Origin of the sequence: Curvibacter cyanobacteriorum (assembly GCF_028649475.1) — a bacterium.
GTDB lineage: Bacteria > Pseudomonadota > Gammaproteobacteria > Burkholderiales > Burkholderiaceae_C > Curvibacter > Curvibacter cyanobacteriorum.
Window position 1 is genome coordinate 1 of the sequence record NZ_JAQSIP010000006.1, and the last position, 227,336, is coordinate 227,336.

A 227,336-nucleotide genomic window follows, 5' to 3' on the forward strand; every position below is an offset into this window, starting at 1 on the left:
TCACTTCTATTCTCATGAGTGTTTAAAGTGCTATGCACTTAGTTCCAAAGAACTTGGCAATCGCCTTCAAACACCCACGCTTATCGGCTGTATATTTTTAATGAACCAACTACTCAACTCAGTCATTCTTTGCAGAACTTCTTCGCTTTTCGCTTTAGCGCGCTGTAATCAGCGCAGCCTTAAATTCTAGCACAGTTTTTAAGTAACTGGCAAAACTTTTTAATCTTTTTCCAACTCGCTTCAGTCAATCAAAGTCTTGCAACCCCAACCAACTCACCGCTTGTCAGTCACTGCGTTTTCAGCAGAGCCTCGAATTATATACCGCTTTTTGCAGCACAGCCAACTCGAAGAAGACTTTTTTCTCTCAGCACCTTCAGCAACCAGATCAACCCAAAGAGCCAACCCACCGCCGAACTTGCCAACCACCAGCAGCAACCGAAGCCACCGCTAGAAGGACTGTTTCATCAGTCGAGCCCGCAAGTATACACAAGATTTTGGGGCCAAGGCAAGAAAACCAAAATTCTCCAACCTGAACCCACCAAGACCCTCCAAGCCCCAGCACCAGCCCGTCACATCCCACCTGCAGGCATCGCTCGCCAGTTGGCGCTGGTCGGTCAGCGCCGCCCAGAACCTACCCCTTGATCTCCAGGGATCCGCCCAGCGCGGTTGGGGCCACCTCCTGAGCTCCTCTTATATAGAACACAGATCGCGCGACTTCAAGGCAAGGCACCAGCACCCACAACCCACCCGCACACACGCCCCACCTCACAGCACGCCAACACCCCAGTCCACCCCGCCCACAACCCGTCCAGCCCACACCGGTCTCTTCAAGGCGTCCCCCAGAGCGGCCACCGCCCTCTCTATATCTATGTACAGCGGCCGCGCCGATTCCCCTGGAACGCGTCGAGGTTGCTCGCATCAGATCCCCCCTCCCACTCGGCACGCCACTGACGACGCCCCGCCCCGCTGCACAGGGCATGGGTCGCCCCGCGGGCGCTGTGTTCGACCGGGCAAGCGCCCACACGCGGTCCCCATGAGCGTCATCAGGCAGCGCAGACGATGTCCACGCCTGCACCAGGGCCGGCACAGAAATGCACACAGGCCTAAAATGGATCGGTGACTTCAATTCTCAACGCCGACCTGCACTGCCACTCCGTCGTCTCCGACGGCACCCTCACCCCAGAAGCCCTGGCCTTACGCGCCAAGGCCAATGGCGTCGAACTGTGGGCCTTGACCGACCACGATGAAATCGGGGGGCAGTTGCGTGCGGCAGCCGCGGCCAAAGAGGTGGGCTTGCGCTACCTGACGGGCGTGGAGATCTCGGTGACCTTCGCCAACGAGACGGTGCACATCGTGGGCCTGGGGTTTGACGCCACCGATCCCCGCATCACGGAAGGCCTGCAGGCCACCCGAGGCGGGCGGGGTCAACGAGCCCAGGAGATGTCGGCCCAGCTGGCCAAGGTGGGCATCCACGGGGCCTATGAGGGCGCCTTGCGCTTTGTGGGCAACCCGGAGCTGATCTCGCGCACCCACTTTGCCCGCTTCCTGGTGGAAAGCGGTGTCTGCCGGGACACCCCTGAGGTCTTCCGCAAGTACCTGACCGATGGCAAACCCGGGTTTGTGCCGCACCGCTGGGCGTCCTTGCAGCAAGCCGTGCAGTGGATCACCGACTGTGGCGGCCTCGCCGTCATTGCGCACCCAGGGCGCTATCGCTTCACGGCCAATGAACAATACGCCTTGTTCTCTGAGTTCAAAGCCCATGGCGGGCAAGCCGTTGAGGTGGTGACGGGCAGCCACTCGCCGTCGGAGTACGTGACCTACGCCGACATGGCCAAAGAATTTGGCCTGGCTGCCTCGCGCGGCAGCGACTTCCACAGCCCCGACGAGTCGCACACTGACCTCGGTGCACTGCCTTACCTCAGTGGTGAGTTGACCCCTGTTTGGGAGTTGCTGGCCCACCGGATCCAGTGAGGCGGCCATGACCCTGGCGCCTGGACACCCGCCGAGCCGCATGCTCGGGGGCATCGGCTTGGCCATCGCCGCCACAGCCTGCTTTGCCACCCTGGACACCACCACCAAGTTCATCAGTGCCAGCGTCCCGCTGGCCATGGCCTTGTGGTGCCGTTACTTCTTTCAGTCGATCGCCACCAGCCTGGCCGTGCTCCCCAGCCGGGGCTTGAGCGTGCTGCGCACCGCCAACCCACGCTACCAATGCCTGCGTGGCGTGCTGTTGCTGATGAGCAGCATGTTCGCCTTCTTCAGCTTGCAGCACATGCCGGTGGGCGAGGTGACGGCCATTGTGATGATCTCCCCCTTGGTCATCACGGTGTTGGCCGCCACTGTGCTGCGCGAAAAGGTGTCGCTGCTGCGCTGGCTGCTGGTGCTGGTGGGTTTTGGCGGGACGATGATGATCATCCGGCCCGGCGCCAGCACCTTCAGCTGGGCCGCGCTGCTGCCGCTGGGCCTGGTGGCCAGCAACGCGGCGTTTCAGATCCTGACCAGCCGACTGGCCCGCACCGAAGACCCCGTGACCATGCATTTCTACACAGGCTGGGTGGGCACCTTGCTGTGCAGCGTGCTGCTGCCTTTTGTCTGGGTCAGTGACCTGCCCTGGACCACCTGGCTGGCCATGGGCCTGATCGGTCTGATGGGCACGGTGGGGCATTTCATGCTGATCCTGGGCTACGGCCGCACCCCGGCCGCCATCCTCACCCCCTACCTGTACGCGCAAATCGGCTTTGCCATGCTGGGCAGCTGGCTGGTGTTTTCCCACATTCCCGACGCCAATGCCCTGATCGGGATTGGCCTGATTGTCTTGTCGGGGGCGGCCGGCGCCTGGCTGACCTTGCGTGAAGGTCACATCCCGCGCCCGCAACCACCCGCCAAGCCGCCACCACAACCTTAGACCCCATGGCCCAATACTTCGAAGTCCACCCCGAGAACCCCCAGGCCCGCTTGCTCAAGCAAGCCGTCAACCTGCTGCAACAAGGTGCGGTGCTGGCCGTGCCCACGGATTCCAGCTACGCGCTGGTGTGCCACCTCGACGACCGCGATGCGGCGGATCGCCTGCGCCGAATCCGGCAAGTCGATGACAAGCACCACCTGACGCTGCTGTGCCGCGACCTCAGCGAGCTGTCCAACTACGCGAAGGTGGACAACAAGCAGTACCGCCTGCTGAAAGCGGCCACCCCAGGCGCCTACACCTTCATCCTGGAAGCCACCAAAGAGGTGCCGCGACGCGTCAGCCACCCGCAGCGCAAGACCATTGGCCTGCGGGTGCCCGACCACAAGGTGCTGCAAGCCCTGCTCGAGCTGCACGGGGCCCCCCTGCTGGCCACCACCCTGATCCCGGCGGGGGAGACCGAGCCGCTGAACGATGCGGTCGAGATCCGCCAGCGCTACGAACACCCGCTGGCGGCCGTGGTCGACGCCGGAGCCTGTCCGCTGGAGCCCACCACGGTGGTGGACCTGACGCCCATGGGCGATGGCGATGACCCCGTGGTGGTTCGCGAGGGCCGTGGCTCGGTCGCGGCCCTGGGTTTGTGACCCCACCAGGCCTGCCCTGAACCCCTGGGGCCCTGGCCTCTGAGACAATCACGCCGTGAACAACTTCTCCGACCTGATCCAGACCGTCTTGGTGTACGCGCTGCCGGTGCTGTTTGCCATCACGCTGCACGAAGCCGCCCATGGCTACGCGGCCCGCTTTTTTGGCGACAACACGGCGGCCATGCTGGGCCGCATCACCCTCAACCCGATGCGGCACATCGACCCCATGGGCACCCTGCTGATGCCCCTGCTGTTGTACTTCGCCACCTCGGGCGCGTTTTTATTCGGCTATGCCAAGCCAGTGCCGGTCAATTTTGGTCACCTGCGCAACCCCAAGCGCGACATGATCTGGGTCGCGCTGGCCGGTCCGGCAGCCAACTTTGTGCAGGCCATGGGGTGGGCTGTGCTGCTGGTGCTGCTGGCCGGCAGTGGCGTGACGGAACGCTTCTTCCTGGAGATGGCCCGCGCCGGCGTGCTGACCAACCTGGTGATGTGGGCCTTCAACCTGTTTCCGCTGCCGCCGCTGGATGGCGGCCGCATCCTGGTGGGCCTGCTGCCCCGGTCGCTGGCCTACCAGGTGTCTCGCCTCGAGCCCTGGGGCTTTTTCATTGTGATGGGTCTGGTGATTGCCGGCGTGGTCGGCTCGCTGTGGCTGCGCCCCCTGATGGGCGTGGGCTACGCCCTCATCGAAACCCTGATCGTGGGCCCCGCCTCGGCCCTCTTCCGCTGAGGCGGCCCGGCGCCGGCCTCTTTGTTCACCCCTTTGTCGACTGCCAACTGATTTGTCCCAGCCATGAGCACCAAGCGCGTCCTGACCGGCATCACCACCACCGGTACCCCCCACCTCGGCAACTATGTGGGGGCCATCCGCCCCGCAGTGGCAGCCAGCCGCAGCCCGGGCGTGGAGAGCTTCTACTTCCTGGCGGACTACCACGCGCTGATCAAGTGCGATGATCCTGCGCGCATCCAGCGCTCGACGCTGGAGATCGCGGCCACCTGGCTGGCGTCGGGCCTCGACCCCGAGCGCGTCACCTTCTACCGCCAGTCCGACATCCCCGAGATCCCGGAGCTGACCTGGCTGCTGACCTGTGTGACCGGCAAGGGCATCCTGAACCGGGCCCACGCCTACAAGGCCGCCGTGGACCGCAACGAAGCCGCCGGCAACGACCCGGACGCCGATGTCAGCGCAGGCCTGTTCATGTACCCGGTGCTGATGGGCGCGGACATCCTGATGTTCAAGGCCCATGAGGTGCCCGTGGGGCGCGACCAGATCCAGCACATCGAGATGGCGCGCGACATGGCGCAACGCTTCAACCACCTCTATGGCGAGCATTTCGTGCTGCCCGAGGCGCTGATCGAAGAGTCCGTCGCCACCCTGCCTGGCCTGGATGGCCGCAAGATGAGCAAGAGCTACGACAACACCATCCCGCTGTTCACGCCGCGCGACACCATGCGCCGCTTGATCGCGGGCATCCTGACCGACTCGCGCGCGCCCGGCGAGCCCAAGGAAGTCGAAGGCTCGGCCCTGTTCCAGATCTACCAGGGCTTTGCCAGCGCCGAGGAAACCCAGGCCCTGCGCCAAGCCTATGCCGATGGCATTGCCTGGGGCGATGCCAAGCAGGCGCTGTTCGAGCGCGTGGACCGCGAAGTGGCCCCGATGCGCGAACATTACGAGGACCTGTTGGCCCACCCGGAGCGCCTGGAAGACATCCTGCAAGCCGGCGCCACCAAAGCACGCCGCCTGGCCACGCCTTTCATCCAGGAACTGCGCCATGCCGTCGGCCTGCGCCGTCTCTCGGCGGTCGGCGGCCCGGCCGCACCGACCGCCACCGACAAGGTGGCGCTGCCCAGCTTCAAGCAGTACCGCGAAAAAGACGGCCAGTTCTACTTCAAGTTGCTGGACGCCCAGGGCAAGTTGCTGCTGCAAAGCGCAGGCTTCGAGGCCCCCAAGGCCGCAGGGCAGGCGATTGCCCAACTGAAGCAAAGCCCGGCCCAGGCACTGCAGGCCTTGCATGGTCAATGGCACTGCGCCGAGGGCGTCGAGTCCGACGCCGTGCTGGCCGCGCTGACTGCCCTGAGCCCCCAGGACTGAACCCGGCCCCAGCCCAACGGCGCCGGGGTGGCCAGCCTCAGCGGCGCCCGGGCAGGCCAGCCAAAACGGCTTCCAAGCCGACTTCTCAGACGCCGTCCGACACGACGGCTCAGCCCGCCGTCAGGGCCGCCGGGGCGGCCGCCCCCAGCGGGGGCGTTGGTGCGCCCAGCCGCTGCGGCGGGGTGTCCTCGTCATCGAGTTTGAACTCCCCCACCACCTGCTGCAACTGGCGCGCCTGGGTCGACAGCAGGCCCGCAGCCTGCTCGGCGTGTTGCACCAGGGCTGCGTTCTGCTGGGTCACGGAATCCATGTGGGCCACGGCCTGATTGACATGCTCGATGCCCTCGCTCTGCTCGTTCAGGGCGCCGGAGATGTCGGCCAGCAAGCCCGTCACCTGGTTCACCGCGCCCACGATTTCGGACATGGTCTGCCCGGCCTCGCCGACCAGGCCCGAGCCGCTTTGCACCTGCTCGACCGAGTCGCCGATCAACGACTTGATCTCCCGGGCGGCCACCGCACTGCGCTGCGCCAACGAGCGAACCTCGCTGGCCACCACCGCGAATCCGCGACCCTGTTCGCCGGCGCGGGCGGCCTCCACCGCAGCGTTGAGCGCCAGGATGTTGGTCTGGAAGGCAATGCCCTCGATGACCTGGATGATGTCGACGATCTTGCGCGAACTCGCGCTGATGGCGTCCATGGTCTGCACCACCTGGGTCACCACCTGCCCGCCCTGCTGGGCGATGCTGGACGCGTTGACCGCCAGCCCACTGGCCGAGCGTGCCCGCTCCGCGTTCTGGCGCACCGTGGCAGTCAGTTGCGCCATGCTGGCCGCGGTCTGGGCCAGCGATGACGCCTGGTCCTCGGTGCGGCGCGACAGGTCGGTGTTGCCCGAGTGGATGTCCTCGGCCGCATGGGCGATGGCATCGGTGGAGCTCTTGATCCGGCTCACCAGGTCGGTCAAGGTGTCTTCCATGGTGCCCAGCGAACCGAGCAAGCGCCCAAAATCGCCGCCCAGTTCGGTGCTGAACTCCTGGCTCAAGTCGCCCGAGGCGACGGTTTCGGCGATGAACAAGGCGTCGTTCAGCGGCTTCACGATGCTGCGGCGCAACGACACCACGGCCACCGACGCCACCACCGCGGCCAACACCCCCAGCGCCAGCATCCAGAGCCGGCTGTTTCGGATGTCCGCCGTGGCGGCGTCGACCTGCCGGTCCATGCGGCGGCGCTGCTCGTCCGCCAGTTGTTGGCCCACCTCGCGCAGGCCGTCGAGTGCGGGCAGCACGTCGCTCTGCAGCAAGCGCGCCGCCGTGTCTGCCTCGCCCTGGCCCAGGCCGCGCGCCACCTGCGGCAGGGCCTGCTGCAGCTTGGCAAAGCGTTCGGCCAGGGGCTTGGCCAGCGCCGACTCGGGCGCGGGCAGGTCCAGCGCCAGCAGTTCACGCGCCGCGTCGGCACCGCGTTGCAATTGGGTGTTCAATTGTTGGGTCGCCGCCGCCTTGTCGGCGCCGGGCTGGGCCATCAGCAGGGCCTGCCGACCGCCCGCTTCAGCGGCCTGCATCAGGGTCATGACGGCATCGCGCTCGGCCCGGTTGCTGCGCCCCAGCACGCGCTGACTCTCATCCACGTCCCCGAGCTGGCGCCAGCCCAGGGCCAGGATGGCCGCTGCCAAAACCACCACGTAGGAAAACGCCAACGCCAGGCGGGTGCTGATCTTCAAGTTGTCCAAGGACATGGAAACGGTCTCCAGAGAATCCATCGCAGCGGGCTGGCGAACACACCGAAACCCGGTCGGGCTGCCATCATAGGTTCGGAAACCACGCCGAGAATGCTGAAAAGAGAGGGTTTACGCTTGGAACCATCCCCACCCCACGGCCCCGAACGGCATGCCCCTGCAGAACTAGGGGTTTCCACCGATCCTTTGATAACGTACTAGTTCGTACATTATCGGGTAACCCCCAGGAACACCCTGGACCTGATTTCCCTTGTCACAGCCCGGTGACGGCACCCCGCCCTCAGGCGACGCCATCGGGCCATTTGAGCGCAAAGCCATGATTTCCGGCAAAACCACCCTGATCGCCCACCTGGGCTACCCCACCGAGGCCTTCAAGGCCCCCATGATCTACAACCCCTGGTTTGACCAGAAAGGCATCGATGCCGTGGTCATGCCCATGGGGGTTCAGGTGGACGACTACCCCGCCATGTTGGCCGCCCTGTCGCGCGTCACCAACCTCAAGGGGGCCCTGGTGACCATGCCCCACAAGGTCAGCACCCTGTCGCTGGCCGATGAGCTGACGCCCACGGCACGCATCGCCGGCGCCTGCAACGCCCTGCTCAAGCTGCCCGACGGCCGCTGGCGCGGGGATCAATTCGACGGCGAGGGTTTTGTGCGCGGTCTGCTGCGCAAGGGCCGGCCCCTGAAGGGGGTGCGCGTGCTGGTCACCGGCTGTGGCGGTGTCGGCTCGGCCATCGCGGCCTCGCTGGCCGCCGCCGGGGTGGGTCACATCAGCCTGTTCGACCGCCTGGCCAGCAGCGCCGAGGGCTTGGCCGACCGCCTGCAACAACACTACCCGCAACTGACGGTGCGCACCGGCTCCGACGACCCGGCCGAACACGACATCGTGGTCAACGCCACCCCCATGGGCATGAACGACAACGACCCTCTGCCCCTGGACATCGACCGCATCGCGCCCAGCACCCTGGTGGGCGAGGTGGTGATGAAAAGCGAGCACACCCCGCTGCTCAAGGCCGCTCTGGCCAAGGGCTGCGAGGTGCAGGTGGGCACCGACATGCTGTTCGAGATGATCCCGGCCTACCTCGAATTCTTTGGCTTTGGCACCGCCACCGCCGACGAACTGCGTGCCGTGTCCCAAATCCGCTACTGACCCGCCACCGAGATCCAAGAGGCCTGCCCCCATGCGTCGCTCCATTGCCACCGTCTCCATGAGCGGCACCTTGAGCCAAAAGCTCGAGGCCATTGCCGCCGCCCGTTTTGACGGTATTGAGCTGTTCGAAGCCGATTTCATCAACCACAACGGCAGTGCACGCGACCTGCGTCGCCAGGCCGAAGACCTGGGACTGGGCATCGACCTGTACCAGCCCTTCCGCGATTTCGAGGGCATGCCCGACGCCCAGTTCCAGCGCAGCCTGGACCGCGCCGAACGCAAGTTCGACGTCATGGAGGCGCTGGGCTGCCCGCTGGTGCTGGTGTGCTCCAACACCTCGCCGCTGGCCCTCAACGACCCCGAACGCGCGGCCGCCCAGTTGCATGAACTAGCCGAGCGCGCCGCCCGCCGCAACCTGCGCATCGGCTATGAGGCCCTGGCCTGGGGCCGCTGGGTCAACTTGTACCAGCAGGCCTGGCAGATCGTCGAGCGCGCCGACCACCCGCACCTGGGGCTGATCCTGGACAGCTTTCACACCCTGTCGCTGAAGGACGACCCCAGCGGCATCGCGCAAATCCCCGGTGAGCGCATCTTTTTTGTGCAGATGGCCGACGCCCCGCTGATGAGCCTGGACGTGATCCAGTGGGCCCGCCACCACCGCAACTTCCCGGGCCAGGGGCAGCTGGACGTGGAGACCTTCTTCGAGCAGGTGCTTCTGTCGGGCTACAACGGCAACCTGTCGCTGGAGATCTTCAACGACGTGTTCCGCGAAACGCCCAACCGCCGCACCGCAGTCGACGCGATGCGCTCGCTGCTGTACCTCGAAAGCCAGGTGCGCTTGCGTTTGAACCAACGCGCCCAAACGCCCGACGCCCCAGAAGGCGCGGCGGCAGCGCGCGCCCTGCAGCGCCTAGACCTGGCTATGCCCCCACCGGCTCAGGCCCTGCAGGGCTATAACTTCATCGAGTTCGGGGTCGACGAGGCGCACGGCCAGGCACTGGGCGAGACCTTCGAGGCGCTGGGCTTCGAGCACGTTGGCCACCACCGCAGCAAGGCTGTGGACCTGTACCGGCAGGGCGATATCCAGTTCGTCATCAACACCCAACCGGGCTCGGAGGCCCGGCAGCGCTTCGACGACCAAGGCCCCAATGTCTGCGCCTTTGGCCTCAACGCGGCCGACCCGGTGCAGGCCGCCAACCGCGCTGCCGCCCTGCTGTCGGCGCGCCACCATTCGCCGCTGGGCCCGCAAGAGCTGCAACTGCCCGCGATCATTGCGCCCGGTGGCGCGGTGGTGCATTTTGTGCACCAGGGCACCCCGCTGGACGCCGACTTCGAGCCTCGCACCACGGGCGCCTCGACGGCCACAGGCGCGGGCCTGACCCACATCGACCACGTTGCGCTGGCCCTGGCCCACGACCAGCTCGACACCTGGACGCTGTTCGGCAAGGCCATCCTGGGCTTGCAGGCGGGCGACAGCCAGGAGCTGGCCGACCCGTTTGGCCTGATCCGCAACTGCGCCCTCAGCACCCCCAGCCGCGAGCTGCGCCTGGTGATGAACGCCTCGACCAGCCAGCGCACCCGCACCGCGCGCCAGGTGCACACCACCGGCCACTCCGGGGGCAGCGTGCACCACCTGGCGCTGGCCACCGCGGACATCTTTGCCACCGTGCGCCGTTTGAGCGAGCGCGGGGTCAAGTGGGTGCCCATCAGCGCCAACTACTACGACGACCTGCTGGCCCGCCTCGACCTCGACGAGGCGCTGGTGCGCCAGATGCAGGCCCACCACATCGTTTGCGATGTGTCGGAGGGCGGGCGCTACCTGCACGCCTACACCGAGGCGTTTGCCGACCGCTTCTTCTTCGAGGTGGTGCAGCGCGATCACTACGACGGGTACGGCGCCGTCAACGCCGCCGTGCGCATGGCCGCGCAGACGCAGGCCCGGCCGCGCTGAGCGTGCGTCTGCGCGACCTCGGTCGCCAGTCGCAGTCGCAGTCGCAGTCGCAGTCGCAGTCGCCGGTCGCCGGTCGCCGGTCGCCCAGCCTGCCAGTCAGCGGCGGCGGTGACACTCAGGCCACACGCAGGGTGTCCTCGTCGCGCAACCAGGCCAGCCAATGGGTGGCGGTCAAGCCGGCACAGCCCGTGGCCTGGCGGCGCAGGTGCTGCAACAGGGCCGCCTGGTCCTGACCCGAGGCCTGGCGCAACAGGGCCCGCAGGGTGTCCGCCGACCAAACCAGCACGGTGCAGCCCTGGCTGACCCGGCATTCCCGCGCGCTGGGCTCCAGCCCCAGCGCATGGGCCCAGCCGACCCAGGCCCCCGGGTGCAGCACCCGGTTGCTGTGCGGCGGCGCGTGCTGCAGGAAGCGGGCCCGGGCCTCAGGCTCAGGGATCGCTTGCGCCAGGGCCTGCCACGCCAACCAGGGGTCTTCGGTCAGGGCAGCGATCGGCTCGCACAGGCTGGGGGCCACTGGCCCCAACACCTGGCGGGCCTGCGCCACCAAGGCCTGATAGACCTCGTGCTCCAGGCGACGGGAAGGGCCTGGGACGGCGGCCGGATCGGCCAGGGCCGCCAGCAGCAGGGCCAAGTCGCCACTGGCCTCGGCTTCGGCCAGAGGACGGGTTTCGCGCAAACGGCCCGCCACCAGCAGGCGCAGGCTGGGGCCCTCGCAACGCTCGTGGCGACCGTAGCGTAAGGTCTGGGCCTGGCGTTGCAGGGCCTGGCGCAGCGCCGGGCTGAGGCCGTTCAGCGCCGCCTCAAGCCCCGGCAACACCGAGGCCAGCTGAGGCGTCGCGGCGCCCCCAGCCGCCACGCCCGAGGGGCGCAGCAGCGGTCGCCCCGTGGGCAGGTCGGCCGCACCGCCAGGCCCCACTGCCACCAGCGGCGCCACACCGGCCCCGCCCCCGGCCCCGGCCGACCAGAGCCCCGGCGCCCCTTCCCAAACGGGCCAGAACGCGGGCGGCGCGGGCAGGCTCACCCCCTCGCGGGACAGGGCGTACCAAAAACGCTCCAGAAAAGCCGAGACCATGCCCGCGCGCTCCATGTAGCGCAGGGTGTAGAAGCGCGCGACATAGCGCAGCGTGCCATTGGCCGGGTCGTTGGAGACCAGCAGGACACTGGGCCCGGGCTGCTCCAGCGTGCCAGGCAGACCGCTTTGCAGCACCTGCATGGCGGTGCGCACCACCTGGCCTGGGGGGTGTTCGGTGCTGACAAAGAAGGGGAACTCATGCCGGAACGGCACCTCGGCGGCAATCACTTCCAGCGAGCGGTTGGTGAACTCGCTGTTGGGCATCACGAGGGTCGAGCCGCGCACCGTGCGCACTTTCACCGAACGCCAGGTCATCGCAACCACCTGGCCCTCCAGGTCGTCGCGGCGGATGAAATCGCCCACCTTGATGGGTTTGTCGATCTCGATCGACACCCCGGCGAACAGGTGCCCGAGGGTCGGCTGCAAGGCCAGACCGATGATGGCCGACAGCAAGGCCGAGGTGGCCAGCAAACTACCGAGGTCGCGGCCCAGGCCCCAATGCAGGAACACCACCGCCACCAGCGCGTACAGCAGGATGGTCAGCACCGACTGCAGCAACTCAGAGCCGGCCCCCGAGCGGTAGCGCAGGGTGCCGCGCAAGAGGCTGACCAGGAGGCGCTGCAAGACCTGCGCCACGGCCAACGCGCTCAAGCCCAGCGCCAAAGGGGTGAGCCACTGGCCGTGGGCAGCCCACAGGCTGAAACCAGGTTCGCTGCTCAGCGTGACCTGCAGCAGCCAGGCCAGCGCGGCCAGCGCCAGGGTGATGAGGGGCCACATGGCGGTCAGTCCTTTTTGTCCACGGTCGGGGCGGTGGTCGGGGTTCGGCGGTCCATGACCCGCAGGGCCTGGTCCACGCTGCTCTTGAGGCGGAGGATGGCCTTCTGCAGGTCACTGAATTCGCCCGGGGCCACCGGCAGGCCGCCGCCGGGGGCGCCATTGCTGCCCCGCTCCAGGCTCGACGCCAGGGCCACCTGGGTCAACGCGGCCAGCGGATGGGTCACATGGCGGCGCAACAGCAACAGCATCACAGCGGCAGACAACACAAACACGCTGGTGATCGACCCGATGGTGACCACCACACTGTTGAAGGCCTTGGCCTCGGCCGGCGCGGTGGCCACCTGGACCAGCTGCAAGCCGACCACATCCCCCAGCTGCCAGCCGAAGCCATGGCTGGTGCCATAGCGGCTGACCATCGCCTTGGGGGCGGCCGCGGGCACGCTGTGGCACTGCAGGCAAGCGGCAGAGCTCATGCGGATCGGTCGCGCCACAAAGTAGTGGCGGCCTGCGCCCTCGCCGGTTTCGCCCACCAACTCCTGCCGCGCCGGTTCGTTCTGGAACTGGCGCAGCAACCCCACCTCCCAATCGGTCGCCCGGTCGTTGACATTGGTGGGGTTGAGGGCGCTTTCGCGGTACTTGTAGCCCGGCAACTTCTCGGCCAGGCGGCGCATGGCACTTTGCGCGGCAAACGACGGCACTTGCGCGGCATGGAAGCGGTCGGGGTCGGGCAAGCTCGCCAGCGCCTCGGCCACCTCGTCTGTGGTGTAGGCGCGCACGGCCAAGGCGGTCTCCAGCACCATGTCGGCTTTTTGCTTGATCTCGTCGCGGGCTTGCCGGGCCTCGAGGCGGTAAGAGATGAAGCCAGCGGCGACCACGCCGAACACGAAGCACAAGGCAATGATCCCGGCAAAGCGGGTTTCCAAACGCATGATTTCCCCCTGGGGCTTCGGGTCGCTGCCGCGTCAAGGCGGCAGACGCCCAAAGCCATCAGGGCATTGTGGCGTGCACCGAGTCCAGCCACACCCCCCGTGCGCGGGTTGACATCTAACGGTCGAGCTGTTCCGTGTCGGCAGGCCCAAGGCGACCCGCCCCTGTCAAAGTGGCGCCCAGCGGCCGCTTGTCATTCGCTGTTGCGCCCCACCGCACTGCCGTGCAGCGGGGCCTCAGCGTTGCCGTGCCCCCCTGGGCTCAGGGCAGCAAGCGCACACAAAACACCACACTGCCGCGGCCGCCCGACTGCAATCCCACAGGCGCTGTGGTGTTGTCACTGAGCTGCCACACCAAGGCGCCAGTACTGCCCACCGCCGGCTGCTGCGTCAGCGTGCAGCTTGCCAGGCCACTGGGCAACGCGTCACAACCCGCGCTTTGAAAGCCCGTGTAAGCCGGCACCATGTCGGAGATCTGGATCCCGGTCACCGGGCCGGAGGCCTGGTTGGTGAAGCTCAGCCGGTACTCGAGGAAGTTGCCCGGCATGGCGCTGTTGCCCGCGGTGAAGGGCAAGGTGTCGGCGCCGGTGCTGGGGCAGGTGGCGACCTTGCGGACTTCTTTCACCAGCACCAGCGACCCCGAGGCACTGGCCCCCACGGTGGTGATGTCGGTGCGGGTCTGCACGCGCACCACCGGACCGATTTGAGGCGTCGGCTGCAAGGTCTCGGTGGCCGTGAGGGTGGTCTGGTCCTGGCTGCCGCCCTGCGCGGTGGCCGGGCTGAAGACCCGAACCAACAAGCACACGGTTTGCCCGGCGGTGACCGTCACCGGCCCGGACAGCACGCTGTCGGCCCCATCGAGGCTGGCGTTGCACTGGCCGTCGAGGTACAGGGTGCTGTTCCAGCTGCTGCCGCTCTGGCTGGGCTGATCCGACGTGCTGAACACCACCGACCCGCCGGAGCCCGCCACAAAGCTGTGCCCGTAAACAGCGGTTTGCCCGGCCTGAATGCTCTGGCGACCATCGGTGATCAACAGGCTGTTGGGCACCTCACCCAGCACGATGCCACTGTAGGAGGTGTCGGCCGCGAGGGTGAAGCTCAGGGTGCGCGAGGCCGCGTTGTAGCTGCCCCCCGTGTTGCCCACCTGGCCGCTGACGGCCACCCAGGCCGCCAACGGCGTCTCGACCAGGCACACCGGGCCCGCAGGGGCCGACGCCGTGTTGAGGCTGAAGCGCCCTTCGCCGTCGGTCACCGCCGTCGCGTACGTCACGCCGTTGCAATTGCCCAGGATCACCGTGACCCCCGGGCGGCCCACTTCGGCCCCGTTCTTGGCGCCGTCGTAAGGCGTACCGCCCCCCGCACCGTTGTCCTGCAGGACCAGGCCAGATACCGTTTGCCCCAGTTGCACCACGCTGGCCGTGCAGACCAGGGCGGCCCCCGCGGGCAGCTGAGAGGGGGACAGGCTCAGGGTCGACCCACCGGCCACGCTGACATCAAAGGTGGCCGCGGGGTTGCCGCTGGCCGACGCGTTGGTGTCAACGCAGGTGGCCCGGCTGAAGGTCCAGCCAGCGGGGCCGCTGAGGCTGAGCTGGGTCAGGGCGTTGGGCGCTGTCAATGCCTGGGCGGCGCTCGGACTGCCCACGACCGGGTCGGGCGAGGCCCCCGAGGTGACAAAAGACTGGGCCGCATACCCGTTGCCAGACGCACTGCTGGGCTGGGTGGTGAAGGTCAGCGGCGCGCTGCCGGTCTGGCGTTGCAGGCTGAGCTGCAGGGTCGGCAGTTTGACCAGGTTCGCCTGGCACTGTATCACCTGGCCGGCCGCACTGGCCGTGGCGTCGATGCTGAAGGTGCCCGTGCCCGAGGCGGCACTGAGGGTGGCACTGCCCGGGGCTGCAGCACCTTGGGTGGTGGTCACCGTGCAGCTGCCGGTGCTGACGGCCCAGCCCGCGGGAATGCTGAAGGGCACCGTGCTGTTGCCCGTGTTCAGGCCCTGCGGGGTGATGCTGCCAGTGCCTTGGGCCGGACTGCCCACGGCACCAGTGGTGGTCAAGGTGGTCGCCGTGAAACCATTGCCGCCGGTGCCGGCGTTGATGGTGAAGGTGTCGTTGGCGCCCACCGTGGTGAAGGTCAGCTGGAACTGGGCCTGGCTGCCAACGGTGAGGGCCGGTGTCACGGCACAGCCGGCTGGCGTGCCATTGGCGGTGCAACTGCCCGGCGCCTGGACCGCGTTGTTGCCCGAGGGATCGACCTGCGCCCGGTTCACGGCCTGGGTGCCCAGGGCGGCGGCCAAGGGCGTCACACTGACGGTGAAGTTGGCGCTGCCATTGGTGACGGGCAAGCCGCTGGGCAGGGTGACAACGCAGTCCAGCAGTTGACCATCGCTCGTCGTGCCACTGAGCACCGAGCAACTCACCCCGGACGGCGTGACCGAGCCGCCAGGGGCGGCCGCGGCGCTGGCAAAGGCCACCTGGGCAGGCAACTTGTCATAGACATGGAGGGTGGTGCCGCTGACCACAGCCCCGCTGTTGGTCAGGCTGAAGGTGTAGGCGCTGGTGCTGCCCACCAGCAGGCTGCCCGGGTTGGTTTTGCTGAGCGCCAGCACCGTCTGGCTGCCAGGGGCCACGAGGTTGGTGGTGACCGCGCAGCCCATGGGGTTGTACGTGGCGACGCAGCCGCTGCTGACCGCCGTGCTGCTCTGCGGCGCGTTGAAGCCTGTGGCGTCGATGCGGGCCTTGTTGGTGGTGTAGTAGGCGGTGGGCGAGTTCATCGGCAGCACCTGCAAATCCACCGCTGTGTTGCCATTGACCGCCAACATGGCGGGCAGGTCGACGGTGCAGGTCAGCAACAGGCCCGAGCTGATATTGCCGCTGGGCACACAGGACACGCTGTTGGCACCGACGGTCGTGGTGGGGGCGCTTGGGTCGCCCGAGGGGCTGCCCGCGGCGACCACGCTGGCCCCGAGGTAATCAAACCCAACCGGCAGCACGTCGTAGAACACCAAATGGGGCTGGGCCGGGCCTTGACTGTCAGTGACATTGTTGCCAATGGCGATGCGGTAGGTTGATGGCGTGTTACCTTTCAAGCCGTTGTCGTTGGGGCGCACCGACTTGCGCAGCGCCAGGGTGGGGCCCGCGGAACTGATTGACATGGCCGGGGACACCGCACAGCCCGCCGGCGTGCCGGTGGCCGTGCAGCTGCTGGGCGTCGGCACCGCACTGCCGCCGGTGGGATCCACCGCGGCCTTGTTGGGCCCGGTGGTTCCACCGGCCTTGGCCAACACACGCACCGTGAAGCCGGCCGATGCGCCAGGGGCCAGCCCCCCGCTGGGCAGGGTCAGGGTGCAGCTCAGCGCTTGACCGGGGTTGCTGGCGGCGCTGCCCGTCGCACTGCAACTGGCTGCCGAAGGGGTCACCGTGCCCGTCGCGCTGGGGGCGATGTCATAGAACTCCATGTACTGCGGCAGTTGATCGAGCACCGGCAAACTGGCGCCCACCGCCACCGTGCCATTGTTGGTGACCTTCAGCGCGTAGCTGACGAGCGCGCCGACTGTGCCACTAGGAGGGCTGATCTTGGCCAAGCTCAGTTGTGGCGTCCCACCAACCACCGTGATGGCAGCGCTTTTGGCACATCCGGCAGTGGGTGTACCGGTGCCGGTACAGGCGTCGGGGTTGATGGTGGAAAAGTCGCTGGCGCCCGTCAAATCGACCCGGGCCCGGTTGGTGACTGACTGGCCAGCAGCGCCGGCCAAAGGTGTGACATTGAGCAAGGCGGTGATGGTCGCGCCCGCCGCCAAGGAACCAGAAGTGGGCTGGATAAAGCAGTCCAGCAACAACCCGGTGCCACTGACCGTGCCCGGGTTGGCGTCTGGGTTGCAGACTGCGGCCCCCACCGCGCTCCCCCCCTGAATGCTGATGCTGTTGTACTGCACATTGGGCGGCAGCCGGTCGGTGAAGGCATAGAAAGCACTGCCGTTGGGCGTGGTGCCCGTGTTTTTAAGGGCAACTTGGTAGGTTGTCGGAACACCCACCGTCATGCTGGCGGGGTTGGTTTTGGTGAGCGATAGTGGGGCGGTGATCGGCCCAGCCGTGATACCCAAGTCATCCACGTAAAAAGTGTTAAAGGCTATGGTCCCCGGATGCTGGCCATTCACGCTCCAAGTTGCGGACATGGTTTGAGTGGCCGGCGTCGGTGGCAAGGTGATCGTCGACCAGCACTGCATCCATACCGCAACCACGGGATTGCAGTGCGTGACCACAATCTGAGTGGAGCCCGCTCGAATTTCAACAAACATCCCCCCGCGTAGTGCGGTGTAACCGCCGCCAGACGATACATTACCCCCCGTTGCCGGAAGCGCCCCCCCCGTACCAGAAGAACCCGGATGAGGGCCCGCAATGCCCGTTGTTGTCGCAGCCTCCTGACCTTGTAGACCACATTGTGTGTTGCGGTAAACCGTACCATCATCACCTGGGCAATAGACCCACCCTGAGACTGTGTAGGTCTGGCCAGCCAGCCCAGTAAACGTCACAGATTGAACACTTCCGGCCCCATTGCTCGGAGGGTTAGGGCCAAACCCACGCGCGGATTGGCTGGGAGAATGCGAGTATTGGCTGTTGACCGTGAACGAGTTAGATCGACCGAAGGTTGAACCCAGGGCCCGGGAATCAAAATTCTCGGGGTTGCTCATCGCCGGATGGCCAGGGACCGGCGTGAGCGATGGTGCCTGCGCATGCAACCCACTGGCGGCCAAAACCAGGCAGGCCCCCAAGTAGGCGGCGGGCCGGCGCAGCCGCTGCTGGGTGAACACCAGGGCGTTGACGAAAACCACTGACAAGCGGTTCAGCAGCCAAAAGCCAGCAACGCTGCAGATTTGCAGCAGGATCAAAGCCCAAGCCATGTTGGCACCATGGCCGGCGCTGCATGGCGTCTGGGACGGGCTGGCTATGCAGCCAACCGTCGGGGCTTTACCGATGTTGCAACGGCCAGGGTCGTGCACAACTCTGCCGCCGCCGCAGTCCAACGCTATCTTGTTGAAATAACGGCATTTGATTGCCGTGGTTGACGCAACATCGAGAGTGCGATCAGGAACGATACCTCTCTGGCCGAGCTCCTTTAATTTGCCCCTTCGCAAAGTTTGGCTCATAACACTACCCTTGATCTGCACTTCATGGTGTTGACTTGTTTGATTTGCCGACACGTGAGGACCTGCCGCTTTTTGCCCACAACTCCGCGACGGGGGTAGTTGCACATGGACTTGGTGTGACATGTTCACGGGCCTTAAAACTTCTTATCGCTTGGCGAAATCGTGTTTTCATCGAACTTGAACCTCATGCGCACATAGGCGCCCTTGCTGGTGAAGGCGTTGCCTGCCAGGTCTGGATCCTTGATGCCCAGGAAGTTGTAGCCCCCCGACATCCACAGGTTCGGCATCAACTGGTAACCCGCCTCCAGCCCCAGGATGGTTTGGGTGCTGCGCACGCCATCGCGGGCGAAAGTCAGGCCGGCCTGCAAACCCACATCCCAGGACGCATTGAGGTCATGGGTGACCCGGCCAAACACCAAGTGGGTGAGCGCGCTGCTGGTCAAGCCATCGGAGTTGAGTTGGTTCCACTTGACGGCATAGCGTGCGTTCATGAGGGTGGCACGCTGGGGCTGGACATTGGCCTGCACGCTGATGATGTGCGACTCGGTGCGGGTGGAGCCCGGCAAGGTCAGGCCGGTGCTGCTGCTGACCAGCCCGTTGTTTTGCAAACGGTGCTCGTAACGCCCGATGGCGTTCCAGAGGTCCTGGTCGACTGGGCGGTAGGCAAAACCCACCTGCTGGCGCTGCAGCAACTGGGTGCTGCCGCCCACGGCCCGGCTGTTGTTGCTGCTCACGATGCTGCGGGCCAGCAGGCTCCAGTCGGCGTCCAGCTTGAGCGCCAACCCCAAGGTGTTGAGTGCGCCGTTGGTCTCGGAACCGTGGCGCAGCTCCAGCGCCCCACTGACGCGAAAGTGGTTCTCCTGCGCGTAATCCAGCCCGCCCGTGACCGCTGTGGAGGCCAGACCCGCCACGCCCCCCAGGGCACCGGTGTGCTCCAGCCCCGCCACACCACGCAGGTGCTCGGTGATCTTGAGGGTGTTGCGAACCCCCACCACGGCCTGAGCCCCCCGACCGTCGATGGTGTCCACCATGCGGTACTCATTGAACAGCCGGCCACCTTCCATGTAGGCGGTCTCGACGCCGATCAGGCCCACATTGTTCTGCTGGGTCGTGTTGGGGTCGTACTGGTTGTTGTAGAGGTTGGAGACCAGGGCGTAGCGTCCGTAGACGCGGGCCAGGTTGCTGATCTGGTAGTTGCCGCCCACCGTGAGCGCATGGCGCTCACCATCGCTGATGCCTTGTTCGGCTTCCACGAACACCTCGGCCTCTGGGGTGTCCGGCACCTTGGTGGTCAAGCGCCCACGCACGCTGGTGAAGTTCTGGTTCACGTTGGAGACCCCACTTTGCGACATCGAGGGGCCGGTCGGTGAGGACACGGTTCCATAGTTGAACGAGCCTGCATTGGGGCCGGATTGCTGGCCTGTGCGCAAGCCAACCTCACCCGTGACGTCGTCACTGAGGCGGCGCTGCACACTGACCGAGGCACCGTGCAGGTTGGAGCCTGTGCCCGTGAGGGTGTTGTGACTGAAGATGCCCTCGGTCTTGAGCTGGGTGCTCGAGTCCAGGCGCAGCTCCATGCGCAAGCTGGCACTGGTCTGCCCCGCCGGGGTGGTGGAGTTGGGGTTGTCGAACTGGGTGCTGGCGGTGTTGACCTGCGCGACCAGCTTGAGCTGCTCGTCCTGGCGGCGCAACTCAATGCGCCCGGCCTGGCCATCGCCCTTGGCGTCGGACTGGGTCTTGACCAACTCGGACGACAGCGTGGTGGACTCGTCGAGTCGCGCCAGCGCGGTGGCGGCCACCAGGCTGCGCGTGTCGTCGGGCTTGCGGTCGGTGGCCATGACGGCCCCCAGTTGCAGTCGATCCGTGACCTTGAACTGCGCATCGGCCCCCGCCACCCAGAACGGCGAGCCGCCCGAGTCGACCGAGTAGCTGACACGGATGGACTGGGGGTTGAGGTCCGCATCCAGCGAGCGCACCGGTGCCGTGAACAACAGCGTCTTGCTCAGGGGCTCCAGGGTGTAGTCGACAAAGCGGGTCAGCTGCGTGGTCTTGAGCACGGTCTGGGGCTGGTTGCGGTCACGCACCAGCACCTCGATGGTTTCGCTGTTGACCACCATGTCGCCCACACCGGACAGCACGAACGGCCCCGAAGTCCCATTGGCTGGGAACTCCTGGATTTGCTGGGTCAACGTGTCGCGGCTGACATAGCTGTCGATGCGCACGTCCTTGTCTTCAAAGCGGTGGCGCAAACCGTTGACGCTGCGGTTGACCTGGCTGAGCTGACGGACCTCGGGCGACGAGGTGGTCACGAAGTCACCGTAGAGCAGGAACGAGCGGTTCTTGTCGATGCGCACATACAGCTTGCCGGTGCTCTGGGCGTCGAAGGACTTGATCGACGAGTCGCCATAGACCGGGTAGAACTGGTCGGGCTGGATGTCGCGGAACATCGGGGTGTTCTTCTGCTTGTCCGAGTCGTAGGCGGTGGACAGCAGGTAGCTGCCCAGGATCGTGCCCTTGAAGTAGAACGCCGTGCGCGCCGCCAGGTGGCCGTTGCCAGAGTCGGAAGAGAAGCTGTTCAGCTCGGACTCAAACGCACTGCGCTGGGGCGAACCCAAGGCAATCGAGCCGCGGTTGCTGAGGTCGAAGATGCCCTCGACCACGCCAATCCCGGTCAGGGGACGCAGGTCGGGCAGGAAGGCAATGCGTTCCTCGTGCACCAGGCGGTTGGAGATGACCCGCACCCGCCCATCGCCCGGCGCCACCGGGGGAATCAACTCGAACTCGGTGCCATCGCCCTGCACGAAGGCCTGCAGGCCCGGCTCAGTTGGGCTCAGGTCGACCACGTTCCAACGCCCACTGCTGCTGTCGAGGGTGATCGGGGTGCGCGAATGGATGGGCAGGCCAGCGGCATCCGTGAGGCGCACTTTCACTTTCACAGGGGTCTTGCCATCGGCCGAAGCGGTCTGGGGCACGGTCAGCTCAATGCGGGCCGCCTGGCCCGGGGCCACCAGCTCAAGGGTGGCCCGTTCACGGACGTTGCCAAAATCATCAGCCGCTTCCGCCTCCAGCGTGTTGATGCCTCCGTGCAAGGTGACGGCCACGTACTCATAGGCGCGCAGACCCTGCTCCGGCAGGCTGACCCGCTTGCCGATGCGTTTGTCGTCCAGCACCTGGCCGTTGACCCGCAGCTTGATCTGGCCCTGCAAAGGCCCTTTGAGTCGCACATTGATGATCGCAGTGGTGAGGGTCTGCCCTGCGCTCAGGTCCAGGAAGCCGAGGGTGTTGTCGAGCGATGCGACCTCTTCCTCCAGCGGCTTGAGATGGGACGGCGGCTGCAACAGGGTGCCGTCGGATTCGGCTTCGGCCGCCCCCGGCAAGCCAGGTGGCAAACGAGGCTGAAGCACCTGGAACACCGGGTCCGCCGACGAAGATTGGGTGGTGGCCAGGGCCGTGGCCGATTGCCCGGTGCCGGCGCTCGGCAGGTCAATCAACGGTCTGGACACCGAGACACTGCCCCGCACGCTGCCGTCCGCGGCCACATCACCGGTGGCGGGCATGGCGCGCGGATCGGTCAGCAAGGTGGTCTGACCTTTGGGGTCAAAGCGTCCGCGCATGGCGCTGAGTTGGCCATCGAGCGCGGGCTGCAATTGGATCGCCTTGCGCCGCGCCCGCACCTCGTCCACCATGGCCTGGTCGCTGCAGTTGTCCACCGCGAAGTTGGCCTTGTGCCACTCGCCATTCTTGAGGTCCAGGAACTGGCTGTCGCCCACACCGGCATGGCGGTTGCTGATGGCGGCCAAACGGGCCCCCTCGGGCAATGTGCTCAGGTCGACCTTGATCGCGTGGGTGACGGGCCGCAGGCCGTACAGGCTCCACTTGCCCTCGGCATCAGTGATGACGCTGGTGCCGTCTTCGATCATCAGGCGCACCCCCGGAATGCCCAACTCAGCATCCGACTGGATGCCATCGCGGTTGCAGTCCAGGTAGACCTTGCCGAAAGCGAATGCGGCATTGGAGAACACCCCACCGCCCACCTTGACACGCCACGACGCCAGGTTGGACACCCCTTGGGCCCGGGTCGAAGTTTGACGCCCGGCCCCACTGGCCAGGGTCGGCGTGCTGTCGGTGCTGGCAAAGCCACGCGCCTGGTTGATGGCCTCACCGTTGCTGGGCACACCGGGACCGATGCGCACCCGGTACCGGACCACCCACTGGGCTTGGGCCGCCATCTGGCTGTTGGCCGGGGCCGTGAAGGTCAGCAAAGCGCCACGGCCACCGGCCGGGTCGGGCAAGGGCTGCAAAGCCGACGGGCTGCCTGTGGCCCCGGCAGGGAAGAAGGCGCCCCGCGCCGTGCCCGGCACATAGCTGAAGCCACGCGGCAACTGGTCTTGCAAACTGATGTCGCTGACCGTGCTGGCCCCGCTGTTGCGCAGGCTCAGCATGTAGTCCACAAAATCTCCGAGTTCAGCCTGGCTGACCGAACCACTTTTCTCCAGCGTCAGCCCCGAGAGCTGAGGCGCCAACTGCTGCAGGATGACGTCGGTGCTGCCGAACGCCACGCTCAAAGGGGCCGTGCCCGTGGGGTCCAGCGAGGTGCTGGGCGTGGCCACGGCCCAGGCTTGGTTGCTCAGGAAGGCGCCACCGCTGATGGCCTCGGGCTTGAGGGTCACGCGCACCGAGAAATTGAGGGTGTCGCTCTGCCCCGGGGCCAGGGCTTGCCGGCCGTCGACCAGGTTGACGCTGCTGCCCGACGGGAACCCCTGGGGATTGCTGCCCGAGTCGGGGCAGTTGGCAGGCCCCTGGCCATTGAAGCTGGCCACCGGGACCAGGGCCCCAGTCAGGGATCGGGGTGCGCTGATCAGTTGCCACGAGGCCACCGATGAATCGGTGCGACCGATGCCGAAAGCGCAGTCGAGGCTGTCCATGACGTGCACATTGGGTGCGCTGCCGGTGCCCAGGTTGTTGACCGCCACCGAGTAGTCCATCTCATAGACCCCAGCGGTGCCGGTGGCGCGCGGGGCACTGACGGTTTTGTTCAAGGCCAGGGCCGGCAACTGCGTCGCGACCGGGGTCGGGACACTGTCGTTGCCCGGGTCACCGTCGCCGTTGGCATCGGGGTTGATGCCGTCGGTGGAGGTGTCGGTCAGCGTGAGGTCCGTGCTGGTGCCCACAGCGGCCCGCACCTGGGCGCTGTTGAGCAACAGGCCTGAGCGGCCGGTGGTGTTGAAACGCAGCTCAAACTGCACGGTGAATTCGCCATTGACACCGATCTGACCACCGGCCTGCAGCAGTTCACTGCTGTTGGTCTGGCCGGTGAAGGACGGGTTCACGCTGACCCGGGTGCCCGTGCCCTGTGACTGCACCAGCGCGAGGCTGCCCGCGACCACGGTGTACTGCGAGGGCCCGGGCGCCGCGGCAGCGGTGTAACTGCCCCACTGGCTGCTGCCCGTTCCTTCGATCAGGTCGGTGACACTGAGCCGCGACAGCGTGGAGGCCCCGTAGTTGCGCACGCGCACACTGAAGCGGACGGTGGCAGTGCCGTCCGGGGCGCCATTGGCACCGGTGTTCATGCTGGGGACCGAGGCCGCCTTGGCGATGCCGATGCGATCGAGCTCCACCGGCACCTGGATCACCACGGTGTTGGAGCTGTTGCTGCCGGGCTGGGTCTTGCCCAGCACGGTGTAGACGAGAGAAGCCTGGTTGGTGATGCTGGTGCCGGGCGGCGCGGCCGCCGCTTGAACCGCGGGCATCGCGCCGATCAACAGCAGGGCGAGGACGGAGGCCCGACGGAGCTGCGCAGGCGAAGAACGCATCAGTTCAAATAAATTTGACAACATGGCAAGCAACATCCAGACAAAAACCAGACGGGTGAAGCAGCTCCGCAAGACCGCCCAGCGGTCCGGGCCTGCGCCTGGAAAACGCCTTGCCTGACACCACCGAACAGGGGGGTCGAAGCGGCTAGGCATCAATGAAGAGGCGGTGGGGTGATGACCAGCTCAGGTCACACGCGGGGCACGACCCCACCGCGGTGGCCCCTGAACTTCAGGGGCCGAGGTCAACCATCAAGGGTTGGCGGGCAGCGGGTCCAGCTTGACGCCGAACTGCATCGTCAGGGTGCCCGTCGAAGGGATCAGGATGGTGTCCGCACCACAGGTGACCCCCACAGAGCCCGAGGCATTCACGAAGGCCACAGGGCCGCCCGTGCTGTTGCTGCTGGCCACACATTTGTTGACCGGCTGGGTCGCCGTCAGGGTGGTGTATGGCGGCACCATGTCGTTGATCCACACCTTGGTCACCGCGGTCAGGCCGTTGTTGGTGGCCGTGATGCGGTACACCACGCAGGCGCCGGGCTTCAGGGTCAGGGTGTTGACCGAGAAGGTACCGGGGATGCCATTGCACAAGGCGTCAACCGCTTGTTCCTTGACCATCCCGACCTGATTGCCCACCAACACCGACGTTGCATCCACATTGCTGGCCGTGCCGCAGGCGTTCGCGCTGGTGTCGGTCACCGTCAGGGTGGCGTTGTTGATGAACTTGTCGGGTGCGTTGGCCGGGGCATTCACCTTGACGCGCAACTTCAGTTCAGCCCCCGCCGCGAGGGCAGGCAACACACTGGAGGTCAGCGTGGTCTCGGTGCCATCGCTGGCCACGGTGACCAGCGAGTAGTTCCAACCAGCATCCGGCGACGTCACCGTGACGTTGAACGGGCCGCAAGCTTGCGGGGCCGAACTGGCGTTCTGCAGGGTGTGCAGGTAGCTGACGGTGCCGCCCGGTTGGGTCTGACCGTACTGGCTGTTGGTCAGCAGCAGTTGCTTCTTGCTCGCCGGGTTCAAGGTGACCGCGTCGTACTTGATGTCGCTCACGATCGAGCCGGTGGAGGCTGGCGTGGTGGACTTCGCCTGGAAGTAGATGCTTTGCGTGGAGCTGGTGGTCACGGTCGTGGCAGGCGGCGTCACGCAAGCCACCAAACCAAGCTGAGCCCCTGCGGCCACAGCCACAGGCTGGGTGACTTCAGTCGTCGTCGCGGTACAGCTGGTCCCCGAGGGGTAGAACTTCACCGTCCAACCACTGGGCAAGGAGCCCGGGAAGGTCGCGCTGTTGCTGGCGCTCAGGTTGTACGTGCTGTTTTGGCTGTCGTTGTTCTTGACGAACAGCGAGAACTGAGCCGCAACACCCGGCGTGGCCGTGGCCGTCGTGGTAGGCGCGTTGCTTGGGCCCGATCCAGCATCACCGCTGTTGGCATCGGTGGAGCCTGCTGCCGTGTTGGTCAGATCGACCAGGGTGGCCGTGGTCACCGTGGTCACCTGATCCCAGACCGAGTCCTGGACCGCGGCGCTGCCGACAGACACCGCATCAATGCGCACACTCAGGGGGCCGGAACCGACCGGGGTGGTGGCAGGGATGGTGGCTTTGACGATGATCATCGTGGCCGCGCCAGGGTTCAACGGGCCGGTATCGGGGATGCCGTCGTTGTTGGTGTCCAGCAGCGGGGTCAGACCGTCGGCTTTGAAGAAGTCGAACTGGGTGTTGGCCGGGAAGGCCGTGCTGGCGCCCGCCTTCATGTTGAAGGTGTCGGTGCCATTGCCGGTGTTGGCCACGTAGTTGGTGAAACGGACCCAGCCATTGGCAGCCACGCTGGGCATGACCACCAGGTTGTTCTCCGGTGCGGTGTTGGCACTGGGCAGCGGCGGCGGGCTGGTGCTGTCGGACGTCACCGTGCCAGCGGTGCTGGAGGCCGCCACGGCATAGACCTGGTCAACCGTGATGGCCGGCTTGTTGGTCGGGGTGACGGCGCAGGTGTCGATGTTGGTCAGTTGGCAATCACCGGTGCCGTAGTTCGCGACGTTGCCGGTGGTGGAGCCATCGGGCTTGGCCGTGCTGTTGACCAGCACCACGAAGCTCACCGAGCCACTGGCGTTGGCGGCCACAGCAGGCACATTGGCCTTCAGGCTGTTGCCGGTGGCGGTGAAGTTGATGGGGGCGGTGGCAGGTTCTGCCAAGGCCACGCCGCCATTGCCGCTCCAGACCGCCGACTTCGCCACATAGGTCATGCCCGAAGGGATGTCGTCCTTGAAGGAAAACGCCCCGGTGGTCGCCCCGGTGTTGGAGTAGTTGATCGTGAACACCGTGTAGCTGCACTGCGCTGAGGCGGTGATGGGCCAGGTGGTGCTGCAAGTGGAACCGGCGACCGACGGCTTGACCTTGGTCAGCGCGGCGGGCCAGTCAGCGTTGCCCGGCGCCTTGACGGCCGGGATCGAGATGGATTTGGTGACCGCGAACGCCGCGCCATTGGTGGCATTGATGGTGTCAGTGTCGGTGTCGGTGGTGCTGGTGTAAGCCGCGATCGTGCTGGATCCCGTGGGCACGGAGGCCGTCACAGTGCCTTTGCCGATCCAGCCGGAGCCGGCGGTGCCAGGCACGCCGTAGGCCACCACGAAGCGGTAAGCCCCGCCATTGCCGGCCACGGTGACGTTGACGCCCGGTGCGCAAAGGGTGGGGCTCAGCGTGGGATCGCTGGAGCAAAGGGGCGTGCCGCTGGGCGAGCCGGTGCCGTTGGGATCCGGGTAGATCGTGATCTGCGTCATCGTCGGCGATGAAGATCCACCGTCAGCGACCTTGAGCTGGAAAGTGTCCTTGTCGTTGCCGTAGTTGGTCAGCGTGTGCGCCATCGGCACCGTGTTGCCGGCGGCGGCGGACTTGGTGTTGTCCTGCGTCAGGGTGAACGAGCCCACGAACTCGACCACGGTCAGCGCTTCATTGGATTTGGACTCTTGCCGGGTGCTGTTGGCATCCAGGAAGGTGGCCAAGGCCTGGTTGCCGATCTTGGTGCCTGCGGGCGCCGGGGTGGCCAGCGCCTGGCCCGTGCCCGCTCCGAAGAACATCAAGGCCCCCAGCATCAAAGCCCCTGTGCCGCTCCAGGCGGGGCGGAACTGGCGTCCACCCCGAAGCGGATTCTCGTAAGTTTTCAATTGATACTCCTTGGTCGGCTCACCGGAACTGCGCTTTGATCAAAATCCCTGAAAAGCGCTCCGCCTGCAGGCCAATGACCAGCATTCAGATTGATCCGACACCAACAACTGATTTATAAAAATCTGAAAATCAATTCAGATCGAAGTGCCTCGCTGACCGCCAACCGGTACAGGCCGAGAAGATGCGCACCATTCAAACCCCAGAACGGGGCCTGAAATCAGCAGCGATTACTTGGGCTTGAGAATATCGACCGATGGTGGCGCGGCGCGGGTGGTGCCGGGCAACGAGGCCGCCTTCGGAGGCAGGTAGCGTTCGACCTGGACCCGGGCTTTGACCAAGAACTCAGCCCCCGGCGGCAACTGCCCCAAAGCCCACTGCAACGACCGGTATTGCCCATAAGGCACTGGCTCAATTTGCGGCTTGCCGTTGACCTGCACTTGGCGCTGCAATGGCTCGACGCCGTAGGCACCGCCCTGGGTGGCTGCTTTGACCCGATCGGCGCCTGGGCTGGCGGTTTTGGGCAGGTACTCCATGCCCGCCGGGATGGGCAGGGTGGCCAACAACCCGGTGACCGGCTTGGTGTCGCGGTTCAGGTAAGTGGCCTGGTATTCCACGATGTCGCCCGGTTTGACCGAACTGGCATCGACCAGCCGCTCCTGCCCTCCGGGCCCGGTGACCACCTTGAACTGCGCCAGCTTGACTGTCACGCTTTGCTTTTGTTCGGTGCTGACGGCGGCACTTGAAACGCTGCTCACCGCCTGGGCAGACGCACCGGTCACCCCTGCCAGCAAGGTCCAGCCCAGCACCAGCGCCAGCACCGAGCGGCTGCGGATTCGGCCAACCACGGACTCAATATCACGATTCATAAACTCGCCCTCATCAACAAAATGAAATCATTCAACAGACCGCTTCAACGGCTGTGCGGTGCGAGATTAATCGACTACCGTCCGAATCAATGTAAGCAAAATCTTAAATATGACGCACCAAACCACGCAATTCCGGACAGTAAATGGAAAAAATGCCACCCATCAGCAAATTCTCGACCGCCCAGCATTAACAAGTGAGAAGTTATTCACAAATCTCACCATTGAGATAATGTGTTTTAAATTGCAAAAGTTACATTTGCGCCCCATTTTTCGATGACCGGAACGCGACCCGCTGCGACCCGCACCGGCCACCGGCCCGCTTCCCGGCCCGCTTCCCCGACCGGTTTTGCCCCTGCGAGGCGGCCCCGAGGTGGCCTGGAGACGACTGGACGCCTGGGCTAGGCAGGCGCCGGCTCGCCACGCCCTGCAAGCCGGGCGCAAGGGCGCTACGATGTCGGGTTGACACTTTGAGTCAACCCGCCCCGCGATACCACCGCCCTCCTCCCCAAGGGACATCCCGAAGGACAAAAGGATCGAACTCGCGGGTCACTGCCTGCCCACCGGACGGGCCCCTTGAAGGACTTTTTGCATGAGCTACCCCGACACCCAACTCCTGATCGACGGTCAATGGTGCGATGCCGCCGACGGTCGAACCATCCCCGTGCTGAACCCGGCCACGGGCCAAGCCGCCGGTCGTGTGGCCTTTGCCAGCCAAGTCGACCTGGACCGCGCCCTGGCGGCTGCCCAGAAGGGCTTTGACGTCTGGCGCAAGGTGCCGGCCGTGGAGCGCAGCAAGGTGCTGCGCCAAGCCGCCGCCTTGGTGCGCGAGCGCGTCGCGTCGATGGCCGAGCAAATGGTGCAGGAACAAGGCAAGCCCCTGGCCGAGGCCAAGGGTGAGGTGCTGATGGCGGCCGACATCATCGAATGGTTCGCCGAAGAAGGTCGCCGGGTGTATGGCCGCATCGTGCCGCCACGCAACCTGGGCTCGCAGCAAATGGTGCTCAAGGAGCCCGTGGGCCCCGTGGCCGCCTTCACGCCTTGGAACTTCCCGATCAACCAAGTGGTGCGCAAGCTCTGCGCGGCCCTGACGACCGGCTGCTCGATCCTGGTCAAGGCCCCCGAAGAAACCCCGGCCTCCCCCGCCGCCCTGCTGCGCGCGTTTGCCGATGCCGGGGTGCCTGCCGGTGTGATCGGCCTGGTCTTCGGTGACCCGGCGGCGATCTCCAGCTACCTGATCCCCCACCCGATCATCCGCAAGATCACCTTCACGGGTTCGACCCCCGTGGGCAAGCAGTTGGCCTCGCTGGCCGGCCTGCACATGAAGCGCGCCACCATGGAGCTGGGCGGCCACGCCCCGGTGATCGTGGCTGAGGACGCCGACATCGCGCTGGCCGTCAAGGCGGCCGGTTCGGCCAAGTTCCGCAACGCGGGCCAGGTGTGCATTTCGCCGACCCGCTTCCTGGTACACGCCAGCCGCCACGATGAGTTCGTGCAGGCCCTGGTGGCCCAGACGGAACGCCTGAAGGTCGGCAACGGCCTGGACAGCAGCTCCACCATGGGCCCGCTGGCCAACGCCCGCCGCCTGCAGGCCATGGCCCAGTTCACCGAAGACGCGGTGCAAAAGGGCGCCACCGTGGCCACGGGCGGTGTGCGCCTGGGCGAGGTCGGCAACTTCTACGCCCCCACGGTGCTGACCCACGTGCCACTGGACGCCAAGGTGTTCAACGACGAGCCCTTTGGCCCGATGGCGGCGATTCGCACCTTCAACACCCTGGACGAAGCGATTGCCGAATCCAACCGCCTGCCCTTCGGCCTGGCCAGCTATGCCTTCACCCAGTCGCTGAAGAGCGCCCACCAACTGACCCACGGCCTGCAAGTCGGCATGCTGTGGATCAACCAGCCGGCCGCCGCCTGGCCTGAAATGCCCTTCGGCGGCATCAAGGATTCGGGCTATGGCTCCGAAGGGGGGCCGGAAGCCCTGGAGGCCTACCTCAACACCAAGTCGGTGGCCACGCTCTGCGAATGAGCTGAGTGAGCCGCAGCAGGCCCTCCGCGCTGCGGCGCGGTGGCCTGCCGCCCCGGGGTGCAGTGCCCGCTAACCCGAGCCGCCCACCCGGACAATGGCCTGTCTCGACAGACGCCAAAAGAAGCGACTACACTCCACGCCGCCATTTGACCTGACGCGATGACCGCCAAGTCAAATCCAGCCCAGCGGGCCTGTCGATTTGCATCGCAGGCTTCACGAGACAAACCGCGGACCACCGCGGGCCTAACAAGAGAGAAAGAGTCGCATGAGCCACCTTCCCACCCCGAAATCCCTGGGCACCCTGGTGCCGCGCCGTCGCCTTGCGGGCTTGGCCGCGGGCCTGATGGTGCTGGGCGCTGCCCCGTTGGCACAGGCCCAGACCGCGGCCCCCGCTGTCGCCTTCCCGACCAAGCCGGTGCGCATCATCACCCCCTTCCCGGTCGGTGGAGGTCCGGACGGCGTGGCGCGTCTGGTGGCCGACAAGCTGTCGCGCATGTGGGGCCAACCGGTGGTGGTCGAAAACCGCCCAGGCGGTAACGGCTTCATCGCCATCGACGCGTTCAAGCGCGGCGCCAACGACGGCCACGACCTGATCCAGTTGGACAACGTGCACATCGCGGCCTACCCGCACCTGTTCAAAAAGCTGCCGTACGACCTCGAGAAAGACTTCGACGTTATCCTGCCGCTGTTCCGTGCCTACTTCTTTGTCACCACCGGGGCCCAAAGCCCGTACAAGAACATGGGCGCGCTGATCGCCGACGCCAAGGCCAACCCGGGCAAGCTGAACTACGGCTCGTGGTCGGTGGGCAACCCGGTGCACCTGGGTTCGGCCCTGCTCGAAAGCATGACCGGCACCGACATGGTCCACGTCATCTACAAGGAAACCACCCAGCTGTACTCGGGCGTGGCCAATGGTGAACTGTCGTTTGCCCTGGGCACCAGCGCCACGGCGGGCCCGCTGCAACGCGCGGGCAAGCTGCGCTTCCTGGCGGTGGCGGCGCCCAAGCGGCTGGCCAATTTCCCCGACGTGCCGACGGTGTCGGAATCGGGTGGCCCGGCCGGCTACGAGGTGACCGGCTGGAACGCGATTGCCGCGCCCAAGGGCGTCTCGCCGGCCGTGGCGGAGAAGATCAAGCGCGACGTCGAGAAGGCCCTGAACGAGCCCGATGTGAAGGAGAAGTTCGCCTCCTTCGGCTACGAAAACTTCCCGACCACACGCGAGTCGTTCAAGCAGTTCATCGACAGCGAATCGACCCGCTTCGCCGCCGTGATCAAGAAGGCTGGCGCCTCGCTGGACTGAGTCCAGGCGCCACCGCCCAGCACGCCCACGGGGCCCCCTCGGGGCCCGGCGCGCAGGCTGGGCTGCCTCCCCAGGCGCCGTGGCCCCACCGGGCACGGCCGCCGCCAGGCCCACCAGCGGGCCTGCGCCCCACCCTCTCCGCCCCTCCGCACGGCTCACCCAGACCGCCGCAACCCCATGTAGCTGGTCCACTTGCGCTCCGCGTCGTCGCGCTCGAACTCCTCGACCATGAAGTCAATGAACGACCGCACCTTGGCCGACACGTGGCGCCGGTTGGGGTAGGCGATGTTGATCTGGATGCGGGGCAGGTCCCAGTCGTTGAGCAGGGGCACCAGGCGCCCGGCCACGATGTCGTCGTAGACGATGTAACTGGGTTGCACCAGGATGCCCAGCCCGTTCATGGCGGCCGCGCGCAGCACCTGACCATCGTTGGACTCCAGCAGCCCCTGGATCGGCACCACCCGCGTCTCGTCGCCCTGGGACAGGCGCAGTTCGTGCGCATGGTTGGCGTGCACATAGATCAGGAAATCATGCCCTGTGAGGTCCTCGGGGTGCTCGGGCGTGCCCCGCGCGGCCAGGTAGGCCGACGAGGCGCACAACAAGCGCCGGGTGGACCCCAGGCGGCGGATGGTGATGCTGCTGTCGGGCTCGAACTCGCGGTTGCGGATCGCCACGTCAATGCCGTTCTCGATCATGTCGAGGTAGCGGTTGGCCGCCTCGATGTGCACCCGCACCTGCGGGTAGCGCTGGTGGTAGCGCGCCAGCCGCGGGGCGATCTGCTGCATTGAAAACGACAGTGAGGCGCTGATGCGCAGCAGGCCCGAGGGCTTCAGGGTGCTGGAGTTGATGGCGGTCTCGGCGTCCTGCAACTCGGTCAGCACGGCCCGCGCCCGTTCGTAGAACGCCTGGCCCTCACTGGTCAGGTACAGGCGCCGCGTGTTGCGCTCCACCAGACGCGCGCTGAGTCGGCTCTCCAGGGCGGCCAGGTGGCGGCTGGCCGCCGGGTTGGACAGACCCAGCGCCTCGGCCGCGCCCCCCATGCTGCCCAGCTCGGCCACTTTGACAAACAACTCGAGTTCAGTGAGGCGGTCCATTTTTCCATTTTAAGGAAATATCAATTCCAGGAATCGCTGTTTTATTTTCCTCAGCGAAATTCTAAAGTGCTGCTCCAAGGCGCTGTCCAGCGCTCAAATGCCTCAGCGATTGGAGACAGAACATGCGCAACCTCAACCAGGACAACATCACGCAGGCCGTCATTGCCAGCTTTGCCAACACCGACAACCCGCGCCTCAAGGAGATCATGATCAGCCTGGTGCAGCACCTGCACGCGTTTGCCCGCGATGTGAAGCTGACCGAGGCCGAGTGGTTTCAGGGCATCGAATTCCTGACGGGTTGCGGCCACATCACCGATGAGCGCCGCCAGGAGTTCATCCTGTTGTCCGATGTGCTGGGCCTGTCGATGCTGACCGTGGCCCTGAACCAGCACCGCCCCCCTGGTTGCACCGAGGCCACGGTGTTTGGCCCCTTCCACGTCAAGGACGCGCCCCACTACCCGCTGGGAGCCGACATCGCCAACGGGGCCAAGGGCACGCCCTGCCTCGTGCAAGGCCGGGTGCTGAACACCGACGGCCAGCCGGTCCCGCATGCCCACCTGGACGTTTGGCAGTCGGACGAGGACGGGCTCTACGACGTGCAGCACGAAGGGCTGGCCCAAGCCCAGGCGCGTGGCACCCTGAACGCCGATGCCGAGGGGCGCTTTCACTTCCGCTCCATCGTGGCCGTGCCCTACGCCATCCCACACGACGGGCCGGTGGGGGCCCTGCTGCAGGCCACTGGGCGCCACCCGTGGCGACCGGCCCACCTGCATTTCAAGGTCGAAGCGCCGGGCTACCAAACCTTGATCACGCATGTGTTCCGCAACGACAGCGACTACCTGGATTCGGACGCCGTCTTCGGCGTGCGCCAATCCCTGGTCTGCGACTGGGTGGCCCAGGCCGACGGCAGCTACCGGCTCGACTACGACTTTGTGCTGAACCCGACGCAGGGGGACTGAGTCCATGCTGTTCTGCTTTCACATGACCGACCGGCCCGACGCCGGCGACCTGCGCCAGCGGGTGCGTCCGGCCCACAAGGCCTATCTGGCCCAGGTGCAAGACCGCATCGCCTGGGCGGGCCCCCTGCTGCAAGACGACGGCCAAACCATGCTGGGCAGCCTGCTGGTGCTGGACTTCGCCAGCCGCGCCGACGCCGAGGCCTGGCTGGCCCAGGAGCCCTTTCACCAGGCCGGGCTGTACGGCCAGGTTCAGTTGCACGCCTTCACCAACCTCTGGCCCCAACGGGTCGGCTTCGCCCCATGAGCCCCTCCACCGTCATCCGCCACATCGTGATGTGGAACATCGCAGGCACCTGCCGCGCCGAAAAAGACGCCAACATCGCCGTGCTGCAACAGGGCTTTGAGGGCCTGCGGGGCCGCATTCCCGGCCTGCTGCACCTGGAAGTGGGGGTTGACCACAGCCAGGTCGACTACGCCTGTGATGTGGTGCTGTACAGCGAGTTCGCCTCACAGGCGGCGCTCGACGCCTACGCCACCCACCCCGAACACCTGCGCCTGAAGGCCGCGCTGGGCACCCTGCGCACCGCGCGCCACCAGGTCGACTACGCGGCCCCCGCGCTGCCCCGGAGCGCCGCATGATGGACTTCATCTACCAGGCCCAGTCGCCGCGCGTGGTGTTTGGCCGCGGCGCCCTGCAGCACCTGGAGCGCGAAATCGACGCGCTCGGCGCCCGCCGCGCCCTGGTGCTGTCCACGCCACCGCAGGCCACCGCGGCCCATGCCCTGGCCGAGCGCCTGGGTGAGCGCGCGGCCGGGGTGTTCAGTAAGGCCGTGATGCATGTGCCGATCGAATCGGCGCAGGCCGCCCGCGAAGTGGCCCGGCAGTGCCAGGCCGACTGCGCGATCGCACTCGGAGGCGGCTCGACCATCGGCCTGGGCAAGGCGCTGGCGCTGACGTCCGGGCTGCCCATCGTGGCCATCCCGACCACCTACGCGGGCAGCGAAATGACGCCCATCTACGGCATCACCGAGGCCGGCCTCAAGAAGACGGGCCGCGACCCGCGCGTGCTGCCCAGGACCGTCCTCTACGACCCGCTGCTGAGCAGCACCCTGCCCGTCGGCCTGAGCGTGTGCAGTGGCCTGAACGCCATCGCCCACGCGGCCGAAGGCCTGTACGCCAGCGACAGCAACCCCATCCTCGACCTGATGGCCGAAGACGGCGTGCGCGCCTTGGTCCAGGCCCTGCCCGTGCTGCATCAACAGCCCCAGCAGGCCGAGGCCCGCGCCCAGGCTTTGTACGGCGCCTGGCTGTGCGGCAGCGTGCTCGGCCAGGTCAGCATGGCCCTGCACCACAAGCTCTGCCACACCCTGGGCGGCAGCTTCAACCTGCCGCACGCCGAGACCCACAGCGTGGTGCTGCCCCATGCCCTGGCTTTCAACCTGGGCCATGCGCCAGTGGCGGCGCAGCGCCTGGCGCGCGCCATGGGCATCGGGTCGCCCGCCAACGTGCCCGGGGCCCTGTGGGACCTGGCCCGCGACCTGGGCGCCCCCACCAGCCTGCGCGAGCTGGGCCTGAGCGCCGAGGACGTGGACACCGCCAGCGCCCTGGCCATGACCCAACAGTACCCTAACCCGCGCCCGCTGACGCACAGAGCGGTGCGCCACCTGTTGCAGCAAGCCCATGAAGGCATCAGACCTTCGGCTGCGTGAGATGGCTTTTCTAACCCCCATGGAGACACACATGAACTTCTTCTCTGCCCCCGCGCTGACGCGCCGTGCTTCGGGTCTGGCCTGGCTGGGCCTGGCCGCCGCCCTGGCCGCCCCGGCCCTGGCCCAGGCCCAAGACAAGTACCCCAGCCGGGTCATCAAGGTGATCGTGCCCTTCCCCGCGGGCACCGCCCCCGATGTGATGGCGCGCTTCTGGGGCGAACGCCTGTCCAAGGCCCTGGGCCAAGGCGTGGTGGTGGACAACAAACCCGGTGCCAGCACCATCGTCGGCACCCAGCAGTTTGTCGCGGCCCCCGCGGACGGCTACACCCTGCTGTACACCGCCAGCGGCACGGTCTCGATCAACCCCTTTGCCTACAAGAAACTGCCCTACCAGGTGGCCGACCTGGTGCCGGTGATCCAGACCCTGTCGATCCCGCTGGTGGTCAGCGTGGCCAACGCCTCGCCCTACAAGACCCTGTCGGACCTGATCAAGGACGCCAAGGACCACCCCAACAAGGTCAGCTACGCGTCCTACGGCGTGGCCACGGCCCCCCATGTGTCGATGGCTTACCTGGCCAACAGCGCCAACATCAGCCTGAACCACGTGCCCTACAAGGACGGCGGCCTCAACGACATCGTCGGCGGCGCGGTGGACACCGCCTTCAGCCCCATCGCCGACGTGCTGCAGTTCATCAAGACCGGCCGGGTGCGGGCGCTGGCGGTGTCCAGCAAGACCCGCCTCGAGTCGCTGCCGCAGGTGCCCACGGTGGGCGAGATGTTCCCGGGCTTCGAAGGCGACTCGTGGCACGGCGTCTTTGCCCTCAAAGGCACACCGCAGGCCGCCATCGACCAGATCGCAGCCGCCTCGCAAAAGATCGTGGCCTCCGACGAGTACAAGAAGTACCTGAGCAGCATGGGCCTGGTGCCGATTGGTGGCACGCCCGAGCAATTCGCGGCGGTCGTGCAAGCCGACAGCAAGCGCTGGGTCGGGGTGATCAAGAACAACAACATCAGCCTGGACTGAGCCCCCCGCCCCGCAGCGGGTGCAGCGCCCGACCCGACGCCCGCAGCGCTTCAGCGCTTCAGCGCTGACGCGGCGCCAGGCGGCCCCGGCCCGGGCCGCGGTGGGTCAAGGCAGGGCAAACGGGCCGCTGGCCAGCTGCGCCTGCAGAAAGCGCACGCAAACCCGCACCTTGGCCGACTGGCTCAGCCGCACCGTGCTGGCGGCCCAGATGTCGGCGGGCTGAGTGCATTCGGGCAGCACCTGCACCAGGCGGCCCGCGCGCAGGTCCTCAGCCACATCCCAGCGCGCCTGCAACAAGATGCCGTGGCCGTCGTTGGCCCAGCCTCGAACGATCTCGGCGTTGTTGGACGACAGGCGCCCGGTGACCTTGACCTTGGCGGGTCCCTGCGGCCCCTGTAAGGGCCAAACACCAAAAGCCTGGTTGCGGTCGCGCAGCACCAGGCAGTCATGCTGGCTCAGGTCGGCCAGGCGCTGCGGTGCACCGCGGCGCGCCAGGTAGCTGGGGGCCGCGCACAGCACACGGGTGCTGTCGGCGATGCGGTGCGCCACCAGGTGGGGCTCGTCCACGTCGGCGATGCGCACATCCAGGTCCACGTTCTCCTGGATCAGGTCGACGCGCCGGTCCACTGCGTCGAGCGTGATGTCCAGCGCCGGGTACTGCTGGGCCAACAGCGACAGCACCGGTCCGATGTGCATGCGCCCCAGGCGAAAGCTGGTGGTCACGCGCAAGCTGCCTTGGGGGTCAAGGCGGCCACCGGCCACGGTCTCGCCCATCTGGTCCACGCCCGCCAGGATCTGCTGCGCCGACGCATACACCCGCTCGCCATCGGCCGTCACGGTGACGCGCCGCGCCGCGCGGTGGAACAGCGTCACCCCCAGGTTGGCTTCGAGCACCGCGATGCGCTTGCTGACGTAGGCCGGCGACATGCCCAACTCGGTGGCCGCCGCCGCAAAACTGGCTTTGCGGGCGGCCAGGCAGAACACCTGCAGGTCGTCCAGTTGAAATTTGAGCCTCATGATTCGTGAATCATAAAGCCACGTTTCACGCGTTGTTAGCTCAATTCGTTGCCCATAAAGTCCGCGCTCACCCCCTCAAACAGCGCAGGAGACCCCGTGGATTTCGCCCTCAACGACGAACAAAAGATGATGCTTGAGACCGTGCGTCGCTTCATCAAAGAAGAACTCAAACCCCTGGAGGAAGCGGTCGAGACCGACGGCGTCCTGCCCCGTGCGCAGGCACTGGCCCTGCACGACAAGGCCAAGGCCCTGGGCCTGTACGCGCTCAACATGCCCGCCGAACTGGGGGGTGGCGGCCTGAGCCATGTGGACCGCATCCTGTGCGAAGAGCAGTTTGGCCACAGCAGCGACATCCTGATCCGCCGCGCCTTTGGCAATGTGTACGAACCCTTGTTGGTCTGCCGCGGCGCCCAGGTCGAGCGCTGGCTGACCCCCACCGTGCGCGGCGAGCGCACCTGCTCCATCGCCATCACCGAGCCCGGAGCCGGCTCGGACGCCCAGGGCATCAAGACCCACGCGCGCCGCACCGAACAGGGCTGGGTGCTGAACGGCGGCAAGCACTTCATCAGCGACGGCGAGTGGAGCGACTTCTTCCTGGTCTCGGCCAAGACCGGCGACAAGGCCATCTCCATGTTCCTGGTCGACAAACACCTGCCCGGTCTGACCGTGGGCAAGGACCAGCAGATGATGGGCCTGCGCGGCACGCCACATGTCGAGCTGTTCTTTGACAACGTGCCCCTGGAGCCGCTGGCCCTGCTGGGCGAGGAAGGCCAGGGCTTCAAGCTGGCGATGGGCGCGCTCAATGTGGTGCGCCTGGCCCAGGTCGGCGCCCGCGCGGTGGGCAAGGCCAGCCACGTGCTGGAGTTGATGACCGAGCACGCCCAGCAGCGCCAGCAGTTTGGCCAGCGCATCGGTGACTTCCAACTGGTGCAGCAGATGCTGGCCGACAGCGTCATCGAGATCAATGCCACACGCCTGATGGTGCTGCACGCCGCCTGGATGCTGGACGCCGGCCTCGACGCCCGTGACTGGATTGCGATGGTCAAGGTGCAGGCCGCCGAGGTGCTGGGCCGGGTGGTGGACCGCGCGGTGCAGGTGTTTGGCGGCATGGGCTTTTGCAAGGAACTGCCGATCGAGCGCTACTACCGCGACGCCCGCATCTACCGCATCTTTGACGGCACCAGCGAGATCCACCGCACGGTGATTGCCCGCAGCCTGCTCAAGCAGGGCGCCCCCTTGTTTGACCTGCACCGCTGAGACCCGGCCCATGAAGTCCAAGTTCATCTCCGCCGAACAAGCCGCCGCGCTGATCCGTGACCACGACACCGTGGCCCTGATGGGCGGTGGTGGCGGCCTCATGGAGGCCACCACCCTGTTCCAGGCCGTGGAACAGCGCTTCCTGAGCACCGCCCAGCCCCGGGGCCTGACCCTGGTGCATGCCCTGGGCATTGGAGACAAACAAGACCGGGGCCTGAACTGCTTTGCCCACGAAGGCCTGGTGCGCAAGGTGGTCGGCGGCCACTGGGTGTGGTCGCCACGCATGCAGCAACTGGCACGCGAGGAGAAGATTGCCGCCTACATCCTGCCCGCCGGCGTGTCCTCGCAACTGCTGCGCGAGATCGGCGGCGGCCGCCCCGGCCTGATCACCCATGTGGGCCTGGGCACCGTCTGCGACCCGCGCCACGGCGGCGGGCGCATGAACGCCAGCGCCACCGAAGCGCTGGTCGAGCACATCACCCTGGACGGTCGCGAGTACCTGCGCTACAAGCCCTATGGGGTGAACGTGGCGCTGGTGCGTGCCTCGGCAGCCGACGAGGACGGCAACATCAGCTTCGAGCACGAGGCCGCCAACCTGGACGCCACCGCGCTGGCCCTGGCGGCGCGCAGCAGCGGGGGCCGCGTCATCGTGCAGGTGCGCGAGCGCCTGCCGCGCGGCGCGCTGAAAGCGCGCGAGGTGCGCATCCCCGCGGCCTGGGTGGACGCCATCGTGCTCGACCCCGGGCAACGCACCAGCTACGACATCCCGTTTGACCCCAGCCTCAGCGGCGAGCTGACCGGCGCCGCGCGCGCGGCGGCCGACGCCGAGGCCGCCGCGCAGCCCGCCGAACCCTTCAGTGAGCGCCAGGCGATTGCCCGGCGCGCCGCCTGCGAGCTGGTCGAGGGCGCGGTGGTCAACTATGGCGTTGGCGTGCCCGACGCGGTGGCCAAGCTGGTGGCGCAGCGCGGCGAGCTGGACCGCGTCTACCAGACCATCGAACACGGCACCTACGGGGGACAGCTGCTCGACGGCACGCTGTTTGGCTACGCGCGCAACGCCAGTGCCATGCTGGACGCCCCGACACAGTTCGACTTCTATGCCGCGGGCGGGCTGGACCTGGCCCTGCTGGGCTTTGGTGAATTCGACGCGTTGGGCAACGTCAATGTGTCGCGGCTCGGCGGCCTGACGGTGGGCCCGGGGGGCTTCATCGACATCGCGCAGAACGCGCGCAAGGTGGTGTTCTGCGGCACCTTCGCGGCCAAGGGGGTGCAGCTGAGCACCGGTGACGGCCAGCTGCGCGTGCTGCGCCAGGGCACGGTGCAGAAGCTGGTGCCCCGGGTCGAGCAAATCACCTTCAGCGGTCCGCAGGCGCTGCAGCGCGGCCAACAGGTGCTGTACCTGACCGAGCGCGCCAGCTTCCGCCTGACCCCGGCGGGCGTGGAGTTGTTTGAACTCGCCCCCGGCGTCGACCTGCAACGCGATGTGCTGGCCTGCATGGGCTTCACCCCGCGGCTGGCGGCCTCACTGAGCGTTATGCCGGCCGCCCACTTCCGCGCGGTGGACGAAGGCCTGGGGGCGCTGTCAGGCCGCTGACACGGCGCCCGCGCCGGCCAGCACCGGGGGGCCCTTGGGCTGCAGCGTGCCCGCCACCACGTCCCCGATCAGGTCGGCGGTGACGGCGCTCAGGGTCCAGCCCAGGTGACCGTGACCGGTGTTGTAGAACACGCCCGGGGCGCGCCCGGCCCCCACGCGCGGCAGCATGTTGGGCATCATGGGGCGCAGGCCAGCCCAGGGCACCACGCTTTGCGTGCTGACGCCCGGGAAGCACTGCTGCACCCAGTCGATCAGGGGCTGGATGCGGTCGGCGCGGATGTCCTTGTTGAAGCCGTTGAACTCGGCCGTGCCCGCCACGCGGAAGCGGTCCACGCCGAGGCGGCTGGTGACCAGCTTGGTGGCATCGTCGAGCAGGCTCACGTTGGGGGCCGAACGCTGGCTGCGTTCGTCGCGCAGGTTGACGGTGATCGAATAGCCCTTGACCGGGTAGATGTTGACGCGGTCGCCCAGGCTGGCCGCGATCTGGCGGCTGGCGGTGCCGGCGCACACCACCACCCCATCGAAGTGGTACGTGGTCGGGCCTTGCTCGTCGCTGGCCACCACCTGCACGCGCCCATTGACCGACTTGACGGCCTGCACGTCCTGACCGAACAGGGTGCGCACGCCACGGCGCTCGGCGGCCCGGGCCAGGCCGTTGGTGAACTTGTGGATGTCGCCGGTGGAATCGCTCTCGGTGAAGTAGCCACCGTAGTACTGGCCAGCCAGCGTGGGCTCGATGGCCTTCATCTCGCTGGGGGTCACCGCGCGGCGTGGCAGGCCGCCCTGGGCCAGCAACTGCGACACGCGGCCCGCGTGCTCAAAGCCGGCCTTGTCGCGGTAGATGTGCAGGATGCCTTCCTTCTTGAGGTCAAAGTCGATGCCCTCGTCCTGCGCCCAGGCGAACAGGTGCTGGCGCGCGGCCACGGCCAGGCGAGCGGTCTCGACCGTGTTGCGCTCGTAGTGCGGCAGGTGGCTGATGAACTCCACAAACCACGACAGCTTGTGCCAGCTGGGCTTGGGGTTGACCAGCAGTGGGGCGTCGCTCTTGAGCATCCATTTGAGGCCCTTGAGGATGGTCGAGGGGTGGTTCCAGACCTCGGCGTTGGAGGCCGACAGCTGGCCACCGTTGGCGAACGAGGTCTCCATGGCCGCGTAGCGGTTCTTCTCGAACAGGGTGACCGAAAAGCCGCGGCGCACCAGGGCGTAAGCGGTGGTGACGCCGGTGATGCCGCCACCAATGACTGCGATGGATATCATGAAAAAAGCTCCAGAACTCGTCATGAGGAAGGGCCTGCACGCGGATCTGCGTGGCAGGCGCCCCCTCTGTTCTGGACCTGAGAGATTCACCCCGCAGCGGTCGGGCGACCGGCTGGGCTTGCTCCTTCGGTGCGCCGGACGACGAACGTGATTTCCGGCAGCTCTTCAGAGTGTCTGATGCAAGTGAACCCGGTCCTTTTGCCTGAGAGTTTCCGGGGCGGTTGCTCCTTCGGCGCTGCCCACCGGCACAGGGCTGGGGTGGCAGTCTCTCCCGGGTTCACGTGGGGCCGAAAGCCCCAGAGTGCAGCCGATTTGACACCGACTACGGCCTGCAGTGTAGGAGAAGCCCGCGGGCTTGGAAACCTTTTTTTCTCAAAGCCCCGACGGCGCAGGGGGGCTCGCCGCCCGCAGGCCCGGCGCTACCCTCAGCCTCAAGCCCCCAGTCAGGCAGCAAGTCGGCGCCCGCGGTGCACCGTGCATTCGGGGCATTCAGGGCGCCCGGCCCCCAAGCGGCCAGGCGACGTTCAGGGCACCTCATCGACGCTGAGCCAGGCCGCGCCGTAGGCGTCCGAGCACAGGGTCGGGTTGGGTCGTGCCGTGGCGTGGTGGCAAGCGGCCTGGCCCGAGCTGGCCGACTGCCCCATCAACAGGCCCCACTGGGCACGCCCCTGGACGTCGTTGAGGTTGCGTGCAAACGGGCTGCCCGGCGCCTTGCCCAGGCGGCTGATGTCGCGTGGGCTGTCGCTGACCAGCACCAGCAGGCTGTTGCGCCCGGCCGGCCCGGCCGCCTTGATGGGCCAGCTGGGGCGGGGCAGCAGCAGTTGCTGGCCGGACTCGATGCGGTTGTGGCCGTCCAACTCGTTGGGGAACAAGAGCACCAGCGACTGGTTGTCTGACCCCGCCGAGGCCACGTACACATAGCCGGCGCGATCGGACTGCACCGACAGATCGAACCGGTCCTGCCCGATGCGCATCGGGTTCTTGCCCAACTGCACCTGCACCCGGCGCTTGCCATCGCGTTGCTCAAACAGTTGCCGCAAGGCCTGGGCGCCGGTGAGTTGCGGTGGGGCGACGGGGGGCTGCGGCGGGGCCTCGGCCACCGGCGGCGCCAAGGGTTGCGGTTGCGGCACGGGCTGCGGCAGGGGCGAGACCAGCACCGGGGTGGCCACCGGGGCCGGCATCGGGGGGGCGACGGGGGGCGCCACGGTGGTCTGGGCTGGCGGCGCTGGCGGCGGTGGGGCGGGCAGCGCAGTGGGCGCGGCTGGCGGCTTGCTCGGCGGGACCACCGGCGCCGCCACGGGCACGGACGGGGTGGTGGACGTCGGAGCGGTCGTCTGGGTGGCGTTGGCGACAGGTGCCGCGCCCGGCGTCTGCGCCACCGCCTGCAGCACCCCGGTGGCCGGGGCGGACGTGGACTGGCTGCCCGGCAACGCCTGGCTGAACCAGGCGGGCACGAACTGCCGGTTGCCCGACAACATCAGGTGGTGCGGCGTGAACAGGCTGTCGTTCTTCAGGCGCTGGTTGATCTTCTTTTGCGCGCACTGCTGCAACTCCTCGACGCTGATGGCGCCCGAGCCATCGAGGTCGACCGCATCGCGCAGCAGGCAGTCGCGCAGGAACTGGGTCGCCAGGCCGCCCTTGCCCGGGTCCTCGAGGCTGAGCTCATCGGGCCGCGCCGCCGACAGGAACACGATGTCCTGCGGGAACACGCCCTTGGCGGTGGCCTCGTCGACCAGGCTGCGCGCCTTGACGTTGCTGGGTTTGGCACAGGCTTCGCTGGTGGGCGTGAAGCGCGCCTGCAGCGGGGGCTCGCTGGCGCCCGGCGACACGCTGCGGTCGCGCGGCAGCGGCACCTTGTTGACCAGCCCCCCCGAGTGGCAGGCGTCGTACATGACGAACAACTTGTCGGTCTTGCGCGCCACCGGCTGCAGCAACTGGGCCATCTCGCGGTGCAACACCATGCCCTTCCAGACGCCGCCGTCGTAGGTGGACAAGGCCTCGGCACAGCCGCCCGACTCGGGGTCGGGGAAGCGGGTGCCGTGGCCCGAGTAGTGGATGAACACCCGGTCACCGTCCTGCACGCGCGCGCTCAGCTCGGCCAGGGCCTGGCGGATCGCGTCGCCCGTGGCCTGCTCGTCTTGCAGGTAGCGGATGTTGGACAGCGGCACCTGCATGGCCTGGGCAATCTGGGTGGCGGACTCCTTGTCCACGCGGGCGCCCGGCAAGGGTGAGGTCTTGGGGTCGGCGTAGCGGCTGATGGAGATGATCAGCGCATGGCGCGAGCCCTTGGCTGGCGGCAGGCTGTTGGAGCCGTTCGCGCTGGGGGGCCGCAGCGCCGCGGGGGCGGGCTCGGGCCCGGGAGCGGCCTGGCCCGACCAGGCCATGGCCGCCAGCACGCCGCCCAGGCACAGGGCGGGCAGTCGCGGCACAGTCCAGCGCGTCATGGTGTCTCCTTCGTTCTATCGCAGGTGGGGCTCGGGGCCTGCGGCCGGTGGGGGCCGCAGGCGCCGCGGGGCCTCAGGGTTTGGTGGCCACGGTGGTGCCCCGCAACTCGTAGCTGACCAGCTCGGTGCGGCGCAGGTCCGGGGCGCCACCCTGCGCGGATCGCAGCGTCTCATCGAGGGCCACAAAACTGCGGATGGCGGGCACATACCAGGCGGTGATCTGCTGGCGCATCTGCCAGGTGTCGCGGCCGTTCTTTTGCACCCCGCGGATGGTGGCGTCGCGCTCGATGCGGTAGGCCGTGAACTCGCCGGCCGGCACCGTCACCTTCTCCTGCGCCTTCACCACCAGGGTGCCCTGGAAGTCCTGCTCGTACTCCCGGCCGTCGGTCTGCTTGACGTCCTCGTGGTAGCTGAAGTCCTGCCGGTGACCGGGCTCCAGCTTGGCCGGCACCATCAACTCGGCGTCGGTGAACACGCGGCTGGCATAGCGCGCGTTGCTCATTTGCCGCAGGTTGCCGTTGGGCGTCAGCAGCGCCTGGCCACTCATCATCTCGCCGTTGGGCAAGACCTTGGTGATCTTGCGCGTCAGGTTCGAGATCACCTCGCCCTTGTATTTGTTGACGACCTGAAAGCTCCAGCGGTCGCCCACGCGAAAGCCCAGCGGGTTGGTGGCCGCGTCGGGCTCGGCTTTGGCGGGCGGCTTGGCCGGACTGGACACGGGGGGCGCCACCGGGGCGGCGGCCGCGGGGGTTGCGGCCACCGGCACAGGGGCCGGTGCGGGGGTCACGGCCGGAGCCGGCTTGGGCGGTGGGGCCACCGCCAACACCGGGGCCGGGGCCACCGGGGGCGCGGACGGGGCCGCAGGGTTGGCCAAAACAGGGGCCGGTGCAGGGACTGGTACAGGGGTCGGTGTCGGAACGGCGGCCACCGGCTTGAGTTCGGCGCTCAGTTTGGCCAGGCGCGCCTGCGCCTCGGCCGCGTGCGCCCCCTTGGGAAAGCGGGCCAGGAATGCCTTCAAGTCCAGCATGTGGGGGCTGTCCTTGACCAGCGCCCACATGGACTGCTCCAGCGCGGCATCGGCCGCCACCGTGGGGGCCACCGGCGGGATGAAATAGAAGTCCCCCTCCAGGGACGTGGCCTCCCAGGGCACCTGCTTGTCCTTGGAGTCGCGCCGCACCGACGAGCGCACGCGCTTGAACACGTCCTCGACCTTGATGCCCGGTTCGCGCAGGGCCGCCAGCAGGTGGTGGGTGTAGAGCCCGTTGCTGCCCACACCGTCGCTGGCCACGGCCCCCGGTGCGGTGGCAAAGGCCACCAGGGTGCCCACCGGCGCGTCCATCTGGGCCAGGCCTTGCTGCGCGCTGCGGAAGCTGCGGGCAAACGGGTTGTTGCGGCAGGCGTCCAGGATCATGATGTTGGTGCCGTTGCCTGCCGCGTCCATCTTGTCGAGGATGGCCTGGGCGTCCACCGCCTGGTAGGCCACCTCGTCTTCGCGCTCGATCGCGCTGCCGACCGGGATCAGGTAGTTGCGCCCCTTGATCTGCATGCCGTGGCCGGCGTAGTAGAAAACGCCAACACCCCCTTTGCGCAGCTGGTCACCAAAGTGGCGGATGCTGCTCAGCATCCCCTTGATGTCGGTGTCCACCTTCAAGGTGACGGCAAAGCCGTTGTCTTTCAGCACCTGGGCCATGGCGCGGGCATCGTTGGCCGGGTTGCTCAGCGGCGCCTCTTTGTAGCCGCCGTTGCCGATCACCAGCGCCACGCGCTGGGCCGTGATGGCGGGGGCCGCGGCGCCCGGGCTGATCACCAGGTTGCGCTCGGGCTTGTCGGCGGCCACCGCCGACGCCGCCGACAGGCTCAGCGAGGCGCACAGCAGGGCCAGCGCCGGGGGGCGAATGCACAGGGGACGATTCAACTTGAACAAGGTCAGACTCCATGGACGGGCGCTCATGGCGCCTTGCCGGTGCGTTGGAACACCAGGCGGGACACCACGATGTCGCCCTCGGCACCGCGCCCCAGTTGCAGCGTGGCCTGGTGGCCGGCAGCGGCTTGCAGCACGTGGGACTCCTTGATTTCGCCCCAGGCCTTGACCGAGGTCCACAAGCCACTGACCAGGCTCAGCAGCAGCACCGGGTTGCGCGGCGCCAGGTCGCCCGGCGGAGGCGCCACCTCGAGCGCGCCGCCCGATTGCTCGATGGCGGTCAGCCACTTTTGCAGGCGTTGGGGCAGTTGGTTGGGGCTGACCTGTTGGTAGAAGGTCACCACCACCTGGGGTTCGGGCGAGTGCAGGGCCGCGGCCAGCGCGGTGTCGAAACGGGGCAGGTCCAGAAACGGCAACGCGGCCGGGGTGGCCGCTGCGGTGTCGGTCGGGGCCGCAGTGCCCCCGGGGGCGGGGGCGCCCTGGGCCAGCAAAGGCCCCACCGCCAGCGCCCAGGCCCCTGCCACGATCCATCGAGCCGATTGATTCATCTTGTGCTTCCTGTCCCCTGCCCCCAGGCCGCCCCAGCGGCCCCCAACCGACGGTGGGATGGCCCCACGGGATCGGCGGGCTAGCAGGCAGAAACTATATCAGATGAATCTATTTTTTCACTATTATTGCCACCAAATATGATAGATACGATGGTGATTGGCTGCAGGCTCAGTCGTCACGCTGACCGGACTTGATCTCCACCTTGCTGGCGACAAAAACACCGGCGCTGTTGAGGCTGCCCTTGACCTCCAGGTACACACCATTGGCCAGCGCCGCCGCCGTGCCATGCTCGAAGCGGGCCGCCGAGGCATCGACCCGCAGGCCATTCAGGCTGAAGTTGGCCACCGAGACAAACTGGCTGACCACCCCGTACTGCTCGTAGCTGACCCCGACCACGGCACTGCTGGTCTTCAGTGACACGCGGGTGGCCACCAGCACATTGCCCTGCACATTGCCCTTGACCTCGACATAGCTGCCCACGCGCAACTGCGCCAGGGTGCCGCTGGTGAACACGGCCTGGCTCAGATCCACCGTGACCCCATCGATCACGGCCAGGCTGCCCGACAGGCTGCTGACGCTGCCGTACAGCTCCTGGCGACCACCCACCTGGCTTTCCCGGTAGCCCTCCAGCTCGACCTCGGTGGCCTGCAGCACGCCCGCGTTGAGGCGGCCTTTGATCTCCAGCCACTGGCCCGCCACGATGGCGTTGCCTCCCCGGAACACCGCCTGCGACACATTGACCGTCACCCCCGCCACCTTCAACACCCCCGCCACCGGGGCCGACTCGGCCACGCCCTTGAGCTTGAAGGTGCGGCCCGAGGCCACGTCCTGCCCGTAGGCCGCGCCCGAGGTCACGCGCACCGCACTGGCCTGCAGCACCCCGCCGACGGGCGCAGCGGCGGCGCTGACCTTGACGCGGGCACCGTCGCTCAGCACGCCCTGCACCACCGCGGCGCTGTAGTTGACCACCAGGCTGCCCAGCTGGAAGCGGTTGCTGCTCAGGCCCGAAACCTGCCCCACCACGCTGACCCCGCCGGCGCTGCTGGTCTTCAACTCGACCAAGCTGGCCTGCAGGCTGCCATCGGCTTGCAACACGCCATAGGCCTCGACCACCTGACCGACCCGCAGGGCGGACAGGCCGCTCAGGCCCTGGAACACGGTCAGGTTCTGCACCTGCACGCGCTGCCCCATCAGGCTGAAGCCGTTGCCAGCCAGGTCGACCGCGGTGACCGGGCCCCGGCTGCCGCGCACCAGCTCGATGCGGCTGGCCGAGGCGTCGCCGCTGGCGTCGTCCACCTCGCCGTCCACGCGCACCGTCATGCCCAGCTTGACCTGGCTCAGCGCCAGCGCCTGCCCCTCGTCGTCGACCAACGTCGCACCGACCGACGCAAAGCGCACCCCATTGACGACCACCGAACCAAAGCCGGATACCGGCCCGGCAAAAGTCACCGCCGTGGTCGACACCGCCGAGGCCGTGCCCCCAGCCCCCGACCCGGAGGCGCCAGCCCCCGCGGCCGACGAGGCGCCGTCGCTGCCGCCGCCGCCGCCGCACGCCGACAACAGGACGGCGCAGCTCAGCGCCAAAGGCGCCAGGCGCGATTTCAGGGGACACGAAAGAAAGGATGGTTGCTTGGACACGGTGGCGCTCCGATTGAGAGAAACAAGGCGGTCCAGCGCTGCTGGGCCAGAACATTGAATCTAAGGAAGCGGACTGAATGCGACCTGAAGGCCGGGTTCAGGCTGGCTTCAGCTTGGCCGGCAGCGCCGCCTCAGCCACCGGCGGCCCGGACCACCACCGGGCGACTGAGCCGGTAGCCATGCCCGCGGCTGGCCTTGATGACCTCGTCGGCCCCCAGCGTCTGCGCCATCTTGCGGCGCAGCCGGCTGATCACCACGGCCAGGTTCTCGCGGCTGACGCTGCCTTGCAGGCCCGCCAGGCGGCTGGCCAACACGTCCGACTCCAGGCACTGGTCGGGCGCGAACGACAGCTCCGACAACAGCCGGGCCTCGGTCGGGGTCAGGTGCAGCCAGGGGCCGTCCGCCGCGCCCAGGGTTTGCGCGCGCAGGTCGAGGGTCCAGGCCGGCACCGACAGGCGTTGCACACGCCGGCCCAGGTTCTGGATCACGGCCTCGAGCTCGTGCACATTGGCTGGCTTGGTGAGGTAGACATCGGCCCCATGCAGGTAGCCGCTGGCGCGGTCGCTGGACATCACCCGCGCCGTCAGCAGCACGATGCCGACCTCGGGCAGGGCCGCGCGCAAGCGCCGGCAGATGCTCAGGCCGTCCTCGCCGGGCAGGTTGAGATCGACCACCGCGATGTCGGGCACCCCCTCGCGCAGGGCCTCATCCAGGGCCAGCCCGTCGTCCACGCCGCGCACCTGCCAGCCCGGGCGGGTCAAGAAGTCGACCAGCTCCATGCGCAGCAGGACGTGGTCTTCGACCACCAGAATGTGCAGATCAGCGGGCATAAGGACTGGGCACCAGGGTTTCGGCCGCATGGTCCAGCGGCCAGCTCAACTCGAACACCACCCAGTCCCCCTCACGGTGGTAGCGCAGGTCGCCGCCGCACAGCACCGCCAGGTGCTTGACCAGGTACAGCCCCAGGCCGGACCCGGTGCGCTGGTGCGCCGCCTCGGCGCGGTAGTACTTCTGAAACAACCTGGCCTCGTCAGGGAAGCCGGGCTTGCCGGGCTGGTTGCGCAGCTCGAACAGGGCCCGCGACGGCTGATCGGGGTCCACCCGCCAGCGGTAATGGATCTCCGAGTCCGGCGCCGAATACGCCAGCGCGTTGTCCAGCAGGTTGCACAGCATGGTCTTGAACAGCATGGGCTCGACCGGCAACACCCAGCTCTCGGGCCCCTCGCCGCGCAGGCGCTCGGTGGGGGCCGCGTGGGCGCGGCAGTCGGTCCACAGGGCCATGACGTCGGTGGGCTCGAACTGCAGGCGCATGCCGCCCTGCTCCAGCCGGTCCACCTGACGGCAGCGCTCCAGCACCGCGTCCATGCCCTCGACGGCCTGCTGGATGCGCTCCAGCCGGCTCAGCTGCGGCTCGCCCGGGCCCGCCCGGCCCTGGCGCAGGTTGAGCGCCGCGAGCCGGATGCTGGCCAGCGGGTTCTTCAGCTCATGCAGCAACATGCTCAGGAAGCCCGAGGTCTCGAGCCGCCGTTTCAGCGCCCACTCGAGCTGCTGCTGGGTCTCGCGCATGCGGGCCTCAAACTGCTTCTGGTTGCGGTGGACCAAGGCATCGCGCATGGTCAGCACCAGGTGCTGCATGATGGCGCCGAACAGGTTGACCAGCAGCGCCGACATCATGTGCAGCTCGCTCATCTGCCCCACCCCCATCAGCGGCAGCATCATGTAGAGCAGGTACAGGAACTGCACCGTGTACATGACCCGCACCATGAGGCGCAGGGCCCGGTCCTCGATCTTGAAGAACCAAACATCCACCTGCCCCAGCAAGGTGGTCAACAGCACCAGCTGGGTGTTGATCTGCATCGCGGCCAGGGTCTGGCCGTGGCCCACGGCCCACAGTTGCCAGCCCAGCACCGGCACGCACACCATGCGCAGCCAGAACACCCAGCGCGGCCCCTGGAACGAGCGGCTGAAGAAGCCGTAGTACACATTGACCACATGGAAATGCAGGCAGATCAGCACGCAGGTGATCAGGTCGGTGAGCGGGCCGTTGTCCGGCGTCACGTACTTGGCCCACAGCCCCAGGAAGGCAAAGCTCAACAACAGGCTGACGAACTGCATGACGCAGTTCAGGGCCCAGAGGCGCTGCGAGGTGATGGCAAAACGGATCAGCGACAGGACGACCAGGACCATCACGATGCTGGCGTAAAAACCCGCCAACATGAACTGCAGGCTGTTCTGGTCCAGCGTCTCCTCCAGCGAACGCACGGTGACGTTCAAGGCCTGGGTCGAGGTGGTTTGCAGCCGCACATAAAACACCTTCACCTGGCCCGGGGTGGGCTGCAGGTCGAAGGTGTAGGCCAGTTCCTGGCGCGGGCGGTCCCGGAAGGCGATGCGGTCGCCCGCCTGCTGGCGCTTCCAGATCGGCGCCTGCCCGGGCGCCGCCTGGCCCAGCGCTTCGTAGACCTGCAGGTCGTCGAGGTAGACCGGTCGCACCATGGCCACCAGGCTGCGGAGCTCGGTCGGGGGCACCGTCACCCGCAACCAGACCACTGACGGGCTGTAGCCCCGGGCCAGGATCGGTGGGGCGGGCTGGAACTCACGTGTCACCACCTCATCGATGGTCCAGCGGCCCTCGGGATCGATCAGCAGCGAGCGCTCCACAGCCAGCGGCGCCGCGTGGGCCGCGTGGGCCGCCACCATGAACCCGAGGCCCCACAGCCACAGCCAAGCCAGGCGAACCCAGCCCGCCAGCGCACCCCGCCCCCTACCAGCCAGGCGGGCGTTCAACGAGGGAGAGCGGGCTTGGGACATGGGGGGTTCAGGCAGATGTTGGGGACAGCGGACGCCCGTCACGGCCCCGCCAGCGCGGCCAAGCCCACCAGGGCGGTCGCCGACGGGGGCGGCCGAAAGGCGTCTGAATGTAACAACAATCCCATCGCTGCCCCCCACATGCCCTTGCGCGCTGACGGGAACCGCTCAGCCTGGACGGCGCCCACGCACCGCCACGGCCAGCACCATCAGACCGCCCAGGAGCAGCAGGCCCCATTCGCTGAGGGTGGGTACCGCGGCCAGCCCCGCCAGCACCGACAGGGGCACGCCCAGGCCGACCGGGTCGACGATCTGGCCGTTGACCGTCAAGTCCTCGTCGCCCACGCCGCCGTCCTCGATGGTGTAGCTCAGGGTGTTGCCTGACACGGTGGCGGCCACCGGCGTGTACACCGCTTGGGCCGGGCTGGCCGCGGTGCGGCCGTACTTGTAGAGCACGGCGCCATCCGGCACCGGGCTGGGGTAGGTCAGCGTGACCGTGACGCGGGCGCCGTTGGTGCAGGGGGTGGCGGTGAACGACACCACCCCGTGCACCAGGCGCATGCCCGCCGGCGGCGTGCCCGGCGCGGTCGTGAAGCTGGGGTTGGTGACGCGGCAGCTGCTGCCGCCGCCATTCAGGCTCAGGCCCACGGTGCCGGTGCCCGTGGGGCTGGGGCCGACCGCGCGGGTGTCGGGCGAGATGAACGCCCCGTAAAACGGCCCCACGACATTGCTCACCGCCACCGTGGCCGTCACGGTGTCGGTGGCGGTGTCGATGACCGACACGTTGTTGCTCAGAAAGTTGACCACCAGGACGCTGCGGCCATCGGGGGTGATGGCGATGCCGGTCGACCGATTGCCCACCGGGATGCTGCGCAACAAGGCGTTGGTGCGGGTGTCAAACACCGCCACCTGGGCACCGTTGAAGCTGTAGTCGCTGACGTACAGCTTGCTGCCATCGCGGCTGACCACCGCCGAGACGGGCGAGAACGACAGGGGCAGCGTGCTCAGCAAACGGTGGCTGGTGCTGTCGATCACCGACACCACATTGCTCTGGGGGTGTGTGACGTACAGGCGCGTGCCCTGGGGGTTGAAGCTCAGGTCGCTCGGGCCGTTGCTCACCGCCACGCTGGCCACCACGGTTTGGGTCTGGGGGTCAATCACCGAAATGCTGTCGCCGGTGCCGTTGGAGCCATTGCTCACATAGAGGCGGCTGCCGTCGGGGCTGAACACCAGGTTGGCGGGCTTGCCAGTGAGGGTGATGGTGTTCACCACCTGACGGGTGCCCGGGTCGACCACGGCGACATAGCGGCCGTCAGGGTTGGCCACGTAAACGCGGTCACCGCTGGGGTTGACGGCCACCCCGGCCCATGACGCGCCCGAGGGGCCATTGAGCGCAATCGCGGGCAAGGCCGCCTGGGTGGTGGCGTCGATCACCTGCAGCGAGGGGATCAGCACCCCGCGGGCCGTCACCCCGGCCAGGTACACGCGGGTGCCCTGTCGGTTGACCGCCACCCCGTTCCCCACCGGTCCGGGCAAGACCACATCGCTCGTGGTTTGGGTCGCCAGGTCGAACACCCGCACAGTGCTGCTGTTGGAGGTCAGGTAGGCGAACGGCGCCGCATGAGCCGCGCCCAAGCCCAGCGCCAAGCACCCGGCCACCAGCCCACGCCAGCGCCCGCTCACAGGGGGCCGCCAGCGGAGCAGGCCCGCCATCCAGGCGGCCGAGGGGAAGGTGGCCGAGGTGAAAGCGCACAAGGCACGGAACGTCGCGTGGGTCATCGTCTGGGGCAATAAAAAACAGCCAGCGCGCGCTCCGGTTGGCACCGGTGCGCGGGGTGGCTGCGTGAAGGTTTCCCGGAGGGCGATCGGTGCCCCCCGGTCTCATGGCAACGCGCGCTTTTTATCAAGGCAAAGTCAAGAAACCTTGCACAACATTACAAACAGGCCGCGCGCGGGCCCCGGTTCGGGCCGGAGGCGCAGCACGGCGCCAGGCGCGGCGCCGATGCGGCGCGCGCGGCAGGGCCCCACCTCGCCTGAGGTGCGGGAAACATGGGGCGGCCCTGGCCGCCCGGCAGGGTCGGCGCCGGCGCCGCACCCGCCTCACAAAGGGTCGAACAGGCCGGTGAGCGCGGTCGTCATGGGGTGCGCCTCACCACTTCATTTCGCCGGTGTTGACCTTGGCCCCGATGTCCAGCGACATCGCACCCTCGCTGAGTTGAGGGTAGGACTGCTTCATGGCCTCCACCAGCCGCGCGCTGCTGGGGTGGGCGGCCAGGTTCTTTTCAAAGGTCAGCAGGTAGTCCTTGGTGAAGCCCAAGGTGCTGGCGTCCACCGGGGTGCCGGCCTTCATGTGGCCGGGGATCACCAGCTCGGGCTTGAGGGCCGCCATGTCGTCCAACTGGGCCACCCAGGCGGCGCGCAAGGCGGGCGTCTGGGTGTCAGCGGTCCAGACGTGCATGTTGCCAAAAACGCCGATGTTGCCCACCACCGCCTTGAGGGAGGGGATCCAGGCGTAGGGCCGGTGCGCCAGCGGGCCCTGGGTGCCGCGGATTTCAATTGCCTGGCCCTCGAGCGTCAGGGTCGTGCCGTCCAGGGCGCGTGGCAGCACGGGCTGACGGGGGGCGTTGGCCCCCATCTTCGGCCCCCAGAAAGCGACCTTGCCCGCGAGCTTGGCGCTCAGCTTCTCGAGCACGGCCGGGGTGGTGACCACGTCGGCCTGGGGGAAGATCTCTTTCAGGGTTTCGACACCGAAGTAGTAGTCCGGGTCGGCCTGGCTCACGTAGATGGTGGTGAGTCGCTTGCCGCTGTCGAGCACGTTGGCCGCGATGCGCAGTGCATCGGCACGGGTGAAACCGGCGTCGATCACCATCGCGTCGCGCTCACCGGCGACCAGGGTGGAGTTGACATTGAAGCTGCTCGCGCCCGCGTTGTAGACCTTGACGGTCAGGGGTTGGGCGGCTTGGGCGCCGAAGGCGATGGCCAGGGAGGTGGCGATGAGGGTGGTGCGGATCATGGTGAAACTCCTGTGACGGTCTTGGGTTGGTGGCGGGTTGGCTGGGCTGCTTGCTCAGGCGTCGCAGCGTTGAACCGAACTTTAGTTGCATCATGCGAACAGATAAACCGCATAATCCACGCATAACTGTTTCATAAATCGATCAACTCATGGACCGATTGACCGCCATGCAGGTGTTTGTGGAAGTGGCCCAGAGCGGCAGCTTCAGCGCCACAGCCGACAAGCTGGACATGTCGCGCGCCATGGTGACGCGCTATGTGAACGCGCTGGAGCACTGGCTGGGCGCGCGCCTGCTGCAACGCACCACGCGCCGCGTGACGCTGACCGACGCCGGTGAAGGCTGCCTGCGCCGCAGCCTGCAAATGCTGGCGCTGATGGAGGACGTCGAAGAAGAAGCCAGCACCCACGACGGCGCCCTGCGGGGGCAATTGCGCATCACCTGCAGCATGTCGCTGGCCTATGCACAACTGGCGGCGGCGGTGGCCGACTTTCTGCAGCAGCACCCACAGCTCAAGATCGACCTCAACGCCAGCGAGGGCGCACTCAACCTGGTCGAAGCGCGCATCGACCTGGCCATCCGCATCAGTGCCGAACCCGACCCGATGCTGATCGGGCGCGTGCTGGCCCCGTGTGACTCGGTGCTGGTGGCCGCGCCCGGCTACCTGGCCCAACACGGGGTGCCACAGGCCCCCGCCGAGCTGGCCCGCCACCGGTGCCTGAGTTACGCCCACTTCGGCAAGAGCGTGTGGCCCATGCGCCGGGGCGAAGAACACACCCAGGTCAGTGTGACCAGCCACTTCAGTGCCAACGAGGCCACCGCCCTGCTGCGTGCCGCGCTGGCGGGCGGCGGCATCGCCTTGCAACCGACCTACCTGGCCAACCCACACCTGGCCGACGGCAGCCTGCAGGTGGTGCTGCCCGACTGGCAACTGCCCGGCATGTCGATTTACGCGCTGTACCCATCGCGCAAGCACCTGTCGCCCGCGGTGCGGGCCTTGCTGGACTTCTTGGTTGAACGCTTCGCTCAGGTGCCCTGGCAGGTCCAGGGCCAGGTGCAGACCTGAGCCCACCTCGGCCGGGGGCCAAGGCGCCCGGTTGCAGCCCCCCTGAACGGCACCCAGCCGCCTGCGGGGGCAGCGTGCCCTCACTCAAAAGTGATGTGGTCGATGCGCCCCTTCCAGAAGGGGTACAGCTGGCCGCCCGCCTGGCGTGAAATGGTGAAGTCCAGCGGAATCATTTGCTGACCCACGGCCTGGTAGTTGGAGCGCGCCACATGCTCGCCTGAGCCGTGGTAAGGGGTTGTGAGGTCCCCATCGGTCTCAGCCTGCATGTGGGTCAGGCGGCCATCCGCGGCGAAATGCGCCACCAAGCTGGCACGCAGGCCATTCCAGGCCACCACGGCACGGGCGCTGTCAGGGCCCACGGGCTCCCAGGTCACGGGACCGCCAGGCAGCAGGGCGGCCGGGTACAAGGCGCTCTCCAGCAACCACCGGCGCAGTGAGATTTGATTCAACTGGGGGGTCTGCCGCTCGTCCACCACCGTCAGGCTGGAGAGGACCTTGGCCTTCATCTCCATCTCACCGTGGGCATAAAAGTCATAGGCCCGGGCCCACACGCCCGGCATGATCGAAGTCGTGGCGGAGAACATCAGGGCAGGCGCTCCCGCGGCAATGACCTGCTGGGCACCCGTGGGGTTGAAGCCCTGCGTCAGGGGGCGACGAAACTGCCCCGAAGCGGACAGGCGAACCACCCCATAGGACGGCGCACCGCTCGGGAACACAAACCGGAAGTAGCGCTGCACCGGCTCAGGAAGCCCCGCCACGGCGCGGGCATCCAGCCGAGGAGCAGGCTGCTGCGCTCCGACGGCCGCGACACGCGCCTCAAAGCCCGCGATGTCGCGCTCGGTGAGGTGGTATTGGTAAGCCACCCCCAGGGCCAGTGCCGCAAGGCACGCCAAGAGGGTGACGAAGACAGTTCGGAGAGGCATTTTCATGGCAATGGGGCACTGTGGCGGACAGGGTCTGTTGGACGGGTTTAATCCGTACACACGTGTACGGACTGGGTGAAGTGTACATAGAAGTACACTCGACGGCAACCACGGGCCTCCGCCCACAAATCACATGCACAAAGTCGATCAGGACGCGCGCCGAGCCGAAATTGAGGCGGCGGCTTTCACGCTGCTCAAAGAGCTGGGCTACCGAAAGACCAGCATGCTCATGATTGCCAAGCGCGCCCAAGCGTCCAACCAAACGCTTTACGCCTGGTACAGCAACAAACAGGAACTGTTCAGGGGCATCATTCAAAGCTTTGGTCACGCGGTGCGCGAGCAACTGCAAACCGCCTTGAACGAACACCAGGACCCCTTGAAGACTCTGGAGGCCCTGGGGCCCACCCTGCTGCGCTTCACCACCGACGAACACGCCATCACCATGAACCGGGCGGCGGTCATCGACGCTGCCGACACCGGCGTGCTGGCCAAGGCCATCGAGGAGGTGGCACGCGACGGCATCTTCCCCTTGATCTGCGCCCTGATGCAGCGCCTGGTGCACGCTGGCGTGTTTGCTGCCGACGTGCTGCCTGAGGAGGCCGCACAAACCTATGTCGCCCTGCTGTTCGGCGAATCCCAGCTGAGACAGGCGCTGGGGAACCAGCCGCCGCTGGACGAGGCCGACCGGGCGAAGCAGTCGGCACGGGCCTATCGCTTGACCTGCCAGCTGTACCGGGCGCCAGCAAGCCGGCCCGACTGATCCAGCGCAGCGGCCATCGGGTCGCGGCGCATCCCGTCAAGCCTGCGTCGAAGGGGGGGGCGGCGGCGACGCAGACCTGGCGCTGCGCTGCGAGAGGGCAGACAAGGTCGACACAGCCGCGTCAATGGCTTGCGGCGTCAGGGCCGCAAAGCCCAGCCGCCAGCCCTCGTTGCGCGGGGCCGTGTGGTAGAGCTCACCCAGGCTGGGCGTGGCGATGCCGCGTTGGGCCGCCGCGCGGGTCAGGCGGGCTTCGCTGCCTGGTGGCAGGCGCACCGCCATCTGCAGCCCACCGCGGCTGTCCAGGGGCTCGGCCCAGGGCAGCTGGGTGTGCAGGGCCTGCAGCAAGGCATCGCGACGACCGCGGTAGAGCTGGCGCATCAGCCGCAGGTGGGCGGCAAAGTGGCCTTGCACCATGAAATCCGCCGCCACGGCCTGCATCAGCTGCGCGGGGTGGCCGTCGTAGGTGGTGCGCGCGGTCACCAGCGGCGCCACCAGGGCCTCGGGCAACACCATGTAAGCAAGCCGAACCGAGGGAAACAGCGATTTGGAGAACGTGCCGATGTAGACCACGCGGCCCTGCTCGTCCAGCCCCTGCAAGGCCGGGGTGGGCTGGTGGTCGTAGAGAAACTCGCTGTCGTAGTCGTCCTCGATCAGCCAGGCCCCACAGGCCCGCGCGTGGGCCAGGAAGGCCAGCCGCCGCGCCAGCGACATGGCGCGCCCCGTCGGGAACTGGTGCGAGGGCGTGAGGTAGATCAGCCGGGGGCTGGGCCGCGAGGGGTCGATCGTGGCCCCCTGCTCATCGAGCGCCATGTCCACCAGGCGCGCCCCACTGGCAACAAAGGCAGTGCGGGCGCCCGCATAGCCAGGGTCCTCCATCCACACTGCATCCCCCTCGTCGAGCAGGGTGGCGGACAACAACTGCAAGGCCTGCTGCGAACTGGTGAGCACCAGCACCTGGGCCGCGCTGCAACGCACGCCACGCGACTGGGTGAGGTAGTGCGCAATGGCCTCGCGCAGCGCCGGCAGGCCCTGCGGATCGCCATAGAACATCAAGGCGGAGGCATCGCCGCGCAGCCGCCGCTGGGTCAGTTGGCGCCACAACTCGGTGGGAAAGGCCTGCAGGTCGGGGCTGCCGGCCACGAAGGCGCGGGGCCGCTCAGGCTCGGCACAGCCGCCGGTGTCGACCATGCGCTGGCCCCGCAAGGACAGCAGGTCGGTCGCCAGGGGCGCGGCGCGCGTCGGCACCCGCCGCATCGCCGGCGCCGCCGACGCCCCCATGTCGATGGCCACAAAGCTGCCCTGCCCCACCCGACGACGCACATAGCCCTCGGTCTCCAACTGGGCGTAGGCGGCCTCGACCGTGACCCGCGACAAACCCAGGTCCTGCGCCAGGTCACGGCTGCTGGGCAGGCGCTCACCCAGGCGGGCCTGCCCGCTGCGCACGGCCTCGCGCAGGGCCGCACACAGGCGTTCACGCCGGCCGCCGCCGGCTTGGCCTTCCAACAGGGTGAGCAACACACGGGGCTTCATTGGTCTTATGCAGCGATGAATATTGGCATTATGAATAAGACCACGAGTTGGCACACTGGACCCCATCGCCACCCCTGATCCCAGAGAGGAACACCATGTCAGCAAGCCCCACCTCCAACGTCCTGGCCTTCCCCGCCCCCACGCCCGAGCAGTCGCGTGACTTCATGGCCGCCAAGCTCAGCTACCACGCCGACGCCTGGGACGTGGCGGAAGACCTGCGCAACGGCATCGAAGCCATCGTCGTCATCGACACCCGCTCCCCCGCGCACTATGCGGCCGGCCATGTGCCCGGCGCGCTCAGCTTTCCCCACCGCACCATGGACGAGCACAGCACGGCCCACCTGGACCGCAGCAAGGTTTACGTCACCTACTGTGACGGCATTGGCTGCAACGGCTCGACCAAGGGCGCTTACAAGCTGGCGCGGCTGGGCTTTCAGGTCAAGGAAATGCTGGGTGGGCTGGACTTCTGGATCCGCGACGGCCAGCCCGTGGCCACCGGCCCCGAGCGCGGCCAGATGCCGACGGCCCGCCCGGCCATCGAGTGCGCCTGCTGATGCACCGCCCGCCCGCTGGGGGTTGGGTGGTGCGCCCAGCCCGGGGGACCGATGCCCCGGCACTGGCCGCGCTGTGCGCCGAGCACGCCGCCTACGAGCGCCTGACCCACCACGTGCCAGGCCACGCGGCGCGCTTGGCCCAGGCCCTGGACGGCGGCCTGCTGCGCGCCTGGCTGGGCCTGCTCGAAGGGCGCCCCGTGGGCTACGCCAGTGCCACGCTGGATTATTCGACCCTGGCCGGCGCGCCCTTTCTGCACCTGGATTGCCTGTACCTCGACGCGGCAGCCCGCGGCCAGGGCCTGGGCACCGAGTTGATGGCCGCCGTGGCGGCGCAGGCCCGTGCGCTGGGCTGTGCCCAGTTGCAGTGGCAAACCCCGGTGTGGAATGCCGACGCGATTCGCTTTTATGACCGACTGGGCGCCACCCGGCTCGAGAAGTGCCGGTATCAGTGGGCGCTGTGACCGCTGGTGGCTGCGCTGCAAACGACGGGATGGGCGCATCAGCCCGATGAAGCCAGCAACGCAGCGAACGCCGCAGCCACAGCGTGCCAGCGCGAGGCAGTGACGGGACCGGATGAGGTCCGCCGGAACGTGGGTGATGGCGGGGCCGGAGGGCGCACGGACGTTCCACACGCACCCCAGAAACAAAAAAACCTTGCTACGTTTTCGGTAGCAAGGTTTCCTTGTGTACTGGAGGAGAGAGAGGGATTCGAACCCTCGATACAGCATAACTGTATATCGGATTTCGAGTCCGACGCATTCGACCACTCTGCCATCTCTCCGTGGTCTTCGAAGACTTGCTACAGCGCATTGCTTTGCTGCATCAAACCCTCTGAATTTCGAGACTTGGATTCTAGCACGGTTTTTTGAGCTTCTGCAAAACTCAGCAGGCACAGCTCAAACATCACCCAAGCCCCTCAGCGCCTGCCAGCCTGGGACACGGTGGCCAAGGTCGGCGGGACGGATGGGCAGGCGGACGGGCGCCAGGGCGCCAGCGTCCCCGTGCCAGCCCCCAGCGATCAACGATCAGCCCTTGAGGACGCTCACGCCACCCAGGTAGGGGCGCAGGGCCTCGGGCACGGTGATGCTGCCGTCGGCGTTTTGGTAGTTCTCCAACACGGCCACCAGGGTGCGACCGACCGCCAGGCCCGAGCCGTTCAGGGTGTGCACCAGTTCGTTCTTGCCCTGGGCGTTCTTGAAGCGGGCCTGCAGGCGGCGGGCCTGGAAGGCTTCGCAGTTGGAGACCGAGCTGATCTCGCGGTAGGTGTTCTGCGCCGGCAGCCACACTTCGAGGTCATAGGTCTTGGCCGAGCCAAAGCCCATGTCGCCGGTGCAAAGGGTCATCACGCGGTAAGGCAGGCCCAGCTTTTGCAGCACGGCCTCGGCGTGGCCGGTCATTTCTTCCAGCGCTTCGTAGCTTTTCTCGGGGTGCACGATCTGCACCATCTCGACCTTGTCGAACTGGTGCTGGCGGATCATGCCGCGCGTGTCGCGGCCGTAGCTGCCGGCCTCGGAGCGGAAGCACGGGGTGTGGGCGGTCAGCTTGATGGGCAGCTCGGACTCGGCCACCACCACGTCGCGCACGAAGTTGGTCAGCGGCACTTCGCTGGTCGGAATCAGGTACAGCGCCGCGTGGTCGGGCACGGGCTCACCGTCTTGGCCGCCCTTCTTGGCCGCAAACAGGTCGCCCTCGAACTTGGGCAGCTGGCCCGTGCCCTTGAGCGAGTCGGCGTTCACGGCGTAGGGCACGTAGCACTCGGTGTAGCCGTGCTGCTCGGTCTGGAGGTCGAGCATGAACTGCGACAGCGCACGGTGCAGGCGCGCGATTGGCCCCTTCATGACGGTGAAGCGCGAGCCCGAGAGCTTGACGCCCATGTCAAAGTCCAGGCCCAGCGGGGCGCCCAGGTCAACGTGGTCCTTGACTTCAAAGTCGTACTGGGCCGGCGTGCCCCAGCGGCGCACTTCGACGTTGCCGGTTTCATCGCTACCCACCGGCACCGACTCGTGCGGCAGGTTGGGCACGGCCACCAGCAGGGCGTGCAGTTCGGGCTGCAGGGTCTCCAGGCGGGCGGCCGAGTTGTCCAGCTCGGTCTTGATGGCGGCGACAGCGGCCATGATGTCGTCCACGCTTTCGCCCTTGGCTTTGCGCTGGCCGATCTGCTTGGACAGCGCGTTGCGCTGGGCCTGCAGTTCTTCGGTGCGGGTTTGCAGGGTCTTGCGCTCGGCTTCCAGGGCGCGGAAGGCGTCCACGTTCAGGAAAGCCTGGGGCTTTTTGCGGGTTTCGAGGCGGGCGACGACCGAATCAAGGTCTTTGCGCAGGGAGATGATGTCTAGCATGGGGCGATTTTAGCGAGGGCGCACGGACGCGGCCGTGCGGGCTGGGGCTCAGTTCAGGATTTCAAGGCGCACATCGTCGGCCCACAGCGTGCCCTGCTCGTCCAGCAGGATGCCGATGCGGATGTCCTCGGTGCCTTCGGGAATCGGCAGCTCGATGCTGTAGCGCTTCCAGTCCTGCGTGCCGATCACACGGCTGTCGTTCATGTGGTTCCACAGCAGCACCCGGTTGTCGATGTCACGCATCTGCAGGATGAGGCCGCCCCCGGCACCGTCAGCGCCCAGGGTCTTGAGCTCGCTGCTCAACCGTGCCGTTTTGCCCCGCCAGCAGGGGGCCACGCGCAGGGTTTGCTCCAAGGTCGCGTGGGCCTCGGTGCCCACGCGGCGCAGGCGAAAGCTCGGCGGCGCACTGCGGTAAACCGCGGTGTCCAACTCAAACAGGTAATGGCCCGCGTTCACATGTTCCCTGCCCAGCCAGCCCTTGGGAATGCTGTTCTCGCCCGCCACGAAGCCCGGGTTGATGACCGGCGCGACCACAGACCGCCCCGGTGCCGGGCAAGCCGGCGCGCTGGCCGCGCTGGGGCTGGCCGCGCTCTGTGCCAGGCTCAAAGGGCTGAACAAGGCCCCGCTCAGGGCCAGGGCCCACGGGGCCCATCGGAGGTATCGCATGTGAAAAGTCCTGTCAGTTGCCACGTGGCTCAGGCCAGCGCAGTCGGGTCGAAATTGGCACCGCAGAGGATCAGGCAGACCTTCTCATCCGCGCGCACCGGGTAAGTGCCGCTTTGCAGCGCCGCCAGGCCCAGGGCGGCAGCGGGCTCAACGGCCAGCTTGAAGTCCTGCCACAGCGTCCGGCGCGCGTGGGCGATGGCCTCATCGCTGAGCAAATAGGCTTGGCGCACCTGCGCCTGGGTGACGGCCCAGGCGATGTCACCGATGCGTTTGGCGCCCAGCGAATCGGCGGCGATGCCCGAGACCGCCACGTCCACCGGCTGGCCGGCCTCGCGGGCGCGGAACAGGGTGGGCGCGGTGGCGGGTTCCAGGGCCACCACCTGGCTGCGCTGACCAAACCAGGCCGCCACACCGCCGATCAGGCCGCCACCGCCCACGCTGACCAGCACTGAATCGGGCACGCCCGCCTGGGCCTCGATCTCGGCGCCCAGGGTGCCGGCCCCCGCCACCACCTCGGCCTGGTCATAGGCATGGGTCAACAGGGCGCCCGTGGCCTGCTGACGCGCCAGACAGGCCTGGTAGGCCTCGGCGTAGGCGGCGCCCGTCACCACCACCTCGGCGCCCAGGGCGCGCAACTTCTGGCGCTTGGCCTCGGGCGAGACCTCGGGGACAAACACCTCACAGCGCACGCCCAGGGCGCGCGCGGCCGCGGCGGTGGCGATGCCGGCGTTGCCCCCGGACGCCACGATCACCCCGGCCTCGCCCAGCGGCTGGGCCAGCAGCCGGTTCATCATGCCCCGGGCCTTGAAACTGCCGCCCACCTGCAGGTGCTCCAGCTTCAGCCAGACCTCCGCGGCGGCCACCCCCAGCGCAGCACCGGGCAGGCGCCACAGCGGGGTTTCGCGCAAAAAGCCGGCCGGGGCTTGCTTCAGTCGGGCAAATGCGCTTTCAATGTCGGAGCGGTCAATCATGGCGATCTGGGGCGTCAAAATGCAAAGAGCGCAGTGTAGCCAGCCGCGCCGCCCCCAGCGGGCTCGGGTCGGATGTCCCCTGGGTCGGGTCTGAAGCCCCTTTTCGGGAGAAGCGCATGTTTTACGTCTACGGACTGGGCGGCCCCCTCTACCGCGGGCCGCTGGAAAACCTGGCCCAGGTCAGCCCGGTGCGGGCCTTGTCGGCCACGCGCCGGGTGCAGACCGCCACCGCGCCAGGTCAAGACCCCAACCAGCCCCCGCTGCACGAGGCGGCCCGGGGTGGCGCCAGCCCGGCCCTGCCCCCGCTGTGGCCCAAGGCCCTCAGTGCCCTGAGCGCCTACGCCGACACCCAGCAAGGCCCGGCGCCCGCGCGCGAGCCGCTGGAGCGGGTGCAAGACGTGATGAGCCGCGAGGTGCTGACCCTGCAGCCCGACCTCAGTGCGGCCGAGGCCTGGGAGCGCCTGGCCGAGCGTGGATTTGGCCAGGCCCCGGTGGTCAGTGCCGACCAGCTGCTGGTGGGCCTGCTGCTGCGGGCCGACCTGCTGCCCGCATCGCTGTTGCCGGGCCCTGCCGCCAACACCACCGGCATTGCCGCGTGGCAATTGGCGCAACGACCGGTGTCGGCCCTGATGCTGACCCCGGTGCCCGCCGTGGCCCCCGACACGCACCTGCGCCAGGCCGCCCGCGTGCTGCTGGACATGGGCCTGCCCGGCTTGCCGGTGACACTCGAGGGCGGTCAGGTGGTGGGGTTTTTGTCGCGCGCCGACATCTTGCGCGCCGTGGTGGCCGACCCGCCGCTCGACCTGTGGACCTGAGGACCTGAGGGGGCCATCAGGCCACCCTCGTTCCAGCCGGGGTCAGGTCAGCCGCGCCGCCTGCCGCGCCCTCAGGTGGGCGTGTCGAGGCGCAGCCCCTTGGGCAAGGGGAACTTCAAGGTTTCTTCGATGCCATTCATCTTGCGCACCGAGACCGCCCCGAAAGCCCGGATGCGCTCGATCACCTGGTTGACCAGCACCTCGGGGGCGGACGCCCCGGCAGTCAGGCCGACCCGGCTCTTGCCCTCAAACCAGGCGGCCTGCAGCTCATCGGCGCTGTCCACCATGTGGCTTTCGGTGCCCAGCTTCTGCGCCAGCTCACGCAGGCGGTTGCTGTTCGAGCTGGTCGGGCTGCCGACCACGATCACGATGTCCACCTGCGGGCTCAGCACCTTGACCGCGTCCTGGCGGTTTTGCGTGGCATAGCAGATGTCCTGCTGCTTGGGCTCGCGCACCTTGGGGAAACGCTGGCGCACGGCCTCGGCAATCTCGGCCGCATCGTCGACGCTCAGCGTGGTCTGGGTCACCACGGCCAGCTTGTCGGTTTGCAAGGGTTGCACCCGCGCCACGTCGGCCACGTCCTCCACCAGGTGGATGCCGCTGTCGAGCTGGCCCATCGTGCCCTCGACCTCGGGGTGCCCCTTGTGGCCGATCATGATGAACTCATAGCCTTCCTTGGCCAGCTTGGCGACCTCCACATGCACCTTGGTGACCAGGGGGCAGGTGGCGTCAAAAATCGAAAACCCGCGCGCGCGCGCCTCGTCCTGCACGGCGCGGCTGACGCCGTGGGCACTGAACACCAGGGTGGCGCCGGGTGGCACGTCGTCCAGTTCTTCGATGAAGATGGCGCCCTTTTGCTTGAGGTCGTTCACCACGTAGGTGTTGTGCACGATCTCATGGCGCACGTAGATGGGGGCGCCGAACTTCTGCAACGCGCGTTCCACGATCTCGATGGCCCGGTCCACGCCGGCGCAAAAGCCGCGCGGCTCGGCCAGGGTGATTTCCGACAGGGTCGACACCACGGGGGCCGTCATCTCAGAGCACCCCGATCAGCTGCACTTCGAAGGTCACCGGCTGGCCGGCCAGCGGGTGGTTGAAGTCAAACAGCACCGCCTCGTCGTTGACCTGCTGCACCGCCCCGGCGTAGCTGCCCAGGCCATCGGGGGTGGGGAACTGCACCACATCACCGACGCTGTATTGCTCGTCGGGGTCGCCCAACTGGGTCAGCAGCTTGCGGGCCACCCATTGCAGCATGTCGGGGTTGCGCTCACCAAAGGCCTCGCCCGCGGCGATCTCAAACTGGCTGTGGGTGCCTTCGGCCAAGCCGATCAGCCGCTGCTCCACCGCAGGCGACAACTCGCCGGTGCCCAGCGACAAAGTGGCGGGCTTGTCCTCGAAAGTATTGATGATGTCCCCAGCCGGACCGGAGAGCCGGTAATGCAGCGTGAGAAAGGAGTCCGCCTTGACGACGGATGCTTGAGTGGGCGTTGTTGACATGGAAGTCCCGATAAACTGGCCGCTATTGTAAAAAACCGGCCAGAGTCCCTTCACATGACGGGCCCACTGATGCATTTTTCGTTCCCTTCTGCGGGGTCGCGCAGCCCCTGGGAACCCAGAGGCCGCCCCCACCGCGCCCGCCACCGCCCCACGAGTCGCCCCGTGTTGACCCCCGCCTGGACCCGGCTCCCCTTTTGGGACGGGTCCGCCACCATGAGCCTGCAGGACCTGCCCCCTGACGCCCGCCCGCGCGAGAAACTGATCGCGCGCGGCCCCGCGGCGCTCAGCGACGCCGAACTGCTGGCCCTGCTGCTGCGCACCGGCCTGGCCGGCAAGAACGTGCTGCAACTCGCGCAAGAGTTGCTGGACCGTTTTGGCGGCCTCAGCGGCCTGCTGCACACCGGGCTGGACGAGCTCAAGGCGGTCAAAGGCCTGGGCGGGAGCGCCAAGCGTGCCGAGCTCAGCGCGGTGCTCGAACTGGCGCGCCGGGCGCTGGCCCAGCAGCTCAGCGAACGCCCGGTGTTCAACCACCCCGAGGCCGTGCAGGCCTACCTGCAACTGCACCTGGCCCACAAGGCGCACGAGGTGTTTGCGGTGCTGTTCCTCGACAGCCAGCACCGGTTGCTGGCCTGCGAAGAACTGTTCCGTGGCACCCTGAGCCAGACCAGCGTGTACCCGCGCGAGGTGGTGCTGCGCGCCCTGCACCACCAGGCCGGTGCGGTGGTGCTGGCCCACAACCACCCCAGCGGCACGGTACAACCCTCGCGCGCCGACGAGGTGCTGACCCAGCACCTCAAGGCCGCCCTGGGCCTGGTCGACATCCGGGTGCTGGACCACGTCATCGTGGCCCCGGGCCGGGCCCTGTCGATGGCCGAGAAAGGCCTGTTGTGACACGCAGCAACCGACTTCAACGCAGCGCCCAGCGCCTGCCCGGTGGGCTGGTGGTGCACTCGCTGCAAGAGCTCAAACAGGTGCAAAAGCGCCTGGCGCAGCAGCGCGCCGAGGCCGAAGCCCTGGCCAAGGCCCGACGCGAGGCCGAACTCAAGCGCCAGCAGGCGCAGCGCCTGTTTGAATTGGCCGTCGGCCCGGTGACCCGCCTGCACCCACCCAACAAGGTGCTGCTCAACAACGACCCACCGCCGCCCATCCCGGTGCAGCACCAGCTCGACGAGCAACGCGTGCTGCTGGAGTCGATCAGCGACGATTTCGATGTCAGCTCCCTGCTCGACACCGACGACGCGCTGAGTTTTCGCCGCCCCGGCATCAGCGTCGAAGTGACGCGCAAGCTGCGCCGTGGCGAATGGAGCATCCAAGGCCAGCTCGACCTGCACGGCCTGCGCACCGACGAGGCGCGCGAGGCCCTGGGCCAGTACATCCGCGAGGCCCACAAGGTCGGTCTGCGCTGCGTGCGCGTGGTGCACGGCAAGGGCCTGGGCTCGCCCGGCAAGAGCCCGGTGCTCAAGGGCCGCGTGCAAAGCTGGCTGGTGCAAAAGAACGAGGTGCTGGCCTTTGTGCAGGCGCGCCCCGCCGAAGGCGGCGCCGGCGCCCTGGTGGTGCTGCTCAAGCCCTCACCGGGCGGGCACGGGCACTGAGCCCACCCGATGCCCGCCCGATGCCCGCGCTGGCCCGCCCCCGGCGGTGCCGCCCGGGCCGAGTGCCTCAGTCGGCAGCGCCCAGGCGTTGCAGGGCGTCGCCGGTGACGCGGCAGATGCGCCAGTCCGGCATCACGGTGGCGCCCATGGCCTGGTAGAACTCGATCGAGGGCTGGTTCCAGTCCAGCACCGACCACTCGAACCGCCCGCAGCCGCGCTGCACCGCCAGCGCCGCAAGCGCCTTGAGCAGGGCCTTGCCAATGCCCAGGCCGCGCCGCTCAGGCAGCACAAACAGGTCCTCGAGGTACAGGCCGGGCCGGGCCAGGAAGGTCGAGTAGTTGGGGAAGAACAGCGCAAAGCCGGCCGCCTCGCCTTCCCACTCGGCCAGCAAGGCCTCGGCGGCCGGGCGTTCACCAAACAGGGTGGTGCGCAGTTGCTCGGGCGTGGCGGTCACGCGGTCGAGCAGGTGCTCGTACTCGGCCAGGCCGCGAATCAAGCGCAGCAGGGTGTCGCAGTCGTCGGCCGTGGCCGGGCGCAGGCGCAGCGGCGCATCGGCACCGGGGCGGCGGGAGGTGTCAGGCGCCATGTCAGTTCACCCCCTTGTTGCGCATCCAGTCGGCGGTGCCGTAGAAGCTCTCCTTGAGGCGGGCGCGCAGGTCCTCGGGCACGCCGGTCTCGCCCATGGCCTGGTCCATGCAGGCCACCCATTGGTCACGCTCCTTGATGCCGATCGGAAACGGCAGGTGGCGCGCCCGCAGCATGGGGTGGCCAAAGCGGTCGGTGTAGTACGAGGGACCGCCCAACCAGCCGCACAAGAACCAGAACAGGCGCTGGCGGGCGTTGCTCAGATCGGGGCCATGGGCGGCGCGCAGCTCGTGGTAGCCGGGCTCGAGGTCCATGAGGTCATAAAAGCGCTCGGTCAGTGCGAGCACACGGGCCTCGCCGCCAATCCATTCAAACGGGGTGGCGGGGGCGCCGCCGCGGGGGGTGTCTTCGGTGTCCATGCCTTATTTTCACCGCAGCCAGCCCCGGCGCACGGCACGCTCAGTTGACAGCGCGGCGCAGCGTCTCCACCACCGGGCGCCGCAGCACCTCGCGCAGGCCCCACCAGCCAGCCGCCAGCGCCAGAACGGCGCCGGCCAAGGCGCCGCCCAGCAACACCCAAGGCGAGGCGTTCCAGGCAAAGTCGAACACATAGCGCGCCAGCCCCCAACCCACCGCCGCCGCCACGGCGCTGGCCAGCGTGCCCGCCAACAGGCCCACGCCCACCAGCTCGGCCGCCTGCACCTGGCGCAGCAAGCGTGCGCTGGCGCCGACCGCGCGCATGATGGCGAACTCGCGCGAGCGCTCTTCGCGCGTCGCAGTGACCGCCGCAAACAAGACCACCAGGCCAGCGGCCAGCGTGAAGGCGAACAAGAACTCCACCGCACGCACCACCTGCTCCAGCACGCGCTGCACCTGGTTCAGGGTGCTGCTCATGTCCACGTTGGTGATGTTCGGAAACTGCCGCACCAGCGCGTTGTCAAAGCCCGGCTGGGCCGGGGCCCGGAACGCCGCCAGGTAGGTCACGGGCACGTCCTGCAACTGGCTGACGGGGTAGATGACAAAGAAGTTGGCGTGCAGCGAGCCCCAGTCCACCTTGCGCAGCGAGGTGATGCGCGACTCGGTCTGCAGGCCACCGATGTCAAAGCGCAGCTGGTCGCCCAGCTTCAGGCCCAGGGTCTGGGCCAAACCCTCTTCGACGCTGATGGCCCCCGCTTCCTCGGGTGTCCAACGGCCACCGACCACGCTGTTGTGCGGCGGCTGTTCGGCCGTGTTGGAGAGGTTGAATTCACGGTCCACCAGGCGCTTGGCACGGTCGCTGGCGTAGTCGTCGGGGCTGACGGCCTTGCCGTTCACCGACAGCAGGCGGCCCCGGATCATCGGGTACCAGTCGTAGGACGCGACCCCGGCCTGCTTCAAGCGGGCCTGGAAGTCCGCCCCCTGCTCGGGCAGCACATTGATGACAAAGCGGTTGGGCGCATCGGGCGGCGTGGCCTGGCGCCAGCTGCTGATCAGGTCGGTGCGCAGCAGCACCAGCAGCACCAGCGCCAGCAGGCCCACCGCCAGCGCGCTGACCTGCACCACGGCATACGCGGGCCGGGCCGAGATCTGGCGCGTGGCCAGCACCAGCCAACGCGGCGCGGTGCTTTCGTGCACGCTGCGCCGCAACAGCTTGACGGCCACCCAGCTCAGTCCGGCAAACAGCAGCACAGCGCCCGCAAAGCCGCCCACCGCGATCAGGCCCAGCAGGCGGTCGCTGCTGACCGCCATCAACAGCGCCGCAAAACCCAGCACGCCCAGGCCCAGCACCAGCAGCGACGCCGGCTTGAGCCCGCCCAGGTCACGCCGGATCACGCGCAGCGGTGGCACCTGGGCCAGTTGCAGCACCGGGGGCAGGCCAAAGGCCAGCAACAGGGTCAGACCCATGCCCAGCCCCAGCAAGGCCGGCCAGGCGCTGGCCGCGGGCAAGGCCGCGTCGACCAGCCCGGCCAGCAGGAACACAAACGCATGGTGCACGCCCCAGCCCAGGGCCACGCCCAAGGCCGCCGCCCACAACCCCGCCAGGACAAACTCGACGCTGTAGGCCAGCGCGATGGTGCGCTGGCTCAGGCCCAGCACGCGCAGCAGCGCGCAGTCGTCCAGGTGCTTGGCGGCAAAGCCGCGTGCCGCCAGCGCCACCGCCACCGCGCTGAGCAGGGCCGCGAGCAGGGCCACCAGGTTGAGGAACTTCTCGGCCCGGTCCAGCGTCTGGCGCATCTCGGGGCGACCACTCTCCAGCGATTCGAGGCGCGCACCGCGCAGTTCACCGCGCTTCAACTCGTCGGCGGCCCAGCGGCCAAAGGCCTGCACCGGGGCGGCCTCACCAGCCACCGCCAAGCGGTAGCTGATGCGGCTGGCCGGCTGCACCAGGCGGGTGGCAGCCAGGTCGGCTTCGTTGATCAACACGCGCGGCGCAAAACTCATGAACCCTGCGCCGCGGTCGGGCTCCAGCACCAACACGCGGGCCACGCGCAGGCGGCTGTCGCCCAGCAACAGCGGGTCACCGACCTGCAGGCCCAGCGCGTCGAGCAGGGGCGCGTCGACCCAGGCCTCGCCCGCTGCGGGCACCGTGCGCGTGGGGGTTTCGGCTCCCCCGGGGCGCTCGGCCACCACCAACCGCCCCCGCAACGGGTAGCCCGCCCCCACGGCCTTGAGGGCCACCAGGCGGCTGGCACCGCCCTGCTCGTCCGGGGCCCGCCCCATGGTCGGGAAGCTCAGCGTGCCCGCCACCTGCAGGCCCAGCCGCCGGGCCTGCGCCTCAAACGCGGCGGGCGCCGGGTTGTCGCTGGCCAGCACCACATCGCCGCCCAGCAGTTGCCGGGCGTCACGCTGCAAGCCCGCCTTGAGCCGGTCGGAGAAGAAGCCCACCGCCGACAAGGCCGCCACCGCGAGGGTGACCGCCACGATCAACAAACGCAGTTCGCCAGCGCGCAGGTCGCGCCACAGGGTGCGCCAGCCCAGGCGCCAGAAAGAGTGGTTCATAGACCGTGACCATAGCGCAAACCCGTGTCAAAACCCGCGGTGGGGGCCAATGGCCCCAAGCCCCAGTCACACAAGCCCCCGGGGGCGCGAGCCGCCCGCCCGCGGGGGCGATGGCGGGGGCGACAGCGGGGGCGGCGTGCCAGCAGGGGCTGGCAGGACAGCGGTGGGGTGGTGGTGGGCTGGCGGGCTCGCCGGTTGGCGGGGGGGCCTCAGCGCTTGCCCAGGCGCTGTTCGAGCGCGCTCAGCACCGGGCCGACGCGCGCGCCAACGCTGATCTGCGGGTTCGACGGGCCGTCGGGCTTCTGGGCCTGCTGCTCGCGCTCGGCGATCACCGGGAGCATGCGCTTGAAGGCCTCGGTGAAGGAGTGCGTCTGGCGCAACTGCTCGTCAAACAAGGCCCGGCCAAAGAAGGTCAGCTCGGAGCGGTGGCCACAGCCGTAGGAGGTGTGGGTGGCGTCGGCCGCGGTCATGACCAGGCTGGTGTCGCTGGCCAGCGGGGTGATCCAGCCGCCCGAGTAGCAGGCCGAAATCGCCAGCACCCGGTTCTGGATGCCCAACTCGTCCAGCGTGCTGCGCAGCCACTGCGGGTCGATGGGCTCGACCTCGAGCGGCCAATGGCTGGCCGCCAGCTTGAAGTCCTGGGCGCCGTGCGAGGTCAGGTAAAGCACCAGCACATCGTGCTCGCGGTCCATGCGCTGGGCGATCAGACCCAATGCCCGGCGCAGGTTCTGCGGCGTGGCCCAGGGCAGGCTGTCGGCGGTTTCAGCGTGGTTGATCAGGGTCAGCACGCGGCCGTCGGCGTCAAAGCGCTGGCGCAGCACGTCGCCGACCATCTGGCTCTCGCGGCGGAACACGGCCTCCTCGGCGTAAGGCGCGAACACCAGGCCGTACACCTCGGTCACGCCCTCCCGCTGTGGCAGCAACCCCTGCTCGAGCGCGGGCCACAGCGCCTGCTGGGTCTCGAAAGTGGCCTGGCTCAGGTGCAGGCGCGGGGGCTCCGGGGTGTCGGCCGCCAGGGCCGCGCTCTCGTCGGGGGCCCAGGGGCGATCGGGAAACTGCCAGACCGACAGCACCGTCAAAGCGCCCATGACCAGGGCCAGCACACCCAGGCGCCAGCGCGGGCCGGCAAACCGGGCCGTCAGGCGCAACACCGCCGACAGCGCCCACAGCACCAGCAGCACGAACAGGCCCCAATAGACCTGCTGGGCGCGCGGCGACTCAAACGCCAGCCACTCACGCAGCACCGACAGGCTGAGCAACTGCAGGGCCAATTGGGCCGGCAGCGTGACAAAGGTGGTCAGCGCGAACCAGCTGCCCAGGCCGTGCAAATGCCAGGGGTCGGGGTCTTGCTCGGCCTCGCGCCGCGGCGGCAGGGCAAACCAGGCGGCCCACAGCACCACCAGGGTCATCCACCAGGGCACCAGCCAGGCGCGCCAGTCCAGCACCGCGGGGCCGGTGACCTCGAGCCGGGCCAGCCCCAGCTGCAGCGCCGCCCCCAGCAGGGTCAGCCACAGCACTTGCCAGGGCGACGGCTGGGCATGGCCCACCTCGGGCGACAGCCACAGCGCCGCACGGCAGCCGCCGCCCACCCAGCGCCACCAGGGCAAGCGCTCGGGGGGCACAGGCTTGGCCTCACCCACCGCCCACACGGGGCCGGGGGCGGTGGGCTCCAGGCCCAACGGGGTGGTGTCTTCGTCGTCAATGGCGACCGTATCGTCCCAATCGACAGGGGGCTGACTGTTTCTCATCCCGCCATGATGCCAGCGAGCCCGGGGACAAAGCCAGCCCTGGCTTTGATCCCAGCCATGAAGCGCTGCATTCCGCGCTCGGGAGCCCAGGCCCAGGGGGGATGTCAATTCGTCGCACAATGTTGGCCAGTTAGACCATCACTCAAGAGGACAGGAGACCTGCATGCCGGTGACGCCCACCAACCCTTTCAAGCTCGCTTTGCAAAACAAACAGGCCCAAATCGGCCTGTGGCTGTCCATGGCCTCGCCCTACCTCAGCGAGGTCAGCGCGACCGCGGGCTTTGACTGGCTGCTGATCGACGGCGAGCACGCCCCCAACACGCTGCAGACCACGCTGCAGCAACTGCAGGTGGTGGCACCGTACCGCGCCCAGCCCGTGGTGCGCGCGGTGGAGGGCCAGGTGGCGCTGATCAAGCAACTGCTGGACATCGGCGCCCAGAACCTGCTGATCCCGATGGTCGACACGGCCGAGCAGGCGCAGTTGATGGCCTCGGCCGTGCGCTACCCGCCCGAGGGCATCCGCGGCGTGGGCAGTGCGATTGCACGGGCCTCGCGCTGGAGCCTGCAGGCCGACTACCTGGACACCGCGAGCGACAACATCTGCCTGCTGTTGCAGGCCGAGACGGTGACCGCCATGCGCAACCTCCAGGACATCGCCGCGGTGGACGGCGTGGACGGCATCTTCATCGGCCCGGCCGATCTGGCCGCGTCGATGGGTCACCGGGGCCGCCCAGGCCACCCCGAGGTGCAAGCCGCCATCGAGGGCGCCATCCGCACCATCGTGGCAGCAGGCAAGGCGGCCGGCATCCTGACCTCGGACGCGGCGCTGGCACGGCACTACCTGGCGCTCGGCGCCACCTTCGTGGCCGTGGGGGTGGATGTGTCGCTGTACGCGCAGGCCGCGCGCAAGCTGGCGGCCGATTTTCTGGGCCAGCCGTCGCCGGCCGCCACGCCGGGCGCGGCGTACTGAGTCAGGCGACGCCCGGACACGGGAGTCGGGACACCGCCAGGCCCCTGCCCCCGAGCGCGGAGGTGGCGCGGCCCAGTGTCCCCCTGAAGGGGCACCCACCAGGCCCGCCGGGCGATGCGGCCTGTTTCAGACAGGCGCCGGCAGCGCCTCGCACAGCAGGGCGCGGTGCGCGTTCCAGGCCTGGCGCACGATGTCGCGCACCTCGGTCTGCCCCGGGTCGTCCATCAGGCGCTGAAACTCGGCGCGCATGCGCGGCTCCCAGAACTTGCGGATGTGGTTGGCGATGCCCATCAGGGCTTCGGGCCGGTCGGGCATGGACTCAAAGAACTGGCCGATGCGGTTGGCCATGACGATCAGGTTGGGGGTGTGGTGTTCGCTCATGCTCTCAAGTCTCCCCGGCCACTCGGTGGCCCTGGGTGTAAACAGAAAAATCAGACCCGCGGGCAAAGCCCAGCAGGCTCAGGCCAGCGGCCTCGGCCGTCTGCAGCGCCAGCGCGGTGACCCCGGACACGGCGGCCAGCAGGGGCACGCCCGCGGCAGCGGTCTTTTGCACCATCTCGTGGCTGGCCCGGCTGGTCACCACCACAAAGCCCTGCCCCTCGGGCAGCGCCTGGCGTTGTTCGGCGGGGCGGCGCAGCAAGGCCCCGATCAGCTTGTCGAGCGCGTTGTGCCGGCCGACGTCCTCGCGCACCCAGTGCAACTGGCCTTGCGCATCGCACCAGCCCGCGGCGTGGGTGGCGCCGGTGGCGGCCAGCAGCGGCTGGCGCGCGCGCAGCTGGCCCATGCCCGAAATCAGCGCCTCGGGGCTGAACTGCGCCTGGCTGGACAAGGGCGCCACCGGGCGCACCGCCTGGCCCAGGCTCTCGGCGCCACACAGGCCGCAGCCGGTGCGGCCCGCCAGGCTGCGTCGGCGGTCCTTGAACTGCACAAAGCACGATGCCGCCACCTCCAGCCGCAGCGTGATGCCCTCGGTGCCGGGATCGGCCTCGATGCCATAGACCTGGCCGGCGTGCTGCACCAGGCCTTCGGTGAGGCTGAAGCCCAGCGCAAAGTCCTCCAGGTCAGCCGGCGTGGCCAGCATCACCGCGTGGCTGACGCCGTTGTACTCGAGTGCCACCGGCACCTCGTCGGCCAGCACGTCCTGGGCGCTGTGCCACTGGCCCGCCCGGTAGCGCCGCACCGGGGTGGCGCGGCTGCCCTCGGGCAGGGTGCAGGGGACGGCAGGGTGGGCGTCCATGCGCAAGTCCGGCGTTCGGCGGGCTTCAGGCGCTCTGACCTGCGGCCTGCAGGTGCTCGAGCTGGGCCTGGTTGAACTGGCTGTAGTCGCGCTGCCAGGGCGACTGGTGGGCCAGCGGCGCAGTGGTGTCGGCACCGGCCAGGGCCGGTTGTGCCACACGGGTCACGTTGACGGCGGTCACCTTGTACTCGGGGCAGTTGGTGGCCCAGTCGCTGCTGTCGGTGGTGATGACGTTGGCGCCCGACTCGGGGAAGTGGAAGGTGGTGTAGACCACGCCCGGGGCCACGCGCTCGGTCACGGTGGCGCGCAGCACGGTTTCACCCGCGCGGCTCTGGATGCCCACCCAGTCGTCCTCGCGGATGCCGCGCTCTTCGGCGTCGTGCGGGTGGATCTCCAGCCGGTCCTCGCTGTGCCACTGGTTGTTCTCGGTACGGCGCGTCTGGGCGCCCACGTTGTACTGCGACAGGATGCGCCCCGTGGTCAGCAGCAGCGGGAACTTGCGGGTCACTTTCTCGTCGGTGGGCACGTACTGGGTGATGATGAAACGGCCCTTGCCGCGCACGAATTTGTCGACGTGCATGATGGCGGTGCCGGCCTCGTCGGTGTGCTCGTTGCAAGGCCATTGCACGCTGCCCAGGCGGTCGATCTTCTCGTAGCTGACACCGGCAAAGCTGGGCGTCAGCGCCGCGATCTCCTGCATGATCTCCTCGGGGTGCTGGTAGTTCATGGGGTAGCCCAGGGCGTTGGCCAGCTTTTGCGTGACCTCCCAGTCGGCATAGCCTGCCAGCGGCTTCATGACGCGGCGCACGCGGCTGATGCGGCGCTCGGCGTTGGTGAAGGTGCCGTCCTTCTCAAGGAAGGACGAGCCCGGCAGGAACACGTGCGCGTACTTGGCGGTTTCGTTGAGGAAGATGTCCTGCACCACCACGCACTGCATCGCCTTGAGCGAGTCGGTGACGTGCTGGGTGTTGGGGTCGCTTTGCACGATGTCCTCGCCCTCGCAGTACAGGCCCAGGAAGGTGCCCTGCTGTGCGGCGTCGAACATGTTGGGGATGCGCAGGCCGGGCTCGGGGTTCAGGGTCACGCCCCAGGCCGACTCGAACAGGGTGCGGGTGGTGCTGTCGCTGATGTGGCGGTAGCCCGGCAACTCGTGCGGGAACGAGCCCATGTCGCAGCTGCCCTGCACGTTGTTCTGACCGCGCAGCGGGTTGACGCCCACGCCCTCGCGGCCCACGTTGCCGGTGGCCATGGCCAGGTTGGCAATGCCCATGACCATGGTCGAGCCCTGGGCGTGCTCGGTCACGCCCAGGCCGTAGTAGATGGCGGCGTTGACGCGGTGGCCGGTCTTCACGCCCTCGCTGTTGCCGGTGGCGTACAGGCGCGCTGCGGCGCGCAGCTCGGCGGCGGGCACACCGCAGACCGGCGCCATGGCCTCGGGCGAGTTCTCGGGACGGGACACGAAGTCACGCCATTCGCGGAAGGACTTGTCATCGCAGCGCTCGGCGATGTAGGCCTCGTCCAGCAAGCCTTCGGTGACCACCACATGGGCCAGCGCGCTGATGACGGCCACGTTGGTGCCCGGCTTGAGTTGCAGGTGGTGGCGCGCCTGGATGTGCGGCGATTTCACCAAGTCGATGCGGCGCGGGTCGACCACGATGAGCTGGGCGCCTTCACGCAGGCGCTTCTTCATGCGCGAACCGAACACCGGGTGGGCGTCGGTGGGGTTGGCACCGATGACCAGGATGACGTCGGCCTTCTCGACCGACTTGAAGGTCTGTGTGCCGGCCGAGGTGCCGTAGGTCTGGCCCAGGCCATAGCCGGTGGGCGAGTGGCAGACGCGCGCGCAGGTGTCGACGTTGTTGTTGCCGAAGGCGGCCCGGATCAGCTTTTGCACCAGGTAGGTTTCTTCGTTGGTGCAGCGCGACGAGGTGATGCCCCCGATCGAGTCGCGGCCATGCTCGGCCTGGATGCGGCGGAACTCGCTGGCCGCGTAGCCGATGGCCTCGTCCCAGCTGACCTCCTGCCACGGGTCGTTGATGCCCTTGCGGATCATCGGCGTGGTGATGCGGTCCTTGTGGGTCGCATAACCCCAGGCAAAGCGGCCCTTGACGCAGGCGTGGCCCTCGTTGGCCTTGCCGTCCTTCCAGGGCACCATGCGCACGACCTCGGTGCCCTTCATCTCGGCCTTGAACGAGCAGCCCACACCGCAATACGCACAGGTGGTGATGGTGCTGTGTTCGGGCTGGCCCAGCTGGATGATGGACTTTTCTTGCAAGGTGGCGGTGGGGCAGGCTTCGACGCAGGCGCCGCAGCTCACGCACTCGGAGTCCATGAAGGACTGGCCCTGGCCCGGCGACACGCGCGACTCAAAGCCGCGGCCGCTGATGGTCAGCGCGAACGTGCCCTGGGTCTCCTCGCAGGCGCGCACACAGCGGTTGCAGACGATGCACTTGCTGGCGTCGTAGCTGAAGTAGGGGTTGGAGTTGTCGATGGCGGGCTTGCTGTCGCCACGGAAGTGGTTGGCCCCGTCCAGCCCGTAGCGCACCTCGCGCAGGCCGGTCACGCCGGCCATGTCCTGCAGCTCGCAATTGCCGTTGGCCGAGCAGGTCAGGCAGTCCAGCGGGTGGTCGGAGATGTAGAGCTCCATCACGCCCTTGCGCAGCGCCTGCAGCTTGGGGCTCTGGGTGCGCACCTTCATGCCGGCTTCGGCCGGCGTGGTGCAGGACGCGGGGTAGCCCTTGCGGCCTTCGACCTCCACCAGGCACAAGCGGCAGGAGCCAAAGGGCTCCAGGCTGTCGGTGGCACAGAGCTTGGGCACACGCACGCCGGCGTCGACCGCCGCGCGCATCAGGGAGGTGCCCTCGGGCACGCTGACGCTGACGCCGTCGATCTCGAGCGTGACTTCTTTGTCGGACACCCGCAGCGGGGTGCCGTGATCGGTTTGTTTCAGGTGGTCCAACATGGCGAACTCCTCAAGCGGCTTGGGTTTCAGGCACGGCCAATCCGAAGTCCTGGGGGTAATGGTTCAGGGCCGACAGCACGGGGTACGGCGTCATGCCGCCCATGGCACACAGCGAGCCGTGCAACAGGGTGTCGCACAGGTCGCGCAGCAGCTTGACCTGTTGGGGCTGGTCCGGCCCCCCGGCGGTCAGCCGGTCGATCACCTCGACACCACGGGTCGAACCGATGCGGCAAGGCGTGCACTTGCCACAGGATTCGAGCGCGCAGAACTGCATCGCGTAGCGCGCCAGCCGGGCCAGGTTGGCGCTGTCGTCATGCACCACGATGCCGCCGTGGCCGACCACGCCGCCAAACGCGGCATAGGCCTCGTAGTCCAGCGGCACGTCCCATTTTTCTTCGGGTACATAGGCGCCCAGCGGGCCGCCGACCTGGATCGCCTTGATGGGCCGGCCCGAGGCGGTGCCGCCGCCAAAGCCGTAGACCAGCTCGCGCAGGGTCAGACCAAAGGCTTTCTCAACCAGGCCGCCATGCCGGATGTTGCCGGCCAGCTGGAACGGCAACGTGCCATGCGATCGGCCCACCCCGTAGTCGCGGTAGAACTGCGCGCCCCGCGCCAGGATGATCGGCGTGGAGGCAAAAGTGATCACGTTGTTGATGACCGTGGGCTGGCCAAACAGGCCTTGCAGGGCCGGCAGGGGCGGCTTGGCGCGCACGATGCCCCGCTTGCCTTCGAGGCTTTCGAGCATGGCGGTTTCCTCACCGCACACATAGGCGCCCGCGGCCTTGCGCACCTCCAGCTGGAAGCGTTTGCCCGAGCCCAGCACCGAGTCGCCCAGAAAGCCCGCCTCGGTAGCGCGCCGGATGGCCTCGGTCAAGGTGGCTATCGCGTGCGGGTACTCGGAGCGCACATAGACGTAGCCCTGGGTGGCGCCCACGGTGACGGCGGCGATGGTCATGCCCTCGATCAGCATGTAGGGGTCGCCCTCCATCGTCATGCGGTCGGAGTAGGTGCCGGAGTCGCCTTCGTCGGCGTTGCAGACCACGTACTTCTGGGCCGCCTGGGCCCCGGCCACGGTCTTCCATTTGATGCCCGCCGGGAACGCGGCACCGCCCCGTCCACGCAGGCCGGAGTGGGTGACCTCCTGGATCAGCGCAGCACTGTCCAGCGTCAGGGCGCGGCGCAGGCCGGCCCAGCCCTCGTGGGCCTCGTAGTCGGCCAGGCTCAACGGATCGGTCACGCCCATGCGGCGGAAGGTCAGGCGCTCTTGCAGCGCCAGGTAGGGGATTTGTTCGGTCACGCCCTGGCGCAGCGGGTGGTCGCCGCCGTGCAACAGCCCCGCCGCCAGCAGGCTGGGCACGTCCTCAGGGGCCACGGGGCCATAGGCGATGCGGCCTTGCGGCGTCTGCACCTCGACCAGGGGCTCGAGCCAGAACAGGCCCCGCGAGCCATTGCGCACCAGCTCGATCGAATCCCCCGCGGCGCTTTGCAGGGCCTGGGCCACGTCGTCGGCCCCGACGGCCAGGGCCGCGGAATCACGCGGAACATACACACGGACGGTTGGGCTCATGGCTCAGGCCTCCACAGGGTTGAGTCGGGCCAGCAGGCCGTCGAAGCGCTCATGGCTGAGCCGGGCATGCACCTGGTCGTCGACCGCCATGGCCGGCGACGAGGCGCACAGGCCCAGGCAGTAGACCGGGCTCAGGGTCAGGCGCCCATCGGCGCTCAGGCCCCCGTGCTCGGTGTCGGCACAACCCAGGCGGGCGCAGGCGTGGGCCCACAAGGCCTCGCCACCCCGGGCCTGGCAGGCCTCGGCGCGACACACCTGCAGCACATGCTGGCCTGGCGGCTGGGTGCGGAAGTGGTGGTAGTAGGTGATCACCCCGTGCACCTCGGCACGCGACAGGTTCAGCGCCTCCGCGATCAGGGGCACGCCCTCCGCGGGCACATGGCCCAGCTGGTCCTGGATGCCGTGCAGGATGGGCAGCAAGGCGCCCGGCAAATGGCCATGCTCGGCAATCGATTGCCGCACCGCCTGCAAGGCCGGGGCCTCGCCGGGCTGGGCGGTGTGCGCGTCGGGGGTCGGGGTGCTCATGGGGTCCTCTTCAATCAGGGTTCAGCAGGGGGCGGCCTCAGGCAAACAGCTTGGCGACGCTGAGCAGGGTGCGGTAGACCCCCCAGGCCAGCGGCAGGCCCACAGCGGCCCAGGCCAGCGCCACCACCACGGGGCTGACCCCGTCGTGGCCGGCGCCGCCACGGCCGACCTCGGAGGCCGAGGCCTTCTCGTGGGCCAGGCGTTTTTCTTCCGCCAGCTCGGCGTCGCTCATGAACCATTTGTCAGCCACGGGGCGGACCAGCAGGTTGCAGATCAGGCCGATGACCAGCATGCCGGTCAGGATGTACATGGTCTGGTTGTAGACCTGCTCGCGCGGGATGCCCAGGCCCAGCTGGTATTCGCGCATGTAGTTCACCACCACCGGCCCCAGGATGCCGGCCGTGGCCCAGGCGGTCAGCAGGCGGCCGTGGATGGCGCCCACAAACTGGGTGCCAAACAGGTCGGCCAGGTAGGCGGGCACGGTGGCGAAGCCGCCGCCGTACATGCTCAAGATGATGCAGAAGGCGCCCACGAACAAGAACACGCTGCCCGCGGCTGCACTGCCCGGGATGCCGAAGTACAGCACGCCGCCCAGCACAAAGAACACCACGTAGGTGAGCTTGCGGCCCAGCTTGTCGGACAGGCTGGCCCAGAAGAAACGGCCGCCAATGTTGAACAGGCTCAGCAGCGCCGTGAAGCCTGCAGCCACGCCGGCGATCGCCGCCAGCTGGGTCTTGTCGAGTTCACTGAACTTGGCCGACACCCCGATCAAGGAGCCGCCAAACACCTCTTGCAGCATGGGCGAGGCCATGCCGATCACGCCGATGCCTGCGCTGACGTTCATGCACAGCACCATCCAGATCAGCCAGAACTGCGGGATCTTGAACGCGTTCTTCACATGCACATGGCGCTGCGTGATCATGGTGTTGGCCGAGCTGATGGCCGGGGGCGTCCAGCCCTCGGGCTTCCAGCCGGTGGCCGGCACGCGGTAGCCCAGCGCGCCCGCCATCATGAAGACGAAATAAATCAGGGCCATGACCACGAAGGTGGGCATCACGCCCACACTTTCGGGGGTGGCAAACACCTTCATCAGGTCGGCCGCCAGCGGCGAACCGATCATGGCGCCACCGCCAAAACCCATGATGGCCATGCCGGTGGCCATGCCACGGCGGTCCGGGAACCACTTGATCAGCGTGGACACGGGCGAGATGTAGCCCAGGCCCAGCCCGATGCCCCCGATCACGCCCGAGCCCAGCAACATCATCCAGAACTGGTGCAGGTAAATGCCCAGCGCCGAGAACAGCATGCCGCCGCACCAGCACAGGGCCGACACCACGCCGGCCTTGCGCGGGCCGGCGCGCTCGAGCCAGCCGCCCCAGATGGCGGCCGACGAGCCCAGGAACACAAAGAACAGGGTGTACATCCAGCCCAGCGTGGAGATCTTCCAGTCGCAGGAGGTGGTGAACATTTCAGCCAAGAAGCCCACCTCGGGGCCGCACTTGATGCTTTCCTTGATGCCCAGCGCCTTGGACAGCGGCAGCCAGAACACCGAGAAGCCATAGGCCATGCCGATGCACAGATGGATGGCGAGTGCCGCCGGCGGCACCAGCCACCGGTTGAAGCCGGGTCCCGCAATGATGCGCTCCTTGTCCAGAAAACCTGCCATGGGTGTGTCTCCGTTTCTTGATTCGAATGGGGTATCGATCTTGTTATCTGACGCCCCGGCCCGACACCACAAGGGCTCGGGCACTGGGGGCTGGGGAGCGTCGGACGCGAGTGTGTTCGGCCGCAGAAAGCCGGTCAAATTGAATCGGCACATGCCGTGATTCAAAAAAGAAATGTACCCCTGGGAATACCCTTGAAAGAGCCCCTCACCGCCGATCAGCGGTGCCCCGGTTGCTCAGGACCGGTCCAGGGGATCGCCGCTGTGCTGGGCCGCGTGGGCCAGCCAGGACGGTTGGCGCGCCAGCGCCAGCGCGGCCTCGAGCGCGCGCGAGGGACGCTCGGCCTGGGTCAGCATGAAGCCGATCGGGGTTTGCACCTCGGGACTGACCAACGGCAAGGCTTCCAGCTCACCGTACCCTCGCGCCGCGCCGACCAGGGCGCCGGGCAGCACGGCACAGACCTCGCCCGCCACCACGCTGAGCGACAGGGTGAGGATGGAGTTGGTCTCGATCACGGGCTTGACCTCGGCCCCGGCCAGGGCAAAAGCGCTGTCCACGATGGTGCGATTGTGCATGTCGGGCGTCAGCAGGCACAGCGGCAGTTCGGATGCGGCCAGCCAGCTGATCGACTGTCCCCGTTGCAGGCCCAGCGTGCCCGGCGGGGGGCGCTGCGGGCTGCGGCGCACCAGAAAGTAATGCTCGGTGTACTGCGGCAGGGCTTGCACCGCGGGGGTCTGCCCAAGGCGGTCGGTGTAGCCCAGGCCCAGGTCCAGGGTCAGGGCTTCGAGGCCGTTTTCAATCTCGGGCGAGGACAGCGACAGCACCACCGGCCGGATGCCCGGGTACAGCGCCTGCAGCCGCGCCGCGAAGCGGGCCACGATGGGCATGGCCGTGGGCACCGCCCCGATGCGCAGGGTGCCACGGGGGCAGTCGGCCTCACTCTCCAGGTCCTGCTGCAGCAGTTCGTGCTCGCGCAGCATGCGGCGCGCCGTCACCAGCACGCGCTCCCCCTCGGCGGTCAGGCCCGCGTACTGGCGCGTGCGCTTGACGATGACCACGCCAAACTCCGACTCCAGCGCGCGCAAGGCATTGGACAGCGCCGGTTGCGTGATGTGGCAGGCCTGGGCTGCGCGCCCGAAGTGCTGGTGCTCGCTCAGCGACACCAGGTAGCGCAGGGAGGCCAGGATGTTCATTCGCGGAGCGGCCAGGGTCGAGGGGCATGGGCAGCGGGCGGTGGCCGGTCGGGGCCTCAGGTGCCCTGGCTGACCGTGATGGTCGGGAACTTGGAGGAGAAGTCCTTGGCCTGCTCGGCCACCTTGACCGCCACCTTGCGCGCCACGGTCTTGTACAGGCCCGCCACGTCGCTGTCCGGGGCGGCCACCACGGTGGGCGCACCACTGTCGGCCTGCAAGCGGATGTTGATGTCCAGCGGCAGCGCGCCGAGGTAGTCCATCTTGTAGTCCAGGGCCATGCGCTGGCCGCCATCGGCGCCAAAGATGTGCTCGACGTGGCCGCACTGGCTGCACACGTGCACCGCCATGTTCTCGACGATGCCGAGGATGGGCACGCCCACCTTCTCGAACATCTTGATGCCCTTGCGGGCGTCCAGCAGCGCGATGTCCTGCGGCGTGGTCACCACCACCGCGCCGGTGATCGGCACGCGCTGGGACAGGGTCAGCTGGATGTCGCCGGTGCCCGGGGGCATGTCGACGATCAGGTAGTCCAGGTCTTTCCAGTTGGTCTGGCGCAGCAACTGCTCCAGCGCCTGGGTGGCCATGGGGCCGCGCCAGATCATGGCCTCGTCGGGGGCCACCAGGAAGCCGATCGACATCACTTGCACCCCGTGCTTGACCATGGGCTCCATGGTCTTGCCATCGGCGCTTTCAGGCCGACCTTCGATGCCCATCATCATGGGCTGGCTCGGGCCATAGATGTCAGCGTCCAGCAAACCGACGCGGGCGCCTTCGGCGGCCAGCGCCAGCGCCAGGTTGGCGGCCGTGGTGCTCTTGCCCACCCCCCCCTTGCCCGAGGCCACCGCGATGATGTTGCGCACCTGGGGCAGCAGCGCCACACCGCGTTGCACCGCGTGCGGCACCACCTTGGTGGCGACGCGCGCCTGGACCTGCTCCACCCCGGCCACGCTGCGGGCCGCGGCGTCGAGCGAGGCGGTCAGGGTCGGGATATAAGACCGGGCCGGGTAGGCCAGTTCCACGTCAAAAGACACCGAGGCACCTTGCACCTGCAGGTTCTTGAGCGCCTTGGTGGAGACGAAATCCTTGCCAGTGTGGGGGTCGATGACGGTCTGCAGGGCCTGGAGCAGGGCTTCGGTCGTGGGCATGGGAGGCTTTGGGTTGGAAATTTTTAACAGCCCGTGAGTTTAGGCCCGTCTGCCCCCTGCGGCGCCCAGGGGCCGCGGAACCGCCCTGGGCTCAGGGGCTTTGCCAGGCCAACCGGGCCGGACAGCCGGCCCCCGGCACGGCCGCCGCCCTGCACCTAAAATCACGGATTCCCCTGGAACACGAATGACCGCCATGTCCGCCCCACGCAAGCTTTTTGTCACCACCGCCCTGCCCTACGCCAATGGCAACTTCCACATCGGCCACATCATGGAATACATCCAGGCCGACATCTGGGTGCGGACACAGCGCATGCTGGGCCACCAGGTGAACTTCGTGGGCGCCGACGACACCCATGGCGCCCCGATCATGATCGCGGCCGAGAAGGCCGGCAAGACGCCGCAGCAGTTCGTGGCCGACATCGCAGCCGGCCGCAAGCCCTACCTCGACGGCTTCCACATCGCCTTTGACAACTGGCACAGCACCGACGCGCCCGAGAACCACGCGCTGGCGCGCCAGATCTACCTGGACCTGCAAGCCGCTGGGCTGATTGAAACCCGCGTCATCGAGCAGTTCTTCGACCCCGAGAAGAACATGTTCCTGCCCGACCGCTTCATCAAGGGCGAGTGCCCCAAATGCCACGCCAAGGACCAGTACGGCGACAACTGCGAGGTCTGCGGCGCGGTCTACGCGCCCACCGACCTGATCTCGCCGTTCTCGGCCCTGTCGGGCGCCAAGCCGGTGCTGAAGAACTCGGAGCACTTCTTCTTCAAGCTGTCCGACCCGCGCTGTGTGAGCTTCCTGGAGCAATGGACGCAGGACGGCCGACTGCAGGCTGAAGTGGCCAACAAGGTCAAAGAGTGGTTCACGGTGCGCACCAACCCCGATGGCAGCCAGAGCGAAGGCCTGGGCGACTGGGACATCAGCCGCGACGCGCCGTATTTCGGCATCGAGATCCCCAACGCCCCGGGCAAGTATTTCTATGTCTGGCTGGACGCCCCGGTGGGCTACCTGGCGTCGCTCAAGAATCTGCTCGACAAACGGGGGGAGAGCTACGACGACTACATGGCCGACCCGGCACTGGAGCAGTTTCACTTCATCGGCAAGGACATCGTCACCTTCCACACCCTGTTCTGGCCCGCGATGCTCAAGTTCAGCGGCCGCAAGACGCCGGATTCGGTGTTCGTTCACGGCTTCCTGACCGTCAACAACGGCGAGAAGATGAGCAAGAGCCGCGGCACCGGCCTGGACCCGCTGAAGTACCTGAGCCTGGGCATGAACCCCGAATGGCTGCGCTACTACCTGGCGGCCAAGCTGAGCGCGCGCAACGAGGACGTGGACTTCAACCCCGAAGACTTCATGGCCCGGGTCAATTCCGACCTGATCGGCAAGTACGTGAACATCGCCTCGCGCGCGGCCGGCTTCATCCACAAGCGCTTCGGCGGCCAGCTGGGCGCCGTGTCGGCCGATGGCAGCGCGCTGCTGGCACCGCTGCAAGACGCCTGCCCCGCCGTGGCCCAGTTGCTGGCCGACCGCGAGTACGGCAAGGCCCTGCGCGAGATCATGCTGCTGGCCGACCGCGTCAACGAGTACGTGGACCAGAACAAGCCCTGGGAGCTGGCCAAGCAAGAGGGCATGGAAGCCCGCCTGCAAGACGTCTGCAGCACCTGCATCGAAGCTTTCCGCCTGCTCAGCATCCTGCTCAAGCCGGTGATGCCCGCCCTGGCCCTGCAGGTCGAAGCCTTCCTCAACGTGGCGCCGTTCGACTTCGCCAGCGCGCAGAGCCTGCTGGGCGCGGGCCACCGCATCCACGAGTACAAGCACCTGATGCAGCGCGTCGACGTCAAGCAGCTCGACGCCCTGTTCGAGCCGCCCGCGGCCCCGGAACCCGAGCGCTTGGTGCCCGGCGGCGAGGCGCTGGCGCCCACGATCAGCATCGACGACTTCGCCAAGATCGACCTGCGCATCGCCCAGATCGTCAACTGCGAACCGGTCGAAGGCTCGACCAAGCTGCTGCGCCTGACGCTGGACGTGGGTGAGGGCCGCCACCGCAATGTGTTCAGCGGCATCGCCAGCGCCTACCAGCCGCAAGACCTGGTGGGCAAGCTGACGGTGATGGTCGCCAACCTGGCGCCGCGCAAGATGAAGTTTGGCGTCAGCGAGGGCATGGTGCTGGCCGCCAGTCACGGCGACGAGAAAGCCGAACCCGGGATCTACGTGCTGTCGCCCTGGCCAGGTGCCAAGCCCGGCATGCGGGTGCGCTGAGCCAAGGGCGTCAGCGTCAAGGGGTCGCTCCAGCGCATCGGTGCGGGTTCGGCGGCCTCCGTGCCTGCAGCGCCCGCGCCCCCGGGCACGCCAGGGACACCGGGCAGCTGCCCCGGGCTGAGCAGTTGCAGGGCGCGGCCACCGCCCTGCCCCATTTGGTTGAGCAAGGTGCCCAAGCGGTTCAGCAAGGACTGGGCATCGCAGCCGGGGTAGAAGCCGGCGGTGCAACTCACATGCAGGCGCAAGGTGGTCCCGGACGGCAGCCGGCTGGCGTGCGCCAACCCGCGCGCGATGACCATCTGCGCCAGGTCCTGCACGCCCTGGGGCTTGAACTCCCCCTCCAGCAGCAGCACAAAATCACCATTCGACACCCGCGCCAGCGTGTCCCCGCTGCGGCGCACCACCTGCGAGATGCAATGGCTGGCATGCAGGGTGGCGGCCTCCAGGGCCTGCGGGCCCGAGGTCCGGAAAATGGCCTTCAGGTTGCTGATGCGGATGCGCATCACCCCGCCCAGGCGGTGCTGCCGGTGCTGGCGCAGGATCAGGTGGTCCAGGCGTTCGATCAGCACGCGCTCGCTGCACACCCCCGTGAGGGCGTCCACCCGGGTCAGCGCGCGCCGGCGCACCCACTGGTCGCGCCGCTGGCGGCCGCGCAGGCACAAGCCCACCATCAACAAGGGCAAGGCCCACAAGCCGCCCCATTGCATGGCTTGCTGTGACAGGGGCCCCCAGGACGCGTCACCGATGCCACGCACCTGGGGCAGCAAGGCCCCCAGCAACAGGGCCAGCCAACCGGCCAGCAAGCACACGCCCACGCGGGTGTCACGGCGCGCATAGCGATAGGCCACCAGGAAACCCAGCGCAAACACCAACAGGTCGTAGCCCTGGGCCGCCAGGCTCAAGGCCGACGGCCCCCAAAGGCCCAAGCCCAGCGCCAGCAGGCCCCCCAAGGCGACCACGCCCCACAGGGCGCCGCCCCAGCGGGGCGGCAGTTCTTCGCGCGCCACTTGGGTCAGGAAGAGCAGCAGCAGCGCCATGGCCGCCGTGGGCAGGGCCAGCCCGGCGTGCTGGGCCCACAGCGGGTGCTGGGGCCACAGGTACTCGGCCGTCAGGCCCCATTGGGTCAGAAAAGAGCCGCCCAGGGCCAGCGCCCCCAGGGCGAACCAAAGGGGCAGCGGGTCGCGCCAAAGCCCCGCCTGCACACCACACAGCATCGACACCAGCAGCACAAAGCCCAGGAAAGCCCCCAGGCCCAGGTGCCACACCCGGCTGCTGTCGTCAAAACGCTCACGGCTCCAGAAGCGCCAGTTCAGCACCAGCGGCTGGCTGCCCTCCAGCGCCAGGTAGACCCGGCTTTGCCCGGCCTGCAAGGTCCAGTCGAACGCGGGGTGCAAATACGGCATGGGCCAGCGCGCCACGGGCAACAGGGCCCCGGCCGACGCACTGAGCCACTGGCCCCCGTCCCCCTGCCAATGCAGGGTGGCCCGTTCGAGTTGAGCCTGGGGCAGGCTCAGGACGACCCGGCGCGCAGCATTGACTTCGGGCAAATCGATCGCCAGCCACACCACCTGTCCAGCGGCCAGGGGCAGCGGGTCGCGCGGTGGGGCCAGCACGCCGTCGCCGGCCAGGAAGCGCTGTTGGGCGCGCGCCAGCGAGCTGCCCGCGGCGTTGTCGCTCCAGCGCTGGGCCGGGGGCGTCAGGCCGTTCCAGCCGGTCGAGGTCTGGGCCAGGACTGGCGCCGGCAGCCCCTGCACAAGGCAACACAAGCCCCACCAGAGCCAGGCGACCAGGACGCCCAGCAGCCCCCCGGGCGACCGGCGCTCAGGCCCGCGGTTGTCCGGTTTTGGGGCCACCAGCCCGGCATTTGAACGTATCTCCCTCATATTCCGGGCACTTTAACGACATTACATCCCCCGCAACATCCCGCAAACGGATGAATGCTGGACGATTTCACGGCGCGGGAACAGAATCAAAAGCCATGTCGATGCCCTGGACTTTCGCCCGCTTTCACCCCCGCCTGCTGGACAGTTGCCGTGACTACAACCGTCAGCGCTTCTGGAAGGACGCAGGCGCCGGACTGACCGTGGGCATCGTGGCCTTGCCGCTGGCCATGGCCTTCGCCATCGCCTCCGGTATGAAGCCCGAGGCCGGGCTCTGGACGGCCATCATCGCGGGCTTTCTGATCTCGCTGCTGGGCGGCTCCAGCGTGCAGATCGGGGGCCCCGCGGGGGCTTTCATCGTGGTGGTGTACGGCATCATCGAGCGCTACGGCCTGCCCAACCTGCTGATCTCCACCGCGCTGGCCGGCGTGCTGCTGTTCTTCATGGGCCTGCTGCGCCTGGGCACCCTGGTGCGCTATGTGCCGGTGACCATCGTGGTGGGCTTCACCAACGGGATCGCGGTGCTGATCGCCCTGTCCCAGCTCAAGGACCTGCTGGGCCTGCGCGTCGAACGCATGCCCGCCGACTTCTTCTCCCAATGCCTGACCCTGTGGCGCCACCTGCCCACCTTCAATGGCTGGGCCCTGCTGCTGGGCCTGGCCTGCGTGGTGGGCCTGTTTGTCTGGCCCTGGTTGTGGGGGCGTCCGCACCGCTTTCAGCAGGCGCTGGACCTGCCTGGCATGCGGCGCGCCATGCACACCGCGGCGCGCCTGCCCGGCCCGGTGGTGGCCCTGGTCACGTTGACCGCCGTGGCCTGGCTGTTCAAGCTGCCGGTGGAGACCATCGGCAGCCGTTTTGGCGACATCCCCAGCGGCCTGCCGCCGCTGGCCTGGCCCGACCTGTCCTGGGAGAGCGCCAAGCGCCTGCTGAACCCCACGCTGACCATCGCCTTGCTGGGGGCCGTCGAGTCCCTGCTGTGCGCCCGGGTGGCCGACCAGATCAGCGACCAGCCCCGCCATGACCCCAATCAGGAGCTGATGGCCCAGGGCGTCGCCAACCTGGTCAGTCCGTTTTTTGGTGGCATGCCGGCCACCGGCACCATCGCGCGCACGGTGACCAACATCCGCTCGGGCGCCACCTCCCCGGTGGCAGGACTGGTGCATGCGCTGGTGCTGGCGCTGATCGTGCTGCTGGCGGCCCCGCTGGCGCTGCTGATTCCCCTGCCTGTGCTGTCCGGCATCCTGCTGTTTGTGGCCTGGAACATGGGCGAATGGCATGAGTTCGTGCAACTGCGCCATTACTCGGGACATTACCGCTTGGTGATGCTGGGCACCTTCGTGCTGACCGTGGTGTTTGACCTCACGGTGGCCATCGAAGTCGGGCTGGTGCTGGCCTGTGCGCTGTTCATCCGGCGCATGAGCTCGCTGTTCACGGTGGCCGCCGTGACCGAGGGCCTTGCCCCGGGCGAGCGCCGCTACCGGCTGCATGGCGCGCTGTTCTTTGGTGCCGTGGACCGCATCGACGGCCTGCTGACCGATGTCGAACTCAGCCCGCCAGGGCTGCGGGTGGTGCTGGACACCCAGCACCTGGTGGCGCTGGACACCACAGGCCTGGACGCCCTGCGCCAACTGCACCGGGTGATCCGCCAGCGTGGCGGGCGGCTGCAGCTCGACGGCCTGCAACCCCAGCCCGAGGGCCTGGTGCGGCGCTCCGGCTTCGCGGCCGAACTCGCGCTGGCGGCCGCCGAAGCGGCCTCACCGGCGACCCAGCCCGACCCCACGGCCGCGGCGGCCCCCGCCCCGGCACCGGGGCAACCGCAGGCCCCAGGCACCCCCTGATCCGTCCCGCGGCAGGCCCACCGGGCCAAGCCCGGTAAAATCACGCTCAAAGGATACTTCCCATGTCGATCTTCGCCCGTCCCCACTACACCTCTGAAGCCACCCAGTTCATCGACCAGCTCAAGGCCAGCAAGCCCGAGCTGGAGCGCCAACAGGCCGCAGGCCGTGCCTTGCTGTGGGACCGCGCCCAGGACCGCGACGCCCAAGCGGCCTACGAACAGGCCCGCGTGCCGCAAAAGCCCTACGTCTACCAGACCAGCGGCCAGCAATGAGCCCAGGGCGGTGCCCGCCCGGCACTGAGCCCTAGAACACCCCATGAGCGCCCCCCACACCGCCCCCGAGGCGGTGCTGCCGCCGGCCCCGGAAGGGGCTCCCCCGGATGCCGTGATGCCCCAGGTGGTCGATCACGTCGCCGTGGCACGCCTGTACGGCGAGCCCCTGTTCGCGCTGCCCAACGACCTCTACATCCCACCGGACGCGCTCGAGGTGTTCTTGGAGGCCTTCGAAGGCCCGCTGGACTTGCTGCTCTACCTGATCCGCAAGCAGAACTTCAACATCCTCGACATCCCGATGGCCGCGGTGACGCGCCAGTACCTGGTGTACGTGGACGAGATCCGCAACCACAACCTGGAGCTGGCGGCGGAGTACCTGCTGATGGCGGCCATGCTGATCGAGATCAAGTCGCGCATGCTGCTGCCGCCCAAGCCGGTGCCCGAGGGCGAAGAGCCCGAAGACCCGCGCGCCGAACTGGTGCGCCGCCTGCTCGAGTACGAGCAGATGAAGCTGGCCGGGGCCCGCCTGAACGCCCTGCCCCATTTCGGCCGCGACTTCCTGCGCGCCCAGGTCTACATCGAGCAAAGCCTGCAGCCCCGGTTTCCCGAGGTGCATGTGGTCGAACTGCAGGAGGCCTGGCGCGACATCCTCAAGCGCGCCAAGCTGGTCCAGCACCACCGCATCACCCGCGAAGAGCTGAGCGTGCGCGAGTACATGAGCAAGGTCTTGCGCGCACTGCAGGGCCGGCGTTTTGTGGAGTTCGAGGAGCTGTTTGAACCTGAAAAGGGTTCGACGGTGCTGGTGGTGACCTTCATCGCGCTGCTGGAACTCGCCAAAGAAACCCTGATCGAAATCACCCAGGCCGAGGCCTTCGCACCGATTTACGTGCGCCTGGCCTACACCCCCGCCTGAGGCGGCCACCAGGGGACGGGGCCCCTGCTGCGGGCCTCCGCCCCGAGGGCCAGTGCCCCGCCCGCCGCCCCTGTTTGCAAGGTTTGACCATGAACAACGCCCCTGACACTGCCAGCACCGCGTCCCCTTACGGCACCCTGCCACCGGCCTCCCCGGTGGCCCAGCGCAAGCCCCTGAGCCTGCCGCGCCTGGCCGACATGCACGCGCGGGGCGAAAAGATCACCATGCTGACCGCCTACGACGCCACCTTCGCCGCCATGGCCGATGCCGCGGGGGTTGAGTGCCTGCTGGTCGGCGATTCGCTGGGCATGGTCTGCCAGGGCCTGAGCAGCACGGTCGGGGTGAGCCTCGAGACCATGTGCTACCACACCGAAAGCGTGGCCCGGGGCCTGCGCCGCGTGCAAGGCACCGCCTGGGTGATCGGCGACCTGCCGTTTGGCAGCTACCACGAGTCCCGCGAACAGGCCCTGCGCAGCGCCACCGCGCTCCTGCAGGCCGGTGCGCACATGGTCAAGCTCGAGGGCGGTGGCTGGACCACCGACACCGTGCGCTTCCTGGTGGAGCGTGGCATTCCCGTCTGCGCCCACCTGGGCCTGACGCCACAAACCGTGCACGCCCTGGGCGGCTACCGGGTCCAGGGCAAGGGCGACGAAGGCGCGGCCCGCTTGCGCGAGGACGCCCTGGCGCTCGAAGCCGCCGGCGCCAGCATGCTGGTGCTCGAGATGGTGCCGGCCGCCTTGGCCACGGAACTCACGGCACGCCTGAAGCGCTGCGCCACCATCGGCATTGGGGCCGGGCAAGGCACGGCCGGCCAGGTGCTGGTGATGCACGACATGCTGGGCATCAACCTCGGCAAAATGCCCCGGTTCGTGCGCAACTTCATGCTCGACACGGGCAGCGTGCAGGCGGCCATGCAGGCCTATGTGCGTGCCGTCAAGGACGGCAGTTTCCCGGTGGACGCCCTGCACGCCTGGTGAGCCCTGATTTTTGAAAGCATTCCCATGACCTACAGCGTCAAAGAAATTTTCTACACCCTGCAGGGCGAAGGCGGTCAGGCGGGCATGCCGGCCGTGTTCTGCCGTTTCAGTGGCTGCAACCTGTGGAGCGGCCGCGAGGAAGACCGCGCCCATGCCGTCTGCCGTTTTTGTGACACCGACTTCGTGGGCACCGATGGCACGCTGGGCGGCAAGTACCCCGATGCCGAGGCCCTGGCTGCGCAGATCGAGGCCCAGTGGCCCGCGGGCGACTCGCACCACCGCCTGACCGTGCTGACCGGTGGCGAGCCGCTGCTGCAGGTCGATGCGGCCTTGATCGACGCCCTGCACGCGCGCGGCTTCCGCATCGCGGTCGAAACCAATGGCAGCGTCGCGGCCCCACCCGGCATCGACTGGCTCTGCGTCAGCCCCAAGGCCGGCGCGCCCTGGGTACAGCAAAGCGGCCAGGAGCTGAAACTGGTCTGGCCCCAGATCGGCATGGACCTTGACCTGCTGGAGCGCAGCGGCCAGTTCGAACACCGCTTCCTGCAGCCCATGGACAGCCCGGCCCAGGCGCAGCACATCGCCCAGTGCATTGACCTGTGCCTGCAGCGCCCGGCCTGGCGCCTGAGCCTGCAGACCCACAAGCTCACGGGCATCCGCTGAGCCCCCTCGCCACCGCACAGCACCTCTTGGCCGCGCCCAACGCCCGCCGCAGAACCACCCCTGCCCCTCCCGTCACCGCCTCATGTCCCAAGCCCTCTACACCGTCAGCCAGCGCATCTTCTTTGATGCCGCCCACACCCTGCAACGCGACATCGAAGCCGAAGGCAGCCGCCGCATCCACGGTCACACCTACCACGCCGAGGTGTTTGTGCAAGGCCCGCTGAACCCCGACACCGGCATGGTGATCGACCTGGGCCACCTGCGGGTGCACCTGGCGGGCGTGCGCGAGCAACTCGACCACCACCTGCTCGACGAGGTGCCGGGACTGGGCAAGCCGACGCTGGAGAACCTGTGCGCCTTCATTGCCCAGGCGCTGTCGGGCATGAACCCGCCGCCCAGCCGGGTGCGGGTGTGGCGCGAGGCCCTGGGCGACAGCTGCGTGCTGGACCTGGGCCACCGCGGCGCCTGAAGTCCCCAGGCGGCCAGCGCCCACCGCTTGCACCGCGCCCGCCCCCGGTGTGAGGGGGCGCGGTGCAGCCGCCGCACGCCAGCGGGGCTCAGGGTGTGGTGGGGGCCGCCAGCCAGCGGGCCGGGATCACCCCCCGCAGGCTGTTCACAAACGCCATGGCCTGCACGCGCGGCAGGTCCTCCACGCGCACCACCGCCTCGCGCAGCCAACCTTCGCTGAGCGCCACCTCGCGCCCCACGCCGTCCAGCAAGCCGCAATGCAAGGCCGGGGTGACCCACTGGCCGTCCAACAGGCACGCCACATTGCCCCGGGTGCACTCGGTCAGCTCACCGTCGCGGTTCCACAGCAGGGTGTCGTAGACGCCCGGGCTGCTCAGGGCCTGGGCCTCGTAGTGGGCCCGGCGCGTGGTCTTGAAGCGGGTGAACTCGCTGTGCGCCTCGTCAAACGGACGGGGCGCCAACTGCAGCGCCACCGACGGGGGAGAGTCCTCCAGCGCAAAGGCCTCGGCATGGGCCAGGCCCTGGGCGTCCAGCAACAGGCGCAGGCGCCAGCGCCCGGTGGGGTGGCGTTGCACCTGCTGGGCCAGCACCTTCTGCACATGGGCCTCGTCCCACAGCACCCGGAAATGGGCCGCCGCGCGCGCCAGCCGCGCCAGGTGACGCTGGCCGTGGCACAGCGCGCCGTCTTGCAGGCGCAGCGTTTCGAGCAAGGAGAACGGCAGGCTGGCCCGGCTCAGGAAGGCCTGCTTGTGCTGCCACTCCTGCCACTCGCCCTCGGCACTGGCGCCCGAGGTGATGCCGCTGCCAATGCCACAGCGCGCCCGGCCATCGGGCGACAGGCCCACGGTGCGGATTGGCACATTGAAGGTCGCGGCCCCGCCGGGTCGCAGCACGCCGATGGCACCACAGTAGACGCCCCGCGGCTCAACCTCCAGGGCCTGGATGGCCTTCATGGCCTGCACCTTGGGCGCCCCAGTGACCGAACCACAGGGAAACAGCGCGCCAAACACATCGGCCAGCGTGCAATCGGCCCGCGTGCGGGCCTCGACATCGGAGGTCATCTGCCACACCGAAGGCAGCGCCTGGGTGCGGAACAAGGCCGGCACGGTGACCCCATGGGGCACGGCGATGCGCGACAGGTCGTTGCGCAACAGGTCCACGATCATCACGTTCTCGGCCTGCTCCTTGGGGCTGGCGCGCAGGGCCTGCTCGCGCTCGGCGTCCTCCGCGGGGTGGCGCCCCCGCGGCGCCGTGCCCTTCATGGGGCGGGTCAGCAGGACGCCGTCGCGCCAGTCAAAAAACAGCTCGGGCGAGACCGACAGCCATTGCTCCTCACCAGTGTCGATCCAGGCCGCATAGCCGCCGGGCTGGGCCCGTTGCAGGGCATCGAACAGGGCCCGCCCGGCCTCGGCCACCGTGACCTGCAACTGCGGATCGGTCTGCACCAACTGGCCGTGGCAGGTGGCCGTGAAGTTGACCTGGTAGCACTCGCCGTCGGCAATGCGCTGGTGCAGGGCCGCCAGCGCCTGGTCAAAGCGGGCGCGGTCCAGCGGCGGCGCCCAGTTCACCTGCACCGGCAAGGCCTCGCCCTGGTCGGGGGCGGGCCAGGGCTGGGGCTGGTCGAACACCGCGAACCAGGCCAGCGGGCCGTCGGCCGCCTGGGTGGGCAAGGCCCGGTCGAATGCCGGGGCAGCCTCGTAACGGACAAACCCCAGGCACCACCGACCGGCCTCGGCCGCGGCCTGGGCCGCGCTCAGCACCGCCGGCACCTGATCGAGCCGCTGGGCCTGCAAAACCTGCTGCGGGTCGCGGAAGGCGTGGCGCCAACGCGGGCCCTCGGGCTGACGCGGATCGCTGAAGTCCAACAGGACCTGAACCCGTCCGCTCATGCGGCCTCCTGGCCCGGTCCGGCAACGGCAGGTGCTCGGCCCTCGCCGAGCCGGGGCTCAAATTCAAACAAATTGCTCATGGGCGCGAAGCATAGCCGCTCGCTCCGGCCTGCCGGACGAGGCGGCCCTTTGCCCCGCCGCCCCCACCGGGCACCCCGGCCACGCCCCCCGAAAAACCTGCACGGTGGCGGGTGACTGCCCGGCACGGGCCTGCGCAGCCCTTACACTGCCGCCCCAAATGGTGCACCGCATCAAAACTGGAGACCCCCTTGAAGATCGTTCACAGCCTGGCCGACCTGCGCCAAGCCCTGACCGGCGCCCAGCGCCCCGCCTTTGTGCCCACCATGGGCAACCTGCACGACGGCCACCTGGCCCTGGTGAACCAGGCCCGACCGCTGGGCGACGTGACGGTGGCCAGCATCTTTGTCAACCGCTTGCAGTTCTTGCCGCACGAGGACTTTGACAGCTACCCCCGCACCTGGGAAGCCGACTGTGCCAAGCTCGAGAGCGCGGGCTGCGACCTGCTGTTTGCGCCGCGCGAAAGCGACCTGTACCCCGAAGCCCAGACCTTCAAGGTGCAGCCCGACCCGGCGCTGGCCGACCTGCTGGAAGGGGCTTTCCGCCCTGGCTTCTTCACCGGCGTCTGCACGGTGGTGATGAAGCTGTTCAGCGCCGTCTATGCCGGCCGCCCCGAAGGCGTGGCCCTGTTTGGCAAGAAGGATTACCAGCAGTGGCGTGTGCTGCACCGCATGGTGGAGCAGTTTGCGCTGCCGATCACCGTGGTGGCCGGCGAAACCTGCCGCGCCCCCGATGGCCTGGCCCTGAGTTCGCGCAACGGTTACCTCAGCGAGGCCGAGCGCGCCGAAGCGGTGCATCTGTCGCTGGCCCTGCGCAGCCTGGCGCGCGAAGCGCTGGCCCTGGCGCACGCGCTGCCAGAGCGGCGTGAAGCACTCGAAGCCCAGGCCCTGGCCGACCTGCGCGCCCGGGGCTGGCAACCCGACTACCTGACGGTGCGCCGCCGCCACGACCTGCAAGTGCCGCAGGCGGGTGACGCGCTGGTGGTGCTGGGCGCGGCGCGCCTGGGCAGCACCCGCCTGATCGACAACCTCGAAATCTGAGCGGGCGGTGGGCAAGGCTTGCCCCGGCCCTTGTGACCATGGCGACCACGGGCCCCAGCCCCCCGGGCCGCCCCTGGTCTGCGCGCCGGGTCAGTGGGTTTCGCCCTTGGGGCCGCGCCCCATCAACGCGGCCACCGCGTCGCGGGCCTGCACCTGACCATCGAGCAAGGCCACCACGCATTCGGAGATCGGCATCTCGACCCCCAGCAAGCGGGCCCGCTGCACCACCGTGCGTGCGCTGTACACCCCTTCGGCCACATGGCCCAGGGAGTCCACTGCCTGCTGCAGGGTGTGCCCCGCGGCCAGCAACTGACCCACTTGCCGGTTGCGGCTCAGGTCGCCGGTGGCGGTCAGGACCAGGTCGCCCAGTCCCGACAAGCCCATGAAGGTGTCTGCCCGGGCCCCGAGCGCCAGGCCCAGGCGGGTCATTTCGGCCAGGCCGCGGGTGATCAGCGCGGCACGGGCATTGAGGCCCAGGTTCAGCCCGTCGCACAGACCGGTGGCGATCGCCAGCACGTTCTTGACCGCACCGCCGACCTCAACGCCGACGATGTCGTCGTTGGCGTAGACGCGCAGGGCCGGGCCGTGCAGGGCCTCGACCAGGGCCTGGCGCAGCTCGGCATTCGGGCTGGCGGCGACCAGGGCGGTGGGGCGGCCTTCGGCCACCTCGCGCGCAAAGCTGGGGCCGCTCAGGGCGCCCACCGCGAGCTGGGGGGCCACCTGGGCCGCGATCTCGTGGCCCAGCAGGCCAAAAGCCGCCGAGCCACCCGCGTCCGCGCCGTCGCGCACCCGCTCAAAGCCCTTGCAGAGCCAAGCCACGGGCACCGGCCAAGGGGCCAGTTGTTGCAGGGTTTCGCGCAGGCCCGCCATCGGCGTGGCGACGATGACCAGGTCCGCCGCGCGGGCCTGCTCGGCCAGCGTGTCGGCGCTCAAGGCCAGGCGGGCCGGCAGGGGGTTGTCGGGCAGGTAGCGGGCGTTGCGCCCACTGCGCCGCATCTCGGCCAGCTGGGCGGCATCGCGCGCCCACAGCGTGACGTGGTGGGCGGCGGGCGCCGCACAAGCGCCCATGGCCAGTGCCGTGCCCCAGGCACCTGCACCGGCAACCAGAATTCTCATGCGTTCAAAGGTTCAAAAGGCCTGGAGGCAGCGCCACCACCCCGAGGTGGGGACGCAGCGCCCTCAGGCCAGTCCGCTCACTGAGCGACTTGGCCAGCCGCCTGGGCTTGCTGTTGCTCGTACATGGCCTGGAAGTTGATCTCAGCCAGGTGCACCGGCGGGAAACCGCCGCGCTGGATGATGTCGGCCACGTTGCCACGCAGGTAGGGGTACACGATTTGCGGGCAGGCGATGCCGAGGATGGCACCCATTTGCTCTTCGGGCAGGTTGCGGATCTCGAAGATGCCGGCTTGCTTGGCTTCGACCAGGAACACGGTGCGGTCCTTGATCTTGGTTTGCACGGTGGCGGTGACGGTCACTTCCACGATGCCGTCAGCCACCGGGGTGGCGTCCACGCCCAGCTGGATGTCGACACTGGGTTGCTCCTGTTCGAGCAGGATGGCGGGCGAATTCGGCTGCTCAAGCGACAGGTCCTTGAGGTAAACGCGCTGGATCTGGAAAACGGGATCTTGTTGCTCGGCCATGGTGGTTCTCAATTCACAAAAACAAATCACCGTCACTTCACGGTGCTTCGACAAAAGAAAGCCCGCTGGGGAAGCGTTCCCGCAGCGGGCACTCGGCTGCCATTATCTCAGGAGAAAAAGGCAGTCCAATGGCTCAGATCAAGCACCGCTCAACAGGGGCTGCAGGCCGCCACGGCTGTCGAGGGCCATCAAATCGTCGCAGCCACCGACATGGGTGTCGCCAATGAAGATCTGCGGCACGGTGCGGCGGCCGGTGATCTGCATCATGTGGTCGCGCTCGGCGGGGTTGGTGTCGATGCGAATCTCTTCGATCTCGGCCACGCCTTTGGACTTGAGGATCTGCTTGGCACGAATGCAGTACGGGCAGACCGCCGTGGTGTACATCTTGACTGGTTGCATGGTGGATTTCCTGGGCTGTTGTCAGACCCTGAGCCGCCTGGGCCGCGTCCCCGTGGGGCGCGGGCCCGGCCCGCTTCAGGCCGTTTCGACCGGAAGATTAGCTTCTTTCCAGGCCTTCAGCCCGCCGCTCAGGGCTTGGGCCTGCTGGTAACCCAGTTTTTGGGCGGTCTTGACGGCCGGGCCGCCGCGCGAGCCCTTGGCGCACACGAAGATCACCGGCAGGGCCTTGTTTTTGACCACTTCGGGCAAACGGGCTTCGAGCTGGTCCAGGGGCACGCTGCGCGCACCGCTGACGTGGGCTTGGGCGTAATCGGCCGCATCACTGACATCCACCACCACCGCTTTTTCGCGGTTGATGAGCAGCACCGCGGCGTTGGGCGACAGGCCCACGGCAGAGGCGCCTTTGAGGGTGGGCCACAGCAACATGGCACCCGAACTGAGGGCAATCAGGAGCAGCGTCCAGTTGTCGAGAATGAATTTCACGGGGTTCCTTGGGTTGGCAAACCCGACAATTTTAGAATGCCGGGTTTCGCACTGGAAAAACAAAGAGGGCCCAAGCATGTACAAACTCGTTTTGATTCGCCACGGTGAGTCCACCTGGAACCTGGAAAACCGCTTCACCGGTTGGACCGACGTTGACCTGACCCCCACCGGCGTTGAGCAAGCCAAGAACGCCGGCCGCCTGCTCAAGGCCGAGGGCTATGACTTCGACCTGGCCTACACCAGCGTGCTCAAGCGCGCCACCCGCACCCTGTGGCACACGCTCGACGAAATGGACCGCACCTGGCTGCCCGTGGTGCACAGCTGGCGCCTCAACGAACGCCACTACGGCAACCTGCAGGGCCTGAACAAGGCGGACATGGCCAAGCAGTACGGCGATGCCCAGGTGCTGGTGTGGCGCCGCAGCTACGACACCCCGCCGCCGGCCCTGGACGCCAACGACCCGCGCAGCGAACGCGGCGACCGCCGCTACGCCAAGCTCAAGGTCGAGGACGTGCCGCTGACCGAATGCCTGAAGGACACTGTGGCCCGCGTGCTGCCGTTCTGGAACGAATCCATCGCCCCCGCCATCCAAGCCGGCAAGCGCGTGGTGGTGGCCGCCCACGGCAACTCGATCCGTGCCCTGGTCAAGTACCTGGACAACATCGGTGACGACGACATCGTGAGCCTGAACATCCCGAACGGCATTCCGCTGGTCTACGAACTGGACGCCGACCTGAAGCCGATCCGCCACTACTACCTGGGCGACGCCGAAGCCGCCGCCAAGGCCGCCGCCGCCGTGGCCTCGCAAGGTAAAGCCTGAGTAAAACCGGGCTGGAGGCGGGGGAACCCCCGCCTCAGACACGGGATCTGAAAAACCTGGGTCGGCACGGGCCGCCCAAGGTGTATATTGCCTCGCAAAAGGTGACTCAATGGGCGAAAAACTCCGTATCGCAGGCTGGATTTCCGTGGGCGTGGTGGCTGGTGCGCTGACCACGGTCTCCCTGCAAACCGTGGCCAGGGGCAGCATGTCGCCCTTGCCGCTTGAAGAACTGCAGCAACTGGCCGCCGTTTTTGACATGGTCAAGTCCGACTATGTCGAGCCCGTGGATGAGAAAAAGCTCATCACCGATGCGATTTCGGGCATGGTGGCGAGCCTCGACCCCCATTCCCAGTACTTCGACAAGAAGTCCTACAAGGAATTCCGCGAAGGCACTTCGGGCCAGTTCGTCGGCGTGGGCATCGAGATCACGCAGGAAGACGGCCTGATCAAGATCGTCTCGCCCATTGAAGGCTCGCCCGCCTACCGTGCCGGCCTCAAGACCAACGACCTGATCACCAAGATCGACGACACCGCCGTCAAGGGCCTGGCCCTCAACGAAGCCGTCAAGCGCATGCGCGGCGAACCCAACACCAAGGTCATCCTGACGGTGTTCCGCAAGGACGAGAACCGCACCTTCCCGGTGACCATCGTGCGCGAACAGATCCGCACCCAGTCGGTGCGCGGCAAGGTGATCGAACCCGGCTATGCCTGGGTCCGCCTGAGCCAGTTCCAGGAACGCACGGTCGAAGACTTCGTGGCCAAGATCGACGAGATCTACAAGCAAGAGCCGCAACTCAAGGGCCTGGTGCTCGACCTGCGCAACGACCCGGGGGGCTTGCTGGACGCCGCGGTGGCGGTGTCGACGGCCTTCCTGCCCGAAAAGGTCACGGTGGTGTCGACCAACGGCCAGCTGGCCGAGAGCAAGTTCACCTTCAAGGCCTCGCCGGAGTTCTACCAACGCCGCAGTGGCCCCGACCCGCTCAAGAAGCTGCCCGCGGCGCTCAAGAGCATCCCGCTGGTGGTGCTGGTCAACGAAGGCTCGGCCTCGGCGAGCGAAATCGTCGCCGGTGCCCTGCAAGACCACAAGCGCGCCACCATCATGGGCAGCCAGACCTTTGGCAAGGGCTCGGTGCAGACCGTGCGTCCGCTGGGTCCGGACACCGGTCTGAAGCTCACCACGGCGCGCTACTACACCCCGAGCGGTCGCTCCATCCAGGCCAAGGGCATCGTGCCCGACGTGATGGTGGACGAAACCGAAGAGGGCAGCCCGTTCGCCGTGCTGCGCATGCGCGAAGCCGACCTCGAGAAGCACCTGAACAGCGGCCAGGGCGACGAAAAGCCCAACCCGGAACGCGAAAAGGCCCGTGAAGAAGCGCGCAAGCGCCTCGAGGAAGAAGCCAAGAAACCCGCCGCTGAGCGCAAGGCGCCCGAACTCGGCAGCGACAAGGACTTCCCGCTGATGCAGGCGCTGAACCAGCTCAAGGGCCGCCCGGTCATGGTCAGCAAGACCCAGACCGAGCGCAAGGAAGAGAAGACCAGCAACTGAGGCCCCTCGGCCTCACGGGCAGCGGCGGGGACAACGCCCGCCTCAGCCGGGCCCGCTGGCGCCGCCTTGGCCCCCAAACAGCGCCCTTCGGGGCGCTTTTTTTCATGACCGACGACCAACTGCTGCGCTATTCGCGCCACATCCTGCTCGACGAAATGGGCATCGAGGGGCAGGAGCGCCTGCTGCACGCCCATGCGGTGGTGGTGGGCGCTGGCGGCCTGGGCTCGCCCGTGGCCCTGTACCTGGCCACCACCGGGGTCGGCCGCCTGACGCTGATCGACCCCGACCAGGTGGACCTGACCAACCTGCAACGCCAGATTGCCCACAGCACGGCGCGCGTGGGCCAGCCCAAGGTGCAATCCGCGCGGCAGGCCATCGAGGCCCTGAACCCCGAAGTGCAGGTGCAGGCCCTGGAGCAGCGGGCCGATGACGCGCTGCTGGACCGCCTGCTGCCCGAGGCCGACGTGGTGCTGGACTGCACCGACAACTACCGCACGCGCCAGCTGATCAATGCGGCCTGTGTGCGCCACCGGCGGCCCCTGGTGTCGGGCTCGGCCATCCGCTTCGACGCCCAGATCAGCGTGTTCGACCCGCGCCAGGACAGCAGCCCCTGCTACGCCTGCCTGTTCGACCCCGCCGAGGCGCCCGAGGAGGCGCACTGCGCCACCATGGGGGTGTTTGCACCGCTGGTCGGTATTGTCGGCAGCCTGCAGGCGGCCGAGGCCATCAAGCTGATCAGCCAGGCCGGCCCGTCGCTGGTGGGGCGCTTGCTGATGCTGGAAGCCCGCCAGATGGTCTGGACCGAGATGAAGCTCAAGCGCCAGCCGCACTGCCCGGTGTGCGGTTCAGCCAGCCACCGCGCCGCACCGTCGGGCCCCTGACGACCGAGTGTTTTGTAGGATTCGGCTGACATCGCCCATCGACTTGCGCTGGCACAATGGCTTGAAATGACCGAACGGCTGGTTCAAGTCGCCGTACGGTCTAGGGCCAAGCTCACTCTCGGCCATACCGCCACCAAACGCCAACCCTGTGGGACTCCGAACCTTCCTTGTCGAAGACAACGCGCGGATTCGCGAGAACCTGGTGGGCACGCTCGAAGAGCTGGTCGGAGCCCAGGTGATTGGCTTCGCCGAGACCGAGCAGGACGGCATCCGCTGGCTGATTGAACACCCGTCCGACTGGGACCTGGCCATCGTCGACCTGTTTCTACGGGAGGGCAGCGGACTCGGGGTGGCCTCGGCCTGCCAGGCGCGCGGGCCCCGGCAAAAGCTGGTCATGCTGACCAACTACGCCACCAGCGACATCCGCAAACGCTGCAGTGGCCTGGGCGTGGACGCGGTGTTCGACAAGTCCCATGAAATCGACAACCTGATGGATTTTTGCGCCGCAGGCCCCGAGGCGGCCCCCTCGTCGGTCAATCAATCAGCCGGTTCTTGAGCGCGTAGTAGGTCAGGTCGCTGTTCGAGGCCAGCGCCATTTTCTCCATCAGGCGGGTGCGGTAGGTGCTGACGGTTTTCACGCTCAAGGACAGGGACTTGGCCACGTCGCCGGCGGTCTCGCCGCGCGCCAGTTTCAGGAAAACCTGGAACTCGCGCTCGGACAACTGCTCGTGCGCGGGCACGTCCTCCTTGCGCCCCAACTGCTGCGCCAGCAAGTCGGCCACGGTGCGGGTGATGTAGCGCTTGCCCAGCGCAATGGTGCGGATGGCCTCGACGATCTCGCTGGGGTCACATTCCTTGTTGAGGTAGCCACTGGCGCCTTGGCGGATCAGCGTCATGGCGTAGTGCTCCTCGGGGTAGCCCGACAGGATCAGGATGCCCACATCGGGCACCTTGGCGCGGATCATCGCCAGCACGTCCAACCCCGACTGGCCCGGCATGGCGAGGTCCATCAACAGCACATCCATTTCGTGGGTGCGGACCAGGTCAATCGCCTCGCGCCCGTTGGCCGCCTCACCCACCACCCGCAAATCCACCTGGTCGGCAAAGAAGTTGCGCAGGCCCGCACGCACGATGGCGTGGTCATCCACGATGCCAATTCTGATCATTTAGACGCTTTCTTCTGTACGGTATGGTGCGGTGACGGGTTGGCGTCACAATACCCGAACTTTCAGCCAATGCTTGACTGATCGTGGCCCCGATCGCCAGTCGGCCTCGGTTCCTCAATGGGTACGCGCGCCCTGCCTTCGGAGTATTTGGATGACCGGGTTGACCTTTCGATGGACCTCTTGGACCCGCCGGCTGCAGCGCTACTTTCCCGTCTCACGCATGGCGATCAGCCTGCCCCTGGCCCTGGCCGCGGCCCTGCTGCTGATCGGAATCAACGAACTGGGCTACGAGCGCTCGGCCCGCGCCGTCAAAGGGATTGCGGCGACCCATGAAACTCGCAGCACTCTTAACAAGCTCTTACAACAAATGTTGGACGCCGAAACCGGCCTGCGGGGCTACCTGCTGACCGGTGACGACCGCTACCTGGCGCCCTACAACACCGCGGTCAACGAGGTCAACCAGACCCTGGACGAGTTGCGCAACGTCTATGTCAGCGACGGCGGCAACCTGATCCCGGTGACCATGTTGTCGCGCCATGTGTCGCGCAAACTGGCCGAAATGGACCTCAGCCTCAAGCTGCGCAAACAGGGCAACGAAGAAGCCTGGAAATTTGTCATGCGCACCGATGTCGGCAAGGAGCACATGGACGCGATCCGCGAGCAGTCGGCCATCCTGATCCACGAAAGCAGCCTGCGGGTGAGCGCTGGCGAACGCCAGATCATGCACTCATTGCAGGTGTCGCGCTTGGGCATTGCGATCACGGCCGCGATTGGCCTGATCGCGTTCTACCTCTACCTGCAACAGTCCAACGCACTCAAGCTGGCGGTGCTGCGTGAGCAGATGGTGCTGGAGCGCGAGCGCGACCGGCTGGAAGACCTGGTGCAGGAGCGCACCGCCTCGCTGGCCAAGCTGGCCACCTACCTGCAGCAGGTGCGCGAGAACGAGCGCGGCCACCTGGCGCGTGAGCTGCACGACGAGCTGGGCTCGCTGCTGACCGCCGCCAAGCTCGATGTGGCGCGCATCAAGTCGCGCCTGGGCGACACCGCCCCCGAGGCCCTGCAGCGCCTGCAGCACCTGACCGAAACCCTCAACAGCGGCATCGCGCTGAAGCGCCGCATCGTGGAAGACCTGCGCCCGTCCTCACTCGCCAACCTGGGGCTGCTGCCCTCGCTCGAGATCCTGACGCGCGAGTTCGCCCAGCGCGCCGACCTGCAGGTGACGACCGAACTCGATGCGGTCAACCTCGCCCCCGCGGCCCAGCTGACGCTCTACCGCATGGTGCAGGAGGCGCTGACCAACATCAGCAAGTACGCGCAAGCCCAGCAGGTGTCGGTGGTGCTGCAGGACATGGGCTCCCATGTGGCACTGCAGGTGACCGACGATGGCCAGGGCTTCGACCCGCAGCAGGTCGGGGCCAGCTCCCATGGCCTGGATGGCATGCGCCACCGCGTGGAGGCCGAAGGCGGGCGCTTGCATGTCGAATCGCGCCCAGGGCACGGCACACGCATCACGGCCACCCTGCCCAGCCTGCCGCCGGTCACCAAGACCGGTGCCGAGCCCACCCCACCCAAGACCGTGGCGCCGTAGGCTGCGTCCGACAAAAAAGCGCGATGGGGGCCGACAAATGCGCCCACCTCCCGCCGACGATCCACTCGTCCTTCAAAGCCTACCCTCGATCAAAGTTCCAGGGCCTCAAGTTCGAGGTGCGGAACATGACCAGGAGCCGAGCCATGCCTTTTCCATTCAGCGCCGACGAGCCCTGGGCTGCACTGACCAAGACAGCCCCCCCGCTGCAGCCGCCCAGCCCCCACCAGCCCGAGTTCGTGAGCGGCCGCGCCGCAAACCGCTCCCCGCACCCGCTGGACTTCCTGGCCCCCGCGATGCAGGCCGCGCCGCCCGCTCCGGGCCAGGCGCCCTGGAAACATGTGTCCTGGCCCTGGTCTCGCCTGGGTCATGCCTCGGCCTTGGGCTTGGGCTCGTCACGCCCCCAACCCAGCACGCCCCCCCGGTCGGACGACGCGCCGCGCTGAGCGCCCCTGGCCCAGCCGTGGCGCCCGCCCGCCACGGGCGGTTCTGCGGCATGATGTGGGGTTTGCATGGGTTCCCCTTCACCGACCATGACCACCCTGATCTTGTTGCCGGGCCTGGCCGCCCGGCAAAGCCTGTGGATCGATCAATACAGCGCCCTGCCCGCCGACCTGCCCTGGGCCGTCAGCGACGTGCATTTCCGCAGCCCGGACCTGCCAACCATGGCCGCTCAACTGCTGGACGAACACCCTGGCCCGCTCGCGCTGTGCGGGGCCTCGATGGGCGGCATGCTGGCCATGGAAGCCGCGCGCCAAGCCCCCGAACGGGTGAAGGCGCTGGCCTTGCTGGGCACCAATGCCCAACCCGAAAACGACACCCTGCGGGCGCTGCGCAGTGCGGCAGTGGAGCGCTTCCGCGCCGGCGACTGGCGACCCGTGATCGACGCCAACGTGCCCCTGGCTTTTCATGCCGATGGCCTGGCCCAGCCCGATCTGGTGGCCCGCTACTGGGCGTTCATCGAGGCGGCGGGGCCCGAGGCCCTGGCGCGTCAGAACGAAGCGGTCATGGCCCGGCCCGACGCGCGTGAGCACCTGCCGCGGGTGACCTGCCCCACCTGGGTGCTGTGTGGCGAGGACGACCAGCTCACGCCGCTGGCCTGCTCACAAGAGATAGCGGCCCTGGTGCCCGGTGCGCGTTTGACCACCTTGCCACGTTGCGGCCACATGCTCACCTGGGAACGGCCTCAGGCCGTGAACGCCTGGCTGCGCGACTGGCTGGCGCTGTGGCACGGCCCGAGTCGGACCGCCGCCTGAGCCGCCCCAGGCCCTCAGGTCAAGCCAAGCCAGACCAGGCGCCAAGGCGCCCGCCGGCGCTGGCCTCATGGGCCTTCACTCTCGGCCGAGGCTGCGCACCTTGTCGGCCAGGCGCTCTTCCACCAGGGGCGACACGAACTTACCGACCTCGCCGCCCAGCACGGCGATCTCACGCACAAAGGTGCTGGAGATGAACTGGTACTTGTCGCTTGGTGTGAGGAACACGGTCTCGACGTCGGGCATCAGGCTGCGGTTCATGCCGGCCAGCTGGAATTCGTAGTCAAAGTCGGTCACCGCGCGCAGGCCACGCACCATGGCCTTGCCACCGCGGGCGACGACAAAGTCACGCAGCAGGCCCGAGAAAGTGGCCACTTCGACCTGCGGGAAACGCACCACGGCTTCGCGCACCATGTCGACACGCTCCTGCAGGCTGAACAGGGTCTTTTTGTGGTGCCCCGCCGCGACGGCCACGATGACGTGGTCGAACAGTTGGGTGGCACGGCGAACCACGTCTTCGTGGCCCAAGGTCATGGGGTCAAACGTCCCCGGATAAACAGCAATCACGTTCTGGGCCATCGGTCTGCGTCTCCTGCAGGGGTGGGTGGGTTTTGCTCGCCGGCCTGCGCTGCAGGCCGGGGTGCCGGTCAGGTCGACGGCTCCCTTGGCGCGGATTATGCACGGCACCCGACCACGTTCAGGCCACCCTGGCCCGCCTGCGCGACTCAGTGCGGCTGGGCGTCGCGCCCCAGCAGATGGGCATGCACCGCGCCGGCCTTGAGGTGGCGTTGCAGCACCAGCCCCAGCGGGGCCAGCAAGGCGTCGTCCCAGGCGCTGGGCGCCTCGAGGTAGATGCGCCCGTCGGGGGCCAAGGCCTCGGCCGCGGCACGCAGGGCAGGCTCGAACAGGGTGCCGCCAAAGGGCGGGTCCAGGAACACCAGGTCCAGACCGTCGCCGCGCCGCTGGCTCAGCTGGGCCACCCCGTCCCCGCGCAGCACCTGCACCCGGTCGGCCTTGAGGCGCAAGGCCACCGCCTGCAGGTTGGCCACCAGGCCCGCGTCCTGCTCGACCAGGTAAACGTCGCGCGCCCCGCGCGAGGCGGCCTCAAGGCCCAGGGCCCCGGTGCCTGCGAAGGCGTCCAGGCAACGCCAGCCGCTCAGGTCTTGCCCCAGCCAGTTGAACAGGGTCTCGCGCACGCGGTCGGGCGTGGGGCGCAGGCCGGGCCGATCGGGCACCTGCAGGCGGGTGCGTTTCCATTGGCCCCCGATGATGCGCACCTCGCCGGTGGCGCGGGACGCTGGCGTGCGGGACGCTGCGCCGGCCGCAGCGGCACGGGCAGACGATGAAGAACGGGTCATGGTTGGGCTCCTACGGTGACCGTCACCAGGCGATCGGGTTGCAGATGGCGAACCAAGGCGGCGCGGATGTCTTCGAGCCGCACCTGCTCGACCTGCTGGGTCCAGGTGTCGAGGTAGTTCAGGGGCAGGTCGTTCCAGGCGATGTTGGCCACGTTGTCGAGCAGCTTCTTGTTGGTGTCGATGCGCAGCGCAAAACCGCCCACCAGGTTGTCCTTGGCGGCCTGGAGCTCGGCCTCGGTCGGGCCTTCGGCCACGTAGCGGGTCAGCACCTCGCGCACCACCCGCACCGCTTCAGCGGTTTGATCGGACCGGGTCTGCAAGCCCACCGTGAAGGCCCCGGCATGCAAGCCCGGGGCAAAGTAGCTGTAGACGCTGTAGCTCAGGCCGCGCTTCTCGCGCACCTCGCTGGTCAGGCGCGACACAAAGCCACCCCCCCCCAGGATGTAGTTGCCGACCAGCAGTGCAAAGTAGTCGGGGTCATTGCGGCGAATGCCCGGTTGCCCCATCAGCACATGGGCCTGGGCCGAGCTGAACGGCAGCGCCTGCTCGCGCGCCGCCGCCAGCGCCGCCACCTCGGGCACCGCAGGCTGGGCCTGGCAGGGGCCCGCCGGCAGCCGCGCCAGCAGTTGGCGGGTCAGGGCATCGGCCTGGGCGCGGTTCAACGCCCCGACCAGGCTGACGCGCGCCGAACAGGCTTGCACCGAACGGGCCAGGTAGGCCTGCATGTCGGCCACGCTGATGGCCGCCAGGGTCTGCGCCGTCATCTGCTGGCCATAAGGGTGCCTGCCATAGACCGCCTCGGCAAAGGCCTTGCCGGCCAGGGTGCCGGGGCGCGTGTCGGCCTCCTTGAGGGATGCCACCAGACGTTCGCGGTCGCGGCGCCAGACGGCCTCGGGCAGGCTGGGCTCGGCCAGTTGGCGGCTCGCCAGGTCGGCGGCACGCGACAGCAGCTCGGGGTCGGTCAGGGACCGCAGGCCAAAGGTCAGCCGGTCCGCGCTGGCGCTGGCACCGAAGCTGGCCCCCAGGTCGGCCCAGGCCTCGCCCAGGGCGTTTTCGTCCAAAGCCGGCCCGCTGGCACTGGCGCGCACCCCGCGGCTGGTCAGAGCAGCGGTCACGGCGGCCAGGCCGGCCTGGGCCGCGGGGTCGCGGCGCGAGCCCCCGTCAAAGTCGATCTGTACATCGACCATCGGGATGCCGGGGCTCTCGACCAGGTACACCCGGGCGCCGCTGGGCTGGATCCAGTGCTGCACCGGCAATGCCGCTTGGGCGCCCAGGCTGCAGGCGGCCAAGCCCAAGGCCAGCCCCAGGGGGCGGCACCACGGCCGGCGTGTCAAGGCATCGATTACGAACATAAATCACCTGTGGAAACAACGGAGGCTGGCGCCCGCAGGCCGCCCCCTTCAAAGACAAAACAAGCGGGGCAGCGGGCTTGGCCCTCCCGCCCCACCGCCGCGCCAGCGGTGGCGCCAACCCCGCCTGGCGAGGTGCGCCGAGGCATCGGCACCTCAAGGGCTGGCATGGCGACCGGTGGGCTTGGCAGCGCGCGGCCGCTGTGGGTCCAGGGGCTGGGGCCGCAAGGTGGCCACGGTGAGCTGGTCATCGCCGAAATACCGTGCCGCCACCGACTGCACCTGGGCGGCTGTGACCTGGCGCAGGCGCTTGATCAGGCGCTCGCTCGCGTCCAGCGGCATGCCCTGAACCCAGTAGCGCCCCAGTTCATTGGCCTGGTTGAACACCGAGTCGAGCTTGTAGACCTCGCTGGCCACCCATTGGGTCTTGACGCGCTGCAGCTCGGCTTCGCTGATGCCCTGCTCGGCCACCCGCTTCACTTGCGCGCGCAGCGCGGCCTCGACCGCCTCGGGGCTTTGGCCCGCTGCGGGCACGCCATCGAGCACGAACATCTGCGGCCCCCGGCCCATCAGGCCGTTGTAGGCGCCCGCGCTGTCGGCCACGCGGCGCTCGCCCTGGGTCAGGGCGCGTTCGAGGCGGGCACCGGGGTAACCGTCCAGCACCGCGGCCAGCACGGTCAGGGCCAGGGCGTCGTCGTCGGCGCTGGTGTCGCTGGGCGCTGCCGTGGTGGCCGTCGCGGCAACAGCTGCCGTGCCGAGCTGGGGCACCTTGAACGCCAGGGCCACATAGGCTTGTTCCGCCGGGGCCTTGTAGTCGAGGCGGCGCAAACCCACCTGCTGTGGCTCCAGGCGCGGCTTGCGGGCCGGCAGGGCACGGCTGGCGATGGGCTCGTAGTAGCGCTGCGCCAGGGCCAGGGCCTGCGCCGGCGTCACATCGCCAGCGATCACCACCGCGGCGTTCTGCGGGCTGTACCAGGCGCGCCAGAACTGGCGCACATCGTCAGCGGTCATCGAGTCGAGGTCGCTCATCCAGCCCACCACCGGGCGGTGGTAGGGCGAGGCGACAAAAGCCGCCGCGTTCAGGGCCTCGTAGAGGCGGGCGCGCGGGTTGTCGTCGGTGCGCATGCGGCGCTCCTCTTTGATGACCTCGATCTCGCGCCGGAACTCGTCATCGGCCCACTGGTTGTTGGCAAAGCGATCGGCCTCGAGCTTCATCACCTCCTCCAGCCGGGCGGCCGGAATCTGCTGGTAATAGCCGGTGTAGTCGCGCGTGGTGAAGGCGTTTTCTCGACCGCCCAGGGCCGCCACCCGGCGTGAGAACTCACCGGGCGCCAGGCTGGGCGTGCCCTTGAACATCATGTGCTCCAGCGCGTGGGCCACGCCGCTGGTGCCGTCCACCTCGTCCATCGAGCCCACCCGCACCCACAGCATGTGGGCCACGGTGGGGGCCCGGTGGTCGGGCTTGACGATCAGGGTCATGCCATTGCGCAGCGTGAACTGCTGGACGCCCGTGCTGTCTTTCTGCGGGCTGCCCGCCTCGGCCGCGGGGGCGGCAGAGGCCTCGGCAGACTGGGCCTGGAGAGGGGGTGCTGACCAGAAAGTCAGCATGACCAGAAGTGGGAGGTAGCGTTTCATAGAATCATGGGATTCTAAGAACCCGCCAATGTTCAGCTTTTTCAAGAAAAAAACCCCTTCGCCTGCGCCCGCCCCGGCCGACGCACCTGCAGCCGCTGCCCCGGCAGCCCCGGAGAGCCCAGCCCCCGCGGCGGCACCGGCGCCCGCCCCGGCCTCGGGCGGTGGCCTGAGCTGGTTGCGCAACCCCTTTGGCAGCAAGAGCAGCGCGCCGACGCCGGCCCCCGCCGCTGAAGCCCCTCCCGCCCCGGTGGCCGCCCCTGCCGCGACCCCTACCGCGACCCCGGTGGCGGCCCCGGTCAGCCTGCCCCCAACCGTGCCCGGCGCCCCCGCCGCGGTGCCCGTGGCCGCCCCTGCCCCAACCCCCCCGGTGGCGCCGGTCACCCCTGCGGCCCCCAGCCTGCCCACCGCCCCGCCCGCACCCACGGTGACCGCGACGCCCTCCGCCGCGCCGGTGGCCAGCGCAACGTCGGCCCCTGCCGCCGTGCCGGTGGCGCCCCCCGCACGGCCGGCAGCCCCGGTGGCCGCGCCCGTCGCAGCACCTGTCGCGGCACCCGCCATGGCCCCGAAAGCCCCGCCCGTCGCACCGGTCCCGGCCCCGGTCCCGGCGGTGCCTGCCCCCGTGGCCGCGCCGGCACCCGCGGCCCGCCAGGGCTGGCTGGACCGCCTGAAGGCCGGTCTGCGCAAGACCGGGTCGAGCCTGGCCCAGGTGTTCACGGGCACCCAGATCGACGACGCGCTCTACGAAGAACTCGAAGAAGCGCTGCTGATGGCCGACACCGGCGTCAAGGCCACCGAGCACCTGCTCAAGGACCTCAAGCGCCGCGTCAAGGAGCACAAGACGACAGAACCCGCCGCCGTCAAGGCCTTGCTGGCCGAGGCGATTGCCGACCTGCTGCGGCCGCTCGAAAAGTCGCTGGTGATCGGCGAGTTCACGCCGACCGTGATCATGGTGGCCGGTGTCAACGGCGCGGGCAAAACCACCTCGATCGGCAAGCTGACCAAGCACCTGGCCAACGAGGGCGCCGCCGTGCTGCTGGCCGCGGCCGACACCTTCCGGGCGGCAGCGCGTGAACAGCTGGGGGTCTGGGCCGACCGCAACACGGTCGAAATCGTCAGCCAGGAAGGTGGCGACCCCGCGGCGGTCAGCTTTGACGCGGTGACCGCCGGCAAGGCGCGCGGCAAGGACGTGGTGCTGGTCGACACGGCGGGCCGCCTGCCCACCCAGCTGCACCTCATGGAGGAGCTGAAGAAGATCAAGCGCGTGGTCACCAAGGCCGACAGCACCGCGCCGCACGAGGTGCTGCTGGTCATCGACGGCAACACCGGGCAGAACGCACTGGCCCAGGTGCGCGCCTTTGACGACGCCCTGGGCCTCACCGGCCTGATCGTCACCAAGCTCGATGGCACGGCCAAGGGTGGCGTGCTGGCCGCCATCGCCCAAGAGCGCCCCATTCCGGTGTACTTCATTGGGGTGGGTGAAAAGCTGGAAGACCTGGAAACCTTCAACGCCCGCGAGTTCGCCCAGGCCTTGCTGTCCTGAGGCCAAGCCGGCCGGGGCCCCGGCAGGCCCTGACGCGGGCACCCGCCGGCCGCCGCCCGGCCAGGGCACCTGGCCCGCCACAGCCCGCCCCTCGGCGGGCTTTTTCATGCCTGCGGCCGGTTGCCGTCGGCGCCAAAGCGGGGCCGGCCCCCGCCTTCGCCCCCAATACCCCTGACTTCCTGTCCCCGAGCGTTTCGCCGAGCGGCGCTTTCAGTAGACTCACCGGCATGAAATTCAAGCCCTCTCCCCTCCTCTCCGGCTGGCGCCTGCTGGCATTGAGCAGCCTGTTGCTGGCCACGGCCTGTGGCGGAGGGGGCGGGGGCGGCAGCAGCACCAGTGCCAGCAGTGGGTCGAGCAGCGCCAGCAGCTCGGGCGCAGGCACGGGCAGCAGCGGGTCCTCGACCGACACTTCGGGTTCGGGGTCCAGTTCGGGTTCGGGGTCTGGCGCCAGCTCGGGCAGCGGGTCGGGCACCGGGACCAGCACCGACACAGGCACCACCACCACTGTCGATGGCCACACCGCCATCCAGCAAGCCCCCTTGGCCCAGCGTGCCGGGGTGCTGGCCAAGGCCTTGGGGCGCAGTCAGCGCCTGCTGGTGGGCCTGGGCACGGTCAACGTGGCCCCCATCCAGGCCCAGGGCCTGTTGCCGGACATCTACGACCAGTACCTGGTCGGCGTGGGGCCCAGTTCGTGGCCGAGCTGGAACAGCCCGTCCGGGGCCTATGTGACGCTGGTGGCGCAACGTGCCGACCAGTTGGGCGCGGTGCCGATGTTCACGCTCTACCAAATGGCCACGCGCGGCGATGGCGTGCTGACCGGCCTGGCCGACACCACCTACATGACCGACTACTGGAACAACGCGCGGCTGTTGTTCCAGTTGCTGGCGAACTACGGCAAACCCGCCCTGGTCAACCTGGAACCCGACTTTTGGGGCTACGCCCAGCGGGTCAACGCGGACCCGACCCAAATGCTGGCCTACGTCAACATCAACCCCGACTGCGCCAGCCTGCCCAACACCGTGGCCGGCATGGCCGCCTGCTTGATGCAGAGCGCACGCAAGATCGCGCCCCAAGCCTATGTGGGCTTTCCGCCCTCGTTGTTCGAGGACCTGCGCCCCACCGAGGTGGCCTACATGAAAAAGCTCGGGGCAGACCAGGCGGACTTTGTCGTCATGCAGACGCTGGACCGCGATGCCGGTTGTTTTGAAGCCCGCTCGGTGCTGGGCGAATGCACCCGCGCCGGCCGCAACTGGTACTGGGACGAAACCAACACCACCTCCCCCACCTTCAACGAGCACTTTGCGCTGGCCAACAGTTACTTCCAGGGGCTGGGCCGCCCCCTGCTGTGGTGGCAAACCCCGCTGGGCGTGCCCGCCGCCAGCCCCAGCACCACCAGCCCGTGGCGCGACAACCGCGTGCGCTACTTCCTGACCCACCCGGCCCAGCTGGTGGCGGCCGGCGGCGTGGGCGTGGTGTTCAGCCCGGGCCAGTCGGCCCAGACCACCATCCAGACCGACGGCGGCCAGTTCCAGACCTATTCCAAAGCCTACCTGGCCAACCCCACCCCCCTGCCCTGATCGCCAGAGGCGGCTGGCGGACGCCCGCTTCGCAAGGCTGGGGAACGGGGACGGGCCCCGGGACAACCAGCCGCCCTTTGGGGGTTTGGAGGCTGACTCGAGGCGGTTTTTGCGTAAGAATGGGTCATCTGTGTCACAACTTGTCAGCTTATGAGCCCCCTCCGAGCGTCCTGCGTCAAAGTGTTTTTAAGCACGGCTCTGGTGTCGGGCTGGGTTGCTGGGCCGGCCCTGGCCGACACCGGCAAGCTGCTGTTGACCGGCGGTGTGTCGTCGGTCGAAGGCAGTGCGGGCGGTGGCATCACGCCGTGGGCGGTGCTGGGCACCCAGGCCACCGACGGCGAGGTTGGTGCCAGCGCCCACCTGAGCCGACTGTCCACCTCGGACTACGGGCTCAGCGCCTACGGGGTGACCCTGAACCTCAAGAACACGCTGGAACTGTCGCTGGGACGCCAGGACCTGTCGGCCCAACCCGCCACCGCGCTCAACGCGCTGGGCTTTGGCGTCACCAACGACCCGCACCTCAAGATGGACGTCGTGGGTGCCAAGCTGCACCTGCTGGGCAACGCGGTGCTCGACGCCGACCACTGGCTGCCTGAGGTGTCGGTGGGCGTGCAGTACAAGCGCACCCAGGCGGGTTCGATCAAGCCTGTGCTCGACTTTTTGGGGGCCAAAACCGCGGGCACCGATGTGTATGTGGCCGCCACCAAAGTGCTGCTGGAATACGGCCTGCTGCTCAATGCCACCGTGCGCTACACCAACGCCAACCAGGGCGGTCTGCTGGGCTTTGGCTCGGCGGCCCCGGGCCGCAACAGCCGCAGCCTGAACCCCGAACTGGCCGTGGCCTACCTGCTGCGCCGGGACTTGGCGATCGGGGCGGAATACCGCTTCATGCCCAACAACCTCGAGGCCCTGGGCCAGGCGGCCGGCCTGGGCAACGGTTTGAAGCAAGACGACTGGAAGGACATCTTCATTGCCTGGGCACCGAGCAAGAATGTGTCGCTGACCGGCGCCTATGTGGACCTGGGTCGCATCGTCCCGGGCATCACCGGGGGCCGCAAACAACGCGGCTTCTATGTGTCCGGCCAAGTGGCCTATTGAGATCGGGCACCCCATGCGCCCCGGATGTGAAGCCCCTTGCGCCCCGCGCCCAGCTTGTGCCGCCACGCCCGGTCCTGTTCACCCCCTCCAGCCCTGAAAACGCCCATGACACTCAAACCCATCGCTTGCCTGGCCTTGTGGGCCAGCGCCGCCCTGGTGCTGCCGTCGTCCGCCGTGGCGCAAGACCGCTACACACCGCCCAAAGCGGCCGACGCCTCGCTGTACCAGGCGCTTGGCGAGAAAGACGGCATCCGCCGCGTGGTCGACGGCCTGGTGCAGCGCAGCACCCAGAACCCGCGCATCGCCGACAAGTTCAAGGACACCAACCTCAAGAACCTGCGCGAGCAACTGACGGACCAGATCTGCGAACTCTCGGGTGGCCCGTGCCGCTACGAAGGCAACCCGATGCGGGCAGGCCATGAAGACCTGAAGCTCAACATGGGGCACTTCAACGCCCTGGTCGAGGACCTGCAACAGGCCATGGACCAGGAAGGCATTCCCTTCCGCCAGCAAAACCGCCTGCTGGCCATCCTGGCGCCGATGTACCGCGACGTGGTGACGGCGCCAGGGCGCTGAGCCACGGCAGGCGCTGCCACCGACAGGCCCGTGGTGTTGGGACGCCGCCGTTCAACCCGGTGGCGTCTGCGCCTCGCCAGCCACCACCCCGCGGGCGCACAGCGACGCCACTTCCGCCTCGGTGTAGCCCAGCGACTGCAGCAGGGCGAGGCTGTGTTCCCCCAGGCGAGGGGGGTTCAGGCGAATGCCGGGTCGGCCCTGGCCCAGGGTCAGGGGCAGCAACACCGCCTGGCTGGGCCGACCGTCGGGCAGGGTGATCGGGGCCAGGGTGCCGGTGGCCTGCAGGTGCGGGTCGTCCAGCAGTTCGTGCGGTTTGGTGATGGGGGCAAAGGGCAAGCCCCGTGCCTCAAACCGGCGCGCAATCTCTGACGCGGGGTGAGGCGCCAGGCGTTCGCGCAGGATGGGGATCAGCCACTCGCGGGCCCGGACACGGTCGTTGTTGCTGCCCAAGCGGGCATCGGCGTGCAAGTCGGCCAGGTCGAAGGCGTCACAGAAAGCCGCCCACGCGGTGTCGCTGACCACGGCCAAGAAGATCTGCTCCCCGTCCCGGACCTTGAACACGTCGTAGATGGCCCAGGCCGAGATGCGGTTGGGCATGGGGGCGGCGGGCTGGCCAGTGACTGCGAACTGCATCATGTGCTGGGCCACCAAGAACACATTGTTCTCGAACAGCGCCGACTGCACCGCCTGCCCCCGGCCGGTTTGCTCGCGTTGCGCGAGCGCCGCCATGGCCCCGATGGCACCGAACATGCCGCCCATGATGTCGTTGACACTGGCGCCAGCCCGCAGCGGGTCGCCCTCGCGCCCGGTCATGTAGGCCAGGCCCCCCATCATCTGCACCACCTCGTCAAGCGCGGTGCGGTGTTCGTAGGGGCCCGGCAAAAAGCCCTTGTGGCTGACGCAGATGAGGCGCGGGTTGAGTTGGGACAGCACCTCGTAGCCAAGGCCCAGCTTGTCCATGGTGCCGGGGCGGAAGTTCTCACTCACGATGTCGGCTGTGGCCAGCAACTTGAGCGCCACCTCCCGGCCCTCGGCGGATTTCAGGTCCAGCGCGAGGCTCTTCTTGTTGCGGTTGAACATCGGGAAAAAGCCCGCGCCCGAGCCCAGCAGGTGGCGGGTGCTGTCGCCCTCGATGGGCTCGACCTTGATGACCTCGGCCCCCAGGTCGGCCAGCACCATGCCGCAGGTGGGGCCCATGACCATGTGGGTGAATTCGACCACGCGCACGCCGGCGTACGGCAAGTTTGGCGCGTTCGGTGGGGTGGTCTGGGAGCCCGAAGGGGTCGCCCCCATGGACGCAGCGTTGGGGGTGGGTGGGTGTGCCATGCTCATGCGAGGGCCTTGTTGAATGGGAGGGCGGACGAAGGCCAGCCCTTGGGCAGCCCGGCCTCGGGGGTCATGCCGTACAAGGGCTCACCGGGCAGGCCTTCGCGCAGGGCCTGTCGGGCGGCGAACAGACGGGGCAGGTCGATGCCGGTGTCGATGCCCATGGCCTCGAACATGAACACCAGGTCCTCCGTGACCACATTGCCACTGGCGCCGGGCGCATACGGACACCCCCCCAGCCCGCCCAGCGACGCGTCAAAGGTGCGCACGCCCGCCTCGTAAGCGGCCAGGCAATTGGCCAGCCCCAGACCGCGGGTGTTGTGCAGGTGGGCGGCACCTGCGTGCGAGCCCACGGCGGCCTGCAGGCGCGTGAACAGGCGTTTGACTTGGGCCGGGTTGGCCATGCCCGTGGTGTCGGACAAGCCCACCTCGTGGGCGCCGGCCTGCACACAGGCCTCGGCCAGCCAGATCACGTCGTCTTCGGCCACCGGGCCCTGGAGGGTGCAGCCAAAGGCGGTCGACAGGCCCACCTCCAGGGGCACCTGGGGGGCGATTTCATCGCGCAGACGGGCCACGGCGCGCACCTCGTCAACCATCTGCTCGCGGGTCTTGCGCACATTGGCCTGCGAGTGGGCCTCACTGGCCGAGACAGGCAAGGTCAGCTTGTGGGCCCCGGCGCGCAGCGCTGCCTCGGCACCGTGCCGGTTGGGCACCAGGGCCATGATGCAAACCCCGGCATGGGTCACGGCGTGCCGCACCACCTCGGCGGCATCGGCCATCTGGGGCAGCAGGCGGGCGGGGACGAACGAGGCCACCTCGATCTCCCGCAGCCCGGCGGCCACCAGCGCGTCGATCCAGGCCCGTTTGTGTGCGGTGGGCATGGTCGCAGCCACCGACTGAAGGCCATCGCGTGGGCCCACCTCGCTGATCAACACCGCCTCGGTGGATCGCTTTGAAATGACAGCTGACATGGTGAGGGGGTGCTTTTTAAATTCTGAAAGATAGAATAAAAATCTGTTTATTAGAATTTAGACCCAAGTCACCGGCACCGTCAAGGTGCGGGGAGGCCCTGCGGAAAGGTCTGACCATGCCCCGAAAATCCCCAACACGCTCCGTGGCCGATGAGTCGAGTGCGCCGGGTGGCGCCGCCGCCGTCGACCGGGCGCTGACGCTGCTGGCGGCGTTTCGCCCTGGCGATGCGGCCTTGTCGCTGGCGACGCTGGCCGAGCGCACCCGGCTCTACAAAAGCACTGTGTTGCGTTTGCTGGCCTCGCTGGAACACGCGCGCCTGGTCGAACGCCTGCCCGACGGGCACTACGCGCTCGGCATGGAAGTGGCGCGCCTGCACGCCATTTATGCCGCCCATTTTTCGCTGGACCGCGTGGTGTTACCGGTGCTGCGTGGGCTGGTGGAGCGCACGGGCGAGAGCGCGGCCTACCATGTGCGGCAGGGCCAGCCCCCCAACCAGACCCGCCTGTGCCTGTACCGGGTGGACTCGCCGCAGCCGGTTCGGGACCACCTCCGTGCGGGCGATGTGCTGCCCCTGGCCTCGGGCACGGGGGGGCGGGTGCTGACCGCCTTTGGCTTGGGCGACGCGCAGCAGGTGCTCAGCCAGGAGGACAAGGTGCTGTGCGCGCGGATCCGAGAACAAGGCTACTTCGCGGCGGTGGGCGACCGGCTGGCGGAGGTCGCCGGCATCTCGGCGCCCGTGACCAACGCCCAGGGCGTGGTGGTGGCCGCGCTGACCCTGACCATGCCCAGCCACCGCTACGACGCGCGCTACGTCAAGGACGTGCTGGCGGCAGCGCGGCAACTGAGCGGAACCGTGGGCTGAGGGCCCAGCACCAAGGGGGGCGCCGGCGGGTCAGGACCGCGGCCCGAGCGCCCGCCCCACGCCACCCCACACCGCCCGCGGTTCAAGCCGCGTGACGCCGCACCCCGCCCAGCCAGGTTTCGCGCACCGGGATGTTCAGGATCTCCATCGGGGGCACGGTGTAGGGGTTGCGTCCCAGCACCACAAAGTCCGCGCATTTGCCCACCTCGATCGAGCCCACCAGGTCGTCCATGTGGCACTGCCACGCGGCATCCAGGGTGACGGCGCGCAGGGCCTGGGTCAGCGTGATGGCTTCGGCCGGGTTGAGCTGTTGGGTGGTGTTGCGGATCTGGCGGGTGACCGCGTTGTGCACATAGCGCAGCGGTGCAATGGGCTGGCAGTTGTAGTCCGAATGCAAAGAAATGCGCAGGCCCTTGTCCAGGGCGGTCTTGCAGGGGTCAATCAGGTTGGCGCGGGCAGGGCCAAAGATCTGGTCACGGAACACCGCGCCGTAGTAGTAGACGTGCCCGATCAGAAAGCTGGGCGACACGCCGAGCCGCTTCATGGCGTCGAGCTGCTCGGGGTGGCAGACGGTCGAGTGCTCGATGCGGTGGCGCCGGTCGCTTTGCGGGTTGCGCTGCTGCGCGGCCTCATAAGCCTTCAGGGCCATGTCGATGCCCGCATCGCCGTTGGCATGGATGCCCACCTGCCAGCCCCCGTCGTGCGCGGCTTGCACGGCCGCGTTGAGTTCGGCCTGGCTGTAGTTGGGGGTGCCGTTCTTCCAGGCGGCCTGGAGGTAGGGCTCGCGCTGGAACCCCGAGCCCCCCTGGTTGGTGCCATCCGCCCAGGCCTTGATGCCGTTGATGCGCAGGACTTCGCTGTGGTGGTCAGGCTTGAGGCCGAGCTTTTGCCAGGTGGGCATGGCGGTGGACACCAGGAAAGCCGACATCCGGACCGGCGGGTTGTTCGCCATGGCCGCCTTCATCACCATCCAATCGCCTTGGGCGTCGAAGCTGCCGATGCCACAGTCGTGCAAGGTGGTGCAGCCTTTGGAGGCCGCCATGTTGAACAGCCGCCCCACATTGGCCAGGTACTCGGGGCCCGAGATGTGCGGCGCCACGACGGCAAAACGGCCAATGGCCGCCGACTCTTGCACCTCGCCCGTCAGCTCACCGCGCGCGTCACGCACAAACAAGCCATGGGGCGGGTTGGGGGTGTCTTTGCTGATCTTGGCGGCCTTGAAGGCCGCCGAGTTGACATGGCCAATGTGCCCATTGGCCTCAAGGATGAAGACCGGCGTGTCGGGGGCCAGGGCATCCAGCGCCTGAACCGACACGTCCCATTCGCCCGCGGTGATGGTGGGGTCGTACAGCTGGCCCATCACCCAGTCGCCGGCCCGGGCCTTGGCCAGTGCCGCCACCAGCTTGGCCTTGGCTTCGCCCAGCGAAGCGTTGACAAACGGCCCCAGGTCCAGCCAGCCATCCAGCATGGCGAAGGCGCAGTGCATGTGCGGGTCCACAAACCCGGGCAGCAAAGCCTGGTCGCCCAGCGCCACCATCTGGGTGCCGGGGCCTTGCCACGCGTCCAGCGACGCCCGTGAGCCCATGGCCACGATGCGCCCACCGCGCACCGCGACGGCTTCGACCTGTGGCTGTGCTTCGTTCACGGTGATGATGCTGCCACCATGGAAAATGGTGTCAGCGGCTGCGTCGGCGGGCGCAGCAGGCGCCGACGGCTGCGCCCCCACCTCACCCGACAACACGGTGGCAGACGCCAGGGCCGCCCCGGTGCGGAAAAACTGGCGTCGGGTCTGGGCGCCTTCCTTCAAAAAGCTGAAGAGCCCGGGGTTGCAAACCATGCACATGAGCGTCGTCCTTTGGGTGCGGTTGATCGAAGCAGGTCCAAGCGATGACCATGCTGGCCGGTGCCAACCGGATCGCAGCGCGTGTTGACCGTCTGTGAACCCGGGCCGGCTCGGGGCTGGCCACGGTGGGCGGGCCAGCCGCCTCTGAACTGCATTCTGAGGGCGTCGCAGGCCCCGCCCCCACCGCGCTCCGGTGCCTGGGGCTGGGCGGTGGGTTTGGCTTGGCTTGATGGCCCGGGCGGCCTTTGGGCCGGGTCCGGGTACCGATGGGTTGCGCCCTCGGCCGCCGGACTGGGCCGCTTCACCAGACCGCTTCACCGGGCCGCTTGACTGGGCAGGTTGGCTCGGTCCTTGGACTGGGCGGGTCCGCCGCCTGCGCGGAGCGGCGCCCAAGCCCCGCGCGCCACGGTGAGGGCACGGTGCCGGGCGACCGCCAGTGGCCCCTCAACCCTCCAGGATGGGCTCCGCCTCCTCAAGCGCCCTTACGCCCCCTTACGCCCCCCGTGGGCCAGTGCTGACGCTGCAGGTCCGACAGCCGCCAGCGCGCGCCCAGCCCCGTTGACAGGCCACGGGCCAAGCGCAGGCGGTCGCCCGCGCCGCCTGGCACGCCGTCAGCGCCCCATACCCCCACGGGACACTAGGGTATGAATCCAACCCTGTCGGTGCCTGCGTACCTGGTTCAGAGGTCGTCGAGTCACGACGCCTCCAACCACCCAACACAGCGAGACATCACCATGAACCTGATCCACAAGACCCCTGCACGCCGCCAATTCCTGGGCACCGGCGCCACCCTTTCGGCAGTGGCCGTGGCCCTGCTCGGCGGTCGCGAAGCCCTGGCCCAGGGGGCCATGGGCGACACCGGCAAGGACGTGCAGATCCTCAATGTGGCGCTGGGCCTGGAGCACGAGGCCATCAATGCCTACCAACTGGGCGCGGGCAGTGGTCTGTTGCAGAAGCCCGTGCTCGATGTGGCCGTGCAGTTCCAGGGCCACCACAAGGCCCACCGCGACGCGCTGGTGGCCACCATTCAAAAGCTGGGCGGCCTTCCCGTGGCAGAGAAAAAGCTCAATGAGTACGCCATGGCCCTGAAGGCCGACACGCTGAAGAACCAAGCCGATGTGCTGGAGTTGGCGGCGCGTCTTGAATTGGGGGCAACCAACGCCTACCTCGGCGTCCTGCCTTCGCTGAGCAACCGCGAACTCGCCAAGGTGGCCGCACGGCTGGCGGCGGACGAAACCCTGCACTACACGGTCTTGATCTCGGCACTGGGCAAGCCACTGCCCGCCCAGGCGCTGAGCTTCGGCGCTTGAGGACATGCGACCCAAGGGTTTTCTTCAGGGGCCCGCCAGGGCCTTTCGCCCGGCTGGCCTCTGTGTGCTGGCCGGGCTTTTTTGGCTGGCCGGTGCCTCAGAGCCAGGGCGGCTGGCGCACGCCCAAAACGGGCCCCGTGCCAGCGAGAGCCCCTCCGGGGCGCGCGATTCGGCCCCTCGGTGGCAGTCGGCCGCCGCGCAACGGGGACAGGCCCTCTACGCGGAGCGCTGCGCGGCCTGCCACGCGGTGGACTCGAATGACGCCGGTCCCAAGCACCGTGGCGTGTTGGGCCGACGGGCAGGCACCGTGCCTGATTTTGAGTATTCACCGGCGATGCGCCGGAGTCAGCTGGTGTGGACCCGGTCCCAATTGGATGCTTGGCTGCGCGACCCGGAGGCCCTGGTGCCGGGACAGGCCATGGATGTGAGCGTGCCTGACGCGCGGGCCCGGCATGACCTGATCGCGTACTTGGCGACCCTTCGGTAAGATGCCAAGGAGCCCCGGTTGACCGACCGGTTTCCGAGTGCCTTTGGCCCCCCCCAAGACATGACCCTCTCCGATGAAAAACAACAAGGCGTGTTGGTCGATTTGCTCGGCCGGGTGGCCCAGGGCGACGAATCCGCGCTCAAGCGGCTCTACGACCTGACCTCTGGCCGGCTCTATGGCCTGGCGCTGCGCATTGTCCGCACCGGCGAACTGGCCGAGGACGTGTTGCAGGAGAGCTTCCTGCGCATCTGGCGCTCGGCCGCCGATTACGAGGCGACGCTGAGTCCACCATTGGCCTGGATGGGGCTGATTGTCCGCAGCCGCGCGCTGGACTTGCTGCGCCGCCGGGTCAGCGAGCGCCTGCACGTGACCGACACGCTCGACGAAGCCGCCGAGGAAACGCTGGAAGGCGACGCGCTCGATCCGGCCCAGTGCGCCGATGCCAGCCAACAGGCCCGGGTGCTGCACCAGTGCCTGGCCCAACTCAAGGGCCCGCACCGGGAAGTCCTGAGCCTGGCTTACCTGCGTGAGCTCAGCCACAGTGACCTGTCTGAGCAGCTGAAGCTGCCACTGGGCACCGTCAAGAGTTGGATTCGCCGGGGGTTGGAGCAACTCCGCTTGTGCATGGGCGCTGGCCAAAAATGAGGGCTGCAGCGCGTCTTTTGATGATCACTGAAGAGGTCTGGCGTGAATATCGGACATGACAAAATCCTGTTGCAGCGCCTGGCCGCGGACTACGGGCTGGGCACCATGCGGGGCGGGGCGCGGCGTCGATTCGAGGCCCTGGCCCGGCAACAAAGCGCGGTGCGCAGCGCCATTCACGAATGGCAGGGGCGCTTGGCCGGCCTGACGGAGCTGCAGCCGGCGGTGGCGCCCCCCGATCTGGTCTGGCAGCGCATTGAGCTGGCGCTGCGGCTGGAGCGCGAGGCCGCCCAGCTCGAACGGACCCGCCGACAACTCAACACCGCCCCCCCGCGCAACGCGGCGGCTCTGCCCTGGTGGCGCCAGCTGTTCGTCTGGCAGGGGGTCAGCGCCGCGGCCCTGTCGCTGGCCTTGATCACCTGGTGGCAACCTTGGTCAACGGCCACGGACAGCGCTTTGCAAGCCCAATCCCAGGCCCCACGGGCTTCACAGGCCCTGGCGCTGTTGCTGGACGCCGATCAGCGACCGGCGTGGCTGGCGTTGGTGGAGGAACCCCAAGCCGGTGCGCCCTCGAACACCCCGCTGCAACTTCGGCTGCAGGACTTGAGCGGTCAAGCCGTCCCCGCTGGGCGTTCGCTTCAGCTCTGGGCGGTCCCCGCGCAGGGGACGCCACGCTCACTCGGCGTGTTGGTGCCAGGCCCCGCGGGCGTGGTGCTGACGGCCAGAGGCGAGCAGGTCCGGGGGGCGGTGGTGCTGGCCCTGAGCCTGGAAGTGGAAGGGGGCGTGCCGGAGTCGGGGGGCCCCCAAGGCCCGATCTTGTTCAAGGGCGCCATCTCGAACCAGGTGCTTTGAAGCCCTCTTTTTTGCTTTTTTTGCGCGCGGCTTGAATCCAGTTCACCGTGCGGTCCGTATCCGTGGAGCAAGGACGCCTGAGGCAGGCGTCATGTTCAACCCCCATGGAGACCGCAACGATGACCAAACACCCGCCCTTGATCTACAGCCTGACCCTGCTGGCCGCCGGGGCGCTGGCGACCGGACCCACCTGGGCCGACACCGGCAAACTCTTGCTGACGGGCGGGGTGAGCTCGGTCGAGGGCGCCGCCGGCGGCGGGATCACGCCTTGGGCCGTGATCGGCAGCAATGCCACCGCCGACGAGGTCGGCGCCAGCGTGAGCGTCAGCCGCCTGAACACCCGGGACTATGGCTTGACCAGCTACAGCGCCGCTTTCGGCTTCGGTGAGCGGTTGGAGCTGTCGCTTGGCGAGCAAGACTTCAACGCATCGCCCGCGGTGGCGCTGAATGGTCTCGGCTTCAACGTCGCCAACGGGCAGCACATCAAGATGACGATCGTGGGCGCCAAGGTCAGGGTGGCCGGCGACGCGGTGCTCGACAGCGACTCGCTGATGCCGCAAATCGCCATCGGCCTGCAACACAAAAGCACCAACGCCGGCACCCTTCGCCCGGTGCTCGACTTCTTGAACGCCAAGACCAGCGGCACGGACCTGTACGCCTCCGCGACCAAGCTGTTGCTGGCCCAAGGCCTTCTGTTGAATGCGACCCTGCGCTACACCAATGCCAACCAAGGTGGTTTGCTGGGCTTTGGTTCGGCCGCGCCCGGTCGCAACAGCCGAAGCCTGCAACCGGAGTTCTCGGTCGCCTACCTGCTGAGCAAGAACGTCGCCATCGGGGCCGAGTACCGCTTCATGCCCAACAACCTGGAGGCCCTGGGGCGGGCGGCGGGGCTGGGGAACGCCCTGCGGCAAGACCACTGGAAAGACCTGTTCATCGCCTGGGCGCCCAACAAGAACGTCTCGATCACGGCCGCGTACGTCGATTTGGGGCGGGTGGTGCCGGGGGTGACGGGCAACCGCCGCCAAAGCGGCCTGTTCCTGTCGACCCAATGGGCCTTCTGACTCGGCACCTTGAGCGGGTCTTGCCGACCGCTCAGGGGCTCCCTCCACACCACCTCAGTTTGAACACCATGAAAACCCACCTCATCACGGCCGTTGCCGCCCTTCTTTGGTCTGTCTCCGGGGCCACCCTGGCCCAGGCGATGACCGCCAACCCCGCCCCTTCCAGCCAGCCTGCCGATGCCAGCGCGCTCTACCAAGCCTTGGGTGAGAAATCGGGGATCACCCAGTTGATGGATGATTTCGTCAACCGCCTGGTGGCGGACCCGCGCATCGCTGACAGCTTCAAGAACGCCAACCTCGAGAATTTGAAGCGCCAGTTGACCGAACAGATCTGCCAAGTGGCCGGCGGCCCTTGCCAGTACCGGGGCGCTGACATGGCCAGCGCCCATGCCGACATGGACATCCGCAAAAGCCACTTCAACGCACTGGTCGAAGACCTGCAACGGGCTATGGACGCGCGCTCGATTCCGTTCTCGGCCCAGAACCAGTTGCTGGCCCGTCTGGCCCCGATGCACCGCGACATCATTTCCAAATGAAACGCCGCCAGTCGCCGTCGGTGCGCCGAGGTGCCCCGCTCGCCGCCACGATCCTCGCGCTGCTGGCGGGGTGGGGCCCCAGCCTGGCGGAGCCACCGCCCAGCCCGGCGCTGTCACGGGGACGCGCCCTGTACGAATCACGGTGTGGCGGCTGCCATTCGTTGGACGCCCACCGGGTCGGCCCCCTACACCGTGGTCTGATGGGGCGGCAAGCAGGTCGGGTTCCCCACTTTGACTACTCGGCCGCGCTCCGAGCCAGTGCGGTGATGTGGTCCGCCAGCACCCTGGAGACATGGTTGAGGGACCCGGAGGCGTTGATTCCGGGCCAACAAATGAACTACAGCGTCGGGTCCGCCGAGGATCGGCGGCTCATCATCCAGTACCTCGGCGCGGCCACACACGACTCGCCCCCGTGAGCCCCCATGTGCCCACATGTGCCCCCCTGGCCGCCTGACCCGTCGCCTGACCGGGCAGCGGGACGATAGCCCCGAGGTCAAAGCCAGCCGAAACGCCGGACCGCCGGGCTGTCGAGCGGTCCACGGGCGCCCCACCCCAACAACCTCAAGCCGCAAATGGTCGGGAACTTTGCCTTTAGCACTCACTCATAGAGAGTGCTAATATCGCCTCATGGAAAGGATTTCTGGTATGAAATTTCAAACTGGAGTCAATGCCACGGCCATCGCCCCGGTGAACCCGTGGGGCATGGTCCCGGCACTGGGCAACCTCGACGCCTACATCACGGCGGTCAACCGGCTGCCCATGCTCACCCTCGAAGAAGAGCAAACCTACGCCCGCCAACTGCGTGACCACAACAGCGTCGACGCAGCCGGCCGGCTGGTGCTGTCCCACCTGCGCTTGGTGGTGTCGGTGTCGCGCCAGTATCTGGGCTACGGCTTGCCGCAGGGCGACTTGATCCAAGAAGGCAATGTGGGCCTGATGAAGGCCGTCAAGCGTTTCGATCCCGAGCAAGGCGTGCGGCTGGTCAGCTACGCGCTGCACTGGATCAAGGCGGAGATCCACGAATACATCCTGAAGAACTGGCGCATGGTCAAGGTCGCCACGACCAAGGCCCAGCGCAAGCTGTTCTTCAACCTGCGCTCGATGAAGCAAGGCTTCAAGACCGATGCGATGGAAGACGGCGCGACCCACCGCGACACCTTGAGCAACGCCGAGATCGACATGATGGCCGAGCAGCTCAATGTCAAGCGCGAGGAAGTGATGGAGATGGAAACCCGCATGTCGGGAGGCGATGTGCTGTTGGACCCGTCGCCCTCGGACGATGGCGAGCAAGCCTTTGGCCCCATCGCCTACCTGGCCGATGCGGCGCATGAACCGACCGCCATGATCGAGTCGCATCAACGCGACGTGCTGGCCAGCGACGGCATCGCCGCCGCCCTGAACAGCCTGGACGAGCGCAGCCGCCGCATCGTGGAGGAGCGCTGGCTCAAGGTCAACGACGATGGCTCGGGCGGCATGACGCTGCACGAGTTGGCCGCCGAATACAAGGTCAGTGCGGAGCGCATCCGCCAGATCGAGGTGGCGGCCATGAAGAAAATGAAGAAGGCCCTGGTCGAGTACGCCTGACCGGGTTTTGCCCTCCTTCCAAGCCGGCTTGTCCGGCTTTTTTTTCGTCCCGATGTGGCCAATGGGGGTCTGGGATGTCGCCTTGAGGCGCAAGCACTGCCGGTTTGGGGCACACTCGGCGCAGACCATTTTCAGACCGTCCCCCAGCCTTCACGGAGTCCGCGACATGCCCCTCATCCCGAACCGCCGCCACGCCTTGCAAGCAGGCTTGTTGAGCACACTGGCCTGGCTCAGTGGCTCGGCAGCGACCTTGGCGCAAGCCGACACCACCACACCGGGCTGGCCCAGCAAGACGGTGCGCATCGTGGTGGGTTTTCCGGGGGGCTCATCGCCGGACCTGGTGGCGCGCACCCTGGCCGAACCCCTGTCCAAGGCCTTGGGCCAAGCGGTGATCATTGAAAACCGCGTGGGTGCTGCCGGCAACATTGCCGCCCAGGTGGTGGCCCAAGCCACCGACCAGCACACGCTGGGCCTGATGATCAACGGCAACATGACGGTGGCCCGCCTGCTCAACCCCAAGCTGGGTTACGACCCGCTCAAGGACCTGGCGCCCATCAGCCTGATTGCCACCGCCCCGCTGGTGCTGACCACCTTGCCCCAAGCCAATGGCCAGAGCGCCAAGGCGATCCTGGAGCAGGCGCGCCAGGCGGGTTCGCAGTGGAGCTACGGCAGCCCTGGCGTGGGCACGGTGGCCCACATCGGCATGGAAGCGCTCAAAGCCCGGGCCAAGCTGGAAGCGGTGCATGTGCCCTACCCTGGCAACCCCCAGGTCATCACCGGCATGATCGGCGGCCAACTGCAACTGGCCCTGCTGCCCCCGGGGCTGGCCATGGCCCAGGTCAAGGCGGGCAAGCTGCAAGCCGTGGCCGTGACCTCCAGCACCCGCAGCACCCTGGTGCCCGAGGTGCCCAGCCTCAGCGAAGCCGGCGTGCCGGGCTTCAACCTCGAAATCTGGGACGCACTGGCGGGGCCGGCCAGCCTGCCCGCGCCCATCGTGGCGCGCTTGTCGGCCCTGGTCAGCGAGATCAGCCGTTCGCCCGAGGTGCGGGCCAAGCTGTACCAGCAAGGCTGGCAGGTGGTGGGTTCGTCGTCGGAAGGCCTGGCCAACCGCATTCAGGCCGATCTGAAGAGCCTGGGCGAGGTGGTGCAGCGCCAGGGCATCAAGACCGAGTGAGGGTGACGCCCCCAGGCCGCGTGCGCGGCAGGCGCCCAGCGGCTGGCGCGTGCGCCAGGCCCCATGCACCGCTGGGCGTTCACACGCCCACGGGCCTGAATCTCAAGAGGACTTCAGCAGGATCTTCAGGTCCGACAGCAAGGCCTGAGGACCCGCCCCATAGCGCGCGAACAGGCGCAGCCGACCCTGGGGGTCGTACAGGTAGGCGCCGGCCGAGTGGTCCATGGTGTAGCTGGTGGGGGTCTTGCCCTCGACCTTCTTGTAATAGATCTTGAAGTCCTTGGCCAAGGCCGCCAGTTGCTCCGGGCTTTCGGCGCGCAGGGCGATGAAGCTGGGGTCAAAATTGACCATGTAGGCCTTCAGCAGCTCGGGCGTGTCGCGCGCCGGGTCGATCGAAATGAAGATGCCTTGCAGCCGATCACCATCGGGGCCCAGTTGGCGCTTCACCTCGGCCAGCTCGCTCATGGTGGTGGGGCAGACATCGGGGCATTGGGTGTAGCCAAAAAAGACCACCACCGCCTTGCCCTTGAAGTCGGCCAGGCTGCGCACCTGCCCGTTTTGGTCCGGCAGGCGAAAGTCTCGGCCGTACTCGGCCCCGGTGATGTCCACCGCCTTGAAGTCGGATTTGGCCGGCGCACAGGCGGTCATCAAGGCAGCCGCCGTGGTGGCGAGCAGGGCACTGGCGATGAAGCGCAGGACAGGGCGTTTTTGCATGGTCAGAACAGGTAGTGGTCGATCAACAGCGCCGCAAACAGCAGGCTCAGGTGAATCAATGAAAAGCGGAAGGTGCGGCGGGCCAACTCGTCGGAATACGAGCGCCACAGCGCGAAGGCATAGCCGATGAACCCCAGGCTCAGCACCACCGCAGCCGCCAGGTAAAACCACGAGCTCATGCCGTACACAAAGGGCATCAGGCAGGCGGCCAGCAGCACGAAGGTGTAGAGCAGCACCTGCAAGCGGGTGAACTCATTGCCGTGGGTGACCGGCAGCATGGGCAGGCCGGACTTGCGGTAGTCCTCGACCCGGTACAGGGCCAGGGCCCAGAAGTGCGGCGGCGTCCACAAGAAGATGATCAGGAACAGGATCAAGGCCTCGGGGCCCACATCGCCGGTCATGGCGGCCCAGCCCAGCACCGGCGGCATGGCACCCGATGCGCCGCCGATCACGATGTTCTGGGGCGTCAGCGGCTTCAAGATCACGGTGTAGACCACCGCGTAGCCCACAAAGGTGGCAAAGGTCAGCCACATGGTCAGCGGGTTGACCCACACGTACAGCAGCACCGAGCCCGCCGAACACAGCAAGGCCGAGAACACCAAGGCCTGGCGATCGCTGAGTTCACCGCGCGCGGTGGGGCGCCAGGACGTGCGCTTCATCTTCGCGTCGATGCCCTTTTCCACCAGGCAGTTGAAGGCCGCCGCGGCGCCGGCCACCAGCCAGATGCCCAGGCAGGCCACCAGGGCGAGTTGCACATCCGCCAGCGTGGGCAGGCCCGGAACGGCCAGCACCATGCCGATCAGGGCGCAGAAGACGATCAACTGCACCACGCGGGGCTTGGTCAAGGCATAGAACTGCCGCACCAGGGAGGGGTAGGAAACAGACGGGGCGACACTCATGCGGACAATCTCGATGCGCTCGGAGGAACAGTTTGGAAATCAATCGGGGCCCAGGGCGTCGTGAGCACCCGGGTCAGCACCAGGACCAGGGCCGCTGCGCCACCGGTGTGGGCCACGGCAGCCAGCAAAGGCCAGCCCAGCACCACGTTGCTGAGGCCGGTGATCAGTTGTAGCAGCAGCAAGCCCGCGAGCCAACGGGCCAGTCCACGCAAACCCGCGACCTGGTGCAAGCGCCAAGCCAGCCAGCCCAGCAGGACAAACACCCCGTACGCAAACAAGCGGTGCACGTAGTGGATGCCGGTCAGGGCCGCGAAGGAAATGTGTTCGCCATTGGCCAGCAGCCCCAGCGGCCGCCAGAGCTGGAAGCCCTCAGCCAGGTTCATCTCGGGCCACCATTGGCCCTGGCATTGCGGAAAGCTGGTGCAGGCCAGCACCGCGTAATTGGTGCTGACCCAACCACCGAGCAAGATCTGCACGCCCAGCGCCAAGGCGGCCAGCCAGGCCCAGGGCAGCAAGCGGCGTGGCAACTGCACGGACACCGGGGTCAGTGCCTGGGTCAGTCGGGCCGACTGGATGGCCAGCAGCACCAGCAGGGTCAGCCCCCCGGCCAGGTGCAGGGTCACGATGGCCGGGAACAGCTTCATGGTCACGGTCAGCGCGCCAAATGCCCCCTGCACACAGACCCAGACCAGGGTCAGCACCGGAATGAAGAGCTTGGGTGGGGTCTGCCCCTGGGCCCGCCGGCGCCGACCTTCCTGGAAGGTCATGACCAGCAGCGCAATGATCAGCACGCCCACCCCGGTCGCCAGGTAGCGGTGGACCATTTCGATCCAGGCCTTGCTGTGGGTCACAGGCCCCGTGGGCATGGCCTCCTGGGCCGCCGCGATGGCGCCTTTGGCCCCCACCGGGCTGGCTTGGCCATAGCAGCCGGGCCAGTCCGGGCAGCCCAGGCCAGAGTCGGTCAGGCGCGTGAAGGCACCAAACAGAATCAGGTCAAAGGTCAGCAGCACCGTCACCGCGGTCAGGGCCTGCAGGCGCCCCATCGGGGAGGCCGAGCGGTGCCGCAACCACCACCACAGCAGGGGGCCTGAGGCGACCAGCACGCCGGTCAGCATCACCTGCAGCAGCGGCGACAAATCGTAGAGGGCTTGGGTGGTGGCGTCCATGCGCTCAGCGCCCCGCTTCGTCCCAGGACGCCGACGCGCGCATCAGGCGCTCGAGGTCTTTTTTGGCCTTGGCCGCACCGGCCATGTCCAGTCGCGCCGGGAAGCGCATCATCCAATGCCCCATGGGGTCCACCACGTACAGGTGGTCGGCCAGTTGGTGACCCGAGGCGGGGCTCAACCACTGGGCCAGCGCGTCCGGGGGCACCCGCAACAGAGTGGCCTGGGCCAGCGCGGGCAACAGGCTGCTCTTGATGGGTGCGTCGTCATTGATCAGCCAGACCCAATCCATGCGGTCCTTGTCCTTGCCCAGGCTCTCACGCAGCTGGCGTTGCAGGTAGAGGTGTTGTTCACACGCCTCATCACAAGCCCCTCCTGCCACGCTGATCAGCAGCCACTGCCCCTTGAGCGATGTCAGCGGCAGCGACTGCCCCTCGGCGGTGCGCGCCACCACCGGCGGCAAATCGCGTTGGGGCTCGATCAACTCACCAAAGTTGCGCTGCCCCGTGGGACGCACCACGTAGTAGGTGAAGTACGACGCCACCACGGGGGCGGCACACACCGCCAGCACGGCCAGCATCTTCAGCCGGCCCAGGCGCGTGCGCGGGCCCGCCACGCTGGCGGCCAATTGATCGGCAGCCGGCAGGGTGTGGACCGTCAGGCCCAGCGGGGCGTCAGCGGCGGACTTCGGAGTCTGCGGGGCGGTAGAAGCGTCGGACAATTTGGAACCAGACATAAAGAAGAGCGATCAGGCCAGCCAGACCAAACCATTGAAATGCGTAACCATGGTGCTTCTCCGTGCCAGCGCCGGGCTCGAACCAGTCACGCAACAGGCCATCTGCGGCAGGATCGATTTGGACCATGGAACCCGGCAACAAGGGCAAGCCGGTTTCCTGTCGAAAAGCATCCCAGTCGAGATTCTGCCGGATACGGGAAGACCCCTCGGCGGCCCCGGCTGAGCCCAGCTCCAGCAACTTGGCGGGCACCGGGGCCACGCGGGCACGGACCGTGACCTCACCCTGCGGCGTTGGCACCTCGACCAGGCGGTTGCGGTCGACAAAATCACGCGGCACCCAGCCGCGCTGCACCAGCACCACACCCTGTTCACCGGAGAGCGCCAGGGGCGTCAGCACAAAGAAGCCAGGGCGGCCCTTCATCTGGCGGTTGTCGAGGTACACATTGAACTGCGGCAACCAAACGCCCTTGAGGTCCACCGGTCGGTGCAACAGGCTTTGGTTCTCGCGCGCGGCTTGCAGCCATTCGCGCTGGCTCAGCACCGGACGCGCACGCTCACGCTCAAGGGCCTCGTGCAGGGCTTCTTTTTCGGCGGCGCGGTTGAGTTGCCAGCGCCCCAGGGACAAGGTGGTCAACAGCCCAGCCACCGCGGCCACGGTGATGAGCCAAAAGCGCCAGGAGCGCCACAAATTCGGGGTGTTCACAGGATAATCACGGACATGAAATACCTCGTCATGCTAGCGTTTGCAGCCATCTTGCTGAGCCTTGGCTCGGCATTGTTTTTCATGATGAAGGGTGGGCAGGACAAAGACCCGGCCAAGAGCGGCTCGATGGTCAAGGCGCTGGCCATGCGGGTGGGGTTCTCGATCCTGTTGTTCATCTGCATTCTGGTCAGCTGGAAGCTCGGCTGGATCCAGCCCACGGGCATCGCTGCAGGCCAGTGAGCTGAAGCGGCCGGGCGCAGCGCCTCCCCCGGGCCCGCAGTGACGCGGTAACCCACCGAACGGCCCACAAAAAAAGCGCCTTGCGGCGCTTTTTTGGTTTCGGAGGGTCTCAGAACCAGTAGACCACCACGTACAGGCCGAGCCAGACCACGTCCACAAAGTGCCAGTACCAGGCGGCGCCTTCAAAACCGAAGTGACGTTCTTTGGTGAAGTGGCCCTTTTGCAGGCGCAGGGTGATGAAGAACAGCATCAGCATGCCCACGAACACGTGGAAGCCGTGGAAGCCGGTCAGCAGGTAGAAGGTCGAGCCATAAACACCCGAGCTCAGCTTGAGGTTCATGTCGCTGTAGGCGTGGGCGTATTCGTAACCTTGCACGAACAGGAAGATCACGCCGAGGATCACGGTCATCCACATGAAGGCGATCGTCTTGCTGCGCTCACCGGCCTGCAGCGCATGGTGAGCCACCGTCAGCGTCACACCCGAGGTCAACAGCAGGGCGGTGTTGATGGTCGGCAACCAGAACGGGGTCATGGTCTGGAACGGCTCAACAATGCCGGCCGGCGAGGCGGTCATGCCCGCGGCCATGGTGGGCCACACGGCCTTGAAATCGGGCCACAACAGGGCGTTCTCCAGGCTGCCCAGGGCGGGCACCGAGTGGGCACGGGCCCACCAGAGCGCGGCAAAGAAGGCGCCGAAGAACATCACTTCCGAGAAGATGAACCAGCTCATGCTCCAGCGGTAGGACAGATCGATCTTGCGGCTGTACAAGCCGTTCTCGCTCTCCGCCACGGCATCACGGAACCACTGGAACAGCACCGCCAACCACCAGACCATGCCCAGGGCGAGCGAGTACATGCCCCACTCCACCCCGTTGATCCATTGGCCTGCGCCCAGGATCACGAAGAACAAGCCAATGGCCGCCATGACGGGGTGGCGGGACTCGTGGGGCACGAAGTAGTAAGGGGTTCCACCGTGTGTTGTCGCACTCATTTTTGCTCCTGACTCTCTCAAACTCTGATTTGGTTCTAGAACCGGCTCAACGGACCACCCAGTTCACCAAGGCCACCAGGGCCAAGACGAACAGCATCGCGCCGGCCAGGCCAACCGCAATGATGTGAAAAATGTTCAGCTTGGCCGTGTCTTCCTGGTAGTCGCTGTTCTTGCGAATGCCAATGAAGGACCAGGCCACCGCCTTGACGGTGCGCAGCAAGGACCCCTTGCGGGCGGGCGACTGCTGTTGACTCATGACCCCACCTTGTCAGCCTGCCAGGGCGCTTGCGCCGTGCCACCTGCCGGCGCTGCCGGGGTTTTGCCCCCCACCTCAAAGAAGGTGTAGGACAGCGTGATGGTGGTCACGTCCTTGGACAATTTGGGGTCGACCACGAAAGCCACCGGCCATTCTTTCTTCTCACCCGGCTCGAGCGTGTACTGGTTGAAGCAGAAGCACTCGAGCTTGTTGAAATGGGCCGCCGCCTGACGCGGCGCGTAGCTGGGAATGGCCTGGGCCGACATGCGGCGGTTCTGTACGTTTTGAAACTCGTACATCACCGTGGTGAGCTCACCGGGGTGCACCTGCACCGAACGCTGCGCGGGCTTGAACTCCCAGGGACCACGCGCGTTGGCGTCGAACTCTACCGTGATGGTGCGGCTGCGATCCACCTGGGTGTTGTCGGGTACCCGCACGTTTTTGCCCGCCGCACCCACGCCTGGCACCTCGCGCTCGGCGAGCGCCAGGATGTTGATGCCCGTGAACTCGCAGATCGCTTGGTACATGGGCACCAAGGCGTACCCGAAGGCAAACATACCGGCCGCGATGACGACCAGTTTGCGCACCATGCGGGTGTTTTCTTGGCGACGGGACATGGGGTTCAGGGCGGCGAAGCTCGGCTCAGGGCTTTGACAGCAAGATCATCTTGGCCATGAACCCGACAAAGAAGACCGCAGCGATCGACGCCAGGATCAGGGCCAGCCGAAGGTTGTTTTTCTTTTGCTCGGGACTCATGGTCAGACCTGATGGGTATCAACCGATCACGCGGGTCGCCGTGGCGTCCAGCTTGGGCGGGTTCTCGAAGGTGTGGAAAGGGGCCGGCGAGGGAACTTCCCACTCCAGACCTTCAGCGGCTTCCCACGGCTTTTGCGGCGCCTTTTCACCCTTGCCCATCATGGTCGGCAAAACGATGAACAGGAAGAAATACACCTGCGCCAGACCGAAGGCGAAAGCACCGACCGTGGCCACTGCGTTGAAGTCAGCAAACTGCATCGGGTAGTCGGCGTAGCGGCGGGGCATGCCGGCCAGACCCAAGAAGTGCATCGGGAAGAAGGTCACGTTGAACGCGATCAGCGACCACCAGAAGTGGATCTTGCCGCGGGTCTCGCTGTACATCACACCGGTCCACTTGGGGGCCCAGTAGTAGTAGCCAGCGAACAGCGCGTACAGCGAACCCGCCACCAGCACGTAGTGGAAGTGGGCCACCACGTAGTAGGTGTCTTGCAGTTGGATGTCGATCGGGGCCATGGCCAGGATCAGGCCGGTGAAGCCGCCCATCGTGAACACGAAGATGAAACCCACCGCGAACAGCATGGGGGTCTCGAAGGTCATCGAACCCTGCCACATGGTGGCAATCCAGTTGAAGATCTTCACAGCCGTGGGCACTGCGATCAGCATGGTCGCGTACATGAAGAACAACTGGCCCGTGACCGGCATGCCGGTGGTGAACATGTGGTGAGCCCACACGATGAAGGACAGGATGGCGATCGACGAGGTGGCGTACACCATCGAGGCGTAGCCGAACAGCTTCTTGCGGGCGAAGGCCGGCACGATCTGGCTGATGATGCCGAAGGCCGGCAAGATCATGATGTACACCTCGGGGTGACCGAAGAACCAGAAGATGTGCTGGTACATCACTGGGTCACCGCCACCGGCGGGGTTGAAGAAGCTGGTGCCGAAGTGGCGGTCGGTCAGCGTCATGGTGATCGCACCGGCCAGCACAGGCATCACGGCGATCAGCAGGTAGGCGGTGATCAGCCAGGTCCAGGCGAACATCGGCATCTTCATCAGCGTCATGCCAGGAGCGCGCATGTTGAGGATGGTCACGATGATGTTGATCGAACCCATGATCGACGACGCACCCAGGATGTGCATGGCAAAGATGCCAGCGTCCATCGAGGGGCCCATTTGCAGGGTCAGCGGCGCGTACAGGGTCCAGCCAGCAGCGGGCGCACCACCGGGCATGAAGAACGAACCCGCCAGCATGATGGCCGCGGGGATCATCAGCCAGAAGCTGAAGTTGTTCATGCGGGCGAAGGCCATGTCCGAAGCGCCGATTTGCAGCGGCAGCATCCAGTTAGCGAAGCCCACGAAGGCCGGCATGATGGCGCCGAACACCATGATCAGGCCGTGCATGGTGGTGAGCTGGTTGAACAGCTCGGGGTTCATCAGCTGCAGACCGGGCTGGAACAGCTCGGCCCGGATGCCCAGTGCGAGCACCCCGCCGATCATCAGCATGGTGAAGCTGAACAGCAGGTAGAGGGTGCCGATGTCTTTGTGGTTGGTCGCAAAGACCCAACGGCGCCAGCCCGTGGGGGCATGACCGTGGGCATGATCGTCGTGCGCATGATCGTGGTGGTCGAGAACTGCACTCATGGTGTTTCCTTGTCTGAATCTGGGAAGGGCGACGTCAGATTACTTGCCGCGCAGCGCCAAGACTTGGGCCGGCTGAACCACTTGGCCCGTCTTGTTGGACCAATTGTTCTTGGTGTAGGTCACCACAGCAGCGATGTCGGTGTCCGACAGCTGCTTCCAGGCCGGCATGGCGCCGTTGTTCAGACCGTTGAGCAGCACGTTGACCTGGCGGGCATGGTCGGCGTCCAGAACCAGCGACGAGCCGTCCAGAGCCTTGATCGGACCCGCGCCCTTGCCGTTGGCTTGGTGGCAGGCAGCGCAGTTGGCGGCATAAACCTTCTCGCCGCGCTTGCTGAGGTCGTCCAGTGCCCAGACCTTGCTTGGGTCATCGGCCTTGGCGGCGGCCTTCTTCTTCTCGGCAGCCACCCAGGCGGAATAGTCTTCGGCCGACAGCACCTTCACGTGGATGGGCATGTAGGCGTGTTCCTTGCCGCAGAGTTCGGCGCACTGACCATAGAAATCACCGGTCTTTTCAGCCCGGAACCAGGTGTCGCGCACGAAGCCAGGGATGGCGTCTTGCTTGATACCGAAGGCCGGCACCATGAAGGCGTGGATCACGTCGTTGGCGGTGGTGATCACGCGCACCTTCTTGTTGACCGGCACCACCAGCGGGTTGTCGACCTTGAGCAGGTAGTTGTCCGGCACGTCGCCCTTGGCGCCGTTGTCGGACATCGCACGGTGCGAAGCGTCGAGGGTGGAGATGAACGCCAGGCCTTCGCCCTCGCCCTTGATGTAGTCGTAACCCCACTTCCACTGGTAACCCGTGGCTTTGACCGTGAGGTCGGCGTTGGTGGTGTCTTTTTGCGCCACCAGCACCTTGGTGGCCGGCAGGGCCATCAGGATCACAATGATGAAGGGGGCCACGGTCCAGAGGATTTCGACCGTCACCGACTCATGGAAGGTCGCCGGCTTGTAGCCCAGCGACTTGCGGTGCTTGAGGATCGAATAGAACATGACGCTGAACACGGCCACGAAGATCACCGTGCAGATGATCAGCATCATCCAGTGCAGGAAGTGCTGTTCTTCAGCAATCCGGGTGGCTGGCGGGGCCAGGTTGAGCTGACGCACCGCAGGACCGCCGGGCAAGTCACTGACGGCATGCGCCGCCGAGCCCAGCAAAGCACCAGCGGTCAGCAGCAGCGAAGCCAACTTGTTGGAAATGCTCTTCATCGTGTTCACTTCTTCATTGCCTCAATTTAACAAACCTCACACCGCAGCCAGGCTGCCGTGTCAGACATCACATGGCTCGCAATGCCCCTCGAATTTCATTGGCCAGGGCGGGACGCAATTCGGGGCGCACAAAGCGCCCCACTTCAAACGTCCGCCCTTGACCCGACAACTCGATCAAGGACTGATGACCCACTTTGGGCTCAACCCGCACCCATTCCCGTCGAAACTCAACCCGCTGCAGCTGTCCGGCTTGCTCCAGTTCGACCAGCAGACGACTGCCGCGCAGGCTGATGCGCTCACCGTCGGCAGCGTGCCGCGCGTACATGAGGAACGCTACACCAATCGCGAGCAATTCGAGGCCCGTGAAAACCATCACAAGCCGCGCGCCGAGATGCCAGCACAGACCGGCCACGGCGAGGGAAACCAGACAAATCGAACCGTAAAACCAGGCCAGTTGAGCCGGTGTCACAGAGCAATTGCGTCGCAGCTGCCAGTCGATGCCTTGACCAGAAACCTGAGCGAATCGAAGAACCGGATTTGACATGCGTCAAGCTCCCGGAAAACAGAAGCTCGGGAATATGCCCGAATGAAAACCGAGGCCGATTTTAACCGAGTCAGTGCTTCGGTTTGACAATTCTCAAACAGGCGGCAAATTCTTTTTGCCGTGGCGCAACACTGCTTTCATTTCCTGCAACGAGACCGCGCTTTGAGGGCCCAATGGGATGCGCGGAACCGGCTTGAAAGCATGGCCGTAAATGATCTCGAAAGTCAGGCTCAGACTGCCCGGCGAGGGGCGGGTCAGGGCCTCGTGGGAGCGCAGGGATTGCAGCAAGGCCGCGTGCCAACCCCGGCCCCGGCAGGCCTGAAAGCGCGCGGGGTGCAAGTTGCGCCCCAGTTCGCGCAGCTCCTGCAGCAGACGCTCGGGGCTTTCAAAAGTGAGCACGACGCGCTCCATGTCCATGACGGGCTCGGCAAAGCCGGCCTCGACCAGCATGTCGCCCCAGTCGTGCATGTCGGTGAACACATGGCCCGGCACGGGCCAACCGGCGTCCGCATAGACCGCCCGCAGCTCTTGCAAGGTGTCCGGTCCGAGACAGGAAAACATCAGAAATCCGTCGACCGCCAGGGCCCGGTGCCACTGCCCGATCAAGCCCTGGGGCTGATCGGTCGCATGCAAGGCCATGTTGGACCACACCATCTGCACGCTGCCGTCCTCGGGCAACCCGACCGTGGTGGCCCGCCCACCCCAACGCGCGGGCTGCCACCAGGCCGGCTCGTGGCGGCGGCGCGCCTCGGCAGCGCGGGCAGCGACCGGTTCATGGACATGGGCTCGGGCCTTGGGGTAGCGCTCGCGCAGGCGCTCATGGGCCTCCAGCCCCCCCCAGGTGGGCGACCAGTCCAGCCAGGCCTCAGGCTGCAGCTTGATCCACTGCAGCCGCTCGGCCATGCGCCGCGCCACCTCCTCGTGCAACCAGGGCGAATGGTCCAGGGGCAGGCGCTCCAGGCGCTGCACGGCTGGGGGATCGATGGTCGGGGGGGCTGGGTGGTTCATGGCGGGTCGGTTCAATGCGGTGGCGAGTATATTGAGTCCATGCTGACGCGGCTTTTCAGCACCTGGATGACCCGCCTGCCGAGTCAGTGCGCGATCTGCCACGCCTGGCCCGCTCAACGGGTGTGCGAAACCTGCGTTCTGCGCTTTGCCCAACCGCGCCACCGCTGTCGCCGCTGCGCCCTGCCCTGCCCCACCGAAGTCTCCCTGTGCGGCGCCTGCGTGACCCACCCACCGCCGCTGGACAGCTGCCATGCGGCCGTGGACTACGGCTACCCCTGGGTGCGCTGCATCGCCGAATTCAAGTTCCAGCAGCAGGTCGGCTGGGCCCAGGCCCTGGCCCCCCTGATGTTGCACAACCCCGACCTGTTCGATTGCCTGCAACGCAGTGACTGGCTGCTGCCCATGCCGCTGGCCCCCGCGCGCTTGCAGGAGCGCGGCTACAACCAGGCCCTGGTCCTGGCCCACCAACTGCGGAGGCCCCGGGTCTGCGCCGACGGCTTGCTGCGCCTGCGCAACACCCCCAGCCAGCGGGGCCTGAGCCGCACCGAGCGCCAGCGCAACCTGCGCGACGCGCTGCTGGCCAACCCGGCCCACCGGGCCCAGCTTCAAGGCGCGTGCCTGGTGCTGATCGACGACGTGATGACCACCGGCGCCTCGCTGGAGGCCGCCGCCACCGCCCTGCGCGCAGCGGGCGCGCGTGAGGTCCACGCCTGCGTGCTGGCCCGCACCCCGCCCGAAGCCCCCCTGGCGCGCTGACCCCGCCTGAGCGCCGACAATAGCGGCATGTTTCACATTGTTCTTGTCCAACCCGAGATCCCGCCCAACACCGGCAACGTGATCCGGCTCGCCGCCAACACGGGCTGCACCCTGCACCTGATCGAGCCGCTGGGCTTCTCGATGGAAGACCGCTACATGCGCCGCGCCGGGCTGGACTACCACGAGTACGCCGAGGTCAAAAAGCACGCCGACTGGGACGCCTTTTTGAGCAGCACGCAGGCCCCGGCCGAGCGCCTGTTTGCCATGACCACGCACGGCTCCACGCCAGCCTTCGAGCTGCAATTCCAGCCTGGTGACTACTTTGTGTTTGGCTCCGAAACACGGGGCCTGGCACCCGAACTGCGCGAGCGCTTCCCCTTGAGCCAGCGCCTGCGCCTGCCGATGCGGGCAGGTCAGCGCAGCCTGAACCTGTCGAACGCCGTCGCGGTGACGGTGTTCGAGGCTTGGCGGCAAAACGGCTTCGACGGCGCGCTGAAGGCCTGATCGCAACGGATCACACCGCCCCCCCCTGGCCCGCAGGTGCCGGCGTCCGCCAGGCGGCCCACCACGAGGCCAGCAGCAGCGCGATCGCCGATGTCAACGCCACGCCACGCCACAAGCGTGGCCTGAAAATCAGGGGTACTGGCGGGCCAGCGACTCAGCCACGCACACGGGTTTGCTGCTGCCCTCGCGCTCGATCGTGACCTCCCAGGCGAACTGGTAGCCCTGGTTGTCGATCGGGCTGGCCTCCAGCAGGCGCAGGTGGGCTCGCAGGCGACTGCCCACCGGCACCGGGGCCGGGAAACGCACCTTGTTGAGGCCGTAGTTGACCCCCATGCGGGCGTTCAGCACCTCGAGCGTGGCGCCAAAGAACTGCGGGATCAGCGATAGGGTCAGGAAACCGTGGGCAATCGGCGCGCCGAACGGGCCGCTGCGCGCGCGCTCCACGTCGATGTGGATCCACTGGTGGTCCCCGGTGGCGACGGCGAACTGGTTCACCTGCTCCTGGGTGATCGTGAGCCAGTCGCTGATGGCGACCTCCTGGCCCACGCAGGCGGCCAGGTCAGCAAGGGTTTCGAAGGTTTTTTTCATGCACAAACTTTAGCGGTGGGGGCCCGGCCGCGTTGTCGGGCAGGCGACATGCAGGGCCGCCACGCGGCGCAGGCTCAGACTCAGGCGTCCAGCCAGGCCAGCACCGGCTGCCACTGCTGCAGGTCCTTTTCAACCCGCCCAGGCGCCACATCGAACACCGTCAAGCCCTGGGCCGCCAGGTGCACGTAGTTCTGGGTGTTGCGCAGGTCGGTCAGGTAAGGCAGGCCCAGGCTGTCGACGAACTCGCGCAGGCGATCGGCGGCGATGGTGCGCTCATCGACCCGCATGCCCACGATCGCGATGTCCACGCCCTGGGCCCGCTTCATGCCGGCCAGTTGGTCCAAGAAAGCGCGGGTCGCGTAAAGATCAAACACGCTGGGCTGCAAGGGCACGATGACCTTGTCGGCCTGCTTCAGCACGTCCTTGAGGTCGCCGCCCGACAGGCCTGCGGGCGTGTCCAACACCGCGTGATCCACGCCTTTGGGGGGACGCCCCAGGGCCCCCGGGGTCACAGGCCAGGGCTGAATGGCCGCGGCCTGCGGTGGGCGCAAGCCCAGCCAAAGCTGCGCCGACTGCTGCGGGTCCAGATCCCCCAGCGCCACCGCCTGCCCCCGCACCGCCAGACCGCCGGCCAATTGGGTACTCAAGGTGGACTTGCCCACACCGCCTTTGGGATTGGCGACCACAAACACCGACATGTGCGGCTCCTTCAAGCTGTTGCTAAGGCTTGAATGGTAGCCACAGCGCGCGCCGCGCCAAGGGCCTCAGCCCCCAGCACCGCACCAGCCGTGATGGCGATGGCGCCCTCCATCCATTGATTTACTTGACTCAGTCAAATAAAACGGCAACCATGGCGCCATGAACGCGTCCCACGCCCCCACCCCAAGCGCCGACGACAGCGCCTGCATCGAGGCGGTGCGCCGCTTCAGTCGCTTCTACACCCACCAGCTGGGCCTGCTCAACGAAGGCCTGCTGTCCACCGGGCTGACCTTGACCGAGGCGCGGCTGCTGTACGAGCTGGCGCACAGCCAGGACCTCACCGCCAGCACGCTGATGCGCGAACTGGCCCTCGACGCGGGCTACCTCAGCCGGCTGCTCAAGCGGTTCGAGGCCCAGGGCTGGCTGCAGCGCCAGCCCGACCCCAGCGACGCGCGTCAGAGCCGACTGCAGCTCAGCGAGGCGGGCCATGCCGCGTTCGCGCCGCTCAACCAGGGTTCGCGCCAGCAGGTGGCGCAGTGGCTGGCGCCGCTGCTGCCGGCGCAAAAACAAGCGCTGCAACAGGCCATGCAGACCGTGCAGCAGCTGCTGTCGCCATCCCGCGCGGGCGGGGCCGCCGAGCGCCCCACCCTGCGTGGCCTGTTGCCGGGCGACCTGGGCTGGGTGGTGCACCGGCAGGCCCTGCTGTATGCGCGCGAGTACGGCTGGGACGCCAGCTTCGAAGCCCTGGTGGCCCAGATCGTGGCCCAGTACCAAGCGCAGTTCGATCCAAGCGGCGAAAACGCCTGGATCGCGGAATGGCAGGGGCGGCCGGTGGGCTCGGTGTTCGTGGTGCGCGAGTCAGCCACAGTCGCCAAACTGCGCCTGCTGTACGTCGAGGCCGACGCCCGCGGCCTGGGCCTGGGGCGGCAGCTGGTGCAGCGCTGCATCGACTTCGCGCGCGAGCGCGGCTACCAGACCCTGACGCTGTGGACCAACGACGTGCTAACCCACGCGCGCCACATCTACCAGAGCAGCGGCTTCGAACTGGTCAGCAGCGAGGCCCACCATTCCTTCGGCCACGACCTGGTGGGAGAACACTGGTCGCTGACACTGTGAGCGCCTGCACGGCAGCGTGCGCCCCCAACCATCGGCACAATGGGGCGCCATGGAGACCCTCACCGCCTGGGCGCCGCTGCTGCGCCACCTGATTGAACTGGCCGCCATGCTGGCTTTCGCCCTGTCGGGGGTGCTGGAGGGCGCGCGCAAACGGCTCGACCCCGTGGGCGTCTGTGTGGTGGCGTTCTTGGCCGCCTTCGGGGGCGGTACGCTGCGCGACCTGCTGCTGGACCAACGCCCGTTTTTCTGGATCCGCCACAGCGAATACGTCTGGGGCATCCTGGGTTTGAGCATCTGCGCGCTGCTGTTTTTGCGCCAGCGTCACTTCGAGCCCACCGAACGCGCCATCCAGATGCCCGACGCGATAGGCCTGGGCCTGTTCACCGCGGTCGGCGTGGACACCGCACAGGCCCTGGGCATGCCCAACCTGATCGCGGTGCTGATGGGGGTGATCACCGGCGTCTTTGGCGGCGTGCTGCGCGACATCGTCTGCAACGAGATACCCAAAGCCTTCAACGACCACCGCCCCTACGCGGTGTGCGCGTTTGCAGGCGGCTGGCTGTACCTGGGGCTGCGCCTGACCCAGGCCGACGAGACCACCGCACTGGTGGCCTGCGTGCTGCTGACCGCCGGCTTGCGCGGCCTGGCAGTCTGGCGCGACTGGACCCTGCCGGGCTGGCGGCACTGAGCGGCGGGCCACCAAGCCCGCCCCCACCGCGGGCCCGCGCGGGCCGCTTACACGCGCTCGATGATCAGGGCGATGCCCTGGCCCACGCCGATGCACATGGTGCACAGCGCGTAACGACCACCGCTGCGGTGCAGCTGGTTGACCGCGGTGGTGACCAGGCGCGCACCGCTGGCGCCCAGCGGGTGCCCCAGTGCGATCGCGCCGCCGTTCGGGTTGACACGGGCGTCGTCATCGGCCAAGCCCAGTTGGCGCAACACGGCCAGGCCCTGTGCGGCAAAGGCTTCGTTGAGTTCGATCACGTCCATCTGGGCCAGGCTCAGCCCGGTCAAGGCCAGCACTTTCTGGGTCGCCGGGGCCGGACCGATGCCCATGATGCGTGGCGCCACCCCCGCAGTGGCCATGCCCACCACGCGGGCACGCGGGGTCAGGCCGTGCTGAGCCGCGGAGCGCTCGTCGGCCAACAGCAGTGCACAGGCACCGTCGTTGACGCCGCTGGCGTTGCCCGCGGTCACCGTGCCGTCAGGGCGCACCACCCCTTTGAGCTTGGCCAAGGCCTCCAGCGAGGTGGCGCGGGGGTGCTCGTCCTGGCTCACGATGACCGGGTCGCCCTTCTTTTGCGGCACCGAGACCGGCGTGATTTCGGCGTCAAAGACGCCGGCCTGCTGCGCGGCCACCGCCTTCAATTGGCTGGCCAGCGCCATGCGGTCCTGCGCTTCGCGCTCGATGCCGAAGTCGGTGGCCACGTTCTCGGCGGTTTCGGGCATGGCGTCCACACCGTATTGCGCCTTCATCAACTTGTTGACGAAACGCCAGCCGATGGTGGTGTCATAGACCGCATTGGCCCGGCTGAAGGCGCTTTCGGCCTTGGGCATCACGAAGGGCGCGCGGCTCATGCTTTCCACGCCACCGGCAATCATCAGTCCGGCTTCGCCAGCGCGGATGGCGCGGGCCGCGGTGCCCACCGCGTCCAGGCCCGAACCGCAGAGCCGGTTCACGGTGGCGCCGGGCACATCGATCGGCAGGCCTGCCAGCAGGCTGGCCATGCGGGCCACGTTGCGGTTGTCTTCACCGGCCTGGTTGGCGCAGCCATAGATCACGTCGCTGACGGCGGCCCAATCGACCTGGGGGTTGCGGGCCATCAAGGCCTTGAGCGGGATGGCGCCCAGGTCGTCGGTGCGGATGCTCGACAGCGCGCCGCCGTAGCGGCCAAAAGGCGTGCGAATGGCATCGCAGATGAAGGCTTGGGTCATGGTGGTTCCTTGTCTCTCTTGGGTGGATTGAATATTGGGCCAGCGGGCTCGACCCGCGCGAGCCCGCAAAGCCGTCGGGTTCAGTGGGCCAGTGGCAGGCCGATCATGGCTTGCAACTCGGCCGCGCTGAGGCCGGGCACTGTGTCGATCAGGCGCAGGCCCTCGGGACTGCATTCCAGGGTCGCGAGATCGGTGTAGATGCGCTTCACACAGGCCAGGCCGGTCAGCGGGTAGGTGCAAGTCTGCACCACCTTGCTGACGCCTTGCTTGGTCAGCAGGTCCATCATCACCCAGGTCTGGCGCGCACCAGTGGCCAAGTCCATGGCACCGCCCACGGCGGGGATGGAGCCAGGCTCGCCCGTGCTCCAGTTGGCCAGATCGCCGGTGGCCGAGACCTGGAAAGCGCCCAGCACGCAGATGTCGATGTGACCGCCGCGCATCATCGCGAAGCTGTCCGCGTGGTGAAAAAAGGCGCCACCGGGCTGCAGGGTCACCGGCTGCTTGCCGGCGTTGATCAGGTCGTAGTCCTCGTGGCCCGGGGCCGGGGCGGGGCCCATGCCGAGGATGCCGTTTTCGCTTTGCAGGATCACCTCGCGGTCGGCAGGGATGTGGTTGGCCACCAGGGTCGGCATGCCAATGCCCAGGTTCACGATGGCGCCATCGTGGATGTCCTGCGCCACGCGGCGCGCCAGTTCGTCTTTACTGCGGCGGGTGTAGTCGGTCATGGGGAAAGCTTTCTGTTGCGCAATGGGGGGATCGAAGTCAACGCGGTGGCGTTCAAGCGGCCACCTTGAAGCCACCGCCCTGGGTGGCCTGGCGCTCAATGCGCACCACGCGGTCCACAAACAGGCCCGGGGTCACGATGGCCTCCGGGTCCATCTGCCCCAGCTCCGCCACCTCATAGACCGAGGCCACCGTGAAGCGCGCGGCCGTGGCCATCACCGGCCCGAAATTGCGCGCCGATTGGCGGTAGGTCAGGTTGCCCCAGCGATCGCCTCGCTCGGCCTTGATCAGGGCCACATCGCCATGAATCGGGTACTCCAGCACCTGGTGGCGGCCATTGATTTCACGGGTCTCCTTGCCCTTAGCCATCTCGGTGCCATACCCTGTCGGGGTGAAGAACGCGCCAATCCCGGCCCCCGCGGCCCGCAGACGCTCGGCCAGCGTGCCCTGGGGCACCAGTTCGAGCTCAATCTGGCCGCTGCGGTACAGGCCGTCGAAGATCTGGCTGTCGGCTTGGCGCGGGAAACTGCAGATGATCTTGCGCACCCGACCGGTCTTGAGCAGGGCCGCCAGCCCCGTCTCGCCGTTGCCGGCGTTGTTGTTGACGACTGTGAGATCGCGGGCCCCCTGCTCGATCAGACCATCGATGAGTTCGTTCGGAATGCCCGCGGTCCCAAAGCCGCCGATCAGCACTGTGCTGCCGTCTGCGACCTCCGACAGGGCTTCAGCCACAGTGGGCACCAACTTATTGATCATGATGAAAGGAGTCTCCAAAGAAGGTAAAGGCAAGACAGGGATGGAGGGCGTCACGCGCCGAGCCCCAGAGAATGGCCACCAGCAGGTCCGACAGACCTTGGCAAACCCCGTTATTTGTTCTAATATCGAACATTGGTTCGCATCGAGAATTTTAAAAGATTAAAGCGCCCATGGCAACGACCCCAGACACCGACGCCCTCCCCCCCGATGCGGACAACAGTCCGCCGCGCCCCAGCGACAGCTATGTGCAATCGTTTGCCCGGGGGCTGGAGGTCATCCGCAGCTTCAGCGCCGAGGCGCCCCAGCAGACCCTGACCGAGGTGGCGGCCCGCAGCGGCCTGACGCGGGCCGGGGCCCGGCGCATCCTGCTGACCTTGCAGACGCTGGGCTACGTCGAAACCGACGGCCGCCAGTTCCGCTTGAGCCCACGCATCCTGGACCTGGGCTTTGCCTACCTGTCCTCGATGCCGATCTGGAACCTGGCCGAGCCCGTGATGGAGGGCCTGGTGGACCGGGTCAAAGAATCGTGTTCGGCGGCCGTGCTCGAAGGCAGCGACATCGTTTATGTGCTGCGGGTGCCGACCCACAAGATCATGCGCATCACCCTCGGCGTGGGCACGCGCCTGCCGGCCTACTGCACCTCGATGGGCCGCATCCTGTTGGGCGGCCTGCCCGACGAGGAGATCGTTCGCCGCCTCCAGGCCAGCGCGCGGGACGCGCGCACCCGCCACACGGTGACCGAGATCGACGAGTTGCTGACCAAGGTCCGACAGGCCCGTGACCAGGGCTGGTGCCTGGTGGACCAGGAGCTCGAAGAAGGCCTGATCTCGATGGCCGCGCCCATCGTCAACCGCAGCGGGCGGGTGATCGCCGCGCTCAACATCAGTGGGCAGGCCAACCGCACCAGCGCCTTCGACATGCAGGACCGCATGCTGCCTCACCTGCTGCAGTCGGCCCAGACCATCTCACGCATGGTCAGCCAGCCGCGCGGCTGAGGCCGCTTCGGCCATCTGACGCTTGCCCGGGCGCCAGCCTGGGGATGCGGGGTGGTGATACCCTTCCACCCCATGTTCAGCCCCTCTCAGGACGACGTCCGTCGCTTTTTCTGCTCGGCCTACGCCAAAAGCCAGGCCAACCTCCCGATGGAGGCCATCGAAACCCTGGCCAGCCAATGGATTGCCGAGCACCCCGAATACCACGCCGACCTGGCCGATGCCGACGCGGCCGTGGCCCGCGTCTACGATGGCAAAAGCCAGCAGGCCAACCCGTTTCTGCACCTGTCGATGCACCTGTCCATCAGCGAGCAATGCAGCATCGACCAGCCGCGCGGCATCCGCCAGGCGGTGGAGCTGCTGACCGCCCGCCGCGACTCGCTGCACGACGCGCACCACGAGGTCATGGAATGCCTGGGCCGCATGCTGTGGGAAAGCCAGCGCAGTGGTCGCCCGCCAGACGGGCACGCCTACATCGACGCCGTGCAGCGCGCCGCCACGCGCGACTGAGCCGCGCACGCGCGTCACCGCGTCTGCGCATCAAGGCATCAAGGCTTCCGGGCGTCAGACCGGTGCCGTGGGCGCCTCCGCGCAAGGCCAGGCCCGCCCGCGTGACCAGCCTCAGCACGCGCCCGACCCTGGGGCAGACCCCTATGAAAAAAGCCGCTCAAAGAGCGGCTTTTTCACAACACCTGGGGGCTGAAGTTCAGCGGAACTTGGCCTGGGGCACCGTTTTCAGGTCGCCGTCGAGGCTGCTGATGTAACCCGCGAGGGCTTTCAGTTCGGCATTGCTGAATTGCTTGGCAACGCCCCCCATCACGCCATTGCTGCGGCCGATTTGCGGGTTGTTGTCGATTTTGTAGGCCTTCAGCGACACGTACAGGTAATCGCTGTATTGGCCTGCCAGCTTCGGATAGGACGGGTCGATCGGCTTGGCAAAGTTGTCGCCGTGGCAGGACACGCAGGCGCCCTTCTTGAGCAGCTCGCCGACCTTGGCGCTGGGTTCGCGGACCGGCTTGTCAGCAACCGCGGCGCCCTCACCCTGGCCCAGCTTGGCATAGTAGGCCGAGACGTCGTTGATGTCCTGCTCGCTCAGCGAATCGGCAATGCCGCGCATGGTGGGGTGCTTGCGCTCGCCCTTCTTGTACGCGGTCAGTGCGGCTGCGATGTATTTCTCACCCTGGCCCGCGATGCGCGGCACCTTGTAGACCTCGGGGAAGGTTGCCTGGTAGCCCTGGATGCCGTGGCACCCAATGCACATGGCCACCTTCGCTTGGATGTCCGTCTTGACCTCGTCGGCGCGGACGGTCGTGGAGAAGGCCGTCACGGAAGCGACAGCAAGGGCAAATACCGTGGTCAACATCTTGTTCATTTTGCGAGCACAATCAAATGGATGATTGAGTACCGAGGGGATTGAGAAAAATCAACGATTGATTATATCGAGCCCCGCTCCCGCAACACATCTGATAAGCCAACACTGCCCATGAAATTCCAAGGCTCCCAAAATTACGTCGCCACGCAAGATCTGATGCTCGCCGTGAACGCGGCCATGACCTTGAAGCGCCCCTTGCTCGTCAAGGGCGAACCCGGCACTGGCAAGACCATGCTGGCCGAAGAAGTGTCCCAGGCCCTGGGCATGCCGCTGTTGCAATGGCACATCAAATCGACCACCAAGGCCCAACAAGGCCTGTATGAATATGACGCGGTGAGTCGTCTGCGCGACTCGCAACTCGGTGATGAGCGGGTCAAGGACATCAACAACTACATCGTCAAAGGGGTGTTGTGGCAGGCCTTCACGGCCGAGCAGCCGGTGGCCCTGCTGATCGACGAAATCGACAAGGCCGACATCGAATTCCCGAACGACTTGCTGCGCGAAATCGACCGCATGGAGTTCTACTGCTACGAAACGCGCGAGATGATCCGCGCCAAGAACCGCCCGCTGGTGTTCATCACCTCGAACAACGAAAAAGAACTGCCCGACGCTTTCCTGCGCCGCTGCTTCTTCCACTACATCAAGTTCCCCGACGCGGACACGATGAAGAAGATCGTTGACGTGCACTTCCCGACCCTCAAGGCCGACCTGTTGACCGCGGCCATGAAGACCTTCTACGACGTGCGCAACCTGCCCGGCCTCAAGAAGAAGCCCAGCACCTCCGAGCTGCTCGACTGGCTCAAGCTGCTGGTGGCCGAGGACATCCCGCTCGAAGCCCTGCAAAGCGCCGACAGCAAGGTCAGCGTGCCGCCGCTGGTGGGCGCCCTGCTGAAGAACGAACAGGACGTGACCTTGTTCGAGAAACTCGTGTTCATGAACCAGCGCAACCGCTGAACCCCAAGCGACCACGCACTGGAGAGCACACATGGCTTTTGTGGAACCCGTGACCCTGCGCCTCAATGGCGTGGCCTTGGTCCCGCTGGGTTTGGAACATGAGGCGGGCCTGGCCGCCGCCGCCGCCGACGGCGAACTCTGGAACCTGCGCATCACCTCGGTGCCCGAACCCGAGCAGACCCGAGCCTACATCGAGACCGCACTGCAGATGCGGGAGGCGGGGAACCGCTTCGCCTTTGCCGTGCTCGACGAAGCCAGCGGGCGCGTGCTGGGCACCTCCAGCTACCACGACATCGTGCCCGCCATCCAGCGGGTTGAAATTGGCTACACCTGGTACGCCAAGAGCGTGCAGCGCAGCCACGTCAACAGCAGCTGCAAGCTGATGCTGATGAGCCACGCCTTCGACACCCTGGGCTGCGCCCTGGTGGGCTGGCGCACCGACAACTTCAACTTCGCCTCGCAGCGTGCCATCGAGCGCCTGGGTGCGCACAAGGATGGCGTGCTGCGTCACCACGCGCTGCGCCGCGACGGCACCGTGCGTGACACGGTCATGTACAGCCTGCGCGCAGGCGAATGGCCCGAAGCCAAGGCCCAGTTGCTGTACCGGCTGGCACAGCACCCCAAGCCCCAGCCGGCCACGGCCCAGTAGACGCGGGAGCCCCCATGCTGATCGACTTTTTCTACACCCTGCGCAGTGCCAAGCTGCCGGTCTCGGTCAAGGAATACCTGACCTTGCTCGAAGCGCTGCAGGCCGACGTGGTCGGCCCCAACTCGGACAACGCCTGGAAGATCGACGACTTCTACTACCTGTCGCGCACCGCGCTGGTCAAGGACGAGAAGCACTACGACAAGTTCGACCGCGCCTTCGCGGCCTACTTCAAGGGCGTCGAGATGCTGGCCGACTTCACCAAGGACGTGCCGCTCGAGTGGCTGCGCAAGAACCTCGAGCTGGAGCTCAGCCCCGAAGAAAAAGCCAAGATCGACAAGATGGGGTGGGACGAGCTCATGGAAACGCTCAAGAAGCGTTTTGAAGAGCAGAAGGAACGCCACGAGGGCGGCAGCAAGTGGATTGGCACCGGCGGCACCAGCCCCTTCGGCGCCAATGGCTACAACCCGCAAGGCATCCGCATCGGGCAAGAGAAGGGCCGAAACAAAAGCGCCGTCAAGGTGTGGGACCAGCGCGCCTACAAGGACTACGACGACACCCAGGAGCTGGGGACGCGCAACATCAAGGTGGCGCTGCGCCGCCTGCGCAAGTTTGCGCGCGAGGGCTCGGCCGAAGAACTGGACTTGCCCGACACCATCCGATCGACCGCCGCCAACGCCGGTTGGCTGGACATCAAGATGGTGCCCGAGCGCCACAACAACGTGAAAGTGCTGCTGCTCATGGACGTGGGCGGCACCATGGACGAGCACATCGCGCGCGTCGAAGAAATGTTCTCTGCCGCCAAGGCCGAGTTCAAGCACCTCGAGTTCTACTACTTCCACAACTGCGTCTACGACTACATGTGGAAGAACAACAAGCGACGTTTCTCGGAGAAGTTCGCCACCTGGGACATCATCCGCAAGTACAACAAGGACTACAAGTTGATCTTCATCGGGGACGCCACCATGAGCCCCTACGAGATCCTGCAGCCCGGCGGCAGCGTCGAGTACAACAACGAAGAGCCGGGCGCCGAATGGCTGCAGCGCCTGACCAACGCCTTCCCCAAATTTGCCTGGATCAACCCCGAGCCGCAAGGCGTGTGGCAATACCGCCAAAGCATCGCGGTGATCCAGCAGCTGGTCAACCAGCGCATGTTCCCCCTCACTTTGAAAGGCCTCGAAGACGCCATGCGCATGCTGTCAAAATAGACGCATGTTTGGATTCGGGCGAGGCAAGCCGGCGCACACGCCGGCTTTTTTATGGCTGGTGTGGCTGCTGCTGTTCACCCTGGGCAGCGCCTGGGCGGCCGACCCGCGCCCTAGCAGCCCGCCGGCGGCGTTTGACCTGCAGGTCGACGCCCCTGAGACCCTGCGCGAACACCTGCTGCGCCACCTCGACCTGCAGCAGTACCGCGGGCTGCAAGACCTGGACCGCGAGGAACTCGACCGCCTGCTGGGCAGCGCCCACGACAACGCGCTCGAGCTGCTGGCCACCCAGGGCTACTTTGGCGCCCAGGTCGGGTTGCGCGTCGAGGACCACGGCGCGCCGTCCGCCCCCGGCGATACCGACCAACCCACAGAAACGACCGCTGGCCGCACCGATCCGGCCACCGTGCCCCCCGGCAGCAGCCCCGCGCCGCCGGCCGCCGCACGCCCACGCTGGACGATCCACCTCACCGTGCAGGCGGGTGAGCCGGTGCGCATCAGCCGGGTCACCCTGCGGCTGCAGGGCGAGATCGAGGCCACCAACGCCCTGACCGCACAGCAAAAAGACCTGGACGATAGCTGGGGGCTGCGCCCCGGCAGCATCTTCACGCAGGCCGCCTGGGACCAGGCCAAGACGGAGGCGCTGCGCCGGCTCAGCGCCAACCGCTTTCCCACAAGCCGGCTGCTGCACAGCGAGGCCGCCATCGACACCGACCGCCACGAGGCCGTGCTGAGCCTGACGCTGGACTCGGGCCCGGACTACCGCTTTGGCACCTTGGTGGTCGAGGGCACCCGGCTGCACGACGCCGAGCTGGTGCGGCGCCTGGCCCAGATCCCGCCGGGCACCGTGTACACCCAGACCCGGCTGCTGGAAGCCCAGCAACGCGTGGCCGACAGCGGCTACTTCGACTCGGTGTTCATGTCACTGGACACCCAGGGCGACCCCCAAAACGCCACCGTGCGGGTGCAGGTGCGCGAGGCCAAACTGCACAAATGGGTGCTGGGCCTGGGCGCCAGCACCGACAGCGGGGCCCGACTGTCGAGCGAATACACCCACCGCAAGCTGCCCTGGCTGGGCTGGCGGGCCATCAACAAGCTGTCGCTGGACCGCGAGACCAAATCACTGGGCACCGAACTCACCGGCCAACCCGACACCGACAACTGGCGCAACGTGACCTCGGCGCAATTGCAGCGCCAGCTCGGCGGCAGCGCACCGGTCAACAGCCTGTCGCTGAAGGCGGGCCGCACCAAGACCGAAGAGCGCTACGACCGCAACGTTTACCTGCAATACGACCACGCCATCACCCAGAGCGTGCCGCGCGAGAACGCCTCCAGCGTGTCAGCCAACTACGCCTGGACCCGGCGCAATTTCAACAGCCTGCCCTTCCCGACCCAGGGCTTTGGCCTCGCGGTGGAGCTGGGCGCGGGCGTGACCCTGGGGGCCCAGCGCGACCCGTACTTGCGCAGCCGGGCGCGGATCCTGGGCTTCGTGCCGGTGGGCGCCAGCCCCAACCGCAGCCTGGCCAGCACCCCCCGACTGGCCTGGCGCGCCGAAGGCGGCGCCATCGCCGCCCGCAGCCAGGTCGTGCTGCCCAGCACCCAGCGCTTCTTGACCGGGGGCGACACCACGGTGCGCGGCTATGGCTACCGCGAGATCGGTGTCGAACAAGCCGATGGCAGCCTCTCGGCGGGCCGCTACCTGGCCGTGGGCAGCCTCGAATGGCAGCAACCGCTGCGCAGCGAGGGCCGCACCACGGCCTGGGACGCCGCGGTGTTTGTCGATGCCGGCGCGGTGGCCAACCAGGCCAGCGAGCTCAAGGCCAAGGTGGGCGTGGGCGCCGGTGCGCGCTGGCGCAGCCCGGTGGGCCCGCTGGCCGTGGACTTGGCCTGGGGCGTCGCCACCCGCCGCCTGCGCCTGCACTTGAACCTGGGCTTCAGCTTCTGAACCCGCCCTGCCTGCTTTGACCATGTCCACGCCCCCGAGCCCCTCGCCCGCCACCCCACCCGCCCCGCGGGGCACGCGTCCGTCGCGCCGCGGCCTGTGGCTGGGGGCCGCCTTGCTGGGCCTGCCGCTGGCCCTGCTGGGGAGCCTGGGCCTGTGGGCCCACAGCGAAGGCTCATTGGCCACCGTCGCGCACTATGCGCCGCGCTGGTTGCCCCCCGGCCAGACCCTGAGCCTGCAGGGCGTGCGCGGCAGCCTGCTGCACGGTGGCGAGGTGGATGAACTGCACTGGACCCAAGCCGGCACCGCGGTGCAACTGAGCGGACTCAAAGTGGCCTGGGACTGGCGCCCCTTGCTCGAGCGGCACCTGGCGCTGAGCCAGCTGGAGGCGGCCCGGCTTGAAGTGCGCAACGAAGGCGAGGCCGCCCCGCCCAGCCCCCCCCTGACCAAATGGCGCCTGCCCCTGACCATCGACACGCCGCTGTCCCTCGGCGAGCTCAAGCTGCCCGGCGCTGCGGGCCTGCAGGTCGGCGGGTTCAACGGCCATTACCTCTACGACGGCCAGCGCCACCAGCTGCAATGGGGGGAGCTGAACCTGGCCGCGGGCCACTACAGCGGCGAGATCACCGTGCAAGCCGAGGCGCCGATGGCACTCAACGCGCGCCTCAGCGGCGAGGTACCCACCCGGCTGCCCGCCCCAGCCCCCGCCACGGTGCAAGCCCGCGCGCTGGTGCAAGGCACCTTGTCCGGACCCGAGGCCACCTTGCAAGTGGTGGCCGAGCTGCAGCCCGCGCGGGACCACGACGAGGCCCACCACCACCACGACGGTGACCACCAGGCCGGGCCCCGCGGCGCGAAGCCCCCCCAAGCGCCCCCGGCCACGCCAGCCCCGGCACCGCAGGCCACATCACCCAAGGCGCCCGCCACCCAGGCGCCAACGCGCCCCACCCCGGCGCCCCCCGAGATGAGCGCTCAGCTGAGCGCCCAGATCCGCCCCTGGGCGACCCAGCCGGTGCACCAGGCGCAAGTCCAATTGCGCGGCATTGACGCCAGCCTGCTGTGGCCCCAGGCCCCGGTGACGGCGCTCTCAGGCACGGTCGAGGTGAAGCCCCCGGCCGACGCGGCGGGGGCGCACGCCCCCGCGCGCTGGGGCGCCCAACTGCGGCTCAGCAACGCCGCGCCGGGCCCGTGGGACCAACAACGCTTGCCCATCACCGAGCTCAGCGGCACGGTGCGCCAGGCCGCAGCGGCGCAGGGCCCCGGCAGTGATTGGCTGGCCGAAGACGTGCAAGTGCAGGTGGGCGCAGGGCTGCTGCGGCTGAACGCGCGCTGGCCCGAAGCGGCCGCGGGCCACAGCCCGGCCTGGCAGTTGCAGGCCCAGTGGCAAGGCATGGACCCGGCGCGCTGGCTCAGCAGCCTGCCTGGCGCCGCCCTGCAGGGCCAACTGACGGGCGAGGGCCTGAGCGGCCCGGGCCGCACGCTGGGCGACCTGAGCTTCGAGACCGAGCTGCGGGCCCAGCCGGCCCCGGCCCGCGCCGGTGGGGCCAGCCCGGCCCAGGCCAAGGCCGCCCTGTGGAGCGCCTTGCAACTCAGGCAGGCCCGCGCCAGCGGCCGCTGGCAGGGCGGCACCTTGCAGCTCGACACACTGAACCTGGCGCTGGCCGAGGCCCAGCTCAGCGGGCAACTGCGCGCCCAGACCCGGCCTCTTGGGGGCAGCGCCGAGCTGCAATGGCAAGCCCCGGGCGTGCAAGGCCAGATCAAGGGCCAACTGGGCGCCGAGCAGGGTCAAGGCCAGGCCCTCCTCCAACTGCAGGACGCCGCCGCGCTGAACCGCTGGCTGCAGCGCCTGCCGGGCCTCGACGGGCTGCGCGACAGCCTGCCCGTGGCCGGGCAAGGCCAACTCAAAGCCGACTGGCAAGGCGGCTGGGCCAGCCTGCTGGCGGCCTGGCAGGGCGAGCGCCCACCGGCCCCGGCGCAGGCCCTGAACCTGAACCTGCAACTCGACCTGCCCCGGCTGGAATGGGCCGCCAACGGCCCCGCCGCCGGTCTGCGGCTGCAGCAATGGCAAGCCCGCCTGGCCGGCCCATTGCCTGGCGTCCCCGGCAGCCTGCCTTTGCAACTGAGCCTGCAAGGCACGGTCCACCAAGGAGGACAAAGCCTGCGCGCCCAGCTGCAAGCGCAGGCTGGCCAGGCCGCCCAGGCCGGGCCCCAAGCCAGTCGCTGGGCCGCGGTGCTGCAAACCTTGCGCCTGGAGAGCACCGCGCAGTGGCCCGGCGGCCCCTGGACGCTGACACTGCCCGAGCCGGCCCACCTGCAACTGCTGCGCCAGCCACAACAGCAACTGACCGAAGTCAGCGTGGCCCCGGGGCGGGCCCTGCTGCAGGGTCAGGTGTCCAGCGGCTCGGCCGAGTTGGCCTGGCAGACTTCACGCTGGTCGCAGCAGCGCCAGCAGACCCGTTGGGAGACCCAGGGCCAGTTGCGCCAGGTGCCCCAGGCCTGGCTGGACGCCTGGGTGGCGCTGCGCGGTGACGGCAGTGGCCTGGGCGTGGCCGGGGACCTGGTGCTCAATGCCGACTGGCAAGCCCGTCAGGACCAAGGCCTGCAGGCCAAAGTGCGGGTGGCCCGGCACAGTGGTGACCTGCTGCTGCAGGCGGAGGACCTGCCCGCCGGCACCCAGGCCACCGCGGCCCAGCGCAGCGCCGGGGTGCGCCAAGCCGAACTGACCTTGCAGCTCGATGGCGAGCAATTGGCCGCCCAGTTGCGCTGGGACAGCGAGCGCGCCGGGCAACTGCAGGCGCGCCTGAACACCCGGCTGCGCCAGGACGCCAGCGGTTGGCAACTGCCGCCGGACGCACCGCTGTCCGGTGAGCTCAAAGCCCAACTGCCCCAGATCGGCGTGTGGTCCATGCTGGCCCCGCCCGGCTGGCGCCTGCGCGGCCGCCTGGACGCCGAGGCCAGCCTGCAAGGCAGCCTGCAGACCCCCCGCTGGACTGGCGACATCCGGGCCAGCAACCTGGCCCTGCGCTCGGTGGTCGAAGGGGTGGAACTGCGCGACGGCCGCCTGCACGCCCGACTCACTGGCAACCAGATCGACATCCAGGAGTTCACGCTGCGCGGCGCCCCGGGCGGTGGCGGTGGCGACGGCGGCACCCTCAGCGCCACCGGCCAGGCCCGCTGGACCGGTGAGGCCCTGGAGCTGGACCTGCAGACCCGCACCGAGCGCCTGCGCGTGTCGGCCCGGGCCGATCGGCGCCTGGCCGTCACAGGCCAGTTGGGCATGCGCCTGCGCGAGGGGCAACTGAGCGTGCGTGGCGCGCTCAAGGCCGATCAGGCGCTGTTCATCCTGCCCGACGAGACCGCCCCCACGCTGGGCGCCGACGTCAAGGTCAGCTCGGCCGCGCGCCGCCGCAGCCCCGCCGCCACGCCGCCCCCCAGCCCCGCGGCCAAGCCGGCGTCGGGCCCCGCCAAGGCCGGGCCCGACGTGCAGGTCAGCTTTGACCTGGGCGATGACTTCCGAATCCAGGGCCGTGGCCTGACCACCCGGCTGCGCGGCACCCTGACCCTGCGCCTGCCGCCCAGCGGCGGCGACCCGCAGGTCACGGGCGAGCTGCGCACCGATCAAGGCCGCTACAAGGCCTACGGGCAAGAGCTGACGATTGAAACCGGCGTGCTGCGCTTCAGCGGCCGCTACGACGACCCGGCGCTCGATGTGCTGGCGATCCGGCCCAACATCAGCATGCGGGTGGGCGTGAAGATCACGGGCAGCGCGCTGTCACCGCGCATCCGCTTGTTCTCCGAGCCCGAAATGGCCGACGCCGACAAGCTGGCCTGGCTGGTGCTGGGGCGGGCCGCGGCCAGCGGCGCGGCCGAGTCGGCGCTGCTGCAGCAGGCCGCGCTGGCCCTGCTGGGCGGTGGCCGAGGCCTGTCCGATGGCCTGGCCCAGTCGCTGGGCCTGGATGAGGTGTCGTTCAGCGGGGTGCGCAACACCGACACCGGCGTCACCAGCGCCGCCCTGACCCTGGGCAAGCGCCTGTCCAAGGACTTCTATGTGTCCTACGAGCGCAGCCTGGCCGGCACCATGGGCACCTTCTACATCTTCTATGACCTGACCCGGCGCCTCACGCTGCGCGCGCAGACGGGCGAAAAAAGCGCGGTGGACCTGATCTTCACGGTCAGCTACGACTGAGCGCTCAGGTGGAAACGGCTCACCGCACCGGCCAGTTGATGGGCCTCTTGCTGCAGTGAGTCAGCCGCCTGACCGGCTTCGTCGACCAGGTGGGCGTTGTCGCGGGTCATGGCATCGAGCTGAACCAGACCCTCGTTCACCCCAACGATGCCCTGGCTCTGTTCGGCGGTGATGCTGGAGATGTCGCTGATGGTCTGCGACACCCGGTGCACGCAGGCCACGATCTCGTCCATCGCGGTGCTGGCGTCCTTGACCTGCAAGGTGCCGGCTTCGACGCGCTCCACGTTGCTGGCGATCAAGGCCTTGATTTCGCGCGCCGCCGAGGCGCTGCGCTGGGCCAGGGTGCGCACCTCGCTGGCCACCACGGCGAAACCCCGCCCCTGCTCGCCCGCGCGGGCCGCTTCGACCGCCGCATTGAGCGCCAGGATGTTGGTCTGGAAGGCGATGCCGTCGATCACGCCGACGATGTCGGTGATGCGCCGGCTGGCCTCCGAAATGGTGTCCATGGTGGCCGTCACCTGCCCCACCACCTGGCCGCCACGACCTGCCGCCGCCGTGGCCTGGGTGGCCAGCTGGTGGGCGGTGGCCGCCGACGCCGCCGAGTGGCTCAGGCCGTCCTGCAGCTGGGCCATGGCGTCCGCCGTGCGTTGCAGGTGGGCGGCCGAATCCTCGGTGCGCCGTTGCAGGTCCTGGTTGCCGGTGGCAATGTGGCTGGACGCCGAGGCCACCAGCGTGCCCGACTGTTGAATGCTGTGCAGGGTGCGGCTCAGGGTGCTGCGCATGGTCTCCAGTGCGCGCACCAGCTCGCCCAGCTCATCGTTGCGCTGGCTGTGTGCGGGGCAGGTCAGGTCGCCCGAGGCAATCGCCTGCGCGGTGTTGAGGCACGCAGTGATGGCGGCGGCAATGCGGCCCCCCACCCTCAGGGCCAGGGCCACCCCCAGCGCCAGGGCCAGCGCCGCCAGGGCCAGGGCCAGCAGTTCGATGCGGTGGCGTTGCTGCTCAAATTGCTGCGCCTGTTCACGCGCGCCTTGCTCGACGCGGCTCAGGTGCAGGTCCATGGCCTTGAGCTGTTCATCGACCTTGGGCTTGAGCTCTTTGCTGACGCCCAGCACCGCCCGGGCCAGTTCGCCCGACTGCTTCATGGCCTGCAGCTTGGCAATCAGTTGGGTGATCTCCTGGCCTTGTTGCTGCACCTGGGCCATCGAAGCCTGTTCTTCCGGGCTGCGCTGGGCCTGGCCCAGGGCCTCCACCAGCTTGGCCAACTGGGCCGAGCTGGCTTGCACGCGTTGGTCCAGCACCCCTTGGGCCACCGGGTTGGTGTTCATGATCGCGGACAGCGCCGCGTCGTTGCTGACCCGCACCTCGGCTTGCCAGCGCGTGGTCAGCAGCAAGCGCTCGGTGACCTGCTGGCTGGCCACCCGGGCCTGTTCGTCGCTCCAGCCCACCGCCAACACGGCGGCGGCCCCCACCACGGTACAACCCGTGACCAAGCCCAAAATCAGCGCAAACAACTGGTTCTTCAATCGCCCCCGCCTTGTCGGCTGGCGTGTGTCTTCTTGGTGCACCTGCAATCTCCCGGCTCCAAAGGTCCTCAATAACCCTATTCAACCACAGGATGATTGCGTCTCCCCGCCCCCCCCAGGCTGGCCACGTGCCCCGCACCTGTTGAGGTCCCCGTAGCGGGCGAAGATCCAGCATGGGAGCCCCCGGGTGCAAACTAGGCACTTGAACGCGGGCCGCCGAACGCCCGCTGGCCCCGGCACAGCGGGGCCAGGCCAACCGGCGCCCGCCCCTGGAGACCCCGATGGAACTGAAACAGCTGCGCTACTTTTTGCGCATCGTCGAACAAGGCTCGATGAGCCGTGCCGCACTCGACCTCAACCTGGTGCAGTCGGCCCTGAGCCAGCAAATCACCCGGCTGGAGAGCGAGCTCTGCACACGCCTGCTGCACCGCACCCCGCGCGGGGTGACCCCCACCGAAGCGGGTCTGGCCTTCTACCGCGAAGCCCAGTTGACCGTGCGCCACGCCGAACAAGCCGTGCGCGCCGCGCAACAGGCGCGCTTGTCCGGCACCGTCACCGTGGGCCTGCCGCCGACCACTTCGTCCGTGCTGGGCCTGCCGCTGATGCGGGCCATGCGCGAACGCTACCCCGATGTGCGGCTGCACATGGTCGAAGGCATGTCGGGCCACCTGACCAGCATGCTGAACGCGCGTGAGCTGGACCTGGCGATGCTGTTCGACACCCGGCTGCACCAGGTGCAACAAGCGGCCAGCGCGCGGCACTGGGAGATCCAGCCGCTGCTGGAGGAAGACCTGTTCCTGATGCGCAGCGCCGCCGCGGCGCGCCTGGACACCGAGGTGCCGTTGGCCGCGCTGGCCACCGAACCCCTGATCCTGCCGACCGGGCCCCACGGCCTGCGCAGCACCCTGGACACCGCCTTTGCCAATGCCGGCCTGGCCCCGCAGGTGGTGCTGGAAGTGGACTCGCTGGCCATGGTGATGGCCGCCGTGGACGCCGGCCTGGGCTCCACCCTGCAACCCTGGGCAGCGCTGGGGCGTTACCCCGATGCGGCCCAGCGCTTCCAGTGTGCACGCCTGACCGGCGTGCCGGCGCGGCGCGTCAACCTGCTGTGCAGCCTGCCAGAGACCGAGCTGTCGCCCGCGGGCCTGGCAGCCCGCGTGGTGATGGTGGACTGCGCGCGCACCCTGGTGAACACCGGGCGCTGGCAAGGGGCTCAACTCTGCGAGGCCCCACACCCCTAGGCCATCACGTTTTGTGATGCCCCCATCGCCCGGCCCGCCTGCACGCGGGGCCGGGGGCTCCCTAGGATCACGTTCACGCCGGACGCCCTCCGGCTTTCCCCTGAGCGTTCCGAAGGAGACCCATGTCGACAGAACCCGATGTCCTGGTGATTGGTGGCGGCAACGCCGCCTTGTGCGCCGCGCTGATGGCGCGCGAGGCCGGCGCCAGCGTGCTGCTGCTGGAAGCGGCCCCGCGCGCCTGGCGTGGCGGCAACTCCAGCCACACCCGCAACCTGCGCTGCATGCACGACGCACCGCAGGATGTGCTGGTCGGGGCCTACCCCGAAGAAGAATACTGGCAAGACCTGCTCAAGGTCACTGGCGGCCTCACCAACGAGGCACTGGCCCGGCTGGTGATCCGCGCCTCGTCGACCTGCCGCGACTGGATGCGCCGCCACGGGGTGCACTTCCAGCCGCCGCTGTCGGGGGCCCTGCACGTGGCCCGCACCAACGCCTTTTTCATGGGCGGAGGCAAGGCCCTGGTCAACGCCTACTACCGCAGCGCCGAAAAGCTGGGTGTGCAGGTGCGCTACGAAGCCCCGGTGGAGCGGCTGGAGATCGTCGACGGCCGCTTTGTCGCCGCCCATGCCGTGGTGCAGGGACGGCCCGAGCGCATCACCGCCAAAGCCTGTGTGCTGGCCGCGGGCGGCTTTGAGTCCAACCGCGACTGGCTGCGCGAGGCCTGGGGCCAGAACGAGCGTGGCGAATGGCCCGCGGACAACTTCCTGATCCGGGGCACCGCCTTCAACCAGGGCGTGCTGCTGCGCCACCTGCTCGAGGACCATGGTGCCGACCGCATCGGCGACCCCACCCAGGCCCACATGGTGGCGATTGATGCGCGCGCACCGCTGTACGACGGGGGCATTTGCACCCGCATCGACTGCGTCTCGCTGGGCGTGGTGGTGAACCGCGAGGGCGAGCGCTTCTACGACGAGGGTGAAGACTTCTGGCCCAAGCGTTACGCGATCTGGGGCCGCCTGGTGGCGCAGCAGGCCGGGCAGATTGGCTATTCGGTCATCGACAGCAAGGCCATCGGGCGCTTCATGCCGCCGGTGTTCCAGGGCGTGCAAGCCAACAGCTTGCCCGAGCTGGCCCGCCGACTGGGCCTGCCCGAGGCGACCTTCATGCGCACGCTGAACGACTACAACGCGGCCTGCCGGGTGGGCACCTTCGACCACACCGAGCTGGACGACTGCCACACCGAAGGCGTGACGCCGGCCAAGACCCACTGGGCCCGCCCCATCGACACCGCGCCTTTCTACGGCTACGCGCTCAAACCCGGCGTCACCTTCACCTACCTGGGCCTGCACACCGACGACACCGCCGCCGTGCGCTTCAACCAGCAGCCCAGCAGCAACCTGTTCGTGGCCGGCGAAATGATGGCCGGCAACGTGCTGGGCAAGGGCTACACGGCCGGGGTCGGCATGAGCATCGGCACCGCCTTTGGCCGCATCGCCGGCACCCAGGCCGCTGCGGCCGCCCAAGGCCGATCGCAACCCAATAACCCCACCCAAGGAGCCTCCCATGCAATCGCTTGAAGCCCTGACACGCGATGCGCGGGCGCTGGCCAACGGCGACATCGTCCCCGCGCCCCCCTTGTCCGCCGCCGAAGCCGAGGTGGCCCGCCAGCTGCAGATCTGCAACGCCTGCCGCTACTGCGAAGGCTTTTGTGCCGTCTTCCCGGCCATGACGCGGCGCTTGGAGTTCCCCCAGGCCGACCTGCATTTCATGGCCAACCTGTGCCACAACTGCGGTGCCTGCCTGCACGCCTGCCAGTACGCACCGCCGCATGAATTTGCCGTCAACATCCCGCAAGCCATGGCCCAGGTGCGCGGCCAGACCTATGTGGACTACGCCTGGCCGCCCGCGTTGGGGCGCCTGTACCAGCGCAACGGCCTGACCCTGTCGCTGGCCCTGGCCGCCGGCCTGGCCTTGTTCCTGGTGCTCGCAGTGGTGCTGCAGGGCCAGGGCTGGGCCGTGCTGTGGCAGGCGCACAGCGGCGGCTTCTATGGCCTGTTCCCGCACAACCTGCTGGTCAGCCTGTTTGCCCCGGTGTTCCTGTGGGCCACGCTGGCACTGGGCCTGGGCGTGCGGCGCTTCTGGCGCGACATCACCCCGGCCACCAGCGGCGCCCCCTTGAGCGCACCGGCCACCACCGAAGCCGCCGACGCCGTGCTGCGCCTGCGCTACCTCGACGGGGGCCATGGCGAGGGCTGCGCCAACGAGGACGACGCCTACACCCTGGCCCGCCGCCGCTGCCACCACCTGACCTTCTACGGTTTCTTGCTGTGCTTCGCCGCCACCAGCGTGGCCACCGCCTACCACTACCTGCTGGGCCTGCCCGCCCCCTACGACCTGCCCAGCCTGCCCAAGTTGCTGGGCGGCCTGGGCGGCCTGAGCCTGGCGCTGGGCACCGCCGGCCTGTGGCGCCTGAACCGGCGCCGCCACCCCGACCACGGCGATGCCGCACAAAAGCCGATGGACCTGGGCTTCATCGCCCTGCTGTTCCTCACCGCCACCAGCGGCCTGGCCTTGTGGGCCGCCCGTGGCAGTGCCGCCCTGCCGCTGCTGCTGTGCCTGCACCTGGGCGCGGTGATGGCGCTGTTCGCCACCCTGCCCTACGGCAAGTTCGCGCACGGCATCTTCCGCAGCGCCTCGCTGCTGCGCCACGCGGTGGAGAAGCGCCAACCCAACCCGATCGGGCTGGGCAGCGACTGAGCGCAGGCGGGGCCGCCCAACCGGTCCCGCGCCCACCGCGCCCACCGTACCGCGCCGCACCGCCCGGCCCGGCCCCGCGCGCCCCCATTCAACCAACAGGAGACCCCTCATGCCAAGCCAACCTCTGCGGCGCGCCAGCGCCCTGGCCATCGCCCTGACCTTCACCGCCCTGAGCGCCCTGCCGCAGCACAGCGCGGCCCAGAACCTCGACTTCCCGCCCAAAAAGCCGGTCAGCCTGGTGGTGGGCTTCGCCGCCGGCGGCGCCGCCGACGCCGCGGCCCGCCTGATCGCCAAGAAGCTGGCCGAGAACATCGGCCAGTCCGTGGTGGTGGACAACAAGGCCGGCGCCGGTGGCAACATCGCCCACCAGCAGGTGGCCCATGGCGCGGCCGATGGATCGGTGCTGTTGCTGGGCTCGGTGGGGCCGCTGACGATTGCGCCGCACCTGATGAAGCTGGGCTACGACCCCGTCAAGGACCTGGCACCGGTCTCCGGGGGGGTGTACTTTCCCAACGTGCTGGTGGTGCACAAAGGGGCCAAGGTCAAGACCCTGGCCGAGTACGTGCAACTGTCCAAGTCCAAGCCGGGCAGTGTGGACTTTGCCTCCACCGGGGCCGGCTCGGCCTCGCACCTGGCCGGTGAGTTGCTGAACGAACGCGCCGGCATCGACATGACCCACGTGCCCTACAAGGGCGGCGGCCCCGCGCTGCAAGACCTGCTGGGCGAGCGCGTGACCTCGTACTTCTCGGCCCCGCCCACCGCCCTGCCCCACATCGAGGCCGGCAAGCTGATCCCCATCGCCACCACAGGGCTGACGCGCCCGCCCTACCTGCCCAACATCCCGACCGTGGCCGAGGCGGGCTACCCGGGCTTTGAGGCGCTGAACTGGTACGCCTTCGTGGCGCCCAGCAAGACCCCGGCCCCGGTGCTGGAGCGCTGGAACCAGGAAATCGTCAAGGTGCTGAACGACCCCAAGGTCAAAGAGGCCCTGCTGAAGCACGGCCTGACGCCGCAGCCCACGACCCGTGCCGAGCTGGCCACCTTCATGAAGAACGAATCCAGCAAGTGGGCCGCCATCATCAAGGAGCGCAAAATCACGGCCGAATGAGGCCAGGCCGGCTCAGCACCGCCAAGCCCCAGCAGGGGGCCGTGGCCGCACTGCGCCGCAGGGGTCAGCCTTGGCCCAGCTCATGCGCCCGCTGCCGGGCCGCCAGCATGGCCCGGGTGAACTTGTCGGCCACGCCGTCCTGCGCCAGGGACTGCAGCGCCGCGTGGGTGGTGCCGCCCTCGGACGTCACGCGGGCCCGCAGCGTGGCCGGGGGTTCCGCGGAATGGCGGGCCAGTTCGGAGGCCCCCACAAACGTGCCCACCGCCAGTTGGTGGGCCTGCTCTGCGGACAGGCCCATGGCCGTGCCCGCCTGGGTCATGGCCTCCAAGAAATAAAAGACATAGGCCGGCCCCGAGCCGGACAGGGCGGTCACGGCATCGAGCTGGTCCTCGGCCTCGACCCACAGGCAATCGCCCGTGCTGGCCATGACCGCCTGGGCGCTGGCGCGCTCCACCTCGGACACGGCGCAACGCGCATACAGCGCACTCATGCCCTTGCCCACCAGGGCGGGGGTGTTGGGCATGGCGCGCACGATGCGTTCGCTGCCGAGCCAGGCCGCCAGCCGGTCGGACCGGATTCCGGCCGCCACGCTCAAGTGCAAGGGGTCACGCCAGTGCGCCAGGGTCGGTGCGATCGCCGCCTCAAACATCTGGGGTTTGACCGCCCAGAGGACGATGCGGGCGCGCGCCAGGAAAGGGCCCGGGGCTTCGTGGGCCCGCAGGCCGTGCTGGCGCTGCAAGGCTTCACGCGCGGGCAGCCAGGGCTCGACCACCTCGATCTGATCGGGCGCATGCCCCTGACGCAAAAGACCGCCAACGATGGCGCTGGCCATGTTGCCGCCCCCGATGAATGCCACCGGGGTGGTCGGCGAGAAAGCTGGAATGGATGGGGTGTTCATGGTGGGAGGTTGGGGTGTGAAAACACGGCGGGGGTCGGGTCCCGGCCAGTCAATGGCGCTGGCACCGCCCCCCGCCAGCCCGGGCCGGCTCGCGGGCCGGCCTGGCTGGGGACAACAAGACTCAATGGGTGCGGCCGCCGAGGTACAGCTCCCGCACGCGCTCATCGCGCATCAACTCGCCTGCGGCGCCGGTGAGCGCCACCGCCCCCATGGCCAGCACGTAGGCACGGTCGGAAATGCGCAGCGCCTCCATCGCGTTTTGCTCGACCATCAGGATGGTCACACCCTCCTGGTCACGCACCTGGACGATGGCGTCAAACACCTCGTGCAGCACCTTGGGGGACAAGCCCGCCGAGGGCTCATCGAGCAACAGGATGCTGGGGCGGGGCATCAGTGCCCGGGCCAGCGCCAGGATCTGCCGCTCGCCCCCCGACAACGACGCCGCCCGCAGGTCCATCTTGCGCGCCAGCACCGGGTAGAGGGTGGCGAGTTCGTCGATGCGCTTGGTGCACGCCGCCGCGGTGAGGAAGTGCCCGCCCACCAACAGGTTCTCGCGCACGCTCAGGGCGCTGAACACGTTGTCGGTCTGCGGCACAAAGCCCAGGCCACCGTGGCGGATCTTGCGGTGCACCGGGATCTGCGACACGTCCTCCCCCTGCAGCGCGATGCGACCGCGCCGCGGCAGCAGGAAGCCTGCGATGGTTTTGAGCAGCGTGCTCTTGCCACACCCGTTGGGGCCCAGCAGGGTCACGATCTCGGCGCGCTGGGCCTGCAAGGTCATGCCGCGCAGGATGTCGATCTCGGCCGAGTAACCAGCCACCACGTTGTCAATCTCGATCATGCGGCCTCCAACGCCGAAGTGCTAGGACGGGCCGCTGCGCCCAGGTAGGCTTGCAGCACACGCTCGTTGCTGGCCAATGCGTCAGGGCGGCAGCTGGCCACGATCTCGCCGCGGTCCAACACCACGCACCGCGTGCAGACCTCGCGGATGAAGTGCATGTCGTGCTCGACGATCACCAAGGTCATGCCCGCCGCATTGAGGCGCTGCAGCGCGGTCACGATGTCGCGGCGCAGGTTCGGGTGCACGCCCGCCGTGGGTTCATCGAGCAGCAGCATGCGGGGCCGTGCCATCAGCGCGCAGACGATGCCCAGCAGCTTTTTCTGCCCGCCCGACAGGGCCGAGGCGGGCAGGTCGCGCACCGGGGTCAGCAACAACTCAGCCAGTAATTGCTCGGCCCGGTCCCGCGCCTCGCGTTCGGCCTGGCGGGCGCCGCGCGTGAACAGCCAGGTGTCCCACACGCCGTGGTGGGCGGTGGAAGCCGCCATGGCGACCTCCATCACCGACATGCGGCTGGGCATGGACGGCAACTGAAAGGTGCGCGCCATGCCGGTGCGCACGATGCGGTGGGCGTCAAGCCGCTCGATGGCCGTGCCATCGAACTCGACCTCGCCCGCGTCGGCCGGGGTGAAGCCGGTGATGACGTTGAGCAGGGTGCTTTTGCCCGAGCCGTTGGGGCCCAGCAGGCCCACGATCTCGCCCGCAGCGATCTGCAGGCTCACGTCGCGGAGAACCTGGTTGCCGCCGAACGCCTTGGCGACGGAACGGACTTCAAGGAATGCATTCATGGGAGCGGTTTGTTTCATGGCATCTTTCGCAGCTTCTCGGGGATCAGTCCATCGCTGCGCCACAACAGGCAGGCCAGCAAAATGGCGCCAATCAGGCCCAGGCGCAAAGCACCGGCGAGGTCGGAGCTGAACTGGAAGTAGTCCTTCGCAAAGGGCACCAAGGCATAGGCGCCCTGCACCAGCAGCACGCCCGCCAGCACGCCCGCGGTGTTGCCCATGCCGCCGATCATCAACATGGTCCAGAGCAGAAAGGTCTCCGACGCCACCATGTAGTCCGGACCGGCGAAGCTCATGTAGTGCGCGTACAGCGACCCCGCCAGCGCCGTGACCGCTGCGCCCACCATGATGGCCCGCGCCTTGAGCGAGCGCAGGTCGTAGCCCATGCAGATGGCCAGCTGCGGCTCCTCACGCGTCAGGCGCAGCGCCCGACCGAAGCGCCCGTTGGCCAGGCGCCGGAACAGCCAGGCACTGAGGCCGACCAGGGTCAGCACCAAAGCCAGGAAGGCCAGCGCGCCCCAGGGCCGCCCCCAGGCGCTGAACAACGACGGGATGGCACTGATGCCATTGGCGCCGCCGGTGAGCCAGTCCTCGTTGGTGGCCACGGTGCGCAGGATCTCGGCCACCGCCAAGGTCGCAATGCCCCAGTAGTCCGAGCCCAACTGGCGCCCCAGGCGGGCAATGCACCAGCCCAGCCCCATGGCCACCAACACCCCACCGGCGGCGCCCAGCCAGGGCGACCCACCGGCTTGCACGGTGATGGCCGTGGCGTAGGCGCCCACCCCGGCAAACGCGATGTGGCCAAAGTTCAGCAGACCGGCGTAGCCCGCCTGCAGGTTCAGGCCCAGGGCCATGAGGGCGTAAATGCCCGCCACCGTGAAGGTGGATATCAAGAAATCAAACACGGCGTACCTCGCGGTCAAACAGGCCGTAGGGCTTGAACAGCAGGGCCAGCAACAAGATCAGGAAAGAAGCGGCGCTGATGTAGGACACCGGCAAGAAAGCCAGCGGTTTGCCCACCAGCCAGACAAAGTCGAGGTTGGTGACCAGGGTCTCGGTCAGCGCAATCAGCGCCGCCCCTGCCACGGCCCCCAGGGGGTTGCCCAAACCACCCAAGATCGCCGCGGCGAACACCGGCAACAACAAGTCGTGCCCGAGGTTGATGTGCGCCCCGGTCGACAGGGCCAGCAGGCTGCCCCCCAGGCCCGCGATGGCCCCGCTGGCAAAGTTGACCAAGCGCGTGGTGCCCTCGGCGTTGAGGCCGGAGGCCGCCGCCAGCGCGGGGTTGTTTGACAAGGCCCGCATGGCGCGCCCCGTGCGGGTGAAGAACAGCAACAGGGCGAACAACAGCAACAGCAACGCCGTGGCGCCCATGGCCGTGATCTGCGTGGGCGTCAAGCGCACGCCGCCCAGCACCAGCGGCTCGGTGACCGGCAGGTTGAACATGCGCGGGAAAGACCCCGCCACCCCTTGGGTCGCGGCGACCACCAGCATGGCCACGGCCAGCGAGCCGATCATGGCCATGGCGGGACCGGACCGCAGCAGGCGGGCAAACACCAGCAGGTGCAGCACCAGCGTCAGCAGGCCGGTGAGCCCGCAGGCCAGGGCGATGGCCAGGGGCAAGGGCAGCCCCCACGCAAACAGCGTGTGGGTGGCGTAGGCACCGAGCATGGCGTACTGCACATGCGCGATGTTGGGGAACTTGACCAGGCCGTAGACCGTGCTCAGGCCCAGGGCAACGAGCGCCAGGTCCGAGGCACGCAACAGCGTGTCGAAGAGAAGTTGAAGCATGAAATCGGGTCGGTTGACCCGGCGCAGGCGCTCGGAGCGCGCTCGGCCGGGTGTCTGGAGAAGCCGCCCCGTGGCGGGGCGGCGGGGGTTGGGCAGGGGGTCAGCGCGGCACGACCTTGCCGTCGTACTTCAGCTTGGCGTAGGGCGGATCGATGCGCTGGCGGTCCGCATCCAACACGATCGGGCCGGTCACCCCCACGTAGCCGCCCTTGCCCAGGTCCTTCAGCGCGGCCTGCACGGCGGCGGTGTCCGTGGACTTGGCCTTGTTCATGGCCGCTGCGGTCAGCAGCACCGCGTCGTAGGCATAGCCGGTGTAGGAGGTCTTCATGCCCTCCTTGTATTTGGCGGCAAAGGCGTCGGCATAGGCCTTGCCCGCCGCACCATAGACCGAGCCCACCTCCATGCCCAGCTGCCCCTTGGCGATGTCGGGGGCGGTGTCGGACAAGCTCATGGAGATCAGAATGGCGTACCAGGGCTGGCTGCGCAGGCCCAGCTCCATGGCCTCGCGGTTGATCACCGCCGACTCCTGTCCATAGGCGGTGTAGATGTAGGCGTCGGGTTGGCTGCGCGACATCTGCTGCAACTCACGCCGGTAGGTGGACTGACCCGCGGTGTACAGCACCTCGGTCACCACCTTGCCCCCCAGCTTTTCAAACTCCTGCTTGAAACCATGGACCACGCCCTGGCCATAGGCGTTGTTGGGTGCCACCAGGGCCACATTGCGGTAGCCCAGGTCCCACACGTCCTTGGACGAGAACTGGTTGCCCTTGTCCTCCAGGCCGATGAGGTTGAACGAACTGGCCCCCAGGTCGCGGATCTTCACGCTCGTGCTCGCGATGTTGATGTGGGCCACGCCCTCCTTCACCAGGTACTGGGCCATCGGCAGCGTGATGCCCGACGAGTACTCGCCAATCACCACCGGCACCTTGTCCACGCTGACCAGCTTGCGCGCGGCATTGAGCGCCGTGGTGGCATTGCCGCCCGAGTCTTCAACGATCACGTTGAACTTCTTGCCGAGCACCCCCCCGTCGGCATTCACCTTGTCCACGGCCAGGGCGACGGCACGTCGGACGTCTTCGCCCACCGTGGCGTTGGCGCCGGTGAGGGACAGCACGGCGCCCATCTGCACCGTGTCCAGCGCCAGTGCAGAGGATGAGATGGCCAGGCTGAAGGCCAATGCCAGCGGGGCCCGAAGGGTTCGAAATTTCAGGGACATGGAAGCTCCGTTAGGTCTGTGGATCAAGGGAACGGCTTGCGCCGCAATGCACGGGGTGCCGGGGGGATGTTGGTGGAGTGGCGGCAACGAACCGGGCGCGGGCCTGCCCCTCCCCGGAGGCGGCAACCCCAAAAAGATAGCCAAAAGCCATCTCATTGAACCCAATTTTTATAGCTTTAAATCCAACAAATCATCGATTGGATCCAATCATATACAAACGGATCCAATGCGACAATGCGTGTGCCAGGCGCGCCCCAAGTTCTGATCCAATAGCGCCATGAGATCCCGCACCCCCAAACCGCTGGCGCTGCACCAGGTCATCCGCGATGCCCTGCGCCACGACATCCTGAGCGGCAAGCTGGCCGCCGGCCACCAGCTGCGGCAGGACGCGCTGGCGACCCAGTTCAACGCCAGCCGAATCCCGGTGCGCGAGGCCTTGCGTCAACTGGAGTCCGAGGGCCTGGTCGTGCACCACCTGAATCGGGGGGCGGTGGTGGCCGGCATGAACGTGCAGCAGATCTGTGAACTGCTGGACATCCGCGTGGCGCTGGAATGCCATGCCGCCCGGCTGGCGGTGCCCAACATGGTGGAACGGGACTTCGAGGCCATGGAGCGCATCCTCGACGACTACAACCAGAGCGATGTGGTCAATGACTGGGCCGAGTACAACCGCCAGTTCCACCTGGCCCTGTCAGCCCCGGCCAACAACATGCGCCTGAAGCGGCTGATCGAGGAGTACTGCCTGAACACCGACCGCTACACCCACGTGGCGATGTCCAAGGCCACCGGCAAAGACAAACCCCAGTCCGACCATTACCAGCTGGTGGCCGCTTGCCGGGCGCGCGATGTGGGCCGGGTGGTCTCGCTGCTGGAAGAGCACATCGACAACACCCGCAAGGAACTGCTGGCCACGGCGCGTGAACTGCAGCAGCACGGTGGTGAGCTGCCCGGCTTGCTGCCCCTGCCTTGACCCCTGCGCGGCCACCGGCGGGGCGACCGAAGCCGGCCCGCCCACAACCCACGGCCCCGCGGCCGGCTCGGGATTGACAGCTTCCTGACAGCGACCACGCGCCAAGATGTCGCCCGATACTTGACCCGCATGGAGACATCAATGAACTCAAACGACCTGCAACGCCTGTCTGTCAGCCCCCGCCGCACGCTGTTGAAAGCCGGTGGCCTGCTGACAGCGGCCACCCTGGCACCAGGCCTGGTGCGCGCCCAAAGCAGCTGGCCCAACAAGAGCATTCGCTTCGTGGTGCCCTTCGCGCCCGGTGGCAGCTCGGAAATCGTCGCCCGCTCGACCGCCGCCGAGCTGACCAAGACCCTGGGCCAGAGCGTGTTCGTCGACAACAAACCCGGCGCGGCCGGCAACATCGCCATGCAGGAAGTGGCCCGCGCCGATGACCAGCACACCCTGATCCTGGGCCACATCGGCACGCTGGCGGTCAACCCCTACATCTTCCCCAAGCTGCCCTACGACCCCAACAAGGACTTCAAGCCCATCAGCCTGTTGGCCAAGGTGCCCAGCCTCTACGTGGTCAACCCCAGTGTGCCGGCCAAGAACCTCAAGGAGTTCCTGGCCTATGTGAAGTCCAAGCCAGGCCGCCTGAGCTACGGCTCGGCCGGCAATGGCAGCGCCGGGCATCTGGCGTTCGAGTACCTCAAGATGACGGCCGACCTGTTCATCCTGCACGTCCCCTACCGGGGCACCGGTCCGATGATGACCGACCTGCTGGCGGGCCGGCTTGAGGCATCGGCCATCGGCGCGGCGGCGGTGCTGCCCTTCATCAAATCGGGCAAGTTGCGCTGCATCGCCACCGGCTCGACCAAGCGCCTGCCGCAACTGCCCGACGTGCCGACGGTGGCCGAGCAAGGCTTCCCGGGCTTCGAGATGACCCAGTGGTACGGCATGTTGGCACCCGCCAGCCTGGCTGCGGCGAACGTGACCAAGCTGTCCGAGCACACCATGAAGGCGGTCAAATCACCCGAGTCCCTGGAGCGCCTGAACGCCGATGCCGCCGAGGTGCTGGGCGGCACGCCCGACCAGTTCAGCCAGTTCATTGCCGCGGAACAAGCCCGTTGGCAGAAGGTGATCGCCCGCGCCAGCATCAAGCCCGACTGACACCGGGCTTCGATTAGCATCGGTGGCATGCGCATCCTGTTGGCTGAGGACGAACACCACCTGGGCACCTGGCTTTGCAAGGCGCTCGAGCATGCGGGCATCCAGGTCGAATGGGTTGACGACGGCCGCCTGGCCGACCTGGCGCTGCAACAGCGCGACCACGACGCCCTGGTGCTCGACCTGGGCCTGCCTGGCATGGACGGTCACCAGGTTCTGCAACGCCTGCGCGAGCGCGACCAGCGCTTGCCCGCGCTCATCCTGACGGCGCGGGACTCGCTGGCCGAGCGCGTGGGCGTGCTCAACGCCGGTGCCGATGACTTTCTGGCCAAACCCTTCGAGTTGGCCGAGCTGGAAGCCCGGCTGCAGGCCCTGGTCCGGCGCGCCCGCGGGGTGGAACACCCGCGCTGGACCTGCGGCCCCCTGGTCTACGACGGCTCGCGGCGCCAGTTCAACCTGCATGGCGAGCACCTGCCGCTGTCGCCCCGCGAGATCGGTGTGCTGCGTGCCCTGATCCAGCGCAGCGGCGAGCCGCTGTCCAAACAGCAGATCATCGACCGCGTGTTCTCAGACGACGAAGACGTGCACCCGGAGGTGGTCGAAGTGGTGGTCTACCGACTGCGCAAACGCCTGGACGGCAGTGGCGTCAAGGTGGTGACCTTGCGCGGCCTGGGCTACCTGCTTGAACCGGACTGACGACGTGTCCGGCCTGACCCGCCTGCGTGAGCGCTTTCACCGCACCAGCCTGTGGCTGCGCATGGTGTTGGTGATGCTGCCCATCTTGCTGCTGGTCACGGCGGTGGAACTGTGGATGACCCGGCAGGAAGCCCTCGAGTCCGCCAATGCAGCCTACGACCGATCGCTGCTGGGCGCGCTCAAATCGATCGACGCCAACATCTCGACGGCCTCCGGCGGCCTGTCGGTCGAACTGCCGTACACGATGTTCGAGTTCTTCGAGCTGACGGCCAGCGGCCAGGTGTTCTTCCGGGTGGCCACCTCGGATGGCCTGGTCGAACTGGGCAGCGCCGACCTGCCCCCGCCGCCACAAGCCCCGCCGGTGGGCGTGCCGGTGTTTTACGACGCCAGCTACTTTGGCGAGTCGGTGCGCCTGGTGGCCTACTACCGCGTGCTCGAACGCACCCCGACCGGGGCGGAGGAACGCGGGGTCATGGTTCAAGTGGGCGAGAGCACGCGCTCGCGGCAGGCCTTCACCGAGCGTTTTGTGCGCAGCGCCGCGATCCGCGACGCCATCGTGCTGGGCTTCCTGATGCTGGGCGCGGCGGCCGTCTTGCGCGTGGCGCTGTCGCCGCTGGCCCGCCTGGCCCGCGACGTCGAGGCCCGGCCGCCCGAGGACCTGACCCAGATCGACAACCAGCGCCTGCCCGCCGAGATCAGTCCGCTGGTGGGGGCCGTCAACCACCACATGGCGCGCATCCAGGACCTGATGGCCTTGCAGCGGCAGTTTCTGGACGATGCCTCGCACCAGCTGCGCACCCACCTGACCACACTGCAAATGCAGGTCGACTACGCCAAGCGCGAAGCCGACCCGCACAAGATCCGCCAGGCCCTGGAGGCCTTGAGCGACGAAGTGGGCCGCGCCTCGCGCAGCTCGCAGCAGCTGCTGACGCTGGGCCGCAGCGATGCGGTGCCCGTGTCGATGGCCGCGTTTGAACTCGAACCGTTGCTGCGCGAAGTGGCCCTGAGTGGGCTGCCACAGGCGCGCGCCAAACGCATCGACCTGGGCATCCAGACGCCCTCGCCCGGGGCCAGTGCGCTGGGCGACCGCACCTTGCTGCGCGAGGCCCTGAGCAACCTGGTCAGCAACGCGATTGCCTACAGCCGCGCCGAGGGCCGCGTGACGGTCTACGCGACCAGCAACGAGCAGGGCTGGACCTTGAATGTCGAAGACGACGGCCCCGGGCTCAGCGAGGCCGAGCGGGCCACCCTGGGCCAGCGCTTTCGCCGCGGGGCCCAGGCGTCGAAGGGGGGGTTTGGCTTGGGGCTGGCCATTGCACGCTCGATCGCCGAGCGCCACGGCGGCCAGCTGCGCCTGGAGGAGCCCGCCTCGGGTCAAGGCCTGCACGCCGTGATCGCCTGGCCTCCGCCCCCGGTCCGGCCCGCGGGGCCGCAGGACGCTTAGGCGCCGCGCGGGCGCCGGGTGCAGGCCTGCGGCGAGGTCCCGCAGCCCGTTCACCGGGCCCAGCGCCGCAAGCCCAACTCGGTGGCCAAGGCCCCGTACTGCACCAGTTGCTGGTCGACATAGGCCTGAAGCGCCGGGCCCGTCATGGGCAGCGGGTACAGGCCATACTGGCTCAGCAGCTGGCCATAGCCAGGGGCCGCCATGGCCTCTTTGAAAGCCCTGGACCAGGCGTCTGACAGCGCCTCCGGCGTGTTGGCGCTCAAGTACAGCCCACGCACGGTGGGCCACACCACATCGACCCCTTGCTCACGCGCGGTCGGGACACCTTTCAAGGCCCCCTCCAGGCGCTGGGCCGACAACACCGCCAGAAAGCGCAGGTTGACCCCGGCCTTCATCGCCTTCAACGCCTCGGCGGCATCGCCCGGAAACACATCGATGTGGCGTCCCTGCAGCGCCCGCAGCGCGTCGCCCCCGCCCTCGAACGAGACAAAACGCAAGGCTCGGTGCTCGCCGCCGGCCGCGCGCACCAGGAGCGCGGCCTTGACCCAGTCCTGGCTGCCAATGCTGCCGCCGGCCCCGAACACAATCCGCGACGCCGGTTGCTTCAGGGCCTGGATCAGATCGGACAGCTGCTGGTAGGGCGAGTCTTTGGCCACGGCGATGACGCCGTAATCGGAGCCCAGCACCACCACCGGCTTCATGGCCGACGGCGGGTGGGGGCCAAACCGGCCCTGGGCCATGTTGAGCAGGGAGCCACTGGAAAACGCCACCAAGGTCGACGCGCCCCCCAACTCGCCCGAGGCCACCCGGTCAAAAGCCACCGCGCCGATGCCGCCCGGCAGCAGCCTCTGCTTCAGATCGGGCCGGGTCGGCCGCACCGCCTGCAGTGCATCGCGGGCCAGCGCACAGGTCAGCGCAAAGCCCCCGCCGGCCTTGGCGGGGATGATGCAGTCGGCCTCCTGCAGCGAAGGATCAGGCCGGGGCCGGTCCTGAGCGTGTCCCAGCCCCGCGCCCAGCGCCAGCAGCAGAGGCCCACAGCGCCCCAGGCGCAACAGCGTTTGAATCATGGTGGTGGCCCTCATTGGGGGCTTGTCTCCGTGGCAATGGCCCGCCCCAGCAGCCGGGCTTGGCGCTGACCATTCTAGAGAGATCAAGAACCCGGCGCCGAGTCGGCCCCGGTGACCCTGGGCCTCCACGCGGGTCGCCACCACGCCCCGGCCGGTGGCCCTCAGGCCCCAGGGAGCTGCCGCGCACTCAAGCCGAGAAGACTTTGACCGCCTGCACCAGCCGATCGGCCTGGGCCCCCATGCTGTGGGCGGCCGCACTGCTTTCTTCCACCATGGTGGCGTTTTGCTGAGTCATCTGGTCGAGCTGGGCCACCGCGCTGCCCACCTGCGAAATGCCCCGCGCCTGCTCCCGCGATGCGGCAGTGATTTCAGCCACCAGCTTGTTGACCCGCTGCACTTGCTGCACCAGATCGCGCAGCGTTTGTCCGGCATCGGCGACATGCTGGGAGCCGTCTTGCACGGTGTTGACCGAATCGGCAATCAGCGCCGAGATCTCTTTGGCGGCCGCGGCGGAGCGCCCCGCCAGGCTGCGTACCTCGCTGGCCACCACCGCAAAACCACGCCCTTGGTCACCGGCCCGCGCGGCTTCGACCGCCGCGTTCAACGCCAGGATGTTGGTCTGGAAGGCGATGCCATCGATCACCTGAATGATGTCGGAGATCTTTTTGCTCGAGCCGGAAATGCGCGCCATGGTGCTCTCGACATCGGTCATGGCCTGGCCGCTTTTCTCGGCCACCAGGGTGGCCTCAGCCGTGATCTTGCTGGCCTCTTGCGCGGACTCGGAGTTGTTCTGGACCGAGGCGGTCTGCTGCTCCATGGCCGCAGCGGTTTGCTCCAAGGTGGAGGCCGATTGCTCGGTGCGGCTCGACAGGTCGTTGCTCGACCGGGCCACCTGCTCGCTGGCCGCCTGCACGCTGGTGGCTTGCTCCAACACATCCGACACCAGCGATTGCAGGTTCAGGCCCGCCTGGTTGATGGCGCGCGCAATCAGGCCAATGTGGTCGGTTCGGTGCAAATTCAGGTCGCGGGCCCGTTCGCCCGATGCCACTTGCTGCGCCGTGCCCAGGATTTGGTCCAGCGGACGGATGATGTTGCCTTCGATCACCACATCGGCCACAAGCAGGCTCAGCACGACCGTCGCGGCCAGCCCCAGCCACACCAAAGTCGGCAAGCCGGCCGCCGACAGCGCGAGCACCGAGAGCAGGGCCACCGCCAGCAAGGGCAACCGGACGCGCCAGGCCGTGGGCAAGGTTTGCCAGGCGCTGGTCCAGCCCAGCCAGCCGCCACGGACAATCAAGCCGCGGTCAAATTTGAGGCCGCCCGCGGTGCCGGCTTTGAAGCGCGCATAAAGCTTTTCGGTCGCCTCCACCTCCTGCCGTGTGGGCTGGGTTCTGGCCGACAGGTAACCCACCACCCGCCCCTGGCGCCGCATGGGCGAGGCGTTGGCCACCACCCAGTAGTGGTCGCCATTGGCCCGCCGGTTCTTCACCAGCCCGCGCCAGGATTGACCGGCCTTCAGCGTGCGCCACATGTCGGCAAACGCCTCCACCGGCATGTCGGGGTGTCGCACCATGTTGTGCGGCTGCCCAATCAGTTCGTCCACCTCAAAACCGCTGGTGCGAATGAAAGAGGCATTGGCGTAGGTGATGCGGCTGTCCAGGTCGGTGGTGGACAGCAACGTCTCCGTGGCGGGGAACAGGTACTCCCGTTGCGTGACAGGCAGGTTGGTACGCATGGACTGGCTCCTCAGGGTGGGCGACAACAAAGAAACAGAACGACGGCCGAAAATTAAATTTGCGCTTTTAATTTGCTTATTTCTGCAAAAACGTTATTTTTTGTCAAAACGCATCTCCCTGTTTTTTGTAGGCAATTTGAGCGCCACCCAACGCCAAGCCCCGCACAACGCCCCTCCAATGATCTGCTTCAAGCGCGATCTTCAGGGATCATGCGCCGTCAGCAACGCCCCGGCCGCGACCGGACCGCGCCGCACTGACCGCCCAGCTTGAAATGATAAAAATCAGCTCACCGACACTGACCGCGGCCTTGAAAAGGACGCCGCGCTTGAGCGAAACAGGCCGTTGACGGGTGCGGGGGCCCTGACCTGAGGCGCAGGCCCTGAGCTGAGGCGCAGGCCCTGAGCGTGCAGAGGCGACCCCCAAGCAGGCTGGTCGACTGGTTGAACCACACGGATCGGGTGAATGGGTGGCGAGGACCAGTACCGCGGGTGCCCACAGCCTGCCCCCAAACACCCGTCGGCCTTGGCGTTCTGTCAGCGCCAGTTGTGACGGCTTGAGACAACAAAAAACCCGCCTGGCCATGCGCAGTGAATCGCCCCGGGTTTGAACTGCCCCCCAGAAGTTGGACAAACTTCAAGGGGTTACATGAAGAAGTACAAAACGGAGTTCAAGCTGGAAGTGGTCCAAAGCTTCTTGGCTGGCGAAGGCGGCGGGAAGCTTTTGGCTCGGCGGTGGTCGGTGCCTGAGGAGAAGGTTCGCACTTGGGTGAGCCACTACCGCCTGCACGGCATAGACGGATTGCGCCCCAAGCGCAGCACGTACAGTGCGCAGTTCAAACTGCAGGTACTGTCCCATCAGGATCGCGAACAGCTCTCCAGCCGCCAGGTCGCGGCGATCTATGACATCCGCAATCCCAACCAAGTCGTGGTCTGGCGACGCAATCTCGATCAAGGCCGCCTGCAGGCTATCGCGAACGAGAAAGAAGAGCGTCCCAAGATGAAGCTGGAAGGACGCTGCGCAGCGCTGTCGAACAAGGTTGCCGCCGACGCAGTGCAAAGCCTAAGAGAAGAGAACGAACGACTGCGTGCCGAGGTCGCGTACCTAAAAAAATTGCAGGCCTTGATTCGGTCGAAGAGATCAGCTGCGCCGAAAAAGCGCATCTGATTGCCGGGTTGAGGCATCACCATAAATTGGCATACCTGTTGCAGGTCGCAGGCCTGCCACGCAGCACGTTCTACTACCAGTGCCAGGCGAGCCAGCGCGCCCACCGGCAAAGCGCCTTGGAGGCCAGGATCCGCACTGTCTATGACGAGCATAAAGGACGCTACGGCTACAGACGGATCACGGCCGCGTTATGCAATGGGGTGGCGGAACCGGTCAACCACAAGTGCGTGCAGCGTCTGATGCAAAAGATGGGGCTACGTGCATTGATCCGGGCGATGAAGCGCTCCTGGCATGCCCCGGGCACGAGCGATGCGCACGTACCCAACGTTCTGCAGCGCGACTTCTGCGCGACCGCGCCGAACCTGAAATGGGCGACCGATGTCACCGAGTTCAATATAAGCGGCCAAAAGCTCTACCTGTCGGCCTGCATGGACCTGTATCGTCGCGTATCGCATGGCAAGGCGGCCGGTCTTCGAGATGGCTTCCAGCGTGCTTGAGGCCGCGCTCTCGCGGACGAATTGCGTCGCAGGCCTAATCGTGCATTCCGACCAAGGTTGGCACTACAAGATGCAGCCCTACCGAGCGATGCTCGTGCGACGCGGAGTCGAGCAAAGCATGAGCCGCAAGGGCAACTGCTTCGACAACGCGGCGATTGAAAGCTTCTTCGGCACCCTGAAAGCCGAGTATTTCCATCTCGAAAGGCCCGATAGCATTGATGCGCTCGAAGCGGGCGTGCATGATTACGCCCACTACTACAACCACGAGCGCATCAAGCTCAGGCTGCAGGGGCTCAGTCCGGTGGGATACCGGCTGAGAAACACCACCTGATCGGCGGCAAGGCAACCGTCCAACTTCTGGGGGTCAGTTCAAACCCGGGGCGATTCAAAAGGTTCGGGGCACAACCAAGGGTACTGGCGCGGAGCAAACGCTCATAACGCATTGGTACCGCACCGCAAGCCATCCACGCGGTGGCCGTCAGGCCCTCAGATCACCGGAAAAAACGTCCCCTCGCGCTCCGGGTCTGGCGCCAGCACCTCGGGCGTCAGGGCGCTCACCGCTTGGAAATGGCTCAAGAACACCCGGCCGCTGAGATGCCGCAAGAAATCAGTGCCGGCCAAATGGTCCATCACTGGCCCTTTGACTTCTGACAGGTGAAACGCCACCTCGGCCGAGCGCAATCGGTGGTCAATGGCCTCGAGACTTTCGAGTGCGCTGGCGTCAATGCTGTTGACCGCCGAGCATTGCAGCACCACATGGCGAAGCGCGGGCTGCTGCGCCAGCGCGAGGTTGATGCGGTCCTCCAGCAAGCGCGCGTTGGCAAAGTAAAGGCTCTCATCGACGCGCAAGCCCAGCAAAGCGGGCGAGGTCCGCACCTGGTGCCGGTCGACATTGCGAAAATGCTCGGTGCCCGGCACCAGCCCGACTTCGGCCATGTGGGGGCGACTGGTACGCCAAAGGTGCAGCAGCAGCGACACCCCAACCCCCACCATCAGGCCCAACTCCACCCCCACGCCCAAGGTCGCGGCCAGGGTGACCGCCACCGCGGCAAAGTCGATCTTGGAATACGCCCAGGTGCGGCGCAGGATGCCCAAATCCACCAGGGACAGCACGGCCACGATGATGGTGGCCGCCAGCGTGGCCTGCGGCAGGTAGTACAAGGCCGGGGTCAAATACAAGGATGCCAAGGCCAGCCCCCCCGCGGTCAGGATGCCGGCCGCCGGGGTCTGGGCCCCGGCATCAAAGTTGACCACCGAACGGGCAAATCCCCCGGTGACCGGAAACCCGCCACTCAAGGCCGCCCCCAGGTTACTGGCCCCCAGGGCCACCAGTTCTTGGTCGGGGTCAATGCGCTGACGCCGCTTGGCTGCCAGGGTCTGGCCCACCGACACCGACTCCACAAAGCCCACCACGCTGATCAGCAGCGCAGGCACGGCCAGGTCGTGCCACAGCGGCAGGCTCCATTGAGGCCAGGTGAAGGGAGGCAAGCCTTGCGGGATCACGCCCACAATCTTCATCCCAGCCTGCTGCCAGTCCAGCGCCCAGGCCAGGGTGGTGGTGACGGCGATGGCCAACACCGGGCTGGCCTTGACGCAGGCGTCGGCTGCTCTGAGGCTCAGCCCGGCGCGTTGCAGCAGCGGCTTCAAGCTGCGCCGCCCCCAGAACAAAAAGGCGGTGGTGCACACGCCCACGAACAAGGTCAAGCTGTGGACCCGGTCCAGTTGCCGGGCCAGCGACAGCAGCAAGGCCAGCAGGTTGTGCCCCTCGGCTTGGACGCCCATCAGGGTCTTGAGCTGGCTGGCCGCGATCAGCAGGCCTGAGGCCGAGATGAAGCCCGAGATCACTGGGTGGCTGAGAAAATGGGCCAGGAAGCCCAGCTTCAACAAGCCCATCAGCAAAAGGATCAAACCCGACATGAAGGCCAGGGTGATGGCCCCGGCCCAGTAGGCTGCGCCATCGACCATCGACAACTGCCCCAGCGCGGCGGCAGTCATCAGCGAGACCACCGCTACCGGCCCCACCGCCAGCACCCGACTGCTGCCCAAGACGGCATACACCAGCAAGGGCAGCACACTGGCATACAAACCCACCTCGGGCGGCAGGCCAGCCAACATGGCGTAAGCCAGGCTCTGCGGGATCAGCATGATGGTGACAATCAAGGCCGCCAGGCCGTCGCTCATCAACGTGTTGCGTTGGTAAGTGCGGCCCCAGTCCAGGATCGGCAGTGTGGGCAGCCTGTGCCGCCAGGTGCGTGCGACCATGATCACCCCACCATTTCCGGATGCGCCAGCCATTCACGCCCTTTGAGCATCCCCTCCCAGTACAGCGGCGGCAAGATGCGCTCCTTGAGCAGCCAGGCCAACGAGGAGGGCTGGGTGCCATCGATCAGCCAGCTTGGAAAACTGGGCGCCAGCTTGCCCCCGTAGGTGAACTCGGCCAGCACGATCTTGCCCCGCTCCACCGTCAGAGGACAGGAGCCATAGCCGTCGTAGCGGGCCTCGCTGGGTACCGGACCCGGGCCACTGTGCAGCCCGCGCAGGAGGTTGTGTGCCACCACCGGGGCCTGTTTGCGAGCGGCCGCCGCGGTCTTGGCATTGGGTGTGTTGGTCACATCGCCCAAGGCGTAGAGGTTGTCAAACTTCTTGTGCCGCAGCGTGGCGGGGTCAACGTCCACCCAACCCGCAGCGTCGGCCAACGGGCTGACGCGAATGAAGTCGGGGGCCTTCTGGGGTGGCACCACATGCAAGAAGTCGAAGTCCGTGGTGACGACCTCCTTGCGGCCGTCCGGCAGGGCCTGGCTGAAGGTAGCGACCTTTCGCGCCCCGTCCACCGCTGTCAATGTGTGACCAAAGTTCAGGCCGATCTGGTAGCGCTGCACATAGGCCATCAAGGCGGGCACATAGTCGGCTACACCAAACAACACGGCGCCGGCGTTGAAAAAGTCCACCTGCATGTCCTTCAGCACCTGACTGCGCAGCCAATGGTCGCACGAAAGGTACATGGCTTTCTGGGGCGCACCCGCACACTTGATGGGCATGGGGGGCTGGGTGAACACCGCATGGCCTTTCTTGAAATCCTGCACCAGGCGCCAAGTGTAGGGCGCCAGGTCAAAGCGGTAATTGGACGTGACCCCGTTTTGCCCCAGGGTCTCGCTAAGGCCTTCGATACCGTGCCAGTCGAGTTTGAGGCCAGGACAAACCACCAGTTGCTTGTAGCGCACCACGCGGCAACCATCCAGGATCACCGCGTTGCGCTCGGGCTCGAACGCGGCCACCGCCGCCTTCAGCCAGTGCACCGAGCGGGGCAAGACCGAGCCCATGGTGCGCGCTGTGGTGTCGGCGTCAAACACCCCGGCCCCCACCAAGGTCCAGCCGGGTTGGTAGTAGTGCACATCGGCCGGGTCGATCATGGCGATGTCCAACTGGGGGTCGCGCGCCAGCAGGCTGGACGCGGTCGCGATCCCGGCCGCCCCGCTGCCGATGATCACGATGTCGTGACTGGCCTCGGCCACTTCCACCGGGGTTTTACCGCCATTGGCGATGCGACGCACCAGGCCGCTGAGGTCATAGCCTGCCTGCGTGGCCCGGTCCACCGTCAGCGACATGGGTTGCTGGCCGGCCACGGCCAGGGCCCACATCGAACAAGAGCGCATGCCCGTGCGGCAATATGCCAGAACTGGCTTGGGCAAGCGCTGCAAGGCTTGCCCAAAGGCCACGCCATCGGCATCGCTGACCTTGCCCGACAGGACGGGCAGGTACATGGCCTCCAGGCCCAGCGCGCGGGCAGAACGCTCGATCTCGCTGAAGTTGGGCTGGTCGGGGCCCTCGCCATCGGGTCGGTTACAGATCACGGCGCGAAAGCCCGCTTCGGCCAGCGCGGGTAAATCCTCGACCCGGATTTGTGGGCCGACTGCGATCTCAGGGGTCAGGGTGCGGATGTCCATGGTTTGTCTCGATTCTTGGTTTGGTGGGGACAGGGGTCGCAAGCAAGGCCTCACGCGCAGGAGCGTGCGCGGGCCGGGTCACACCGCATTGAGCGGAATCTTCAAATAACGGATGCCGTTGTCTTCGGGCTCGGGCAGGTGACCGGCGCGCATGTTGACCTGCACCGAAGGGAGGATCAGCACCGGCATGTCCAGCGTGGCATCGCGCGCCTGACGCATGGCCACGAACTCCGCTTCCGTGATGCCGTTGCGCACATGGACGTTGAGCTCGCGCTGCTCGGCCACCGAACTGACGAACTGCACTTCGCGCCCGCCCGGCTGGTAGTCGTGACACATGTACAACTGGGTGTCGGGCGGCAGGCTGAGCACCTTGTTGATCGAGCGGAACAGGGTGCGCGCGTCGCCCCCCGGGAAGTCGCAACGCGCCGTGCCATAGTCAGGCATGAACAGGGTGTCGCCCACGAAGGCCACAGTCTGTTCGCCATCCTCCACCACATAGGTCATGCAAGCTGGGGTGTGGCCCGGCGTGTGCAGGGCGCGCGCGGTCAACTCACCAATGTGGAAGACCTCCTCGTCGGCCAACAGCTTGTCGAATTGACGGCCATCTCGCGCAAAGGCGGTGCCAGCATTGAACAATTTGCCAAACACCCCCTGCACCGTGGTGATGTGCGATCCAATGGCGAGGCGCCCTCCCACCTTGTCCTGTAGGTAGGGGGCGGCAGACAGGTGATCGGCATGGACATGGGTTTCAAGCAACCACTCCACTTGCGCACCCAGGGTCTGCAGGCGAGACAGCAGGTGGTCGGCGGACGCGGTGCTGGTGCGGCCGGACTTGGGGTCGTAGTCCAGCACGCTGTCCACCACAGCGCAGCGCCGGGTGGCCGTGTCCATCACTATGTAGCTCACGGTCCAGGTTTTGGGGTCGAAATGGCCCTCCACATGCAGGCGGGGGGCAGTCTTGTTCAGCGAGGTCATCAGCGTCTCCAGGTTGGCAGCCTTGGCTGCGGTGTGACAGGGATGAATCAAGACCTGTGCCAACACGACCCGGCACCCTAAAAATGATTTAAGTCCTTGTTTTTAAAAGGACTCAACACCCACCAGACAGGCACTTTGACGCTCAGGCGAGGGTAAACGATGAGCTGCCACTGCCAAATTTGACTGCCAAAGACTGACAGACAGCCTGGCCTTGACGGACAATGGCGGTTCCCTTCACCCATGGGCCCCAGAGGCCGGGACGACATGGCCACCCCCTCCGAAGCGATCCAGGACCCCGAGCCCCGCGCACTCGACAACCCCCAGGTGCAGGCGCTGGTGTCTTACCTCGACTACGAGGCCCAGCCGATGATCGTGTTGGACCCGGACTACCACATCCTGGCGGCCAACACCGCCTACCAGCGCCAGTTTGGCGCCCGAGGCCAGAACTACGTCGGTCAGAAGTGCTACCAGGTGTCGCACCACTACGATGTGCCTTGCGACCAGGCCGGCGAGCATTGCCCCATGAAGAAGGCCCAAGAGCTGCGGGGCCCCGACCGGGTTTTGCACATCCACCACACCCCGCGCGGCCCCGAACATGTCGACGTCGAACTGCGGCCCATCCTCCAACCGTCTGGCGCGATCGTCGCCTATGTGGAGCGCGTGACCACGCTGCGCAATGCCTCGGTGAAAGCGCGCTCGCAGGGCCTGGTGGGCCACGCCGACGTCTTCAATCAGGCGCTGTTCAATGTGCAGCGCGTGGCCCCCTCTACCCTGCCCGTCCTGCTGCAGGGAGAGTCGGGCACCGGCAAAGAGCTGTTCGCCCGCGCCGTGCACGAGGCCAGCGAGCGTGCCCAAGGCCCATTTGTGGTGGTGGACTGCTCTGGCTTCAGCGAGACCTTGTTCGAGAGCGAGTTGTTCGGCTACGAGAAAGGGGCCTTCACGGGCGCCATTGGCCGCAAACCTGGCCTGGTCGAGACGGCCAAAGGGGGCACGCTGTTCCTCGACGAGATCGGCGATGTGCCACTGCCCATGCAGGTCAAGCTGCTGCGGCTGATCGAGACCGGCACCTTCCGGCGCGTGGGCAGCGTGGAAACCCAACGCGCCGACTTCCGGCTGGTGGCCGCCACCCACCAGCCCTTGCAGGCCATGGTCGAGGATGGCCGCTTCCGTCGCGACCTGTACTTCCGAATCGCGGTGTTTCCGATCGACCTGCCACCACTGCGCGAACGACTGGACGACCTGCCGGTGCTGATCGAATCCATCCTGCAGCGTGGCAACCGCCTGGGGGGCCGTCTCACCGTGGACGACGAGGCACTGGCTGCGATGCGGGCCTACTCCTGGCCGGGCAACATCCGCGAACTGCGCAATGTGCTGGAACGGGCTCGCCTGCTGGCCGACGACGGTCAGATCCACCGCGCCCATTTGCCCTCGGCCCTGTTGCGCCGCCCAACCCAGCCCGGCCCCCAGGCCTGCGCCATGGGGCCTCTCCCCAACCCGGGCCACCCGCCCAGCACACGTCCCGCCCCGGACGTCCCTACCGCCCCAACGGCAGTGCCACCAGCCGACCTGGCCACCGCCATCGCCACCTTTCAAGGCTCGCGCAAGGCGCTGGCCCAGCACCTGGGCCTGAGCGAGCGCACCCTGTACCGGCGACTCAAGGCCCTGGGGCTGGCCTGAGACAAGCGCGGGTCGCCCTTGCCACGGTGGCGCGCAGGGCGCGGTGAGCGCCATCGCACCGCCCTGCCCCTGCAGACAAGCACTACTGACACTGCCACCTCTGCCACAAGAGGCGATTCATGGCAGTGTCGGTATGCCACCCCGTGCTGACAGCTGTACCCAATCGATCCAAGTCCTTGTCATCATTGGATTTTTTGATCCAGAGCTGGATGGCACAGAAATTGATATACCCAGGGACATGTCAGCCGTTCACGATCAAAGCAACCCCCTCAGGTTGTCGGCCCAAGGGCCGACCGGCACACGGTACGACACACCCGGCGCGGGCTGAGAAATGGACCCACATCACGCCTCATTCCCCGCCATTGCCAACCCTCCACTCACGCCGTCGCCCCCCCAACGGAGCAAGCAGGCGGCCCAAAAGCCAAGGGAGACCTTCATGACCCCCACCCCTCACCCCCCCAAAGTCATCCCCATCGTGGCGGCCCCTGCCGATGACACCGAGGTGTTCCTCTACGCCGCGAGCAAGAAGATCCACCCCCGATCCGTCAGCGGCTTGTTCGCGCGCTGGCGTTGGAGCCTGGTGTTCCTGACCCAAATCGTCTTCTACGGCCTGCCATGGCTGGAGTGGGGCCAGCGCCAAGCCATCTTGTTTGACTTGGAAGCCCGGCGCTTTTACCTGCTCGGCATCGTGCTCTACCCACAGGATTTCATCTATCTGACGGGCCTGCTGGTGATTTCGGCGCTGTCATTGTTCCTTTTCACGGCGGTGGCTGGACGGCTGTGGTGCGGCTACGCCTGCCCGCAAACCGTCTACACCGAAATCTTTTTGTGGATCGAGCGGCGCTTTGAGGGTGACCGCATGGCCCGGATCCGCCTCGATGACGCCCCGTGGTCGCTCCAGAAACTGGGCCGCCGAGGCGGCAAGCACCTGGTCTGGCTGCTGGTGGCGTTGTGGACGGGGTTCACCTTTGTCGGTTACTTCACCCCCATCCAAACCCTGGCTCTCGAGGTCGTGAACCGCCAGCTAGGCCCCTGGGAAACCTTCTGGGTGGTGTTCTACGGCTTTGCCACCTACGGCAACGCCGGCTTCATGCGCGAGCAGGTGTGCAAGTACATGTGCCCCTACGCCCGCTTCCAGAGCGCCATGTTCGACAAGGACACACTGATCGTCACCTACGACGAAGCCCGTGGTGAACCGCGCGGCAAGCGCCTGCGCAAGACCGATCCCGCCGCCATCCGCCAAGGGGCCTGCGTCGACTGCGAGCTGTGCGTGCAGGTCTGCCCCACCGGCATCGACATCCGCAAGGGCTTGCAATACGAGTGCATTGGCTGTGGTGCCTGCGCCGACGTCTGCGACACCGTCATGGACAAGCTCAGCTACCCGCGTGGCCTGATCCGATACGCCACCCAGAACGCGATCAAGAACGGGTGGAGCCAGGCCCAGATCCTGCGCCGCATCCTGCGCCCGCGGGTGTTGATCTACAGCGCCATTTTGCTGACATTGACCGGGGCCTTGTTCTCGCACCTGATGCTGCGCACCCCACTGCGCGTCGACGTGGTGCGAGACCGCGCCGCGCTATCGCGGATAGTGCCCGGCGGGATGCTGGAGAACGTGTACCGCTTGCAGGTCATGAACGCCACCGAGACAACCCAGGTCTACCGCATTGGCGCCACGGGTCTGGACGGCCTCAAGGTGGCCTCCGACGAACTGGTCACGGTGGGGCCAGCCGAGTCCCGCTGGGTGCCGGTGCGACTGCAATTGCCGTATGGCTCGGTGGCCTCTGGCTCACACCCGGTCTACTTTGAGATCGGCGCCAACGGTGACAGCGCTCATGTGTCGGAAAAGTCGGTGTTCCTGGTGCCCCGTTGACGACGCTGGAGGTGAGCCCCCCCCTCTTTGACCATGACCGCCCAGGGAATGGGGGCCCCGGACGGTGGCTCGCCAGTGACAGACTTCCGTCCCGACGGGTGGCCAGCGCGGCCCGCCGCCCAGCCCGGCCCCTCCCCACAGACGTTGTGAAACCGCGGTACGACCGGAAAGCCTTCGGACGCAGACAGGAATCGAAGTCGCCAGTGCCATGGCCGCCCCTGTTGGTAGGCAGGTTGTTGGTACTTGAATCATTGGCACCAACAGATACCCACAGCAGTACCAACAAAAATTGGAGCGTTGACGGTCTCCATTGAGGTGGCGTGAGACAAGAAAAAACCCGCAACGCTGAGAGGCATGCGGGTTTTGAGGTGCGGTGAGTTGAATTGGTGTTGGTACTTGGTCCCCCCGACAGGAATCGAACCTGTATCTAGCGCTTCATACCACTTCGGCTTTCGCCGCCGCGCGCGGCATGACGGTGCGATGCGCGTGCGTTCGTGGTCTGGACTATGCCTTTGCCGTGGGCCCATCGGGCCGGTAGGCAGGAGCCGTCTAGTCTCTACACCTTCCCGGAAAACCGGGCTTGGCTCGGCGTTGCCACAGGGCCTGTGCAGGCCCCAGAGGGTTCACCGAATTTGACTCCATTCAGCCGAGGCTTTCGCCAGCGGCTGCCCATTGAAAGGAGGCACTTGTTCTATCCATTGAACTACGAGGAGAGCCCCCTATGCTAACAGCGGCCAGGCACGGCTTCGGGCACCCGCGGCGGATTTTGGCGTCAGGCCCGAATGCGCGCTCGCAGCGCAGCGCGCGGCCTCGCCCCACGAACCCCAGCGCCCCCAGCCAGCCCGACACCCCCTTCACGCGGCCATGAAGCCCAGGTTGGTGGTGCTGAAGTGGCGCAAATTGGGCAACACCAGGGCCATGTCGGTGGCCGACACCCCCAGCCAGGTGGCCAGGGTGGCCCCCAGCTGATCGACCGACAGGCTGGGCAGCAAGCGACCTTGGCCGACATCATCGGGGCCGTTGTTGGCGATCACAGGCGGGGTGCCCACAAAGCTCTGGCCTTTGACAGCCCCGCCCAGCACCCAGTGCATGCTGCCCCAGCCATGGTCCGACCCATCGCTGTTGCTGACCAAGGTGCGACCAAAGTCGGAGGCGGTGAAACTGGTCACCTGATCGGCCACCCCCAGCTCCACCGTGGCCTGGTAGAACGCGGCCATCGCGGAGCCCACGTTCTTGAGCAGACCCGGGTGGGTGTTCAGCAAACCATCGTGGGTGTCAAAGCCCCCCAGTGAAACAAAAAACACCTGGCGTTTGGTCCCCAGGGCAGACCGGGCGCCTATCAGGCGCGCCACCATCTTGAGCTGGTCGGCCAGCGAATTGGGGCTGGGGAACGCGGTGGCCAGCGTCACGCCGCTGAGTGCGGCGGTCATCTGGGCTTGGGCATCGATCGAGCGGGCGGTGACCCGTGCGTATTCGTTTTCGAACAGGTTGACGCGCGGCGCGGTCATCAACTGACGCAGGGCAGCACTGCAGGCCGAGGACCCGAACAAGGGGGACTGCAAACCCGACACGGGCACCGAACCCGTGGTGGACACCTGGTACTGCACCGCGCTTTTGCCAGACAGGTAGACCGCGTTGCCCGACACGCTGATGCAGGTGAAGGTGGCGTTGCCATTGCCCGAGGCGAACAGGTCGCCCATGCGCCCGCCCCAGCCCGAGGCGGCGCCCTCGGGGGACTCGGACTGCCAGTAGGACTGCTGATCGTTGTGCGAGAACAGCTTGGGCGGCAGCGGCACCGAGGCCGCCGTGTACTGCGCCTTGGTGGTCGGCTGAACCAACGTGCCCACATTCAGCAGCACGCTCATGCGCCCCGCGTCGAACAAGGGCAACAAGGGGTCGAGCCCCGGCGCCAGCGCGTATTGGCGCCCATCGGGCAGGGGCGTGCTCGGTTTGAGCAGCAACGGGGTGAGCGCCTGGCGGTCAATGGCCAGGTTGCTGCGAAAAAGCTGCTGTGTGTTGTAGCTGCTGAGGTCGTAAGGCACCAAGGTGTTGGCGTGGTCGTTGCCGCCATACAGGAAGACACAGACCAGGGCCTTGTAGTCGGTCGCGGTGGCCGCAGCGGCCTCGCCCATGGCCGCCAGGCTCAAGGCCCAGGGCGTGGCAGGGCCCGCCAGCGACAGCGCCGCACTGCGGCGCAAAAAGGCACGACGCGACGCGTTGTCGGGTGCGATGTGGGGCGCTTGGTTCATGCTCGGCCTCATTTCTGGACGATGTACTCGGGCGCCGCCAGCACCAGCACCAAGGCGGCATGGACGCGGTTGCGCAACTGGGCGGGGGTGGCCGAGGGCATGGTGTTGAGCGCGCTCTGCAGGCTCGCCAGGGTGGCCGCCGACAACTGACTGGCGGCCAGCACCTGGTTGATCTCCTGCAGCAAATCACCCGCATTGCCCGCCAGGGGCAACAGGCTGCTGTAGTCGGCGCTCAGGTCCCCGGCCCCACTGCCCGCCACCACGCGCTGCATCCAGTTGAGGTAGCCCGCCACCGAGGACTCGTTGGTGATCTGGAACTCGGGGCCGGTCAGGCCTTGGGAGGTCAACGCCGTGCCGGGCGGCACATAACCCGGCCTGAAAAAGTTGAACACCGAGCCCGAACGCATGGGGCTCTGGCCCAGTCGCGTGGCCGGGTCCGAGGTGTCGCCCACGGCCCACAGGCCCGACGGGGAGTTGGCGCCAAAGGCCCGGGCCCAGTTCAGAAAGCGCACCACAGGCTCGCGCAACTTGCCCTGGCTGGGCTGCGCCATCCGGGCAGAATCACGCGCCTCCGTGTCCAGCAGGATGGCCCGCAGCACCGCTTGCAGATCGCCTCGCACGCCCGCACCGTTGTTGCTGAACACCGCGGACACCCGGGCCACATAAGCCGGGCTGGGGTTGCTGGTGACCAGCCGCTGAATCAACTGGCGCCCCACGAAAGGCGGCAGATTGGGGTGCAGGAACAGCGTGTCGAGCGCGGTGTTCAAGGCCTCGGTGGCCGACACCCCCGCGGCGATGGTGGTGCCCAAGAAAGCCTTGCTGCCGGTCTCATACCGGCTGGCCGTGTTGACCATGGGCCGCACCTGCACGTCGGGCGGGTACGGCGTGGTGAGGCCACTCACGTCCTGGTTCCATCCCGTGAAGACGCGCGCCAAGCCACTGACGTCGGCCTGCTGGTACGTCTCCAGGGGGGCGCCACTGCTGTGGGTCTTGACGCTGCCATCGGCGTTGAGTTGCACCAAGCCGATGGTGAACAACTGCATCAGTTCGCGGGCATAGTTCTCGTCGGGCTGGCTGCCCGTGTTGGGGTTGGCCTTTTGGTTGCCACGGTAGGTGAGGTAGTAGCCCATGGCCGGGCTGAGTGTGATCTGCTGCAACAGGGTGCGGTAGTTGCCAAAGGCGTGGGTCTCCAGCAGGTCGAGGTAGTTGGCCACCGAGAACTGGCGCCACTGGGCGTTGATGCCCAGCACCGACACCACGCAGAGCTCCGACAAGGCCAGGACCATGCGCTGACGCAGTGGGTCGGTCGAGCTGATGAACTTGCGCCAGAGGGTGTTGTCCAGTCCGGCAGTGCTGTTGATGTAGCTGGCGTCTGCGTATCCGCGGGCCTTGAGCCAGTCCACATGGCCCTGGCTGCGCGGGGCCTTGAACTGCGCGTCGAGCCATTCGCTGTAGCTGCTGGCCATCAGCGCGTTCAAATCGGCCCGCGAATAGCCCAGCGTGGCCTGGCTCAAAAACCGGCCGGCCTCGGCCGCGGTGGGGCGGTTGCTGGGCACCACCACGGGGGCGGGGGTGCCGGTGTCACCGCCGCTGGAGGGGCCACCGCCCCCACCACCGCAGGCCACCACGCCCAGTGGCGCCGCGGCCGACAGCCAGGCCGGGCGCCATCGGTCTGTCGTGGGCTCAAGGGCCCCGCCAGGGGGCTCAGGGTGGGGCGCCGCCAAGGGCAGATCGTGGTTCAGGATCGTGGGGTTCACACAAACATCCTTTCTGCCCAGGGCTCGGGGGTCGGCCACGCGGGTGGCCCGGTTCACCCGGGCCTGCGCCAGACAACGCAACCGATGTCGCATTGGCTGACATGGTAGTTACAAATCGACCACCAAGGCGTTTCATGACCGACCTGATCAGGTTTTACCCCGGTGCGGGGACTGGCCCAGTGCGGGGGCACAGAGCCGGTCACGCAGACCACGTCCCCGAGGCCTCCCGCCACGCCGCAACGGAGTGGCGAGGACCTTTGGCCCAGGCTTGGCAAGGCCACTTGACCCAGCCCTGACGGCGGTCCAGCCAAGCTGCTAAAGGCACCACAGTTTCAGAAAATTTGTCAGATTCGGTCCTGGCAAGGTTCGACAAACGGACCTGGCCCGGCAAAATGGCAGCCGCAAACACCTGTGCCGCATGCCTGACCTGCTCGCCTCCTTCTTCTTGGTCGCCACCCCGGAGACCCCCTTGCTGCAGGGCCAGCACGATCCCTGGTTGGTCGGGCTGTCGGTGGTGGTGGCCATGCTCACCTCGGCCATGGCGCTGCAGCTGGCTGGGGTGGCCCGGCGCAACCGGCGTGCGGCCCTGTCCCAGGTCGCACTGGGCACCGGGGCCCTGACCTTGGGGGCGGGCGTCTGGGCCATGCACTTCATCGGCATGCTGGCCTTCGAGCTGTGCACCACGGTGCGCTTCAACCCCGGCCTGACCCTGGGCTCGATGCTGCCGAGCCTGGGCGCGTCGTATGTGGCGCTGCGGGTGCTGTCCAAACGCCAGATCCAGCCCAGCCAACTGCTGATCGGGGGCACCCTGGTCGGGGCGGGCATCGGGCTGATGCATTACAGCGGCATGGCCGCCATGGAGATGGGCCCGGTGCTGCGCTACGACCCGTGGTGGTTCCTGGGTTCGATCGCGGTGGCGGTGGTGTTGGCGGTGCTGGCCCTGTGGATTCGCTTTGAGCTGCGCCGCCGCAATCAGCTGAGCCCGGGGCAAGCCGTGGCCTTGGGCGGCATGGTGATGGGCATGGCCATCGCGGGCATGCACTACATGGCGATGGGTGCTGCGCGCTTTGTCGGTCAGGACGAGGTCGGTTTCGTCGCCGACCTGAGCCGCAACAACTCGCTGGCCTTGACGATTGCGCTGATCACCCTGGTGATCAGCATGTTGACCGCGGCCGTCAACGCCGCCTTGCGCTACCGCCAGATCTACCGCGAGCTGACGGTCAGCGAAGCGCGCCTGCAAGCTGTGCTGGACACCGCCGTCGACGGCGTGATCAGCATGAACCCGCGCGGTGAGATCCAGGCCTTCAACCCCGCCGCCGAGCGCATTTTTGGCTGGCGCTCGGCCGAGGTGCGGGGCCGGCCCATCACCGACCTGCTGCCAGACCTGCACGATGGTGGGCCCCAGGCCACGACCGGTTCGCGTTTGTCAGCCCTGGTCGGATCGGTGCGTGAACTCGATGGCCTGCGCCGGGACGGCAGCCGCCTGCCCGTGCGCCTCGCCATTGGCCATGCCGCTGACAGCGAAGATTCGCTGTGGGTGGGTTTCGTGACCGACCTGACCGAACGCCGACGCATCGAAGACGCGCTGGCCGAAAGCGAACAACAACACCGCAGCCTGATCGCCAACATCCCCGGCGCCACCTTCCGTTGCCGTTACCAGCGCGACCAGGGCAAGGGTGAGCTGATCTTTGTCAGCGACGCCATCGAGGCCATGAGCGGTTGGCCGGTGGCCGACTTCCTGCACCAGCAGCGCCGCCTGGACCAGTTGGTGCACCCCATTGACCGAGAGCGGGTGGAGCGCCTCACCCGCCAGGCGCTGCAGGAGGCCGGTGCCTACGTGATCGAATACCGCTTGCAGACGGCCCAAGGCGAGGAACTGTGGGTGTCTGAGACCGCGGGCCTGGTGCGCGACAGCCGCGGGCAAGCCAACTGGGTTGATGGCATCTTGATGGATGTGACCCAAAGCAAGCTGCGCAACGCGGACTTCGAGGGCGTGGTGCAGGCCATCCGGCGCGCGCTGGTGGTGATCGAGTTCGACCTGCACGGCACCATCCTCAACGTCAACCAGAACTTCTTGCAACTGACGGGTTACCAGGCCGAGGAACTGGTGGGCCAACCGCACCGGGTGCTGTGCCTGCCCGAAGACGCCGACCACCCCGACTACGCGGCCCATTGGGCTGCGCTGCGCCGCGGCGAGTTCCGCAGCGGTGAATTCCACCGCCTGGGCAAACACAAGAAAGACATCTGGATCCACGCCACCTACAACCCCATCCTCGATGTGGACGGGGCGCCCAGCCGGGTCATCAAGTTCGTCAACGACCTGTCCGAGCGCCACGCCATGGAGCAGGACCTGCGCCTGGCCAAGGACAAGGCCGAGCAGGCCGCGGCCTCCAAGAGCACCTTCCTGGCCAACATGAGCCACGAGATCCGCACCCCCATGAACGCCATCATCGGCTTCACCGAGGTGGTGCTTGAATCCCCCCTGAGCGACACCCAGCGCCAGCACCTGAACACCATCAACCGCTCGGCGCGCTCCCTGCTCAGCCTGCTCAACGACATCCTGGACACCGCCAAGATGGAGCACGGCTCGGTGCAACTCGAGGTCAAGGACTTCTCGCTGCGCGAGCTGTGCCATGACCTGCTGGCCACGCTGCGCCTGGGGGCCGCAAGCAAGGGCCTGGGCCTGCACTGCGACTACCCGGATGAGCTGCCCAGCTTCTTCCGTGGCGACGCCCTGCGGCTGCAACAGGTCATGTTGAACCTGCTGGGCAACGCGATCAAGTTCACAGAAAAGGGCGAGGTCCGACTGACCGTGCGGCGCGACGGTGAGACCCTGGTGCTGGCCGTGCGCGACACCGGCATCGGCATCCCTGCCGACCGCCTGGAGCGCATCTTCGACCCCTTCTCGCAAGCCGACGCGTCGATGACGCGGCGCTTTGGCGGCACCGGTCTGGGCACCACCATCGCACGCCAACTGGTGCAGCTGATGGGGGGCGAGATCCAGGTCACCAGCACCCTCGGCGAGGGCAGCGAGTTCACCGTGCAGGTGCCGCTGCCGCTGGGCCAGGCGCCCCTCGACAGCCCGCAGGAGCTGGCGGCCGTGCAACTGCCCCCGCTGCGCATCCTGGTGGCCGACGATGTGCCGCAAAACCTGGAGCTGCTGAGCCTGCGCCTGGGCCGCCTGGGCCATGAGGTCAGCACCGCGCAGGATGGCGAACAGGCCTGCGCACAGATCGAATCGCAGGCGTTTGACGTGGTGCTGATGGACGTGCAGATGCCCCGCCTGGATGGCCTGGCCGCCACCCGCCGCGTGCGCGAGTGGGAACGCCGTCAGGGCCGGCCCCCGGTGCCCGTGATCGCACTGACCGCCAGCGTGCTCGAAGAAGACCGCCGCGCCACCGAAGACGCCGGCATGAATGGCTTTGCCGTCAAGCCGGTGGACCTGGCACGCCTGCTGGCCGAGATCGCGCGGGTCACCCAGCTCGGTCAGGTGGCCGACCTGGCCAACGCCACCCAGCAGGCCCACGGCCAGGCCCATGACCCCGAGCACGATGGCGTCGACTGGGCCCGTGGCAGCGCCTTGTGGGGCGATGTCCAGACCCTGGTCAGCCGCATCCGGCAGTTCCTGACCGACACATTGCAACAGCTGCCGCCCCTGTTGCAAGACCTCGACGACCAGACCCTGAAAGCCCAGGCCCACCGACTGCACGGTGCCGCCGCCAACCTGGCTCTGCCCCGGGTACAAGCCATGGCGGCCGCGCTGGAGCAAAGCCCGGCCACCGGGCCAGAACAGCAAGTGGCCTGGCTGGTGCTGCAGGCGGAGATGCAGGCCCTGCTCGACCAGCTGCCCGGCGAGCCGGCCACGACACCGGCCCCCAAGACCGCCGCGCCCCACGCCGAGCCCGCGGCGGCCCTGAACCCCGACGATGTGCGCGAACTGATCGAGCACCTGCAACGCGGCGAACTGCCTGACGCGGCGCTGCAGCGCCTCAGTGCCGCGCTCGACGCGCCGCGCCGCGAGGCCCTGCAAAACGCCATCGACGGTTTTGACTTCGACCAGGCGTTGGCCCTGGCCCAGCAACTGCCATCGGCGCCCCCTGAGGCCGCGCCCTGACCCGACATGACCCAGTCCCCTCCCGTCACGGACCGCCGTCCCCGCCTGCTGCTGGTGGACGACGAGCCCACCAACCTGCAGGTGCTGAAACAGATCTTGCAGGCAGACTACCGCCTGCTGTTCGCGCGCGACGGCGAAAAAGCCCTGCAACTGGCCGCCCAGGAGCAGCCCCAGCTGATCCTGCTCGACGTGATGATGCCGGGCCTGACCGGCCTGGAGGTGTGCCGGCGCCTGAAGGCCGACCCCGCCACGGTGGGCATCCCGGTGATTTTTGTCACCGCCCTGGCGGACGAAAACCACGAAACCGAAGGCTTTGCAGCGGGGGCGGTGGACTACGTGACCAAGCCTGTCAGCCCCCCGATCGTGCGCGCCCGGGTGCGCACCCACCTGTCCCTGGTGCGGGTCGAGGACCTCAAGCAGAGCCGGCTCGAGATCGTGCAGCGCCTGGGTCGGGCGGCGGAATTCAAGGACAACGAAACCGGCCGCCATGTGATCCGCATGAGCCACTTCGCGCGGGCCTTGGCCCTGGCCGTGGGTTACAGCGAGGAGGACGCCGATGAACTGCTGCACGCGGCCGCGATGCACGACATCGGCAAGATCGGCATCCCCGACGCCATCCTGCTCAAAAAGGGCAAGCTCACCGAGGAGGAGTGGCAGGTCATGCGCCGCCACCCTGATATGGGCGCCGCCATCATCGGCGACCACCCTTCGCGGCTGCTGCAAATGGCCCAGCGCGTGGCCCTGAGCCACCACGAGCGCTGGGACGGCGGCGGCTACCCCGCGGGCCTGCAAGGCGAAGCCATCCCGCTGGAGGGGCGCATCGTGGCCATTTCGGATGTGTTTGACGCCCTGACCAACGAGCGGCCCTACAAAAAGGCCTGGCCGGTGGAGGACGCCATCGCCCTGTTGCAACAGGAGTCAGGGCGGCATTTCGACCCCCATCTGGTGCAACGCTTCATTGGGCTGATGCCGGAGATCCAGCGCATCCGCGCCCAGTGGCCCGAGACCGAGACCGAGACCGAGACCGAGACCGACGCCGCGCCCACCCAGGGCCCCACGCCCTCCGCGGGCTGACCCCCGGCGCAGCAGCCCCCCAGCGCCGAGGCGGCGCGACGCCGTCCTTCAGCGCCCGACGTAGCGGCCTGGCCGGTGGCTGATCCAGAGGAACACGCTCATCACCACCGCCGCGAGCACCGAGTAGGCCACGCGCTCCAGCGGCACCACCGCCAGCGACATCAGCAGCACGCTGCAGTCGATCACCATCTGGGCCTTGCCAGCGCGGATGCCCCAACGCTCCTGCAGGTACAGCGACACGATGGTGGCGCCCCCCAGGCTGGACTTGTGGCGGGCCAGGAACAGGCAGCCCGTGCCCAGCAGCAGCCCCCCGAGCACCGCCGCGAACAGCGGGTTCAGGTAGTCCACATGGATGACGTGCGGGAACAGCTCCACCAGGGCCGACAGCAGGGCCACCGACAGGAAGGTCTTGAGCGTGAACTCGTGGCCCATGCGGGTCCAGGCGAACCAGTAAAACGGCAGGTTGACCACAAAGAACAACTTGCCAAACGAGATGCCGGTCAGGTAATGGATCAGGAAACCCACCCCGGCCGTGCCGCCGATCAGCAGCCCCGACTGGTTGAACAACATCAGGGCCATGGCCACGAACAGCGTACCGGCCAGCAAGGCCTGGGCATCTTCGTAAGCACCGTGGCGCAAGGACGGCGGGAGCGCAGGAGACGGCGAAGTGGGAGTCATGACAAAAGCAAAAGGCAACCATCGGATGGACAGTGCACACAAACCTGGCGCCCAGCCCCCTTGTGGGGAGCCCGGGCGGCGACGCGTCGATTGTCGCTGGATTGCGTGCCGACTTAGTAGAAACCCTAGCATTTGACGTGCCAATTCCCATGCACCGGCTTGGTGCCTCGGGACGTCCGAATGGCGGCGTGCCAGCGCCTCAGCCACACGCTGGCCCCCAGGGACGGGCGCAGCACAGCCTCAGTCGGACACCGAGGGGTTACGCCACAGGCCGGGCTCCGCGGGCCCGTCCCCGCCGGGCCAGCCCAGGACCAGGAAGCAGCGCTCGCAGCGCGCATACAACACCGGGTCATGCAAGGACCAGGCGAGGTGTTTGTCGCGCAAACGCGCGCCGCAGAACACCGCCTCGTCGATCTCGACCAGGCCCACGCTCTTGCAGCGCGGGCAAGCCAGTGTCGGCAACGGGATATTGAATGCAGCAGCTTTGTTTGGCATGGGGCCCCTCCATCCGACGGCCCGACCCGGCGAGCCTGGTCCGTCAGGGCGGTGCCGCCGGCCCTGTTGGCAGTCCAGCGTCGGCGGCACGACCCCATCTTGGGGGAAATGCTGCATTGCAGCAATTTAATTCTGGAAAGCCACTGGCGTGCCTGGGGATGTCACTTCCATGCCGACTGGGTCAAATCTATTGAATCCATCAAAGTTACCGCCGATCAGCCTCGTCTTATGATGTGACCTTCACTCCCCCACCGATGCCATGCCCGCCCTGACAACGCCCCCGCAGGCTTCTGACGCCCCACCCGCCCCGTCCGGGCCCGCGCTGTTCCGAGGCTTCACAGGCTCGCGGCTCAGCTGGATGGTGGCGCTCTCGGTGCTGGCCATGCTGTTTGCCGCCTGGGTGGCCGTGGCCCTGATGCTGAACCTCAAGGCGCGCGACGCCATCGAGGCCGAAGTCCGGCAAAACACCAACCTGGCCCGGGTGCTGCAAGAGCAAACCGTGCGCGTGCTGGCCACCGTGGACCAGGCCACCTTGCGCATGCGTGACGCGGTGATCGCCGGCAACCTGTCGCCGGCAGAGCTCAGCAGCATCGCCAACGAAACCGGCCTGGTGCCGCAAATCCTGACCCAGCTGTCCCTGGTCGGTGCGGATGGCCGCTTTCAAGGCAGCAACATCGACCCCACGGGCGAAAAAACCGGTCACGTCGACCTGTCGACGCGCGAACACATCCAGGTCCACACCCGCCCCGAGGCGGTGCCCTCAGCCACCCAGCAGATGAGCGAGAACGGCCTGTTCATCGGCAAGCCCGTGCTGGGCAAGGTGTCGGGCAAATGGACCATCCAGTTGTCGCGCAAGATCACCCGCCCCGACGGGCAGTTGCTGGGGGTGGTGGTGGCGTCGGTCAACCCCGCGTATTTCGAGCAGGTCTACCAGGGCGTGGCCCTCGGCGCCCAGGGCGGTGTGACCTTGCTGGGTTCGGACCGATTTGTGCGCGCCCGGGTGATTGGCGGCCAACCGGTGGGCATGGGCAGCGAGATTCCACCCAGCCCCAACGCCGCCAGTGTCGCCAGCAACAGCCCCCACGGCAGCTCCATCACCACCAGCGCCTTCGACAAGATCGAGCGCGTTTCCGCCTACCACCGCGTGGGCAACTACCCCCTTCGCGTGTTCGTGCTGACCAGCACCGAGGGCGCGCTGGCCGACTGGCGCAGCCTGCGCAACCTGTCGGTGGTGCTGACGGCGCTGTTCACCCTCGCGACCTTGATCGGGGCGGGGGTGTTCCTCAGCGGGGTGCGCAAGCTGGAGCAGCAAAACCAGGCGCTGGCCCTGAGCGAGGCGCAGGCCCAATCGGCCAGCCGTGCCAAGAGCGAATTCCTGGCCGCCATCTCGCACGAGTTGCGCACGCCGCTGACCAGCATCCGCGGCTTTGCCGAGCTCATGGAGATGCGGCTGGAGCAGCCACGCTTCAAGGAGCAGGCCGGCATGATCCGCAAGGCCGCCGAGCACCTCAACGCCTTGCTGTCCGAGATCCTCGACTTGGCCAAGGTGGAGGCCGGCGCCATGCCCGTGACGCCCGAACCCGTGGCGGTGCAGGACCTGGTGTCCTCGACCTTGGACTTCTTTGGCGTCACCGCGGCCCAAAAAGGCCTGGACCTGCGCCTGGACATGCGCCCCACAGCGCCCGCCCAATTGATGTGCGACAGCCTGCGCCTCAAGCAGATCCTCAACAACCTGCTCTCCAACGCCCTCAAGTTCACCCACGATGGCAGCGTCACCGTGGCGGTGGACAGCACGGCCGAATCGGTGTGCTTCCATGTCATTGACACCGGACCGGGCATCCCGGCGCACCTACATGAGACCATCTTTGAGCGCTTCCGCCAGGGCAATGACCGTGTCAGCTACGAGCACGGCGGCACCGGCCTGGGCCTGGCCCTGTCGCGCGCCCTCGCTGGTTTGATGGGGGGCACCTTGCAGGTGGCCTCGGTCGAGGGCGAAGGGGCGCATTTCACGCTGACCCTGCCCAACCAATCGGCTTGAGGGCCTCGGGCCAGGGCGGGCGCGGCGGCCCGTGCGGCGGGTGTCCGTGACGCGCGTCACGGAGCGGCAACCCCGGTCGGGCGCTCAGACAGCCCGGCGACAACACAGCCACGCGGCAGCGTGCGCTCACGCGATCGCACGAACTCACGAACTCACGAACTCACGAACGCAGTAAAACACCCACGCGCCACCGCGCGCAGCCCCTCAGGCAGCGAGTTCGCTGACGGTCTGCTGCAGGTCAAGCGCCCAGGCGCGGCGGTCGCGGCCATGGGCGTGCTCGGGCACGCCAAACTGCACCACCGCGGCGATCGGGTCGCTGCTCAGCGTGCGCCACAGCGAGCCCACCAGGGTGTCATCGCCGACATAGCACGGCGCCAGCGAGCGCGCGCCAGAGGCCACCTCGACGAACTTCAGCGCCACCGGTTGCACCGGGGCGTCGGCGGACACGGCCGCCTGCAGCAGGTTGGCATGGAAGGGCAGCACCTGCAGGCCATCGCCCGTGGTGCCCTCGGGGAACACCGCCAGCACATCGCCGGCCACCAGACTGGCATGCATGTCGTGAACCACGCGCAGCGCGTCGCGGCGCGAAGCCCGCTCGATGAACAAGGTGCCCGCCGCGGCCGCCATGGCGCCAATCAGCGGCCAGTGGCGCACCTCGGATTTGGAGACAAAGCGGCAGTGCCGGCTCGCGTGCAGCACCAAGATGTCGAGCCAGGAGATGTGGTTGCTGACCAGCAGCGCCGGCCCATGTGCCAGCGGCTGGCCCAGCACGCGCAACTCGATGCCCAGCACCCGCAGCATCTGCCGCGACCACTGCTCCACCTGCTGCGCGCGCTCGGCCTCGTTGAGGCGCGGAAAGCGCAGCAGCACCGTGGCCAGTCCGCTCAGCACCTGGCCCAGCACCCGCAACAAACGCCAGGCCGCGCGCGGGGCCCGGGCCCACCGCAGCGGGGGACGGCTGGGGGCGCTCATGCGCCCCCGCTGCGCAAGCAAGCGCCAGCGCTCATGGTTCAGGCCCGCTCAAAGGCCAGCTGACCACCCACCACGGTGTAGCGCACCTGGCCGGGCATGGCGCTGCCGCTGAGCTCGTAGGCAAACGGCGTGTGCTTGCCCTGGCTGCGCAGCGCCTGGGGCGTGACCTGCCAGGTGGCGCTCGGATCGAACAGGCACAGGTCGGCCACGCCACCTTCAACGATCTGGCCGATGCTGGCCTGCAGCGTGCCCAGCGCCGAGCCCAGCACCCGGGCCGGCTCGCGCGTCAGCACCGCCAGCGCGCGCGGCAGGCCGGCGCCGGTTTCCTCGCCCCACTTGAGGGCCAGGCTCAGCAGCAGCTCAAAGCCAGTGGCGCCAGGTTCGCTCTCGGCGAACGGCAGGGTCTTGGCGTCCTCGTCGACCGGGTTGTGGTCGGACACCAGGGCGTCGATGGTGCCGTCCTTGAGCGCTTCGCGCAGGGCCTCGCGGTCGCGCTGCTGACGCAGCGGCGGGGTCAGGCGCGCACGGCTGTCAAAGAAGCCGATGTCGGCGTCGATCAGGTGCAGCGAGTTGATGCTGACGTCACAGCTCACGGCCAGGCCTTCGGCCTTGGCCTGGCGCACCAGGGCCACGCCCGCAGCGCTGCTCAGGCGGCACAGGTGGACGCGCGCGCCGGTGCTGCGCTGCAGTTCAAAAATGGTGTGCAGCGCAATGGTTTCGGCCGCCACCGGCACACCGCTCAGGCCCAGGCGCGTGGCCAGCGGGCCGCTGGCGGCCACGCCCTTGCCCAGGTACAACTCCTGGGGGCGCAGCCACACGGTGTAGCCAAAAGTGCTGGCGTATTGCAGGGCGCGCTGCAGCACCTGGGTGCTGACCAGGGGCACTTCGGCCTGGCCAAAGCCCACGCAACCGGCCTCGGTCAGCTCGGCCATTTCGGTCAGCACCTCGCCCGCCAGGTTGCGCGTCAGGGCGCCCAGGGGGAACAGGCGCGACTGGTGCAGCTTCTCGGCGCGGAACTTGAGCATCTCGACCAGGCCGGGCTCGTCGAGCACGGGGTCGGTGTCGGGCAGGCAGACCACGCTGGTCACGCCGCCAGCCACCGCCGCGGCCATCTCGGACTCCAGCATGCCTTCGTGTTCGTGGCCCGGTTCGCGCAGCCGCGCGGCCAGGTCCACCAGGCCGGGGGCCACCACCAGGCCACGGGCGTCGATGACGCGCTGCGGCGTGAATTCGCCGCGCACCGGGCCAATCGACACAATGCGGCCCGCGGCCACGGCCACATCGGCCACCTCATCGCGGCCCGAGCTCGGGTCCAGCACGCGTCCGTTCGTGATCAGTAAGTTCATGGGGTGTTTGCTCCTGTGCTCAGGCTTCGTTGCCGGCGACGATGCTCATCACGGCCATGCGGACCGCGATGCCGAAGGTGACCTGAGGCAGGATCACCGACTGCTTGCCATCGACCACGGCGGAGTCGATCTCGACACCCCGGTTGATCGGGCCCGGGTGCATGACGATGGCGTCGGGCTTGGCCAGTTGCAGCTTTTCTTCGGTCAGGCCGAAGCTCTTGAAAAACTCTTGGCTCGAAGGCAGCAGCGCGCCGCTCATGCGTTCGTTCTGCAGGCGCAGCATGATCACCACGTCGCAGTCCTTGATGCCTTCTTCGAGGGTGTGGAAGACCTTCACGCCCATCTGGGCCATGTCGCTGGGCACCAGGGTCTTGGGGCCCACCACGCGCACCTCGGCACAGCCCAGGGTGGTCAGACCGTGGATGTCGGAACGCGCCACGCGCGAATGCAGCACGTCACCGACGATGGCCACCGTCAGGTTGGAGAAGTCCTTCTTGTAGTGCCGGATGGTGTACATGTCCAGCAGGCCTTGCGTGGGGTGCGCATGGCGACCGTCACCGGCGTTGATCACGTGCACATGGGGCGCCACGTGCTGGGCGATCAGGTAGGGCGCGCCCGACTCGCTGTGGCGCACCACGAACAAATCGGCCGCCATGGCCGACAGGTTGGCGATGGTGTCCAGCAGCGACTCGCCCTTGGAGGCCGAGGAGCGTGCGATGTCCAGGTTCAGCACGTCCGCCGACAGGCGCTTGGCCGCGATCTCAAAGGTGGTGCGGGTGCGCGTGCTGTTCTCGAAGAACAGGTTGAACACGCTCTTGCCGCGCAGCAAAGGCACCTTCTTGACCTCGCGGTCGTTGACGCTGACGAAGTTGGCCGCCGTGTCCAGGATGTGGGTGACGATGTCCTTGGGCAGGCCTTCGATGGAGAGCAGGTGGATCAGCTCGCCGTTTTTATTGAGTTGTGGGTTTCGTTTGTAGAGCATGGCGGTTCCCAGGGTCAGGACAGACGGCGGTTCAGGCGGCGGCTTCGACGTGGAAGCGGAAGACCCCGGCGTCATCGCGCGCCAGGGCCAGTTGGCTGCCCGCCGGCAGGGCCACGCGGGCGGCGGCGAAGTCCGCCTGGATCGGCAGCTGACGCCCGCCGCGGTCCACCAGCACGGCCAGGCGCACCGAGGCCGGGCGGCCGTAATCGAACAGCTCGTTGATCACGGCACGCAGCGTGCGACCGGTGTAGAGCACATCGTCGAGCAACAAGATGTCAGCCCCGTTAACGTCAAACGGCAGCTGGGTCTGGCCGGCCGAACTCAGGCCGCGCTGGGCAAAGTCATCGCGGTGCAGGGCCGACGAGATGACCCCGGGCTTGCCTGCCAGGCCCAGGTCTTTTTGCAGCCGCTCGACCAGCCAGGCACCGCCCGAGGTGATGCCCACCAGGCGGGTTTCAGGGCCCATCAGGGAACGGACACCGCGCAGCAACTCGCGGTACAGTGCTTCGGCATCGAGCACCAGGCTTCCGGTTGGCGAACTCAAGGCAGACTCCTCAAAAACTGTTCAAGAATGATGCACGCCGAGGCCGCGTCGGCGTCGCGCGCGCCCAGGGCATGGGCTTCGGTGGTGCTGTAACGCTCATCCACCTCGTACACGGTGAGGCCAAAACGGCCGTTCAGCTGACGCGCGAAACGGCGCGCCTTGCGGGTGTTGTCGTGCTCGGCGCCGTCGGGGTGAAAGGGCACCCCCACCACCAGCGCGTCGGGCTGCCATTCGCGGATGCGCGCCGCGATCGCCTCGAAGCGGCGGTCGCCCTCGATGGCAATGGTGGGCTGCGGCGTGGCCGAGCGGGTGAAGCGGTTGCCCACCGCGACGCCGGTGCGTTTGACACCAAAATCAAAAGCCAGAAACGATTGGAACTGGGCAGGAACCACCGGCACGGGCAGGCCGTCGGCAGCGCTCATGCGTGCCCCGCTTCGGGCGACAGCATCCAGCTTTGCAGGCCCAGCAGGGCCAGCGCCTGGTCGTAGCGCTCGTGGATCGGGGTCTCGAAGATCAGGCGGCTGTCGGCATCCACCGTGAGCCAGCTGTTTTCGGCCAGTTCAGACTCGAGTTGGCCACCGCCCCAGGACGAATAGCCCAGGGTGACGATGACACGGCGCGGGCCCGCGCCGGTGGACAGGGCTTCCAGCACATCGCGCGAGGTGGTCATCTCCAGGCCACCGGGAATGACCATGGTCGAGGCGTAGGCCGACTGGTCCCCGTCGGGGGTCCCGGCCACCATGGCGTCGTGCAGCACGAAACCGCGCTCGGTCTGCACCGGGCCGCCATGCAGCACGGGGGCGTCGCTGAGGTCGGTGCGACGCAGGGAAAGATCAACCTTGTCGAACAAGGCCTTCAGGCTGATGTCACTTGGCTTGTTGATGATGAGGCCCAGAGCACCACGTTCGCTGTGCTCGCACAGGTAAACCACGCTGCGCGCAAAAGCCTCATCCTCCAGCCCGGGCATGGCGATCAGGAAATGATTCGTCAGGTTGATGGGGGCAGAATCAGAGGGCATCCCTCGATTTTAACGGCCCCTATGCCCAAGCCTTACCACTCTGGTCTTTTCTGGTTCCGCCGCGACCTGCGCGCGCACGACAACGCCGGCCTGCACCAGGCCCTGAGCGAATGCGAACAGGTGCACTGCGTCTTTGTGCTGGACCGCGACATCCTGGACCCCCTGCCCCGGCAGGACCGGCGCGTGGAATTCATCGTGCGCAGCCTGGTGGAGCTGGACGCCGAGCTGCGCGAACTGGCCCAGCGCCCCGGCGTGGGCCTGCGGGTCGAGCACGCGCGCGCGGTCGAGGCCGTGCCCGCCCTGGCCCAACGCCTGGGCGTGCAGGCGGTGTTCTGCAACCACGACGACGAGCCCGCTGCGCTGGACCGCGACGCCCAGGTGCGCAGCACCCTGGCCCGCCAGGGCCAGGCCTTTCACACGCGCAAAGACCATGTGATCTTCGAGCGCCAGGAGGTGCTGACCCAGTCGGGCACGGTGTATGGCGTTTTCACGCCTTACAAGAACGCCTGGCTCAAAAAGCTGACGCCCTTCTACCTCCGGCCCTACCCGGTGGCGCGCCATGCCTCGGCCCTGGCGGAGGGGCCCGAGGGGGCCCCACCCCCCGTGCCCAGCCTGGCGGACATCGGGTTTGAGCCCAGCAACCTGCAGGCCCTGCGCCTGCCCACCGGCCGCAGTGGCGCCCAGGCGCTGCTGGCCGACTTCCTGCCCCGGCTGCCTCAGTATGGGCAGGCGCGCGATTTTCCGGCCATCAAGGGGCCCAGCTACCTCAGCGTGCACCTGCGCTTTGGCACGGTGTCGATCCGCCAGCTCGCCGGGCTGGCCCACGAGCGCGCCCAACAGGGCTGCGCGGGCGCTGCCACCTGGTTGTCCGAGCTGATCTGGCGCGACTTCTATGTGCAGATCCTGGCCAACCACCCACGCGTGGTGACGCACAGCTTCAAGCCCGAGTACGACGCCATCGAATGGGAACAAGGCCCCGAGGCCGAAGCCCTGTTCCAGGCCTGGTGCGAGGGTCGCACCGGCTACCCGCTGGTGGATGCGGCCATGCTGCAGCTCAACCAGACCGGCTACATGCACAACCGCCTGCGCATGGTGGTGGCGAGCTTTTTGGTCAAGGACCTGGGCATCGACTGGCGCTGGGGCGAGCGCTACTTCGCGCTGTACCTCAATGACTTTGACCTGTCGGCCAACAACGGTGGCTGGCAATGGGCCAGCTCCAGCGGCTGCGATGCCCAGCCGTATTTCCGCATCTTCAACCCGATCAGCCAGAGTGAGAAGTTCGACGCGGACGGCAAATTCATCCGCCGCTACCTGCCACAACTGGCCGCGCTGCCCAATGCCGACCTGCACGCGCCCTGGCTGGCCCGCCCGTTGACGCTGCAAGCCGCCGGGCTGCGCCTGGGCCAGGACTACCCCTTGCCCATCGTGCAGCACGATCAGGCCCGCGAGCGCACGCTGGCCCGCTACGCGGTGGTGAAGAAAAAAGACTGAGGCCTGGCCAGGGCTCGGCCGGGGCTGGGCTGGACCCGCCCGGCCAGCGCCCGGCGCTCAGCCCTCGGTGGGGCCAGCGAGCTGAGGCTCGGGCAGCCCGGAGCCGCCAGCAGCCGCCTCCAAGCCAGGCGCTGCGGGTGCCTGTTCTTGTGCATCTTCTGCTGCGTCTGGCGTGTCCGGTCCATCCTGTGCCGCCTGCGCGGCATAGCGCCGCACCAGGCTCAGCAGTTCTTCTTCGGAGTACGGCTTGCCCAGGTAGTGGTTGACGCCCAGCTCCAGCGCGTGTTCGCGGTGCTTGGCGGCGATGCGCGAGGTGATCATGACAATCGGCAGGTCACGGAACGCAGCGTCGTGGCGGATGTTGCGGGTCAGGTCAAAGCCGTCCATGCGCGGCATCTCGATGTCCGACAGCACCACCACGGGACGCTCTTCCTGCAGGCGCTCCAGCGCTTGCAGGCCGTCCGACGCCAGGGCCACGCGGTAGCCTTCGCGCTGCAGCAGGCGCTGGGTGACGCGGCGCACCGTGATCGAGTCGTCGACCACCAGCACCAGCGGCACCTGGGCCAGCGTGGCCGCCACGCGCTCCAGGGGCACGGCCGGGGCCGCGGCCTGGCCGTCCGACGGCGCCAGTCCGAGGCCGGGGGTCTGGGCCGCCTGGGCCAGGCGCAGTGCTTCGGCGCAGCGCCGAATCTGGTCGCCGTACACCGTGGCCAAGGCCACCGGGTTGTAGATCATCACCACCGCGCCCGAGGCCAGCACCGACATGCCAGCCAAGCCCGGCAAGCGGGCCAGTTGCGGGCCCAGGTTCTTGACCACCACTTCCTGATTGCCCAGCACTTCGTCGACGTGCACCGCGATGCGCTGCGCCGCGCTGCGGAAGATCACCACCGGGCGCGTGCGCGCGGCGGGTTCGGCGGCCGAAGGCGGCATCTGCAAGAGCGCGCTGGCACCAAAGAACGGCACCCACTCGACGCCCAGGTCAAACTGGCCCGACTGGTAGGACGCGTCCAGCTCCGAGGCGCCCACGCGGCGCACGATCTCGACCAGGCTGGCCGGCACACCGACCGTGACCTGGCCACAGCGCAGCATGACCACCTGGGTCACCGCGGTGGTCAGCGGCAGCACCAGCTTGAACTGGCTGCCTTCACCGGCACGGGTGTGGGTTTCGATGCGGCCGCCCAAGGCGTTGACCTCGGTGCGCACCACGTCCATGCCAATGCCGCGGCCGGCCAGTTCGGTGACTTCGGTCACCGTGGTGAAGCCCGGGGTGAAGATCAGCTGGGCGGCGTCCTCGTCGGACATCGCCTGCCCCGGCGACAGCAGGCCTTGCGACTCGGCCCGGGCGCGGATGCGCGCCAGGTTCAGGCCCGCACCGTCGTCGGCGAACTCGACCGACACGTCGTTGCCGCTCTGCGACACCGCGATCGTGATGTGGCCTGCGGTTGGCTTGCCGGCGGCCGCGCGCTGCTCGGGCGACTCCACGCCGTGGGCCACCGCGTTGCGCAACAGGTGCTCAAAGGCCGGGGTCATGCGGTCGAGCACGCCCCGGTCCATCTCGATGCTGCCGCCGGTGATGTCGAGCTTGATCTGCTTGCCGGTTTCCTTGGCCGACTGGCGCGCGATGGCGTACAGCCGTTCGGACACCCCGTCGAACTCCACCATGCGGGTGCGCAGCAGGTCCCGCTGCAGCTCGCGCGCCTGGCGGGCCTGGGCGATCAGTTCGTCTTCGGTGCCTTCCACCGTGCGCTGCAGGTTGCGCTGCACGGTGGCCACGTCGTTGACCGACTCGGCCATCATGCGGGTGAGCTCCTGCACACGCGTGAAGCGGTCGAACTCCAGCGGGTCAAAGCCCGCGGCGCTGTCTTTGGCCAGGGCCAGGCGCGACTGCATCTGCGACTCGGCCTGCACCTCGATGTCGCGCAGTTGCTGGCGCAACCGGTCCAGGTTGCCCGTCAGCTCGGACAGGGAACCGCGCAACTGGCCCATGCGGGCCTCCAGGCGCGACCGAGAAATCATCACCTCGCCGGCCTGGTTGACCAGGCGGTCGAGCAGCTGCGACCGCACCCGCACCGACTGGCCCGACAGGGCCTTGGCGGGCAGCAACTGCACGGTCGGCGGGAAATGCAGCACCGGGGTCGCCGGCGCGGCCTCGGCCATGGCGTCGCGGCCATCGGCATCGGACGGGCTGTCCGACGGCGCCTCCTCGGGCACGCGGGCTGCCGCGTCGGCGGCCTGCTGGCTGAAGCCACGCAGGGCGTCAAAGCTGGCCTGCATGGCATCGAAGCGCGCCATCAGGCCGTCCAGCGCGGCGGCATCGGCACCGTCGTCGCCCAGGCCCTCGATCAGCGACTCCATGCGGTGGGCCATGTCGCCCAGCCGCAGGGCCCCCGCGAGGCGGGCGCTGCCCTTGAGCGTGTGCAACAGGCGCAGCACCTCGGGGCGTTCGCTGTCCCCGTGGCCGCCGCTTTGCCAGCGGCGCAGGCTGGCGCCCAGGCGGGGCAGCAACTCCAGGGCCTCTTCTTCAAAGATCGGGAACAGGTCGGGGTCGATCACGTCGACCGCGTCGATGTCGTCCTCCAACTCGGCCCGGGGCGCCGCCGCCGGGGCCGTGGCAAGGGCCGTGTCCGGGTTGGGCCGCTCGGGCGACAGGGCTTGCTGAAGCAGCGCGTCGGTTGCCGTGGCATCGGCTGCTTCGGCATCGGCTGCTACGGCCACGGCATCGGCATCGCGCTCCGAAACCGGCCCCTCATCGGCGAAGTCGGCCAGCGACGCGGCGGCGTCCAATGGTTCGGTGAGTGCTGCGTCTGTTTCGGCGTCAGCGTCAGCGTCGGCGTCCGTGCCCCTGTCCGTGTCGGAGCCCGCTTCGGCGTCGTCGAAGGCGGCCGTGAGCGCCTCACCCGCAGCCGGCGGGGCCACATCGGCCTCGGGCAGGTCCCACGGCGCCAGCGATGGCGGCTCGGCCAGCGAGGCGGGTTCAGCGTCGCCCGGGGTCAACGCGTCGCCGAGGTCGGAAGCCGCGTCGGCCAACCGCTCGGACGCCAGGTCCGAATCGGGCTCGGGCCATGCCTCCGGATCCACCGCATGCTCAGGCGCCAGCGCGGACAAGGCGTCGGGCGTGGTCAACGCCGGCGGCGCTTCTGCCAAGGCCTCGAAAGCGGGCTCATTGGAGGCTGGGGCTTCGAGGCGGTCCGACAGGTCCGCCAGGTCGAGCCCGTCGACCGACAGGTCTTCCGCGGACAAGGGCTGCGCCAGCGGCTCGTCGAGCAGATCGGGTTCGGGCGCCACCGTGGCATCGGACTCGGTGGCCAGGATGTCCAGCAGGGCCTGCACCACGTCGGGCTGCGGCTCCTTGAGGAAGCCGGCGGCAAATTGGTGCAACAGGCGCCGGATCTCATCGGCCGCGTCGACAAAGGCCTCGGCCTGTTGGGCCCGGCCCTGGCTTTGCAGCTGCACATGCTGCAGCGCGTGTTCCAGCGTGCGGGCCAACGAGGACAAGGACATGAAGCCCACCGTGGCCGAACTGCCGGCCAGCGAGTGCGCGTAGGTGATGGCGTTGTCGGGCACGGGCTCGTGCAGCTCCAGCGCCCATTCGCCGAGCGTGGTCTGCAGGCGGCGCGACCACTCGTCCGCCTCGTTGAGGTAGACGTTGTAGAGCGGGATGCTGAGCCGCAAGTCGCCAATCACCTTGATCGATTCGTTGGCGATGGCTTCGGCGAACACGGTGTCCGGGCCACTGCCGGGCTCGACTTCCGCGCCGTCGTCCAAGGCCTCGGCCTCGGCCGACTCCGGTGTCAGCTCGGGTGTCGGCTCGGCTGCTGGCGTCGCTGTGGCCGCTGGGGCAGCGACGGGCCCGGGCGCCAGGCCCGCGAACGGCGTGGGTTCCAGGCGCAGGTCAAAGTCGAAAGGGGGCTCGCCGTCGGCCGCAGACGCTGTGTCGGGCGCAGGCTCGGCGGCGGACGCCAGCGCCGCTTCAGCGTCGTATAGCGCTTCGGTCGCTGCGTCGGCATCTGACATGGGCGCTTGCGCCGCCTCGGGCTCGGCCTCAGGTTCGGGCTCGGCCAGCGGATCGGATGGCGCTTCGGGCGACGACAGCGTCAGGTCAGGCAGCTCGCCGGGCCAGGCGGCCGCCAGGGACGGCTCGAACTGACCAAAGTCCAGGTCCAGCCCATCGGGCAGCGGGGGCTCAATGGCGGCCTCCGAGGGGGGCGTGGCCGACGCGTCCGCAGCGGCCTCGGCGGCGTCAAAGGACGCTGCGCTCGGCTCGGGCTCCACCGGGTTCAGCGCTTGCTCGAGCGCCTGTTCAATCGGGTCGACGGCATCCGCCTCGGGGAGGCCCGCTTGCAACTCGGCCTCGAACTGGGCGAAATCAATGTCCTCGACGCGCAAGTCGGCGGGGTCGCCCCGGGCCTCGACGGCGTCGCCGGGCGCCTCATCGTCCAGGAAGGCCGTGGGTTCGAAGTCGGTTTGAAACTCATCGGCCAAGGGCGCAGGCGCGGCCACCTCGGGCAGGTCGAGGTGGAAGCCGTCGGGCAGCAGCGCGTCGCCGGCCTCCTCGGCCGAGGCCTCGGTCAAGGCGTCCAGCAGGGGGGCGGCCAGCGGCGCACTGGGGGCGGTTTGGCTGGGATCGGGCCCAAAGTCGAGGTTGAAGGCCGGCGCCTCAAAGTCGAGGTCAAGGCCGTCCGCGCTTGGCGTGGGTGCCGGAGCGCTGGCTGCGGCGCTGTCGGCGCCCTGCGGACCGGGGACCTCTTCGAGGTCGAAACCGGACAGGTCCAACGCGGGCAAATCCGCCAGCGGGTCGGCCACAGCGTCGGCTTGGGGCTCGGTCGCCGGGGCCAGGTCAGCCCACGGGGGTGCAGGCACATCGGTGGGCCCGGCGGTGGGCACATCGGTGGGCTCAGCGTCGGACAACAGCAGGCGGTCTTCCAGGCGCAGGGCGTCGGCCAGCTCGCGCAGGGGCTGGGCACGCCAGCCGTCGGCGCGGTGCGCGGCGATGTCGTCGGCCCACCGGGCCAGCTGCGACAGCGCGTGCGCGCCCACCTGCCGCAGCGCCGGGCTGGCGGGCTTTTGCTCGGCCAGCCAGGCGTTGAGGAGCTGCTCAAGGGCCCAGGCCGCCTCGCCAAACTCGGCCAGACCGACCATGCGCGAGCTGCCCTTCAGGGTGTGGAAGGCGCGGCGCAGCACGGTCTGCTCGGTCAGGTTGCCCGGGTCGTCGCCCAGGGCCTGCACGGCGGCGCGGCCGGTGGCCAGCACCTCACGGGCTTCTTCGAGGAAGACGTCGAGCAGATCGTCTTCTGCCAGGTCAGCGTCGGAGGCGGCGGATGCCGGCTCGGGCACGGCGGGCTGGGGCGCAGGCCAGGCGGGCGCCGTGCGCTCGTCCAGACCCGCCGAGGCCTCGAGGGCGGATTCGCGCGCCTCGACCGTGGGTTGGGCCGGGGCGGCTTCGAAGGCGGCCTGTGGCAAGGCGGCCTGGAAGTCGCTGGCCGGTGCCAGCGGCGCGGCGTCGGTGGACGCGAAGTCGTCGCTCGACGGGGCCTCGTTCGGGGCCCCGTACTGCTGGCGTTGCCGCCCACCGAGGAACTTGAGTTCGCCCGCGTCCTCGTCGTAGACGAACAGCTTGCGCGCCAGGCTGCGCTGGTAGCTCAGCATGTCGATCAAAAAGCCCAGAGCCCCCAGGCTGTTGCCCAGGCGCTCGAAGGTGCCGGCGCGCAGGGCGTCGTCGGTCACCTCGTCGACCATCAGGCGCTCCACGCTGTCGCGCATGCGCATGGTCGCGTGAGCGGCCTGGTCCAGGCCCAGCACCGAGAGCACGCCGCGCATCTGCGACAGCTTGGCCGGCACTTCGCTGAGCCCCTGGGCGTCGGTCGGTTGGCGGAAAAAGCCGTCAAGCGACTTCTCGACCTCGGTCAGGGTGGCGCGCAGTTCTTCGACCACGCTGCCCATGGTCTGGCGGTCGCTGACGCGGCGGTACAGCTCTTCCATCCACGGTTCCAGGGCGCCCACCTCCTGGCCACTCAGCACGCGCTGCAGCCGGCCCGCCAGGGCCTGGGCGCGCTCGGCCATCAGGGCCTCGTCGGTGTCGTGTTCTTGGTAGCAGGCCTGCAGGAACAGCACCGCGGTGGCCACTTCCATGGCCAGCGCGGGGCCGGGGACTTCGCCCTGCTCGGCCGTGACCTCGGCGGTGTGCTGCAGCGCGTCGCCCAAGGCCACGCTGGCCGGGTGCAGCTTGCGCAGCGACTCGGCCACCAGGTTGAACTGGTCCACGGCACTGCGCAGCTTGTTGCGGTCGCCGCCCGCCAAGGCCGACCAGGTGTCGGTGGCCGCGGCGATGCGCTTGCGGGCCTGCACCAGCACGGCCGGGTCGAAGCGGCCAAAGCGGCGGGCCTCGTAGTCGGCCGCCGGGTGGCTTTGCAGCTCAAAGGCCTCGCGCACCGGGCGCAGCAAAGGCGCCTCGTGCTCGGGGGTCAGGCGCGCCTGGGCGCAGTAGAACAGCAGGTCCTGGAACAGGCGGTCGGACACCGCCGCCTCGCCCTTGGACAGTGCGGTGTACTGCACCAGCACGCGCGAAATCACGCGTTTGACATAGACGTCCAGCGGCACCAGGTCGAGCGCAATGCCCTCGAAGAACCCGGCGGCCACCTTCCAGAACAAGCGGCTGCCCTGGCTGCCCGCGTCGGCCAGGCCGGCGGCCAGCTGGGCCATGGCGCGCGCGCCCGCGGGTCGGCCGGTCTTGACCAGGCGCAGCATGGCGTGGTCGAAACGCGATCGCACATCGGGGCTGTAGGCCAGCGGCTTGATGTCGGCCGGCAGGGCCGGGTCGGCCAGGCGGCGGTCGTGCGTCCACAGGTCGGCTGGGTGCACGCGCTCCGCGCCCAGCCACTGCTGCACGTCGCGGAACTGCGGGAACAGCGCCACGGGCGACACCTCGTGCCCGGCCAGCACGGCCTCCAGGTACTCGCTGACGGCAAAACTCGCGCGCTCGATGAGGCCGATCACCTCTTCATTGCATTGGGCCGGGCTTTGAATCAACTTCTGGGCCACGCCTTCCATGGCGCGCAGCATCAGCGCGACGGGCGGCTGCCCCACCATCTCGAGTGCGCCCGTGGCCTGGTGCAACTGCTGACGGGCCAGGCGCAGGGCGCTGACGTCGGCGGCCCCCAGCTCGCTGCCGGCGCTTTGCTCGGCCTCGCGCACAAAACGCCGCAGCGCCTTGACCGAACTTTCGAGGGATTTGCGCAGCTCGTCGAGCACCCAGGCCAAAGGGCCCAGGTCTTGGTCCGCAGCATCGGGGCCGACGGGGGCCGCAGCTTCAGTGGGTCGCATGGAGTCGTCCGGTGGGGCGGGGGGTCGGCAAGGCGGTCGTCAATCAGGCAATCTTGAAACGGGCCACGGACTGGCGCAGTTCCTCAGCCATGTGGGACAGCTCGCGCACCTGCTGGGCCGTGCTGCGCGTGCCTTCGCCGGTCTGTTCGGTCACCGCGAAAATGTGCTGGATGTTGTCGGCCACCTCGTTGGCCAGCGTCGCTTCGTGCGAAGCCGACGAGGAAATCTGCTCAATCAGCTCGGCCAGTCGGCGCGACACGCTGTCGATTTCGGTCAGTGCGGTACCGGCGCTGTCGGACAGGCGCGCCCCTTCCACCACCCCTTGCGTGGAGCGCTCCATGGCGGCCACGGCGTCCTGGGTGTCGGTCTGAATCGCTTTCACCAGCGCCGAGATCTGGCGCGTGGCGTCGGCGGAGCGTTCAGCCAGTCGCTGCACTTCTTCGGCCACCACCGAGAAGCCGCGGCCGGCTTCACCGGCCGAGGCGGCCTGGATGGCGGCGTTCAGCGCCAGCACGTTGGTCTGCTCGGTGATGTCCGAGATCAGCTCGGTGATTTCACCAATCTCCTGCGAGGACTCACCCAGGCGCTTGATGCGCTTGGAGGTGTCCTGGATCTGGTCGCGGATGGCGTTCATGCCGCCGATGGCGTTTTGCACAGCTTGCAGGCCCGAGTCGGCGGCTTGCAGCGACTGGCGCGCCACCGCGGCGGATTCTTGCGCCTGCGCCGACACGCCGTTGATTCGGCTCGCCATGTCGAGCACCGAGCGGCCGGTTTCGCGGATCTCGCGCAGCTGTTCGGTCGAGGCCGCGAGCAGCTCGGTCGAGGTGTTGTCCACCTGGGCCGTGGTCTGAGCCACCCGGGTAGCCGTGTTCTGCACGTTGCCCACCAGCATGCGGAGTTCTTCCACCGTGTAGTTGACCGAGTCGGCGATGGCGCCGGTGATGTCTTCGGTCACCGTGGCTTCTTGTGTCAGATCGCCTTCGGCCACCGTCTGCAGTTCGTTCATGAGCCGCAAAATGGCCGCTTGGTTGGCGTCGTTGACGCGCTTGGCTTCCTGCTCCTGGCGCTGGGCTTCGAGCTGCTGCAATTCGGCCGAGGTCTGGCGGTTGCGGCTGTCCAGCAGCTGCACCCGCGCCAAACCGAAGGCGCAGATCAACACGAACAGCGAGGCCACCACCAGGGACAGGATGGAGGTCAGGCTCAGACCGGTTTGCGAGGACAGGCGGCCTTGCAGCGATTCGAGTTCGCGGCGCAGCGGTTCACTGTCGCCCAGGATGGCGGCCTGCGCTTCGCGCGCCGACACCAGGCCCTGCAGGTTGCCCAGGATGGCACCGGCCTGGGTGCGGGTCTGCTCATAGACCTTGATCAGGGCTTCGAGTTGTTCGCGGGTCTGCGCGTCCTTGGACGAACTCAGGCGCAGCTCGGGGCTGCCATTGAGCAGGCCCTGGGCGATTTCGCGGAAAGAGTTCAAGTCCTTGCCCAGCAGGAACACGGCCTCGGGGCTGACGCCTTCGGTGGTCTGGAACTCGTTGGCCGACTTGCCGATGCGCTGGGTCAGCATCACCAGCTGACCGGCCGCCGAGATCTCGGACGCCGGGGCGTTCTGCTGCAGCTTGAGTGAGGAGATGGTCTCGGCGATTTCCAGCAGGTCGGCGGACTGGCGGTTGATGGTGCGCAGCGCGTCGCCCACCTGGGTCAGGATTTTCTGCTGCCCCATGACCAGGGAGGCGTGGCGCTCGGCGCGCTCGATCAGCGGCATGATCTTGTCGAGGTCGGGCTTGAAGCTGTCGTTCAGGGCCTCAAGGCGCATCGAGGGGTCGCCCGCGCCCAGCGCACGCACCGACTTCACCAGCACGTCCGCGCTTTCGACCACGTCCGGGAAGGCCTGCGGGCTGCCCACCAGCGCCTGCGACACCGACTTGGCCAGGCGCTGCGACTGCATCAGCGACTGCCCGGTGGCGGCCAGCTGCTGGGCCACTTTTTCGGCCTGGCTGAGCGCGTAACCGGCAATCGCGGCCAGCACCAGCAGGGCCACGCCCAGCAAGATGAACAAAATGCGCTGGTGGCGCGCCACCGATCGGCGGCCCAGCAGCGGCAGGTCGATCAGGCCCTCGGTGGCGTCCTTGATGTCGGACTCGGCCAGGCGGGTTTCAGCGAAACCGCCCGAGCGGTTGTCCAACTCGGTGCTCGGCGCCAGGCTCTCAGGCAGCGACATCGCGGCCTCCAGGTGGGTGTCGTGGCGCGCGCCATAGGCCTGGTCAGTCAGGGCCTCGTCCTGGCGCGTATCAGGCACCCCGATGGACACCGAGGAGTCGGTCTCCGACGAGCTCTTCTTGGCAAACAGCTTTCCTAATTTGTCGACTAATGACATGGCAAGACCTTGGCTGAAAAACTCAGGCACTGATACTGAGGAACTGCGCAGATTGCGACAGCAGCTGGAGCTTGATCTCCTGCCAGCGGTCGCCTTGGGCATCGGTGTAGACCCCGCCCAGGAAGGCGGGCGCGCCCGCTTCAGGGGGAGTGGAGGAAACAAAGACGTCGGGGCTGCGCAGGCCGGCCAGGCGGTCGACCACCAGCGCGGCGTTGACGTCGAGGGCGCTGTTGAGCGCCAACAGGCTGCAATTGCTCTGGGCCTGCTCGGTGCGCGGCACCGGTCGCGGCGCCCCGGACCAGGCCTCGGCCAGGAACGCGGACAGGTCCACGATGCCCGACAGGTTGCCGCGCAGGTTGGCCACACCCCAGAACCACGACTGGGTGTAAGGCACCGACTGCACCGGCGACCACGGGAAGATTTCGCCCGACTGGGCCAAGGGCATCAGGTAGCGGCCCGCACCGGCCTCGACGGCCAGCCAGGCAATCGATGGCCCGTCGGACTGAGCCGCCTGCAAACGCACCGCAAGGCGGCTCTGGAGTTCACGGAGGGCTTCACGGTTGGCCATTGCGAATGGGTTCTGCGCTCAGCTCAGCGCGTTGATCTTGGCTTTGAGTTCGAGGGGATCGACCGGCTTGGTGATGTAACCACGGGCGCCTTGGCGCAAACCCCAGACCCGGTCAGTCTCTTGGTTCTTGCTGGTGCACATGATGATGGGCACGTCGGCGTACTTGGGGTCGCGGCTGATCGAACGGGTCAGCTGAAAGCCGTTTTGCCCCGGCATCACGACGTCCATGAGGATCAGGTCGGGCTTGTCCTCGGCGAGGCGCTTGAAGGCCTCGTCCGCGTTCTCAGCCGTGCGCACCTGCATGCCATTCTTTTGCAGCAGATCGGACAAAAACAACAACTCTGTTTTTGAATCGTCCACGATCAGCACCTTGTGAATGGGCATCAACTCGCTCCTTGGCTCTGCATGCCAAATTGCCGCACCGCCTGCAGCAACTGGTCTTTGGTAAATGGTTTGGTGAGGTAGTCCTGACAACCCACCATGCGACCACGCGCCTTGTCGAACACACCGTCCTTGGAGGACAGCATGACCACGGGCGTGGCCGAAAAACGCTCATGGCGCTTGATGATGGCACACGTTTGGTACCCATCGAGCTTGGGCATCAGGATGTCGCAAAAGATCAGTTGGGGCTCGTAGTCGCTGACCTTGGCGAGGGCGTCAAAGCCATCGTCGGCGAGCAGGACGTCATAGCCCCCCTGCTTGAGAAAAATCTCGGCACTGCGCCGGATGGTGTTGCTGTCGTCCACCACCAGGACTTTGAGTCCTGAACCTTCACCGGGCATCAATGGGTTCCTCCTGTCGCCAGATCGACGCCAGATAGGGAGTCAGTTGGTCAGATCTGGACCATTTCAAAATCTTCTTTGCGGGCGCCGCACTCAGGGCAAGTCCAGTTCATCGGCACCTGTTCCCAAGGCGTGCCGGGGGCGATGCCCTCTTCCGGCGAGCCAGCGGATTCATCGTAAATCCAACCGCAAATAAGACACATCCAAGTTTTGTTATCAGTCACAGCTTAAAGGGCCTTCAATTAGAATGCAACGATTGTATCGAGTCCTGCGGCAGGTTCTGCCACCCTGCAAAGGCTGCCTTTTTCTGGACTTCATGACCAAGCCAAACACCCCCGACAGCCCCCTCCAGACCGCCGAAGAAGAGAGCACTCCGGCCTGCGTCATGGTGTTCAACGGCAGCGACCCCAGTGGTGCCGGGGGCTTGGCGGCCGACATCAGCACCATCGCATCGGTCGGCGGACACGCCCTGCCCGTGGTCACCGGGGCCTACATCCGCGACACCGCCGAGATCTTTGACCACGCCGCCTTTGACGACGAGGTGGTCACCGAGCAGGCCCGCACCACGCTGGAAGACGTGCCAGTGCAGGTCATCAAGGTCGGCTTTGTGGGCGACCCCGAAAACATCAGCGCCATCGCCAGCATCAGCGCCGACTACCCGGACATCCCGGTGGTGGCCTACATGCCCAACCTGTCGTGGTGGGAAGAAGACCGCATCGACAGCTATCTGGACGCTTTCGCCGAACTGCTGCTGCCCCAGACCTCGGTGTTGGTGGGCAACCACAGCACGCTGTGGCGCTGGCTGCTGCCCGACTGGAGCCATGAGCGCTCGCCCACGGCGCGCGACATCGCCACCGCGGCCTCCGAAAAAGGCGTGCCCTACACCCTGGTGACCGGCATCCCGCTGCCCGACCAGCACGTGGACAACGTGCTGGCCAGCCCGCAGACCACGCTGGGCCATGTGCAGTTTGAACTGTTTGACGCCGTGTTCGCCGGCGCCGGTGACACCCTGTCCGCCGCGCTGGCGGCCCTGCTGGCCACCGGCATGGACCTGGGCGAGGCCACCAGCGAGGCGCTGAGCTACCTCGACCGCTGCCTCGATTCGGGCTTCCGGCCGGGCATGGGCCATGTGGTGCCCGACCGCCTGTTCTGGGCCCAGCCCGAAGACGACGACGCCGAAGAAGACGATGACGACCCCACCGAGCCCGGCGACCCGCTGGCCGGTTTTGTGATTCCACCCCATGACACCAAGCACTGATCTGAACCTGCCCCTGTTCGAACGCGCCAAGCGCGTCATCCCCGGCGGCGTGAATTCGCCGGTTCGCGCCTTCCGCGCCGTGGGCGGCACGCCCCGTTTCGTGAAGCGCGCCGAGGGCGCCTACTTCTGGGACGCCAACGGCCAGCGCTTCATTGACTACATCGGCTCCTGGGGCCCGATGATCCTGGGCCACGGCCACCCGGCCGTGCTCGAAGCGGTGCAAAAAGCCGCCTTGGACGGTTTCTCGTTCGGTGCCCCGACCGAGCGCGAGGTCGAACTGGCCGAGGAGATCCTCAGCCTGATGCCCTCGATGGAGATGGTGCGCCTGGTCAGCTCGGGCACTGAAGCCGGCATGAGCGCGATCCGCCTGGCGCGTGGCGCCACCGGCCGCAGCAAGCTGATCAAGTTTGAAGGCTGCTACCACGGTCACGCCGACGCGCTGCTGGTCAAGGCCGGCTCGGGCCTGGCCACCTTTGGCACCTCGACCAGCGCTGGCGTGCCCCCCGAAGTGGTGCAACACACCCTGGTGCTGGAGTTCAACAACATCGCCCAGCTCGAAGAAGCCTTCGCGCTGCATGGCCGCGAGCTGGCCTGCCTGATGATCGAGCCGATCGCGGGCAACATGAACTTCGTGCGCGCCTCGGTGCCCTTCATGAAGCGCTGCCGCGAGCTGTGCACCGAGTACGGGGCGCTGCTGATCCTCGACGAGGTGATGACGGGCTTCCGCGTTGCGCTGGGCAGCGCCCAAAGCGTCTACGCCCAGGCCATCCCGGGCTTCAAGCCCGACATCACCGTGCTCGGCAAGGTGATTGGCGGCGGCATGCCGTTGGCGGCCTTTGGCGCGCCGCGCGCCATCATGGAACACCTGGCCCCGCTGGGGGGTGTCTACCAGGCCGGCACCCTGTCGGGCAACCCGGTGGCCACCGCCTGCGGCCTGACCACCCTGCGCGAGATCCGCAAACCGGGCTTTTTTGAAGCCCTGTCGGCCCGCACCCAAAGCCTGGTCGACGGCCTGCGCGCTGCGGCCGCGGCCGAAGGCGTGGCCTTCAGCGCCGACTGCCAAGGCGGCATGTTTGGCTTCTTCCTACTGCCCGAGCTGCCGCAGAACTACGCCAAGGTCATGACCAGCGACAGCCCGCGCTTCAACCGCCTGTTCCACGGCCTGCTGGACCGCGGCGTCTACATCGCCCCGGCGCTGTACGAAGCCGGTTTTGTCAGCGGTGCCCACACCGAGGCCGACATCGCGGAAACCGTGGCTGCGGCCCGCGCCGTGTTCAAGGAGCTGGCGGCCGGCTGAGGGCCCACCCCACGCCTCGGCCGCAGCACCGGCCCCCCCATGAAAAAGCGGCCCGAGGGCCGCTTTTTTGCATGCATGGATGGGCAGCAGGCCCCAGGGCCTGCCGCCTCGGGCCTCAGTGGCGGAAGTGGCGCACGCCGCTGAACACCATGGCCACGCCGCGCTCGTTGGCCGCGTCGATCACTTCCTGGTCGCGCATCGAGCCGCCCGGCTGGATCACGCAGGTGGCGCCCGCGTCGACCACCACGTCCAGGCCGTCACGGAACGGGAAGAACGCGTCGCTGGCCACCGCCGTGCCTTGCAGGCTCAGCTGGGCATGGCCGGCCTTGATGCTGGCGATGCGGGCCGAATCGAGGCGGCTCATCTGGCCGGCGCCCACGCCCATGGTCATGCCGCCTTTGCAGAAGACGATGGCGTTGCTCTTGACGTACTTGGCCACCTTCCAGGCGAACAGCAGGTCTTGCAGTTCTTCGGCGGTGGGCTGCTTGGTGGTCACGACCTTGAGGTCGGCCAGTTGCAGTTCGTGGTTGTCGGCGGTCTGCATCAGCAGGCCCGAGCCAATGCGCTTGACGTCGACCAGGTTCTGGCCCTTGTCCCAAGCGGTTTGGCCGCCGGTGGGCAGCGCGATCTTGAGCAGGCGCACATTGACCTTGCTCTTGAAGACTTCGAGCGCTTCGACGCTGAAGTCAGGCGCCATCAGCACTTCCACAAACTGCTTGCTGACTTGCTGAGCCGCCACGCCATCGAGCGGGCGGTTGAAGGCGATGATGCCGCCAAACGCCGAGGTCGGGTCGGTCTGGAACGCCTTGCTGTAGGCCTCGAGCGGGTTGGCACCCACCGCCACGCCGCAGGGGTTGGCGTGCTTGACGATCACGCAGGCCGGGGCGTCGAAGCTCTTGACGCATTCCCAGGCGGCGTCGGCGTCAGCGATGTTGTTGTAGCTGAGCTCCTTGCCTTGCACCTGGGTGGCGGTGACCAGCGAGCCCGGGGCCGGGTACAGGTCGCGGTAGAAGGCGGCTTGCTGGTGCGGGTTTTCGCCGTAACGCAGGTCTTGCAGCTTGACGAAGCGGCCATTGCTCTGGGCCGGGAACAGCTGCATCGACGGCGTGTTGTTGCCTTCTTCGAAGTTCAGCGCCGACAGGTAGTCACTGATGGCACCGTCGTACTGGCTGATGCGGTTGAACGCGGCCACCGACAGGGCAAAGCGGGTCTTGTCGCTGAGCTTGCCAGCGCTCTTGAGTTCGGCCAGCACGCCGGCGTACTGGGACGCGTCGGTCAGCACGCCCACGTCCTTCCAGTTCTTGGCGGCACTGCGCACCATGGCCGGGCCACCGATGTCGATGTTCTCGATCGCGTCTTCGAGCGTGCAACCGGGCTTGGCCACCGTGGCCTCAAACGGGTACAGGTTGACCACCAGCAGGTCGATGGTGTCGATGCCGTGGGCGGCCAGGGCAGCCATGTGCTCGGGCACGTCGCGGCGGGCCAGCAGGCCACCGTGCACCTTGGGGTGCAGGGTCTTGACGCGGCCGTCCAGCATTTCAGGGAAGGCGGTGACTTCGGCCACTTCGGTGACCGGCAGGCCTTGTTCGGCCAGCAGCTTGGCGGTGCCACCGGTGGAGATCAGCTTGATGCCGAGGGCGTGCAGTTCCCGGGCCAATTCGACGATGCCGGTCTTGTCGGAAACAGAAAGGAGTGCGTTCATGCGAGGTCTTCTGGTTGGAATGTGGAAAGGGGGTGGCCGCTGCGCCGAGACGCCGCCGCCGGCAGCTCAAAAAATCACTTCAGCAGCTGGTGTTCGACCAGCTTCTTGCGCAGGGTGTTGCGGTTCAGGCCCAGCCATTCGGCGGCGCGCGACTGGTTGTGCTCGGCCTGGGCCATGACCACTTCAAGCAGCGGCTTTTCGACCAGGCGGATCAGCATCTCGTGCATGCCGTGGGGTTCTTCGCCGTGCAGGTCGCGGAAGTACTCCAGCAGGTTGTCACGGACACAGTCTTCGATGTTCTTATTGCTCATGCAGCGATTTCCATTGTTTCTTCGTCGACGCCGGGCGCGGTCTCGCCAGCCCACTCGGGCAGGCGCTCCATGCGGTCTCCCAGGGCGTCAAAATAGCCCGCCACCGCGGCCCACTGCTGGGCGCTGTCTTCAATGCCGTTGATCTGCTGGCGCAGGGCCTCGCCGTCGGGCAGGCCCTTCACGTACCAGCCGATGTGCTTGCGCGCCGAGCGCACGCCGGTGAATTCGCCGTACAGGCTGTAGTGCTCCTGCAGGTGCTCGAGCAGCCAGTGCCGCACCTCGGCCACGCGCGGCGCGGCCAGCAGCTGGCCGGTGGCCAGGAAGTGCGCGATCTCCCGGAAGATCCAGGGGCGGCCTTGGGCGGCGCGGCCAATCATGATGGCGTCGGCCCCGGTGCGCCGCAGCACCTCCAGGGCTTTGTGCGGGCTGTCGATGTCGCCGTTGGCGACCACCGGCACCCGCACCGCGGCCTTGACGGCGGCGATGGTCTCGTACTCGGCCTGGCCTTTGTAGCCCTGCTCGCGGGTGCGCCCGTGCACGGTCAGCATCTGGATGCCGACCGATTCGAAGCCCCGCGCCAGCACCACGGCGTTCTTGTGTGCCTGGCACCAGCCGGTGCGCATCTTGAGGGTCACCGGCACCCGATAAGGGGCACAAGCCTGGACCACAGCCTCGGCAATCGACAGCGCCAGCGACTCGTCCTGCATCAGCGCCGAACCAGCCCACTTGTTGCACACCTTCTTGGCCGGGCACCCCATGTTGATGTCAATCACCTGTGCGCCGCGCTCGATGTTGTAGACGGCGGCATCGGCCATCATCTGCGCTTCGGTGCCGGCAATCTGCACCGCGATCGGCTCTTTCTCACCCTCGTGGTTGGCGCGCCGGGAGGTCTTGAGGGAATTCCACAGTTCGCGCCGCGAGGTCACCATCTCACTGACCGCATAGCCGGCGCCCAGCGACTTGCACAACTGGCGGAAAGGCCGGTCCGTGACCCCCGCCATGGGGGCCACAAAGAGCGAATTTTCAAGCGACAGGTGACCAATCTGCATGGATCAGGCAGGTAAAGCGGGTGGCGGGGGGAGTGGTGGTGCATGCCCGGGGCATGCTGAAAAATGAGGCATGATTGTAGCTGCTCAAAATTTCAGCAATTGAAATGGGCGTTTTGACCCTGCGCCCGCGCCCCGTCGCAGCCCCCCCCTGCCCTGCCTATACTGAGCCCCCATGCAAGCCTGGATCGACGCCCTGCTCAACTTGCTGGCCCTGCCCGAGCTGGGCCTGAGCACCCTGTTCGTGGTGTCGTTTGTGTCGGCCACCCTGCTGCCGCTGGGCTCGGAGCCCGCGCTGTTCGGCCTGCTCAAGCTCAACCCGGACCTGTTTTGGCCCGCCATCGCGGTGGCCACCGCGGGCAACACGCTGGGTGGCGCGGTCGACTGGTGGATGGGCTATGGCGCCCACAAGGCCGTGGACCATTACCACCGGTCGCCCCACCACCTGCGGGTGCTGGGCTGGTTGCAGCGGCTGGGGCCCAAGGCCTGCCTGCTGAGCTGGCTGCCCGTGGTGGGCGACCCGCTGTGCGCCGTGGCGGGCTGGCTGCGCCTGTCGTTCTGGCCCTGCCTGGGCTACATGCTGATTGGCAAGTTCCTGCGTTACCTGTGCATGACAGTGGCGCTGCTGTACGTGTTCCCCAACTGAGGCGCTGAGCCGGGGCTTCTGCGCTACAGTCGGCGCTCCGCAACCCCAAGGGAGGGCACCGGTCCATGGTGCGTTTTTTTCTGATTTTTCTGCTGTTGCTGGTGGTCTTGTTCGTCGGTGAACTGACCCCGCCGGCGCAGCAATGGGTGGTGCTGCCGTGGACGTCCTTCCTGGCCAGCGCCAGTGCTTTTCTGGTGCAGTTGTTTGACGCCAACGTGGTGTCCTACGGCAAGATTTTGCAGAACGCCAAGACCGGCATCGGCGTCTCGATCGAGGCCGGTTGCAATGGCGTCGAGGCCTGCCTGATCTTGCTGGCCGCCCTGCTGGCCTACCCGGCGCGCTGGTCGGCCAAACTGGTGGGGTTGGCACTGGGCTTTGTGGCCATCCAGGCGCTCAACCTGCTGCGCATCATTTCACTGTTCTACCTGGCGGGCTGGAACACCCAGGCCTTCGAGTTTGCCCACCTCTACCTGTGGCAGGCCCTGATCATGCTCGACGTGCTGGTGGTCTGGCTAGTCTGGATGCGCTGGGTGGCACGGCAGGACTTTCGCCGCCAGCACCTGAAGGACACCCCCTCGGGAGCCCGTGCATGAAACCCGGCTTCAGCGTCATCAGCGGCTTTTTTGTCCGTGCCCTGCTCTGGCTGGTGCCCTGCCTGGCCCTGTGGTACGCGGGCCGCCACTATGTGGTGCTGGCGCCGGCCTGGCTGGCCGAGTTCACCATGCACACCCTGTTCCCGTTCTGGGTGCATGGGTCGGAACTGCAAGGCACCCAGCAGGTGCTGCTGACCGGCCTCGGTGTGCCCATGCCCGGCGGCCGGGTGGCCGACGTGACCCCCGAGGCCAATGTGCTGACCTACGCCTACGGCGCGCCGCTGCTGGCGGCGCTGTTCCTGGCGGTCCGCTCCCAGGGCAGTTGGTGGAAGATCCCGCTGGGCTGGTTGATGCTGCTGCCGTTTCAAGCCTGGGGGGTGTGCTTCACCTGGCTGCTGCAGGTGGGCGTGCACATGGCCGAAGCCACGCGCAGCCAAACCCGCTTTGACGCCTTCGATGCCAACCTGATCGGCGCGGGCTACCAGATCGGCTTCCTGCTGCTGCCCACGCTGGCACCGATCCTGATCTGGTTGGCGCTGGACCGCCGCCTGATCCAGCAAGTGCTGATCGAAGGCGCCTTGAGCGCTGGCGACTGACCCAGGCACGCGTCACGACCGGGGTGGGCAGGGACGTACGAACGAACGAACGAGCTAACGCCCTTGGGCGCGTTGAGCCTCAGCGCCCCAGGCGCTGCCAGAGCTTGAGCGCCATGAACTCCCACCAGCCCCGCTGGCGCCGGTACTGGCCCTGCGACTCGGCATAGGCGGCCAGCATCTGGGGCCGCGTGCAGGCGCTGATCAGGCTGGGCCCGCCCACCCGCCGCGCCACCACTGGCTCGGCCATGGCCACGTAACCGGCCTGGCGCACGGCGCGCATGTAGAAATCAATGTCTTCGTAGACCGGCATGGTGGTGCTGAAGCCACCCGTGGCCAGGAACGCATCGCGCCGGATCACACAGGTGCTGCACACCAGCAAGGCCGGCCCGAACAACAAGCGGGCCACCACGCGCAGCGCGGACGGCCCCTGTGCAAGCCAGGCCACGGCCTGCTCAAAGTAGGCCCGCTCTTCTTCGACCCGCTGCGCGTCGTCGCCAAACGGCTGGGGCGCACTGATCAGCACCCCAGCAGCCGATGCGCTGAGCTGCGCACAAGCCCGCGCCAGCGCCTCGGGCAAGGCGCGGTCGTCGTCGTCCAGGAAGTACAGCAGCGGCGCACGCGCCAACTGGGCACCGCGGTTGCGCAACACCGCCGGGTGGCCGCCGGTGGGCGGCTGGTGCAGCAAGTACGTCACCCGGGGATCGCCCAGACCCTCGATCACCGAGCGCGCACTGCCCTCGGGGCTGTCGTCCAGCACCCAGACCTCCACCTGCAGGCCGGGCACCGCAAGCGCACTGTGCACCGCGTCCAGCAGCATGGCTTCGCGGCGGAAGGTGGGGATGATGATGCTGAGGTCGGGTGAGGGGTTCATCGCGGGACTGAAAACAAAAAAGGGGCGGCACCGATGGCCGGTGCGCGCCCCTCATTCTGGGTCATGCTCAGGGGTCCGCCAGGGGCCACCCGGTGGGGACTCAGACGTTGAACAAGAAGTTCAGCACGTCGCCATCCTTGACCACGTATTCCTTGCCTTCGGCGCGCATCTTGCCCGCGTCCTTGGCGCCTTGCTCGCCCTTGTAGGCAATGAAGTCGTCAAAAGCGATGGTCTGGGCGCGGATGAAGCCGCGCTCGAAGTCGCCGTGGATGACGCCAGCGGCTTGCGGGGCGGTGTCGCCGACGCGGATGGTCCAGGCGCGCACTTCCTTGACCCCGGCGGTGAAGTAAGTTTGCAGGCCGAGCAGCTTGAAGCCGGCGCGGATCAGGCGGTTCAGGCCCGGCTCGTCCTGGCCCAGCTCGGCCAGGAACAGGGCGCGGTCTTCGTCGCTCATGTCGGCCATGTCGGCTTCCATCTTGGCGCAGATGGCCACCACGGGCGCGTTCTGGCTGTTGGCGTAGGCGATCAGGCGGTCCAGCAGGGGGTTGTTTTCAAAGCCGTCTTCGCTGACGTTGCCGACAAACATGGCGGGCTTGGCAGTGATCAGGCACAGGGGCTTGAGGACGACCAGGTCTTCCTTGCTCAGGTCCATGGTGCGCACCGGCTTGCCTTCGTTCAAGGTGGCTTGCACGCGGGTCAGCACCTGCACCAGCTTGGCGGCTTCTTTGTCGTTGCCCGACTTGGCGGCCTTGATGGAGCGTTGCAGGGTCTTCTCGACGGTGCCCAGGTCGGCCAGGCAGAGTTCGGTCTGGATGACTTCGATGTCCGAGATGGGGTCGACACGGCCGGCCACGTGGATCACGTTGTCGTCTTCAAAGCAGCGCACCACGTTGACGATGGCGTCGGTTTCGCGGATGTGGGCCAGGAACTGGTTGCCCAGGCCTTCGCCCTGGCTGGCGCCTGCCACCAGGCCCGCGATGTCCACAAACTCCACAATGGCGGGCACGATGCGCTCGGGGCTGATGATCTCGGCCAGCTGGTTCAGGCGCGGGTCCGGCACTTCAACGGTGCCCACATTGGGCTCGATGGTGCAGAAGGGGTAGTTCTCGGCCGCGATGCCAGCCTTGGTCAGCGCGTTGAAAAGGGTGGACTTGCCGACGTTGGGCAGGCCCACAATGCCGCATTTGAGGCTCATGGAAATTCCTTGGTTTAAGTGGGTCCCCAGGGGCACCGCCGGGTCCTGCACGGACCTGCTGAAGGTGCCCGACCTGCGCGGGGCTGGCCGGTCGGCCGCCCCACGGTGGGCTGCAAAGCACCACAGGGGCCAACTTCAAGCCGGTTGAGGCGGGGGGAAACTGGCCGCAATTGTACTGATCGGCGCCGGGCCCCGGCCGTGTGGTGCGGACGCCACCCCGACGCCCGCCCACGCCTGAATCACCCAACACTGACACAAGCTGTGCACATTGGCCCTCAGTGCGCATAAGTCTTGCTTAAGATAACCGGGTTCGCACTAATGCGCCTTCCGGCGAACACGTTTCACCAAGGACATGACATGAGCTCCAAAGCATTGACGGCCAGTCAAACTGAAGTATTTTTGCCCTACATGCGCGATGTGGGGCGCTGTGAACGCTCGCTGCAGGAGCTCAACCTGATGTGGCGCATCATCGAGGCGTCGGCCAAGATGAACTGCCCGCAGGAGGCGCGCGCCATCCTGCCCACCATGGCCGCCACGCGCAGCAGTTTTTCGCTGCTGGAAAAAGAACTGGTGCAAAGCCTGGTGCACCAAAAAGTCAGCCACGTGCTGACCGAAATCGGGACCACGGCCCAGTATGTGATCGACATTGTGGTGCGCAACCTGTTCGAGCGCACCGCCGACGTCGGCTTTTTGGCCACCGACCGCGAGCTGTGCAGCTTCGTCGCGGGCCTGCACGAGGAACGGGGCCTGATCCACCACCGCCTGTGCGAGTACCGCAACAAGTACACGGTGTATGACGAGATCATCCTGCTCGACACCCAAGGCCATGTGCTGGCCCAGATCGACCCCACCACGCCGCTGGAGCACAGCGCCGACCCCCTGCTGCGCCAAACCCTGGACAGCGACCAGTACGTCGAGACCTTCCGCGCCAGCGACCTGCGCCCCAACAAGCGCAAGGCGCTGATTTACTCGCGCCGCATGCACCACCCGGACACGGGCGCGGTGGTCGGCGTGCTGTGCCTGTGCTTCCACTTCGAAGAAGAAATGGCGGGCATCTTCCAGTCGCATGGCGACCCGGCCCAGCGCACCAACCTGTTGCTGCTTGACGATGCGCACCAGGTGATTGCCAGCGCCGACCCGAACTGGATTCCGGTCGGGGTCAAGGTGCCGGTCAACCTCGACCAATCGCCGCACCTGTTCATGTATGCCGGGCGCGAGTACCTGGTGCGCACCTTCAGCTCGGCGGGTTACCAGGGCTACCCGGGCCCCAAGGGCTGGCTGGGCCAGGCCATGATCCCGCTCGACGTGGCCTTCAGCAGCCAGAGCCGCGACCTGGTGAGCGGGCTGGACCCGCTGCTGCTGGATGGGCTGCTGTCGCACGCCGACCGCTTTTGCCCGCCGCTGCACGACATCGTCGTGGCGGCGCGCCACATCCAACGCATCGTCTGGAACGGCCAGGTGATGACCGCGGGCCAGCAGGGCGACATGCAAAAGCTCAAGACTGTGCTGGAACAGATCAGCGAGACCGGTAACCGCAGCAACGAGCTGTTCGAGCACTCCATCCATGACCTCTACCAGACGGTGCTGGGCTCCTCGCTGCTGGATGCCGAGTTCACCGCCCACCTGCTGGTGGACCTGCTGGACCGCAACCTCTACGAGCGCTCGGACGACTGCCGCTGGTGGGCGCTGAGCCCCGAACTGCGCCAGGCGCTGGCCGACCAACCGCCCGACGCGGCCCAGCGCATGCAGACCGTGCTGGACACCATCCATGCGCTCTACACGGTCTACACCAGCCTGTTTGTGTACGACCACCAGGGCCGCATCCTGGCCGCCACCAGCGAGGCGGGCCAGGCCTTTGTCGGCCAGTTCCTCGGCGAAAGCGACCTGGCCGCGGTGCGCCGCCTGGCCTCGCCCCAGCACTACCACGTCAGCCCCTTCGAGAACACGCCCTGGTACGGCGGCGAGCCCAGCTACGTCTACCACGCCGCCATCCGCCACCCCGAGCACGAAGACCAGATCGTGGGGGGCATCGGCATCGTGTTCGACTCCGGTCCCGAGCTGCACAACATGCTGCTCAGCGGCCTGGGCGGGCGCGAACACATGCAGGCGCTGTTTGTGAACCGGCAGGGCCGGGTACTGTCCAGCACCAGCCCCGACCACCCGGCGGGCTCGACCCTGAGCCTGCCGGCCACCCAAACCAGCCTGGCCAATGGCCAAAGCCACGCCCGCATCTGCACCCACCAGGGCGAATACGCGATCGAGGCCTGCTCGGTGTCCAACGGTTACCGCGAGTTCAAGACCGTGGACGGCTACCGCGATGACGTGATCGCGGTCGTCTACCGGCACTTTGGCGAGGTTCGCCAGGGGCGCGGTGCCCTGCGCAGCCAGGACTGCTACATCGAGCACGACAGCAGCAGCCAGGGCGGCCTGGAGTTCGCCACCTTCTTCTGCGACGGCAACCTCATGGCCCTGCCCGCCGAATGCGTGCAGGAGG

At 67.5% G+C, this 227,336-nt stretch carries 187 protein-coding genes, 1 tRNA gene, 2 pseudogenes and 2 riboswitches (1 of these 192 running past the window's edge); of the genes and pseudogenes, 86 read left to right on the forward strand and 104 right to left on the reverse strand.

The genetic code is table 11. From position 1 onward, the window contains the following. Positions 1–1,116 precede the first annotated feature (1,116 nt). From PSQ40_RS13420 to PSQ40_RS13440, 5 genes are all read left to right on the forward strand, one after another. Positions 1,117–1,971 carry a 3',5'-nucleoside bisphosphate phosphatase gene (locus PSQ40_RS13420; protein ID WP_273952050.1) on the forward strand — a complete coding sequence of 285 codons (855 nt, stop codon included), beginning with the start codon at positions 1,117–1,119 and terminating at the stop codon, positions 1,969–1,971. Positions 1,972–1,978: 7 nt separating this feature from the next. Next, positions 1,979–2,905, forward strand: coding sequence for a DMT family transporter (locus PSQ40_RS13425; RefSeq protein WP_273952051.1), 927 nt, complete (start codon positions 1,979–1,981; stop codon positions 2,903–2,905). 5 nt (positions 2,906–2,910) lie between these two features. Continuing rightward, positions 2,911–3,546 (forward strand): L-threonylcarbamoyladenylate synthase, encoded by a 636-nt coding sequence (locus PSQ40_RS13430; protein WP_273952052.1) that lies wholly within the window; start codon positions 2,911–2,913, stop codon positions 3,544–3,546. 55 nt (positions 3,547–3,601) lie between these two features. Beyond that, positions 3,602–4,276: a site-2 protease family protein gene (locus PSQ40_RS13435; protein ID WP_273952053.1), complete on the forward strand. Its 675-nt coding sequence runs from the start codon at positions 3,602–3,604 to the stop codon at positions 4,274–4,276. A gap of 63 nt (positions 4,277–4,339) precedes the next feature. Continuing rightward, positions 4,340–5,638 carry a tryptophan--tRNA ligase gene (locus tag PSQ40_RS13440; RefSeq protein ID WP_273952054.1) on the forward strand — a complete coding sequence of 433 codons (1,299 nt, stop codon included), beginning with the start codon at positions 4,340–4,342 and terminating at the stop codon, positions 5,636–5,638. A gap of 109 nt (positions 5,639–5,747) precedes the next feature. Here the strand turns inward: PSQ40_RS13440 and PSQ40_RS13445 are convergent, their stop codons facing one another. Beyond that, positions 5,748–6,854, reverse strand: a complete 1,107-nt coding sequence (locus PSQ40_RS13445; RefSeq protein ID WP_337961833.1) for a methyl-accepting chemotaxis protein — start codon at positions 6,852–6,854, stop codon at positions 5,748–5,750. A gap of 829 nt (positions 6,855–7,683) precedes the next feature. On the opposite strand from PSQ40_RS13445, the gene PSQ40_RS13450 reads away from it, so the two are divergent. After that, a complete protein-coding gene (locus PSQ40_RS13450) occupies positions 7,684–8,517 on the forward strand; it encodes a shikimate dehydrogenase family protein (RefSeq protein ID WP_273952056.1) in 834 nt (277 codons plus the stop codon). A gap of 31 nt (positions 8,518–8,548) precedes the next feature. After that, a complete protein-coding gene (locus tag PSQ40_RS13455) occupies positions 8,549–10,468 on the forward strand; it encodes a bifunctional sugar phosphate isomerase/epimerase/4-hydroxyphenylpyruvate dioxygenase family protein (protein WP_273952057.1) in 1,920 nt (639 codons plus the stop codon). A gap of 115 nt (positions 10,469–10,583) precedes the next feature. On the opposite strand, the gene PSQ40_RS13460 is transcribed toward PSQ40_RS13455, so the two are convergent. The 6 genes from PSQ40_RS13460 to PSQ40_RS13485 form a co-directional block, all read right to left on the reverse strand. Continuing rightward, on the reverse strand, positions 10,584–12,317 hold the full coding sequence (locus PSQ40_RS13460; RefSeq protein ID WP_273952058.1) for a mechanosensitive ion channel domain-containing protein: 1,734 nt from the start codon (positions 12,315–12,317) through the stop codon (positions 10,584–10,586). 5 nt (positions 12,318–12,322) lie between these two features. Then, positions 12,323–13,246, reverse strand: a complete 924-nt coding sequence (locus PSQ40_RS13465; protein ID WP_273952059.1) for a Tll0287-like domain-containing protein — start codon at positions 13,244–13,246, stop codon at positions 12,323–12,325. 259 nt (positions 13,247–13,505) lie between these two features. Next, on the reverse strand, positions 13,506–17,270 hold the full coding sequence (locus tag PSQ40_RS13470) for a prealbumin-like fold domain-containing protein (RefSeq protein WP_273952061.1): 3,765 nt from the start codon (positions 17,268–17,270) through the stop codon (positions 13,506–13,508). A gap of 1,247 nt (positions 17,271–18,517) precedes the next feature. Next, entirely contained in the window at positions 18,518–24,196 is a 5,679-nt protein-coding gene (locus PSQ40_RS13475) for a DUF11 domain-containing protein (protein WP_273952062.1), read from the reverse strand. 249 nt (positions 24,197–24,445) lie between these two features. After that, positions 24,446–27,352 carry a hypothetical protein gene (locus PSQ40_RS13480; protein WP_273952063.1) on the reverse strand — a complete coding sequence of 969 codons (2,907 nt, stop codon included), beginning with the start codon at positions 27,350–27,352 and terminating at the stop codon, positions 24,446–24,448. A gap of 228 nt (positions 27,353–27,580) precedes the next feature. Continuing rightward, the gene (locus tag PSQ40_RS13485; RefSeq protein ID WP_273952064.1) at positions 27,581–28,219 is read right to left on the reverse strand and encodes a hypothetical protein; all 639 of its coding nucleotides are present in this window, start codon (positions 28,217–28,219) and stop codon (positions 27,581–27,583) included. Between the two features lie 589 nt (positions 28,220–28,808). On the opposite strand from PSQ40_RS13485, the gene PSQ40_RS13490 reads away from it, so the two are divergent. Next, positions 28,809–30,245 (forward strand): NAD-dependent succinate-semialdehyde dehydrogenase, encoded by a 1,437-nt coding sequence (locus PSQ40_RS13490; protein ID WP_273952065.1) that lies wholly within the window; start codon positions 28,809–28,811, stop codon positions 30,243–30,245. 265 nt (positions 30,246–30,510) lie between these two features. After that, positions 30,511–31,545 (forward strand): Bug family tripartite tricarboxylate transporter substrate binding protein, encoded by a 1,035-nt coding sequence (locus tag PSQ40_RS13495; RefSeq protein ID WP_273952066.1) that lies wholly within the window; start codon positions 30,511–30,513, stop codon positions 31,543–31,545. A 155-nt stretch (positions 31,546–31,700) separates the two neighbouring features. On the opposite strand, the gene PSQ40_RS13500 is transcribed toward PSQ40_RS13495, so the two are convergent. Beyond that, positions 31,701–32,639: a LysR family transcriptional regulator gene (locus tag PSQ40_RS13500; protein WP_273952067.1), complete on the reverse strand. Its 939-nt coding sequence runs from the start codon at positions 32,637–32,639 to the stop codon at positions 31,701–31,703. Positions 32,640–32,761: 122 nt separating this feature from the next. Here PSQ40_RS13500 and PSQ40_RS13505 point away from each other — a divergent pair, with 122 nt between their 5' ends. Genes PSQ40_RS13505 through PSQ40_RS13525 form a run of 5 tightly spaced genes read left to right on the forward strand, consistent with a single transcriptional unit; the run spans position 32,762 to position 36,331 of the window. Then, the gene (locus PSQ40_RS13505) at positions 32,762–33,598 is read left to right on the forward strand and encodes an intradiol ring-cleavage dioxygenase (RefSeq protein WP_273952068.1); all 837 of its coding nucleotides are present in this window, start codon (positions 32,762–32,764) and stop codon (positions 33,596–33,598) included. A 4-nt stretch (positions 33,599–33,602) separates the two neighbouring features. After that, a complete protein-coding gene (locus tag PSQ40_RS13510; RefSeq protein ID WP_273952069.1) occupies positions 33,603–33,902 on the forward strand; it encodes a YciI family protein in 300 nt (99 codons plus the stop codon). Continuing rightward, positions 33,899–34,237, forward strand: a complete 339-nt coding sequence (locus PSQ40_RS13515) for a Dabb family protein (protein WP_273952070.1) — start codon at positions 33,899–33,901, stop codon at positions 34,235–34,237. Before PSQ40_RS13510 ends, PSQ40_RS13515 begins: the two co-directional genes overlap by 4 nt. Beyond that, a complete protein-coding gene (locus tag PSQ40_RS13520) occupies positions 34,234–35,307 on the forward strand; it encodes a maleylacetate reductase (RefSeq protein WP_273952071.1) in 1,074 nt (357 codons plus the stop codon). Before PSQ40_RS13515 ends, PSQ40_RS13520 begins: the two co-directional genes overlap by 4 nt. Positions 35,308–35,338: 31 nt before the next feature. Next, positions 35,339–36,331, forward strand: a complete 993-nt coding sequence (locus PSQ40_RS13525; protein WP_273952072.1) for a Bug family tripartite tricarboxylate transporter substrate binding protein — start codon at positions 35,339–35,341, stop codon at positions 36,329–36,331. A 105-nt stretch (positions 36,332–36,436) separates the two neighbouring features. Here PSQ40_RS13525 and PSQ40_RS13530 read toward each other — a convergent pair whose 3' ends face one another. Next, entirely contained in the window at positions 36,437–37,348 is a 912-nt protein-coding gene (locus PSQ40_RS13530) for a LysR family transcriptional regulator (RefSeq protein WP_273952073.1), read from the reverse strand. Between the two features lie 96 nt (positions 37,349–37,444). Here PSQ40_RS13530 and PSQ40_RS13535 point away from each other — a divergent pair, with 96 nt between their 5' ends. Further along, the gene (locus PSQ40_RS13535; protein ID WP_273952074.1) at positions 37,445–38,605 is read left to right on the forward strand and encodes an acyl-CoA dehydrogenase family protein; all 1,161 of its coding nucleotides are present in this window, start codon (positions 37,445–37,447) and stop codon (positions 38,603–38,605) included. A 10-nt stretch (positions 38,606–38,615) separates the two neighbouring features. Next, positions 38,616–40,199 carry an acyl CoA:acetate/3-ketoacid CoA transferase gene (locus PSQ40_RS13540; RefSeq protein WP_273952075.1) on the forward strand — a complete coding sequence of 528 codons (1,584 nt, stop codon included), beginning with the start codon at positions 38,616–38,618 and terminating at the stop codon, positions 40,197–40,199. Here PSQ40_RS13540 and PSQ40_RS13545 read toward each other — a convergent pair. From PSQ40_RS13545 to PSQ40_RS13585, 9 genes are all read right to left on the reverse strand, one after another. Then, entirely contained in the window at positions 40,188–41,456 is a 1,269-nt protein-coding gene (locus PSQ40_RS13545) for a D-amino acid dehydrogenase (RefSeq protein ID WP_273952076.1), read from the reverse strand. The two genes, PSQ40_RS13540 and PSQ40_RS13545, sit on opposite strands and share 12 nt — an antisense overlap. Positions 41,457–41,512: 56 nt before the next feature. Then, a riboswitch (glycine riboswitch) is annotated at positions 41,513–41,635 on the reverse strand. 1 nt (position 41,636) lies between these two features. Then, positions 41,637–41,740, reverse strand: a riboswitch (glycine riboswitch). A gap of 240 nt (positions 41,741–41,980) precedes the next feature. Then, positions 41,981–43,900, reverse strand: coding sequence for a caspase family protein (locus PSQ40_RS13550; protein WP_273952077.1), 1,920 nt, complete (start codon positions 43,898–43,900; stop codon positions 41,981–41,983). Between the two features lie 73 nt (positions 43,901–43,973). Further along, positions 43,974–45,824: a caspase family protein gene (locus PSQ40_RS13555; RefSeq protein WP_273952078.1), complete on the reverse strand. Its 1,851-nt coding sequence runs from the start codon at positions 45,822–45,824 to the stop codon at positions 43,974–43,976. Positions 45,825–45,847: 23 nt separating this feature from the next. After that, positions 45,848–46,369, reverse strand: coding sequence for a hypothetical protein (locus PSQ40_RS13560; protein WP_273952079.1), 522 nt, complete (start codon positions 46,367–46,369; stop codon positions 45,848–45,850). 169 nt (positions 46,370–46,538) lie between these two features. Then, a complete protein-coding gene (locus PSQ40_RS13565; RefSeq protein WP_273952080.1) occupies positions 46,539–48,008 on the reverse strand; it encodes a DUF5666 domain-containing protein in 1,470 nt (489 codons plus the stop codon). Between the two features lie 131 nt (positions 48,009–48,139). Continuing rightward, on the reverse strand, positions 48,140–48,838 hold the full coding sequence (locus PSQ40_RS13570; protein WP_273952081.1) for a response regulator transcription factor: 699 nt from the start codon (positions 48,836–48,838) through the stop codon (positions 48,140–48,142). After that, on the reverse strand, positions 48,828–50,816 hold the full coding sequence (locus tag PSQ40_RS13575; RefSeq protein WP_273952082.1) for a sensor histidine kinase: 1,989 nt from the start codon (positions 50,814–50,816) through the stop codon (positions 48,828–48,830). The genes PSQ40_RS13570 and PSQ40_RS13575 overlap by 11 nt, the downstream gene beginning before the upstream one ends. Before the next feature lie 165 nt (positions 50,817–50,981). After that, complete coding sequence (locus PSQ40_RS13580) at positions 50,982–52,592, reverse strand: YncE family protein (RefSeq protein WP_273952083.1); 1,611 nt, start codon at positions 52,590–52,592, stop codon at positions 50,982–50,984. A gap of 370 nt (positions 52,593–52,962) precedes the next feature. Beyond that, a complete protein-coding gene (locus tag PSQ40_RS13585) occupies positions 52,963–53,826 on the reverse strand; it encodes an MBL fold metallo-hydrolase (protein ID WP_273952084.1) in 864 nt (287 codons plus the stop codon). A gap of 149 nt (positions 53,827–53,975) precedes the next feature. Here PSQ40_RS13585 and PSQ40_RS13590 point away from each other — a divergent pair, with 149 nt between their 5' ends. After that, complete coding sequence (locus PSQ40_RS13590; protein WP_273952085.1) at positions 53,976–54,890, forward strand: LysR family transcriptional regulator; 915 nt, start codon at positions 53,976–53,978, stop codon at positions 54,888–54,890. An 80-nt stretch (positions 54,891–54,970) separates the two neighbouring features. Here PSQ40_RS13590 and PSQ40_RS13595 read toward each other — a convergent pair whose 3' ends face one another. Then, a complete protein-coding gene (locus PSQ40_RS13595) occupies positions 54,971–55,819 on the reverse strand; it encodes a DUF6920 family protein (protein ID WP_273952086.1) in 849 nt (282 codons plus the stop codon). Positions 55,820–55,946: 127 nt separating this feature from the next. Between PSQ40_RS13595 and PSQ40_RS13600 the strand changes: the two genes are divergently transcribed. Next, complete coding sequence (locus PSQ40_RS13600; RefSeq protein WP_273952087.1) at positions 55,947–56,573, forward strand: TetR/AcrR family transcriptional regulator; 627 nt, start codon at positions 55,947–55,949, stop codon at positions 56,571–56,573. A 36-nt stretch (positions 56,574–56,609) separates the two neighbouring features. Here PSQ40_RS13600 and pdxR read toward each other — a convergent pair whose 3' ends face one another. Then, positions 56,610–58,088, reverse strand: a complete 1,479-nt coding sequence (gene pdxR, locus PSQ40_RS13605) for a MocR-like pyridoxine biosynthesis transcription factor PdxR (protein ID WP_273952088.1) — start codon at positions 58,086–58,088, stop codon at positions 56,610–56,612. A 110-nt stretch (positions 58,089–58,198) separates the two neighbouring features. Here pdxR and PSQ40_RS13610 point away from each other — a divergent pair, with 110 nt between their 5' ends. Both PSQ40_RS13610 and PSQ40_RS13615 read left to right on the forward strand, forming a co-directional pair. Next, positions 58,199–58,657 (forward strand): rhodanese-like domain-containing protein, encoded by a 459-nt coding sequence (locus PSQ40_RS13610; RefSeq protein WP_273952089.1) that lies wholly within the window; start codon positions 58,199–58,201, stop codon positions 58,655–58,657. After that, a complete protein-coding gene (locus tag PSQ40_RS13615; protein WP_273952090.1) occupies positions 58,657–59,118 on the forward strand; it encodes a GNAT family N-acetyltransferase in 462 nt (153 codons plus the stop codon). Before PSQ40_RS13610 ends, PSQ40_RS13615 begins: the two co-directional genes overlap by 1 nt. Positions 59,119–59,347: 229 nt before the next feature. Here the strand turns inward: PSQ40_RS13615 and PSQ40_RS13620 are convergent. The 4 genes from PSQ40_RS13620 to PSQ40_RS13635 all read right to left on the reverse strand — a co-directional run bounded on the left by PSQ40_RS13620 (position 59,348) and on the right by PSQ40_RS13635 (position 62,630). Beyond that, positions 59,348–59,438, reverse strand: a tRNA-Ser gene (locus tag PSQ40_RS13620). Positions 59,439–59,682: 244 nt separating this feature from the next. Beyond that, a complete protein-coding gene (gene serS / locus PSQ40_RS13625; RefSeq protein ID WP_273952091.1) occupies positions 59,683–60,993 on the reverse strand; it encodes a serine--tRNA ligase in 1,311 nt (436 codons plus the stop codon). A 48-nt stretch (positions 60,994–61,041) separates the two neighbouring features. Beyond that, a complete protein-coding gene (locus tag PSQ40_RS13630; protein ID WP_273952093.1) occupies positions 61,042–61,659 on the reverse strand; it encodes a hypothetical protein in 618 nt (205 codons plus the stop codon). Between the two features lie 29 nt (positions 61,660–61,688). After that, the gene (locus PSQ40_RS13635) at positions 61,689–62,630 is read right to left on the reverse strand and encodes a threonine/serine dehydratase (protein ID WP_273952094.1); all 942 of its coding nucleotides are present in this window, start codon (positions 62,628–62,630) and stop codon (positions 61,689–61,691) included. 116 nt (positions 62,631–62,746) lie between these two features. Here PSQ40_RS13635 and PSQ40_RS13640 point away from each other — a divergent pair, with 116 nt between their 5' ends. After that, positions 62,747–63,445: a CBS domain-containing protein gene (locus PSQ40_RS13640; protein WP_273952095.1), complete on the forward strand. Its 699-nt coding sequence runs from the start codon at positions 62,747–62,749 to the stop codon at positions 63,443–63,445. Positions 63,446–63,516: 71 nt separating this feature from the next. Here the strand turns inward: PSQ40_RS13640 and ispH are convergent, their stop codons facing one another. Further along, positions 63,517–64,479, reverse strand: a complete 963-nt coding sequence (ispH, locus tag PSQ40_RS13645; RefSeq protein WP_273952096.1) for a 4-hydroxy-3-methylbut-2-enyl diphosphate reductase — start codon at positions 64,477–64,479, stop codon at positions 63,517–63,519. Position 64,480: 1 nt separating this feature from the next. Further along, positions 64,481–64,942 carry an FKBP-type peptidyl-prolyl cis-trans isomerase gene (locus PSQ40_RS13650; protein ID WP_273952097.1) on the reverse strand — a complete coding sequence of 154 codons (462 nt, stop codon included), beginning with the start codon at positions 64,940–64,942 and terminating at the stop codon, positions 64,481–64,483. Between the two features lie 213 nt (positions 64,943–65,155). Here PSQ40_RS13650 and radC point away from each other — a divergent pair, with 213 nt between their 5' ends. Continuing rightward, positions 65,156–65,833: a RadC family protein gene (gene radC, locus PSQ40_RS13655; RefSeq protein WP_273952098.1), complete on the forward strand. Its 678-nt coding sequence runs from the start codon at positions 65,156–65,158 to the stop codon at positions 65,831–65,833. A 47-nt stretch (positions 65,834–65,880) separates the two neighbouring features. Further along, a complete protein-coding gene (locus PSQ40_RS13660) occupies positions 65,881–66,534 on the forward strand; it encodes a Smr/MutS family protein (protein WP_273952382.1) in 654 nt (217 codons plus the stop codon). Positions 66,535–66,601: 67 nt separating this feature from the next. Here PSQ40_RS13660 and PSQ40_RS13665 read toward each other — a convergent pair whose 3' ends face one another. From PSQ40_RS13665 to PSQ40_RS13680, 4 genes are all read right to left on the reverse strand, one after another. Further along, entirely contained in the window at positions 66,602–67,120 is a 519-nt protein-coding gene (locus PSQ40_RS13665; protein ID WP_273952099.1) for a GNAT family N-acetyltransferase, read from the reverse strand. Position 67,121: 1 nt separating this feature from the next. Beyond that, on the reverse strand, positions 67,122–67,538 hold the full coding sequence (locus PSQ40_RS13670; protein WP_273952100.1) for a group II truncated hemoglobin: 417 nt from the start codon (positions 67,536–67,538) through the stop codon (positions 67,122–67,124). A gap of 40 nt (positions 67,539–67,578) precedes the next feature. Further along, positions 67,579–70,098 (reverse strand): ABC transporter permease, encoded by a 2,520-nt coding sequence (locus PSQ40_RS13675; RefSeq protein ID WP_273952101.1) that lies wholly within the window; start codon positions 70,096–70,098, stop codon positions 67,579–67,581. Between the two features lie 209 nt (positions 70,099–70,307). Beyond that, on the reverse strand, positions 70,308–71,846 hold the full coding sequence (locus tag PSQ40_RS13680) for a C13 family peptidase (RefSeq protein WP_273952102.1): 1,539 nt from the start codon (positions 71,844–71,846) through the stop codon (positions 70,308–70,310). A gap of 169 nt (positions 71,847–72,015) precedes the next feature. Between PSQ40_RS13680 and hpaI the strand changes: the two genes are divergently transcribed. Next, the gene (hpaI, locus tag PSQ40_RS13685; protein WP_409338596.1) at positions 72,016–72,816 is read left to right on the forward strand and encodes a 4-hydroxy-2-oxoheptanedioate aldolase; all 801 of its coding nucleotides are present in this window, start codon (positions 72,016–72,018) and stop codon (positions 72,814–72,816) included. 126 nt (positions 72,817–72,942) lie between these two features. On the opposite strand, the gene PSQ40_RS13690 is transcribed toward hpaI, so the two are convergent. The 8 genes from PSQ40_RS13690 to apbC all read right to left on the reverse strand — a co-directional run bounded on the left by PSQ40_RS13690 (position 72,943) and on the right by apbC (position 83,109). After that, entirely contained in the window at positions 72,943–73,197 is a 255-nt protein-coding gene (locus PSQ40_RS13690; protein WP_273952104.1) for a formate dehydrogenase subunit delta, read from the reverse strand. 4 nt (positions 73,198–73,201) lie between these two features. Then, positions 73,202–74,053: a formate dehydrogenase accessory sulfurtransferase FdhD gene (gene fdhD / locus PSQ40_RS13695; protein WP_273952105.1), complete on the reverse strand. Its 852-nt coding sequence runs from the start codon at positions 74,051–74,053 to the stop codon at positions 73,202–73,204. Between the two features lie 25 nt (positions 74,054–74,078). After that, entirely contained in the window at positions 74,079–77,015 is a 2,937-nt protein-coding gene (gene fdhF / locus PSQ40_RS13700; protein ID WP_273952106.1) for a formate dehydrogenase subunit alpha, read from the reverse strand. A 10-nt stretch (positions 77,016–77,025) separates the two neighbouring features. Continuing rightward, positions 77,026–78,582: a formate dehydrogenase beta subunit gene (locus PSQ40_RS13705; RefSeq protein ID WP_273952107.1), complete on the reverse strand. Its 1,557-nt coding sequence runs from the start codon at positions 78,580–78,582 to the stop codon at positions 77,026–77,028. Between the two features lie 3 nt (positions 78,583–78,585). Next, positions 78,586–79,107: a formate dehydrogenase subunit gamma gene (locus tag PSQ40_RS13710; RefSeq protein ID WP_273952108.1), complete on the reverse strand. Its 522-nt coding sequence runs from the start codon at positions 79,105–79,107 to the stop codon at positions 78,586–78,588. A 37-nt stretch (positions 79,108–79,144) separates the two neighbouring features. After that, entirely contained in the window at positions 79,145–80,773 is a 1,629-nt protein-coding gene (locus tag PSQ40_RS13715; RefSeq protein WP_273952109.1) for an OFA family MFS transporter, read from the reverse strand. Positions 80,774–81,007: 234 nt separating this feature from the next. Further along, positions 81,008–81,964 carry a LysR family transcriptional regulator gene (locus PSQ40_RS13720; RefSeq protein WP_273952110.1) on the reverse strand — a complete coding sequence of 319 codons (957 nt, stop codon included), beginning with the start codon at positions 81,962–81,964 and terminating at the stop codon, positions 81,008–81,010. A gap of 56 nt (positions 81,965–82,020) precedes the next feature. Beyond that, on the reverse strand, positions 82,021–83,109 hold the full coding sequence (apbC, locus tag PSQ40_RS13725; RefSeq protein WP_273952111.1) for an iron-sulfur cluster carrier protein ApbC: 1,089 nt from the start codon (positions 83,107–83,109) through the stop codon (positions 82,021–82,023). A 193-nt stretch (positions 83,110–83,302) separates the two neighbouring features. Between apbC and metG the strand changes: the two genes are divergently transcribed. Beyond that, positions 83,303–85,372: a methionine--tRNA ligase gene (metG, locus tag PSQ40_RS13730; protein ID WP_409338591.1), complete on the forward strand. Its 2,070-nt coding sequence runs from the start codon at positions 83,303–83,305 to the stop codon at positions 85,370–85,372. Here the strand turns inward: metG and PSQ40_RS13735 are convergent. Continuing rightward, complete coding sequence (locus tag PSQ40_RS13735) at positions 85,321–87,126, reverse strand: 7TM diverse intracellular signaling domain-containing protein (RefSeq protein ID WP_273952114.1); 1,806 nt, start codon at positions 87,124–87,126, stop codon at positions 85,321–85,323. The two genes, metG and PSQ40_RS13735, sit on opposite strands and share 52 nt — an antisense overlap. 224 nt (positions 87,127–87,350) lie before the next feature. Between PSQ40_RS13735 and PSQ40_RS13740 the strand changes: the two genes are divergently transcribed. The 6 genes from PSQ40_RS13740 (at position 87,351) to PSQ40_RS13765 (ending at position 92,384) form a co-directional block, all read left to right on the forward strand. Beyond that, the gene (locus PSQ40_RS13740) at positions 87,351–89,090 is read left to right on the forward strand and encodes a SulP family inorganic anion transporter (protein WP_409338592.1); all 1,740 of its coding nucleotides are present in this window, start codon (positions 87,351–87,353) and stop codon (positions 89,088–89,090) included. Positions 89,091–89,152: 62 nt separating this feature from the next. After that, positions 89,153–89,362 (forward strand): DUF3460 family protein, encoded by a 210-nt coding sequence (locus PSQ40_RS13745; RefSeq protein ID WP_273952115.1) that lies wholly within the window; start codon positions 89,153–89,155, stop codon positions 89,360–89,362. A 43-nt stretch (positions 89,363–89,405) separates the two neighbouring features. Beyond that, entirely contained in the window at positions 89,406–90,275 is an 870-nt protein-coding gene (locus PSQ40_RS13750) for a segregation and condensation protein A (RefSeq protein ID WP_409338593.1), read from the forward strand. An 89-nt stretch (positions 90,276–90,364) separates the two neighbouring features. After that, positions 90,365–91,252 (forward strand): 3-methyl-2-oxobutanoate hydroxymethyltransferase, encoded by an 888-nt coding sequence (panB, locus tag PSQ40_RS13755; protein WP_273952116.1) that lies wholly within the window; start codon positions 90,365–90,367, stop codon positions 91,250–91,252. Between the two features lie 24 nt (positions 91,253–91,276). Next, positions 91,277–91,915: a 7-carboxy-7-deazaguanine synthase gene (gene queE / locus PSQ40_RS13760; protein ID WP_273952117.1), complete on the forward strand. Its 639-nt coding sequence runs from the start codon at positions 91,277–91,279 to the stop codon at positions 91,913–91,915. Positions 91,916–91,997: 82 nt separating this feature from the next. Continuing rightward, positions 91,998–92,384, forward strand: coding sequence for a 6-pyruvoyl trahydropterin synthase family protein (locus tag PSQ40_RS13765; RefSeq protein WP_273952118.1), 387 nt, complete (start codon positions 91,998–92,000; stop codon positions 92,382–92,384). Between the two features lie 88 nt (positions 92,385–92,472). Here PSQ40_RS13765 and PSQ40_RS13770 read toward each other — a convergent pair whose 3' ends face one another. Next, positions 92,473–94,272, reverse strand: coding sequence for a chorismate-binding protein (locus PSQ40_RS13770; protein ID WP_273952119.1), 1,800 nt, complete (start codon positions 94,270–94,272; stop codon positions 92,473–92,475). Between the two features lie 269 nt (positions 94,273–94,541). Between PSQ40_RS13770 and panC the strand changes: the two genes are divergently transcribed. Continuing rightward, positions 94,542–95,390 carry a pantoate--beta-alanine ligase gene (gene panC / locus PSQ40_RS13775; protein ID WP_273952120.1) on the forward strand — a complete coding sequence of 283 codons (849 nt, stop codon included), beginning with the start codon at positions 94,542–94,544 and terminating at the stop codon, positions 95,388–95,390. 90 nt (positions 95,391–95,480) lie between these two features. Here panC and PSQ40_RS13780 read toward each other — a convergent pair whose 3' ends face one another. The 4 genes from PSQ40_RS13780 to PSQ40_RS13795 all read right to left on the reverse strand — a co-directional run bounded on the left by PSQ40_RS13780 (position 95,481) and on the right by PSQ40_RS13795 (position 97,912). Then, complete coding sequence (locus PSQ40_RS13780; RefSeq protein WP_273952121.1) at positions 95,481–96,506, reverse strand: NAD(P)H-dependent glycerol-3-phosphate dehydrogenase; 1,026 nt, start codon at positions 96,504–96,506, stop codon at positions 95,481–95,483. Positions 96,507–96,583: 77 nt separating this feature from the next. Beyond that, positions 96,584–97,030 carry a protein-export chaperone SecB gene (gene secB, locus PSQ40_RS13785; RefSeq protein WP_273952122.1) on the reverse strand — a complete coding sequence of 149 codons (447 nt, stop codon included), beginning with the start codon at positions 97,028–97,030 and terminating at the stop codon, positions 96,584–96,586. Between the two features lie 138 nt (positions 97,031–97,168). Next, on the reverse strand, positions 97,169–97,429 hold the full coding sequence (grxC, locus tag PSQ40_RS13790) for a glutaredoxin 3 (RefSeq protein WP_273952123.1): 261 nt from the start codon (positions 97,427–97,429) through the stop codon (positions 97,169–97,171). Positions 97,430–97,504: 75 nt separating this feature from the next. Beyond that, positions 97,505–97,912 carry a rhodanese-like domain-containing protein gene (locus tag PSQ40_RS13795; RefSeq protein ID WP_273952124.1) on the reverse strand — a complete coding sequence of 136 codons (408 nt, stop codon included), beginning with the start codon at positions 97,910–97,912 and terminating at the stop codon, positions 97,505–97,507. 76 nt (positions 97,913–97,988) lie between these two features. Here PSQ40_RS13795 and gpmA point away from each other — a divergent pair, with 76 nt between their 5' ends. The 4 genes from gpmA to PSQ40_RS13815 all read left to right on the forward strand — a co-directional run bounded on the left by gpmA (position 97,989) and on the right by PSQ40_RS13815 (position 101,715). Beyond that, a complete protein-coding gene (gpmA, locus tag PSQ40_RS13800; protein WP_273952125.1) occupies positions 97,989–98,732 on the forward strand; it encodes a 2,3-diphosphoglycerate-dependent phosphoglycerate mutase in 744 nt (247 codons plus the stop codon). 109 nt (positions 98,733–98,841) lie between these two features. After that, positions 98,842–100,278, forward strand: coding sequence for a S41 family peptidase (locus PSQ40_RS13805; protein WP_273952126.1), 1,437 nt, complete (start codon positions 98,842–98,844; stop codon positions 100,276–100,278). A gap of 104 nt (positions 100,279–100,382) precedes the next feature. Next, on the forward strand, positions 100,383–101,159 hold the full coding sequence (locus PSQ40_RS13810; protein WP_273952127.1) for a HesA/MoeB/ThiF family protein: 777 nt from the start codon (positions 100,383–100,385) through the stop codon (positions 101,157–101,159). Between the two features lie 148 nt (positions 101,160–101,307). Further along, positions 101,308–101,715 (forward strand): response regulator transcription factor, encoded by a 408-nt coding sequence (locus PSQ40_RS13815; protein WP_273952128.1) that lies wholly within the window; start codon positions 101,308–101,310, stop codon positions 101,713–101,715. On the opposite strand, the gene PSQ40_RS13820 is transcribed toward PSQ40_RS13815, so the two are convergent. Continuing rightward, a complete protein-coding gene (locus PSQ40_RS13820; protein ID WP_273952129.1) occupies positions 101,693–102,325 on the reverse strand; it encodes a response regulator in 633 nt (210 codons plus the stop codon). The genes PSQ40_RS13815 and PSQ40_RS13820 overlap by 23 nt on opposite strands. Before the next feature lie 151 nt (positions 102,326–102,476). On the opposite strand from PSQ40_RS13820, the gene PSQ40_RS13825 reads away from it, so the two are divergent. The 3 genes from PSQ40_RS13825 to PSQ40_RS13835 all read left to right on the forward strand — a co-directional run bounded on the left by PSQ40_RS13825 (position 102,477) and on the right by PSQ40_RS13835 (position 105,166). Continuing rightward, positions 102,477–103,913, forward strand: coding sequence for a sensor histidine kinase (locus tag PSQ40_RS13825; protein ID WP_273952130.1), 1,437 nt, complete (start codon positions 102,477–102,479; stop codon positions 103,911–103,913). 143 nt (positions 103,914–104,056) lie between these two features. Beyond that, positions 104,057–104,356 (forward strand): hypothetical protein, encoded by a 300-nt coding sequence (locus tag PSQ40_RS13830; RefSeq protein ID WP_273952131.1) that lies wholly within the window; start codon positions 104,057–104,059, stop codon positions 104,354–104,356. Positions 104,357–104,422: 66 nt separating this feature from the next. Then, a complete protein-coding gene (locus PSQ40_RS13835; protein ID WP_273952132.1) occupies positions 104,423–105,166 on the forward strand; it encodes an alpha/beta fold hydrolase in 744 nt (247 codons plus the stop codon). Between the two features lie 75 nt (positions 105,167–105,241). Here the strand turns inward: PSQ40_RS13835 and coaD are convergent, their stop codons facing one another. From coaD to PSQ40_RS13855, 4 genes are all read right to left on the reverse strand, one after another. Continuing rightward, positions 105,242–105,742 carry a pantetheine-phosphate adenylyltransferase gene (coaD, locus tag PSQ40_RS13840; protein WP_273952133.1) on the reverse strand — a complete coding sequence of 167 codons (501 nt, stop codon included), beginning with the start codon at positions 105,740–105,742 and terminating at the stop codon, positions 105,242–105,244. 146 nt (positions 105,743–105,888) lie between these two features. Continuing rightward, positions 105,889–106,521 (reverse strand): 16S rRNA (guanine(966)-N(2))-methyltransferase RsmD, encoded by a 633-nt coding sequence (gene rsmD, locus PSQ40_RS13845; protein WP_273952134.1) that lies wholly within the window; start codon positions 106,519–106,521, stop codon positions 105,889–105,891. Next, positions 106,518–107,873: a M16 family metallopeptidase gene (locus tag PSQ40_RS13850; RefSeq protein ID WP_273952135.1), complete on the reverse strand. Its 1,356-nt coding sequence runs from the start codon at positions 107,871–107,873 to the stop codon at positions 106,518–106,520. Before PSQ40_RS13850 ends, rsmD begins: the two co-directional genes overlap by 4 nt. A gap of 153 nt (positions 107,874–108,026) precedes the next feature. Further along, positions 108,027–109,505: a M16 family metallopeptidase gene (locus PSQ40_RS13855; protein WP_273952136.1), complete on the reverse strand. Its 1,479-nt coding sequence runs from the start codon at positions 109,503–109,505 to the stop codon at positions 108,027–108,029. A gap of 397 nt (positions 109,506–109,902) precedes the next feature. On the opposite strand from PSQ40_RS13855, the gene ftsY reads away from it, so the two are divergent. From ftsY to PSQ40_RS13875, 4 genes are all read left to right on the forward strand, one after another. Continuing rightward, positions 109,903–111,045, forward strand: coding sequence for a signal recognition particle-docking protein FtsY (gene ftsY / locus PSQ40_RS13860; protein WP_409338597.1), 1,143 nt, complete (start codon positions 109,903–109,905; stop codon positions 111,043–111,045). Between the two features lie 227 nt (positions 111,046–111,272). After that, on the forward strand, positions 111,273–112,622 hold the full coding sequence (locus PSQ40_RS13865) for a hypothetical protein (RefSeq protein WP_273952137.1): 1,350 nt from the start codon (positions 111,273–111,275) through the stop codon (positions 112,620–112,622). Positions 112,623–112,772: 150 nt separating this feature from the next. Beyond that, positions 112,773–113,720 carry a DUF3034 family protein gene (locus PSQ40_RS13870; protein WP_273952138.1) on the forward strand — a complete coding sequence of 316 codons (948 nt, stop codon included), beginning with the start codon at positions 112,773–112,775 and terminating at the stop codon, positions 113,718–113,720. Between the two features lie 105 nt (positions 113,721–113,825). Further along, complete coding sequence (locus tag PSQ40_RS13875; protein ID WP_273952139.1) at positions 113,826–114,296, forward strand: group I truncated hemoglobin; 471 nt, start codon at positions 113,826–113,828, stop codon at positions 114,294–114,296. A 51-nt stretch (positions 114,297–114,347) separates the two neighbouring features. Here PSQ40_RS13875 and PSQ40_RS13880 read toward each other — a convergent pair whose 3' ends face one another. Together PSQ40_RS13880 and PSQ40_RS13885 are read right to left on the reverse strand one after the other, a co-directional pair. Continuing rightward, positions 114,348–115,589 carry a CaiB/BaiF CoA transferase family protein gene (locus PSQ40_RS13880; protein WP_337961834.1) on the reverse strand — a complete coding sequence of 414 codons (1,242 nt, stop codon included), beginning with the start codon at positions 115,587–115,589 and terminating at the stop codon, positions 114,348–114,350. A 35-nt stretch (positions 115,590–115,624) separates the two neighbouring features. After that, positions 115,625–116,593, reverse strand: a complete 969-nt coding sequence (locus PSQ40_RS13885; RefSeq protein WP_273952140.1) for a hydroxymethylglutaryl-CoA lyase — start codon at positions 116,591–116,593, stop codon at positions 115,625–115,627. Between the two features lie 116 nt (positions 116,594–116,709). On the opposite strand from PSQ40_RS13885, the gene PSQ40_RS13890 reads away from it, so the two are divergent. Next, a complete protein-coding gene (locus tag PSQ40_RS13890; RefSeq protein WP_273952141.1) occupies positions 116,710–117,456 on the forward strand; it encodes an IclR family transcriptional regulator in 747 nt (248 codons plus the stop codon). 82 nt (positions 117,457–117,538) lie between these two features. On the opposite strand, the gene PSQ40_RS13895 is transcribed toward PSQ40_RS13890, so the two are convergent. Then, positions 117,539–119,299 carry an amidohydrolase gene (locus PSQ40_RS13895; protein WP_273952142.1) on the reverse strand — a complete coding sequence of 587 codons (1,761 nt, stop codon included), beginning with the start codon at positions 119,297–119,299 and terminating at the stop codon, positions 117,539–117,541. Positions 119,300–120,033: 734 nt separating this feature from the next. Here PSQ40_RS13895 and PSQ40_RS13900 point away from each other — a divergent pair. The 8 genes from PSQ40_RS13900 (at position 120,034) to PSQ40_RS13935 (ending at position 126,945) form a co-directional block, all read left to right on the forward strand. Continuing rightward, complete coding sequence (locus tag PSQ40_RS13900) at positions 120,034–120,609, forward strand: ferritin-like domain-containing protein (RefSeq protein WP_273952143.1); 576 nt, start codon at positions 120,034–120,036, stop codon at positions 120,607–120,609. 4 nt (positions 120,610–120,613) lie between these two features. After that, positions 120,614–121,096 carry a c-type cytochrome gene (locus PSQ40_RS13905; protein ID WP_273952144.1) on the forward strand — a complete coding sequence of 161 codons (483 nt, stop codon included), beginning with the start codon at positions 120,614–120,616 and terminating at the stop codon, positions 121,094–121,096. 60 nt (positions 121,097–121,156) lie between these two features. After that, on the forward strand, positions 121,157–121,741 hold the full coding sequence (locus PSQ40_RS13910; protein WP_273952145.1) for an RNA polymerase sigma factor: 585 nt from the start codon (positions 121,157–121,159) through the stop codon (positions 121,739–121,741). A 42-nt stretch (positions 121,742–121,783) separates the two neighbouring features. Beyond that, positions 121,784–122,590: an anti-sigma factor gene (locus PSQ40_RS13915; protein WP_273952146.1), complete on the forward strand. Its 807-nt coding sequence runs from the start codon at positions 121,784–121,786 to the stop codon at positions 122,588–122,590. A gap of 119 nt (positions 122,591–122,709) precedes the next feature. Next, positions 122,710–123,651 (forward strand): DUF3034 family protein, encoded by a 942-nt coding sequence (locus PSQ40_RS13920; protein ID WP_273952147.1) that lies wholly within the window; start codon positions 122,710–122,712, stop codon positions 123,649–123,651. A 68-nt stretch (positions 123,652–123,719) separates the two neighbouring features. Continuing rightward, positions 123,720–124,187: a group I truncated hemoglobin gene (locus PSQ40_RS13925; protein ID WP_409338594.1), complete on the forward strand. Its 468-nt coding sequence runs from the start codon at positions 123,720–123,722 to the stop codon at positions 124,185–124,187. Between the two features lie 645 nt (positions 124,188–124,832). Then, positions 124,833–125,771, forward strand: a complete 939-nt coding sequence (gene rpoH, locus PSQ40_RS13930) for an RNA polymerase sigma factor RpoH (RefSeq protein WP_273952148.1) — start codon at positions 124,833–124,835, stop codon at positions 125,769–125,771. Positions 125,772–125,937: 166 nt separating this feature from the next. Then, the gene (locus PSQ40_RS13935; RefSeq protein WP_273952149.1) at positions 125,938–126,945 is read left to right on the forward strand and encodes a Bug family tripartite tricarboxylate transporter substrate binding protein; all 1,008 of its coding nucleotides are present in this window, start codon (positions 125,938–125,940) and stop codon (positions 126,943–126,945) included. Between the two features lie 102 nt (positions 126,946–127,047). On the opposite strand, the gene PSQ40_RS13940 is transcribed toward PSQ40_RS13935, so the two are convergent. From PSQ40_RS13940 to PSQ40_RS13960, 5 genes are read right to left on the reverse strand one after another with little or no spacing between them, the layout of a single operon-like run. Continuing rightward, positions 127,048–127,659, reverse strand: a complete 612-nt coding sequence (locus tag PSQ40_RS13940) for an SCO family protein (RefSeq protein WP_273952150.1) — start codon at positions 127,657–127,659, stop codon at positions 127,048–127,050. A gap of 2 nt (positions 127,660–127,661) precedes the next feature. Next, positions 127,662–128,558, reverse strand: coding sequence for a heme o synthase (gene cyoE, locus PSQ40_RS13945; protein ID WP_273952151.1), 897 nt, complete (start codon positions 128,556–128,558; stop codon positions 127,662–127,664). Continuing rightward, positions 128,555–129,724 carry a COX15/CtaA family protein gene (locus PSQ40_RS13950; RefSeq protein ID WP_273952152.1) on the reverse strand — a complete coding sequence of 390 codons (1,170 nt, stop codon included), beginning with the start codon at positions 129,722–129,724 and terminating at the stop codon, positions 128,555–128,557. The genes cyoE and PSQ40_RS13950 overlap by 4 nt, the downstream gene beginning before the upstream one ends. Positions 129,725–129,728: 4 nt before the next feature. Beyond that, the gene (locus tag PSQ40_RS13955; RefSeq protein ID WP_273952153.1) at positions 129,729–130,457 is read right to left on the reverse strand and encodes a hypothetical protein; all 729 of its coding nucleotides are present in this window, start codon (positions 130,455–130,457) and stop codon (positions 129,729–129,731) included. Continuing rightward, positions 130,396–131,160: an SURF1 family protein gene (locus PSQ40_RS13960; RefSeq protein ID WP_273952154.1), complete on the reverse strand. Its 765-nt coding sequence runs from the start codon at positions 131,158–131,160 to the stop codon at positions 130,396–130,398. Before PSQ40_RS13960 ends, PSQ40_RS13955 begins: the two co-directional genes overlap by 62 nt. Before the next feature lie 15 nt (positions 131,161–131,175). Here PSQ40_RS13960 and PSQ40_RS13965 point away from each other — a divergent pair, with 15 nt between their 5' ends. Continuing rightward, entirely contained in the window at positions 131,176–131,400 is a 225-nt protein-coding gene (locus PSQ40_RS13965; protein ID WP_273952155.1) for a twin transmembrane helix small protein, read from the forward strand. 109 nt (positions 131,401–131,509) lie between these two features. Here the strand turns inward: PSQ40_RS13965 and PSQ40_RS13970 are convergent, their stop codons facing one another. The 8 genes from PSQ40_RS13970 to PSQ40_RS14005 form a co-directional block, all read right to left on the reverse strand. Further along, the gene (locus tag PSQ40_RS13970) at positions 131,510–132,391 is read right to left on the reverse strand and encodes a cytochrome c oxidase subunit 3 (RefSeq protein ID WP_273952156.1); all 882 of its coding nucleotides are present in this window, start codon (positions 132,389–132,391) and stop codon (positions 131,510–131,512) included. Positions 132,392–132,437: 46 nt separating this feature from the next. Further along, a complete protein-coding gene (locus tag PSQ40_RS13975) occupies positions 132,438–132,647 on the reverse strand; it encodes a DUF2970 domain-containing protein (protein ID WP_273952157.1) in 210 nt (69 codons plus the stop codon). Continuing rightward, entirely contained in the window at positions 132,644–133,264 is a 621-nt protein-coding gene (locus PSQ40_RS13980; protein WP_273952159.1) for a cytochrome c oxidase assembly protein, read from the reverse strand. The genes PSQ40_RS13975 and PSQ40_RS13980 overlap by 4 nt, the downstream gene beginning before the upstream one ends. Before the next feature lie 25 nt (positions 133,265–133,289). Continuing rightward, positions 133,290–133,403, reverse strand: coding sequence for a cytochrome oxidase small assembly protein (locus PSQ40_RS13985; RefSeq protein ID WP_273952160.1), 114 nt, complete (start codon positions 133,401–133,403; stop codon positions 133,290–133,292). An 18-nt stretch (positions 133,404–133,421) separates the two neighbouring features. Further along, positions 133,422–135,044, reverse strand: coding sequence for a cytochrome c oxidase subunit I (gene ctaD, locus PSQ40_RS13990; protein WP_273952162.1), 1,623 nt, complete (start codon positions 135,042–135,044; stop codon positions 133,422–133,424). A 39-nt stretch (positions 135,045–135,083) separates the two neighbouring features. After that, entirely contained in the window at positions 135,084–136,253 is a 1,170-nt protein-coding gene (gene coxB, locus PSQ40_RS13995) for a cytochrome c oxidase subunit II (RefSeq protein WP_273952164.1), read from the reverse strand. Between the two features lie 67 nt (positions 136,254–136,320). Next, entirely contained in the window at positions 136,321–136,797 is a 477-nt protein-coding gene (locus tag PSQ40_RS14000) for a DUF2244 domain-containing protein (RefSeq protein WP_273952165.1), read from the reverse strand. Between the two features lie 93 nt (positions 136,798–136,890). Continuing rightward, positions 136,891–137,805, reverse strand: a complete 915-nt coding sequence (locus PSQ40_RS14005; protein ID WP_273952167.1) for a methyltransferase domain-containing protein — start codon at positions 137,803–137,805, stop codon at positions 136,891–136,893. Positions 137,806–137,844: 39 nt separating this feature from the next. Between PSQ40_RS14005 and PSQ40_RS14010 the strand changes: the two genes are divergently transcribed. Beyond that, positions 137,845–138,561, forward strand: a complete 717-nt coding sequence (locus PSQ40_RS14010; protein WP_273952169.1) for a ComF family protein — start codon at positions 137,845–137,847, stop codon at positions 138,559–138,561. Positions 138,562–138,588: 27 nt separating this feature from the next. After that, a complete protein-coding gene (trmL, locus tag PSQ40_RS14015; protein ID WP_273952170.1) occupies positions 138,589–139,065 on the forward strand; it encodes a tRNA (uridine(34)/cytosine(34)/5-carboxymethylaminomethyluridine(34)-2'-O)-methyltransferase TrmL in 477 nt (158 codons plus the stop codon). A 129-nt stretch (positions 139,066–139,194) separates the two neighbouring features. On the opposite strand, the gene PSQ40_RS14020 is transcribed toward trmL, so the two are convergent. Beyond that, positions 139,195–139,653, reverse strand: coding sequence for a MaoC family dehydratase (locus PSQ40_RS14020; RefSeq protein ID WP_273952172.1), 459 nt, complete (start codon positions 139,651–139,653; stop codon positions 139,195–139,197). 80 nt (positions 139,654–139,733) lie between these two features. Next, positions 139,734–140,351, reverse strand: coding sequence for an AAA family ATPase (locus PSQ40_RS14025; protein WP_273952173.1), 618 nt, complete (start codon positions 140,349–140,351; stop codon positions 139,734–139,736). A 160-nt stretch (positions 140,352–140,511) separates the two neighbouring features. Between PSQ40_RS14025 and PSQ40_RS14030 the strand changes: the two genes are divergently transcribed. Together PSQ40_RS14030 and PSQ40_RS14035 are read left to right on the forward strand one after the other, a co-directional pair. Continuing rightward, complete coding sequence (locus tag PSQ40_RS14030; RefSeq protein WP_273952175.1) at positions 140,512–141,468, forward strand: bifunctional helix-turn-helix transcriptional regulator/GNAT family N-acetyltransferase; 957 nt, start codon at positions 140,512–140,514, stop codon at positions 141,466–141,468. 49 nt (positions 141,469–141,517) lie between these two features. Beyond that, positions 141,518–142,156 carry a trimeric intracellular cation channel family protein gene (locus PSQ40_RS14035; protein WP_273952176.1) on the forward strand — a complete coding sequence of 213 codons (639 nt, stop codon included), beginning with the start codon at positions 141,518–141,520 and terminating at the stop codon, positions 142,154–142,156. Positions 142,157–142,203: 47 nt separating this feature from the next. On the opposite strand, the gene pcaF is transcribed toward PSQ40_RS14035, so the two are convergent. From pcaF to PSQ40_RS14050, 3 genes are all read right to left on the reverse strand, one after another. Then, positions 142,204–143,406 carry a 3-oxoadipyl-CoA thiolase gene (pcaF, locus tag PSQ40_RS14040; protein WP_273952178.1) on the reverse strand — a complete coding sequence of 401 codons (1,203 nt, stop codon included), beginning with the start codon at positions 143,404–143,406 and terminating at the stop codon, positions 142,204–142,206. A gap of 80 nt (positions 143,407–143,486) precedes the next feature. After that, a complete protein-coding gene (locus tag PSQ40_RS14045) occupies positions 143,487–144,131 on the reverse strand; it encodes a 3-oxoacid CoA-transferase subunit B (RefSeq protein ID WP_273952180.1) in 645 nt (214 codons plus the stop codon). A gap of 52 nt (positions 144,132–144,183) precedes the next feature. Continuing rightward, positions 144,184–144,885, reverse strand: coding sequence for a 3-oxoacid CoA-transferase subunit A (locus PSQ40_RS14050; RefSeq protein WP_273952182.1), 702 nt, complete (start codon positions 144,883–144,885; stop codon positions 144,184–144,186). A gap of 170 nt (positions 144,886–145,055) precedes the next feature. On the opposite strand from PSQ40_RS14050, the gene PSQ40_RS14055 reads away from it, so the two are divergent. Both PSQ40_RS14055 and PSQ40_RS14060 read left to right on the forward strand, forming a co-directional pair. Continuing rightward, positions 145,056–145,880 (forward strand): IclR family transcriptional regulator, encoded by an 825-nt coding sequence (locus tag PSQ40_RS14055; RefSeq protein WP_273952184.1) that lies wholly within the window; start codon positions 145,056–145,058, stop codon positions 145,878–145,880. Between the two features lie 72 nt (positions 145,881–145,952). Next, entirely contained in the window at positions 145,953–146,387 is a 435-nt protein-coding gene (locus PSQ40_RS14060) for a DUF1841 family protein (protein ID WP_273952186.1), read from the forward strand. A gap of 196 nt (positions 146,388–146,583) precedes the next feature. On the opposite strand, the gene PSQ40_RS14065 is transcribed toward PSQ40_RS14060, so the two are convergent. After that, on the reverse strand, positions 146,584–147,249 hold the full coding sequence (locus PSQ40_RS14065; RefSeq protein ID WP_273952187.1) for a c-type cytochrome: 666 nt from the start codon (positions 147,247–147,249) through the stop codon (positions 146,584–146,586). Positions 147,250–147,360: 111 nt separating this feature from the next. Between PSQ40_RS14065 and PSQ40_RS14070 the strand changes: the two genes are divergently transcribed. Genes PSQ40_RS14070 through PSQ40_RS14090 form a run of 5 tightly spaced genes read left to right on the forward strand, consistent with a single transcriptional unit; the run spans position 147,361 to position 156,182 of the window. Continuing rightward, positions 147,361–148,203: an AAA family ATPase gene (locus tag PSQ40_RS14070; RefSeq protein ID WP_273952188.1), complete on the forward strand. Its 843-nt coding sequence runs from the start codon at positions 147,361–147,363 to the stop codon at positions 148,201–148,203. A 31-nt stretch (positions 148,204–148,234) separates the two neighbouring features. After that, positions 148,235–148,852 carry a GNAT family N-acetyltransferase gene (locus PSQ40_RS14075; RefSeq protein ID WP_273952189.1) on the forward strand — a complete coding sequence of 206 codons (618 nt, stop codon included), beginning with the start codon at positions 148,235–148,237 and terminating at the stop codon, positions 148,850–148,852. A gap of 14 nt (positions 148,853–148,866) precedes the next feature. Further along, positions 148,867–150,057, forward strand: coding sequence for a vWA domain-containing protein (locus tag PSQ40_RS14080; protein ID WP_273952190.1), 1,191 nt, complete (start codon positions 148,867–148,869; stop codon positions 150,055–150,057). A 4-nt stretch (positions 150,058–150,061) separates the two neighbouring features. Beyond that, the gene (locus PSQ40_RS14085; protein ID WP_273952191.1) at positions 150,062–151,999 is read left to right on the forward strand and encodes an autotransporter assembly complex protein TamA; all 1,938 of its coding nucleotides are present in this window, start codon (positions 150,062–150,064) and stop codon (positions 151,997–151,999) included. A gap of 22 nt (positions 152,000–152,021) precedes the next feature. Continuing rightward, positions 152,022–156,182 carry a translocation/assembly module TamB domain-containing protein gene (locus PSQ40_RS14090; protein ID WP_273952193.1) on the forward strand — a complete coding sequence of 1,387 codons (4,161 nt, stop codon included), beginning with the start codon at positions 152,022–152,024 and terminating at the stop codon, positions 156,180–156,182. Here the strand turns inward: PSQ40_RS14090 and PSQ40_RS14095 are convergent. After that, positions 156,173–157,693, reverse strand: coding sequence for a methyl-accepting chemotaxis protein (locus PSQ40_RS14095; protein WP_273952195.1), 1,521 nt, complete (start codon positions 157,691–157,693; stop codon positions 156,173–156,175). The two genes, PSQ40_RS14090 and PSQ40_RS14095, sit on opposite strands and share 10 nt — an antisense overlap. A 293-nt stretch (positions 157,694–157,986) precedes the next feature. On the opposite strand from PSQ40_RS14095, the gene PSQ40_RS14100 reads away from it, so the two are divergent. From PSQ40_RS14100 to PSQ40_RS14115, 4 genes are all read left to right on the forward strand, one after another. After that, on the forward strand, positions 157,987–158,946 hold the full coding sequence (locus tag PSQ40_RS14100; RefSeq protein WP_273952197.1) for a LysR family transcriptional regulator: 960 nt from the start codon (positions 157,987–157,989) through the stop codon (positions 158,944–158,946). A gap of 122 nt (positions 158,947–159,068) precedes the next feature. Then, complete coding sequence (gene tcuA, locus PSQ40_RS14105; RefSeq protein WP_273952198.1) at positions 159,069–160,523, forward strand: FAD-dependent tricarballylate dehydrogenase TcuA; 1,455 nt, start codon at positions 159,069–159,071, stop codon at positions 160,521–160,523. Further along, complete coding sequence (gene tcuB, locus PSQ40_RS14110; RefSeq protein WP_273952200.1) at positions 160,510–161,703, forward strand: tricarballylate utilization 4Fe-4S protein TcuB; 1,194 nt, start codon at positions 160,510–160,512, stop codon at positions 161,701–161,703. The genes tcuA and tcuB overlap by 14 nt, the downstream gene beginning before the upstream one ends. A gap of 109 nt (positions 161,704–161,812) precedes the next feature. Then, on the forward strand, positions 161,813–162,811 hold the full coding sequence (locus PSQ40_RS14115; protein ID WP_273952202.1) for a Bug family tripartite tricarboxylate transporter substrate binding protein: 999 nt from the start codon (positions 161,813–161,815) through the stop codon (positions 162,809–162,811). Between the two features lie 64 nt (positions 162,812–162,875). Here the strand turns inward: PSQ40_RS14115 and proC are convergent, their stop codons facing one another. The 6 genes from proC to PSQ40_RS14145 all read right to left on the reverse strand — a co-directional run bounded on the left by proC (position 162,876) and on the right by PSQ40_RS14145 (position 168,339). Next, on the reverse strand, positions 162,876–163,709 hold the full coding sequence (proC, locus tag PSQ40_RS14120) for a pyrroline-5-carboxylate reductase (RefSeq protein WP_273952203.1): 834 nt from the start codon (positions 163,707–163,709) through the stop codon (positions 162,876–162,878). A gap of 121 nt (positions 163,710–163,830) precedes the next feature. Beyond that, complete coding sequence (locus tag PSQ40_RS14125) at positions 163,831–164,550, reverse strand: ABC transporter ATP-binding protein (protein WP_273952206.1); 720 nt, start codon at positions 164,548–164,550, stop codon at positions 163,831–163,833. Then, positions 164,547–165,335, reverse strand: a complete 789-nt coding sequence (locus tag PSQ40_RS14130) for an ABC transporter ATP-binding protein (protein ID WP_273952208.1) — start codon at positions 165,333–165,335, stop codon at positions 164,547–164,549. The genes PSQ40_RS14125 and PSQ40_RS14130 overlap by 4 nt, the downstream gene beginning before the upstream one ends. A gap of 14 nt (positions 165,336–165,349) precedes the next feature. Further along, positions 165,350–166,237 carry a branched-chain amino acid ABC transporter permease gene (locus PSQ40_RS14135; RefSeq protein ID WP_273952209.1) on the reverse strand — a complete coding sequence of 296 codons (888 nt, stop codon included), beginning with the start codon at positions 166,235–166,237 and terminating at the stop codon, positions 165,350–165,352. Next, entirely contained in the window at positions 166,230–167,123 is an 894-nt protein-coding gene (locus PSQ40_RS14140) for a branched-chain amino acid ABC transporter permease (RefSeq protein ID WP_273952210.1), read from the reverse strand. Before PSQ40_RS14140 ends, PSQ40_RS14135 begins: the two co-directional genes overlap by 8 nt. Positions 167,124–167,223: 100 nt before the next feature. Next, positions 167,224–168,339, reverse strand: a complete 1,116-nt coding sequence (locus PSQ40_RS14145) for an ABC transporter substrate-binding protein (protein WP_273952211.1) — start codon at positions 168,337–168,339, stop codon at positions 167,224–167,226. Positions 168,340–168,616: 277 nt separating this feature from the next. Here PSQ40_RS14145 and PSQ40_RS14150 point away from each other — a divergent pair, with 277 nt between their 5' ends. The 4 genes from PSQ40_RS14150 (at position 168,617) to PSQ40_RS14165 (ending at position 172,598) form a co-directional block, all read left to right on the forward strand. Further along, on the forward strand, positions 168,617–169,309 hold the full coding sequence (locus PSQ40_RS14150; RefSeq protein ID WP_273952212.1) for a GntR family transcriptional regulator: 693 nt from the start codon (positions 168,617–168,619) through the stop codon (positions 169,307–169,309). 141 nt (positions 169,310–169,450) lie between these two features. Further along, complete coding sequence (locus PSQ40_RS14155) at positions 169,451–170,461, forward strand: Bug family tripartite tricarboxylate transporter substrate binding protein (RefSeq protein ID WP_273952214.1); 1,011 nt, start codon at positions 169,451–169,453, stop codon at positions 170,459–170,461. 27 nt (positions 170,462–170,488) lie between these two features. Then, positions 170,489–171,154, forward strand: coding sequence for a response regulator (locus PSQ40_RS14160; protein WP_273952215.1), 666 nt, complete (start codon positions 170,489–170,491; stop codon positions 171,152–171,154). Positions 171,155–171,215: 61 nt separating this feature from the next. Next, on the forward strand, positions 171,216–172,598 hold the full coding sequence (locus tag PSQ40_RS14165; protein WP_273952394.1) for a sensor histidine kinase: 1,383 nt from the start codon (positions 171,216–171,218) through the stop codon (positions 172,596–172,598). Positions 172,599–172,648: 50 nt separating this feature from the next. On the opposite strand, the gene PSQ40_RS14170 is transcribed toward PSQ40_RS14165, so the two are convergent. Continuing rightward, positions 172,649–173,665, reverse strand: coding sequence for a tripartite tricarboxylate transporter substrate binding protein (locus tag PSQ40_RS14170; protein ID WP_273952216.1), 1,017 nt, complete (start codon positions 173,663–173,665; stop codon positions 172,649–172,651). A 187-nt stretch (positions 173,666–173,852) separates the two neighbouring features. Then, positions 173,853–175,400: a methyl-accepting chemotaxis protein gene (locus PSQ40_RS14175; protein ID WP_273952218.1), complete on the reverse strand. Its 1,548-nt coding sequence runs from the start codon at positions 175,398–175,400 to the stop codon at positions 173,853–173,855. Here PSQ40_RS14175 and PSQ40_RS14180 point away from each other — a divergent pair. After that, positions 175,399–175,671: a hypothetical protein gene (locus PSQ40_RS14180; RefSeq protein WP_273952219.1), complete on the forward strand. Its 273-nt coding sequence runs from the start codon at positions 175,399–175,401 to the stop codon at positions 175,669–175,671. The two genes, PSQ40_RS14175 and PSQ40_RS14180, sit on opposite strands and share 2 nt — an antisense overlap. A 375-nt stretch (positions 175,672–176,046) precedes the next feature. Further along, positions 176,047–177,393: pseudogene (locus tag PSQ40_RS14185) on the forward strand (IS3 family transposase). Between the two features lie 155 nt (positions 177,394–177,548). On the opposite strand, the gene PSQ40_RS14190 reads toward PSQ40_RS14185, so the two are convergent. The 3 genes from PSQ40_RS14190 to PSQ40_RS14200 form a co-directional block, all read right to left on the reverse strand. Beyond that, positions 177,549–179,324: a SulP family inorganic anion transporter gene (locus PSQ40_RS14190; protein WP_273952221.1), complete on the reverse strand. Its 1,776-nt coding sequence runs from the start codon at positions 179,322–179,324 to the stop codon at positions 177,549–177,551. Positions 179,325–179,326: 2 nt separating this feature from the next. Beyond that, positions 179,327–181,006 (reverse strand): TIGR01244 family sulfur transferase, encoded by a 1,680-nt coding sequence (locus tag PSQ40_RS14195; protein WP_273952222.1) that lies wholly within the window; start codon positions 181,004–181,006, stop codon positions 179,327–179,329. Positions 181,007–181,084: 78 nt separating this feature from the next. Continuing rightward, the gene (locus PSQ40_RS14200; protein ID WP_273952224.1) at positions 181,085–181,981 is read right to left on the reverse strand and encodes an MBL fold metallo-hydrolase; all 897 of its coding nucleotides are present in this window, start codon (positions 181,979–181,981) and stop codon (positions 181,085–181,087) included. 264 nt (positions 181,982–182,245) lie between these two features. Between PSQ40_RS14200 and PSQ40_RS14205 the strand changes: the two genes are divergently transcribed. Both PSQ40_RS14205 and ccoG read left to right on the forward strand, forming a co-directional pair. Beyond that, on the forward strand, positions 182,246–183,658 hold the full coding sequence (locus PSQ40_RS14205) for a sigma-54 interaction domain-containing protein (RefSeq protein ID WP_273952225.1): 1,413 nt from the start codon (positions 182,246–182,248) through the stop codon (positions 183,656–183,658). Between the two features lie 436 nt (positions 183,659–184,094). Further along, positions 184,095–185,528, forward strand: a complete 1,434-nt coding sequence (gene ccoG / locus PSQ40_RS14210; protein WP_273952226.1) for a cytochrome c oxidase accessory protein CcoG — start codon at positions 184,095–184,097, stop codon at positions 185,526–185,528. 854 nt (positions 185,529–186,382) lie between these two features. Here the strand turns inward: ccoG and PSQ40_RS14215 are convergent. Together PSQ40_RS14215 and PSQ40_RS14220 are read right to left on the reverse strand one after the other, a co-directional pair. Continuing rightward, positions 186,383–187,777, reverse strand: a complete 1,395-nt coding sequence (locus tag PSQ40_RS14215) for a DUF1501 domain-containing protein (RefSeq protein WP_273952227.1) — start codon at positions 187,775–187,777, stop codon at positions 186,383–186,385. A gap of 8 nt (positions 187,778–187,785) precedes the next feature. Further along, on the reverse strand, positions 187,786–189,534 hold the full coding sequence (locus PSQ40_RS14220) for a DUF1800 domain-containing protein (RefSeq protein WP_273952229.1): 1,749 nt from the start codon (positions 189,532–189,534) through the stop codon (positions 187,786–187,788). A gap of 418 nt (positions 189,535–189,952) precedes the next feature. Here PSQ40_RS14220 and PSQ40_RS14225 point away from each other — a divergent pair, with 418 nt between their 5' ends. Beyond that, entirely contained in the window at positions 189,953–193,648 is a 3,696-nt protein-coding gene (locus PSQ40_RS14225; protein ID WP_273952231.1) for a PAS domain S-box protein, read from the forward strand. A gap of 6 nt (positions 193,649–193,654) precedes the next feature. Then, positions 193,655–194,722: a response regulator gene (locus PSQ40_RS14230; RefSeq protein WP_273952232.1), complete on the forward strand. Its 1,068-nt coding sequence runs from the start codon at positions 193,655–193,657 to the stop codon at positions 194,720–194,722. Between the two features lie 48 nt (positions 194,723–194,770). Here the strand turns inward: PSQ40_RS14230 and PSQ40_RS14235 are convergent, their stop codons facing one another. Together PSQ40_RS14235 and PSQ40_RS14240 are read right to left on the reverse strand one after the other, a co-directional pair. After that, a complete protein-coding gene (locus tag PSQ40_RS14235; protein ID WP_273952234.1) occupies positions 194,771–195,400 on the reverse strand; it encodes a YitT family protein in 630 nt (209 codons plus the stop codon). 240 nt (positions 195,401–195,640) lie between these two features. Next, entirely contained in the window at positions 195,641–195,895 is a 255-nt protein-coding gene (locus PSQ40_RS14240) for a hypothetical protein (protein ID WP_273952235.1), read from the reverse strand. 259 nt (positions 195,896–196,154) lie between these two features. On the opposite strand from PSQ40_RS14240, the gene PSQ40_RS14245 reads away from it, so the two are divergent. Beyond that, positions 196,155–197,933 carry a sensor histidine kinase gene (locus PSQ40_RS14245; RefSeq protein ID WP_273952238.1) on the forward strand — a complete coding sequence of 593 codons (1,779 nt, stop codon included), beginning with the start codon at positions 196,155–196,157 and terminating at the stop codon, positions 197,931–197,933. A gap of 204 nt (positions 197,934–198,137) precedes the next feature. On the opposite strand, the gene PSQ40_RS14250 is transcribed toward PSQ40_RS14245, so the two are convergent. The 6 genes and pseudogenes from PSQ40_RS14250 to PSQ40_RS14275 all read right to left on the reverse strand — a co-directional run bounded on the left by PSQ40_RS14250 (position 198,138) and on the right by PSQ40_RS14275 (position 202,795). Further along, complete coding sequence (locus PSQ40_RS14250; protein WP_273952240.1) at positions 198,138–198,905, reverse strand: lysophospholipid acyltransferase family protein; 768 nt, start codon at positions 198,903–198,905, stop codon at positions 198,138–198,140. A 38-nt stretch (positions 198,906–198,943) separates the two neighbouring features. Further along, positions 198,944–200,251, reverse strand: a complete 1,308-nt coding sequence (locus PSQ40_RS14255) for a dihydroorotase (protein WP_273952241.1) — start codon at positions 200,249–200,251, stop codon at positions 198,944–198,946. A 19-nt stretch (positions 200,252–200,270) separates the two neighbouring features. Further along, positions 200,271–201,224 (reverse strand): annotated as a pseudogene (locus PSQ40_RS14260) (aspartate carbamoyltransferase catalytic subunit); the annotation flags it as partial. Between the two features lie 40 nt (positions 201,225–201,264). Continuing rightward, the gene (gene pyrR / locus PSQ40_RS14265; RefSeq protein ID WP_273952244.1) at positions 201,265–201,777 is read right to left on the reverse strand and encodes a bifunctional pyr operon transcriptional regulator/uracil phosphoribosyltransferase PyrR; all 513 of its coding nucleotides are present in this window, start codon (positions 201,775–201,777) and stop codon (positions 201,265–201,267) included. Continuing rightward, positions 201,774–202,199: a Holliday junction resolvase RuvX gene (ruvX, locus tag PSQ40_RS14270; RefSeq protein WP_273952246.1), complete on the reverse strand. Its 426-nt coding sequence runs from the start codon at positions 202,197–202,199 to the stop codon at positions 201,774–201,776. The genes pyrR and ruvX overlap by 4 nt, the downstream gene beginning before the upstream one ends. Further along, complete coding sequence (locus PSQ40_RS14275) at positions 202,196–202,795, reverse strand: YqgE/AlgH family protein (RefSeq protein WP_273952248.1); 600 nt, start codon at positions 202,793–202,795, stop codon at positions 202,196–202,198. Before PSQ40_RS14275 ends, ruvX begins: the two co-directional genes overlap by 4 nt. Positions 202,796–202,816: 21 nt before the next feature. On the opposite strand from PSQ40_RS14275, the gene PSQ40_RS14280 reads away from it, so the two are divergent. Then, a complete protein-coding gene (locus tag PSQ40_RS14280; RefSeq protein WP_273952249.1) occupies positions 202,817–204,286 on the forward strand; it encodes a cryptochrome/photolyase family protein in 1,470 nt (489 codons plus the stop codon). A 57-nt stretch (positions 204,287–204,343) separates the two neighbouring features. On the opposite strand, the gene PSQ40_RS14285 is transcribed toward PSQ40_RS14280, so the two are convergent. From PSQ40_RS14285 to PSQ40_RS14310, 6 genes are read right to left on the reverse strand one after another with little or no spacing between them, the layout of a single operon-like run. Then, positions 204,344–211,606 carry a hybrid sensor histidine kinase/response regulator gene (locus tag PSQ40_RS14285; protein ID WP_273952250.1) on the reverse strand — a complete coding sequence of 2,421 codons (7,263 nt, stop codon included), beginning with the start codon at positions 211,604–211,606 and terminating at the stop codon, positions 204,344–204,346. A 43-nt stretch (positions 211,607–211,649) separates the two neighbouring features. Then, positions 211,650–213,977, reverse strand: coding sequence for a methyl-accepting chemotaxis protein (locus tag PSQ40_RS14290; protein ID WP_273952251.1), 2,328 nt, complete (start codon positions 213,975–213,977; stop codon positions 211,650–211,652). A gap of 22 nt (positions 213,978–213,999) precedes the next feature. Then, positions 214,000–214,545, reverse strand: a complete 546-nt coding sequence (locus tag PSQ40_RS14295; RefSeq protein ID WP_273952252.1) for a chemotaxis protein CheW — start codon at positions 214,543–214,545, stop codon at positions 214,000–214,002. Positions 214,546–214,563: 18 nt separating this feature from the next. After that, the gene (locus tag PSQ40_RS14300; RefSeq protein ID WP_273952254.1) at positions 214,564–214,929 is read right to left on the reverse strand and encodes a response regulator; all 366 of its coding nucleotides are present in this window, start codon (positions 214,927–214,929) and stop codon (positions 214,564–214,566) included. Continuing rightward, positions 214,929–215,327 (reverse strand): response regulator, encoded by a 399-nt coding sequence (locus tag PSQ40_RS14305; RefSeq protein WP_273952256.1) that lies wholly within the window; start codon positions 215,325–215,327, stop codon positions 214,929–214,931. The genes PSQ40_RS14300 and PSQ40_RS14305 overlap by 1 nt, the downstream gene beginning before the upstream one ends. Before the next feature lie 50 nt (positions 215,328–215,377). Continuing rightward, positions 215,378–215,551 (reverse strand): rubredoxin, encoded by a 174-nt coding sequence (locus tag PSQ40_RS14310; protein ID WP_273952257.1) that lies wholly within the window; start codon positions 215,549–215,551, stop codon positions 215,378–215,380. A gap of 92 nt (positions 215,552–215,643) precedes the next feature. Here PSQ40_RS14310 and thiD point away from each other — a divergent pair, with 92 nt between their 5' ends. Continuing rightward, positions 215,644–216,585, forward strand: coding sequence for a bifunctional hydroxymethylpyrimidine kinase/phosphomethylpyrimidine kinase (gene thiD / locus PSQ40_RS14315; RefSeq protein ID WP_273952258.1), 942 nt, complete (start codon positions 215,644–215,646; stop codon positions 216,583–216,585). Beyond that, positions 216,569–217,882, forward strand: a complete 1,314-nt coding sequence (gene hemL, locus PSQ40_RS14320; protein WP_273952259.1) for a glutamate-1-semialdehyde 2,1-aminomutase — start codon at positions 216,569–216,571, stop codon at positions 217,880–217,882. Before thiD ends, hemL begins: the two co-directional genes overlap by 17 nt. Positions 217,883–217,997: 115 nt before the next feature. Here hemL and purH read toward each other — a convergent pair whose 3' ends face one another. The 3 genes from purH to dusB form a co-directional block, all read right to left on the reverse strand. After that, the gene (purH, locus tag PSQ40_RS14325) at positions 217,998–219,584 is read right to left on the reverse strand and encodes a bifunctional phosphoribosylaminoimidazolecarboxamide formyltransferase/IMP cyclohydrolase (protein ID WP_273952261.1); all 1,587 of its coding nucleotides are present in this window, start codon (positions 219,582–219,584) and stop codon (positions 217,998–218,000) included. Between the two features lie 74 nt (positions 219,585–219,658). Beyond that, entirely contained in the window at positions 219,659–219,895 is a 237-nt protein-coding gene (locus tag PSQ40_RS14330; RefSeq protein WP_273952262.1) for a Fis family transcriptional regulator, read from the reverse strand. Continuing rightward, positions 219,892–220,944 carry a tRNA dihydrouridine synthase DusB gene (dusB, locus tag PSQ40_RS14335; RefSeq protein WP_273952263.1) on the reverse strand — a complete coding sequence of 351 codons (1,053 nt, stop codon included), beginning with the start codon at positions 220,942–220,944 and terminating at the stop codon, positions 219,892–219,894. The genes PSQ40_RS14330 and dusB overlap by 4 nt, the downstream gene beginning before the upstream one ends. 172 nt (positions 220,945–221,116) lie before the next feature. Between dusB and PSQ40_RS14340 the strand changes: the two genes are divergently transcribed. From PSQ40_RS14340 to PSQ40_RS14350, 3 genes are all read left to right on the forward strand, one after another. Beyond that, positions 221,117–221,587, forward strand: a complete 471-nt coding sequence (locus PSQ40_RS14340) for a YqaA family protein (protein ID WP_273952265.1) — start codon at positions 221,117–221,119, stop codon at positions 221,585–221,587. A gap of 65 nt (positions 221,588–221,652) precedes the next feature. Next, the gene (gene xrtH, locus PSQ40_RS14345; RefSeq protein ID WP_273952266.1) at positions 221,653–222,180 is read left to right on the forward strand and encodes an exosortase H; all 528 of its coding nucleotides are present in this window, start codon (positions 221,653–221,655) and stop codon (positions 222,178–222,180) included. Further along, positions 222,177–222,776, forward strand: a complete 600-nt coding sequence (locus PSQ40_RS14350) for an exosortase H-associated membrane protein (protein ID WP_273952267.1) — start codon at positions 222,177–222,179, stop codon at positions 222,774–222,776. Before xrtH ends, PSQ40_RS14350 begins: the two co-directional genes overlap by 4 nt. A 79-nt stretch (positions 222,777–222,855) precedes the next feature. Here the strand turns inward: PSQ40_RS14350 and PSQ40_RS14355 are convergent, their stop codons facing one another. Beyond that, positions 222,856–223,647, reverse strand: coding sequence for a glycosyltransferase family 2 protein (locus PSQ40_RS14355; protein WP_273952269.1), 792 nt, complete (start codon positions 223,645–223,647; stop codon positions 222,856–222,858). Positions 223,648–223,747: 100 nt separating this feature from the next. After that, entirely contained in the window at positions 223,748–224,842 is a 1,095-nt protein-coding gene (ychF, locus tag PSQ40_RS14360; protein ID WP_273952272.1) for a redox-regulated ATPase YchF, read from the reverse strand. A 357-nt stretch (positions 224,843–225,199) separates the two neighbouring features. Here ychF and PSQ40_RS14365 point away from each other — a divergent pair, with 357 nt between their 5' ends. Further along, positions 225,200–227,336: the 5' portion of a chemotaxis protein CheW gene (locus PSQ40_RS14365; protein ID WP_273952273.1), read on the forward strand. Its footprint extends 467 nt past the window's final position; the window shows 2,137 of its 2,604 coding nt (coding positions 1–2,137); it begins with the start codon at positions 225,200–225,202; the stop codon falls past the right edge of the window.

Excerpts from the sequence above, each read along its gene's own strand:
- PSQ40_RS13920 (WP_273952147.1), top strand. The coding sequence starts at position 122,710 with ATGACCAAACACCCGCCCTTGATCTACAGCCTGACCCTGCTGGCCGCC.
- purH (WP_273952261.1), bottom strand. The coding sequence starts at position 219,584 with ATGAACGCACTCCTTTCTGTTTCCGACAAGACCGGCATCGTCGAATTG.
- PSQ40_RS13975 (WP_273952157.1), bottom strand. The coding sequence starts at position 132,647 with ATGAGTCAACAGCAGTCGCCCGCCCGCAAGGGGTCCTTGCTGCGCACC.
- ctaD (WP_273952162.1), bottom strand. The coding sequence starts at position 135,044 with ATGAGTGCAGTTCTCGACCACCACGATCATGCGCACGACGATCATGCC.
- PSQ40_RS14005 (WP_273952167.1), bottom strand. The coding sequence starts at position 137,805 with ATGAACCACCCAGCCCCCCCGACCATCGATCCCCCAGCCGTGCAGCGC.
- PSQ40_RS13550 (WP_273952077.1), bottom strand. The coding sequence starts at position 43,900 with ATGACGCGCTGGACTGTGCCGCGACTGCCCGCCCTGTGCCTGGGCGGC.
- rsmD (WP_273952134.1), bottom strand. The coding sequence starts at position 106,521 with ATGACCCGTTCTTCATCGTCTGCCCGTGCCGCTGCGGCCGGCGCAGCG.
- PSQ40_RS14085 (WP_273952191.1), top strand. The coding sequence starts at position 150,062 with ATGTTTGGATTCGGGCGAGGCAAGCCGGCGCACACGCCGGCTTTTTTA.
- serS (WP_273952091.1), bottom strand. The coding sequence starts at position 60,993 with ATGCTAGACATCATCTCCCTGCGCAAAGACCTTGATTCGGTCGTCGCC.
- PSQ40_RS13665 (WP_273952099.1), bottom strand. The coding sequence starts at position 67,120 with ATGGCGCCTGACACCTCCCGCCGCCCCGGTGCCGATGCGCCGCTGCGC.
- PSQ40_RS14160 (WP_273952215.1), top strand. The coding sequence starts at position 170,489 with ATGCGCATCCTGTTGGCTGAGGACGAACACCACCTGGGCACCTGGCTT.
- hemL (WP_273952259.1), top strand. The coding sequence starts at position 216,569 with ATGACACCAAGCACTGATCTGAACCTGCCCCTGTTCGAACGCGCCAAG.
- PSQ40_RS14175 (WP_273952218.1), bottom strand. The coding sequence starts at position 175,400 with ATGCGTACCAACCTGCCTGTCACGCAACGGGAGTACCTGTTCCCCGCC.
- coxB (WP_273952164.1), bottom strand. The coding sequence starts at position 136,253 with ATGAAGAGCATTTCCAACAAGTTGGCTTCGCTGCTGCTGACCGCTGGT.
- apbC (WP_273952111.1), bottom strand. The coding sequence starts at position 83,109 with ATGCCCACGACCGAAGCCCTGCTCCAGGCCCTGCAGACCGTCATCGAC.
- PSQ40_RS13530 (WP_273952073.1), bottom strand. The coding sequence starts at position 37,348 with ATGAGGCTCAAATTTCAACTGGACGACCTGCAGGTGTTCTGCCTGGCC.
- PSQ40_RS14190 (WP_273952221.1), bottom strand. The coding sequence starts at position 179,324 with ATGGTCGCACGCACCTGGCGGCACAGGCTGCCCACACTGCCGATCCTG.
- PSQ40_RS13780 (WP_273952121.1), bottom strand. The coding sequence starts at position 96,506 with ATGAGAATTCTGGTTGCCGGTGCAGGTGCCTGGGGCACGGCACTGGCC.
- PSQ40_RS13640 (WP_273952095.1), top strand. The coding sequence starts at position 62,747 with ATGTTTTACGTCTACGGACTGGGCGGCCCCCTCTACCGCGGGCCGCTG.
- gpmA (WP_273952125.1), top strand. The coding sequence starts at position 97,989 with ATGTACAAACTCGTTTTGATTCGCCACGGTGAGTCCACCTGGAACCTG.
- pcaF (WP_273952178.1), bottom strand. The coding sequence starts at position 143,406 with ATGACCCAAGCCTTCATCTGCGATGCCATTCGCACGCCTTTTGGCCGC.
- grxC (WP_273952123.1), bottom strand. The coding sequence starts at position 97,429 with ATGCAACCAGTCAAGATGTACACCACGGCGGTCTGCCCGTACTGCATT.
- PSQ40_RS13515 (WP_273952070.1), top strand. The coding sequence starts at position 33,899 with ATGAGCCCCTCCACCGTCATCCGCCACATCGTGATGTGGAACATCGCA.
- PSQ40_RS13980 (WP_273952159.1), bottom strand. The coding sequence starts at position 133,264 with ATGTCCCGTCGCCAAGAAAACACCCGCATGGTGCGCAAACTGGTCGTC.
- PSQ40_RS13485 (WP_273952064.1), bottom strand. The coding sequence starts at position 28,219 with ATGAATCGTGATATTGAGTCCGTGGTTGGCCGAATCCGCAGCCGCTCG.
- PSQ40_RS14070 (WP_273952188.1), top strand. The coding sequence starts at position 147,361 with ATGAAATTCCAAGGCTCCCAAAATTACGTCGCCACGCAAGATCTGATG.
- PSQ40_RS13690 (WP_273952104.1), bottom strand. The coding sequence starts at position 73,197 with ATGAGCGAACACCACACCCCCAACCTGATCGTCATGGCCAACCGCATC.
- PSQ40_RS14060 (WP_273952186.1), top strand. The coding sequence starts at position 145,953 with ATGTTCAGCCCCTCTCAGGACGACGTCCGTCGCTTTTTCTGCTCGGCC.
- PSQ40_RS14130 (WP_273952208.1), bottom strand. The coding sequence starts at position 165,335 with ATGAATGCATTCCTTGAAGTCCGTTCCGTCGCCAAGGCGTTCGGCGGC.
- PSQ40_RS14300 (WP_273952254.1), bottom strand. The coding sequence starts at position 214,929 with ATGCCCATTCACAAGGTGCTGATCGTGGACGATTCAAAAACAGAGTTG.
- PSQ40_RS13715 (WP_273952109.1), bottom strand. The coding sequence starts at position 80,773 with ATGGCAGGTTTTCTGGACAAGGAGCGCATCATTGCGGGACCCGGCTTC.
- PSQ40_RS14155 (WP_273952214.1), top strand. The coding sequence starts at position 169,451 with ATGAACTCAAACGACCTGCAACGCCTGTCTGTCAGCCCCCGCCGCACG.
- tcuA (WP_273952198.1), top strand. The coding sequence starts at position 159,069 with ATGTCGACAGAACCCGATGTCCTGGTGATTGGTGGCGGCAACGCCGCC.
- PSQ40_RS14080 (WP_273952190.1), top strand. The coding sequence starts at position 148,867 with ATGCTGATCGACTTTTTCTACACCCTGCGCAGTGCCAAGCTGCCGGTC.
- PSQ40_RS13635 (WP_273952094.1), bottom strand. The coding sequence starts at position 62,630 with ATGATTGACCGCTCCGACATTGAAAGCGCATTTGCCCGACTGAAGCAA.
- PSQ40_RS13580 (WP_273952083.1), bottom strand. The coding sequence starts at position 52,592 with ATGACCCACGCGACGTTCCGTGCCTTGTGCGCTTTCACCTCGGCCACC.
- PSQ40_RS14025 (WP_273952173.1), bottom strand. The coding sequence starts at position 140,351 with ATGTCGGTGTTTGTGGTCGCCAATCCCAAAGGCGGTGTGGGCAAGTCC.
- PSQ40_RS13510 (WP_273952069.1), top strand. The coding sequence starts at position 33,603 with ATGCTGTTCTGCTTTCACATGACCGACCGGCCCGACGCCGGCGACCTG.
- PSQ40_RS14285 (WP_273952250.1), bottom strand. The coding sequence starts at position 211,606 with ATGCGACCCACTGAAGCTGCGGCCCCCGTCGGCCCCGATGCTGCGGAC.
- PSQ40_RS13905 (WP_273952144.1), top strand. The coding sequence starts at position 120,614 with ATGCGACCCAAGGGTTTTCTTCAGGGGCCCGCCAGGGCCTTTCGCCCG.
- PSQ40_RS13875 (WP_273952139.1), top strand. The coding sequence starts at position 113,826 with ATGACACTCAAACCCATCGCTTGCCTGGCCTTGTGGGCCAGCGCCGCC.
- PSQ40_RS13680 (WP_273952102.1), bottom strand. The coding sequence starts at position 71,846 with ATGAGAAACAGTCAGCCCCCTGTCGATTGGGACGATACGGTCGCCATT.
- PSQ40_RS14170 (WP_273952216.1), bottom strand. The coding sequence starts at position 173,665 with ATGATTCAAACGCTGTTGCGCCTGGGGCGCTGTGGGCCTCTGCTGCTG.
- dusB (WP_273952263.1), bottom strand. The coding sequence starts at position 220,944 with ATGCAGATTGGTCACCTGTCGCTTGAAAATTCGCTCTTTGTGGCCCCC.
- PSQ40_RS14350 (WP_273952267.1), top strand. The coding sequence starts at position 222,177 with ATGAAACCCGGCTTCAGCGTCATCAGCGGCTTTTTTGTCCGTGCCCTG.
- PSQ40_RS13650 (WP_273952097.1), bottom strand. The coding sequence starts at position 64,942 with ATGTCAACAACGCCCACTCAAGCATCCGTCGTCAAGGCGGACTCCTTT.
- PSQ40_RS14225 (WP_273952231.1), top strand. The coding sequence starts at position 189,953 with ATGCCTGACCTGCTCGCCTCCTTCTTCTTGGTCGCCACCCCGGAGACC.
- PSQ40_RS13505 (WP_273952068.1), top strand. The coding sequence starts at position 32,762 with ATGCGCAACCTCAACCAGGACAACATCACGCAGGCCGTCATTGCCAGC.
- PSQ40_RS13445 (WP_337961833.1), bottom strand. The coding sequence starts at position 6,854 with ATGGACCGGCAGGTCGACGCCGCCACGGCGGACATCCGAAACAGCCGG.
- PSQ40_RS13575 (WP_273952082.1), bottom strand. The coding sequence starts at position 50,816 with ATGTCCCAAGCCCGCTCTCCCTCGTTGAACGCCCGCCTGGCTGGTAGG.
- PSQ40_RS13820 (WP_273952129.1), bottom strand. The coding sequence starts at position 102,325 with ATGATCAGAATTGGCATCGTGGATGACCACGCCATCGTGCGTGCGGGC.
- PSQ40_RS13965 (WP_273952155.1), top strand. The coding sequence starts at position 131,176 with ATGAAATACCTCGTCATGCTAGCGTTTGCAGCCATCTTGCTGAGCCTT.
- PSQ40_RS14355 (WP_273952269.1), bottom strand. The coding sequence starts at position 223,647 with ATGAACCCCTCACCCGACCTCAGCATCATCATCCCCACCTTCCGCCGC.
- PSQ40_RS13985 (WP_273952160.1), bottom strand. The coding sequence starts at position 133,403 with ATGAGTCCCGAGCAAAAGAAAAACAACCTTCGGCTGGCCCTGATCCTG.
- PSQ40_RS14045 (WP_273952180.1), bottom strand. The coding sequence starts at position 144,131 with ATGACCGACTACACCCGCCGCAGTAAAGACGAACTGGCGCGCCGCGTG.
- PSQ40_RS13955 (WP_273952153.1), bottom strand. The coding sequence starts at position 130,457 with ATGTCTGGTTCCAAATTGTCCGACGCTTCTACCGCCCCGCAGACTCCG.
- PSQ40_RS13835 (WP_273952132.1), top strand. The coding sequence starts at position 104,423 with ATGGGTTCCCCTTCACCGACCATGACCACCCTGATCTTGTTGCCGGGC.
- coaD (WP_273952133.1), bottom strand. The coding sequence starts at position 105,742 with ATGGCCCAGAACGTGATTGCTGTTTATCCGGGGACGTTTGACCCCATG.
- PSQ40_RS14200 (WP_273952224.1), bottom strand. The coding sequence starts at position 181,981 with ATGACCTCGCTGAACAAGACTGCCCCCCGCCTGCATGTGGAGGGCCAT.
- PSQ40_RS13740 (WP_409338592.1), top strand. The coding sequence starts at position 87,351 with ATGTCGATGCCCTGGACTTTCGCCCGCTTTCACCCCCGCCTGCTGGAC.
- PSQ40_RS14195 (WP_273952222.1), bottom strand. The coding sequence starts at position 181,006 with ATGGACATCCGCACCCTGACCCCTGAGATCGCAGTCGGCCCACAAATC.
- PSQ40_RS14000 (WP_273952165.1), bottom strand. The coding sequence starts at position 136,797 with ATGTCAAATCCGGTTCTTCGATTCGCTCAGGTTTCTGGTCAAGGCATC.
- PSQ40_RS13830 (WP_273952131.1), top strand. The coding sequence starts at position 104,057 with ATGCCTTTTCCATTCAGCGCCGACGAGCCCTGGGCTGCACTGACCAAG.
- PSQ40_RS14035 (WP_273952176.1), top strand. The coding sequence starts at position 141,518 with ATGGAGACCCTCACCGCCTGGGCGCCGCTGCTGCGCCACCTGATTGAA.
- PSQ40_RS14165 (WP_273952394.1), top strand. The coding sequence starts at position 171,216 with ATGGTGTTGGTGATGCTGCCCATCTTGCTGCTGGTCACGGCGGTGGAA.
- PSQ40_RS14250 (WP_273952240.1), bottom strand. The coding sequence starts at position 198,905 with ATGAGCGCCCCCAGCCGTCCCCCGCTGCGGTGGGCCCGGGCCCCGCGC.
- PSQ40_RS14205 (WP_273952225.1), top strand. The coding sequence starts at position 182,246 with ATGGCCACCCCCTCCGAAGCGATCCAGGACCCCGAGCCCCGCGCACTC.
- thiD (WP_273952258.1), top strand. The coding sequence starts at position 215,644 with ATGACCAAGCCAAACACCCCCGACAGCCCCCTCCAGACCGCCGAAGAA.
- PSQ40_RS13710 (WP_273952108.1), bottom strand. The coding sequence starts at position 79,107 with ATGAGCACCCCGACCCCCGACGCGCACACCGCCCAGCCCGGCGAGGCC.
- ychF (WP_273952272.1), bottom strand. The coding sequence starts at position 224,842 with ATGAGCCTCAAATGCGGCATTGTGGGCCTGCCCAACGTCGGCAAGTCC.
- fdhF (WP_273952106.1), bottom strand. The coding sequence starts at position 77,015 with ATGTTGGACCACCTGAAACAAACCGATCACGGCACCCCGCTGCGGGTG.
- PSQ40_RS14240 (WP_273952235.1), bottom strand. The coding sequence starts at position 195,895 with ATGCCAAACAAAGCTGCTGCATTCAATATCCCGTTGCCGACACTGGCT.
- PSQ40_RS14245 (WP_273952238.1), top strand. The coding sequence starts at position 196,155 with ATGCCCGCCCTGACAACGCCCCCGCAGGCTTCTGACGCCCCACCCGCC.
- PSQ40_RS13940 (WP_273952150.1), bottom strand. The coding sequence starts at position 127,659 with ATGCAAAAACGCCCTGTCCTGCGCTTCATCGCCAGTGCCCTGCTCGCC.
- PSQ40_RS13615 (WP_273952090.1), top strand. The coding sequence starts at position 58,657 with ATGCACCGCCCGCCCGCTGGGGGTTGGGTGGTGCGCCCAGCCCGGGGG.
- PSQ40_RS13460 (WP_273952058.1), bottom strand. The coding sequence starts at position 12,317 with ATGTGGCCCCTCATCACCCTGGCGCTGGCCGCGCTGGCCTGGCTGCTG.
- PSQ40_RS13950 (WP_273952152.1), bottom strand. The coding sequence starts at position 129,724 with ATGGACGCCACCACCCAAGCCCTCTACGATTTGTCGCCGCTGCTGCAG.
- PSQ40_RS13440 (WP_273952054.1), top strand. The coding sequence starts at position 4,340 with ATGAGCACCAAGCGCGTCCTGACCGGCATCACCACCACCGGTACCCCC.
- PSQ40_RS13770 (WP_273952119.1), bottom strand. The coding sequence starts at position 94,272 with ATGAGCGGACGGGTTCAGGTCCTGTTGGACTTCAGCGATCCGCGTCAG.
- PSQ40_RS13720 (WP_273952110.1), bottom strand. The coding sequence starts at position 81,964 with ATGAACATCCTGGCCTCCCTGCGCTACCTGGTGTCGCTGAGCGAGCAC.
- PSQ40_RS13585 (WP_273952084.1), bottom strand. The coding sequence starts at position 53,826 with ATGATCCGCACCACCCTCATCGCCACCTCCCTGGCCATCGCCTTCGGC.
- xrtH (WP_273952266.1), top strand. The coding sequence starts at position 221,653 with ATGGTGCGTTTTTTTCTGATTTTTCTGCTGTTGCTGGTGGTCTTGTTC.
- PSQ40_RS13895 (WP_273952142.1), bottom strand. The coding sequence starts at position 119,299 with ATGTGCATGGTTTGCAACCCCGGGCTCTTCAGCTTTTTGAAGGAAGGC.
- PSQ40_RS14140 (WP_273952210.1), bottom strand. The coding sequence starts at position 167,123 with ATGCTTCAACTTCTCTTCGACACGCTGTTGCGTGCCTCGGACCTGGCG.
- PSQ40_RS13540 (WP_273952075.1), top strand. The coding sequence starts at position 38,616 with ATGAAGTCCAAGTTCATCTCCGCCGAACAAGCCGCCGCGCTGATCCGT.
- trmL (WP_273952170.1), top strand. The coding sequence starts at position 138,589 with ATGTTTCACATTGTTCTTGTCCAACCCGAGATCCCGCCCAACACCGGC.
- PSQ40_RS13855 (WP_273952136.1), bottom strand. The coding sequence starts at position 109,505 with ATGAAACGCTACCTCCCACTTCTGGTCATGCTGACTTTCTGGTCAGCA.
- PSQ40_RS13495 (WP_273952066.1), top strand. The coding sequence starts at position 30,511 with ATGAGCCACCTTCCCACCCCGAAATCCCTGGGCACCCTGGTGCCGCGC.
- metG (WP_409338591.1), top strand. The coding sequence starts at position 83,303 with ATGTCCGCCCCACGCAAGCTTTTTGTCACCACCGCCCTGCCCTACGCC.
- PSQ40_RS13590 (WP_273952085.1), top strand. The coding sequence starts at position 53,976 with ATGGACCGATTGACCGCCATGCAGGTGTTTGTGGAAGTGGCCCAGAGC.
- PSQ40_RS14255 (WP_273952241.1), bottom strand. The coding sequence starts at position 200,251 with ATGAACTTACTGATCACGAACGGACGCGTGCTGGACCCGAGCTCGGGC.
- PSQ40_RS14150 (WP_273952212.1), top strand. The coding sequence starts at position 168,617 with ATGAGATCCCGCACCCCCAAACCGCTGGCGCTGCACCAGGTCATCCGC.
- PSQ40_RS14275 (WP_273952248.1), bottom strand. The coding sequence starts at position 202,795 with ATGCCCTCTGATTCTGCCCCCATCAACCTGACGAATCATTTCCTGATC.
- tcuB (WP_273952200.1), top strand. The coding sequence starts at position 160,510 with ATGCAATCGCTTGAAGCCCTGACACGCGATGCGCGGGCGCTGGCCAAC.
- panB (WP_273952116.1), top strand. The coding sequence starts at position 90,365 with ATGAACAACGCCCCTGACACTGCCAGCACCGCGTCCCCTTACGGCACC.
- PSQ40_RS14075 (WP_273952189.1), top strand. The coding sequence starts at position 148,235 with ATGGCTTTTGTGGAACCCGTGACCCTGCGCCTCAATGGCGTGGCCTTG.
- PSQ40_RS14145 (WP_273952211.1), bottom strand. The coding sequence starts at position 168,339 with ATGTCCCTGAAATTTCGAACCCTTCGGGCCCCGCTGGCATTGGCCTTC.
- PSQ40_RS14290 (WP_273952251.1), bottom strand. The coding sequence starts at position 213,977 with ATGTCATTAGTCGACAAATTAGGAAAGCTGTTTGCCAAGAAGAGCTCG.
- PSQ40_RS13475 (WP_273952062.1), bottom strand. The coding sequence starts at position 24,196 with ATGCGTTCTTCGCCTGCGCAGCTCCGTCGGGCCTCCGTCCTCGCCCTG.
- PSQ40_RS13490 (WP_273952065.1), top strand. The coding sequence starts at position 28,809 with ATGAGCTACCCCGACACCCAACTCCTGATCGACGGTCAATGGTGCGAT.
- ispH (WP_273952096.1), bottom strand. The coding sequence starts at position 64,479 with ATGACGGCCCCCGTGGTGTCGACCCTGTCGGAAATCACCCTGGCCGAG.
- PSQ40_RS13545 (WP_273952076.1), bottom strand. The coding sequence starts at position 41,456 with ATGATATCCATCGCAGTCATTGGTGGCGGCATCACCGGCGTCACCACC.
- PSQ40_RS13675 (WP_273952101.1), bottom strand. The coding sequence starts at position 70,098 with ATGAACCACTCTTTCTGGCGCCTGGGCTGGCGCACCCTGTGGCGCGAC.
- rpoH (WP_273952148.1), top strand. The coding sequence starts at position 124,833 with ATGAAATTTCAAACTGGAGTCAATGCCACGGCCATCGCCCCGGTGAAC.
- PSQ40_RS14125 (WP_273952206.1), bottom strand. The coding sequence starts at position 164,550 with ATGATCGAGATTGACAACGTGGTGGCTGGTTACTCGGCCGAGATCGAC.
- PSQ40_RS13600 (WP_273952087.1), top strand. The coding sequence starts at position 55,947 with ATGCACAAAGTCGATCAGGACGCGCGCCGAGCCGAAATTGAGGCGGCG.
- PSQ40_RS13850 (WP_273952135.1), bottom strand. The coding sequence starts at position 107,873 with ATGTTCGTAATCGATGCCTTGACACGCCGGCCGTGGTGCCGCCCCCTG.
- PSQ40_RS14235 (WP_273952234.1), bottom strand. The coding sequence starts at position 195,400 with ATGACTCCCACTTCGCCGTCTCCTGCGCTCCCGCCGTCCTTGCGCCAC.
- PSQ40_RS13750 (WP_409338593.1), top strand. The coding sequence starts at position 89,406 with ATGAGCGCCCCCCACACCGCCCCCGAGGCGGTGCTGCCGCCGGCCCCG.
- PSQ40_RS13935 (WP_273952149.1), top strand. The coding sequence starts at position 125,938 with ATGCCCCTCATCCCGAACCGCCGCCACGCCTTGCAAGCAGGCTTGTTG.
- secB (WP_273952122.1), bottom strand. The coding sequence starts at position 97,030 with ATGGCCGAGCAACAAGATCCCGTTTTCCAGATCCAGCGCGTTTACCTC.
- proC (WP_273952203.1), bottom strand. The coding sequence starts at position 163,709 with ATGAACACCCCATCCATTCCAGCTTTCTCGCCGACCACCCCGGTGGCA.
- PSQ40_RS13570 (WP_273952081.1), bottom strand. The coding sequence starts at position 48,838 with ATGCCCGCTGATCTGCACATTCTGGTGGTCGAAGACCACGTCCTGCTG.
- PSQ40_RS14050 (WP_273952182.1), bottom strand. The coding sequence starts at position 144,885 with ATGATCAATAAGTTGGTGCCCACTGTGGCTGAAGCCCTGTCGGAGGTC.
- PSQ40_RS13610 (WP_273952089.1), top strand. The coding sequence starts at position 58,199 with ATGTCAGCAAGCCCCACCTCCAACGTCCTGGCCTTCCCCGCCCCCACG.
- PSQ40_RS14030 (WP_273952175.1), top strand. The coding sequence starts at position 140,512 with ATGAACGCGTCCCACGCCCCCACCCCAAGCGCCGACGACAGCGCCTGC.
- PSQ40_RS13520 (WP_273952071.1), top strand. The coding sequence starts at position 34,234 with ATGATGGACTTCATCTACCAGGCCCAGTCGCCGCGCGTGGTGTTTGGC.
- PSQ40_RS14020 (WP_273952172.1), bottom strand. The coding sequence starts at position 139,653 with ATGAAAAAAACCTTCGAAACCCTTGCTGACCTGGCCGCCTGCGTGGGC.
- PSQ40_RS13430 (WP_273952052.1), top strand. The coding sequence starts at position 2,911 with ATGGCCCAATACTTCGAAGTCCACCCCGAGAACCCCCAGGCCCGCTTG.
- PSQ40_RS14090 (WP_273952193.1), top strand. The coding sequence starts at position 152,022 with ATGTCCACGCCCCCGAGCCCCTCGCCCGCCACCCCACCCGCCCCGCGG.
- PSQ40_RS13805 (WP_273952126.1), top strand. The coding sequence starts at position 98,842 with ATGGGCGAAAAACTCCGTATCGCAGGCTGGATTTCCGTGGGCGTGGTG.
- PSQ40_RS13525 (WP_273952072.1), top strand. The coding sequence starts at position 35,339 with ATGAACTTCTTCTCTGCCCCCGCGCTGACGCGCCGTGCTTCGGGTCTG.
- cyoE (WP_273952151.1), bottom strand. The coding sequence starts at position 128,558 with ATGAGTGTCGCCCCGTCTGTTTCCTACCCCTCCCTGGTGCGGCAGTTC.
- PSQ40_RS13630 (WP_273952093.1), bottom strand. The coding sequence starts at position 61,659 with ATGCGATACCTCCGATGGGCCCCGTGGGCCCTGGCCCTGAGCGGGGCC.
- PSQ40_RS13560 (WP_273952079.1), bottom strand. The coding sequence starts at position 46,369 with ATGAATCAATCGGCTCGATGGATCGTGGCAGGGGCCTGGGCGCTGGCG.
- queE (WP_273952117.1), top strand. The coding sequence starts at position 91,277 with ATGACCTACAGCGTCAAAGAAATTTTCTACACCCTGCAGGGCGAAGGC.
- PSQ40_RS14330 (WP_273952262.1), bottom strand. The coding sequence starts at position 219,895 with ATGAGCAATAAGAACATCGAAGACTGTGTCCGTGACAACCTGCTGGAG.
- PSQ40_RS14010 (WP_273952169.1), top strand. The coding sequence starts at position 137,845 with ATGCTGACGCGGCTTTTCAGCACCTGGATGACCCGCCTGCCGAGTCAG.
- PSQ40_RS14215 (WP_273952227.1), bottom strand. The coding sequence starts at position 187,777 with ATGAACCAAGCGCCCCACATCGCACCCGACAACGCGTCGCGTCGTGCC.
- ccoG (WP_273952226.1), top strand. The coding sequence starts at position 184,095 with ATGACCCCCACCCCTCACCCCCCCAAAGTCATCCCCATCGTGGCGGCC.
- PSQ40_RS13670 (WP_273952100.1), bottom strand. The coding sequence starts at position 67,538 with ATGGACACCGAAGACACCCCCCGCGGCGGCGCCCCCGCCACCCCGTTT.
- PSQ40_RS13890 (WP_273952141.1), top strand. The coding sequence starts at position 116,710 with ATGCCCCGAAAATCCCCAACACGCTCCGTGGCCGATGAGTCGAGTGCG.
- PSQ40_RS13705 (WP_273952107.1), bottom strand. The coding sequence starts at position 78,582 with ATGAGCCCAACCGTCCGTGTGTATGTTCCGCGTGATTCCGCGGCCCTG.
- PSQ40_RS14340 (WP_273952265.1), top strand. The coding sequence starts at position 221,117 with ATGCAAGCCTGGATCGACGCCCTGCTCAACTTGCTGGCCCTGCCCGAG.
- PSQ40_RS13970 (WP_273952156.1), bottom strand. The coding sequence starts at position 132,391 with ATGAGTGCGACAACACACGGTGGAACCCCTTACTACTTCGTGCCCCAC.
- PSQ40_RS13925 (WP_409338594.1), top strand. The coding sequence starts at position 123,720 with ATGAAAACCCACCTCATCACGGCCGTTGCCGCCCTTCTTTGGTCTGTC.
- PSQ40_RS13450 (WP_273952056.1), top strand. The coding sequence starts at position 7,684 with ATGATTTCCGGCAAAACCACCCTGATCGCCCACCTGGGCTACCCCACC.
- PSQ40_RS14180 (WP_273952219.1), top strand. The coding sequence starts at position 175,399 with ATGGACTGGCTCCTCAGGGTGGGCGACAACAAAGAAACAGAACGACGG.
- PSQ40_RS13810 (WP_273952127.1), top strand. The coding sequence starts at position 100,383 with ATGACCGACGACCAACTGCTGCGCTATTCGCGCCACATCCTGCTCGAC.
- PSQ40_RS13500 (WP_273952067.1), bottom strand. The coding sequence starts at position 32,639 with ATGGACCGCCTCACTGAACTCGAGTTGTTTGTCAAAGTGGCCGAGCTG.
- PSQ40_RS13870 (WP_273952138.1), top strand. The coding sequence starts at position 112,773 with ATGAGCCCCCTCCGAGCGTCCTGCGTCAAAGTGTTTTTAAGCACGGCT.
- PSQ40_RS14305 (WP_273952256.1), bottom strand. The coding sequence starts at position 215,327 with ATGCCCGGTGAAGGTTCAGGACTCAAAGTCCTGGTGGTGGACGACAGC.
- PSQ40_RS13880 (WP_337961834.1), bottom strand. The coding sequence starts at position 115,589 with ATGGGGGCGACCCCTTCGGGCTCCCAGACCACCCCACCGAACGCGCCA.
- PSQ40_RS13910 (WP_273952145.1), top strand. The coding sequence starts at position 121,157 with ATGACCCTCTCCGATGAAAAACAACAAGGCGTGTTGGTCGATTTGCTC.
- PSQ40_RS14280 (WP_273952249.1), top strand. The coding sequence starts at position 202,817 with ATGCCCAAGCCTTACCACTCTGGTCTTTTCTGGTTCCGCCGCGACCTG.
- PSQ40_RS14100 (WP_273952197.1), top strand. The coding sequence starts at position 157,987 with ATGGAACTGAAACAGCTGCGCTACTTTTTGCGCATCGTCGAACAAGGC.
- PSQ40_RS13885 (WP_273952140.1), bottom strand. The coding sequence starts at position 116,593 with ATGTCAGCTGTCATTTCAAAGCGATCCACCGAGGCGGTGTTGATCAGC.
- radC (WP_273952098.1), top strand. The coding sequence starts at position 65,156 with ATGAGCCTGCAGGACCTGCCCCCTGACGCCCGCCCGCGCGAGAAACTG.
- fdhD (WP_273952105.1), bottom strand. The coding sequence starts at position 74,053 with ATGGACGCCCACCCTGCCGTCCCCTGCACCCTGCCCGAGGGCAGCCGC.
- PSQ40_RS13425 (WP_273952051.1), top strand. The coding sequence starts at position 1,979 with ATGACCCTGGCGCCTGGACACCCGCCGAGCCGCATGCTCGGGGGCATC.
- ruvX (WP_273952246.1), bottom strand. The coding sequence starts at position 202,199 with ATGAGCGCTGCCGACGGCCTGCCCGTGCCGGTGGTTCCTGCCCAGTTC.
- PSQ40_RS13825 (WP_273952130.1), top strand. The coding sequence starts at position 102,477 with ATGACCGGGTTGACCTTTCGATGGACCTCTTGGACCCGCCGGCTGCAG.
- PSQ40_RS14230 (WP_273952232.1), top strand. The coding sequence starts at position 193,655 with ATGACCCAGTCCCCTCCCGTCACGGACCGCCGTCCCCGCCTGCTGCTG.
- PSQ40_RS14295 (WP_273952252.1), bottom strand. The coding sequence starts at position 214,545 with ATGGCCAACCGTGAAGCCCTCCGTGAACTCCAGAGCCGCCTTGCGGTG.
- PSQ40_RS13455 (WP_273952057.1), top strand. The coding sequence starts at position 8,549 with ATGCGTCGCTCCATTGCCACCGTCTCCATGAGCGGCACCTTGAGCCAA.
- PSQ40_RS13745 (WP_273952115.1), top strand. The coding sequence starts at position 89,153 with ATGTCGATCTTCGCCCGTCCCCACTACACCTCTGAAGCCACCCAGTTC.
- PSQ40_RS13765 (WP_273952118.1), top strand. The coding sequence starts at position 91,998 with ATGTCCCAAGCCCTCTACACCGTCAGCCAGCGCATCTTCTTTGATGCC.
- PSQ40_RS13465 (WP_273952059.1), bottom strand. The coding sequence starts at position 13,246 with ATGCGTTTGGAAACCCGCTTTGCCGGGATCATTGCCTTGTGCTTCGTG.
- PSQ40_RS14055 (WP_273952184.1), top strand. The coding sequence starts at position 145,056 with ATGGCAACGACCCCAGACACCGACGCCCTCCCCCCCGATGCGGACAAC.
- PSQ40_RS13595 (WP_273952086.1), bottom strand. The coding sequence starts at position 55,819 with ATGAAAATGCCTCTCCGAACTGTCTTCGTCACCCTCTTGGCGTGCCTT.
- PSQ40_RS14115 (WP_273952202.1), top strand. The coding sequence starts at position 161,813 with ATGCCAAGCCAACCTCTGCGGCGCGCCAGCGCCCTGGCCATCGCCCTG.
- PSQ40_RS13900 (WP_273952143.1), top strand. The coding sequence starts at position 120,034 with ATGAACCTGATCCACAAGACCCCTGCACGCCGCCAATTCCTGGGCACC.
- PSQ40_RS14065 (WP_273952187.1), bottom strand. The coding sequence starts at position 147,249 with ATGAACAAGATGTTGACCACGGTATTTGCCCTTGCTGTCGCTTCCGTG.
- PSQ40_RS13865 (WP_273952137.1), top strand. The coding sequence starts at position 111,273 with ATGAAATTCAAGCCCTCTCCCCTCCTCTCCGGCTGGCGCCTGCTGGCA.